Source organism: Ferdinandcohnia jepli, from assembly GCF_047246645.1.
Taxonomy (GTDB): Bacteria; Bacillota; Bacilli; order Bacillales; family Bacillaceae_L; genus Ferdinandcohnia.
Genome location: NZ_JBFOKR010000010.1, coordinates 1 through 183,525, shown reverse-complemented (window position 1 = coordinate 183,525; position 183,525 = coordinate 1). Strand labels below are relative to the sequence as shown.

Sequence of the window (183,525 nt, the reverse complement as noted above, 5' to 3'; positions counted from 1 at the left end):
TAATTTTAAGGGTCCTTTGCGCTGATCAGCTTGGACACCTCGTATCATACCAAGAGGACTTTTTTTGTTCAAACCTCATTTTGCTTTAATACAGGAATGCTTTCTTATCATTAAAAAAAGCTGACTACACATAGTCAGCTTTTTCTTTATTATTTAGACGTTACCCCTGAGATAAACTCTGCAAGCTTTTGCAGTTCTTCATCTGTTCCTTCGAACATTCCAGCAGGCATTCCGCCTTGACCATTTACTGCAATATCAGCAATTTGTTCAGGTGTTAATCCATTGTCAACAAGCGCTTTACCAGCAGGTCCACCTTCTAGGTTACCGCCGTGACATCCGATACATCCTTTGTCTTGAAACAATTTATAGCCTTCTGATTCTTTATCAATTTCAGCTTCTGCAACAATTTTAGCAGATTCCGCTCTTGCTTCCCAGTCAACTTGTGAAGCAGATTCCCAAGTTAAGTAAGTAACCGAAGCAACTGCTAAAAGCATTAAACCTGTAGCAATAGGTCGCTTAGATGGTCTACGCTCTGGACCACGATCTAAGAATGGAGCAAGTAAAAGTGCTCCAAATGCAAGTCCTGGAATAACAAGTGTACCAATCACATTATAATCACCAGATGCATAAGTGTACTTAATCAATTGATACATGAATAAGAAATACCAGTCTGGTAATGGAATATACCCTGATGCAGTTGGATCAGCAATTTTTTCCAATGGTGATGGATGCGCTGCTGTTAAGCATAAGAACGCTACTAAGAAAACCGAACCAACCAACCATTCTTTAAGTAAGAAGTTTGGCCAAAAAGCTTCTGTTTTCCCAGGATATTCGGAATAGTCTTTAGGAATATGCTTTCTATTGGTAACAGGAACACGTGAGTCCCCAACAAATTTCATTCCTTTTCCGCGATGCATAATCGGTCCCCCTCCTTTTTATGAATTTATTAAGTAAAACTAAAGTCATTTAAATATTATAGTGGACCTGAAATACCTTGTCGACGAATCATGATAAAGTGAGCAGCTAATAATCCAAATAGTGCTGCTGGTAAGAAAAATACATGAATCGCAAAGAAACGTGTTAAGGTTTGAGCTCCAATAATTTCAGGATGTCCTGCAATTAACGTTTTCAAGTGAGGTCCAAGTAAAGGTACTGATTCAATAATTTGAATCGTAACTTTTGTAGCAAATAATGCTTTCATGTCCCAAGGTAATAAGTAACCAGTTAGACCTAATGCTAACATAATAAAGAAAATTAAAACTCCAACAATCCAGTTTAACTCACGTGGTTTCTTATATGCACCTTGGAAAAATACACGAAGAGTATGTAAGAACATCATAACGATTACCAAACTTGCTCCCCAGTGATGCATTCCACGTACAATTTGACCAAAAGCTACATTATTTTGTAAATAGTAAACAGATTCCCATGCGTTTTTAATATCTGGTACATAGTACATTGTTAAGAACATACCAGAAAGAACTTGGATTACAACGATAAAGAAAGTTAGACCTCCAAAGCAGTATACAAACGCTGAAAAATGATGCGCTGGATTAACATGTTCAGGAACTTCATGGTCTGCAATATCCGCCCAAAGAGGCGTAACATCAAGTCGTTCGTCAACCCAGTCAAATATCTTATTTAACATTTATTACGCCCCTTTTATTGGATTCGGTTTTGCTTTTCCTAAGTATAGGTAACCATCTTTTACTTGGCTGTCAAATACATCTAATGGTCCCATTGGTGGAGTGTTAGGTACATTCAAACCATTCTTCTCATATAAACCGTAGTGACAAGGACAGAAGAAACGGTCAGGGTTTGCTGGATCTTCTCCCCAAGAAACCGCACAGCCTAGATGTTTACAAACAGGTGATAAAGCTACGATGTCGCCATTGTCATTTTTATAAACCCACGCAGATGTTGAAACATCTGATTCATACCAACCATCAATTTGATGGATCTTAAAGTCAAACTTTTGTGGTTCATTAGTGATTTTATCTACACTCACCACTTGTACCATGTCTTGTTCACCTTGTGGTTGAAGTAATGGGTCTATTGCAAAACGGACCATTGGCATTAGCATTCCTGCAGCCATGAAACCGCCTACACCTGTAAGGGTATAGTTTAAAAATTGACGTCTAGAAACCCGGTGTTTATTCTCGCTCATTTTTTTCCCCCCTCTATGCTAAGCTAAGTCCACTCCGGACATAATTAGTACACATTTTAAAACTAGGACATTCTCATGATATATCAATATTTTCTACAGGTCAATAATAGGATTTACTGAAATAATGGCAACTATGTGACTTTATTAGGAAAAGCAGGGAATTTTTTATTGTTATTCTTAAATAATTCTTGATTTATTTTTGCCAAATATTCATAAACAAACCTATAAGTTGCTTCATTTGATCTTGAAGCATTGTTTGTTTGTACTTTTCTTCTACATATTCTAGAGGTAAAGTTGGCATCCAGATTAGAGTACCCTGTAGTTCTGCTTCAACCTGTTTCCAACTGCTATCAGAAGTAATAAATATGGCATGCTTCATACCGCCCCCAGAAAAATCGCTTGTCCATTGATTAAGTCTTTCCTTCGTGTTTTGTAGCTCTTCGCTACCTGAGTAGGTGAATGCAGGAAACAAAATAATTCTTCCTTTAAATTGTCTTTCAATTTCATTCGATAAAATTGTAATAAACTCTCCCATAGAGACAGTTGTTTTTAGGTTGCCGTCTAGTGAAACTGGAATGAGAGGAATTACTGCTGTATCAACATATTCCTTTGCTTGTAAATACACATCTATATCTTTCGTTACCCATTTCATTATGTATGCTTCCTTTCTATCTGCTTATGAAACTAACATACCATACTCTGAAAAAAACATAAAATAAAATAAGATATATCAAGGATCCACCCCAGCAAACATTTACAAATTAAAAAAAAGAGCTGACTTCCCTTCAGCTCTCGGTAACTACCTATAGATTTTTCAACTGCTCGGTTAGTTTAATAAATTCTTTCTCATCTTGTCTATCTAACGCCTCATCAATTCGTTTAAGTAAGTGTTCCTTTTGGAATATAAAAATGGATTCTTCTAGAAATTTCTTAGCAAGCTGCTTATCCTTTTCATTAACTTGCAGGTGTTTTGGCATATATGGGTTTTCTTCTAGAACTGCAACATAGTTTGGGGAATGAAAGGATGATCTGAAGTTTAATTGAATGTAAATTTCCTCTTCCCTGTTTAATCTAATATCATGAAACGATTTCTCAGCATCTGTCGTCATGACATTCTCTTTATAAAATCGAAATGGAACATCATCAACACAATGTGTCGACATAATTATTCCCCTTGGGCAATACTGAGCCTGTTCAACAAAGTGAACGTTTTTCATAAGTTGATCGTGACTCATTAGATAATTTAATATCCAAACACATTCTCTTCTTTTTAGCTGATAATTATTAAGAAACCAGCGAATAAAGTCTTTTTTCTCGTTGACAGATACAGGGGTAGTCATCGCCATGCTTCCCTCCTCTGCTATTATTGAGTTAAGCTTTTTTGTAAATACTCAAATTAAGAAATAAATTGTAAACATATTCCCCAGACATTGATAAAATAAGCAAAATTAAAACGGTTAATCCTGATAGATTCCTATTAGATTTCCAGAATGGGACGTTTTCTTAAAAATCACTTAGCACAACATGAATCGTACAGTTCACACACCATTCTTACATTTGACCCAACTAATTGGAGTAATTTGTTTATTGATATACTTCAACGCCAACTCCAAAATATCCTTCAAAACCATGGTACACATTATTGTATTTCTGTGAGTAATTCCTCAATTTCATATTTCATTGGGTCAAGTTGTAATAACTCCTTAAATACTTCGATTGCTTCTTGTCTTTTTCCGTCCTCCATTAAAAAGTATCCATATTCTTCTAAAAACTCTGGAGTTTCTTTAAAAAAAGTATATGCATGACGGTAATGGTTTAATGCATCGGAATATTGTTCTAATTTATTTTTTGCAAATGCAAGATCCCATTCAAATTGTTCATCAAACTCACCGTAGCTCATAACCGAATCTAAACACTCTATAACATCGTCGTAGCGTTCTTCTCTTAATAAAAATTTAGTAAGCTGTGTGATTGCTTCAACATATCCAGGATCAATTCCAACAGCCTCTCGAAGATGTTTTTCAACTTCTTCATTTTTCCCTAGCATCATTGAAATTTTCCCTGCATAGAAGTGTAACTCTTTATTTAATGAGTCAACCTCCAGCCCTTCTTTTAAAGTTGATAAACTCTTTTCTAACATTCCTTCTTCTTCATATGCCATAGCTAAATACAAATATAAGGACGTATAATCGTTATCGATTTCCTTTAATTGTGTGAGGACCTCAATTGCTTTATTGAAGTACTTTGCTTGAAACGCAGTAAAACCGTAGCCAAACAATGTATTACTATCTTCCTGTTTTCCAATAGCTGCTTCATAATAAGGAAGTGCTTCTTCGAACTTCCCAGTAGCACTTAAACCTTCTGCCAAACGCGCATTTACATTAACACCAGCAATCTCGTCATTTTCATTCAACACTTGTTGATAGTATGGAATGCTTTTGTTATATTCACCGTGGCTTGAATATAATTCTCCAAGTGCAAAATCAATTATCCGCTCATCTGCTGATTGTTCTTTTGCTAGTAGCAGCTTTTGCTCACTCACCTCAAATAGACCTTGCATTTGAAATAAGTCGGCCTGTAGTACAAGGGATTCTATATAAACTGGATCATCTTCAGATATTGTATCTAATAAAGAAATAGCTTCCTCTTCCTTGTCAAGATCAATCATAATTTCTGCTAAGAAAACCAGAAGCTCACCTTCGGTAGGATAAATTTCTAGTAATTCCTCGATAATTATTTTAGCATCGTCAACAAAACCCCATTTATAATAGTTTTGAGCGATTGTGTATTTTTCGTCATCTGTTGATATACCTTTTAGTTGTTTCAGAGTTTTTAACCCTTCCTCAACGTTTCCATCCTCTACCTGTTGAATTGCCTCTAATATTTTACTCATTAATTCGTTAGCTCCTCTTACCTATCAATCATTTACCTATCTATGTTATTCGAAAGTAGATACAAAATATCCAGGTTTTTTTACTATACATTCATTACCAAATCCTGAATGAAAGTATACCTTGGAACCTACTTTTGTAAACTTTCCCTTATGCATTGTTATTTTAGGTATATGTTTATGATAATCGAGTGTAGGCTTTTCATCAACTGAATAGCCTATTTCATTATGATCATAGAGGTTATAATCAAGTTCTCCGCCAACTCTTATATCACCTTTAGCAGGATAAATACCAATCTTTTTTAAGACCTCAATTGACAAGGGCTTGTTCTCATCAGGACAAAATGGAATAGTAGGTATGTTGTTATCTTCCATAATTGATTTCCATAAATCGAGATGGTTACTTCCAGAGAAAAAGGATTTTTCTTTTATTTTCCAATCTGGAACAATTGGTATTTGATAGGAGTGATAGGATTCCCTTATCCAACCCCAGGGAATATGATATAAATCCTCTACATTCTCAATAGTGACTATAACAATCGGGATCTTCTTTCTTCTACAGGCAATAAGTAAGGAGGAAGTTAAACTCTTAAGAGGGATACGTATACCTAAATAGTAATCAATCGGACAATTCAAAAGGTAATGCTTTGTGTTTTTTATTGTCGAATTCAGTTCTCGTTCATGCTGTAAATCACTGAGTACAAGTAGAGTAGTACAACCCTTTTTCAAATATGTTTCAGTAATCTCTTCTTTAAAAGAAAGAAACGAATGTTCTTTTGAAAAAGAATAGTTGAGCATGACATGCCCAGGTGTTAATAAATATTTAGACAGATTACTTCTCATAAAGGAATGACGTTGAAGTTTGTCACTTATATAATCAACACGTTCGTTTTTGACTAATATAGAGCATGTAACCACTTTGCTTTCCTTCAAGACATTCGCTTGTTCTAAGATATATGTCATGAAACCTCCCCTATCAAATGCGCCTTGGCGTATTTGCTCCCGATTTTTTTCGAGCTTTCTCGATAAGGTGAAACTTCAATCAGTGGGGGGTTCTTCGTTCCCCTCTGATAATTTTTAGTTGCGGCCCACAGGAACTTGTTGGTCACACAGACGTTGCCACAGGACGTGGCGCTGTTAGTCTGTGACACTTTCGGGCTTTTACTGGCAGTTCCCCTCCACAGGGCTTAATGCCAGTTAATTCCGGAAAAGTTTCCTATTAAAAAAAGAGGCATCCGCCAGAGGCTTTAACTTTATTCAGTCGGAGGTTGAACCCCGACCGAATTGTATACTCTTTTCGCATTCATTCCCCACTTATAGAAGTAGGAGATAAATGCTGAATAAAGTTAATACAATTCAATTGACAACTACTCTTAAGACAAGCTATGCGATAAGAGACTTTTCTATGTTAAATTTTTTGTGAACTTTGAAATTTATTTTAAAGATTTCTATTACTGTTTTATTCAACGCAAATAAACCCGTGATATTACATATTCACGGGTTATTTAACAATGGAAATTATTTATTCTCACTTAATAAGTCAAGGTGCTTAAAAAAGTTCGGATAGGAAACTGCTATTGACTCAGGCGACTCTAATACGATGTCACCCTCCGAAACACATGCAGCAACTGCTAACATCATGCCAATTCGATGATCACCATGACTATGAACACGTCCCCCAGTTAGTCTATGCTGTTGCCCGGTAATAATCATCCCGTCATCTGTTGACTCAATTTTGGCTCCTAGCTTTGTTAGTTCTCCAACAACCGTTTCGATTCGATTCGTTTCTTTTACTTTTAATTCACTAGCGTCTTTTATTACTGTCTGACCTTTAGCTTGTGTAGCTAATAGAGCAATAATTGGGATTTCATCAATAAGTCTAGGTATTATTTCACCACTAATTTCGATACCTGACAGGTCTGAGGTTTGTATATTTAAATCTGCAAGTGGCTCGTTATTAACCACTCTTTCGTTTGTAATTTCAAGTCTTGCACCCATATTTAATAAAACCTCAATAATACCAGTTCTAGTGGGATTCATTCCAACGTTCTTTAAGGTTATTTTACTATTCGGTACAATTGCACCAGCTACTAAAAAGAAAGCTGCAGAGGAGATATCCCCCGGCACCTGAATATGAGTACCGTTTAATGATTGTCCACCACTGACTTTTGCGGTAAGTCCCTCTACTTCTACCTCACAGCCAAAAGCCTGAAGCATGCGTTCCGTGTGATCACGTGATTTATGTGGTTCTGTAACTGAAGTTGTGCCCTTAGCATTTATTCCTGCCAACAAGATGGAGGACTTAACCTGCGCACTAGCAATTGGGGATTGATAGTCAATACCAGTTAGTGCTCCGCCTCTAATAGCTAGCGGAGTAAAATTGCCATCTTCTCGTCCATCAATTTTCGCTCCCATTTGCCTTAATGGTCCAGTTACACGCTTCATTGGCCTTTTAGCGATAGATTCGTCTCCAATCAGACATGTATGCATAGGTATGCCTGAGAGAAGTCCTACAATTAATCTAGTTGTTGTACCTGAATTTCCAGTATCCAATATTTCAATTGGCTCTCTTAATCCCTCAAATCCAACGCCTTCTATTTCAACAAAGTCTTCCTTTTGTTTTATTGAAACACCTAACTTTTGAAAACAGCTAATGGTACTTAAACAGTCATCTCCTGGTAAGAAATTTTCCACAACTGTTTTTCCATTAGCTACAGAGCCCAGCATAACTGCGCGATGAGAAATTGACTTATCTCCTGGTATATTTATTTCACCTGATAATCCAGTAATATTTGTTCGTAATTGAATCGACTTCATTCTATCACTCCTGACTGATTAAGCCTTAAACGTCCCATATTCAGTGTTAATTTCAATACATTTGATTGCCTTTTCACGATCCTCTTCATTTTGGAAGCTGATTCTCAGCACTCCATAAATTTCTTCTCTTGTCTCAATAATTCGGATATTTGTAATACTAATTCGCTCAACTGCAAGCAATCCAGTAATTTCTGAGATTACCCCTGGATAATCCGGTACATCTACAAATAAATCATAAAAAGAAGGTATTGCTCCCTTTGTTTTAGTTGGGAGTCCATCTCGGAAAATCTTAGCATCCTTGAAATAATCAAAGATTGCATCTCCATTGCCATTTTCTACGAAACTTCTAATTTGCTCCATCTCTTCAATCCATTTTTTAAATAATTCAAGCAATACATTCCGATTCTGTAACAAAATATCACGCCACATAGCAGGATTACTTGAGGCAATTCTTGTTATATCTCTAAAACCACCCGCTGCTAGTGGTTTAACTAAATCATTACCTTTTTCAAATTTATCTGCCTGATGCACGAGACTTGCCGCGATAATATGTGGAAAGTGACTAATTACACCTGCAATATGATCGTGTTCTTCAGGTGACATAATTACAAAATTAGCTTTAGTTCCAATAAGTAATTTTTTTAGTTTTTTTATACCTTCTTCTTTTGAAGTGTGTTTATCATAGGGAGTAAAAATATAAAATGCATTTTCAAATAAATAATCCTTCGCGGCAACCACTCCACTTTTATGTGAGCCTGCCATCGGATGTCCACCAATAAATGTTACACCTGCTGCGCCAAAAACTTGCTCAGCTTTTTCGACAATTTGGAGTTTAGTACTTCCGACATCTGTAACAATAACGTCATTTTTTAAATCATAAGAACTAAGTTCTAGTATAATCTGTTCTGTTTGTTTAACAGGAACTGAAATAAAAATAAAGTCACATTTATGTACGATATCCTCAAGCCTACTTACACTCTCATCAATAACCTTGAGCGTTCTTGCTAACTGCATTGATTCGGCATTTAAGTCATAGCCATAAATTTTAGTATCAGGATATTCCTTTTTTATCGATAGCGCTATTGAGCCACCTATAAGTCCAAGTCCAATTACTAACACGTTTGCATTCATTTTTTCACCACCACGATTCACTAAGGTGTCTCTATTTTTCTGATTTTTATACTCATTTAAAGAAGTAAATGGGGTTTATAAAAACCCCATTACTTTATTTTTTACGTTGCGTATTCGCAAGCATCTCATTAAGAAGAGAAATGATTTCATTGTTTTGTTGTTCTGTGCCTATTGTTATTCGAACGCATGTTGGAAATCCAAGTGCGTTTCCTGATCTAACGATATAACCACGCTCAAGCAGGTATTGAAACACATCATTACCAGATTGCTTAAAATCGATTAAGATAAAGTTCCCAACTGAAGGATAATAATCTAACTCATTAGCTTCACAGAAACGGTAAAATTGTTGCAATCCATTTCTATTTTTCTCTACACACTCCTGTATAAAGGCTTGGTCTTCTAACGCGGCTACTGCTGCTGCTTGAGCAACACGATTCGTATTAAATGGCTCTCGAGCAGGTTCTATTTTTGAGATGAACGATGCCTCCCCAACTCCATAACCAACACGCAAGCCACCTAAACCATATGCTTTTGAAAAAGTTCTTAAGATCATTAGATTTGGATATTCTTTTAGTAATTCAATTGTATTCGGATAATCTTCTTCTGTAACATACTCATAATAAGCCTCATCAACTACAACGAGAACATGTTTAGGTACGCTTCGTAAGAAGGTGTTAAGTTTATCTGAATTTACATAAACACCAGTTGGATTATTTGGACTACATACCCAAACAACCTGTGTATTTTCATCAATCGCTTCTAACATTCCTTCAAGATTATGATGGCCATCTATTAAATTAACTTCTCTAATTTCAGCACCTTCAATAATTGCATTATGTTTGTATTGAGGAAAAGTAGGGCTTGCCATAACTGTATTTTTACCAGCTGAAAGAAGCGCTCTGCAAATAATACTAATTACTTCATCAGATCCATTTCCGAAAATGAGCTGTGGAGCGTCTACTTGTAGGTGCTCTGCAAGCTTTTCCCTTAGTAAAGATGCATATCCATCAGGATAGATTGCAAGTGAATCTAAACTATTTCGGATTGCTTCCTTGGCAGCCTCTGAAGAGCCAAATGGGTTTTCATTAGACGCCAACTTCACAATATTATCAAGGCCATATTCTTTTTTTACTTCTTCTATAGGTTTTCCTGGTTGATATGGCTTTAGGTTTAGGAGTTGTTCCTTGACATTCATTATAATTACACCTCTCAACTATTTAAGGGAGACAATACGCTCCTGATATAACTTTTAAAACGGTATAGGGCTTCATCTCTAGTTGCTTCTTCCAATAAATCAATGCGCAGTTCTTCAATCTGCTGAATAAGGGCACTACCAATCACAATGCCATCACAATATTCCTTTAGCGCTTCGACCTGTGATGAATTCGAAATACCAAATCCAACTGCAACAGGAATTGAACTATACATTTTAACTTCTTCTAAGAATGAGTATACTTCACTGTGTAACGTATTACGAACTCCTGTTACTCCAAGGCTTGAAACACAGTATAAAAAACCTTGTGCATTACTAGCGATTTTCTTAATTCTGCTTGAAGATGTCGGTGCTACCAATGAAATAAAGGAAAGTCCTTCTTGATCACACTTAGTTCTCAGTTGTTCACTTTCTTCAAAAGGAAGGTCTGGCACTAACAAACCATCTATACCATTTTGTCGCGCTAAAGCGAAAAAGTTTTCTTCCCCTAATTGTAGCACAGGATTGAAATAGGTAAAGATAATTACTGGAATTTTTAGTCCTTTTTTTCTCATTAAAGATACTAGATTCATAGCATTTTCAAGTGTAACACCATTTTTCAATGCTCTGGCACTCGCCCTTTGAATAACCGGACCATCAGCTAAAGGGTCAGAATATGGTATTCCCAACTCCAATATAGAAGCGCCTTCTTCTTGGAGAGCAAGAGCCAATTCAATAGTAACACTAGGATGCGGATCCCCGGCTACAATAAAAGGAATAAATAGTTTATCAGTTTTGGGCAATCGTCTCGTAAATGTTGTGATCATTTTGAACTCCTCCCTCAATATATGACATTAGAGAATGAACATCTTTGTCTCCTCTTCCGGAAAGACAGATTAAAATTGTCTCGCACGGTGACATTTCCTGAGCTTTTTGGATAGCCTTGGCAATTGCATGAGCAGATTCAATAGCAGGAATGATACCTTCAACACGCGTGAGAATTTGTAACGCTTCAAGTGCCTGTTCATCCGTTATACTTTCATACTTAACTCTTCCACTGCTAGCTAAATATGCATGCTCAGGTCCAACGCCAGGATAATCAAGACCAGCTGAAATGGAATAGGGTTCTGTAATTTGACCATGCTCATCTTGAAGTAAGTACGTTAATGAACCATGAATGATCCCTCTCGAGCCTTTTGTAATGGTTGCTGCATGCAAGTTCGTTTCAACGCCCTTTCCGGCGGCTTCCACACCAATTAATTGAACGTCGTCTTGAAGAAAAGGATAAAACATTCCGATCGCGTTACTGCCGCCACCTACACAAGCGACTACTGCTGTTGGTAGCTTGTTCTCCCTTTCTAAAAATTGTTCTCTTGATTCATCACCAATTATTCGTTGGAAGTTCCGGACCATTTTCGGATAAGGGTGTGGCCCAACTACAGAACCAATCATATAATAATGGTCTTCACAATTTTGAACCCAATATCGGATTGCTTCGTTCGTTGCATCCTTCAAGGTTTTATTACCACTAGTTGCTGGTACTACCTCTGCCCCTAATAGCTTCATTCGAAATACATTTAACTTTTGTCTTTCAATATCTTCTTCTCCCATAAACACTTTACATTCCATTCCAAATTTCGCTGCGACCGTTGCTGCCGCAACACCATGTTGACCAGCACCTGTTTCTGCAATTAGTTTCTTTTTCCCCATTCTCTTTGCCAGAAGTGCTTGACCAATTGCATTATTGATTTTATGAGCCCCAGTATGGTTAAGGTCCTCACGTTTTAAGTAAATTTTTGCGCCTCCCAGCATTTTGGTTAAATTTTCTGCATAGCTTAACGTTGTAGGACGTCCTGAATACTCTTTTAGCACATTTATATATTCATCTAAGAACTGCTGGTCGTTAAACGCTTCATCTAATGCTTGTTCTATTTCCTCTAACGGCTTCATTAATGTTTCTGGTACAAACTTTCCACCGAAGTCACCAAATCTTCCATTTTCATTTGGTACATTCACCATATTTGCTCACCCATTCCTCAATAGTAGTTATTAATGTCACATCTTTTGTCCCGCTTCTTTCAATCCCACTGGAGATATCAAATCCATCAATCTCATAATCAAGTAATCTCCCTATATTAGTAGGAAGAATTCCACCAGCAATTAAACACGGGACACCTTGACTTTGTGCCTCTACTTGGTAGTGGGGGATATAATTCCAATCAAAGGTGACTCCTGAGCCTCCCCACACACCCTTCACCTTAGTATCAATTACATATCCATCTGCAACCCCGGTATAGTTTTTCATACTCTCAAGAGCGTTCTCTGAATGATGAATTACTTTCCATACCTCTAATTGTGTTTTTTCTTTCACTTTCTTTAGATAAGTAACACTCTCTGTCCCATGACATTGTATGACTGACAATGGTACTAAAGAGATTACAGCTTCTATATCTGATAACTGAGCATTAACAAATACACCGACAAGCTGCTTCTCCTTTATCTGTATTTTCTTAAGCCATTCCATTACTTGCAACGGATCAACATGTCGTTTACTTGGAGCAAATATGAAACCAATGTATTTTGCATTACTATTTGCAACAACTGCAAGGTCTTCAAAGGATTTGTTTCCACAATACTTAATGACGGGCTGTTTCATAGTTTACTTCTCCAAGTAGTTTTCCGATACCTCTTCCGGGAGATTTATACCTCATAAAGGCTTCTCCAATTAACGTTGCATGTGCACCATAAGAAATAATTTCGTCAAGGTCCTCTCGAGATTGAATCCCACTTTCACTGATAACAAGACTTTCCTTAGGAGCATCTTTAATTATTTCCTTGGTGTGAGTAATTGAGGTTATAAAATTTTTAAGATTACGGTTGTTAATGCCCAGTAATTTGGGAGTAACATATTTACAAACTTGTTCAAGAGTTTCACGAGAATGAACTTCCACAAGACATTCCATACCTCTTTCATATGCCTCACAATAAAACTCATATAGCTTTAGAGGCTCAAGTACTTCACCAATTAGTAAGATTGCATCTGCACCCATTTTTTCACTTTGGCTAATTTGCCTTGAGTCAATAATAAAATCTTTTCGTAGAATGGGTAAATTTACGTTCTTTTTAATCTCCATCAAATACTCAATTGATCCCTGGAAAAATGTAAAATCGGTTAATACAGAGATTGCATCTGCTTTAGTTTCTTCGTACTCCTTTGCAATTTGTAGAGGTTCGAAGTTCTCTCGTATTACTCCTTTAGATGGCGAAGCCTTTTTTACCTCTGCAATAAGTCCTATCTTACGATTTGGTTTTGCGAGAGCAGAATGCAATGATCTCCGTATAACAGGTTGATCTAAAACTACTTCTTCAAGGTTTTCAACTTCAAACTTTTTCTGTTCAATAATTTTACTTAGCATAGTACTCCACCTGCCTACTTCTCAGTTGTTCAAATTGTCTACTTGTTGTTCCGGTTGAAATTGCTTCTCTTGCTGCCTCAACACCTTCTCTAATGCTTTTCGCACGACCCGAGACATACATAGCTGCTCCAGCATTAAGCAACACAATATTTGTTGCACTTTCATTAGCTGTGCCATACAGAACACTTTTAAGAAGCTCTGCACTATCTATTATGGAAGATACCTGGATATCTTTCATATTTCCTTTTGGAAGTCCCACATCTTCTGGTGAGAGGACAAACCTTTTAATTTCTCCATTTTTCAACTCAACAATGTCAGTTTCAGTAGTGATACTGCACTCATCCAACCCATCACGTCCAGAAACAAACATAATATGTTCAGAACCCAGCCTTTGTAATGCATACGCCATTTTTTCTGCATATTCAGTAGAATAGACTCCTACTATTTGTTTTTTACAACGAGCAGGATTTGCCATTGGACCTAATAAATTAAAAATAGTTCGGAATCCTATTTCTTTTCTAGGAGCAACCGCGTGCTTCATTGCAGAATGGTAAATCGGTGCAAAAAGAAAACTCATATTTCTTTTGTTCAATGCTGTCCTTGCTTCTTCTTGCGTTGACTGAATGTCTACACCTAAATACTCTAAAACATCAGCACTTCCGCTTTTGGATGAGACTGCCCGATTTCCATGCTTTGCAACCTTGATTCCTAAGGAAGAAACAACAATTGCCGAAGCAGTGGAAATATTAAACGTTGAAGCACCGTCACCACCAGTTCCACAAGTGTCAATCACTTCATCTAAATTCTCATAATCTAGTTGCATCATATGGTCTCTCATTGCTCGTGCAAATCCTGTAATCTCCTCAACTGCTTCTCCCCGAAACCTTAAGATAGATATTAGACTTGCGATTTGACTTGATGTTGCATTCCCTAGCATTATTTCATCCATTACCTGATAACTTTCCTCTTCCGTTAAAACCTCTCCATTAATACATTTATTTAATAAACTCTTTAACATGTAAATCCTCCTCACCATAAAATGCTTCCTCTGCCAACTTAATTGTTTGAATAAGAGCACTTGCTTTATTGATGGTTTCACTCCATTCGTTTTCAGGAATAGAGTCTGCAACAATACCTGCACCAGCTTGCACATATGCAACTTCATCTTTAATAACCATTGTGCGAATCGTAATACAAGAATCGATATTTCCATCAAAGCCAATATAGGCGATTGAACCCGCATACAAATTACGTGCAGTTGGCTCCATATCAGCTAATATTTGCATAGCCCTAATTTTAGGTGCTCCCGAAACAGTACCAGCTGGGAAAGCTGAGATAAGGGCGTCCAGTGGATCGATCCTCTCATCAAGAATACCGGTTACTTTTGAAATAAGATGCATAACATGGGAGAACTTTCCGATTTCCATTAAAACAGGGGTTTTTACTGATCCAAAGGTTGAGACTCTACCAATATCATTTCTCGCTAAGTCAACAAGCATATAATGCTCTGCCTTTTCTTTTTCATCATTGATTAATTCAAATGCGAGAGCCTCATCCTCATCTGTTGTTCTGCCTCGTCTTCTTGTTCCTGCGATTGGGTGAATCTCTAAATGTCGATTGTGAATCTTTATTAACCGTTCAGGTGAACTCCCGACAATTTCAATGTCATTTATTTTGATATAAAACAAATAAGGCGAAGGGTTAACCATTCGTAAAACTCGATATAATTCAAAGCCTTTTACTTTTGTGGGTATCTCAAAACGTTGTGATAAAACAGCTTGAAAGATATCTCCTGCGGTAATATACTCTTTTATTTTTTCAACAGCCTTCATGAAATCCTGTTTCTTATAATTGCTTTTGATGTTTTCCACGTTCTCTACTTCGTAGGCGGTTGAAGCTAACATCATTTCACTTTGACCTTTGTTTTGGATGATTTTTGATAGATACATATTAATTTTTGAATGTGCATGATCAAAAATGGCACGCTTTATTTTTGCGTTCTCATCTCCATTTAAGCGTATAAAATGAACGATAATTAGCTCTTTTGAATGATGATCTAATGCAATAATAGTCTCACAAAAGAAGAATTGATAACGTTCCAAATTCAAGTCATTATTTTGATGCTCCTGCACTTTTTCAAAAGTTGTAATTGCATCATAGCCAATATACCCAACTGCCCCACCATAAAAAGGTATTTCAATTTCCAGTGGTTTTAATGCCAAGTGTTCTTTTACCCAACGGAAAGCTTCCTTTAATGATTGCTTTTTGATCATATTTTGTTGGTTTTCATTTTTAACAAAATAATTTCCCTTTGATTCATTAATAAATAGAAAGGGTTTCAATCCAATAAATGAATATCTGGACCAAACAGATTCGTCATCCTTACTCTCAAGTATGAACGATGCTTCGTTTTTAAGATTTTGGAAAATTTGAATAGGTGTTAACGTATCTACATAGAAACGTTTAACAATCGGAATCGTTTGATATGAACTACTATCCGATACAAATGAGGAAAAATCATACGTATTCAATTCGGCTCACTCCTCCATTTAAAATGGAGAATGAGGATTTAGGAGGTATATAGATTTTTGGCTGAATGTTTATTAATCGATACTCAGCACACAGCCGAAAAACTATAAAATTAAACAACCCAAAGACACAAACGTATCTTTGGGTAGAAGGTTTTTGTAACTCGTATTAAACTAACCTCAGCTAAACTCTCTCATTCTCGTCTACCCTATGCTCATCTCTACACTAATCTAAAACAATCTCTACACTTATACTATTCTAAAACTATACAAAATTGTAAGTATTCACCTATTTTAACTTACTTAGTAAATTTCTGTCAATCTCATTTTTCATCTTAAAGATTGGTCAATTTGACGTAATTGTTAAATCAGGTCTAAGGGAAACTGCCCCCTCATGATAGATGTGAATAATATCTTCCTGCTTTGTTGTCGTATTAACTGTCATCATGACACGAATACACTTAGGTAGTGAACCTGGAACAGGAATTTCTCTCATACACATTACAGGTACATATGACCATCCCTCAATTAGCCTTGCAGCTGCTGCTGGAAAAGATGCATCGATATCATCTGTTACAGAAAATAATATTTGAGCTACGTCTGAAGCATTAATCTGATTAGCTTCAATCATCGCTCGTAGTAATTTTTCTGTGGTATCCGTAATTTCTTGTTTATTATTATGTTGAATTGTTGTTGCACCACGTATTCCCCTTACCATTTCACTCCTCCTTTGCAGGTAATTAATATGATTTCTTGATTAAGTCGAGTAATTGACTGTCATCTACTGCTACGCTAACAGCCTCTCCCAGTTGCTTTAACAAAACCATCTTTACATTTCCTGATGTCGCCTTCTTATCTTTTTTCATCCGAAAAAGTAATTTTTCGGAGTCAATTTCTTTCGGTATTCTTGTTGGAAAATCAAATAATGTAAACCAAGATTCTATCTTCGAAGAAGACAAGTCACTTTCGAAAACATCTTCACTCAGTTTAAGAGCATAAATCATGCCGATGGCGACTGCATCTCCATGAGTAATTTTTCCATACCCAAGCTCCGCTTCAATCGCATGACCAAGAGTATGGCCAAAATTCAAGATAGCCCGCAATCCTTTCTCTTGTTCGTCCTCTTTTACGACCATCGCCTTAACCGAAACTCCATTACGAACAGCGTATTGGAGCTTTTCCCCTTTTAAATCTGATATTCCTTTTATTTCTTTTACTAACCATTCGTAAAAATTTTCATCCCAAATTAAGCCGTGTTTTATTACCTCTGCAAATCCTGAGCGAAGTTCATCAACAGGAAGGGTACTCATAAAAACAATGTCATATAGTACAGCGTTTGGCTGATGAAATGCACCAATTAAGTTTTTACCAAGTTGATGATTAATTGCTACCTTTCCTCCTACTGCACTATCATGAGCTAAAAGTGTAGTAGGGATTTGAATAAATGGTATCCCCCTCATGAATGTTGCAGCTACAAAACCCGCTAAATCACCTACAACTCCTCCGCCTAGTGCGAGTATAAGAGATGAACGGTCTAACCCTTTTGATAAAGCATAGGTTTGACACTCATAATAAACCTGAAATGATTTTGCACTTTCACCCGATGGAATAATAAAAGATAGTGGGTCGTTATACTCTTTCTCTAAATAATTCATGATATCGTCAAGATATAACCCTGCTACTGTTTCATCTGATATAACCAATATTTTAGAAACGGAATTACAAGTCTCATTAATTAATTTCGGTAGTTGGTCGATGATTCCACTTCCAATATACATTGGATACGTTTTTGATGTAGTCGTAATTGTCAAAACTTCCATTAGAATTCCCTCGAATACTCACGCATCTTAGCAACATTCTCACTGATAAAGTCAATACGATCTTGGCCAAATTGTTCTAGAATTGCATTTGCAAGCTCCCATGCTACAACCGCCTCGGCAACAACACTTGCCGCTGGAACTGCACAGCTATCAGATCTTTCAATACTTGCAGCAAATTCTTCTTTTGTTTCTATATCCACACTCTTTAATGGTTTATATAAAGTTGGTATTGGCTTCATGACACCACGTACCACAATTGGCATACCAGTTGTCATACCACCCTCAAAACCACCTAGATTATTAGTTCGTCTACTATACCCTTTTTCCTTATCCCAAATAATTTCATCATGAACCCTACTTCCAGGGATTCTTGCAGCTTCAAATCCAATACCAAATTCAACACCTTTGAAGGCATTAATACTCATAATAGCTGCAGCAACTTTAGCGTCAAGTTTTCGATCATAATGAACGTAACTTCCTACGCCAGCAGGCATGCCTTCTACTATCACTTCAACGATACCACCAATTGAGTCTCCATTTTCTTTTGCTTGGTCGATAGCCTTCATCATTTCCAATCCAGCTTCGTCATCAAGGCATCGTACAGGTGATTCTTCTGTTTTTCGTTTTACTTCTTCTAAATTTGAATATGTACTATTAGTTGCACGAACTCCACCAATTTCGAGCACGTGACCTGCAACATGTATATCAAGCGCAGCAAGAAGTTTCTTTGCAACAGCACCAGCAGCAACTCTAACAGTTGTTTCTCTTGCTGAAGATCTCTCTAGGACATTTCGCATGTCGCGATGACCATATTTTATGGCGCCATTCAAATCAGCATGACCTGGACGTGGGCGGGTAATCTTACGTTTAATTTCATCCTCTTCCTCATCTGAAATAGGTTCAATCCCCATAATTTTAGTCCAATGCTTCCAATCATTATTTTCAACAACCAATGCTATTGGGGAGCCTAACGTTTTCCCATGTCTTACACCACTGGCTATTTGTACCTGATCTTTTTCAATTTGCATTCTTCTTCCGCGACCATGTCCCTTTTGGCGTCTTCCTAGTTCAAAGTCTATGTCTTCTTTTGTTAAAGGTAGGCCAGCAGGAACGCCTTCAATAATAGTTGTTAGCTGCGGACCGTGAGATTCTCCAGCAGTTAAGTATCTCATTCTCTTTACCCCCTTTTAGCTCTTTAAAGCGATTATGTACCAATATATCACAATCTTTAAGGTTCAGTAACATATTTTTAAAAATTTCTATTAATTATAGTATATGTATTTTTGGTTTGTAAATTTTACTTGGGTAGTAATAATTTACTTTTTGTTAGAAAAAAAGAACTCACCAAGGATGAATTCTTTTTATGTAAAAATATTGGCTTTTATCAAAAATATTATTGTTAATGGCCTTTTATCTTTAAAGAGTTAGCCTACAAAGGTTGGTGATTTCCGCTCCTGGGACTCGCTTTCCGCGGGAGGACCGTGTGCCTCCTCACTGAAATGCTGAAGCGGCTCGACCAGAAACGAGGAAATTGGCCGCCAATAACGCCACGTCCTGTGGCTTTGGCGGCACTAGCACATCCTGTGCGTCGGAGACTCCGACAAAAGAGGCTGGTTTTGCCTCTGGCGGAGGAGTTGAAATTTCTCGAGTTTCTAGCCGCTGAAGCTAGACAAGTCGCATGCTCCTGCGGGGTCTCACCTGACTTGCACAGGATGTGCTGACGTCTACGTTGGCCACAGGACGTGGCCGTCGTTAGTAGACGTTCCTTTTGACTTTCCCACAGGACTTTGAGAGGCTCCTTTGAATTCACCCACGCACGAAGAAAATGCAAAGCATTTTCGAGGAGTCTCGTGCCATGAGCTCCAATCACCCTGTGAAACATTATTAACTAACTTAATATTCCCTCTTAGATATTAAAAAGCAATAAAGTTTTGCGGTGTTATTTATTTCATAATGCTGCCATCTAGCAATTAATTAGAAACTATTTCTTCCGATAAAAAAAGGTGTCTTCAGACTCAAGTCCATAGGTTCCGGGATTAAAGATTTGCTCAGTACTCCCTACAAAAAAGATACCATTTTTATTTAGTGCATTACTAAATTTAGTATATACGAGATTTTTAGCATCCTCAGTAAAGTAAATTAATACATTTCGGCACACAATTAAATCAAAGTTTGCTCCAAACGGATCGGCTAGCAGGTTATGCTTTTTAAAAGTTACGGCTTTTTTTATTTCATCATTCACTTTAAAAAATGTTCCCTCTTGAGTAAAGAACTTCCGTTTCATTTCAGGAGGTACTTCTTGTAATGATCGTTCCGGGTATATACCAGTTTTTGCTCTAGCTAATATGTTATCATCAATATCAGTGGCTAATACAGTTAGTTTATGTAATGGCACATATTTAGATAAAATCATTGCCAAAGTATAGGGCTCCTCACCTGCAGAACAGGCTGCACTCCACACTTTAATCGATTTATTTTCTTGAAGAATATTAGGTAAAATTTTATTTTCCAGTACTTCCCACCGTTTTGCATTTCGATAAAATTCAGATACATTAATTGTCATTCTATCTAAAAATTCGTTTAGCAGTTCTGGGCTGCTATCAATTGCTTTAAAATACTCTATAAAACTACGGAATCCTTTTTTTTCATACAAAGACGTTAACCTTCTCATCATTTGAGCTTCTTTATATAGCGCTAAATCTATTCCGTTTTTTTTCTTTATTTGTAATATAAACTTTTGATAATCTGAGTCCATCATTATCTCCTCTGTCAATCATACGTTTAGTGGTTCGTTAGAGATACAACTAAAAAAATCTGTTCTTAGAAGTTTGCTAACTTTAGAAAAAACCAGCTCATTAGAGAGCTGGCCAAAAAAATTAGTAAATCCAGTTATTAATTAACTTATCATACGCAACAACTTCTTCAGAGTTGAAGAATAGTGAAACTTCACGTTCTGCGCTTTCAGGAGAATCTGAACCGTGGATTACATTTTTTCCTACAGTTAATCCAAAGTCACCACGGATTGTTCCCGGTGCAGCATCTTTAGGGTTTGTAGAACCCATCATTTGACGAGCAGTTGAAATTACATTTTCACCTTGCCAAACCATTGCAAACACAGGACCTGAAGTAATGAAGTCTACAAGTTCTCCGAAGAATGGTCTCTCTTTATGCTCACCATAGTGCTCCTCTGCAAGTTCACGAGGAATTGACATTAATTTTGCACCCACTAATTGAAAGCCCTTTCTTTCAAAACGTGATACAACTTCCCCTATTAATTGGCGTTGCACACCGTCAGGCTTGACCATTAAAAATGTTTTTTCCATAAAACTCTCCACCCCACTAAGTATGTATGATGGTTGATTTTTGACCAACCAATCAAAATAGTAACACTATTTTGATTGGTTATCAACTTACCAATTAATTATTTTCTTAATATTTTCTTTTGCCTATATATTTAGCAACATTATGGAGTGTATTACGTGCTCGATTTGGAGGTATATCTTCTAATACCTTGTATGCTTTAGCTAAGTAACAATTACTTAACATTTCTGCCCTTTTAATGGCATCTGATTCCTTAATAGAAGTAATAATAGACTTCATTTCTTCAGGGTCAGTGTTTTCAGATATTTGAATAATTTTTTCTTTTAATTCAGGCTTTTCCATTGCGTATAGAACGGGAAGTGTAATGTTACCTTGAAGCAAATCACTACCTGCTGGTTTACCCAACTGTTCTTCTGTTCCAGTAAAGTCTAGAATATCATCAGTTATTTGGAATGCCATTCCAACATAATATCCAAATAAAAAGAGATTTTTATGGACTTTTTCGGGAACATCCGCTGCAATTGCACCTAATTGGCAGCTAACAGCAATAAGTAAGGCAGTTTTACGTTTAATCCTTCTTAAGTACGTACGCAAATTTTGGTCAAACCGATACTTATCCTGAATCTGCTCTATTTCTCCTAAACAAACTTCAACAATAGTGTTAGATAAAATTTGATGCAGCAAAGGATCCCTTAGCTTTGTAATAATTTCAAGTGAACTACCTAAGATATAATCCCCAGCGTACATTGCAATCTTATTATCCCATTTTGCTTTTATTGTCGGTCTACCACGTCTTAAATCAGCATCATCAATTACATCATCATGAACAAGTGAAGCAGTATGAATAAGTTCTAAGGCCACTGCAACATTTTTGATAACGTGTATATCATAGTTCCCAAACTTTCCACCTAAAAGAACAAAAACGGGACGTAAACGTTTTCCACCTGACTGCAATAAATGAAGTCCAGCTTGCTTTAATACCGGATGATCACCTTGGATTGTAGTTTCTAGTTCTTTCTCTATTAATGCTAAATCTGTATTCAAATACGAATACATCATTGATAATTTCATTGATTTCACCTAATTTAACTAATTATGTCATGAAGGACTACTTTTTATATCCAAGGTGCATTGCAGCAACACCAAATGTATAAGGTTTGACTTGAATATTTGTAAAACCGGCTTCTTCGAACATAAGTGCTAATTCTTTCATACCTGGAAAATCTCTTGCTGATTCCTGTAACCAGGAATACTCTTCATAACTTTTGGCAAACAGCTTTCCAAATACAGGCATGATAAAACGGAAATAGAAGTAGTATAATTGTTTAAAACCAATCATTGTCGGTTGGGATGTCTCTAAACAGACAACTTTACCTCCAGGTTTTACAACTCGATACATTTCTTTAAGCACCTGCATGTAATCTGGTACATTTCTAAGACCAAACCCAATTGTTACATAATCAAATGAATTATCCTCAAAAGGTAAATCCATCGCATTGCCATGAACTAATGTAACTTGGTCAAGTTTTAAGCTTGAAACCTTTTCCTGCCCTATTTTCAGCATATTCTTGCTAAAATCAAGCCCAACAACTTTCCCCGTAGGTCCTACTGCGTCAGCTAAAGCTATCGTCCAATCTGCAGTACCACAACAAAGGTCTAAAGCAGCAGAGCCCGGTTTTACAGACATTTTTTTCATCGTATCTTTTCGCCAAGCTTTATGTTGTTGAAAGCTAATAACAGAATTCATTTTATCATAGTTTTTATAAATTTTTTCAAATACGTGGTGTACACGTTGTTCTTTCGATTGCTGCATGATTACCCTTCTTCCACAATCTTATTCATAGTGATACTAGAACTTGCCCGTAGAATTTCCGTCATCCTAGTTTTTAGTAATTCGTTAATCTTTACGTTGGAATTCACTACTTTCTCGACTCTACAAATAACATTATCAAGTTGGCGTTCGAATTCTCGAATTAGTATTTCTTCTTGTTCCTCACTCATGTTCACTTGCATAAGGTGAACTTCTTGTTTAGGAAATAAGATATTAATAAGTGATTCAAAAAGAATAGAAGTTCCAGACCGTAGAAAGAGTTCTCTTTCATGTACTAGTCTTTTCAATAGTAAGAATGCACTTGAGATCTCAAACCACTTTTTCATTTCGTATTTTTCAACTATTTTACGAATAATTGCAGTCTCTATGTTTTCTATACAGGAAAATAACTTGTTAACTTGCTCATTATCCTTTTGGTACAAATATATTTTTGATTCATTAACCTCTTTTATACCTTCTGCCAAAGTACGAATCAACTCTATATCCCTTGTCTGAGCTAAAAAATAATAATATAAGCCGCTAAAGTAATCTCCAGCTAATACTTTTAATTGTTGATTTCGCAAGTATTCACCTGATTTATTTTGATTGGGGACGGTTTCATGGGTTTCTAAAGCTTGATGGACAAGCATTGTTGTTACTATATAATTTTCTAGCTGTTCTTTAGGTAATTTTAAATCCTCGTATATCGAATATAACAGCAAGATTCTATCCTCATCTATATGCGGTGCATCAATATACTTTTCTAGATAGGAATGTTTTAACTTTCCCTCGATTAGTTCCTTTAGATCAGCAATAATGTTCTTGATGTCTTGCAAATCAATCACCCTTGTTTCCCCAATTTAAAGTTTATATCTCTATTGTTCTCTATCTTTACAATCAAATGCGCCCCGGTTTGTTTACACAGGACATTTCGATATTCGTGAAAAAAATCAAAACTTCCGACTTAGCTTTTATACTAACGTCTAAGTTAATACCTAGACCTGTATTAAGTTAAAAACAACGTTAATTATAACATACATCCTTTGGTTTTGCGCATTCAAAAATAAAAAGCAGGATTTACCTGCTTTTTATTTTCTTCCTTCAGATTTAATTTCTCCATGAGTCGTTTGGATAATTGCATTCCCTCGAACTTTAATTGCAGATGTATGCTCAGTAAATTGAGCGATCATTACTTCACCCTTATCCAGTTTTTCAGAATGATGAAAGCGCGTGTCAGAGCCTCTTGTTAAACCGATTACATTAACTCCATCTTCAACAGCTTTTATCACGATAAAATCTGAGTTGGCGTTACTACTCATTTTTATTCACTCCTATGTATAACCTATATAAGGAATTTTTCCAGTTAAGTTAAAGTCTAACAAAAACTATCCTATTTCTACTATCTCCTACTTTAACATCCATGTCAATTTTTTATTAGGGAGAGTACTTCACTCCGTGCAGCAGGATCATTTTGCAGTACACCTCTTACAGCAGAAGTAACTGTCTTCGCACCTGGTTTCTTTACTCCCCTCATTGTCATACACATATGCTCAGCTTCAATAACAACCATCACACCATGAGGATCTAGTGTTTCAACAATTGTATTTGCAATCGTTGAAGTAATTCTTTCCTGTAATTGTGGCCTTTTTGCTACTGCTTCAACCGCACGCGCAAGTTTACTTAACCCGGTTACTTTTCCGCCCCGGGGTATGTAAGCAACATGAGCATGCCCATAAAACGGTACAAGATGATGCTCGCACATTGAGAAAAATGGTATATCCTTAACCAACACTAATTCTTCATGCTCTTCTCCGAAGATCGTTTGAAAGTATTCTTTAGGATCGTCTTTTAAACCCGAAAATACTTCTCCATACATCTTTGCTACTCGCTTCGGTGTATCTAGCAAACCCTCACGATTAGGATCTTCTCCGATTGCTTCTAAAATCATTTTTACAGCTTGTTCAATTTTTTCAAAGTTAATGGAAGTCATGATTTGCCCCCTAATTTCCAGCTTGATCATTTTATGTTACGTTAATAGCCTTTTCTATTTTAATCAATTTATAGATTATATAACTTATATGAATGAATATGTGGAAAACACAATTTGACATCTCTAATAATGTATAAAGGTGAGTACAAAAAAAGAGCCGTAATATACGACCCCTTTTTGTTATACCTCACATAACAAACGTATGTAAAATTATTTTACTGCATCTTTAAGAGCTTTACCTGGTTTAAATGCAGGAACCTTGCTAGCAGCAATTTCAATTTCTTCACCTGTTTGTGGGTTACGTCCTTTACGAGCAGCACGTTCACGTACTTCGAAGTTACCAAAACCGATTAACTGAACTTTGTCTCCACCTTTAAGTGCTTCAAGAATTGAATCAAAAACTGCATCAACAGCTTTTGTTGCATCTTTCTTTGAAAGTTCAGCGCTCTCAGATACAGCATTTACTAATTCTGTTTTGTTCATGACATTCACCTCCTCCCAAAAAGAATATTACAAATCATATAAGAATGAGTTTTTAAAAGATTTTACTTTTAACAAGCTGCTTCTATGTTAACTAACTGCTAACATGCCTTATAATAAACGATATTTAGACAAAATTCAATATATTTCAACAGAAATCTTACCTATTTAGGAATAATTGTCCATAAAACCAACATTTTTCTTGTAAAAGCTTATCACAACTGACATCTGCATAGCAAGCACCCGGTATCATAGGCTTTTTTTGTGAAAGTCTATAAGGTGAAATCTGAAGGCACGACCCTTGGAATGCGGGGAAACTTATAGTCTACTCCTAAAAGCGCAAGCGCCCTGGGTGAACTGAACTAGCTGCTTGCACTGGAAATCCTAATCACAAGTTAGCCATATCGTATAATTCATTCTAAGGAGCAACAAAAAAAGACTCCTCATGAGGAGTCTCCATCCTATAATATGATAGCAATTAATCCACCAGAACCCTCGTTAATGATTCTTTCAAGTGTTTCCTTAAGCTTGTAGCGAGCATTTTCAGGCATTAATGACAACTTAGCCTGAATTCCTTCACGTACAATTGAGCTTAGAGATCTACCAAAGATATCAGAATTCCAAATTGATAGTGGATCATCTTCAAAATCTTGCATCAAGTAGCGAACTAGTTCTTCACTTTGTTTCTCAGTACCGATAATCGGTGCGAACTCAGACTCCACATCTACCTTTATCATGTGGATAGAAGGAGCTACAGCCTTTAAACGAACACCGAATCTAGATCCTTGGCGAATGATTTCTGGCTCATCAAGGCTCATATCTGATAATGCAGGTGCCGCGATACCGTAACCAGTCTGTTTAACCATTTTTAACGCATCTGCTACTTGATCGTATTCAGCTTTTGCATAAGCAAAATCTTGCATTAGTTGTAAAAGATGATCTTTGCCTCGAATTTCCACCCCAACAACTTCTTTTAGAATCTGGTCATAAAGATCATCTGGAGCATATAAATCGATTTCTGCTACTCCTTGACCCATTTCGATTCCAGCCAAGCTTGCTTGGTCGATAAAGTCATATTCACTGAACTGTCCAACGACACGGTCTACATCACGTAAACGTTTAATATCTTGAACAGTGTCTTTTACTGCATCCTGATAGCTTTCTCTTAACCAATGGTCTTCTCTTAATACCATTACCCAGCTTGGTAGATTCACATTTACTTCTAATACCGGGAACTCATAAAGCGCTTCACGAAGGACATTGTATACATCTCCATCGCGCATGCTTTCTACGCTCATCGCTAACACAGGTATATCATATTTCTCATTTAACTTTTGACGCAACGCTTCAGTTTCCGGGTGATGAGGATGAACTGTATTGATAACCATGATAAATGGTTTTCCAACCTCTTTAAGTTCTTCTATGACTCTCTCTTCTGCTTCAATATAATCGCTGCGAGGTATTTCCCCAATTGATCCATCAGTTGTTACAACTACACCGATAGTAGAGTGCTCTTGAATTACTTTTCTAGTACCAATTTCAGCTGCTTCATGAAATGGTATTGGCTCCTCATACCATGGAGTATTAATCATACGAGGCCCATTTTCATCTTCATACCCTTTTGCGCCAGGTACTGTGTACCCCACACAATCAACTAATCGAATGTTTACATCTAGACCTTCCTCCACATGTACAGAGACAGCTTGATTCGGTACAAATTTTGGCTCAGTCGTCATTATTGTTCTACCTGCAGCACTTTGAGGTAATTCGTCTTGTGCCCGTGCTTTATCAGCTTCATTACCAATATTCGGTAATACTACTAACTCCATGAATTTTTTTATGAAAGTAGATTTGCCTGTTCTAACTGCACCAACGACCCCTAAATAAATATCGCCACCAGTGCGCTCAGCGATATCTTTGAAAATATCTACCTTTTCCAAGTGATCCCCTCCTGATTTTAGAGTTCTTGGGATAATTTTATCCGTTTTACTTCATATTCTAGGACATTATATTTGTATGACGTTGTCCTAAATAATTATGACTACTTCTAGAAAAAAATTCCCCCCAGAATAATATGTAACCCTAGAGCGTGTTCAGAAAATGGAGATAGTAGAGTGTATGCTGAAGTTTGATACAACTGTTTCTTCCCTAGTTGACTGAACTCTAGTACGGCCCTAACTGGTTTACAACAATCTGGCCGTTATATCCCTTCACTTTTGAACAACAACTTACAGAATAAAAAACCCTTCTTTTAGAGTTTATTCCTAAAAGAAGGGTTCATGACTTATTTATTTAAAAAAATTGGTTCCTTTTTATTATCTATTGTATATGGCAGTGAATTTGTCGGGACAAACATAGAATTTTCTACTAAAATATTACGAATATCGTCACCCATATTATATGTATTCGTATATTTAGATAAGTAGTCATATAAATCCATTCTGTAATCTACAAAAATCTCATTTGTATTTGAAATAACCAACGGAAGATTGTTTCCTGTAAATGGGCTAACAACATACTGTTCTTCTTTCAACCCTAGTTTACTATAATCTAATGTAAAAACATCTGTGTTAATTTGGTCCTTGAAAGGTGGATACCCATTTGAAGAACGATACATTTCAACTCGTAATGTTAATTCACTTATCTTCTCTGAAATTCGTAAATCTAAAAGTTTAACAGTCGGATTTGTTTCGACATCAACTAATACGTAAATAAAGACTCCTCCACTTTCGTATGCATTACCAGGTGGTTCAGCTAAGTACCGAGGGGTAATTTTGTTGAAGTCGATTGGGTATTTCTGATAGATAGGAGTTTCCATATCTCTATTTTTAATTGGTAATAACCCATTATTATCCTGTTTATATTGATTTATAGCAGATTGTACAGATGCTATCTGGTCCTGATATGGCACTTGATTTTGCTTTAACTGATCATTTGGATATAAACACCCAGAAAGCATCAATGTAGACAGAAAAAGCACAAAAATCTGTAGTTTGTGTTTCATATGTAATTTACCATCCTTAAAATTTCTGTTATTCACTAACAGGTCCACTGAAAACAACTAAGAATATGATAATACCTGCTAAAATCATAAAAATATATGCAAATGTTGCAACAATACCTTTTAAGAAGCCCTTGAGCTTATATCTACTTAAATATATAAAAATTACAGCGAAAAACATAAACGCAATCCCAGCAAATGATATCCACATTTTAAGCAATCCTGGTGTCACTATACTCACTCCCTTGTCCAACACTTATCGACAAATATTATAACACACTAAGGTGAAACTTCAATTAGTGTGATTATTATAACAACATAAGAAAAGCGCAAGCGCCTTGGAAAAAGGAACATCGACTAAAATCCGCCACGTCCTGTGCCAACGTCGGCACTAGCACATCCTGTGCGTCGGAACCCTGACTTGTCCAGCTTCAGCGGCTAGAAACTCGAGAAATTTCAACTCCTCCGTCAGAGGCAAAAGACGCCTCTTTTGTCGGAGTCTCCAATTTTCTCGTTTCTGACCAAGCCGCTTCAGCATTTCAGTGAGGAGGCTCGAAAAAAAGCAAAGCTTTTTTCCTGCGAGGATAATCCTCACGAAGCATTCCTTAGTGTTGACGCCGCAGGAGGGGTGAAGCGACCTCTCGCTGCTTAAAAGCAAAGCTTTTGCGCAAGATACTCGAAGAAGCTTATTCTGGTAGGAAAACTGGCTAGGCGCTGGAGCAAGACACTGAAAACTCGGTTGAAAATTTTATACTTTATTATCATTTAAAAAAAACTGAAGTAAAGAGGGGCACCTTTACTTCAGCACGATGTAACAACTAAATATAACCTGTACCCGTTCGTTCAACTCACAGTGTACTACGATGCATTTTATGCGAAATATACAACAAATGTATCGTCTAATGCCTAGTTTTCAAAAGAATCTCGGCATAATAAAGCCTTCTTTACCATCCATTTTTCGGGTTTCGTCTTGTGAATGTGGTTTACCTTTTAACAGACTGTGCACTTCCATTCACAAGATTACAAGAATATGAGTTTTACCCTAATTTTTTAACTTTGAATCTTCAAAGTACATTTCTTTGAATTAGCTTATTTAGAGTATAACTACATTTTTCCTTTAGTATGTTATGCTGATTAGATTTGGTCGGTGAAGTATGAAACGGAAAATATATTTTGGGATTTCAAGAGCACAGAAGAAATCAAAGGAATCCTATAAAAAATACGACTTATAAGCATGAAGGCAGTAGTCTGCGCATAAGTTAAAAGTCTTAAAGGAGAAAGAAAGAAACCAGTACAAAAACTCTCACTGGTTTCTTTATACAAATTATTGTCCTTTTTCTTCCAAGAAGTTAAACAAATCAGCCATTTCGTTTGTTCTTCCTCTTGTCATTAGATTATCAACTGCTTCTTTAGGAGATTGGTTATTAAATAAAACATCATACAAGGCAAATGTAATTGGCATTGTTACATCCATTTTTTTTGCAAGTTGATAAGCAGCCTTTGTTGTTCGTACGCCTTCAACCACCATACCCATATTGGCAAGCACTTCTTCAAGGCTTTGCCCTTTACCAAGCATATTACCTGCCCGCCAATTTCTAGAATGTACACTTGTACAAGTTACGATCAGGTCACCGATGCCAGTCAATCCTGAAAATGTTAATGGATTTGCACCCATTTTACTTCCTAATCGAGCAATCTCTGCTAATCCTCTTGTAATTAATGCCGCCTTGGCGTTATCTCCATATCCAAGACCATCAGTAATACCGGCTGCAAGAGCAATAATATTCTTTAATGCACCACCGATTTCTACGCCTATTACATCAGGATTTGTATATACTCGAAAATGCTGATTTATGAATAGGTCCTGTACATATTCTGCCGTTTTCATATTCTTCGAAGATACTGTAACAGTTGTTGGATGTCTGAGAACTACTTCTTCAGCATGACTTGGACCCGAAAGAACAACGACATCATTTAATAAATCTGTTGGCATTTCATCTTCAATAATTTCTGAAATTCTTTTTAGTGTATCCGGCTCAATCCCTTTACTTACATGCACAACAGTCAAGGGAGTAGATGTGACAGTACAAATATTTTGTAGAACTTCTCTAATTGCTTTTGTAGGAACTGCTAAAATAATCGTATGTACATCGAGCAGTGCCTCTTTTAGATCGTGATAACCTATTATGGTTTTAGGAAGCTCAACAGACGGTACATATTTTGAATTCGTATGATGAGTATTGATTTCTTCAATTTGTTCCTTACGATGTCCCCATAATCTAACCTCATGGTCGTTGTCTGCTAAGACTAGAGCTAAAGCAGTTCCCCAACTACCAGCTCCAACTACAGTGATTCGCTCCATATGATTACCCCTTCTCTCTCTTATTTTCTTGCCCTTGCGATTAATTTTATCGGTGTACCTTCAAATCCAAAAGCATCTCTAATTCGATTCTCCAAGAAACGTTCATAAGAAAAATGCATAAGCTCTGGTTCATTAACAAAAACAACAAAAGTAGGTGGTTTAACGGCAACCTGTGTAACATAATAAATGCGTAAACGATTCCCTTTATCTGTAGGTGCTGGATTCATTGCAACTGCATCCATTACTACATCGTTCAATACATTTGTTTGAACCCTCATTGTATGATTTTCACTTGCTAAATTAATCATTGGTAAGAGAGTATGTGTCCGTTTTTTTGTTTTAGCAGATAAATACACAATCGGAGCATAATCTAAGAATTGAAAATTGTCCCGAATTTTTTCTTCAAATTCTTTCATTGTTTTCTCATCTTTTTCAATAGCATCCCATTTATTTACAACAATAACTACAGCTCTGCCCGCTTCATGCGCATATCCTGCAATTTTTTTATCCTGCTCAATAATTCCTTCTTCAGCATTGAGCACAACTAAAACCACATCAGATCTTTCAATCGCTTTTAAAGCACGTAAAACACTATACTTTTCTGTAGTTTCATATACCTTACCTTTTTTACGCATTCCTGCTGTATCAATGATGACATACTCCTTGCCATCCACCGTATATTTTGTATCGATTGCATCTCTAGTGGTACCTGCAATATCACTTACAATTACTCTTTCTTCACCTAAGAGGGCATTTACTAAAGATGATTTCCCAACATTAGGTCTACCAATTAATGAAAATTTGATTGTTTCTTCATCATATTCTTCACCTTTATGACTCGGAAAGTGGTTCACAACTTCATCTAAAAGGTCGCCAAGTCCAATACCGTGTGAACCTGAAATCGGAATTGGTTCACCAAATCCAAGTGCATAAAAGTCATAAATTGATTCTCTCATTTCAGGATTATCAACTTTATTAACAGCTAGTACAACTGGTTTTTTAGAACGATATAATATCTTAGCAACCTCTTCGTCCGCACTCGTAACTCCTTCGCGGCCACTTGTCATAAAAACAATAACATCTGCTTCATCAATTGCTATTTCAGCCTGATGTCTAATTTGGGCAAGGAACGGCTCGTCCCCTATATCAATTCCACCAGTATCAATAATATTAAACTCCTGGTTTAGCCACTCACCAGAACTATAAATTCGATCTCTCGTTACACCAGGAACATCCTCGACGATTGAGATTCTTTCTCCTACAACACGATTGAAAATTGTTGATTTACCAACATTTGGTCGTCCAACAATCGCAACAATTGGTTTTGCCACATTTTTTCTTCCCTTCTAAACTGTCTTATAACATATATCACATAAATATGTATGAAAAGCAACTTAAATAGAAATGCTTAGTGCGTATGTTTTGCAAGCTATGCAACCTAAATAGTAGATCATCAGACTTTAGCTTATATCTTTGCTTTAAACTACACTACACATAATTAAAATAGTTAAGATTACTAAATATATGTTCTTTAAAAAATAAACCCTTCTGATTTAAGAAGGATCTAGCTTATATATTCTATCAAAAATAGGTTAAAACAATCAATTTAATGTTTTACAATTACATATAATTCGTCAGAAAGTGCATGTGCAATACCATCCAAGATGGCTTCAAGATTTGCTGCTACATGCTCCATTTCCTCTTTTGTGGAGCAACTGAATACGGGTGTTCCTCCTGTTACCTTTGTAGAATTCGTTGTAATTGCAGCTAGAATTACTTTTTCCATAATCATTTCAATGGTCTTCCCTTCTGGTTCTCTTTCCTTTCAGTTGGCATTCTAATGGCATTTTCCAATGTAGGTACTTGACCAATAATCTCTATCGCCTTTTCCACATCTTTTTCCTGAGGTAATACAAATACCCCTACTCGTCCATCGTCTAAATCTCTTTTTGCCAGCGGAACTAAAGCTGGTGTACCAGAATCACGGTAAACTCCTAATGCATTGGATACATCATGTAAAATCGCCTGTCGCTGACCCAAATTTGCAATAGTTGACCGTGAATTAAAGTTTTTTGGCTTGAGGACAAAACCCATACCGTAATTTAACACTTCTTTTTGACGTGCTGGTAGACCGATATTCATAATATAAATATTATCCACATATAACCCTGGGCCATCAAAACGCGGTTTTATAAATTCAATATCTACAATATCCTTCAATCTACTTCCTGCCATAAGCTTTTTGGATATCAACAATGAAATAATACCTGCAGCAATCCCTGCCCACATATTTAAAGCCAAATAACTGAAAGTCGAAAAGAAGGATGTTAAGATGACCAAGTAATTTCTGCTTTCAAACGCTATTGCAATACCTTCTATGTATGTTTTCCCCCTAGGTACAAGCTCATAACTATCTAGTTCTGTGAGGGTATTTCTCTCCATATTTCTAACTTCACGGAATTGTGATGCAGCAATCGTTAGAAACGTAATTGCTGTAAAGTCCTGTTCCATAATTGCTGGTACTGCAACTGTACCCAGACCTGCTGCAATAAAACCTAACGCAACATGGATAATTTTCCCGTGTAAATATGTAGGGTATTGTCGATAATCTGTACGAAGCATATATAATCTTACGATTACACCAAAAATGACACCGAATAAAATTGGATAAGTATATTCATTCATGCTAGCCGTGTTTCTCCTTCGTGTTTTTTTGGAACAATACATCAAAGTGGTTAAATAGGAGTTCTAAGGATGACCAAACGAAGATAAATCCTCCGCTAATTGAAATAACATCTAAGAATTTAAAGGAACCTATATCATAAGGAATATTTACGTTACTGACTATTATCGCATATAAAATATCTCCTTGAATGGCACCAATTAACAATGCTACTAAACGAAACTGAAATTCCTTTACTAGCATAATGGTTACGTAAATTAAAGCTGCTGCAAGCATGAAATTCCGATTAAAAAAGAGCCAGACAGGATCATACAATTCGAACAATTGAAAACTACTATACGCCAACGAAATGGTTAAAATACAAATAAGAAGATATAATTTCTGTTTGCTTGTTCTTTTCGCAATTTTAGTGAAACAATAAAGTAAAACGATAAAGATACCTATATTGATTCGAACACTTCCTATTACAAAAAAGTAGGGTGATACAATTATTAAAAGTAAAAAGCACCCAGATAATATCAGTCTTTCTCTATTCTTTTTCATAAAGAACGTACTACAAACCCATGCCATCCAACAAATCCAATAAAAAACAGACCCATCCATGCCTCCACCTCCTACTATTCCCATTATGGGTAGAATTTATTAAATTTAATCCAAGGATACTAATTTGCATATGAAATTCTTATATAGAGACAATAGAAAAAAAGGAGGTTTTACATATGGGAAAGGACAGGCAAACAAAAAAGCATAAAGAAGCTAAATTAACCGAATCTGATCGTGATCAATCACTGGATTACCCAGGAGCAACGCGATTAGATACTCCAGATGAGGCACGCGAAATAAATAAAATGAATCCAAGAACATAAAGTTGGAATACGAAAAGCGCAAGCGCCTTGGAAAAAGGAACATCGACTAAAATCCGCCACGTCCTGTGACGAACGTCGATGTCAGCACATCCTCGAAAATGCTGTGCATTTTCTTCGTGCGATGTCTATGCTGCCGTAGCCTTCCTTGTCCTGTGCAAGTCCGACAAGCGCTGACCGGCTATTGTCGCCACGTCCTGTGGCAACGCCGGCACTAGCACTTCCTGTGCGTCGGAACCCTGACGAGGAGGCTCTAAAAATTTCTAAAGCAATTTTTCTGCAAATCATACACTCACGAGGCATTCCTTAGTGTTGCCGCCGCAGGAGGCGTGAAGCGACCTCGAGGGTTTAGGCGCTGGAGCTAGACACTGAAATTGGGTATAATCATTTATACTTTCTTATCTTGTAAAAAAAAGCCCTCACAATGTGAGAGCTTTTTTGATAAATTATTTTAGTTTTTTCAGTTGTTCGCCAATCATCTCTCCAAGCTGAAAGCCAGAAGATTCTTCTTGCTGTTGATATTGACTATAGTCCTCTTCTACACTTTCTTCTAAATCCTTAATACTTAAGGAAATACGTTGTTCATTTTCATTAATTTCAAGGACTTTTACACTTACTTCTTGACCTTCTTTTAATACTTCATGAGGAGTTCCTATGTGCTTGTTTGAAATTTGAGAAATATGTACTAGACCTTCTACACCAGGTAAGATTTCTACAAATGCACCGAAGGAAACAAGTCTTCTAACCTTCCCTTCAACTACATCACCAACAGAAATCTTTTCTGAAACACTAGCCCAAGGTCCTGGTAATGTTTCTTTTACAGATAAAGAAATTCTCTCATTATCACGGTCTACAGAAAGTACCTTCACCTTTATAGACTGTCCTTCTTGTACTACATCAGAAGGTTTTGAAACATGTTCATGTGAAAGTTGAGAAATATGTACTAGTCCATCAATTCCACCGATATCAACAAATGCTCCAAAGTTAGTTAGACGTTGTACTGTTCCTTCAATTACAGCTCCAACCTTTAAGGAATCAAGAACCTGCTGTTTTTGACTTTTTTGCTCTTCCTCAACAACAGCACGATGAGATAAAATAACTCTGTTCTTCTCTCGGTCAAGTTCAACAACTTTAACCGTTAATGTTCTATTCATATAATCGGAGAAATCTTCTACATAGTAATTCTCTACTAGAGATGCTGGTATGAAACCACGTACACCTAAATCAACAACTAAACCACCTTTAACAACATCTTTAACAACAGCTTCGAATACTTCACCAGTTTGATATCTGTTCACTAAATCTTCCCAGGCATTCTTAGCTAATACAGTTCTTTTAGAAAGAATTAACGCATCTTCCTCGACTTTTATAACTGATAGTTCAAGCTCTTCTCCAACTGTTACAACATCACTTGCTTGCTCAACATGGAGGCTAGAAAGTTCGCTTATTGGGATAATTCCGTCTAATTTGCTTTCAGCAACTTCAACATAAACTTGTTTGTCTTCCACTTTTGTAACTTTTCCAGTGATAACATCACCTACATTTAATTCTTTTACCTCTACCTGATTCATATCCTCTGTCATTCCAAATACCTCCCTAAACCCATTTATTGCATTTTTATGTATGTATCTTGGTTCCCTTCAAACGTACAAGTAAGCCACCTATTATAAGATATAAACTTTACATCTCGTAACATGTCAAAGGGATAAACGGCAAAAAACCGCTTTAATCTATACACTTAATAGATATGTACCTTGATACAATTATAAGTAGAAATACACGATTTACGAAATGAATTGCAAACCGGTTTCTTTTATACTTCTATCATCTTACAAAGTCGAAAATTTTAAAGTATAAAAATATTCTTTTAATTAACTTCTAATAAATATCACTTTTTGTCAAGTAGAAACTCTTAATCTACTTATTTTTTTCGATAAGAGCTCTAATCGACTCCATTATTTTTTCCGTCGCTTCATCTGCTGATGCTTTTTCTTTTCGAAGTGATTCCATTTCTACAGGCTCTCCGTATACAACCTTCACCTTTTTGAACATTTTGTAAGGACCAATAATGGCACACGGAACGACTACACAATCAGATCGTAAAGCAAAAAAACCTACACCTGACAAGCCCTTTCCAAGTTTACCGTCCTTACTTCTTGTCCCTTCAGGAAAGATACCTAAGACCTGGCCATCTTTTAATATACTTAATGCCTTTCTTAATGCTTCACGATCACTCATTCCACGTTTAACGGGAAATGCATTAATTTTAGGTAAAATTTTCCCCAAAACCGGCACATTGAATATCTCAGCCTTCGCCATAAAATGTATTGGCCTAGGTGAGGTAACCCCGACTATTGGCGGGTCCAGATTATCAATGTGATTTGAACAAATAAGTACCCCGCCATCCTTCGGTATATGATGAGTTCCGGTAATCTCTAAAGGGTATAATGGTTTTAAAATAGTTGCAACCAGTCCTCTTGCAAAGGAGTATAAGTTCATATCAATCAATCCTTTCCTTTACAATATCCATAATACGCTCAACAACTTCTTCAATACTTAGAGAAGTTGTATCAATTTCAATTGCGTCTTCTGCTTTACGTAATGGGGCAACTTCTCTTTCAGAATCTAATTTGTCACGAGCTGCAATCTCTTCTTTTAATTTTTCAAGATTAGATTCATAGCCCTTTGCTATATTTTCGTCATGCCTACGATGTGCTCTTTCTTCTACAGAAGCAAGTAAGAAAATTTTCACTTCAGCATTTGGTAATACATGTGTTCCTATGTCTCTACCATCCATAACAACTCCACCTTGTTTTGCAAAGCTTTGTTGGCGTTTTACCATTTCTTCGCGTACTTTTTTATGCCTGGCAACAAAAGAAACAGAATTAGTCACATTATGTTCACGAATAGCTCCTGTCACTTCTTGTCCATCTATCAAAACAAGTTGGCCATTTTCAGTTGGCTTCAACTCTATAATTGAGTTATGTAAGGCGTCAAAAAGTACTTCTTCATTTTCTAAGTCTAATGATTGTTGAATCGCTTTAAATGTGAGTGCTCTATACATTGCACCTGTATCAATATAGATATATGAGAGCTTTTCGGCGATTATTTTTGCGACAGTACTCTTACCCGCTGCCGCCGGCCCATCAATTGCGATTGAAATTCTGTTATTCATTTTTTATGTAATCCTCCTATGTATGGTAACTTATTTTATCGGTTATAGTTCAATATTTTCGAACCTGGCTATTAAAACACAAATAATTGATATGCAAAAGGAATAGCTATATAGTCACAAGTAATTCGGGACTTCTACTATCGAAAAAAGCAGGGAATCCCTGCAATTATTTTAATTGTTATTGTGAAATGTTTCAATTGTTTTAGTTTGTTCCGATTTGTCGACTCCCTCATATTCAACCATTCTAGTTATATAAGGAGTTAAGGGGCTATAAAGAAGAATTGCCTGTGAAATAAGTAGAAAAATCAATTGAATAATAGCTAGTTTTATTAAGATTCGCTCAATATTTTTCATTAACATACCACAACCTACACGCATTTTTACTATTAGTATGTATGAATTCTATCTATTTTATTCTCAGGATTTAATTCCTTTTCTCTTTAAAAGTAGCTGTCTTTCAAAACAAAATTTAATTAACTGTTGGCGATCGTTCTCTGTCACATCTAAAAATTGAATTGATGCTTTATTTCTCTCACCATTTTTTCCTTCAACAATTCGAATAACATGACTAGTAAATGTCATGAATAGATTCTCATCTGAGAGTGTGGGGAGAACAAATACCGTTTTTATATCCTTCCTAGGCTCAATTATTTTTCCGTTTGGAAGAATAATTGAAGCACCGCCAGCACTAATATCATGAGTTATTGTGACAAATGGACTAAATTCTCCATTTAAGCTATGTAAAGCAACATCCACCGGTGTTTCAACCCTTACAAATTGTCTTCGTTGGATACGAAACAGATTTTCATCATTTGGATAGTCGAGAACAATCATCGGAATATCTTGTTTAACTCTACCCAGAACTGAAGTATCAAAGAAATAAATTGACGTGCTATCACCTAGAAAAAAAGCCCTCAATTGGGTACCGTTTATTAAAAAAACAGTCTTCCCTGTTTTTTCATTTACTGGATAGTCAATGTATAGTTTATTATCAATTTTCTCAACAAGTCTACATCTATATTTTTCACCATCTGGATTTATTAGGGTTTCTAGGTTGATTGTGTCTCCAATCTTTAGCAAGTTATATCACTCTTTCTGCACGTAAAACTTTGTTTAAAATATGGACCATAATACAATTAAATCACGAAAGCACAAAAAAAGGAAAGCAATTTTCGCTTTCCTTACATTCCATTGTAAACTGGTTCTGCATTCTTTAGTTTTTCAACTTTTTCTTCGAATCCATTTTCAGCATTAATAAAAATTCTATACGTATCATTATTAATTGTTCCCAAAAATTCATAGCACAGTACGTCTTCGTTTAGTTCGTTAGTAATGATTGCTAAACGGTCTTCCATAATTTCAAGATTAGAATTCATCTTTTTTCGTGCTTCTTCTTTAGAAATTTTTGGTTTTGGAATTTCTCGTTCTTTGTGAGCCATTAAATAATCTCTAGCTGTAAAGCCAATGATATTGCCATCATCAAGTGCTACCTTCATTTTAATTGAATCAGGATATATTCTAACTCCTCCTACTGATGAAACGAAGTTAAAAACGCCAATATTGTCATATTGTGCACTCTCAAACAATTCTTGGTTCTCAAAATTATTTTGCTTCAAGAATTTTTGAGCATTATTGTATGCATCATTTAGGCTTATTTTACTTTTATCAACTTCTCGATTTCTAATAACCCAAATTGGGAATCCACCCTTTTTGGTAATGTCCATATAAATATCTGTTTTTGCTTTAGGGTCATTTATTTCAAGGCTGTAAAATCCGTTACTAGAGCCTTCTCCATTTTCAGCTACTTTTATTTCGAGGTCGCCTTTTAGACCAAGAAATTTCTTAGCAATTTCTTTTGCCTTCTCTTCATTGATCGTTTCACCTTCAAGATTTGTAAATTCTCCATCGTTCTTTTTAGTGCTTGTTAATGTTGCACCAAATTCTGTTTCTGAATAAGCAGCGACATTTTTTTCTACTGTTTTTAGACCATCAATAATTGTGTTATCTGCTTGCTTTTCACCTGAAGAGAGCGCTAATTCAACATCCATCCAGCGCAGATTATTTTCAAGGACTAAGTGCTGAACTGTTCTAAGTTCTTTTTGAATATCTTCAGCATTTTTATATAATTGTTGAAGAGTTTTATATTCATCATCTGTTAAAGGATCCTTCGTAAGATCACGAACTGCAGCTCGATAGCTAAAGTCGCCAATATTACTCAAAAACTCTTCTGTTTTATTAAATGGTAAAAGCGCTAATGGTAGCTGTCCAACATCAGAGTGAGCTTCTGAAGTTATACGCCATACTTCCGCTAAAGCTGGTGACAAAGAGCTTCTTGAATTCATTGCCAATGTCGTTCCGATTTTGTCATGTAATAAATCAACCTGATACGTTAAATCATGAAATGCTCTCTGATAGTTGTTTTCCGCCTGTATTAGAATGGCATTCTTTTCTTGGTGCTCTTTGTAGCCCCAATAGCCTGTTCCTACTATACCAATTGTTAGTACTGTAATTAAAATTCCTCTGAGCATATTCACTCACCTTCCATTCTATTTACAGAATATATGTTTACCGATACGCTTTATTTGAGGTCTTCCCCATATCCATTTGCTTGTAGCAGTGTCAGGGTTAAAGTAATAAGTAGCGCCACCAGTTGGATCCCATCCATTAATTGCATCAATTACAGCTTTTTTTGCTTTTTCATTTGGTGTCAACCAGATCTGTCCATCTGCAACAGCTGTAAACGCTAATGGCTCAAAAACTACCCCTGAAACAGTATTTGGGAATGTAGGACTGTTTATTCTATTTAAGATAACTGCTGCAATAGCAACCTGACCTATATAAGACTCACCACGTGCTTCTCCATACACAGCATTTGCAAGTAGTTGAATATCATTCTGTGAAAAACCGCCAGGCATATTAACGGCTGCTGCTCCTTGTTGTTCCTCTTCTTCCTGCTGTGTCTGAGCTTGTCCTTGGTTTTGAGGTTGCTGTTGTTGCTGTTGTTGTTGCTGCTGTTGTTGCTGTTGTTGTTGCTGTTGTTGTTGCTGTTGTTGTTGACCTTGTTGCTGTTGCTGACCTTGTTGCTGTTGTTGACCTTGTTGTTGCTGGCCTTGTTGTTGCTTACCTGGTTGTTGTTGCTTACCTGGTTGTTGTTGCTTACCTGGTTGTTGTTGCTGGCCTTGTTGTTGCTTACCTGGTTGTTGTTGTCCTTGCTGTTGCTGTTGTTGACCTTGTTGTTGTGTAGTGTATTTTTTCTCAATTTCAATCCGTCTAGCTTCCGCTGTTGTTTTTGCCTTTTGAATATTTTTTTCTGAAGGCGCAGATTGGATATTCCAAGGAACACCACCATAATGTGTAAATCGATTACCTTTTCTTAGGTTATTAATTACGAATTGCTTATTGTACTTTGTATATTTCGTTAACATGTCCTTGGTTTTTTGACCTACTAATCCATCTACCTCTTCAAGTCCAAAAGCTTTCTGGAAGTTTCGAACCGACCAGTACGTGCCCCATCCATAAACACCATCGATTGTACCGTGATAATAACCGTTATATTGGAGCCTTGACTGTAGTTCAATTACATCATCACCAGTTGCTCCTCTTTGGATGATTTGTTCAGAAAAAGCATGGACATTATGATTATTTCCCCAAACTAAAAGTAAAGTGGAGAGTAGAACTACCACGGGGAATAAAGCACACCTTTTAATGCTCATATCAATTACCTCCCTAACCATTTTCTATATATACTTAGGAGTTATTTTCTGTAGAGATTGGTATTTTATTCAGATTGATTCATTTCTTAGGAAGAATTTCTTACTTAATCGTTAAACAACTATAAAATATTGTTGAAAATTCTCCAAAAAAAAGAACCTAGCTAGTTCGCTAAGCCCATTGGATAGAGATATTAATTAGTCGATTAAATGTCCCTACTCGTTATGTGAGTGAGTGCCAGGAACGCATTCGTCTATAAATAGAAACGCCTTTCAAAAAGTCTAAATTAAGATTTGGCGATCTTTACTTTTCGTAAACCAAACCACCATAAAAACAACATAAACGGAAGCATATAATACAACCATTGCTCAAGAGTAATTAAGATATAATCATATATTCCATGTAAGCTAAATGGAAAAAGGAATGAGAAAAAAACCCATTTTCTCTTTTCATATCTCGGAGAAAACTTAGCTTTTCCTAAGTAGTAGCCCATAACTACGCCAAACAATGCGTGGCTTGATACGGGTAGCAAGGCTCTGCCGATTGCAAACTGAACTCCATTTACTAAGAGATACAAGATATTTTCTAATGTTGCAAATCCAAGTGATACAGCGGCACCATAAACAATTCCATCGTATGGCTCATCAAATTCGATATGTTGAAAAACAGTATAGTAAAGTACGAACCATTTAAAAAATTCCTCGAGGATACTTACACCCAAAAAAGCTTGTGTAAATCCATTCGTAAAGACTTGTTCTACTTCTAATATGTATTGTAAAAACATAATTGGAAACACAAGTATTGCACCAAAGACAAAGATACGAAAAACCATTGAAATTGGTTCAGCATCATACCTATCTCGCAAATAAAAATAGCTCAATAAGGCTAAACCAGGTGCAAGTCCTGCGGTTATGACCGCCAGCATATCAAATCCTCTTTTCCCTTATATCGAATTAAATTTTTAATTGTGAACAACTCATTTTTATCGTAACATGTTATTAGTAAATTGAAAATATGAAGAGAATACAAATTGATTACTATTTCTATTTTTTTCGACATAGAGAAAAGAGGCTTTATTATGAAAAAGATATTAATTATTCATACTGGTGGAACGATTGCAATGATGGAGGACAAGTCTACTGGGATTGTTCATCAAAACGTCCAAAACCCATTACATCAAACTACAGATGCTCTAACATCAATTGCTAATATTATTGTCGAAGATTTATTCCAGTTGCCTTCCCCACATATTACAAGGAACGAAATGCTGGCGCTTAAACATAAAATAGAAACTAGTATTGAAAACGATCAAATTGAGGGTGTAGTAATAACCCACGGTACAGATACACTTGAAGAGACAGCATACTTTTTAGATATAACAGTACAATCAGACATCCCAATAGTGGTAACAGGGGCAATGCGTTCTAGTAATGAACTCGGTGCAGATGGACCTTATAATCTTTTGTCAGCAGTCCGAGTAGCAACTAGTGACAGTGCTAGAGGAAAAGGTGTACTCGTTGTGTTTAACGATGAAATTCATACAGCAAAAAATGTTACAAAAACACATACAAGTAATATTGCAACCTTTCAGAGTCCACAATACGGACCAATCGGTATAGTTACCAAAAGAGGCGTTTCCTTTCACCATATTCCAAATATTAGAGAAACATACAATATAAATGAAATAAGGAAGAATGTTGTTCTCCTAAAAGCTTATGCTGGTATGGATGGTTCTATTATTACAGCAATACGTTCCCTAAATCTCGACGGACTTGTTATTGAAGCATTGGGACAAGGTAATTTACCACCAAAAATGGTCAAAGAAGTTAGTGAACTTATTCAGAGTGGAGTTCCTGTTGTACTTGTTTCTCGCTGCTTTAATGGATATGTGCAAGATGTATACAGCTATGAAGGTGGAGGCCGACAATTGAAGGATCTAGGAGTCATCTTTTCAAATGGTCTAAATGGTCAGAAGGCCAGAATAAAGCTTTTGGTTACACTTGAAAAAACAAATGATCATAAAGAACTTCAAGATATGTTTTTAAAATAAGGAAAAGGAGTAGGATTAAGCCCTACTCCTTTTGTATAATATCCCCTCAAGGAAGAATCCTCTGTACAACATACTATTCTTTATTCTCTTTTTTAACTATTGCATTTGCGATTAAATCTCCATGAAATCGACCATTTTCAATAAAAATTTCGTTGGCATTATTCCCAGCAGCAATAACCCCCGCTATATATATTCCTGTAATATTGGTTTCCATGGACTCTGGAATATAGATTGGCCTTCCACTTGATGAGTCTATATCAACACCCATTTTACGTATAAAGCCATGATCCGGATGATATCCTGTCATCGCAAAGACAAAATCATTTTTAATCGTTTTTACACTCTCATTGACTTTATAGATCACGTATTCTTCAGATATTTCACTAACATTTGCGTTAAACTCCATAACGATATCCCCATTACGGACAAGCGCTTCAAATTCCGGTAATATCCATGGCTTAATGCTAGGTGAATATTCATTCCCACGATATAAGACAGTAACTCTTGCACCCGCACTATTTAACTCTAATGCTGCATCTACACTTGAATTCTTACCGCCAATAACAACAACATCTTTATCAAAATAAGGATGTGCTTCTTTAAAATAATGCGAAACCTTTGGTAAATCTTCACCAGGTATATTTAGATAATTAGGATTGTCGTAGTAACCTGTTGCAATGATGACATTATTCGATTCGTATTCACCTTTTGAAGTTTTAATATGGAACTTACCATTTGCGAGTTTCTCTACATCAGTCACTTTTTCATATGAATGAACATTTATATCTTTACGTCTGACAACATCACGGTAATAAGCTAATGCTTGATTACGCTTAGGCTTACGATTTTCTGTAATAAAAGGAACATCACCAATCTCTAACTTCTCACTAGAGCTGAAAAAGGTTTGATGTGTTGGATAGTGGTAAATAGCGTTCACGATATTACCCTTTTCTAAAACTAAAGGTTTGATACCTATGTTTTGTAAAGAAATTGCAGCAGCTAATCCACATGGGCCACCACCGATTATAATGACTTTTTCAGTTTGCATGTATGTCACTCCAATTTTGTAGTCAAACATTTATATAATTACTCATTAAATAAATATCAATAAAAAATCTCCTATCAAAATGATAGGAGATTTTAAACCAGCTTGCAAATAAAATGATTAACTCTGGCATCAATCAAATAGTGGGATAAACAAAACTTCCACTGATTATCGTCTCAGTTTATATCCAACCCCTGAAACGTGAAGCTTCCGCCATTTTTCTTACTCCGACCATATAGGCTGCAAGTCGCATGTCTACACGTCTATTTTGAGCAGTTTGATAAATATTATCAAAGGATTTCACCATTACTTTTTCAAGTTTTTCTTCAACTTCTTCTTCAGTCCAATAATAGCCCTGATTATTTTGAACCCATTCAAAATATGAAACAGTAACTCCACCTGCACTAGCTAAAACGTCAGGTACAAGTAGGATACCTCTTTCGGTAAGAATTTGGGTTGCTTCAAGAGTTGTTGGACCATTTGCTGCTTCAACTACGATGCTTGCACGAATATTATGCGCATTGTCTTCAGTGATTTGATTTTCAATTGCAGCTGGGACAAGAATATCACAATCAAGCTCTAACAATTCCTTATTAGTTATTGTATTATTAAATAACTTTGTAACTGTTCCAAAACTGTCGCGACGATCTAATAGGTAATCAATATCTAAACCGTTCGGATCATATAGACCACCATATGCATCCGAAATACCAATTACCTTAGCACCTGCATCATGCATAAACTTAGATAAGAAACTACCAGCATTACCAAACCCTTGTACGACAACTCTTGCACCTTCTAGGTTAATTCCACGTTTGGCTGCGGCTTCGCGAATACAGATTGTTACACCTTTTGCAGTTGCAGATTCACGCCCATGTGATCCACCTAAAACCAGTGGTTTACCTGTGATAAACCCTGGTGAATTAAATTCATCTATTCTACTATATTCATCCATCATCCATGCCATAATTTGTGAATTTGTAAATACGTCTGGAGCTGGAATATCTTTTGTTGGTCCAACGATTTGACTAATCGCTCGAACATATCCACGGCTCAAACGCTCTAACTCGCGGAACGACATATCTCGTGGGTCACAAATGATTCCGCCTTTTCCTCCGCCATATGGTAAATCTACGATGCCACATTTTAAACTCATCCAAATTGAAAGTGCTTTTACTTCCTTCTCTGTAACATTTGGATGGAAGCGAATTCCGCCCTTAGTTGGACCGACAGCATCATTGTGCTGAGCGCGAAAGCCCGTGAAAATTTTAACAGAGCCGTCATCCATTCGCACCGGAATTTTAACTGTCATCATTCGAATTGGTTCTTTTAATAGTTCATAAACTTCTTCTGGGTACCCTAATTTCTCTAATGCCTTATGTATTACTGTTTGTGTAGACTTTAGGACATCCATTTTGTCTTCATTATGTTGTGGATTATCCTTTTTGTTATCGGCTACCATTTGTAAACCTCCCAAGATTTTTCACAGTTCCTTGCAATCAAATTCGCCTTTGCGTTTACACTTCAGATCTTTCATAAAAAATCTGAGGCATTCGCTCGAAGCATTTTGTTTATTCAGTCGTAATTATAACCAACTGAATAACCCTTTATCGCAAAATGCTCTTTATTTAAAGCTTAGAGACTTTGCAGAATAAAGTAAAAAAGGTGAAAAGCTGGAAATGCCGACCTTGTCGGTTATTACTTACAAAAATAGATTAGTAATCAGCTATTTCATAAAAAAGATAAAGACTTAAATAATAACATTTAAATACCTGATAATATTATAGTCCACCTTTCCATTCACTAGTATACACCTTCAAATTGTTTATGCAAGTACGAAAAATAAAGAATTTCAATTTTAATTCTTCGTCATGTAAACGGTTCCAATATTAGTATAGTATTATTGTCGGTATAATTTTTAAAACGTAAGAAAAGAATCCCTAACAAACTTAGAGATCCTTCTTCTTTTTTATAAAATATTTATATATATCACGCATTGCATACTCTGTTAAAATTATTTTTCCATATTCATGTACCCGATATTTAGTAATAGTTGCTGGATTACCAAATTCAGCTAAGATAGCGATAAGATTATCGGTGTTCATGCTGATATCTTCTTCAAGTAGTAAGTAAAATTGATTATTAAAGGAGTATAATCTCCCACCAGCTATCGAGAGTTCAAATAACCTGGACGATAATTGAATAACATCTTCAAAAGTATGAAACTGATAAAATATATCTTTGCTCTCGTCAAGAGTTACTTGCATTTCAATATAGTCATCCAGAAATTCTTCGCCATCCTCTTTTTCACCAATGCTATTTGTTACAATTATAACCATACCTTGTGCTTGCAAAGAATATACTTCAACAGCAATTGATCCGTCTGCTTCAAATCCTAATTCTGTGCTTGCTTCTTCAATCATATCACGAAACAATTGGTGGACTTTAAGTGAATCAGACATAAGATCTTCTTTTGTTAAACCACGTTCAATTAAATCATCAAAGGTTAAAAAAATCTTTATTTTATTATAATTTAAGCGTTCAAGACGCATTAATAACCCTCCCTCACCGTGACACCTACAGCAATCCTTTCTTTATTTTATGAAGGAATAAAAAATTTGTTCTTGTATTTAAGAAGCTTGTTAATTATCAGGTGATTGAAGAGTAAGTAAATGTGTTTCAGGTGGAGCACCCAGGCGTAAAGGGATGCTTGTTGTACCGTAACCATTACTAACAAAAATAGTGGTATTATTCATTTTCTCAACGCCACCTCTTTTGTACATTCCAAAGCCCCAAAATCTAATTTGTCCCCCATGTGTGTGGCCTGATAGTATCAGACTAATTTTGTGTTCATCTTGTATATCTTTCTTTATCTCTGGATTATGACAAACTAGTATTTTAAAAACTTCCCTTTCTTCTCCTGCATCAAGTAGTGCGAGGTCCAACCTGCTTCGTCCGACCTTTATATCGTCAATACCAAGTAAGGCAAGTTTTTCTCCTTCACCAGACTCAAAAAGCGCTGCTGTGTTATCTAAAATTTTTATCCCCATGCTTAACATCATTGAATCTAGTTCGTGATAATCAACCTCATAATCATTATTACCCCAAACAAAATAAGTTGGTGCAAGATCTTTTAATAATTGAAGGTTTTTCCTAACTCTTTCCATAGGTACTCCCTTTTCTGTCAGGTCTCCTCCAATTACTACAATATCTGCTTTACCCTTAACCTGTTCTATCATCTCTTTTGAGACTTCTCTTCTGTGAATATCTGAAATAAAAAAAATCGTAATTTTCCCAAAACTACTCGGAAAGTCTGGAAAAAACAATGTATTTTTAATTATGTTATTCTGATTAGCCTCTCTCCACATAAAAAAGAGTAGTGCTAAGCCAATGAGTATACATATCAGGAAAAATACAAGCACTTTTATCGCCTACCTATCTATATCAAACACTTTTTTCGTCTTCAAATCTACTGATATGATACCATATATTACCGAAAATGCTAAAAGTAATGAAGCTTGTAATGGACCAAGGATAAATAAAAAGAAATAACCAGCTAATACACTTATATAGACCAGTAATTGTGATGAGGATAAACGTTGTCCCTTACTGAATTTAAATGCGCTCTCAACTAATCCTTTAAACAATATCGAATGTGAAACAAAGCCTACTAAAAAGAAAACCATCATGAAAAAAAATAAAAATGGATTTATAATAAAACTCATTAGAAATTCACCAATATGAAATGGAGATGTGTCTGGTGCCATTAAAATAAGCATATATCCACAAACAAATCCAATTATTTCATACACGATTATTATCATACCATCTCCTCCTAATTCAAGCTATGAAGAGATACAGGATTTGATACAGAACTTAGTCACAAAATTTGAGTTGTCTCACAAAAAATCTTGGGCATTTTTTTACAAAAAACACCATAGAGTAGAATGACATCTGTTTGTATTCCGACACAAGGAGGTTTTGTCAATGTTTACAATTAGAAAACAGTATTATCCTTATGTAAGTCCATTTGATCCATGTATACCAATAACCTGTAAAACTTACTCCACTCCACCAAATCTTTATATCCCTTTCCAACCAGCCGGTCTTCCCCAGTATTCACCTAAAGAAGCATTATTTAAAGGAACATTATGGCCTGCTTTTTATGATCCATGGTATAACCCTTACGAAATGAAAAGAGAGGAGGAAACTCAATGAAAAAAATGCCTCCTGAATATTACTCATTGTTAGAAGAACTTCAAGCAGTTGATTTTGTGCTTGTTGAGCTCACTTTATATTTAGACACTCACCCCAATGATTTCGAAGCAATTCAACAATTTAATAACTACTCACTTCAACGCAGAAGAATTGCTAAGCAGTATGAGGAGAGATTTGGACCCTTACTACAATATGGACACAGCTATTCAGGATATCCATGGAATTGGAATGATACACCTTGGCCATGGCAGGTATAATGATCCGTTATTTTAGTTCATTACTTTAAAATGGTAAGGGAGGAAATGATAAATGTGGGTTTATGAAAAAAAGCTGCAATATCCTGTAAAAGTAAGTACATGTAATCCGACATTAGCAAAGTATTTAATAGAACAATACGGGGGAGCAGATGGGGAGTTATCCGCAGCATTGCGTTACTTAAATCAACGATACACTATACCTGATAAAGTAATTGGTTTATTAAATGACATCGGAACTGAAGAGTTTGCACACTTAGAAATGATAGCAACGATGATATATAAATTAACGAAGGATGCCACACCAGAGCAATTAAAAGCTGCAGGTCTAGATCCACATTATGTTAATCATGATTCAGCACTATTTTTCCATAACGCTGCTGGTGCACCTTGGACTGCAACTTATATTCAAGCAAAAGGAGATCCAATTGCAGATTTATATGAAGATATTGCTGCTGAGGAAAAAGCCAGAGCAACCTATCAATGGATTATTAATATGAGTGACGATCCTGATTTGAATGATGGGTTACGTTTTTTGCGTGAGCGAGAGATAATACATTCTCAACGTTTTCGCGAGGCTGTTGAAATACTTAAGGACGAACAAGGTAAAAAGAAATTCTTCTAATAAGAGGGTCATAGCTGAATGGGGAACATTCAGCTATTTACCTATCATAACTTTATATTTATAAAGTTTATCTCATAAACAATAAAAAACCGTGAATATACCACGGTTTAATTTATCTTGATTGGTATTCGCAGAACTTGTCCTTCATAGATGGTATTATCTTTTATATCATTCCATCTCTTTAAAAGCTCTTCACCTGACCTGCTTTTATAATATTTGATCGATACACTATACAATGTTTCATTAGCCTTTACCTTATGGTATTTAATATCATACTTTTCTTTAGGTTCTTCCTGAGGTTGTTCTTGTTTCTCTAAAACAACATCTTCTTTTGTCTCAGTTGTTGTAGATGTTTGAGTTTGTGGTGCTTCTTCAGTAGTAGGGCTATCAGCTTGGTTTATGTCCTGTTCATTTGTAATTTTTTCATTACTTGACTGCTCTATTGATGATTCTACAGTGGCAGGTTCATCCTCTTCAATTTTAGTGTGCGTAGCTTTTTTGTCATTTTTCTCATAGGACAGGCTTTCAAATGTAGAGCTACTGTTTTTAGTACTAGGTTCTACACTTTTTTTATCAGGGTTAAACAAATAACTTAATATAACAACCGGTAGTAATACAAATAAAAGTGCCAACAAACGGATGACTGGATATTTTATTTTAAATTTTGTTTTCTTCTTTTTTTCTTTATGCACTTCACTTCTAGGTGGTAGTGAAGTTTTATCTTTTTTTAACGTATAATAATCTTGATCTGCCCCATCGGTATGATTCACTACTCATTCACCTCATCTTTATCTTTTCTTTTATAATCATATCTAATTTTAATTGCAAAAATAAAATCAATAAGGAAGTGTGCAAAAACAGTTATCCACAGATTCTGATAAATCTCATAAATATACCCTAGTACGAAGCTTAATAAAATAACGGATATTAAAAGCACCCATTTTTGCAAATAACGGACATGTAATAAAGCAAAAACAAAACTTGCAACAAAAAGTCCAAAATGCGTCTGGATGATACCTCTAAATAATATCTCTTCTGCTAAGGCAATGAGCCAGCATAGTACAAATATATGAGGAACACTTCGCTTTTGAAAAATACGGTTATTTATACCGCCATCATCATACATCGATTTCGGAAGAAACTTTATTAATAAGAAGTCGACTATGATGACAACGATTGCTGTACTTCCACCTACAATTAGAATATTCCAATCCCTTATATTCCACAACTCCATGAATTCAGATAGTTCATTAAAAAGTAACAATCCAAGGCCTACAGATGTAAGCAGCAATAACCCTTGAGTTAAATACAGATGAAAAAGAATTTCTTTATCTCCTAGATTTTTAATGATATCAGCTTGTCGTTTCCCCATTTTTTCACTCGTTTCTTCGGAAAATGCTATACAGTTCTTGTTTCCAAGATGTGACCTCCCAGTTTTGCTTTCCGAATGATTTCTTATTATATAAACTCCACTCTACATGGCATTTATCACAACATGATTTAGGCTTTTTTTCCATATCTTCATGGAAATATGATAATAAGGCTTGTCTACGACAATCATTTGTTTGTAACCATCTTTTCATCGTTAGCAGTTTCTCGTATTTGTAGGACGATCTCTCATCTACTATCCGTGAGATAGCATCGAGTGACTTTTCCACATCGATTTCTTTGAAAATTTTATCTTCAAGATATAGATAATACTTAATAAATCGCCATTGAGTTTCAGATAAACCAAAATAGGTAATAAGTTGCTCTTCCTCTGGTTTAGTAAATGTATAGCTCCCAATCATTCTAATTTGTTGATTAATAAATTTTAAAAGCTGCTCTGTCTGAAGTACAGTTGGAAATTCAGATTTAATTAAGGATTCAGGAATTTCAAAGTCTCTATCATTGTGTAATAAAATTGCCACACTTGGATTACCATCTCTACCCGCTCTGCCAATCTCTTGCATATAGCTCTCAATTTGACTTGGAAAATGATAATGAATGACATACCGTATATCAGACTTATTAACACCCATTCCAAACGCATTTGTTGAGCAAATAATAGAGAGCTGGTTTGTAACAAATTGCTCCTGGATAAGCATTCTTTGTTCCTGTTCCATACCCGCATGATAGTAGGCAACCCTTTCGTAGCCCTCATCTTTCAATAATTGCGCAATAGACTCTGCTGCTGTCCTACTTGAAAAGTAGATAATACCTGGTCCCTCAAGTTCATTAACAAGCCTCTTTAACTCGTCATTTTTCTCATGGATAGACTGAACCTGTTTTACTACTATAGCGATATTTGGACGATCCACTGAATGTAAGTGCATATTCACTGAATCTAGTTGCAAAGATTTGGTTACGTCTTGTAATACTTCTTTTGTAGCAGTTGCAGTTAATGCCAAACATGTTGGGTTACCTAGTTCACTTCTAATTCTTCCTAAGCTTGAGTAATCTGGCCTGAAATCGTGTCCCCATTGAGAGATACAATGTGCTTCATCCACTACAAACAAGGAAACCTCTATTTGCTTTAAGCGATTCAATATTATCTGATTTTGAAGTATTTCGGGAGAAGCAAAAATAAACTTATATTGATGAAGATTTGCTATAATCTTTTGCTTCTTTCCATAAGGAAGAAAACTGTTTAACGCGATGACTCGTTTTTCCCCCATCTTCTTAATTTGCAAAACTTGGTCTTCCATTAATGCAACTAAAGGAGATACAATAAGAACACTTCCTTTTAGAATTTGTCCAGGTAATTGATAACACAAGGATTTTCCTCCACCAGTTGGAAGTAGTGCCATAACATCATGACCTGCTAAAATATCCTCTACAATTTCTTTCTGGCCTACTCTAAAGGAAGAAAGGTTAAACTTTTCTTTCAATACATTAGTTATGTTCATACATTCCACCACATTTAGCTAAAACTAGTCTAATTTCAAAATATGATATCTGATTACCGACACTTTCTTTTAGAGGTCGAAGTTGTTTTGTTTTTAATTTTTTGTAAGAAGTCAGGACTTTTTCCTGATGTTCCTCTGAGACAAACTCGTCAATCGAAAATCCAGGAATGTTGTGAATTATTTCTACGATGTGGTCCTCAATTGTGTTTTTCTTTAAGTTTCGACTGTTTGCAATTTCCTCAAGTGTAAGCCCTTTTTGGAGAAGTTCATACGTATGTCTTGTAGAGGACGTTAATGAAACGTGATCTTTGTTCTTGTTATTTAGTATTTGGGAAAAGACCGGGTAATTTTTCATATTCGACTCAATGGTATGAATGAACTTTTGTAAAACATTTATAAAAAGTAGATGACAGTACGTTTCATCGATCGAAAGAAACGAACTTATTTGCTCATTGGTATAGCCGATTCTGTTAGCACTAGTTAACCGCATTACAAATATTGTTGCTTCTTGTTCTGTAACATTTTCTAAGTATGTGAGGCATTCCTGTAAAACCATTTGCGATAATTCATGTCTGTTTCGCTGATTATGTCTTAAAAACGACTTCATCCATTCAATAACATGATCATCCTGCTGAATAGCTGTATAATGTTTTCTTTCATATATAAGATTTGAAAGAACCTGCGTTAGCAAGGATAGTCTTTGCCAAAATAAAGTGGAAGTATCATTATATTTCCAACCATTAAGTGAAGCTGGGAGCGGCCAAGACTCAAACGATTTAGTCAAGACATCTTTACCTTTTTGAGTAATAATATATTTATTTTGATCCTTACCAACCTCACTGATGAGTTGTTTACTCAGTAATAGTTTTGTACTCTCTTGAATCTGCTCTCTTGTGATTGATTTAATTGTCCCAAACAAATGAGACAAACCATATAAATTTGCATCTCCAATTGTTTGAGAAGACTTTTTTCCAGTTAAAAGATGAAAAATGCCATAAACTGTACGTTCACCGTTCAATTTATAAAGGCAATATAATAGTAATAGTGAACGATAAGTAATCACCATCAACACCCTTCTCAATCGACAATAATATTGGAAATTATCGAATGAATGAACTAACTCTATTTTAACAAATAATATTTAAAAGTGGGGATGTTTTGAATAGGAAATCGGGTTTGAAATCATAGATTATATGAACCCTTATATGATAAGTATTCTCAGTGTATATTTCTATTGAAATGTTTAACAAACACCTTTACAATATAAATATGAGGAAGTAGTTTCCATCTTATTCATTTAGGGTGAGGGACTCACATATAAATTGATAATACTTGTAATGATCTTGGGAGGTAATACACATGGCAAAGTACACGATTGTTGACAAAGAAACTTGTATCGCATGTGGTGCTTGTGGAGCTGCAGCACCGGATATTTATGATTACGATGATGACGGCATCGCTTTCGTAACGCTTGATGACAACCAAGGAATTGTTGAAATTCCAGAAATATTAGAAGAAGACATGATGGATGCATTCGAAGGTTGCCCAACTGACTCAATCAAAATTGCGGATGAGCCTTTCGATGGAGACGCATTAAAATTTGAATAGAATGTTCAACGGACCTTTTGTTACTAACAAAGGGTTCTTTTTTTAGGGTTAAAATAGTTTAGCAATCAAGCCTCCATATAAACAAAAAACTTTTTATCTAATAAAACGCTTACATTGCAAATACCCTCTGATACCTCATTGACAGTCAATTTTTAATATGTTAAATTATCAGAAATTTACTTGTTCTGTCCTTTTGATTACAAATGTAAAGTAAGGGAGACGATGGAGATGTATCGAGTATTAGTGTCTGATTCAATGAGTAAGGAAGGGTTATATCCACTTTTAGATAATCCTATGATTGATGTTGTACAGAAGAATGTCAAAGAAGCTGTTGATTCTCTACATGAGTTTGATGCTTTATTAGTAAGAAGCGCTACAAAGGTAACCGAAGAGCTGCTCTCACAAATGCCAAATTTAAAAATTATTGCACGAGCTGGAGTTGGTGTAGATAACATTAATGTTGAGTCAGCAACCAAATACGGGGTTATTGTTATTAATGCTCCTGACGGTAATACCATTTCAACAGCTGAACACACTTTCGCGATGATGGCTTCTCTAGTACGACATATTCCACAAGCGAATATCTCTGTAAAATCAAGGGAATGGAGCCGCTCAAACTTTGTAGGTGTTGAATTAGCTAATAAACATCTAGGTATTATTGGACTTGGGCGTATTGGTTCAGAAATTGCAAAACGTGCTCGCGCTTTTGAAATGAAAGTTCATGTATTTGATCCATTTTTAACAAAAGCTAGAGCCGAAAAGCTAGGTGTTGATTTATGTACCTTAGATGAAGTTTTAGCCGTAGCAGATATTATTACAGTACATACTCCTCTAACAAAAGAAACAAAAGGTCTCCTAGGAAAAGAAAATTTATCAAAAACAAAAAAAGGCGTGTACTTAGTTAACTGTGCTCGCGGAGGTATTATTGATGAAAATGAAGTTGTCAACTTCATAGAAAATGGTCATGTAGCAGGAATGGCTCTAGATGTATTTGAAGTGGAGCCTCCAGTTAATAATCGCTTATTAGAATTTGATCAAGTTATTTCTACACCTCATTTGGGTGCTTCAACAAAGGAGGCTCAATTAAATGTAGCAAGTCAGGTTGCTAAAGAGGTTGCTGAATACTTCGAAGGAAAACCTGTAACATCAGCAATTAATATGCCAGCATTGTCAAAGGACATTTATGAAAAAATACAACCTTTTTATGGGCTTTCTAAGAAGCTCGGACTACTTTTATCACAATGTATGAACGAACCCGTCCAAGAAATCTCAATTACATATGCAGGAACTGTAACCAATTTAGAAACGTCCTTTATATCTAAAGGGCTTTTAGCTGGATTCTTAAAGGGAAGAATTGATACAACTGTTAACGAGGTCAATGTAGCAATGGTTGCTAAAAGTATCGGGATTACATTTGGAGACAAGATTGCTACCAATAGTTTTGGTTATTCCAACAGCATTACTGTTACTGCTCTCGGCGACCATAAATCATTTGAAATTAGGGCAACTTATGTCCCCCACTACGGCGGTAGGATTGTTAGTTTAAATGGTTTTAATATAGATTTTGAACCTGAAGGAAATCTTTTGTATATTCAACATACTGATAGGCCTGGAGTAATAGGCAGAGTTGGACAAATTTTAGGGGATAATTCAATTAATATTGCAACAATGCAAGTAGGTAGAAAAGAGGCTGGTGGAGAAGCAATTATGATGCTAAGTTTCGATAAACCAATGACAGAGGATGTTGTTGAAACCCTAACAAAAGTAACTGATATTGTAACGATCCGAAAGATAGAGTTTTAATATAAACAAAAGCAGGCAAAATGCCTGCTTTTTGTTTTACCCTAGTGGCACTTCTCTTCGTTCACCTTTAGTGAATGTCATAAGTGTATTGTAGCCTACACTTTTTGCTAATTCTATCGCTTTGTCATAATCTGCTCCAACATGTTCAGGTTTATGAGCATCAGAAGATAAAACGATTGGAATCCCCTTATCGAAACACATTTGTAAAAGCCTAGGGTCAGGATATAACTCTCCGACAGGCTTTCGTAATCCAGCTGTACTTATTTCCACACAAGTCTTAGAATTGGCCAATGCGGTTGTCCCACGATCATATTGTTGTAATAAGAATTCTTCGTCGTTTGGGATATAATTAAAAATCTTTACAAGGTCAATATGCCCAATAATATCAAATAAATTAGATTCTGCGAGCGTCACTACTTGGTCATAATATTTTTCATATGTATCATATAAATCTCGTCTATCCCATTCTTTCCGAAACTCAGCAAGGTCAATTCCAAAGTCATCAACCCAATGAATAGATCCGATCACATAGTCAAAGTCATACGAAGAAATAAATCGCTTCATTTCTTGATGCTTTCCAGGGGTATAATCCATTTCAATTGACATTTTCACGTCAATATTACTTCTCCAGGCTTGTTTAAATAAGTTAACGTAATCATTCATATCATAATAACGTCTCTCGTCAACCCAAGGATTCCGCAAAATATCTTTCGTCTGGTAAAAATGATATGCGTGTTCTGAAATTCCGAAATGTTCAATCTTTTTTAAACGTGCTTCCTTAATAAACTGCATTAAGTAGTCAAGATCTAAAGTACCTAACTCTAAATGATTATGATAATCAGTAAGCATCTAGACTCCCCCTCAAAGTTTTAACTATTATAACTGAACAACCCTTTGAGGGAAAGCTAAATATTATATTATTGTTGAGTTTTTTCAATTACTAAAACTTGATTCGGGAAAATCATATCATTATTTAGCTGGTTAATTGTTTTTATTTCTTCCACAGTTAAACCAACTTGACTTGATATAACTGATAATGAATCCCCTGACTTCACAGTGTAGGTTTCTTTTTCATTATGATAAATATCCAAGGACTGACCCACTACCAATAGAGAAGAGTTTAACTTGTTCCATTCCATAATTGAATCGATAGAAACATCAAATTCTTTTGAGAGATCCCATAGTGTTTCTCCCGTTTCAACTATTACCTTGGTTACCTTCTCTCCCTTATTCTCAAGTGCAGCAGCCTCTACAAGTGTTTCTTCTTCATAATGATAACCTTTGCTTAAGCTTGCTAATTTCCTTTGCATTTCTGCTTGTTCCTTTTCCATTAAAGCGGTTACTAAAATTGGCTCATTAGTCAAAACAAACAAGGGATCAATTGCATTATTTCTTGAAGAGTTCCACTCTCCGTTATGTACTTCAAAATGTAAATGCGGGCCTGTCGATCTACCCGTACTTCCAATATGTCCTATAACTTGACCTTTACTTACTTTTTGTCCTTCTTTTACCATTCGCTTACTTAAATGTGCATATACAGTTTCATAGCCATTTGGATGTTCAACAAATATGACATTACCATAAGATCCTGCATAATTTGATCTTTTTACTATTCCATCCTCCACTGCATATATATAATCCCCTTGCGGAGCTGCAATATCTAGTCCTTTATGATTACCCTGTCTTGTACCGAAAGTATCGGTTATCCTACCCACTACAGGCCAAGCCCATTGTTCAGTAGAATTAATAGTTGGAGCTTCATGAGCACTTGCACTACGACCTCCAATAAAGAGCAATCCTATACACGCGGCCATAACAGCTACGATAGTTATTCGTTTTAAAAAATCTAGCATCGTAATCCTCCTCAGCAATTACTATGGTTGCTATGATTATTATGTAAGCCCGTCTTTAAATAGAACATGCTTCTCTCCTTCCTTACGACCACCTCTACTTCCAATTTCTTTATTTCTAAAGGTTCTACGGACACCCTTACATTATTTGAAAAATTTTCTTATATTATGTAAGAAAATTCCTATATAGGCCTAATGGCTTAGAGAAAAAAGAAAAACGTGTCCACTATACATAAAAGAAGGTGTTTTCTTTCATGCAATTTGACACGCTAAAAATAGAAAAAGAGACATTTAAATGTCTCTTTTAATTTAATGGTAATGGATTCGGTGCTATTGGAACGTCTACTGGTTCTCCGAACTGTACATCACCAATACGATCTATATTTCCGTGGAACGTAACAGTTTCAAAGTCAAATTCCTTAGCTGTTAACAGAATTGCTTCAAGCATTCTTATAAAAGTATCATTGTTATCGAGGCCAGTATCGTCAGTGAAAGTGATAGCTAAGTTTGTACCATCTGGTTTAATAGTCTCTAAATTAGCATTAGCTGGGATTGTTGGTTGTAACTTATAATCGCCCTGTCCCAGCGGCTCACCCATTGCTTCAAGCGCCTCCTTAATTGTTGAGTATTCTTCAGATGAAGGGGCTAAAAACTTATGGCCAGATTCTTCATGCATGTAGTAAAGATATGCATATTTCGTATCTTTTTCTAAATCTATATTCTTTTCAACTATCCCTTCATTCCCATTTATTACACCTAATTCATTGTTTTTGTATAACTCAACATGCTGATAATCATCAGAAAGTAAACGGAAAGATTCTAAAAGATTTTTAAATTCGTTTCCCTGTGCACTTGTAAAAGATTCCGTATTCACATTATCAGCTACATCAGCTCGAACAATCTTCGAGCCGTCTTTTTCTACTATCTCTGAAAAATCAGAGAAGAAGGATGGTATTGGGTCAATCCCTAGATTAGGATTTCTAAGAATGATATCATTTACAAGCGGAATATTCTTTTCCCATTGTTCAATAGCATTATCTCCGTCAGATTGGACAACAATTGATACCGTTGTAGGAAAATTCGCTCCCCCTAAGTAAACACTGTATGTCAAGAGTATTTCATTGCTATCAAGATTCTTAACCGTATAGCTTTGCTGCTCTTCAGCTATCATTACCCTTGAGGCATCTTCTTTATCACTTGGTTCGGACAACATTCCGATTGAATCATTCCCAAGGTCTTCTTCAGTGCTTTTTTCACTGTCCTCAATTGCCATACTTGCATTCTCCATAGCTTCATCAGATGAAGATTCCGAGCCTAAATTAAAATTATTTAGGAAGGAAGGAGCTAGTATGAAGAACAATAATGCTGCTGCAGCTGTGGCAATAGTCGGAACGAACCAAACCTTTTTTCTCTTTTTCTTATTAACCTTTAGGGATATGTTCTGATAAATCTCGCGTGGATTTCGGTGGTCTTTTATTGTCGGCATTTGCATCAGCATCTGCTCTAGCTGTTCATCGTTCCACTCTGATTTTTTCATCAACTGGTCCCTCCTTTATCCCCAATTCTTCCATATATGCTTTCAAAACTTTCAGTCCTCTGTGCTGAGTTGTTTTCACTTTGCTCTCAGTCCACCCGAGTGCCTCAGCTGTCTCCATAATTGACAGAGATTGGATATATCGTAAAACCAGAACAAGTCGCTGGTCCGTTGTGCATTTATCCAAGCAGCGGTACATCATTTGTACTTGTTCATTCTGCAACGCAATATCCTCAGGAAGTGGAGCATAATCCTTTACTTCTTGCTTACTCCAGTCGAAAGACTCCATAATACGCTGTTTCCAACCTTTTTGTTTTCGAAAAGAATCAATTGCTACATGCCTAGCAATGGAAAACAGCCATGTTTTTTCGCTACTTTTACCTTCAAATCTATCATACGATTTTAATACTCTAATATAAACTTCCTGAACGAGATCTTCAGCCAGTTCACGATTTTTAACCATATAAAATAAGAAGGAAAAGACATCGTGATGATATTTTTCATAAAGTTCCTCAAACAAGGAATCCATCCCTATATCCTCCCGTTCAATGTATTAGTCGTAGTTTCATAAAAAAAGTTACACTCTCAATATAGTATGTTTTCAACAAAAAAGGAAGAATATTTTGGGAATATTCTTCCTTACTTAATAGTAGTTAAAGTTTTTAAGAGTAATAGCCGTAATACAGGATATAAAATAATAAAAAAGAGACCATTTCCTATCGCATGGCTAACATCAAATGGTAAGCCTGCTAGATAGTAAGCAAAAAATTTGCCCGTAAATAAATACGTTGGAAGAGAAATAACAAATCCAAATAAGAATCCGCAAAAGACTGAATACGCGGTTAAAACTGCGAAGGGAATTTTCTCTCGATAATTCCCTAACATACCACTTACTACTCCGATAATTCCCCATGCAACAATTTGACCAATTGTCCAAAGTCCCATACCCATTACTAGATTTGATAGAATCGCGCTAAAAGCAGCTAATACAAAACCGTAAAACGGTCCTAAAAATAAACTTACTATAACGATAATACTTGTTGTTGGTTGGACATTTGGTATAAAAGTAAATGTTATTCTTCCGACCACAGACAATGCAATTAACATCGATAATAAGGTTAGTTTTTTAACTGAGACATTCATTATTCCCACTCATGAAGATCAAATTCAACCTTGTCATCAGGGTTTAGTTCGTATTCGTTTGCCCCCACCATAGCTTCCTCTCCATTTACGGAATAAAACCATGACGTTTTATCTGCTTCACTACCTGCAACACCATTTATACTCGAAATAAAGGCACCATCGAATTGAGTTTCGATTTCAAAGTTTTCCTGCATAATATCCATTACTGTAACTTTTTCTTCACCATCAATTTCAATTTCTTTTTGTTCAATAACTTCTTCTCCATTATTTTTAGAGATGATAACTGTAACAACTTCGGCTTTTTCATTAACCCCGGTATTTTCTGGAGAATTGTTAGCAGGCTCCTTTACAGTTTCATCATTGCTGCATCCAAATAATAATCCAAGTGATAGTAAAACAAACAATAATTTTTTCATGACTCCTTGCTCCCTTTGTGATGTTTTTTATGTAAAGTGCTTGAAAGCACTTTATACCATTAACTACTCAAGGGTGGGTTAACAAGTGATTCTCCACCTTATTGTGAAAATCACTAATTCTTTTTTTCTTCTTACAATAAAAAAAACCCACCAACGGAGGTGAGCTTTTTACATAAAATAATAATGAATAGTACATGTACGACCACTAAGATTTTATGGTAATTCTCACTCCCCGGAGAATAATAAATTATACAGAGATAGGCAGGTCTACTGACTTAAGTTTCTTCCTACTTTGAGCCCTTCCCGAATAACCAACAGCTTAAGGCCATCTAATTATTCAGTGGTATTTACTCATTTCGTCCACTTTTACAGTTGCGGGGACAGTTCTGGATTCGCACCAGATTCCCTATTAAGTCTAATGGAATAAATAATTCATTCCTTTAACACCTATAACTCTACTTTATTTAATTATTTGTCTTTAACTATCTTACTTGATGGTATTCTATTTTACAAGAAAAATGTTTCTTATGGAACAAGAATCTTCGGCACAATGCTTCAAATTAATCGTTTTTTCGAGGAAGTATGAACGTAAATGTTGTACCTTCGTCAAGCTTACTATGAACTGATATATTACCTTGATGTGAATCAATAATATTTTTAACAATTGCTAATCCTAAACCAGTGCCTGATTTTCCCCTCGTCCTTGCTTTGTCAGCTTTATAAAAACGCTCAAACACAAAAGGTAGATCTTCCTCAGGGATACCTGATCCAGTATCTTTAACTTCGACAAGAATACCACTTTCTTGAGCAGAAACGTGAACCTCTACGTTTCCTTCCTCATCGGTATGACGAATTGCATTATCGACAAGATTTGTTAATACTTGCTCAATTCGGTCTGGGTCAATAAATAGCTCGCCGATTTGGCCATCCACTCTAGATGTTAACGTAACTTTATTATCTTTGGCTAAACCTTGGAACTTACGAACCACACGATTAATCAACTGGTCAAAATCGACCTGTTCTTTTTTTAATGTAATATTACCAGATTGCATTCTTGCTAAATCTAACAACTCATTAACAAGTCTACCCATACGTAGGGACTCATCATAAATGACTTTTACTATTTCTTTCTTTTCTTCCTCTGAACTTGCAATATCATCGATAATTGCTTCACTATATCCTTGTAACATGGCAATAGGTGTTCTAAGCTCATGTGAAACATTAGCAATAAAATCTTCACGGAGCTTGTCTAATCTTCTTTCTTCCGTCATATCACGTAATACCGCTACGGCTCCCCTAATATACGTTTGGTTATATAGAGGACTCATTAATATCACCCAGCTTCTCCCTTGAAGCGTTATTTCAACAAACTGTTCTTTTTCAAAGGAAACTGCACGCTGAAATAAATCTCGGACCTCAGGAGGAAGTTCTTCTCCTACATTTTGGTACATACCCTGTTGATAATACCAAGCCTGTAGAAAACGCTCTGCAGGTGGGTTTGTAACTAGAATCGTGCCGTCTCGATTTAATGTAATAACTCCATCTGCCATACTATTCAGTATGCTCGAAAGCTGCTCTTTCTCTTGGTTTAACGCATTAATATTATATTTCAACTGCCTGCCCATTTGATTAAGTGCCATTCCAAGTGCACCAATTTCGTCATGGGTTAAAATAGGAACCTTAGTATCGAATTTTCCCCTGGCAACTTCAAATGCTGCTTCTCTCATCTTTCTTAGAGGGGCTGTTATTCTAGTTAATAAGAAAAATGCAAATACAGTTGTTGAAATAATTCCTACGCCTGCTGCTAGAAAAATAAATTTAGTTGTATGCTCTGTTGTTTGTTGAACAACATCTAAGGATTGATAAAGAAATACTGCGCCCTTTTGATTTTCCTCGATATGGAGAGGAGCACCTACAACAAAAAGCTCGGATGCTTGTTTATTTAGTTGATTCTCTTTTGGAAGAAAAACCTTTTTACTTTGATTTTGATCATTTTGTAAAACCTGTTTTAAATCAGGATCATTTAATATAAGGGAAACCGGTAAATTTGCAATAGCCTCTCTATCAGGCGAAACCCAATGAGTCTTTTCATCTGCAATTATAATAACCTTTGTTTCCTTATCAACAAGCTCCCAAGCAATGGACCTGGCAACATCTTTATTGTCATGTTGCTCCATTATCACTGCTATGTTTGATGCTAATTGAGTAAGATTTCTCTCTGCTTCTTGCGCATGGTAATTTTCAAAGTATTCCATTAGGAGAATAGTTAAAATAAATAATACAAAGGAAACTAATAATAGAATGGTAAACCATAGCTTCCCTACAACACTTCTCCAAAACTTCATTCTTGGACTACCTCAAATTTATATCCTACTCCCCATACTGTTACAATCATTTTCGCAGCATCTTGTGATACTTTGTTTAACTTTTCACGTAATCGTTTCACATGAGTATCAACTGTACGTAAATCTCCAAAGAATTCATAATGCCAAACCTCTTTTAATAGTTGTTCCCTATCAAATACTTTATCCGGTGATTTAGCCAAAAAGCATAACAGTTCATATTCCTTTGGAGTAAGACCTACTTCTTTACCATCTGCTAATACACGGTGCGCATCATTGTCAATTGTTAGATGAGGAAATACGATAACATCTTTAGCTGTCGTTTCAGTTTGTAAGAAAGAAGTTAATGATGAACGTCTTAATAGGGCTTTAACACGTAACACTACTTCTCTAGGACTAAAAGGCTTAACGATATAATCATCAGTTCCAACCTCAAACCCTTGAACTCGATTCACTTCTTCCCCTTTAGCAGTTAGCATAATGACAGGAGTTGATTTTTTCTCACGTAATTCGCGGCACACTTCTATTCCATCTTTTCCTGGCATCATCAAGTCAAGCAAAATTAAGTCATATTCATTTTTTAACGCTTTATCTAAGGCCTGCTCACCATTGTCTGCTTCTTCAATCACATAATTTTCGCGTTCCAAATACATTTTTAATAGACGACGAATTCTTTCTTCATCATCAACTACTAATATTTTCGCTTCGTTTTCCATACTATTACCTCCAATAGCTTGTTAAAAACTTTACTATCATAAAAATCACTGTATATATACTTAACCACATCATTATCGTACATAAACTTTTCACGATTATCTATAACATTTATCACACTCGTTCACATTTATACAAAGAAAGTCAAAATTTAGACACATTCCTTTCATATTTCACGTAACAAAAATCTCATAGACATATGATAAGTTGACGATGGAAGTGTTGAAAAATTTTAAGCTGTAAGTATGTAATGCGTACTTTATTGAAAAAAGCCTTCATCCGTGATGAAGGCTTCCGAGTTAAGCATATGAATGTAGACCCGCAATTACTAAGTTAACAAATATCGTATTAAACATGATGATAAAGAATCCAACTACTGCTAACCAAGCTGATTTTTCTCCATGCCAACCTTTTGAAAGTCGTAAGTGTAGGAATGCAGCATAGAAAAGCCATGTAATAAGAGCCCATACTTCTTTAGGATCCCATCCCCAAAATCTAGTCCAAGCAATTTGTGCCCAGATCATGGCGAAGATTAAAGCACCTAGTGTAAAAATTGGAAACCCAATAGTTACTGAACGATATCCAATTTCATCAACAAGATCAAGGTTCAACCTTCTAGTAAGTGGCTGTAGTGCTGCACCAACACGTTTACGTAGTACTAGTCGTAATAATCCATAAAGGATAGAACCCGCTATGATAGACCAAAGTAAAGTATTTACCTTTCTAGCACTTAAAAGTGCAGGTAATTCAATAGGCGAAGATAATTTACCTTCTGTTAATAATTCTCCTTCGTTAGGCACAACTAGGGCTGGTAAGTGATATTCCATTTCTGCCTCTAGACCTTCTTTATCAACCCAAGAGAATACAGATTCATATTTCATAGCACCAAATATGGAAGAAATAGCAATAAATCCTATTACTACTACTAATACGTACATAATAAATTCTAACCAAAATGTCTTTTTACTTTTCACAGTCTGGTCAACTACTCTTAACAAATATAAAATACCTGAAATAAAACTAATTGATAATATCGCTTGTCCAAGAGCTGCTGTTGTCACATGAATATGCAGCCAGTCACTTTGTAAAGCTGGTATTAACGGGGAAATTTCTCTTGAGAACATACTTCCATATGCAATGACTAACAATGCAATTGGTAATGTAAAGAGTCCGAGAATACTTGTTTTATATATAAAATAGATAATGATAAATGCTAAAACTAACATCATTCCGAAGAATGTAATGAACTCAAATAAATTACTAACAGGTGCATGACCTGCTGCAATCCATCGAGTAATAAAATAACCTACCTGTAGTACAAAACCGGTAATGGTTATTATAATACCAATATGTGACCACCGATTATAACCATTTGTACTTTTTTTGTCTCGTATTGCCCCTCCAAACACGAATGTGGCAACTAAGTAGAGAATAAAAGCACCATATAGTAGGTTTGAGCTTAATTCAGCCACAATTACCCCTCCTTACTTTCTTTCTCATTTTTTACGTCTACTTGATCTATTGGTTCTGAAATTCTAGTATCTGCTAGGACATATTTGATATCATTTTTTAAAGCAAACCAATTTTTATTGGTATGACCGGCAACCAACACTTTATCATCTTTTAATTGAACCCAAATACGGCGATGATTCCAATACATTCCTTGGATAACACCTATCATGAATATAGCTCCGCCAACGGCTAGTATCCAAAGTGTAAAATCACGTCTAACTGTCAATCCTGAAACATTCTTCACATCTACACCAGCAAAAGACATTTGATACTTATTATCACCTAGCGGTTCAATGTTTTGCTGTATTGCCACAAAACTGATTTCGCCCTCTTGCTTATCTGGTGCAAACATTTTAAAGACGAATGCAGGATTATTAGGTATTTTGGATTTAGTAGCTGGTTCTCCATTTTCATCAAAGAAAAAGTCAGGGAAATAACTTACCATTTCAACTGAATAACCATTACCCAGATCATATTTACTTTGAGGATCACGCAAGTCTATTGTAAGAAGTCCGAAGTCCTCTTTTGTAGCCTTATCTATCATTTTGAAAGACATTGCACTAAACTCATTTAATTTATAGTCTACCTGATAAAAAGCAAAATTGTCATGCTTTAATGGTTGATTTACTTTAATCTCATGTTTTTTGATTTCTTTTAGTTCTGGTTCAATACCAGGAATAATCTCATCTGTTCTTTCATATAAAATAACATTTGTTTGATAGTTTTTCACTACCATTGCATTTCCAGCCTGTTCAATTGCTTCCTCAAAGACTTCTTTTTCATTTTCCTTATCATAAACTTCTACTATGAATTGTTCGCTTTCTAAATAATACTTGCCTTCTGTTCCTGGTACACTTTTTGTTTCACCTTCACGTACCCAAAGAACTTCATCTACATACATTCCAGGTACGAACCGGAGCATACCACCAAAAAGAAAAATGATTAAACCAACATGGTTTACATATGGACCCCATCTAGAAAAACGACCTTTTTCAGCAAGTATATTACCGTTTTCTTCACGTACTTCATATCGTTTTTTACGAAGTTTATCTTTTACAGTTTCTAAATCTGACTGGACATTTTGTAGTGTTGTACTTCCAAAGACACGCTGTCTTTTTAAAAAGTTCTCATGGCGTGTGATCCCTTGCTTTTTCAAAGCCTTATACAATGGAACTACACGATCAATACTACATATAATTAATGAAATACCAAGCATTGCGATTAAGACCATGTACCACCACGATCCATAAAGGTTATGAAATCCTAATTGGTAGTATAATCTTCCGGTAACACCGTATTCCTGCTCATAGAAATCTGCCGGATTCATTGCAGGCGGTATGTATAGTTCTTGTGGATAGATAGTCCCAAGTGCTGAAGCGACTAAAAGAGCGATTATTATCCATATCCCTACTTTTACCGATGAAAAGAAGTTCCAAATTTTATCGACTATCGTTTTATTATACGTTTGAGAGCGACGAGCACTCCCTTCATACCGCATATCTAACAGATTTTTCTTTTCAGTGTTTTCTTTATTTACTTTGACATCTTCAAGTGGTTTTCCACAAGCTTCGCAAAATATCGTACCGTGGGGATTAACGTGCCCACACTCACATTTTACATTCTCCATCAAAATAACTCCCTATGGCTTTATTTGCTCCATATTATGTTGTATCACCTTATCTGACATTTCTCCAGTAATAATGTTTACAACCTCTCCATTTTTATCGATAAATAGAGTAGTTGGCAATGGGTCAATGCCATAGGCATGTAGCAATTGTTCCCGCTTATCAATTACGACAGGGAATGATAAATCGTATTTGTCTATGAAGTTTTTCACACTAAATTCTGGTTCCCCAACATTGACAGCAATTACTTCAATACCTTGATCTTTATAATTTTGATACTGTTTGTCTATGTACGGAAATTCCCGTTGACACGGTTTACACCATGTACCCCAGAAGTTTAAGAATACACCTTTTTCCCCTCTGTATTCTGATAAACGATGCTGTTTTCCATCTAAATCAGTTACAACAAAGTCTGGCGCCATGTCTCCAACTGCTATTTTTTCTTTACTTGTAAAGAAATTAACATATAATGTGTAAACGAGTGCAGCGGCGAGGAGTGCTAGAATTATTGTTCGAAAAACTAGCCGTCGCTTTTTTCTCATCCTACTCTTCCCCTTTATGAAACTATTATAAATGCTATTTGGCTTTTGTTCGCAAAGTCAACTTTATGTAATATATTATTTTTTCAGAAAAGAAGGGTTAACCTAAAAAGTGAAAAAAAGCCTATGGTTCACATTATAGCATTTAATAATATAGTGACATTGTTAATATTATGAAGGTTATGTGACAATTGAGAATGGTTATTATCATAGACGTAAACTACCATTTCTGCAAGGTCACCTGGGGAAAATACTCCCCATATAATTTTTAGACTTGTCCTTACCTAACAACAAGCAAATACAGATATACCACTTTTATTTAAGTCTATTTCCTTGCGTACTTGCCAGTGCCCTTAGTTGCTTTACTTCGTGAGGAAGAAGTTCACGATGTCCACCTGTTTGTAATCCTCGAAGGTTTAGGAATCCAAATCTTTCTCTTTTAAGCTTTAGGACTTCATGTCCAATTGCTTCGAACATTCTACGAACCTGTCTATTACGCCCTTCATGGATCGTTAATTCGATAATTGCTGTTTGCTTTCGTTTATCCATTGACAATAGCTTTGCACGAGCTGGGGCAGTCATACCGTCCTCTAACTTAATTCCTCTTTCTAGCTGTCTTAATTTTTCCTTCGTAGGTATTCCTTTTACTTTAGCAACATACACTTTTTCAATCTCGTACTTAGGATGCATTAAAAGATTTGCAAAATCGCCATCGTTTGTTAATAAAATTAAACCCGACGTATCATAATCTAATCTTCCAATCGGATAAATTCTTTGTTTAATCTCAGAGAAAAAGTCCGTAACAACCTTCCTACCTTTATCGTCACTTACACTTGAGATAACTCCTCTAGGTTTATAAAACAAAAAATAAACAGGTTCTTCCCTTTCTAGTGGGATCCCGCTTACCTCAATTTTATCGTTTTGACCAACCTTTGTACCCAATTCTTTTACAACTTTCCCATTAACTCTAACATGGCCTGTCTGGATTAACTCCTCGGCCTTTCTTCTAGAAGCTACACCCGCATGAGCAATAACTTTCTGTAAACGTTCCATCTATGTTCACCTCTTAAACATCTTACTTGTTTATTTATTATTTCACAAGATAAAAACATTACCTAGTTTGTCCAATTACTTGTTTTCGTATAAAAGGTACTTAGACTTAAAGCAGAATCCCCCACTAAGTCTGGACTTGCTTGGTTTTGGGTTTAGTTTGCCGTATGAACGCCCAACTCGGCTGGACTTGCTTGATGTCGGGTACTCATTAGCAGTATCAACAACCAACTGATTAGGTGTGCGTGGGGTTGACAACCTATTATTTAATAAAACAAAAAACACGCCATACAGCGTGTTTTATCCAAATAATATAGTTACAATTAAGATACTAGCTACTATCCCAACAACATCCGCTAGTAAACCAACTTTAAGTGCATCTCCCATTTTTTTAATTCCTACAGCTCCGAAGTATACTGTAAGAACGTAGAAAGTTGTATCTGTACTTCCTTGCATAGTTGATGCAAGTCTCCCAATAAATGAATCAGGTCCATATGTAGCAATTAAATCTGTTGTCATTCCTAAGGCAGCCGTACCCGAAATAGGTCTAATCAGTGCTAAAGGTGCCACCTCAGCCGGAAAGCCTACGAACTCTAATGCAGGTCGAATAAGATTTATAAAGAACTCCATTGCTCCTGAAGCTCTAAAAATAGAAATTGAAACTAACATTCCTACTAGATACGGAATAATTGAAAATGCTATCTTAATTCCCTCTTTGCCACCCTCTACAAACGATTCGTATGTTGGGATACGTTTTGCTGTTCCGTATAGCAATATAAATCCTATGATTAATGGAATAAGCCAGAGTGATATCGTATTTATTATACTCATTTAGTACTATCACCCTTCCTTACTCTTCGGTAGTGAAAATATCTATCTATTATTATCGCTCCAATTGTTGAGCAGACAGTAGCCAGTAATGTTGTTCCAACAATTTCTGTTGGATTCGCTGAGTCATAGGTCATTCTAATTGCAATTACAGTAGTAGGTATTAGAGTCAAACTTGATGTATTTATTGCTAAGAACGTGATCATCGATCGACTGGCAGATGTTTTTCCACCATTAAGCTCTCGTAATTGCTCCATTGCTTTAATCCCCATTGGTGTAGCTGCATTTCCTAATCCAAACATATTAGCCATCATGTTTGATAACATATATCCCATTGCAGGATGATTTACAGGGACTTCAGGAAAAAGCCTACTAACAATCGGACGGAATAGCCTGGATAATTTATCTAAAAGTCCGGCCTCTTGAGCAATTCTCATTAACCCTAACCAAAAAACAAGTACACTTATTAGTCCAATACAAATTGTTACAGCTTCCGAAGCACCTTTAAATATTGCTTCATTAACCTCATTTATTGTCCCATTGACTAGTGCAAAAATAATTCCAATTATAGTCATAGCAACCCATATATAATTAACCATTATTTAACTCCTAAAATAACCATAAATATGCTCTTTAGTGTCTCCCAAAACGAGCCTTTGGGCTTTTCTACATTTCCATTATCAAAATAAATCGGCATTTCTTCGATTGTCTTATCTTCTAGATTTACTGTCAGTTTCCCTACCACATCAGGTACCGACTCTGCATTCCTCCAATTTTCCTCATCGGGTTTTACCAAATTTATATTAATCTTAACGTCTTTCTTTTCATTTTCTGTTAGTGGATATACAAAATCATGGTCAACAAAGACATTTCCTTTATAAAAACTATTTTTTACATTTTTAAGGTCGCCTTGTTTAACAATCTTTACTAACTCATACGAACTAAAGGCATTGTTAAACATATTCATATGGTCATTCCAGTCACTTGAAGCGTTAATAGTTACCGCGATTAAGTTGACACCATCCTTTGAAGCAGTAGACACAAGTGTCCTTTTTGCACGTTTGGTATAACCGGTTTTTCCACCGGTACTATATGGATAGAGTTTTGTTAGAAGCTTATTCTTATTTCTCCATACACGATCCCATTTTTCTGTTGGATTCGGTGCCTTGTATACCTTTGTACCAAAGATCTCTCTAAATTTCTCATTTTGCATAGCATACTGAGTCAATATAGCCATGTCATACGCAGTCGAGTAGTGATTCTCATGATCATCTAATCCATGAGGATTTGCAAACTCTGTATTTTGCATGCCTATTTCTGCTGCTTTTTGGTTCATTAGGAAAACAAATCCATCGAGACTCCCACCAACATGCTCCGCAATAGCAACAGCAGAATCATTTCCTGAGCGAAGCATTAATCCATAAACGAGGTGTTCTAGTTTTATCTTTTCGTTCGGTTTTAAATATAAGGAAGATCCCTCGGTATAAACTGCCTTTTCACTTACCTTAACCATATCGTCTAATTTACCTGACTCAACTGCAAGAATCGCCGTCATTATCTTAGTAATACTAGCAATTCTCATTTTTGAGTAGGCATTTTTTTCAAACAATATTCTACCTGACTCTTGTTCTATTAAAATGGCACTTTTGGCACTGACAGAAACTGCACTTGCCTTTTGAGGTAACATAGCCAAGAGAACTATTGCTATTATGAGCAAAATTACTCTTCTGCGAAAAAACGTCATAGAATCCCCGTCCCCTTTTGCTGTTTTGTACAAGTGTATGCAAAACATGTCCAACTATATGATTAAAATATGTACAATCTATAGAGGAATATAACACCCATAGAAAACTAACTGATTGCCATACAGTAAATACATAAACAAGGAAGGAGTTATATTTATACTAAATCCTTTTATGGATAAGATGTTTCAAAAAAAGAAAACTGACCATGCTGGTCAGTAGTTAATTCAGTATTTTTTTAAAATTGCTTCCATTGTAATCTTGAAGCATGCTGAAATCTTTGTTCTACTTCCTTCCAATTAACAACGTTCCACCAGTTATTAACGTAATCTTCCCTCACATTTTTATATTGAAGATAATAAGCATGTTCCCATACATCAAGTACTAATAACGGTATGGTATCCCACTGTGTCAAATTTTGATGTTTTTCTGCCTGTAAGATTTCTAATCGGCCTGATCTAGGTGCCCAAACAAGTATCGCCCAGCCAACACCTTCTACTTTGTTTGCGGCCTCAGTAAAGTGTTTTTTAAAACGTTCAAAACTTCCGAAGTCGTTATTAATTTGACGAAGTAAATTACGCCCTGGCATTCCTCCACCTTGAGGTGTCATCACATTCCAGAATATAGTGTGTAAGTAATGACCAGAGCCATGAAAAGCGGCTTCTCTCTCCCAATGCTTTAATAAATCATAGTTACCTGTTTCCCGTGCTTGTTGCATCATTCTTTCAGCCTTATTTAATCCATCTACATAGCTTTTATGATGTTTATCATGGTGAAGTCTCATTATCTCACTAGAAATATGCGGTTCTAACGCATCATATCTATATGGTAATGGGGGCAATTTATGTTGACCTATATCTACTCTTCTCATATCAACAATCTCTTTACCCAAATCTGATTCTGACGCTATCTGTGTACTTTCTTTGTAAAGCGCTTCCATATCATTAGTAAGATTTCGAATTGAATCAAATGTAATATTATTACGGACAGTTTCCAATGTCTTCTCAAATTCTTCTATTCTTGATAATAATTTTTCACTTCTAGTAATCGTAATTTCTTCTTTGAATTCTTCAAACCAGCTGGTAACCTCATCAACATATTGCCTATACTTATCTAAATGACTCATGATATCCTCCCTCAAGGTTAATCGTCACTATCGTATGCAATTTATTTTTAGCCGTGACAATTATCTATCTGAAAACTCGAGTTAGTTAGACATTCAATGAACAAAGGTTTACAATCACCCTCACATTCACCTTTTTGGGCGCCCTTACATATGCATACAAGGAACATATTGGAGGTGTGCATTTTGAATACTACATTTGAAACTGAAGCATTGTTTGAAACAAAGTTTTGGATGCAAATATTAGGTGATCACAGTAGATTTATACATGATTCCTTGGCACCTAGTGAGCACAAAAGAATAAATCAAGCAAAAAATTTTATAGAGATCTTTGATCAACTACTACAAACAGTGAGTCAACCCACACAAAGTAGGGAATTACTTCTTTTAATACAACAAGGAAAAAATGCCGGTGAGCAGCTTCGTCATTTCAAACTTGACATAATTAAGTCTCAATTAATTGACGACGTCAAAATAACATTAACACCCTCATTTATTAACCATATGGTAAATGAATTAGATGAGTGGCTCCGAATATCAAGTTTTTTAGTGGAAGGAAAGCAGGTTCCACCAACTCATGTATTACATCATCATCTAATATGGTTACTTGATGCCGCAGGGCACGCAGGTGGCATTGTATCGAACTTAGATCGTGTGGAAAAAGACTTAGTTAAGAAAAGTGAGAAGTTTATGAAAGAGTGGGAGGATTTTTATTTAAAAGCAGTAGAATTAGTTGGATTCCTTCGCACAAATCAATTCGAATTCCCTGCACTTTCACGTTTTAATAATGACGTTGATTTAGAGATGAAGATTTTTAAAGGTTTCTTAGAGGAATTAGAAGAAATGGAACTAAATAAAGAGATTCTTGGTGTATTAACACCGTTAATGGCAGATCACATGGCAAGAGAGGAATGTTATTACTTAACTAAGCTGGCAGAGACTGCGAAGGACATTCAGCAACCTGAATGTGACCCTACAAAACCACGAACAACTTCATAGAAAAAATAAGCATATCTACCAGCTGAAATTTCATTAGAAACTCGGCGATTGCCAAGCCTTTAGGAGAAAGCAGAGCCGTAGTTGCACTTATGCTGAAAGGAAAGAATTTTATACTTTCTTTCTGCTAAAAAAATAACCACAGAGTCTCCTCTGTGGTTATCCTGTATTATTTAGATTGTTGCATCTTTGTTCGGTAGTCTGTTTCATAATACTCTAGTTCTTCTCTTACGGTCTGAAAACCACTCTCAAGAGAAACTAATACGTCTTGCAATGAGCCTGGGGCTGTCTTTCTAAATCTAAGAGAATTTTTACCAGTGTAGGCAGATCTGCTATCCTCATACCACATATCATTTTTTGGAGTAAAGAACTCTTCTATGCACTGATGATAAACTCTATACAAGACCTTTTCAGCTGCTGCTTTCCTAAAGGGTTCAGTCCATAGCACAACGCGAATAGCGTCTAAGCCCTCTTCACAGAAGACTACTAATCTACGGATATTAGATAGAAGGGATTCATAATATTCCTTTTCACCTGGTGTCTCCTCAAGTAGAGAGTGGATTGTTTTATCATTCAAATACGTCGATAATGTTGTTACTGTTTGTTTCAGAAAGCTTTCAACTTGCTCTGTTTGTGATTTAACAATCATATTCCCCATATGCGTAACCCCTCCACAGATAATGGATACTCAAATTTTCTTATTTATTATTGCTCAATGAATTCAAGAGGTGTTTTTATTTCATACTGGTTTTTCTCTAGTAGCTGGCTAATCATTTCTTGGAACTTCTCAAATTTAATTCCTTTGAAATGCTCTTCGAAGTTTTTAAGGTTATTAATATAAACTCGTTTTCGATGGCGATACCCTGGATTTTTCAGTAAACAAACCAGAGCTACAATTTCCTTAAAAGTAACTTCCTTTGAACCTATTGAGAATACTGGATCTTCTGTAAACGGTGTGAATGTTGAAAATTGCTCATCAAAATGACGTAAATATAATACTTGGAATGTCTTTTCTTCTCCTTCTTCAATGAAGGTTACCTCTGAACGATTAAAGAAGTCTTCAAAAGTATTTGATTTAGACTTTTCTAATTCATATCCATCAAATTGCTTAATTATCATTAAATTCACCTCATAACTAGTACCATTTTCCAATTAACTTACCTACATATTACCATATATCATTGGTTTAAAGTGATTTTAATTTGAATCATCTAGGGTTTCCTGGAATCTTTCAAAAAATAAATCTGCTTCCTCTTGAACAAATTGTTCATCTACTTTATCTGGTAAAGGTGGCAATTCTTTTAGTGTCCTTAATCCGAAATATTCCAAGAATTCTTTAGTCGTTCCGTAAAGGATTGCCCGCCCTGTTCCATCCACTCGACCAACTTCTTTAATTAATGCCTTAGCAGCGAGGGTATGAATTGGTCTTTCAGTTTTGACACCTCGTATATCTTCAATCTCAGCACGAGTTATGGGTTGTCGATACGCAATAATTGCCAAAGTTTCTAATGCAGCCTGTGACAAAGTGTTTGTTGAAGGAGATTCAACAAGCCTTTTTAGATATACAGCATGCGCCTTCTTTGTTGTAAGTTGATACGTACCTGCAACCTCAACTAAGTGAATTCCTCTATCTGCTTTCTTATAACTTTTTAGCAAATCATCTATAATATCCAGTGCAGTTTGTTCGTTTATTTCTAAAACAATTGAGAGTTGTTTCAAAGTTAAGCCCTCATCACCAGCTGCAAAAAGAAGTCCCTCAACAATTGCTTTAAAGTCTACTAATTTCATTTCGATTAACTCCTTTCCAAACTCGATATAAAAATATCTGAAAAGTTGTTTTGTTGTTCGATAAAAATCATATTATTTTTCATTAATTCAAGTATTGCCAAGAATGTTACAACAATGTGGTTTTTATCGTGATAAGGAAAAAGGTCTGTGAATTTCTTCTTACCCTTAAAGCCTCTTAATTCCTTAACAATTTCCTCCATACGCTTTTCAATTGGAATTTCTTGTCGTGTAATTCTTGTTGATAAAGGCTTCTGAAGCTTTTTTCGACGAAGGAGCTTTTGAAAAGCACCTAACATATCGTATAGATTTACATCCAATGAACGGTCAACACTTATATCCTTTGCATATTCACTTAAGTCACTAGGTGGCTTTGTGAATATTTGCGAACGTTCCTCTTCTAGTACCTTCAAATCTTCTGCAGCCTCTTTATATTTCCGGTATTCTATCAATCTATTCATTAATTCTTCTCTTGGATCTTCTTCATAGTCCATATCTATTTCTTCATCAAGGAGTTCTTCCTCCTGTTTAGGCAGTAACATCTTACTTTTAATTGCTAATAAAGTTGCGGCCATAACTAAATATTCACTTGCGATATCTAATTGAAGCTCTTTCATTGTATGAATATAAAATAAGTATTGCTCGGTAATTTCCGAGACCGGGATATCATATATATCAATCTCCAATCGATTGATTAAGTGAAGCAAAAGGTCTAAGGGACCCTCAAAAGTATCAATCTTAACATTGTAATGCTCTTGCACATTCATCCCACCAAATAAAAGTATACACTTGAGACTTTCATTTTATTGTAACACATTAACAATGCTTAGGACATGCATAAAAAAAGTACCAGATTTCGTTTAGGAAAATTACCTAAAGTGAAAATGAAAAACTTTATTTTTTATTCAAATACATGGCACTAGCCCACACATGAATGATAAAAACTCATACTATAACTGTGTAACAAAGATATTTATTAGGAGGTAATTACAAATGGGTGACGGATACAACTTCGGAGGCGGATTTGCCTTAATCGTAGTATTGTTTATTCTTTTAATTATTGTTGGTGCAGCTTGGTTCTAAACAAAAGATTTGCTGATCAATAAATGACAGTAATGAAGTTTGCATCTTAGGAAGGTACTCGTATACTTTCATAGAAAGTGTTCAGCATTGAAGCTGAACACTTTCTGTTTTTTCATGATTTTGGTAATAAATATATGATAAACTACATTTACATAGTGTAAAAGGAGTGTTATTTCATTTGTATCCAAAAGCCTATATTGATTATTTAATACACTTCCATTGTGATCGTGACTATTTTGAATGCCATGAAGTATTAGAGGAGCACTGGAAAGAAGATACCAAACAGGATAGAAAACCACATTGGGTTGCTTTAATTCAGGTAGCCGTTTCACTTTATCACCATAGAAGAGAGAATTTCCCTGGTGCCCTCAGAATGATGAAAAGCGCGATTTCTATCATAAGAGAACAAAGTTACGAATTAGAAAAGTTGGGATTAAATATTGTTGAATTACATTCCATACTTCAAAAAGAATATACTGCTATACAAAACAAGGTACCATATAAAAGCTTTAACTTGCCAATTAATGATAAAAAGCTACTGGAAATTTGTAAAAGCAAATGTTCAAACGAAGGAAAAACTTGGGGGATGAGCAGTGACATGTCTGATGAACAATTGGTTCATAAGCACAGTCTAAGAGATAGAAGTGATGTCATTGCAGAACGAAAAAGACAAATAGCTCTCAAGCAAAATAGATTTAAATAACACCACATATAATTCAAAAAAGACGAAAGAAGGACAGCCGAAGTGGCTGTCCTAACAATTTTCTTCTGTAAAATCACATTTTTCAAAAAAGGCTGCAGTATGTTCATTTGGTTTTAATTCTTTGTCTTGGAATGTTTCCTTTAGTGCCTTTACCATTTTCTTACCAATTCCTTGGTAACGATGAGATGGATTAACACATATATGTTGTATTTCAACTTGGTCCCCATCATGGATTGTTGTTCCGATAATTCCTACAATATCTTCTTCCTTCCATAAGAATAACTGCTTGGTATCATCTGTTTCATATTGCTTCATAGTTGATTGCAGGTTCTTTAAATCCTTTTCGGTCGGCATAAATGAAAGAAGCCCCATTGCGATTTTCTCATAATTCTTTTTATAACGAATTAACATATAAATCCCTCATTATCGAAAAACTTTCCTACTACTTATCGACTAGTGAACTAGCCTTAATATATTAATTAAGAGTATCACTTTCTAATACTTTTTTCCATAGAAACTTATAAAAAGTAGAAAGTATATCACCTTTATACAGATTTTATTACTAACTATCTTTATTAGACTAACATAGTAAAAATGCTTATATAGTTGAGGCAAAAGGATGTACCAATAGTAGTATATCGTTTTTATTTAACTCTTTTACACCCTTAAATTTAAATTATATCCAATAATTGTATTTTTAATACAGTTATTCAGAGTTTATTCAAAAGAACGAGAAAGGTTTGCCATTTCAATTGCCGACACAGCTGAATCCCAGCCCTTATTTCCTACCTTTGTTCCAGCTCTTTCGATTGCTTGTTCAATTGTATCTGTTGTTAATACTCCAAAGATTACAGGCGTGCCAGTTGCAAGTGCAGTAGATGCAACACCTTTTGCAACTTCATTACAAACAAAATCATAGTGAGAAGTAGCACCTTGTATAACCGTACCTAACGTAATAACAGCATCGTACTTTTTAGATTCAGCCATTTTTTTTGCGACTAACGGAATTTCAAAAGCTCCAGGTACCCACGCAATCTCAACATCACTTTCATTTACACCATGTCTCTTTAGAGCATCTAATGAACCGCTTAATAATCTATTTGTAATAAACTCATTAAAACGAGCAACTACAATTCCTATTTTTAACCCTGTTCCAACTAAGTTTCCTTCATAAATTCTATTCATAATGATCCTCCTATGTTATAAGTTATTTTTTCTATTTTTTTAAAAATGAAACATATGCCCTAGTTTTTCATTTTTAGTTTTTAAATATTTCTCATTTGCTTTATTGACTTCCATTTGGATTGGGATGCGATCAACTACTTCTAGTTCATAGCCTTCTAATCCTGCAATCTTCCTTGGATTATTTGTTAAAAGTTTCATCTTAGAGACTCCAATATCCTTTAATATTTGAGCTCCAATACCGTAATCTCTTAGATCAGGCAAGAAACCAAGCTTCTCATTTGCCTCTACTGTATCATAGCCTTCTTCTTGAAGTTTATAAGCACGCATTTTATTCAGCAGCCCAATGCCCCTGCCTTCTTGCCTCATATACAATAAAACTCCTGCGCCTTCTTTTTCTATTTGAGTTAATGCAGCATGAAGTTGCGGTCCACAGTCACATCTAAGTGAACCAAAAACATCTCCAGTTAAACACTCAGAATGCACTCTAACAAGAGTTGGCTCAGATGGACTAATGTCACCTTTAATTAATGCTATATGCTCTTTGCCATCAACTACATTTGAGTAACCAACTGCACGAAATTCCCCATACTCGGTCGGAAGAATAACCTCAACTTCTTTTTTAACAAGCTTCTCCTTGCGATTTCGATAGCGAATTAAGTCCTCAATTGTAATCATTTTAAGTTTGAACTCATCTGCAATCTTGCGTAATTCAGGAACCCTTGCCATAGTCCCATCCTCATTAATAATTTCACAGATTACTCCTGCAGGCTCTGCTCCACTTAGCTTTGCTAAATCTACGGCAGCTTCAGTATGACCTGCTCTACGGAGAACTCCCCCATTCTTTGCAATAAGTGGGAATACGTGGCCTGGTCTTTTAAAATCTGTTGCCTTTGATTCAGGATTTAATAATTCCATTATAGTTGCCGATCTCTCATGAGCACTAATGCCTGTTGTTGTAGTTTTATGGTCTATGCTTACTGTAAACGCAGTCCCATGCGGGTCAGTGTTGTGTGTTACCATAGGTTCAAGACCTAGTTTATTTGCTAATTGTTCAGTAACAGGTACACAAACTAATCCACGGCCATGCGTAATCATAAAATTGATAACCTCTGGTGTAGCACGATCTGCTAATGCGATAAAATCTCCCTCATTCTCTCGATCCTCATCATCGCAAACAATAACTACTTTTCCATTCATAAGGTCTTCTATTGCTTCTTCAACTGAGTCAAACATAGTGAATTCCCCCTTTTTCGGATCTTGGTCTTATTTAAAGCCATGTTCTTCTAAGAAACCCGCTGTAATGGATGATTTGTTTGTTTTTCCATTTTCAAAAGACCTTTGAATAAATTGATTGACATATTTTCCTAACATATCGCATTCGACATTTACGATATCACCTATCCCCTTGTCCTTTAGTATGGTTTCAGATAACGTATGAGGTATAAGTGAAATAGTAAATGTTTTATCCGAGAGCCCAAAGACAGTTAGACTAGTACCATCAACAGCGATTGATCCCCTCATTATAATAAATTGATGTAATTCTTCTGGTACCTCAATTTCATAATAAACAGCGTTGCTCTTTCTTTCTTTTCTAACTATCTTCCCAATTCCATCCACGTGACCAGAGATAAAGTGACCACCAAAACGTCCATTTGCAGCCATTGCTCGCTCAAGGTTAACCGGGTGATTTCTATGTAACGTACGTAAGGATGTTGATTTTACAGTTTCTGGCATAACGTCTACTGTAAAACCATCTGTCGTATATGACGTAACCGTTAAACAAACACCATTAACTGCAATGCTATCTCCGAGGTTAACATCCTTTAGTATTTTGTTAGCACTAATTTCAATCTCAATTGCATCTTGAGATCCATTCATCCTTTTAATCTTGCCTATTTCTTCAATAATGCCTGTAAACATATTCTCTCATCCTTATCAGATTGGTTCAGATACGATTTTTACATCCTCTCCAAGTTGAGTTACTGATTTGATCTTAAGCTGCAAAGAACTTGAAAGGGTCTCAATTCCACTCCCTCCTACTGAGGTTGGAGCATTTTTTCCTCCTATCAGTTTAGGAGCAATGTAAGTTATTACTTGATTAATTGCCTTCTCTTTTAAAAAGCTTCCGTTCACTTCCGCACCGCCTTCAACAAAAACAGAAGAAATACCTTCTTCTCCTAGTAAAGTAAGAACACTTGAAATTGTTGGCCTGTGCTCATTCACTTGAAGAATTCTTACTCCCTTTTTATTTGTAAAAGGATGCCTTTGTTCCGGATTAACTCCATTACCTATGATAATCCATGTTTCTGCCTGGCCATCATTTAAAACCGTAGCATCTATCGGCGTACGCAGTGAGGAGTCTAAAATAATTCGAATTGGGTTCTTCCCAGTTCCATTAGGTAGTCTTGTTGTTAAACTTGGATTATCAGCTAATACAGTATTTACTCCTACTAAAATGGCATCATGGGTACTTCTATAAAGATGAACATCAAGTCTTGACTCTTCACCGGTAATCCACTGGCTTTCTCCTGTTACTGTAGCAATCTTTCCATCAAGGGTAGTTGCTGATTTTAGAGTAACAAATGGTGTTTTGTTTTCTAAGTAATGATAAAAAACTTTATTTAATTCATCAGCTTGTTCTTTACAAACACCAACCATAACTTCTATTCCTGCATTTCGTAATTTACTAATCCCTTTGCCTCCCACTAGAGGATTAGGGTCAGTAGTTGCTACGACCACTCGCTTTACATTGCTTTTTATTAACAAATCAGCACAAGGTGGTGTTTTCCCATGATGACTACAAGGTTCAAGGGTGACGTATATCGTTGCATTTTCGGCATTTTGTCCGGCCATATGTATTGCATGTACCTCAGCATGAGGCTCACCAGCTTTTAAATGTGCACCAATTCCGACAACACGGCCATCCTTAACAACAACAGCACCTACAACTGGATTTGGAGTTGTTTGACCTACTCCAGCTTTAGCAACATTAATGGCCAAATTCATATAATCTTGATCTCTCAAAAGCTTCACTCCTTTATGGCAAATCTGTAAGTAAATAGGGAGCTATGTATATCTACAAAACAAAAAAGACCTAGGAAATAAGATTCCAGGGTCTTTTAAAGTCTCAAATAAAATAGTGATGTGCTTTTTTCCATACCAAATAAACGGTACGAATTGCAATTTTCAGCATACCAACACTACCTATCCTTCTCCCATCCAGACTATACTGTCGGCCCTGGATTCTCACCAAGTCCACCATTCTAAAAACTATAGAATGGGTCACGGGCTTAGAACGACTGTTCATCACCGCCGGTTGGGAATTTCACCCGACCCCGAAGGAATACATTATTAATTTATTACTGTAATTGAAAACAGTATAGCACAATATAATATTATTTTGTGGTAATTTACTCATTTAAATACAAAGGATAAACAACTATGGCATTTATTGTACATATTTATGTAGTAAAAATGTTATTTAATTTACGATAAATACCCAGTAGATAATACCCCAGCCAATTGCCATCAAGCCTAATAGGCCAAATAAACCCCAATTTCTTTTTTTCATTTCAACGTTCACCTCTTGCTTATTATAAGACAAGAAAAAAGACACAACAAGAAATTAACCAGTTGTGTCTTAGCTTAAAACTCTTTCTTACTCTTCGTATACTTTAACTTCTTTCATTACATCGCCTTGACGTATACGGTAAATTGAATCTAATCCTTCGATAACCTGACCGAAAACAGTGTGTACACCATCAAGGTGAGGTTGTGGTTCATGAACGATAAAGAACTGGCTACCACCAGTATCTTTTCCTGCATGTGCCATAGATAGTGCTCCAGCAATATGCTTATGTGGATTACCTTCAGTTTCACACTTAATTGTATAACCAGGACCACCAGTTCCGTTACCTCTTGGGCAACCTCCTTGAGCAACAAATCCAGGTATTACTCTATGAAATGTTAATCCATTATAGAAACCTTCATTCGCAAGCTTTTCAAAATTTGCTACAGTTCCTGGAGCGTCTTCTGGAAATAATTGCGCTACTATTTTTTCTCCGTTTTCAAACTCAATGCTAGCTTTTTTCATTTGAAACCTCCGTCCATTTCTTTTCGTCAATATGTATTGAACGGTTTTAATTTTACTATAACTGTTTTCAATAATCCAATTTGAGAGGGGCCATTTTTCCTAAATCGAAAGTAAATAGATATATTTGGTAAAAATTATTGTATAATATGTATGATTACTGATTAACTTGTCTTTAAATTTAAAGGAGGTAACAAATTTGAAATATAGGTCATTGCTTTCATTCGTACTCGTGTTCACACTGCTATTTCCGGCAATCACACTCGCAGATGCAGCACCAGGTGATGTCATAATTACTTTAGGAGAGGACTTAACTGAAGAGCAGAAACAAGCCATTCTCGAAGAAATGAAAGCTCCTGAAGATCCACAAATCGTTTACGTAACAAACGAGGAAGAACATCAATATCTTGGACAATACATTCCGAAAGCTAGAATCGGTAACAAAGCTTTATCATCTGCTTCGATCACAATTGAAGAGGAAGGCACTGGTCTAGACGTAACAATAACAGAGCAAATTAAACTCATAACTGAGGAAATGTATGCAAATGCATTAATTACAGCCGGCGTTAAAGATGCCACAATTTATGTGACTGCCCCTGGTAATGTCTCTGGGACAGCTGCGTTGACTGGTATTATTAAAGCCTATGAAATATCATCAGACCAAGCAATTCCGGAAGATGTAAAGCAAGTTGCAAATGAAGAAATGGTAGAAACAACAAAATTAAGCGAAAAATTTGGTGCAGAAGATGCCGCTAACCTAATGGCAAAAATCAAAGATGAAATTGCAAAAAACGCACCTGAGAATGATGAAGAACTCAGAACTATTATTATAAATGCAGCAAACGAATTAGGAATTAACCTCTCAGATGAAGACATACAACGCCTAATGGATCTATTTAATAAGTTAATTGATTTAAACATTGACTGGAATCAAGTTGGTGAACAATTAAATCTTGCAAAAGAAAAGCTCACTAACTTCTTGGAATCAGAAGAAGGCCAAGGATTTTTAGATAAACTAAAGGAGTTTTTTGTTAGTTTAATAGATGCGATTAAAAATCTGTTTAAGTAAATAATAAAAAGCGAAGAGAGCTTTTCTCTTCGCTTTTTTAATCAATAACTTTACTCTTTAACGGTATATCTAGGCGTACTAAGTCTTCGTAGCTTTCACGTTGGACAACTAATTGTTCATCCCCGTTTTCAACAAATACTACAGCAGGTCTAGGAATCCGATTATAATTATTAGACATGGAGTAGCCGTAAGCTCCTGTACAGAAAACAGCCAGCATATCATTAGAATTCGCTTTTGGTAAAGGTAAATCCCAAATTAACATATCACCTGATTCACAGCATTTACCTGCTATAGATACTGTTTCTTCAACAGGATCAGAAACTCTATTTGCTAGTACAGCTTCGTATTTTGCCTGGTATAATGCTGGGCGAATGTTATCAGTCATTCCACCATCAATAGCAAGATATTGGCGAATATTAGGAACCTCTTTTCTTGAACCAACAGAATAAATGGTTGTTCCTGCATCACCAACGAGCGACCGGCCGGGTTCTATCCATATTTCTGGTATGCCAATTCCGAGTTCATCAGCCTGTTTTTTCACTTCTGCGATAATTTCTTCAACGTAGCTTTGAACAGGAAGTGGAGAATCTTCGTTGGTATATCTGATACCAAAGCCGCCTCCAAGATTCAAGACAGTCGGTATAAAACCAAATTGCTCCTTCCAATCCTTCATCTTTGCGAACATCTTACCAGCTGCTACAACAAAACCTGTTGTTTCAAATATTTGCGAACCAATATGGCTATGGATTCCCAATAAATTTAGGTATTTTGAATGTAACACCTGTTCAACTGCTGCATCAGCTTGACCATTCTCTAGGCCAAACCCGAATTTAGAATCTTCTTGGCCAGTTAAGATATAATCATGCGTGTGTGCTTCAATACCTGGTGTTACGCGTAGTAAGATTGGAACTGTTGTGTCATTCTCAATACAGACCTGTTCTAATAATGAGATTTCATAAAAATTGTCAACAACAATACAACCAATTTTGTTTTTAATTGCCATATCAAGCTCTTCATAGCTTTTATTGTTTCCATGAAAATGGATTCGTTCTGATGGAAAACCCGCTTGAATCGCAGTAAATAATTCTCCACCGGAAACCACATCTAAGGAAAGGCCCTCTTCTTCAACTAACTGAATCATAGCTACTGTTGAAAAAGCTTTACTGGCATATGCTACTTGCGCATTAATATTTAGTCTTTTGAAGGTATCACGAAAACCCCTTGCTCGTTCCCTGATAAGTGCAACATCATATACATACAGCGGAGTACCATATTTCATTCCTAATTCTACTGTATCTACTCCACCAATTTCTAAGTGGTTTTTATCATTTATTTTGCTAGTCCCATGTAAATACATCCAATCCCTCATTCCACTGTACAAATAAATTTTACGATTTAGAGCAATTGCAGAAAATGAAAAAGACAACTAACAACACATAGTCATCAGCTGTCTTTTCTTTAATGCTGTGCTATATTAAAAATACATTAACACAACGTTTTTAGACGTGCAACCCCTATTGTTTATGTGGGTTTTGAGGATGTACAATGCTTGGTCGCAGTTTTGCACCTGGAACAGAAGTACGGACAATTATTTGCCAAAACGCTTTTGGATTGAATGGTAAAAATGGCCACAAATACGGGGTATTTAAAGAGCGAATCCTAGCCAATAGCAAGAAATATACTGTACAACCTACCACAAAACCAGGGACCTTAAAGATCGCAACGACGATTAAAAGGAATAATCTTGCTATTTTATTTGCTGCACTCAACTCATAGCTAGGCGTTGCAAAAGTTCCAATTGCAGCGATAGCAACATACAAAATAACCTCCGGAACAAATAATCCAACATCTATGGCAATTTGTCCAATTAATGCTGCTGCTATAAGACCCATAGCAGTAGATAAAGGAGTTGGTGTATGGATTGCAGCCATTCGCAAAAATTCAATTCCTGCATCAGCTAGAAATATTTGTACTACTACAGGAATATTTGATTCTTTATTAGGTCCAATATAATCTATTGCTTGCGGTATTATATTTGGCTCTAACACCATTAGAAACCATAAAGGAAGCAGAAAGATTGAAGCCAAAATTCCTATAAACCTTGTCCAGCGTAGTAGTGTACCTACTGCTGGTGCTTGACGGTATTCTTCGGCATGTTGTACATGATGAAACATTGTTACTGGGGTTATAATTACACTTGGTGATGTATCAACCATAATAACAACGTGACCTTCTAATAAATGGTTAGCTGCCACATCGGGTCTCTCTGTATATCTAACAAGGGGATAAGGATTGAAACCCTGCTTTACAATAAATTCTTCAATTGTTTTATCAGCCATCGTCAAGCCATCTGTATTAATTGCATTTAATTCGTTACGTATAACGTCGACAAGGCCCGGATCTGCTACATCTTTAATGTAAGATATACAAATATCCGTCTTTGAACGTTCTCCTACTTGGAGAATTTCTGTTCGTAATCTCTCATCACGAATTCTTCTCCGGGTAAGTGCTGTATTTACTATTAAATTCTCTGTGTATCCGTCTCTCGCGCCACGAATCACTTTTTCAGTATCTGGTTCTTCGGGTTGTCTTCCTGGATAACTCCTTACATCAACTGAAATGCCGGAATCTTCACCTTCAACAAATATAATTATAAGTCCTGAAAGTAATTTATCTACTGACTCATCTAAATTTTTTACTGGGCTTACTTGTTGATGTACTAAACGATTCTCAATAATTTGCATAGCTTGATTAGAGTTTTTTTCCTTATCATTTACATTCACTAGCTCCTTGAGGAGTTGAATTATAAATGTTGTATCACACAGGCCGTTTAAAAAATAGATGTGTACTTCCTTATTTAGAACTCTAATTCTTCTAACACCAATATCAAAACTACCTGTCCCCATACCAATACGTTTTTCAAAAAAGTCTTTATTTTTTATTATATCAGGAGAGATTGGAGTCTTCGTTTTTTGACTTTGTACGATTGTAACCACTCCTTTCTAATATTAACTCTACTGCTTGTTTTGTAATGGGAGCGCCTCTACGAATATCGTCCTTTCTGGCCATTTTACCAATATCCCCGATTCCTACAATTATTGGTACATTTAGTTCATCAAGGCAGTATACTGTATCACCATTTATGCGACCAATATCATATTCCGCTATTCCACTTTTATCTACACCATACTGAGTAAGGTTTCCATCTCGGTCAATGCTTATATCTACCCTCGACCACTCTGTCTGGTGAGTTTTTGAAGCAACCGCTATGATTCCAAGCACTTCAATTTGGTTATGTTTTGCAACATATTTAAGAGCCCTCTCACCTGCACCTTCTCCAAGGTACCCACTATCATCAAACATTACAAAAACAGGGTCATTAGGTGCCTGTAAAATTAACTCTACAATCTGTTCGCCAGTTAGTGTTGTTGGGTTACCCATAGATTTTGAAATACAGCGACCTCCTACTTCCTTCGCCACGTATTCAATTGTCTTTAGTGCATATTCATCACCATCTGTTACTAGAATTACTTTTCTTCTAGTCAACTCCATCTACCATTACCCTCTCGGTCTGAATATCAACGCTACTAAAAATGAAAACAGTATAGCAGAAGATATTCCAGCAGAAGTAAGCTCAAAGATTCCCATAGCTATTCCAATAAAACCATGGTCTTTTGCACTTTGCATTGCTCCATGCAAAAGAGAATGGCCAAAACTTGTTATTGGAACAGTAGCTCCAGCTCCAGCAAACCTTATTAAATTGTCGTATAAATCAAATCCATCAAGCACTGCACCTGATACAACAAATATACTCATTACATGTGCCGGAGTTAATTTTGCAAAATCTAATAAGAGTTGTCCGATGATACAAATTAATCCACCCACTAAGAATGCATATAAATATTCCATAGCTTACTCACCACCTTGTACATGTTCCAACACAACACCATGTGCGATTGTAGGAATTGACTCCTTTTGTTGAATCATTGTAGGACTTAACAATGCGCCTGTAGCAACAATCATAATCTTTTTTAAATTTCCGCTTAAAAGTTCTTTATATAGATGTCCATATCCAACAATTGCTGAACATGCACATCCACTTCCACCAGCAAAAACATCTTGATCTGAGCGATACAGCATAAGTCCACAATCATTATGTTTATTACCCAAGTCGTAGCCTTCGTCTTTTAGTAACTCCTTAACAATCGGACTCCCCACTCCTGATAAATCACCTGTTACAATTAAGTCGTATTCATCCTGGTTGATATTGAGGTCTTTAAAATGCTGAACAATAGTATCAGCTGCTGCGGGGGCCATTGCAGAACCCATATCAAAAGGATTGGTTATTCCCAGATCTGCAACTTTTCCAATCGTTGCTGACGTAATTCGTATAGGACCTTTTTCTTTACTAACCAATGCTGTTCCTGCGCCAGTGGCCGTATATGTTGCAGAATCTGGCTTTTGACCACCATATTCTGTTGGATATCTAAATTGACGTTCAGCAGTAGCATTATGACTGCTTGTGGATGCTAAAATCCGGTTTGCAAATCCACCGTCAACTAATGCAGAGCCAACTGCTAGAGTCTCCATTGAAGTTGAGCAAGCACCAAACATACATAAAAGTGGAATTTTATTTTGCCTTGCTACATAGTTAGTTGTTACATTTTGGTTTAATAAATCCCCTGCTAGAAATAAATCTATATCCTCATTTGTTAAGTTAACTTTTTCAAGACAAGCTTCAATGGATTGCTCCATCAACCTTCTTTCGGCAAATTCCCAACTATCTTCACCACAATGCAAGTCTTTATGTCTAATATCAAAAGCGTTTCCTAGAGGTCCATCAGACTCTTTTGGTCCAACAGCTGTTCCAGTTGAGTTTAAGTAGATTTCATTTTGAAAAACCCATGTTTGCTTTCCGACTAGTTTCATCCTGTTCACTCCCTTTCATCAGGATACGGTGAGGTTAAACAAGTATCGAATAACCCCAACTATATATGCTGATACTGCTCCAAAAACAATAACACTACCAGCAAGTTTAAACATATTTGTAGCAATACCTAAAACAATACCTTCACTTTTATATTCCATAGCAGCACTAGTCATTGAATTTGCAAATCCTGTAACAGGCACCGCTGACCCCGCACCTGCAAATTGTCCAAGCTTGTCATATAGTCCGAACCCTGTTAACAAGGATGAAATAAGTATTAAAGTGGCTACTGTTGGGTTACCTGCATCTTGTTGTGAAAAATTAAAAACCGAAATATAGAAATTCTGGATACCCTGTCCAATACAACAAATTGCTCCACCAACAAGAAATGCCTTCAAACAATTAATCAAATATTTAGGTTTTGGCTGGAATTTTTTAATACTATTTTTATAATCATCCTTAATCTTCTTTTTAGCCATCTTTAAACCTCTCCTTGATGTAAGTTACTTTACAAAGTAAATCCATTGAAATAATGAACCAGCAATTTTTCCAAATACAATCGCCATGACTAAAATAACAATTTTATTTGCTATGCCAATTCGTTTGGCTAATATGGGAAAAACATTCAATACCTCCGTAAGAGCAGCAGCAAGCATTCCAACGAAAATCCCACTTGCCAGCCCAATTGGAAGTAATAGATATTCCCACAAATCAAAGCTCTTAAGATTAAGCGTGAACCACCCACCCGTAACAGCGCCTAGAACAACACTCCATTCATAAAAATGAATAAACTTCATTGTTTTTGTTAATTGTGTTAGCCGCGGAATAATTCCCAAAACCGTTAAAAATGCTACAAATCCAGAACCTACAGCAAGTCCACTAGATAATCCAATAAAGACAATAAATAAAATTTTAATTGTCATCGATATGTTTCATACTTTCTTTGTTTTCGGTCATAATTAAGTAATTATCTAGATCTTGTTGATAATTGAACATCTCAACCTCTAGTGGACTTGGTTCTTCATTAATTCTTTTCCGGAAGAAATGATTAAAAAATAAAATCATCCCTAGACCTAAACCAATTGAATAAGGTATTTGTAAAAGCAAAGGCTTGGACACTTCTTCTCCCGTTATCATTGTGTAAATTCGTTGATGCACTTCTCTCATTGAAACATCCTCATGAAAGTTCATCATAGTTAATGCTGCACCCACGAATAATAAAAACCAAACAGCCACAAATAATGCAGCTGAGTACTTCCCTTTCTTTATAACGATTTCTACTATTGTCTGAGCTGGTCCAACTGTTTGAATGTCTGAATCAGGAAATTGTTTTCTAATATGATCAATTACTTTCATCGCATCGATAACGACAATATTTTTATCTTTCTTTGTTACATGATGGACCACAAGCTTTTTTATAATCTCAGCCGTTTGTTCAGTTGTACTTAATTGAGCAATATGACCAATAGTAACTGTTGCATCGGGTTTAACCTGTACGCGATGGCGCAGTCTAACATAGATTGTTTTTTCCATCACCTTCACACCCTACACATTGTTTTCCTTATATATGTAGTATGTTATTTCTTCTTGTTCTAATGCGATAGTGGGTCAAACTCCATTAATTACCACATGAAAAAGTAAAGTTTAAAGATGATTGAAAAACTTAATTATTAACGATTAATGTACAGAAGCGCAAGCGCCTTGGAAAAAGGAACATCGACTAAAAGCCGCCACGTCCTGTGACGAACGTCGATGTCAGCACATCCTCGAAAATGCTTTGCATTTTCTTCGTGCGATGCTTATGCTGCCGGAGCATTCCTTGTCCTGTGCAAGTCCGACAAGCGCTGGCCGACTAAAGTCGCCACGTCCTGTGGCAACGTCGGCACTAGCACATCCTGTGCGTCGGAACCCCCACGAGGAGGCTCGAAAAAAAGCAAAGCTTTTTTCCTGCGAGGATTATCCTCACGAAGCATTCCTTAGTGTTGCCGCCTCAGGAGGGGTGAAGCGACCTCGAGGGGCTAGGCGCTGGAGCTGGACTTGGAAAACTTTTTTCAAGTTATCCACATCATAAAATTTCCTAAACAAACGAAAAAACCGAATGGATTATACATCCATTCGGTCTTTCATTTGTTGTAATATTTTCTTTTCTAATCTAGATACCTGTACCTGTGAAATACCTAATCTAGACGCAACCTCTGATTGAGTCTGGTCCTTATAATAACGAAGAAAGACAATTAAGCGTTCTCGCTCATCTAATTCACGAATTGCTTCTTTTAATGCTATCTTATCAAACCATTTTGTTTCATTATTGTCCGCAATTTGGTCTAATAACGTAATGGGGTCCCCATCATTTTCATACACCGTTTCATGAATAGACGAAGGTGCTCTACTAGCTTCCTGAGCCAGTACAACATCCTCAGGAGTAATCTCTAAGAATTCGGCAATCTCCACAATCGTAGGAATCCTACCTAATCGTTTCGATAATTCGTCCTTCGCTTTACGAATCTTGTTCCCTGTTTCTTTAAGAGATCGACTTACCTTTACCGTTCCGTCATCTCGTATAAATCTTTGAATTTCCCCAATAATCATTGGTACAGCATACGTGGAGAATTTCACATCATACGATAGGTCGAATTTGTCGACGGACTTAAGAAGTCCAATACATCCTATTTGAAACAGATCATCCGGCTCATAGCCACGATTTAAAAATCGTTGTACAACAGACCAAACGAGCCTCATATTCTTTTGAACAATTAAGTCTCTAGCATCTTGATGGCCTTCTTGACTTAATTTAATTAAGTTTTTAACTTCATTATCCTTTAGATACGTTTCACTTTTGTTGTTCTTGACCTCCACATCCATTGGCAAGTCTCCTTAATTGCATAACGCTTTACTCTTTGATAAATGCTTGGTTAAACGCAATGTTGTACCTCTAGCTGAGCCTGTTTCAATTTCAAATTCATCCATGAAATTCTCCATAATTGTAAAGCCCATCCCTGATCTTTCGAGTTCTGGCTTCGTTGTATACAACGGTTGTCTGGCTTCATCAACATTTGTTATGCCAATACCTTCGTCTCTAATCGTGATATACACAGTACTTTCCTCAATCTTGCATGAAATATAAACAATTCCACTAGGGTCACTCTCATACCCATGGATAATTGAGTTCGTAACAGCTTCGGAAACAACTGTCTTAATTTCGGTTATCTCATCAAGAGTAGGATCCAGTTGCGTAATAAAAGCAGCTACTGCTACACGTGCAAACGATTCGTTTTGGCTTAATGCTGAAAATTGAAGGTGCATTTCATTTTTCATGTTATGCCACCCCCAATGTCTGAAGCGCAAATGTCTCATCACGCTCTAAACGCATAATTTTAAATAGCCCTGACATCTCAAAGAGACGTTCAACAGAAGGAGAAATTGAACACACTACCATTTCTCCGCCAAGATTCTTTATTTGCTTATATCTTCCTAATATGACTCCCAAACCAGAACTATCCATAAACGATAGCTTTTCAAGATTCAATAGGATGTGATTAATTGGGTTACTCTCAATAACATTTGTGACCTTAAGTCGTAATTCTTCAGCTGTGTGATGATCAAGCTCACCAGTTAGCCGAATGCATAACACATTATGCTTTACCTCTAGTTCAATACCAAGACTCACTCTACTATGCCTCCTTAAAATCGTATAGTGAGTTTTTCGATATAGATGCACAAGAATCCTTCCTTGTGACAAAACTAGTGCATATTCGGCAAAAAAATAAGAAAAGCGCAAACGCCTTGAAAAAGGATCATCTACTAAAAACCGCCACGTCTTGTGCGTCGGAACCCCGACGAGGAGGCTCTAAAAATTGCTAAAGCAATTTTTCTGCGAGGCTTATGCTCACGAAGGATTCCTTAGTGTTGCCGCCGCAGGAGGGGTGAAGCGACCTCTCGCTGTTTAAAGCAAAGCTTTGCGCAAGATAGTCGCAGAAGCATTTTCATAGTTGAAAACTGGCTAGGCGCTGGAGCTAGACATTAACAATATATACAAAGATTAAGGCGACTTTGTAAAAGAGCCGACTGTTCGCTTAAATAACTTCCACCAGCTAGCCGCACCTATATCTTCACCAGCGACAAGATTACTTTCACTTAGAACTTTGCCATCCTTTTTAATGACTAACTTCCCAATTTCATCACCTTTTTTAATTGGTGCATTTATATGTTCTGCTACCACTATCTCTTTTTTTACATCATCGATTTTTTCACCTTTTTTAGTTAAAAGAGAAATTGTCTCAGAAGTTACGATTTTTACTGTTTTCTTAGTTCCCTTACTGACTTTCACGCTTGAAACAGCCTGATTACGTTCGTATAAAGGGTGTGTTTTGTATTGACTGAATCCATAGTCGAGCATTTTTGTAACTTGTTTATTCCGGTCTTTTGGGGTAGGTGCTCCAAAAACAACGGAAATCAAACGCATACCATCCTTTTCTGCAGTGGCAGTTAAGCAATATTTAGCCTCTGTAGTAAACCCTGTTTTAAGACCGTCCACTCCAGGATAAAACTTAACTAAACGATTTGTATTCACAAGCCAGAATTTATTATCGGAATCTTGTCGTAAATAATCTTCATATTTTCCAGTAAATTTTGTGATTCCTTCGTATTTTAATAATTCCTTTGCCATGATTGCCATATCATAAGCTGTGCTGTAATGATTTTCTGCAGGGAGACCGGTTGGATTTTGAAATAACGTATTCTTCAATCCTAGGTCTTTTACTTTTTTATTCATCATTTCAACGAAAGCTTCTTCAGATCCAGCAATTTTCTCAGCCATTGCAACAGAAGCATCGTTACCAGATCCAATTGCAATTCCTTTAAGCATTTCTTCAACTGTCATTTCTTCACCTGGTTCAAGGAATATCTGAGAACCTCCCATTGAAGCGGCATGCTCACTTGTACGAACTTTTTCAGAATAGGAGATACTACCTTTATCAAGTGCTTCCATAATAATAAGCATTGTCATAATTTTGGTCATACTTGCAGGTGGTAGCTTTTCATTACTGTTTTTATCGTAAAGTATTTCTCCGGTATCGCGTTCAATTAAGATTGCAGACTTTGCATTATCTGCTAACTCAACTGTTCCCTCTTGAGCTGATGCAAAGGGACTACTAACAGAAAACAGGACAGCCATTATTAACAAACTAATAAAAAAGCGTTTCATCTCCAAACCCTCCATTCTTTATACTTTCCCATTTTTACCAACTAAACAAAAATTATACAAAAAATAAAAATGAAAACCCGGCGAGGAGAAAACATGTGCGTAGGAGAGGTTTTTGGATATTTCTAAATATTGGACATTTGTGCAATAGGGAGGCTTGCGTGATGCTTTAGCGAAGAATTGGAAATCGTGTGTTGTTAGGAACAGCTGGTGTACTACGGTTTAGGGGAATATCTATAAACGTGTGCGTAAGGTGCTTTTTGCGTATTATGGACTGGCAGAAATTCGAAGAACATGTGCGTACGGTGGAGCTTGCGTACTATGGTTTTGAAGAAAATCGTTAAACGTGCCCGCAAGGTGCCGCTTGCGTACTATGGTTTAGCAGAACGTGTGCGTAAGGTACTTCTTGCGTTTTATGGTTTAGCTAGTTCGAAAATACGTGGGTATAAAGAGTGTCTCCGTACTTGTGTAAGAACTATCACAAATTTATGCTTATATCCTTATAAAAAACCGAGGGTCAAAATCCCCTCGGCTCTCAGCTTACATAATTTTATCTAAAATCAATTGCGGTGGCGTAACTTGTTGTGAAGAGATTTTAATACTTGAAGCTAATTTATCTTTAATCTCTTCTACATTTTCAAAGTTACTATGAATTGTCACCAAACTTTCTCCTTTAGAAACCTTGTCACCTATTTTTTTACGAAGTACTAGTCCTACTGCTAAATCAATAGTAGATTCCTTTGTTGCTCTTCCAGCACCAAGCAGCATAGCTGCAGTCCCAATGGAATCAGCAATAATTTCTGAAACATATCCATCAGTTGGTGACTCGAACTCAAATTGATATGCTGCTTGAGGCAGTTTTTCAGGAGAATCAACTACGGATGCGTCCCCACCTTGAGACGCTAAGAAAGTTTTAAAGCTCTCCAGCGCCTTACCACTCTTAATAGCTTCTTCTAAAAGTGCTCTACCTTCTTCAAGCGTCTTAGCTTTCTTTGCTAATAATACCATCTGACTACCTAGGGTTAAGCAAAGCTCTTCTAAGTCAGCTGGTCCTTCACCACGTAGTGTATCAATAGCTTCTTTCACTTCTAATGCATTCCCAATAGCAAATCCAAGTGGCTGACTCATATCGGAAATAATGGCAAGTGTGTTTCTTCCAACATTATTACCGATATCCACCATTGTTTTAGCCAAATCTTTTGCTTCATCAAGATCCTTCATAAATGCTCCTGCACCCGTTTTAACATCTAGTACAATTGCATCTGCTCCAGCGGCTATTTTTTTGCTCATTATGGAGCTTGCTATTAATGGAATACTATTCACTGTTGCAGTTACATCTCTTAATGCATACAGCTTTTTATCTGCTGGTGTTAAATTGCCACTTTGCCCAATAACTGCAACTTTATTCTGATTCACGAGTCGGATAAAATCAGCATTAGTTATTTCAACATGAAAACCTTCGACTGCTTCAAGCTTGTCGATTGTTCCACCAGTGTGGCCTAACCCGCGCCCAGACATTTTTGCTACAGGTACTCCAACAGAGGCAACAAGTGGAGCAAGCACTAATGTTGTTGTATCGCCAACTCCTCCCGTGCTGTGTTTATCAACTTTTATTCCTTCAATTTTAGATAAGTCAATTGTATCGCCTGAGTGAACCATTGCCATTGTAAAATCAGCACGTTCCTGAGTTGTCATTCCGTTAAAGTATACAGCCATTGTAAATGCACTCATTTGATAATCAGGGATATCACCTTTTGTATAGCCGTTTATAATAAATGAAATTTCTTCACTTGATAATTCCATTCCATCACGTTTCTTTTGTATCAAATCGACCATTCTCATTTATCTTCACCCTTACCAGTCTTTTAACATTCTCTATGAATTCGTAAACTTATAATTTCTTCACGATTTCTTTCACAAATGCTAAGAAGTTATTTTTTACCTTTTCAGTTGTTTCAATTACTTCATCATGTGTAAGTGGTTGGTCTAAAATACCTGCAGCCATATTCGAGATACAAGAAATCCCTAACACATTCATTCCTGAATGACGAGCAACTATAACCTCAGGTACCGTAGACATTCCTACAGCATCTCCACCAAGGGCACGAAGCATTCTTATTTCTGCCGGAGTCTCATAGGTTGGTCCAGTATTTCCTACATATACCCCTTCTTTTATATTAATATTTAGTCCGGTAGCAACATCTTTTGCAAGCTTACGAAGCTCTTTTGAATATGCTTCTGACATATCTGGGAATCTTGCTCCCAGTCTAGAATCATTTGGACCAATTAAAGGATTCTGTCCCATATTGTTTATATGATCTGAAATAAGCATTAAATCTCCAGGTTCAAACGATTCGTTTATCCCACCTGCTGCGTTAGTAACAACTAGTTTAGATACTCCAAGCTCTTTCATAACACGAACAGGGAATGTTACCTTTTCAAGACTATACCCTTCATAAAAGTGGAAGCGACCTTGCATAGCCACTACAAATTTCCCTTGTAGGTTACCAAATACCAATTGACCTGCATGTCCCTCTACTGTTGAAACCGGGAATTCTGGAATTTGGTCATAAGGTACTTTAATTGGGTCTTCAATCTCATCTGCAAGAACGCCTAATCCAGATCCTAGAATTAAACCAATTTCCGGAACCTTTCCATTACATTTTCCTTTTAAGAATTGGGCTGATTTCTCAATTAGTGCTTTATCCATAAATTATTTTCCTCCATTAATTTCTAAAAGAAAGCTTTTCCCGTGATCCGGTAGTTTTACATTAAAATTATCTGCAACTGTTGCCCCGATATCTGCAAAAGTTGAACGTAAAGGTAATTCCTTTCCTCCGTCCATCCTTGGGCTATATACTAAGAGCGGTACATATTCACGGGTATGATCTGTACCAGGTTGTGTTGGGTCATTTCCGTGATCTGCAGTTATTATTAATAAATCATCTTCCTGAAGCCTTTCTAGAATTTCTGGTAATCGGGCATCGTATTCCTCAAGTGCTTCCCCATATCCTTTTGGGTCTCTTCTATGTCCAAATAAAGCATCAAAATCAACTAGATTTAAAAAGCTTAAACCAGTAAAATCCATTTCTAAAGTTTCAACAATTTTATCCATACCATCCATATTTGATTTGGTGCGTAGAGTTTTCGTTACACCCTCACCATCATAAATATCTGATATCTTCCCAATTGCAATCACATCAAATCCATTATCACTAAGTTCATTCATAACAGTGCGATTAAATGGTTTTAAAGCATAATCATGACGATTAGCTGTTCGGCTGAAATTACCTGGCTCTCCAACGAATGGGCGAGCAATGACGCGTCCTACCATATACTTATCATCGAGAGTTAATTCTCTGCAAATCTCACAAATTTTATATAATTCATCTAAAGGTACCACTTCTTCATGAGCAGCAATTTGCAGAACTGAATCAGCAGAAGTGTAAACAATTAACTTCCCGGTTTTCATATGTTCTTCGCCAAGTTCATCCATAATTTCAGTTCCTGACGCTGGCTTGTTACCTAAGATACCCCTTCCTGTTCGCTTTTCAATCTCATCTAACAGTTCCTTTGGGAAACCATCTGGAAACACTTGAAATGGTGTTTCGATATGAAGACCCATAATCTCCCAGTGGCCAGTCATTGTATCCTTACCATTTGATGCTTCCTGCATCTTACCAAAATACGCAAGAGGTTTTTCTTGACGTGGAATTCCTTTAATCTCTCTTATGTTACTTAATCCAAGCTTCGCCATATTAGGCATATGTAGTCCGTTTTGAGTTTCTGCAATATTGCCTAGAGTATCTGAACCAACATCTCCAAACTCTTTAGCGTCCGGTGCCTCACCTATACCAACTGAATCCATTACGATGAGAAAAACTCGCTTATATGTATAACCTGACATTTTTTTCCCTCCCAATTGTATACTATGCAGTATTTTCCCCTTCTACATATAACTTACTCACTATTTTTGCTTAAACCCGTTTAATAAAGGCTCTTATATGATTTTTGCTACTTGCCCTTTTTCTTGGAGAGTGAGATGTACAAAGTTTGGTGATTTCCGCTCCTGGCACTCGCTTTCCGCGGGCGGACCGTGAGCCTCCTCGTCGCAGGCTCCTGCGGGGTCTCACCTGGTCCCGCTTTTCCCGCAGGAGTCTCGTACCATGCGCTTCAATCACCCGTGTAAAATCATTACTTAACTTACATAACTCCTTGAAACAGCCTTGAATAAAAATCACTACACCATTTCAATGTGCTTACTCTTATGGGACTTAGTCACCAACATATTACGACCTATAAAAAACTATTTAATGTATTCGTCAGAGGTCTGACAACTTGAGTATAAATTGCTAGAAACACGATTGCAAGTAGAATACTATTATTTCAATGAATTGTTTTTTGTATTTGTTACAATTTAGAAAATTAATAATACCTAAACAAAAAAAAGCTAGACTATAAGTCTAGCAAATTTGTATTTATGCACGTGGATGATATTGTTTATAAACATCCTTTAAACGCGCCTTTGTTACATGTGTATAAATTTGAGTTGTCGAGATATCTGAATGACCTAACATTTCCTGCACAGCGCGTAAATCAGCACCATTCTCTAAAAGATGAGTAGCGAACGAATGACGTAGCGTATGAGGAGTTAATTCTTTTTCAATACGTGCATCCTTTGCAATCTTCTTTAGATTTTTCCAAAAACCTTGTCTTGTTAATCGATTTCCATGGTGATTCACAAAAAATGCGTCTGTTTTGTTTCGCTTTATCAGTTGATTACGGGCATTGTCAACATAATCTTGTAATGCTTTAGTTGCAACACTGCCCAGTGGTACAATCCGTTCTTTATTTCCTTTTCCTATACATCTAATAAACCCCATTGATAAATGGATATCAGCAATATTTAGATTAACTAGTTCACTAACTCGAATTCCCGTTGCATATAACATTTCTAACATAGCTTTATCACGAACCCCAAGAGGCTTATCTAATTTTGGTGCTTCTAATAAAGCCTCTACTTCTGTAATATTAAGGACTTTTGGTAATGCCCTTTCTGATTGTGGAGTTTCAATATGTACAGAGGGATCTGAATTTGTTACCTTTTCTCTGTACATAAATTGATGAAAAGAGCGTATTGATGCAATATGCCTGGCTAACGTCTTGGATGAATTCCCTTGCTCTTTTAAATATTTCAAAAAATGAATGATTTGAATACGACTTACTTCATTAAACGAAGATATATTTTCAACTTTACTCAGGTAAACATAGTATTTCTTTAAGTCTCTTTCATAAGACTCTACCGTATTTTTAGCAAGTCTTCGTTCGACAACTAAGTAATGTACATAATCCTTGAGTTGATCTTCCACTTACCTCTACTCCCCATTTCGATAGAAAAACAATAATCTCTCTACTAAACCTTCCTTTTTTTCCTCCACCATTGTGGAAGCTTTTACAGATGAACCCTCTGGTTCATCATATTTATGGTAATTTTGATATTCTTCATTAATCCATATAATACCATAATAAAATAAAACCGTGCAGCCAGTAAACAAAACAAAGACCTTTACTGTATCATAAACAACCCTAAACCATTGTCTCATCTCTATTAATCCTCCAATAAATTACTTCTCTTATAACTGAAAGCTAGTCCCATAGGTAAGAATAAGAATTACCTAAGTTTCACTTTCTTTATTTATTAGAAGATATGCCAAAATCACTTAGTTTTATACGTAGAAAATAAAAATAGTATGTAGAGACTAACAAAAGTAAGAGATTACTAGTAAATAAAAGCCTTCTCCACAGGCGGAAAAGGCTTAGTTATGATATAGTGTCTACTTCAACTTCTTCTTTAGTTTGTTTATCATGACAACGATGGCATATACCATGGAAAGTTAGACGGTGGTCTTTAATGATAAAGTTCCAGTTTCGTTCTACAATTTCCTCGACATCTTCCAGAAGGTCCTCTTGAATCTCATCAACAGCTCCACATTCAATACATACGAGATGATGATGGAAATGAGCTGCTCCTTCTTGTCGTAGATCATATCTTGATACGCCGTCACCAAAGTTTATTTTATCGACAATCTTTAGTTCTGTTAATAATTCAAGTGTTCGATAGACAGTTGCTAAGCCGATTTCTGGCGACTTTTCTTTTACTAGGAGGTAAACATCTTCGGCACTTAAATGATCCTCTTCATTCTCAAGTAGTACCCGAACGGTCGCCTCACGCTGTGGTGTAAGCTTATAACTGGACGAATGCAACTGTTTCTTAATACGCTCGATTCGATTTTCCATCTAAAACTTTCCCTCCCTCGCCATTACCTCACTATTATAACAGAAGAAGGGGCACTGTCCAAATAAAATAATTATAAATAACTCAAAATAATTAGTATCACTTAATAATTATTATTATTTACTAACTGAATCGATTATTCCCTTCATAAGTACAGGAGATGCAAACGCCTCGACCGCTGAAGCTACAAGTAATATAACACTTACAACAGCCATTAATATAGAATACCGTGTTAATAAGTGTAAAATTGGTTCATTCATTCGCTTCATAAATTGCTGCCTAATCATTTTTAATGAGAATGACACTGCTACTGTTCCGACTACGATAAATGTTGGAATGATCAGCAGGTTTTGTGGAAGAACCGATACAAACGAAAGCAAAAAGCCGCTCCATTCCATTTGGTTAACCAAAAAACCAACTGTAAAGCCAACTACAACACCTTTTAAAAAAAGAAGAATAAGAATTACCGGTAACCCGATTATAGAAATACCTAAAATCCACATTAACCCGACATATTTAAGGTTGTGAAAATAACTTTGTTTGAACATATCCGCTGAGTTTGCATATTTCCCTTCAGATACTTCTCCAAAAAAACGGCTTAAGTAATAATAGAGGTCCTGTTTTTGGCTAAAGTTTAGACTATTTACAACGATAGCTCCAAAAATAACTCCCATTAAAAATAATACTGATATAAATAAATAGATTGATGAATGTTCTCGAAAATGGCTGGTAATGGCTGTCTTAAAAGACTGTTGCTTTCTCATCTATCGTTCCTCCTATTAATCTCTTACTAGATTCTATGAGAAATTATAGATTTGTATGACAACTCCCCTATGATTTCTAGTTAAATTTTTTATAGCTTAACTAGTAGTATTCATCTAAACCCGCTAGAAAGATACATTAGAAAACTCGGCGATTGCCGAACCTTTAGGCGATATCAGAGCCGTAGTTACACTTATGCAGATAGGAAAGAATTTTATGCTTTCCTAGCTGCAAAAAAGACTCCTGTTTCTTTAGGAGTCTACCTTACCGTATTTTCCGCCTCCGCCTGCTTTGAATCGGAGGGTGCCATTTCGTGCTTGTATGATGACATCAACAATTTGTTTACTAATCACCTTTGTTAACTCTTCCTCAGGTACCTCATGGAGGATTGCCATTTCCGTTCGAAAATAATCTCTAAGCTTTTGCAATGTCTTTGGACCTAACCCAGGAATAAACTCTAAAGGGACTTGATGTATATAAGGTGGTCGATTGATGTTTTCTTCATCAGTATTTTTCAATTCATTTAATCGATCAAATACCCCTTTTACAAATCTTTTACTACCACAGTTTGGACATATTTCCGCGTAGATATTTTCAGGAATTGTCAAACATTTTTCGCAAGTAGTTTTGTGGTATTTTCCTAGTAGTGGATCCAGTCCATAATTAGCAACGACTCCTCGGCCATTTTTCTGATGAAGAGCTAACCGAAGTTCTTCAAATGTCGGTTCTTCCATTGTAATAATTTGATATTCACGTGCTATTTTAGGAAGTGAATGGGCATCAGAGTTTGTAGTGAAGCTATATTTATGCAACTCTTTAATTTGATCAGCCATTTGGGTATTAGCACTTAATCCAAGTTCTATACCATCAATTAGGTTTTCATCGAATACCTCTGTTAGGGAAGAATGAACTCCCTTTCCATAGAGACTTTTATATGGCGTAAAAACATGAGCTGGAATAAATATCCCTGATAACTCTTTGACCTTTTTTTGAAGTTCCCTGCCACTTTCGTAAATTCGCTGAGAACTTAATGTTACATTCTTCATTCTTGAAGAGAGCCATGTAGTGAATTCCTTCATTTTATCTATTGTTGGTAGGAAAGCCAATACATGTATAGGACCATTACAATTCTCATCGTAAATTTCTAGCTCACTGCCTAGTATGAGTGTAACATCCTTAAATCGTAGCCCTCCCTCTTCATAAGGGTATACTTCTCCTTTTTCAATTAATATTTCTAGCTCTTGTAATACTTCTGGTACATGACAGTCAATAACTCCTATCATATCCATGCCTTTTATTTCGGTTGATACCTGTAAAATGTTCTCTATTGTTAAGGTTTTTGCTCCTGTAATTTTTACAGGTTTACCGGAATTCGTTCTACCAATATGAATATGTAGATCTACATAAAAATCCTTCATAATCACTTTTCTCCTAAAAGTTGTTGTAGCTGCAAGTATTGAACAGCATATGCTGTCTTGGCATCATAAATTTTCATGTCCTTTACAAATTCTTGCGCTTCTTCTAATGAGATTTCTAATACATCAACGAATTCGTCCTCATCCAGTCCAGCTGGATTGTCAATTTTCTTTAGTCCTTTTGCAACGAAAAGATGGACTAATTCATCTGCAAAGCCAGGTGATGTATAGAAAGAAATTAACGGTGTCAAACTCTCGCAAGCATAACCGGTTTCTTCCTCCAATTCTCTTCTAGCTGTTGAATCCGGCTCTTCCCCCTTTTCAAGCTTTCCTGCAGGAATTTCTACGATCACTTTATCTAGCGCCTTACGATATTGTTGGACCATGATTATTTTATTTTCATCCGTAAGCGCAAGAACCGCTACCGCACCTGGATGTTTAATTATTTCTCTCGTACTAGTATTCCCATTTGGTAATTCCACTTCTTCTATATGTAAATCAATTACTCGGCCTTCAAAAAGTACTTTCGTGCTTAGTGTTTTCTCTAGCAAATGTTCCATGCTTCCAGCTCCTTGTTCTACTAGTTCTATTTACTTCATACATTTTATCATAATTCTTATTTTTAAACTTCTACCGAGGGGGCTAACAAATGAAGATTGTTATCCGAGAAAATAGTATTACAATGGTAGGAAAAGCATGGGAAATTCGAGCAAAATTAAAAGAATATAGTCGCAAGTTTAAAACCGTTCAACAGTGGATTGAAAGTGGTAAAGAGTCATAGTTATTTTTAGTATTCCCCTCTTTACATTTGAGTCTCAATTTAGTTGAAGATAAAATAGGTGTAAGACTTATATTAATGGAGGGGAAACTATGAACAAAAGAAAGCTTGGAACCTCTGACTTACTTGTAAGTGAAGTAGGTTTGGGTTGTATGTCACTTGGTACTGAAGAAAACAAAGCTACATATATTATTGATGCTGCCCTAGATATGGGGATAAATTATTTGGATACTGCCGACCTTTATGACCAAGGACTAAACGAAGAAATCGTAGGAAAAGCCATTAAATCAAAAAGACAAAATATTATTCTCGCAACCAAAGTAGGAAATCGCTTTGAAAAAGGAAAAGAAGGATGGTCGTGGGACCCTTCAAAAAAACATATAAAAACAGCTGTTAAAAACAGCTTACAAAGACTACAAACAGATTATATTGATTTATATCAATTACATGGCGGTACAATCGAGGATAATATTGATGAAACCATTGAAGCCTTCGAGGATCTTAAACAGGAAGGTGTTATTCGCTATTATGGAATATCATCTATACGTCCAAACGTCATACGTGAATATGTAAATAAATCTTCTATCATTAGTGTTATGATGCAATATAGTATTTTAGATCGTCGTCCTGAAGAGCAAGTTTTTGAGTTCCTAAAGGAAAACAATATTAGTGTTGTAGCTCGGGGACCAGTGGCAAAAGGACTCCTTACCGACCGGCCAATAGAGAAAGCATCTGAAAGTATAAAACGTAATGGGTATTTAGATTACAGCTTTTCAGAACTTGAGAAAGTCATTTCTGAACTTAAAAATAAACTAGCGGAAAATCGTTCACTTACAGAAATCGCATTGCGATATTGTTTAAGTGATGATGTGGTTGCTTCGGTGGTTGCTGGCGCAAGCTCTGTTGAGCAAGTGAAAAATAACGTTCGTTCTGTATCTTCTATACCATTATCTAATGAAGAAGTAACATTGATTAGAGAATTTACAAAAGTCTCTGTGTATGATCAGCATCGTTAAACGTTATACAGTTGTCTTTACTTTTTTAATTGGCTGTTTAATGCTCCTTATAAAAATACTTGAAAATCATAGAATAAAATTCTCCAAATCCTACATACTTATAGTAGGACTTGTAGCTCAACGTATAGAGCAGCCGTATCATCCTGCGTAATGATACGTGCATCTTGTGGGTTTAAATCCCATCAAGTCCTATATAGTCTTCAACAGCAAAAGACCGAATCAGCTACGATTCGGTCTTTTTTACATTCTATTTATAATCCGACCACTTAAGGTTACTCTCATTAAATAATTCTTCAAACGACTTATTCTTTTCGCGTAGTCTTCGTTCTTCTCTTTGTTTTTCTAGTTCTTCTTCTTGTTTACGAAGTTCTTCTGCCTTTAATTCATTTTTTGTATCCTTTAGCTTTGAAAGTACTTCATCATTTAATAAGTCACCGAGATTAAGCTTGTCATTTTTCTCAGTTTTATTTGATGGCTTTTGTTGCTTCTTTTTAGCCATGTTGATTACCTCCAACTACTTAAATTCGCCTATCATTATACCATAGGAAAAGAATAAAAATGCGAACAACTTCTTGAGAAGTTATTCGCAACAGATTTAATAAGCATCTAACACTACTTGATCATCTACAAGAAGTTCCGGCTCGGTTGAACTTTTTATATCTTCTATTGTGTAGCCTTTTGCAACTTCAATTAACTTCAAGCCTTTATCTGTTATATCTATGACAGCACGGTCAGTAATTATACGATTTACTACTCCTTGACCTGTTAATGGAAGTGTACATTTCTTCAGAATTTTTGCTTCACCTTTTTTATTTACATGATCCATGATTACGATGATTCTTTGAGCACCATGTACCAGATCCATAGCACCGCCCATCCCTTTTATCATTTTCCCTGGAATCATCCAATTTGCTAGATCACCAGTTTCTGAAACTTCCATTCCACCTAGAATAGCAACATTAATATGGCCCCCACGTATCATAGAAAACGACTCCGCACTGTCAAAATAAGCTGCCCCGGGAATTGCCGTAACCGTTTCTTTTCCTGCATTAATTAAGTCAGGATCAACATTTTCTTCAGTTGGGTATGGTCCAATCCCGAGTAAACCATTCTCTGATTGAAGGACTACCTGTTTATTAGAAGAGATATAATTTGCAACGAGAGTTGGCATGCCAATACCTAGATTTACATAAAAGCCATTTTCAATTTCTTTTTCCGCTCTCCTTGCAATCTTTTCACGTGTATTTGTCATTTCTTTTCAACTCCTTCCTCTCCTACTTAGTAAGGGTTAATCGCTCGATTCTTTTTTCTTGTGCCCCTACAATTAAACCCTGAACATAAATACTTGGGGTATGGATTTGATTAGGATCAAGTTCTCCAATTTCATAAAGTTCCTCTACTTCTGCTATTGTTACCTTTCCTGCAGCAGCAATCATTGGATTAAAATTACGTGCCGTCTTGTTGTAGATCAAATTCCCCATTTTATCGGCCTTTTGTGCACGAACTAAACTAAAATCTGCCGAATAAGCTTCCTCTAGAACGTACTCTTTTCCATTAAAAACACGAGTTTCCTTACCTTCTGCAATTGGTGTTCCTACCCCTGCAGGAGTATAAAATGCAGAAATACCAGCACCACCCGCACGAATTTTTTCTGCTAATGTACCCTGCGGTACAAGTTCAACTTCTATTTCACCTGATAGTACCTGACGCTCAAATTCTTTATTTTCTCCGACATAGGAGCCGATCATTTTTTTTATTTGCTTGTTTTGTAAAAGTAGTCCAAGACCCCAGTGATCCACACCGCAATTATTTGAAATTACCGTTAAATCTTTTACCCCCGATTCGACTAATGCTAAGATTAAATTTTCTGGTATACCACATAACCCAAAGCCACCAACCATTAGCGTAGAACCATCTTGTATTCCCTCAACTGCTTCTTGAAAAGATGAATATATTGGTTTCATGTCAACACCTCACTATTCAATATTCTCAACTATTGTTGCTACCCCTTGACCACCGCCAATACACAACGTAGCCAAACCATAGCGCTCTTTACGACGTTTTAGCTCATGAATTAATGTTACTAAGATTCGTGTACCACTTGCGCCGATAGGGTGACCTAATGCAATAGCTCCACCATTAACATTTAAAATGTCCTTATTAAAATGAAGTTCACGGTCAACTGCAATTGATTGTGCCGCAAATGCTTCATTAGCTTCAATTAGGTTCATGTCACTCACGCTTAAACCTGATTTATCCATCGCCTTCTTCACTGCAGCTACAGGCCCTATTCCCATAATACTTGGGTCTACCCCTGCACTTCCGTTAGCGGTAATCGACACCAATCCCTTTATACCAAGCTCATCAGCTTTCTTCTTACTCATTACCACTACAGCTGCTGCTCCGTCATTAATACCTGAGGCATTTCCTGCTGTAACTGAGCCATCTTTTTTAAATGCCGGTCGTAATCCTGCTAGTTTCTCAGCAGTAGTCCCTGATTTCGGATATTCATCCGTATCGAATAGAATACTAGCTTTCTTACGTTGAGGTATTTCTACGGGAACAATTTCATCTTTAAATGTACCTGCTTCAATCGCAGCAACAGCTCTTTGCTGACTACGTGCTGAAAACGCATCTTGTTCTTCGCGGGAGATTTCATACTTATCACAAAGGTTTTCAGCAGTAATTCCCATATGATAATCATTGAATGCACACCATAAACCGTCTGATATCATGCTATCAACAAGCTTTTGGTCTCCCATCTTAAAACCATTTCTTGCTCCTTTTAACAAATATGGTGCCTGACTCATATTTTCCATCCCACCAGCAACAATAATATCTGCATCTCCAGCAAGGATTGCCTGTGTTGCTAAATGAACGGTTTTCAAACCAGAACCACAAACCTTATTTATTGTCATAGCTGGTACTTCTTGTGGTAATCCAGCTTTTATTGCCGCTTGTCTTGCAGGGTTTTGACCTATACCCGCTTGTAGGACATTCCCCATAATCACTTCGTCGACTTGTTTAGGGTCTACTCCTGCCTTTTCAAGTGCCTCTTTTATCACCACTGCCCCGAGTTCTGGAGCCGAAATATTTTGTAGGGAACCTCCGAAACTACCAATCGCCGTTCTGACAGCGCTTACAATTACTACTTCATTTTTACTCACAAAAACCTCTCCTCTTGTATGTATTTTGCAGATTTGCAGATGTACGTTGGCTACATTACGATTTAGGTAAATAATCTCTTTCAGCCTACGTATACTCTTGATGTTGCATATTACCATATATATTTCTAGACTTTTTTCGAAATCCCTCTTATTTTGTCATAATTTCTATTATTCTTGCTTTTCTTAAAAAACTTCAACTAAAATAAGAGATAATAACACTTTTTCTTCGGAGGTATTGTATGCGCTTACCTAAACAAGTAACAATCATTGAAGTTGGACCTAGAGATGGTCTTCAGAATGAAAAAAACATCATTCAAACCGATTCTAAAATCGAGTTTATCCATAAACTAAAAAAAGCTGGAATTCGTGAAATGGAGCTTACATCCTTTGTATCACCAAAATGGGTTCCACAAATGAAGGATGCAGATGAGGTTATTAAAGCCTCCCTTGATAACAGACGTAATATTGTGTTGGCGCCAAACCGAAAAGGAATTGATAGATTATATGAAACAGAATGCAAATCAGTTGCTGTCTTTGTCGGTGTGAGTAAATCCTTCAATAAAAAAAATATTAATAAAACAACAAAAGAAAGTATGGAAGAACTCCAACCCATTATTGAAGAATTAAAGCAAAAAGATTATTTTGTACGTGCTTGTATATCAACTTCTTTTTATTGTCCTTTTGAGGGTAAAATTGCTGAAACTGATGTAATTGACCTTTGTTCAAGCTTTGTAAGCTTAGGTGTTGATGAATTAAGTGTGGCTGACACAATTGGAATGGCAAATCCAAAAGAGGTATATTCACTTTTTTCAAAGTTAAAGGATCGTTTTCCTAATACGATGTTAACAGCACATTTTCACGATACTCGTGGTATGGCCTTAGCTAACGTAGTAGCGGCTATGCAAGCTGGAATTGATCGTTTTGATACTTCTGCAGGTGGATTAGGAGGTTGTCCATTTGCACCCGGTGCTACTGGAAACGTTGCAACTGAAGATGTAGTTTACATGCTCGAACAAATGGGAATTGAGACGGGAATCGATCTCCCGATGCTTATTCAAGCTATTGATGTGATTGCTCCACTGATTTCAAGACAATTGGAAAGTAAATACTATAGACTCCAAAAATAAGTATATTCTCAACCAAAACTTCACATCCTATCCATGATAATCTAGGAATGGAGTTGTTATCTTTGGCTAAAAGAGATAAAGGATATTCTCAAAAAGGAAAACCTAATTCTGATACAACAAATAATGTTATGGCTGCTGAGGAAATGGAAAAAGCACTTCAACCAACTAAACGCCAAAATTCTGAACAGTAAAAGGCTTGACCGTACCCTATATTAGGTACGGTTTTTCATATGATTTTTTTGGTTAATAGTGGTAAAATTATATCGTCAAAACTACTTCTGGAGGATTACTTTCATGAAGACAATAAAAACAATGAGAAGGTTATTTATTTCACTGGGAGTCATTGTAGGCTATATTGTCACGGTCGGACTCTTTTTCACAAATATTGTCATGTACATAAAAAAGAAGACAGACGATGAAATTATTGAGCGTGAAACACGAGAAGGTCGGCTCAACCTAGACGAAGTCCACTCTCTTGATAAAGAAGATATTACGATTCCTTCTAAATTTGGCTATGACGTAAAAGGTTGGTTAGTTAAAGGCACGGAACCACATAAGTTTATCATCATTTCTCATGGGGTTACTCAAAATAAATTAAATTCCATTAAATATATGAAATTGTTCTTAAACCGCGGCTGGAATGTCGTAGTCTACGATCATCGACGTCATGGAGAAAGTGGGGGCAAAACAACAAGCTATGGACATTATGAGAAGTTTGATCTCCAATCAGTTGTTTTGTGGATTAAAGAACGGTATGGCGAAGATAGTGTTATTGGTATTCATGGGGAATCCATGGGTGCTGTGACCACACTACTATATGCTGGAATGGTTGAAGATGGAGCAAATTTTTATATTGTAGATTGTCCTTTTTCTGATTTTGAAGCTCAACTTCGATATCGCTTGAAGGTTGAATTCAAACTCCCAGCGCCAATGGTACTACCTTTTGCAAATTTATTTTTAAAGCTCCGTGATGGTTATAGTATAAAAGATGTTTCACCTATATCCGTCATTCAAAATATTAAAAATCCCGTACTGTTTATTCATAGCGCAAAGGACGATTATATTCTTCCTGAAATGACAAAGGAGCTTTATCAACTTAAAGAAGGCCCTAAGCAATTACTAATTGCTGAAAGAGGCAAACATGCATATTCTTTCGCTGACAATAAAGAGGCATATGAACGGGTTATCGATGATTTTTTACAGAGGTATGTGAATAAAGATATTTACTTATGAAAACCAAAAAAGCCTTGGCTTATTGAATCAGATTCTTTCACAGTTTGAAGAAAACCGTTTTAATCTGATGCTTACGCCGGAGGCTTAATCATTTTTATTATTTAATATAGGTAGAACTGCTTGAATACTCTTCTTTTATCCTAATACGTCTGTTATTTCTATCATGTTTTCATTTATCCATGATAACGCAAGCTCAATCGTTTCAAATTCCTGAACCTCAAATGACACTTCATCCTGTAGTAGCCAAACATCTTTTTGATCGTGATTTACACCTGCAACTGACCAATGAAGGAGACTATATGGGTGGTTTTCATTTAAGAAAGAGACCCAAGTCTTATTTTCAGCTATATTACGAATCGTTTTAAGCTTCGAGCTCATTTATATCACTCTTTCTACAAATCTTAATCGTGGGTTAAGGATTTCATTTGGGCTTCTTAACTGAAAGCAATTAGCTGTTTCTACAGTATCAATTGTCAGATTTTCATCCAAAAACACCATTTTTGATTTTTCAACTAAAAGCGGACGAAAATTTGTTTCAATTGCTACATCATCAAAGTCTTCTTCTTCCACTAGCCATAATGCGGTTACCCCGCTAACAACGCATCCACAGCCTTCGGTATCATATTTTAATTTAAGTATTTTTTCTTGATTTGTAATTTTTGATTCTAACTCTTTGATTGCTCGCTCTGTAAATGTTACCTTCACTGTATTTTCTCCTTTTTTCCTTATATCCTAGGTACAGTTTAACATATCTTATATGTTTCTACATATGATTACACTAACCCTTGTTATTTACAAAAAAATTTGAACTTTGGTAAATCTTCCCTTATTATCAACTTAGAATAGTGTCACTTTTTTGAAAGGAGGATTTGTACATGTCAAAAGTTACAATTAAGGTGAACGACAATGGTTCTTTACGTATTACAGGCGATGTTGAATTAGTTGATGCAGAAGGAAATCAATTTCAAACCAAACCTAGCTTCTCGCTATGTAGATGTGGCTTATCAAAAAACAAACCGTTCTGTGATGGTTCTCATAAAGGGAACTTTGAATCGGTTGTACGTGCTGAAAAGGAATAAAGCCTTACCCAAGAAACCGAACGACATCAAGTTGTTCGGTTTTTTTTATCCCATCTAAAATTTCCCTTCTACTATGGTACAATACAGGTAACAAGACTATCATGGAGGAACGGAATTATGCCTGATTGGTCCTATCACTTATTATTTAAACCTATACTTTCACACATATCCCCTCAAGTATCTAGAGAATTCATACATAAGGGGATGAATAGAATTGCTTCGATACCAGGGGGGCATCACATCATTAATTTCTTAGGTAGAGAAGAATCTTCTAAACTTCTAGAGAAAGAAATTCAAGATGTAGAGTATGTGAACCCGGTTGGGCTCTCAGGAAAAATAGACCCCCTTCTTAGCGGTTCTAGAGCATTTTCTAATTTAGGCTTTGGTTTTATTGAAATCGGACCTGTTACGATGCAACCAAATAAAAAACCTACGCCTCCAACTGTAGATACTTCTACTAAAACCATTTGTTTTTCTTCAAATTATGAATCAATTGGTCTTACAAATACGTTAGAAAGATTAAAGAAATGGAAACCAAAACAACCAGTCTTGGTTAGGATAGGCGGGCCTGATGAGGAACAAGTTGAACTAATGAAAACCTTAGATACGTATGCGAATGCTTTCATTACTAGTTCTACTACTCTTACACTCTCTAATACAAATAAACCAGTGTATCTGGCAGTCTCTGTTACTGACATTCACGATTTACCAATTGACATTATCCAAACTACTTTTTCTGGTATTGTTCTTGATGAACTAGCAGATACACTAGAAAAAGATCACCTTGATAATTTGCTTGGGGCTATTGTTTACTTAAGGAACAACGGTTTTGAGCAACCTATTATTACGGTTGGAGGAGTTCTTGAACCAGCTCATGCATTAGAATTATTGGATGTTGGTGCAGATCTTGTAATGCTGTCGGGTGGTTATGTTTTCTCAGGTCCAGGACTTACAAAACGGATAAATGAAGCAATCTTATACAAATGTCAACCTCATTATCCAACCCATTCAGCTTGGTTTTGGTACTGGTTATTCGGGTTATCCATTTTTATAGGTGGGTTACTCGCTCTGCTCTTTAGTTTAACAACTATAATTCTTCCCTATGATGAACAATTTCTAGGGATGAAACGTGAGACAATTATTCTTTTTAATGATAGAATTCTGTGGTTTATGGCACATGATCGTATGACTCTCGCAGGGACGATGATTTCTGGCGGAATTGTCTACATGACACTAGCTCGTTTTGGTGTTCGGAGTGGCCTTTTATGGGCAAAGCAAGCAATCGACATTGCTGCTATTCTAGGTTTTTTAGGAATCTTCTTGTTCATCGGCTATGGTTATTTCGATTGGCTTCACCTTATTTTCTGGCTCGTTCTTTTACCAATTTATATTACAGCTTATTGTAAAACAAAGCGGATCTTTGGAACACCAACCTCTCTTAATACTAAAAATCATTTTATCTGGAAACGCAGCCTACTGGGACAACTTGCGTTTGTAGTTCTTGGTTTTTCGTTCGTACTCGGTGGAGTTGTTATTTCATATGTTGGGATTACAAGTGTTTTCGTACCGACAGATCTTTTATACATTTGCATGCCAAAAGAAATGCTAGATTCTTTTAACAGTAAACTGATACCTGTTATTGCACACGACCGTGCTGGTTTTGGGAGTGCGCTGCTGAGTGTCGGGTTCTTAGTACTTATGATTTCTCTTTGGGGATTTCAACAAGGAAACAAATGGGTGTGGTGGACTCTTCTTATAGGAGGACTCCCCGCTTTTATTGCAGGGATTTGGATTCACTTTGCCATTGGGTATACGAATTTTATCCATTTACTACCTGCTTATTTTGCACTTTTTCTTTATCTCATTGGACTTTGTTTGACGTACCGGTTTTTTCATATGAGTACTGATGAATCATAAAAAGGGCGAGTATATTCGCCCTTTTACTTATTACTCGATTTCCATTCCTTAGCTAGCATTCCATAAATAACATGATCCACGTAATGGTCGTATAACCACTCCGTTTGTCTAACAGTTCCTTCATTTACAAACCCCAGTCTTTCAGGAATTGCTCTGCTCTTTGTATTTCCAACAGCCGCATGTATTTCAACACGATTTAGTTTCATCTTTATAAAAGCATAATCTGTTAATGTCTCTACTACTCTTGTCATAATGCCGTTCCCTTGATAGTTGTGGCCGAGCCAGTATCCGATATGCGCTATTTTATTGTTTCGATCTATTGAGTTAAAGCTTGCCACTCCAACAATTTCGCTGTTAAACACGATAGCTGTATGCATCCCTTTTTGTTCTGCATAGCTTTTCAAACAATATTCTATGAATGCTTTTGTGTCCTCAACCTTTGTAGTGGTATCTAGCCATGGAAGCCATTCTCGAAGGTATTCTCTAGATTCGTTTGTTAATTCGAATATACGGTCTGCATCGTTTATGTCTGTTAATTTTAAGGCTAATTTTTCGTCAATTTGATGTAAAAACATTTTTGTGTCCCCTTTCCTACTTTGTGTAACATATTTACTTCTCTCTTTCTGATACAAACTCCTTTTTTTTAGGCTCTTTTCTAAAAGATTGTTGCTATTCGCTTTTTCTTTAGGGTGCGTATTACAAAGTTTAGTGATTTCCGCTCCTGGCACTCCAATCACCCCTGTGAAACATTTTTAACCATTTATTAAGCCTGATGAATGTTTAAAAACAACAAAGTTTACGAAAACAGCCTTTATTTAACAAAAAAAATTCCTCATTCACGAGGAATTATTCTGAAAGGCGTAAATCAATTAGCATGTTTGTTGGTATATAGTGCACATCTCCAAATTTATCAATGATGTGTAATCGTCCTTGTAAATCATCATAGTGATGGATTGTCCCGAGAAGTAGTTTATGATGTTTTGCTTCGTAATACGTGATCATCAGCTCACTTCCTAATTCCATCGCTTCACAAAGAATACCGTTCATTTCTTCGATATGTTGTTCGTCTAAATCAGGCTTTTGCTGAAACGTATCTTCTTCTGTCCAGTCTCTTAATATTTTTACATGTTCCGGCAGCATCATTGCTGTCCATTTAATTGCTCCTCGATCGCGAATCATGTTTACTCCCCTTTCTTAAGCCGTTTATCCTTTCCAATTCGTATTTAGTCTGCCTTATGTCCCCCAACAAGCTTACTACGGTGTCTTGAGGTTCCTGCACTTGTATATGAAACTGCACGCAATAAGGCATCTGAACCATATTTTCCGCGAATACGGTCCATTACATATCCAAGCTTATGTTGTTTGACTCTATCTAAATAAAATAAATCTAATTGCATTTGTGCATCATCTTCAATGTTCGAAAGAGCAATTGAAACTTTTCGTACTGTCTTTTTTGTATAAAACTTTTCAAATAACTCCAAACAAACATTATATAGTTCCATCGTAATATTAGTCGGAGCATCAATTGTCTTTGAACGATAGAAACCTCCTCCAAATTCATCGCGACTGTAATCAATTCCGAGGCTAATTGTTCTTCCCGCTTTTTTATGTCTGCGCGCTCGTCTTGCAACCTCTTCACACATTTCAAGAATAACGTGCTTCACCTCTTCAGGATCGGGATAATCACGTAAAAGAATTTGGCCTTTCCCAAAGCTAATTTGCCCCTGCATAATTGGCGCACCAAGCTCAGATAAATCAACACCCCACGCATGGTAATAAAGCTGATTTCCCATAATTCCAAATTTCTTCTCAAGTAACTCAAGTGGATAATTAGCAAGCTGACCCACCGTTGTAATTCCCATCCCATTCAAGGTTCGTTCCACTCGACTTCCAATCCCCCACATTTCACGTAATGGAGAAATGGTCCATAGCTTTTTGGGAACATCGTCATATGTCCACTCGGCAACTCCCTTTTTCTTTGCCTCAAGATCCAGACATAATTTTGCCATTAACATATTAGGACCAATTCCAACCGCACATGGCAGTCCGTATTCCGCTTCAATTTCCCGCTTGATTTTGTGAGCAATCGTTGTTGCATCTCCCCATAGTTTCTCTACTCCATCAACCTTTATAAAACTTTCATCAACACTATAGACGTGGATTGCACTCTTGGGTACATAGCGATTGAAAAGTCTTGTTATTTCTGTTGATATACGCAAATATGTGGCCATCTTGGGATTTACAAGCTGAATTCGCGGATCCTTTGGAATTTCAAAAAGCCTTGATCCTGTTTTTATCCCAAACTCCTGTTTTAACTTTGGAGAGGCTGCAAGTACAATACTCCCTTGGCGTTCCGTATCCCCTACAACGGCTAAATAGCATTCTAACGGATCAAGTCCTAACAAAACGGCAGCACAGCTCGCATAGAAGCTTTTCATATCTATACATAAAATTTTCTGATCGGGTAGTTGGCTGTAATCTACCATAAAAAATCATCTCCACAAAAGAATGTATGTTCTTATTATATTCCTAATAATAAGAGAATATACGTTCGGTTTCAATGGAAATTTAAAACAGAATGCTCAAGTAGAGAATTCTGCTAAAATAAATGTATAATGGAATATTTAGAATAACGAGGTGCACCTATGGATGAAAAATTCATACGAAAATTAATTCGAAATTACTTTTATCAATACCATCATGATAATGACTCTGTTCCCTTAACAGAAGCAGACTATAAAGAGTTACTTGTAAAAATAAAAGAGCTACAGCAGCTTGATCCAGAAACAACCCTTCATGATATAATAAATGACCTTGTATATGAATACTTAACAAACTAATATAGTATTCAAAGACTAGGAAGACTAGTTTTTATAATTATTTACGAAGTTATATACCCAGTTCAACGTCCAATTAGATAGCTTATCGAGATCTGTTTTTGAAAGTTTTCCTGAAAGATCTCGCAGCATTCGATCTCCTGCCCAGACATTAAATAACTCAATTGGATCTGCAGGTATCATTCCAATGAAGCTAAAATAACCAATTAGCCAACCTGACTCAAACTCCTCAAACGTTTTTTTATCAAAATACTTTGTTCCCTCCAACCGAAGAATAGAGAAAGTACGTGCAAAATCAAACCGATAATCTCCAGCAGATGCATTAGCCCAGTCGATGACGGCAGTTATTTTTTCTCCATCTGTTAGTATATTCAAGGGGTGATAGTCAAGATGAAGTAATGTAGGAGAGTACAACGTATAATACTTTTCAATTAGATTCATTGCCGATTTTTCCAGGTCTGTAACGGGTGTTAAAAAATTCTCATTATTATCTTCAAAGTTATTGTCTACAGATATTGCATGTATGAGCGCTTGCATCCTTCCAAATTCCTTACCAATTTGGCTGGCATTATCGGGGGATCTCTGAAGTTCTTCAAATACTGTATGCCCTTTTGCCCATTCCATTAACATGGCACAATATGATTCACCTTTAAAAACTGAAACTACATTTGGAACAGGGATTCCGTTATTCTGGGCAAGTTGAATCACTTTTTGCTCACGAACAAATTGTTCATAGTGGTCACCGGGCAGTACGCGTAAAGCATAAGCAAAATTTGCGGTTTCAACCTTCCAGACAGAACTATCCTGTCCACCATGAATCTGCTGGACCTTCGTAACAGAAGATAAACCTAATTCTTTCAGTATATTTTCCACGTCCATATCGAATGTTCTCCTTACAATAAAATTTTCAATAACCTATACTTCGATTAATCAGCTTAAATATCCTCTAATGTAAAAAACCAAACCGCAGTTAAAATTGCGATTTGGTTCATTCCTTATAAAGAAAGCCTAAATGCTTTTACAATAATACCATCATTAGCTGGTTCGAAATCATATTGTGGCAACCGTTCAAAGCCATGTTTTTTATATAATTTCATTGCATTCTCCATAAAATCTCCGGTATGTAGTCCTATCGCCTTGAAACCCTTAGCTTTTGCTCGTTGAATACACTCGGAAATAAGCGCCGACGCCACTCCCTTACCACGTGCCTCAGGAGCAACAGCGAGCATTCTAATTTCTGGATAATCCAATTCTTCTAAAGAACCTTCATATGCATCTGTATTAGCTGGAAACAAAACAACGCTTCCTACAATTTTTTCATCAAGTTCACAAACAAGTAATTCGACGCCAGGCTGACTATCCGCTTCAGAAGAGATAGCCTTCTTAAGTGCCAACCAATGTTCTTCAGGAACAGCTTGAGCATGCTCCAGATAAGCGGCAATACGTTGTTCACGAATAAAAATCAATTCATCATCAGTTGCATTTCGAATTCTCATTACATTCACCTGCCTAATTATCTTCACGTAAAAATTTTTCAGTAGTTTTACTTAGCTGTTCACGATTGTGAGCCGTCAACCAGACAGATTCATCAGGGCCTTTAGGAAGAAGTTTCACTTCACTTTTATTAGGGTCAATCGTAATAGACAAATGATAGTGCCTTTTAATTGCATCAAAATCGGTCGTGTCACCAAAACCTGGCGTTTGGTATAAATCTCGAGCATATTCCCATAAATTTTTGTATTCACGAATCAGATTACGGTTTGTTCGGAAGGCCGTATAATAAGCAGCATCAAATCGAACAAGAGTCGTATATAAACGAACATCAGAATCCGTAATAAAATCGCCGAATAAAAATCGGTTGTGAGCCAATCGATTCTCTAATTCATCTAATCTAGCAAACAATTGATCATACGCATGTTCATAGGCTTCCTGTGAAGAAGCAAATCCACATTTATAAACACCATTGTTTATGTCATGGAAGATAACATCATTTAAAGCATCAATCTCTACGCGTAAATGTGTAGGATATAATTCAGGAGCATTTTCCTTATGAAACGGAGACCAAACCGTTTCAAAATAGTTCGTTAGCTTAAAATAATCATTATTAACAGCTTTTTTAGTTTTAACATCGACCATGACTGGAACCGTAGGTCGGCCTATGTAATCAGGATCACTATTTTTATAGACTTCGCTTACATATTGAACACCTAATACAGAATCAACTCCATTTTCATCTAGAGAAAATTCCCAGTCTACATTTTCAATTCTTGGGCGAAGCGGACTAACCGTACCTAAACTAATCGCTTTTTCTAATCCAAGAACTTTCCGAACAATGACAGAACGATGTGCCCAAGGGCAAGCAGCAGACCAAAGAAGACGGTATTTCCCTGATTCAACAGGTAGTTCTCCGGCATTGTGTCCGAATGGAGTTGTGAATCGATTTGTTTGGCGATTAAAAGAGCCATCTGCCTTAATTTCCGCAGGCTTTTTCAATGGTTCTTTTCTAACTTCGTTTGAACTACTATTGATTGCACAGCTTATTTCCTGTTCGTTTTGTGACATATAAATTGCTCCCCCTTTTTACCCAATTATATGTTTCCACTGCATTAAATACATTAATACAAGTAATTAAATCGGTTTACTGAATTTTAATCCTTATTTTTAACTTCCGTCAAGTAAATAAAATAATAAAAAATGCAGAGAAAAGTTCCCCTGCACAAAAGTAACTATTACTTTTTAAAAAACGCCTTTCCCCCGACTTTTTCAACAAGTCTTGGAAAAAGAGTATAAAATACACTTCCAGCATTCATCCAGCCTGGGAGATTAATTTCCCTCTTAGGTGTAAGCATAGAACTCACAATTTTTCTTGCAACAAAATCAGGATCGAGCATAAATCGGCCTACATTCTTTGCATAGGTACCCGATTCGTCAGCAATATCAAAGAAACGTGTTCGAATTGGCCCAGGATTGACCGCTGTTACATGGATATTTGTGTCAGTAAGCTCCATTCGAAGGCTATTAGTAAAACCCAATACCGCATGCTTTGTAGCAGAATATACACTCGACTTTGGTGTTGCAATTTTGCCAGCCTGTGATGCAATATTAATAATGTGGCCAGCGTTTTTTTCCATCATGGCTGGAAGTACCATCTTCGTACAGGAAATTAATCCAAAAACATTAACCTCAAACATCGTTTTCATTTGATGTAAGTTCGCATCTACCACATTAGCAAAAACACCAAATCCTGCGTTATTTACAAGCACATCCACTTTTCCTGCGTTTTGAAGGATTTCTTCGAACACTGCTTCTACATTTTCAAGATTCCCAACATCAACTTTATAGTATAAACACTCTGTTTGATAACGTTCTTTAATAGTCTCCGCAATTTTGGCTAATTGGTCATAGCTTCTCGCTAATAAAATTGGATGAGCACCTTGTTCAGCCACGAGATAAGCAATCTTCTCTCCAATTCCACTTGACGCTCCTGTAATAATAATTGTTTTTCCTCGTAATTTACTGGTCATTGTTTTCACCTCGAAAGACTAGCCTATACATGATATATATACTTTCCATTTACAACTTCTATTTTAATTTCACCTAATTCCTCAAGAAAGTCAAGTTGACCAACTGTTTCAGACATTGTTAGTACGGGCTCTTTAAGAAAAACCTTTGGAAACAAGCTTATACATACTTCAAAAGCAGTCATTGGTTTTTCTCGTAACATTTGAAAAACTTGATTCGCACGCTTTTTTTGTTCTTCAAGGCGATGCTCAATTAATTCAAAAGGATTGTTAATATCTTCTCCATGACCTGTCATAACCATTGCCAATGGAAGAGTTTTTAGTTTCTTTAAAGACTCATTATATTGGACAAGTGGTCTCGGCCGATCTGTTTCACCAAATTGAGGTGGTTCCAGTAACGGATTAGGAGATATTTTTGCAAGTAGCGTATCACCTGCTAAAAACAGGCCATCCTTCTCCCTGAAAAGCCCAATATGGCTTTGCGCATGTCCAGGAGTTTCAATTACTATAAAGCCATCCATTCCAGGAATGCTATCTTTTTCAATTACGGAAGACGTTAAGGAACGATGACAGGAATACTTTAGTTCTTTGTTCATGTTAATCATATTTGTTAAATCAGGATCTATCCCCAATTGAATAAAAAGCTCTTTATAAAATGGTTTATTTGCCTTGAAAAAATGTTCATCACGACTAATCCACGGCTGATTCTTCGGGTGCCCTATAACTGGTAATTCCGCAGGAAAGTAGTCAAGAAAACCTACGTGATCAGGATGGTGATGCGTAATTACAACCTGGTCTATATCTGAAGGCTTATGACCTAAATCAGATAATTGCTGTGTAAAGCTCTCCCATGCTTCCTCCGTTTTTGTTCCAGCATCAACTAAAGTTAATGTATCTCCTTTAAAAAGATACATATTTACATCTCCAACCGGAAACGGAGTTGGTACCGTAATTTTGAAAATATCCTTTGTCGTTATTAAAGAACTCATACAAATCTCCTTACAGTTAATATATTTATATATTTTTTGAAACAGGTTATCTGTTAGTTTCAGATTTCCTAGTATGTACAGTTAGTAGTATCATTACCAGTTTACTCGTTCAACGCTTATTTGTCATTATATTCAAATAATTAATTTGAATCACTTCAATTTTTAATGAAAAGTAACCCTTGACATCGCATTTAATCCGATGCATAATGACTAAAAATGTAAAGCAATGATTAGGAATAGTAAATCATTTAATGGCAACAAGAGAGTGAGATTCAGCGGCTGAAAGATCTCATAGCCCCCTTAGTGATTGAACCTACCTAGGAGCAGTTAGGCAAACCTAACCGTCAACCCACGATACGGGTTTCGAGGCGAACATCTAGAAAAAAAATTAGATGTTAAGTAAGGTGGTACCGCGGATAGTCAGACCTATTCCGTCCTTTATAAGGATGGAATAGGTCTTTTTATATTTCTAAAAAAAACGAAAACAATGGAGGGATAGTTATGGAAACCAAACAAAAAATTGTGTTTGTTGGTGCTGGCTCAATGGCTGAGGCAATGATTTCTGGAATGCTACAAAAGGAGCTGTTCTTACCCAATCAAATTTCTGTAATGAATCGCTCCAATCAAGAAAGATTAGAAAGTTTGAAACATACCTATCAAATATGTATAAACAATAGCAAACAAACAGCAATTAAAGAGGCAGATATTATTATACTAGCTATGAAGCCTAAAGATGTTGTTAGTGGTGTTTTGTCTATAAAAGACTTTGTCACTGAAGAACAGCTTGTTATTTCCGTCCTTGCAGGTGTTTCAACTACTACGATTACTGAGTTATTAGGAAAAGAAGTTCCAGTTGTTCGTGCAATGCCTAACACTTCGGCTACAATCGGAAAATCAGCTACCGCTTTATCAATTGGTGAATACGCAAAGCATCAACATCTCCTGCTCACCCATAAATTGTTTGAAACGATTGGAATTGTCACAACAGTTGAAGAAAAGGAACTTCATGCAGTAACTGGATTATCCGGCAGCGGTCCAGCATATGTATATTACCTAGTAGAATCCATGGAAAAAGCTGCAGATGAAATCGGCTTAGAAAAAGAGATTGCGAAAGAATTAATTCTCCAGACAATTATTGGGGCTGCAGAGATGCTGAAGAAATCACCAAAGCAACCGGCTACTTTACGTCGGGAGGTTACTAGTCCAGGAGGAACTACTGAAGCCGGAATAAAAATTCTTGAAAACTACCGCTATCAAGAAGCGATGATTTCTTGTATCAAGAGAGCAACCGGAAGATCTATTGAATTAGGTGAGGCACTTACACAAGACGTTGCGCACAAAAAATAAATCCAACAAATATATTGTGGTGCACACTAGTGGGAATCTCTTTCCATTTTTGGTAATATGAAGATATATTACTATTTTGGTAGTCGAAATAAAAATGATAAGGAGATCCTATGAGTGCACCCCTTCCAAAAGAAACTTCGTTTATTGAAACTGAAAAAGAGAAAATCTGGTCACGTGATTTCACACTAATTTGTATTTCTAACTTTTTTATTTTTTTAGGTTTTCAAATGACATTGCCAACAATTCCACTTTATGTAGAGGAGCTTGGAGGAAATGATCGGCTAATAGGGGTCGTTGTTGGAATCTTTACATTTTCTGCTCTTCTTACTAGACCTTTTGCAGGTCATTCTTTAGAAAAGAAAGGCAGACGTTTTGTCTATTTATTGGGGTTAGCAATTTTTATTGTCACAGTTGGTTCATACGGTATTGTTAAAAGTATCATCTTCTTATTTGCTATGCGTGTTTTACAGGGTGTTGGCTGGGGATATTCAACAACTGCATCTGGTACAATTGCAACCGACTTGATACCTCCCAAAAGACGTGGAGAAGGAATGGGCTACTACGGTTTGTTTGGGAATGTAGCACTTGCTTTTGGTCCATCACTTGGTTTAGCCTTAGTGGGTACCATTTCTTTTACTCAATTATTTTTAATATGTTCCGTTCTAGGATTAGTGGCATTCCTTTTATCTTCAAGAATCCATTATAAAGAAGTTGAACCACCACCAGTACAGCTCAAAAAATGGGACTTCTATGAAAAAACCGCCCTTCCTCCATCCATTCTATTATTCTTTATAACCGTTACTTTTGGAGGTTTAGCTTCATTCTTGCCTCTTTACACTGCTGAAGAAAATGTGGGAGGTATTCAGTGGTACTTCTTTATTTTTGCAATTTCCCTCATGGTAACTCGTACATTTGCCGGGAAGCTATATGACCAAAAAGGACATCGAGCAGTATTTGCCCCCGGAGCATTTTCAATTATCGTGGCAATGCTTTTATTAGCATGGCTGCCAAATACATTTGTTCTTTTTACAGCTGGTGTATTTTACGGACTTGGCTTCGGTGCAATCCAGCCAGCCTTACAAGCATGGTCTGTACAGTCGGCCCCGCCACACAGAAAAGGTATGGCAAATGCAACCTTCTTCTCATTTTTCGACCTTGGGGTAGGAATTGGTGCAATTGCATTCGGACAAATTGCTTACCTATTTAATTATCACGCTATATATTTGCTTTCAGCATTATCTGTAATAGTATCCATCCTACTCTACTACACTACAATTGGTAAAACTCAAAATCTAACTAATCAATAACGGGACTACAAACTATTGTAGCTCCCTTTTTATACTTTAGGAGAGTTAAATAAACAAACAGTCTGAAACCGTGATTTTCAAAAAACTTATTGAATCACAATTATTTGGTTAAAATGGAATAGGGATATTCTAATTAGATCCTACGTTTTATGATACATCCTCTAATAGGGATTGGAGGTAATAATAATTATGAGAAGAATCCTGCTGTTTTTATCGTTTCTATTTTTTCTGTATGCTTCATGGACAGTCATTGATAAACTAGCAGCAAAATCTGACAATCAATCAGTTTTTGAGACTATTACTTCAGAATTTAATTCTGTTACACATGCAGAGGAGCTTGATGAATTAAAAGGTTTTCTTTCAAGGAGTATTGATTATATTAGCACGTTGCTATCTTCCCTTTCTGAGACGTCTCCCGAAAAAAATATCATTGAAAACAAAGAGGTTCCAAGACCCGATTTAGTTGTACCAAGTGAACAGACATTTTCAGTTCACAACATAGAAATCGGGGAAAGTAAGGAAGAAGTTGAAAAAGCACTTGGAGCACCCAAGCGAGTTTCATTTAATGAATATGGTACAAATTGGTACTCTTATCACGAAAATTACCAAAATTTTATTATGGTAGCTTACGATACCCAAAACCAAGTTGTCGGACTATACACGAATCAGGATTTACTTACTTCTACTCTAAATATTACACGTGGAACCCCCAAACAAGACGTATTGAACCAACTCGGAGAACCACTAGATAAAATTCAAAAGGGTTTTGTGTATTATCAATTTCAGGATGACCGGGATTACGAAGTATTTCATATCGACAACTCGTATATCACACTCTTTTTTGATAAACATGAAAACAATACGGTTACATCCATCCAAATTATTTCTGAAAGCCTTGAAAAAAGTAGACCTGATTTTTATACAGATGCCAGTGAACAACTAAAAGAAGGCTTTGAATTTCAATTATTCGATCTAACGAATGCGTCAAGGGTAAATAACGGCCTACAGGTACTGACCTGGGATGAATCAGTTAAGGAAACCGCACGGAAACACAGTGCAGACATGGCAGAGAATAATTATTTCAGTCATACAAATCAACAAGGACTTTCACCCTTTGACAGAATGCTTGCTGATGAAATTCTATTTACAGTTGCTGGAGAAAACCTTGCTTATGGACAATTCAGCAGTGTATTCGCACATGAGGGTTTAATGAATTCTCTCGGACACCGGGAAAATATTTTGAAAGCAGATTTTGAGTTTCTAGGTGTTGGAGTTGCTTTCAATTCTGAATCTCACCCCTATTACACAGAAAACTTTTTTGCTAAGTAAAGCGAAAATACAATCGTTAGGCTACTTCCACTTTTACGACGGTGAAACCAGATGAAATTCCATCTATATCCATCTCATTATTTGGTTACCCTAGTAAAAGAGGTGATGAAGATGACTTTTACTCGTATTTTACTGATACTGTTCCTTTTCTTTAGTTTTCAGGGAGTAACACTTGCCCAGCAGTCCGAATCATCGTATGGTCCTTTTGCAATTATTCAAAAGGATTATATTGACTTAGATGGTGATGGAGAGAAGGAAGTAATCGAATTATTTGCTCGTAAAAACCAATATGATTTAGCGAATGAATGGGCACTTAAGATTGACGGAAAAGAGATAGGTTCTTACGATAATAAAAACGATTTATATCAACTAGCTGATATGAAGTTCGTTGATGTGTTACAAAATGGGAAACTCGACATTCTCTTATATTTCCGTTCTGTAGGGAGTGGCGGAATTACCGGATTAACTGTGCTTAGTTATGTAGATGATGGAATTGAAGAAATCTTCACTGATCAAAATTCAGAGGATTGGACAGAACAAACCAAGCAACGATTTTCAATGAAATATAAGGGGAATTTTCAAGTCCATTTTAAAGATCAACAAAGAAAACTTGCAGCAACAATACCATTATCAAAACAAAGGTATCAGGATTTTCCAGATAAGAAAGAGTTACAAAAACGGTTATCTGATATTACTACCTGTGTAGCCCCAATATCTGATTATCGCTTTGAAAAATTCACGAAAATGAAACCACAAGAGATTGTAACAAGACAGTCTATATCAGGAATTGCTCACTATGATGTAATCGCCTATTATGAAACAAGATATATTTTCAATAAACAAGAAAATAAATATATTCCAGCAGAGGTTATCCTACAAAGCACAGAGACAGGAAAAAAGCTAGCCGAGGAAGCTTATTAAATTTTTGAATTTGCGCATCGACTAATTTGTCGGTGCTTTTTTTACTGCATATACAGAATGTAAAAAGTACAATAAAGGAAAGGCTGTAGAAGGAAGTGCTAAGATGATAACATTTATACTCCTGTCCAATCTAATCTTTTGGACATTCATTTTACTAAATGGCATTTTAGGGTTTAGAAGCATTAAAAGGCTAGAAGACATACAAACGATTGATAAAACTCCACTTTTATCAATAATTGTTGCAGCTCGAAATGAAGAAGACTCTATTGCTAAAAGTCTAGAAACACAATTTACTCAGACATATCATAATCTTGAATGGATTGTAGTGAATGATCGTTCTACAGACGACACCGGAAGAGTATTGGAAAAATTACAAATAAAAAATAACAGGCTCAAAGTAATCCATATTTCTAAATTACCTACAGGTTGGTTAGGTAAAAATCACGCTATGTACCAAGGATATTTACACTCAAAAGGTGATTACCTATTATTTACAGATGCCGATGTAATGTATCAGCCAGAGGTAATACATAAAGCAATGAGCTTTCTTCAAATGGAAGAAATTGATCATCTAACAATTGCTCCTAATCTTTCCGCACAGACATTTTGGTTAAAGACCTTTGTTTCCTTTTTCTTATTTGGTTTCTCTTATTTCAAAAGACCCTGGTTAGCAAATAAAGATCGTTCAAAGATTGGAACTGGAATAGGAGCTTTTAACTTACTTTCACGTCAGGCCTACGAACAGATCGGTACTCATAAAGCAATTTCTCTTAGACCTGACGATGATCTTCAGCTTGGCTTTAAAATTAAAGCAACTGGATTAAAACAAAGAATCGTATCTGGACTGTCTTTACTTTCTGTTGACTGGTATCCCAGTTTACGAGCAGCATTTACTGGTCTTGAAAAAAACACCTTTGCAGGATTACATTACAGGGTTTCTATGGTCTTTTTAGCTATAATTGGTACATTTGTATCTACAATATTTCCGTATATTACCCTTTTTACAGGTGATAGCATACATTTTCTTTTGAGTATACTCATTATCTTTCTTCTTGGATGCTCATACACGTTAACAACTAAAAAAATAACAACTTTCTCCCCTTTACTGTTTATTGTTTTTCCGATTACTTCATTGTTGTTTATATACTCAATTGCACGAGCAAGTATATTAACATTCATAAGAGGTGGAGTGATGTGGAGAGGAACAAAATACAGTTTAAAAGAATTGAGAAAAATGGATAAAATTTAACTATATTGCCATTAAATGATATAATTTCCTTAGGATATCGAAATAAAATTGGAGGTTTCAAAATTATGAACACAGCTTTATTTTCACCTTATACAATTAAAAATGTTACTTTAAAAAATAGAATTGTTATGGCACCGATGTGTATGTACTCTAGTCATAATCAAGATGGTAAAGTTGAGGATTGGCATTATACTCACTATGTAAGCCGTGCTGTTGGCCAAGTGGGTCTCATTATGGTGGAAGCGACAGCAGTTACACCGCAAGGAAGAATCTCCCCTCAAGACTTAGGAATTTGGAGTGATGAACATATCCCTGGTCTACAAAAATTAGTGGATATGATGAAGGCACATGGTTCAAAGACAGCCATACAAATTGCACATGCAGGTAGAAAAGCTACTGTTGAAGGAGAAATTGTTGCACCTTCTGCTATCGCCTTCAATGAAAACTCAAAGACACCAAAGGAATTAACAATTCCTGAGATAGAGGAAATTGTTCAAGCATTCAGAGATGGGGCAAAACGAGCAAAGGAAGCTGGTTTCGATATCATTGAAATCCATGGAGCACATGGATACCTAATAAATGAATTTTTATCACCGCTTTCTAATAAACGAGAAGATAAATATGGCGGAAGCTATGAAAATCGGTACCGTCTCCTTGGTGAGGTTATTGATGCAGTGAAAGATGTTTGGGAAGGTCCTCTGTTTGTTCGTGTCTCTGCACATGACTATACAGAAGGCGGATTAACTCCTGAAGATTATGTGGATTACGCTAAGCGTATGAAAGAACAAGGGGTTGACCTCATTGATGTTAGCTCTGGGGCAGTTGTACCAGCAAGAATTGATGTCTACCCTGGCTATCAAGTAGGTTATGCGGAATTAATCAGGAACAAAGCGAAAATTCCAACTGGGGCTGTTGGTCTCATCACAAGAGGCATTCAAGCAGAAGAAATACTTCGTAACGAAAGAGCAGACTTAATCTTCATTGCCCGTGAGTTATTACGTGATCCTTATTGGCCAAGAACTGCAGCAAAAGAACTAGGAGTATCAATCGAAGGGCCAGTCCAATACGAAAGAGGCTGGTAAAACACCAAAATCCTACTGAAAGTATCGGATTTCAAATTACTTACCTAAAACAAGGCGATATCTCTATGATATTGCCTTTATTCATTTATAGATTACTAGTAAAGAAGTCACTATATAAAACTCTGCCTATTAGAAAACTCGGCGATTGCCGAGCCTTTAGGAGACAGCAGAGGCGTAGTTGCAGTTATGCAGATAGGAAATAATTTTATGCTTTCCTATCTGCTAAAAAGAAAAGTTGTCTCCTCGAGACACCTTATTCTAAGTCATAGCCCTGCTTTTTAACAAACTCTTTCATATACATTCGCTTCGGTTTTTCAAGCATATTCACCATTTGTTCCGTCCACGTATCTGATCGTTTTCCATCTGTTCGTTCTAGATAATATTCCGATATTATCTTGTTGTATTCTTGCAGTTGTTTCACATACACTTTTTCATCCTGTTGATATTCATCCTCATGATAGACATGTTCATATGGTAACCTTGGTTTTTTCCCTGGCTCTTGATCTGGGTAACCGACTGCAATACCAAAGAGCGGTATAACCCGTTCAGGAACCTTTAATACTTGACAAACATCTTCAAGATTATTTCGTAATCCCCCAATATAACAAGCACCTAGACCCATAGATTCTGCCGCAATAACAGCATTTTGTGCTGCCAATGCAGCATCTATCACAGCTACCATGAATTTTTCTGTACTTTGTAAGGACGTTGTAATATCACGATTCTCCATTTGACTCAAAACCTGATGGCGATGCAGGTCTGCACAAAACACGAAAAAATGTCCGTTTTCTGCAACATAAGTTTGATTTCCAGCAATCTCCGCGAGTTGCTGTTTACGTCCTTTGTCTTTCACTCCAATAATTGAATATGCTTGAATAAAGCTAGAAGTTGAGGCCGCTTGCGCACTCTCAACGATAGTACGAATTTGATCTTCGGATAGAGCTTTTTCCTCAAACTTTCGAATTGATCGATGATTCATGATTGTATCTATTATTTGATTCACTATACTACCTCCATCATGTTTTTCTAGTTGGGATTATTATCATTCTACTATTTCGAATTTATTTCATATTTCATAAAGTCTTTAGCAATGTAAGTTGGTGAAAAAACAGTACACGCTTCCTTAAGGAGTTGTTGACTATCTTCTCCCTGATATCTTGAACTAATATGAGTTAGTACAAGTGTTTTTGCATTTGCCTGCTTTGCAACTTCGGCAGCTTGAGTGGTTGTTGAATGAAAATAATCATATGCAAGTTCAGCTTCATTACTACTAAAGGTTGCTTCATGTATTAGTAAATCTGCATCTTTAGCAAGTTCAATACTTTTTTGACAATACCGGGTATCACCCAGAATGGTAATAATTCTTCCTTTTTTAGAAGGTCCTATGTATTCCTTGCCATTAATTTCTTTTCCATTCTCAAGAATTACCGTCTTGCCTTCCTTAATTCGCTGGTAGAGCGGTCCAGGCTTTATCCCTTCATCCATAAGCTTGTCTACCAAAAGTGTTCCAGGTAAATCCTTCTCAACAATTCGATATCCGTAAACTTGAATTCCATGTTCTAGCTCCCTTGCTTCAACATAGAACTGGTCATCCTCAAAAATAATACCCTCTTCGATTTCAACAACTTCAAGTGGATAGCGAAGATGCGTCCCACTCACCTTCAGTGAAGTGTCTACAAAAGTCTTTATACCTTTTGGTCCATAAATAGTTAACAATGCTTCTCCACCTTGGAAGGAACGACTACCTAAAAAACCAGGTAAACCAAAAATATGATCACCATGTAAATGAGTTATAAAGATTTTTTCAATTCTTCTTGGTTTTATTGATGTATACAATATTTGATGTTGGGTAGCCTCACCACAATCAAATAGCCATGCGGCTCTTCTCTCCTCTAGCAATTGAAGAGCAATTGATGTTACATTACGTTCTTTTGCCGGAACTCCCGCACCCGTTCCTAAGAATACAACTTCCAAACAAATATCCTCCGATTACTCTTTATTTTCTTTCATTTTTCGTTTTATTTCTTTTACTATTTTATCATACTGCTCTTTTTGTTCCTTTGTAAGTGACTCCTCTTCATATCGGACAGTTTCATAATAAATTACAAATTCATTGTCTTCCATATACCCTAATCTTGTAAGCCACTCCCTAGCAGTCTCGTCCTTCAACCGCCCCATTTTATGTTTAGCTGCATAACGTTCCAATTCGTAAAATATACGGCGAACATAATCCTTCGGTGGTTTACTTTTAGTGAAACGTGACACGCCCTTGTTCGTCAGTATTGACGTATTCATTACTATCTCATTCGCACCCTGCACACTAATAACTCTAGTTCTATATTTTTTCCAGTACCAAATAAGTAATACTACTAGAACAATTATAAGCAACGTCCATCCAAACAATGGATTATAGGTTGCTTGTTCCATATCAATAAGATCGCTATATTGAACTGGCTCTACTTGTTCAGTTTCCTCATCAGGATATTGCGCATCAAAAAACTTTTTCAAAAAATCTTCCTGTCCTAAAAGAAAGTAAAGTAAAGGCGTTAATAATATCCCGAAGAAAAAAAAAATTCCCTTTATTACATAAAAAAATGTCACCTTTAGAATTGGCAAGGCAAATGTAAGGATTGTAACTGCTCCAATCATACTTGTTATAACAATAGTAACCCATTTAACTTGTCTCTTCATTCCATCATGATCCGAAAACTGGCTACTTAATAAGCCATCTATAAATCTACCAACCATTACTAATATGACCTGGAAACATGTTAGAAGTAAGACTACATAACTGTATGTATAATCAACAAAAGAATTCATTAGATAAACGATAATCGCTGTTATGAACGTTATTCCTAATATCGAAAGTTCATGTTTCATATCTGCCTCATTAAGATGAGCAGGTACTCTCCAAATAACAAAGATGACGATGATAATCAAAAGTTCTAGTTTATCACTAACAAGGAAGCCTAATCCAAAACTGATTAGTCCTGATAGAATTACTAACCAATATGGCCTCTTTTTAAATAAATAAAAAAGGCCTAACATGATTAGCGGTCCTCCACCAATTACAGTCAGAAATGGTAAAATTGGTGAGACAATTCCTTCATGCATAAAATAAATAAAACTAATAATATATAAGAGTAATGCTTCAATACTATAATGATAGATTCGCAGAAAAATATCTCGTCTCATGATAATCCCCCGATTAACCCTATAATAATTACCTGTTCACCACTGAACTTGTTGATTTCCTACTTAAAGGCTGTAAATATCCCGTTTCACCCTGATCAACTACCTGATAGATTGTTTCGTTTCGAAGCAAAAGACTCTTCATCATTTCCACATCTTCTTGTGGTGGACCCGAGAAAATGACATAGGGTGCAAGTGTATGATGCTTTGCAATGAATAGCATCATTCGTTCCAACGAAATTAAAACAGAATGCTGGTTAACTCTAGCAAGCATTTCAAGCGCTTTATCTAATTGTTCAGCACCGGTACCAAGCGGTAGATGGAAAAATGGAACTTTACCAGCAGACCGAATATTGATAAATAGTTCAAACATAATATTCTTTTGAGTTGCTGTATGACAAATGTATGTTATGTAACTCATTACATTTTCTAAATTAGAAATTAGACCATTGCCATCCTTTATAGTGACAATTATCGACCATGCAAATAACGAGGTCTTATCATAGATTTTCGTTTGTAATGTTTGCGTTTTAGCTGTGGCCAACCAATGAATCCGATTAAAAGGGTCACCCGATCTGTAATCCCTGGTTCCAATTGGAGAGTTTTGCTGTTCAAATAATGATCGTCTATTTGAATAGTTCCCCTGCCTTTTTGGAAGAATTTGCTCAATTCCATCTACAGAAATTGGCGTTGGATAAATGATAATTTCGTGATACAAAGGTTGATTGTATTCCATTACAGCAATACCAAAACCGAATGGATGCTGTAATGTAAAATAAACACTCCTAATTTTTGCAAACCCTCGCCTTTTGGCATAAATCGGTAAGGAAATATGTAAAGCTTCCTTTGCTGACATCGTAAGAGGAATAATTGCCTCTACTTGTTGTCTTTGCTCCCCCTTGCTTAACGGATGACAATCGACCACGTTATCTAAGAAAAAATGAAGTTTACTATTTAGTATAGGAATTCTCCCATATTGCTCAATTTGAATATCAATACTTCCTGTCTCATTAGGGAATAACTTAACCTTTTGCCGATTCTGATTAATAAGCATTCCATTCGCGGCATGCTTTAAATACCATTTACTTAGTACTCCAAACAAAAAAAACGTACTAGAAAAAGCAAATAAATAAAATGAACTTGAATAAAAGCTAATTAAAATCATAATAAATGCAAAAACTACGATAAAATTTAAGAACTTATTTTCTATTATTCGTTTATGCCACTGCATATGTGATATGTGCCTCCAGTTTCCATCCTATTTTTTCCATTATACATGAACTATTTCACTTTACTAGATAAAAAATAGATTGTATTGTTAATAACGGCTAAAGATTTCTATGGATGGAACACTAATTAAAAATATATTATTTGCTTTCATTATATCAAAGGTCTAAAATTAAATATTTGAGTAGACATTGAAAAATAAACGTTGTAAAAAAGTGGGGTATTGTAATGACATATTCAGCACCAAAGACAATTGTAGTAATTTTTGGAGCAACAGGTGATTTAGCAAATAGAAAGTTATATCCTTCTATTTATAATCTTTATACAAAAGGAAAGCTTACTGAAGACTTTGCAGTCATTGGTGTCGCTAGACGACCACTTGATCATAATGAATTTAGACAAAATGTTAGAGAGTCTATTTCTGAAGGTTTAGGGGATTCAAAAAATGAAATAGTTTCATTTTCTGAGCATTTTTATTATCATGCTTTTAATGTAAATGATAGCTCCTCATATAAAGAATTAAAGCTATTGGCAGAAGAACTAGATTCAACCTATCATACGGAAGGTAATCGCATTTTTTACTTAGCCATGGCACCTGAATTTTTTGGCACAATTGCTGAAAATCTAAAAGCTGAGGGACTAACAGCTACTGATGGTTATTCTCGTTTAGTTATTGAAAAGCCGTTCGGCCACAATTTGCCTTCTGCCCAGCAACTCAATGAGCAAATTCGCCACGCATTTTCAGAAGATCAAATTTACCGTATTGATCATTATTTAGGTAAAGAAATGGTCCAAAACATTGAGGTAATCCGTTTTGCGAATGCCATTTTCGAACCACTCTGGAACAATCGCTATATCTCAAATATACAAATCACTTCCAGTGAGGTCTTAGGCGTAGAGGATCGCGGTGGTTATTATGAAAAATCTGGTGCACTTCGTGATATGGTGCAAAACCATATGCTCCAAATGGTCTCTCTATTAGCAATGGAACCACCTATTAAATTAAATACAAATGAAATTCGCAGTGAGAAAATTAGAGTGCTGCGCTCTTTACGACCATTAGAAGATTCAGAAGTACATAATTATTTTGTTAGAGGTCAATATGGTCCAGGAACAATTAACGGACAGCAAGTACCTGGTTATCGTGAGGAACACAATGTAGATCCTCAATCGAATACTGCAACCTTTGTTGCAGGAAAGTTACTTATTGATAATTTCAGATGGGCTGGAGTACCATTTTACATCCGAACCGGTAAACGCATGAAAAAAAAATCTACAAGAATCATTGTTCAGTTTAAAGATATTCCTATGGATTTATATTTCAAGCAAGATAAGGAACCGCAAAACCCGAACTTATTAATCATCAACATCCAGCCTGATGAGGGCATTACCTTACATCTTAATGCTAAAAGACCTGGTCAAAATACAAAAACAACACCCGTAGAGCTGGATTACTGTGTAAATTGTATTGATGGAATTAATACTCCTGAAGCATATGAAAAATTAATTTACGACTGTATGATGGGTGATGCAACTAACTTTACACATTGGGATGAGGTCGCACTCTCTTGGAGGTTTGTAGACTCTATCTCTAAGGTTTGGGAAAGCCAAATCGCTACTGAATACCCTAACTATGAAGCTGGGTCTATGGGACCTAAAGCAGCTGATGAATTATTAGAAAAGGATGGCTTCCATTGGTGGCCGATTTCTGAATAACATATGTAAGACCCCTATCTTTTTTCAGAGAAGGGGTCTTTTACTGTTCATTATTCAAGTCACTTAGAAAGTCTTTTTCAAAGCTAGTTCCATGCTCATTATTTCGAGGCATCTGTTTCTTCGAAAGTTTGACTCCATTAGAAACAATTGTTTCTCCATATTTACCTTTCAATTGGTCTAGAACCTTTAACAATGGTTCCTTCTTTGCATCTTTTTCGTATGAAAAAAGATCGAGTTGTTTGTATGCTTCATTTTTTTCCAGCAGGTCCTGGGCTGTAACACCTATTAACCGAATTGGTTCACCATTCCAATGGATTTTGAATAATCGTAGAGCAGCCTTGAATATGTCCTCATCCTTATCAATAGGATTCTCAAGCTTTCTACTCCTAGTTACTGTTTTTCGGTCAGCAAAGCGAAGCATAAGCTGTACATTATTAGTAAGCATATCTTTTCTACGAATCCTCCCACCTACCGAGGTAGACAATCTCTTTATGACTTCAGTAAGTTCGCGCTCATCTGTAGAATCATGTGCTAATGTCGTGGAATTACCTATGCTTTTAAAGTCAGAAATAGCATCGGGATCGACTCGTCTATTATCAATGCCATTAGCTCGTTGCTTGAGTCTCTCGCCATTTATACCTAAAAGATGTTTTAATTGAACATCATTTCCGTTCGCGAGATCTCCAATCGTTTTAATATTGATGGTTGCTAATTTCTCTGCTGTTTTTGCTCCAACCCCATGCATTTCTCCAACTACCCTCGGCCAAAGAATCGGTTGAACATCTCTTTTGCGCAGCACTGTTATTCCCATAGGCTTTTTCATGTCTGAAGCAGTTTTTGCAAGAAATTTGTTTGGAGCAATCCCAATACTACATGGAAGTAATAAATTTTTCAGTACATTCTGTTGAATGGATGTGGCAATTTCAAGTGGTGACCCTACATTATAACATTCCGTTATATCTAAATATCCTTCATCAATTGAAACAGGTTCAACAAGGTCTGTATATGAACGCAGTATGTCAAACATCGCTAATGAAGCTTTCCGGTATCTCTCAAAATTCGGTTTCATAACAACCAGATCCGGACACTTACGTTTTGCTTCCCAGAGTGGCATCGTTGTTTTTACACCCTTTGCCCTCGCTTCATAACTACATGTTATTATAATCCCCTTCCTCTCCTCCACATTACCAGCGATAGCAAGAGGTTTTCCTTTTAGTGAGGGATCATAAGCAATCTCAACGGATGCGTAAAAACTATTCATATCGACATGTAAAATTACTTTTCCGTTTTTAGGATACATTTCTTTCATGACTACACATCCTATTGCATGCACTTTTCCTATATTTTATCATATTCAAAAACAAGACAACATTCGTGACGTTAGTTCGGCAAAAGAAAAAAGCCACCTCAATGGTGACTTTGAATATGCTCCTTCACATCTGTAAATCCGTCTAATCCTTGAAAGAGACTCGCAGGGTCTAAGAGGGTGATTAGTCTATCCTCTAATGTAGCAACTCCTGTTATGTAAGGAGAAAGTTGATAAGTAAGATTCAAACCTTTAATTTGGTCGTCTTGGATATCTAGTATCTCTTTTGCATCATCTACAACTAACCCTACTGACAAGGTTTCTGTCTTTATTACAATAATTCTCGTATTTTCAGTACTCTTTGTTTTTACATTAAATAGAATGACACCTGTATCAATAATTGGAACCAGTTCATCTCGAATGGTAAGTACACCTAACATATAAGAAGGCATATGGGGAATTACATTTGATTCACTAAATCTCTCAATGGAAATCACATTTCGTATTGGAACAGCATACTCTTCACTACCGGTCGTAAAAACAACCACTTTATTGTTTTCTAGCAAACTATTCACCTCATCTAGTAAAAACGTCACTACGTCTATATAGGTCTATCATACTTTACCCAGTGGTGAAAATAAAGGGGAAAATAATAGATGATAGACATGGGAATGTGATTTTTCTATCTTACCTTCGTTGGTAGTTTTACACCACAAAGGGCAGGTAGAACGCTTCTATCTTGCTTTCCTTGGCAGTTTTTTACCACAATGGCTCGTAGGACACTTCTATCTTACCTTCCTTGGTAGTTTTTTACCACGAATGGCTCGTAGAACGCTTCTTGGTCCTCCTTGTACCCCACATCGTAGATAAAAAAAAGTGAAGCCACCCCTACAGGTGATTTCACTTCACTCACTCTCAGTTTTATATTATTTTGCTACCTCTTCAACAATCGCAACAATCAGTTCTGCCGTTTTTACAAGCTCTTCGATCGGCATTTTTTCGTTTGTTGTATGAATTTCTTCATAACCAACAGCTAAGTTAACCGTAGGGATACCGTGACCTGCAATTACATTTGCATCGCTTCCTCCACCACTTCTTTGAAGCTCGCTCTGTCTTCCGATTTTAGCAGCAGCACGTTTTGCAACTTCTACTACATGGTCTCCGTCTGCAAACTTAAAGCCAGGGTACATTACTTGAATATCTACCTCTGCTCTACCACCCATTTCACTTGCAGCAGATTCAAATGCTTCCTTCATTTTTTGAACTTGGCTTTCCATTTTTTCAGTAACTAATGAGCGCGCTTCAGCTAAAATATCAACGTGGTCACAAACAATATTTGTTTGAGTTCCTCCTTCAAAGCGTCCAATATTTGCAGTTGTTTCCTCATCAATTCGTCCTAATGGCATTCTTGAGATTGCCTTTGCAGCGATAGTGATTGCTGAAACACCCTTTTCCGGTGCAACACCCGCATGAGCCGTTTTTCCAATAATCGTAGCTTTCACTTTTGCTTGTGTAGGTGCAGCAACAATTATATTACCAACCTTACCATCACTATCAAGTGCATACCCATATTTGGCAGTTATTAGAGAACGGTCTAAGGCTTTCGCTCCGACAAGTCCTGATTCCTCACCTACAGTGATAATGAATTCAATCGTTCCATGAGGAATATTATTTTCCTTCAGTACTCGAATCGCTTCAAACATAGCTGCTAAACCAGCTTTATCGTCTGCACCTAGGATCGTTGTTCCATCTGTTACTATATAACCGTCTTTTATTGATGGCTTAATTCCTTTACCAGGCACGACTGTGTCCATATGTGAAGTGAAATAGATCGTATCCACATCAGCTTTTGTTCCCTCAAGCGTACAAACCAGGTTACCTGCTCCATGCCCGGTTTCAGAAGTTGTATCATCCTCGACTACATTCACACCTAATGCTGAAAACTTTTCTTTTAAAACCTTTGCAATTTCTGTTTCAAATTTTGTTTCAGAGTCTACTTGTACTAGTTCTAAAAATTCATCCACTAGTCTATCCTGATTAATCATGTATGTACCTCCAAGATGGATTTTCCCAATAGTATTGGGTTGTCAAACCATATTTTAAAAATCTCTAACGTACATTAGCCTATCATATCTAAGTTCAAAATCCAATTGATAGACTTGGCGTATTTATGCCATTTTTTGATCTTGCTTGAAAAACTTCCTTCAAAAATACGAGGCATCCCCGGGAGTATTTACATATATTAAGCCAGGGTTAAATACTATCTTAAACTAAAGCGAGAATGCATCATTCACACTTGAAAAAATGTAAATTTCTCCTCTGAGTAAAGTTAAAGTGGAATATTTCCATGCTTTTTATTAGGACGTGTTTCCTTTTTATTACGTAGCATTTCAAGCGCTTGGATGATTTTAATACGCGTTTCACGAGGATCTATTACGTCATCAACCATTCCCTGACTTGCTGCTACATATGGATTTGCGAATTTTTCTCTGTATTCTTCAATTTTTTGTGCTCTTGTTTGTTCAGGGTCATCACTTTCACTTATTTCACGGGCAAAAATGATATTTGCTGCCCCTTGTGGGCCCATTACGGCAATTTCAGCGTTAGGCCATGCAAACACTAAATCAGCACCAATAGATTTACTATTTAATGCAACATAAGCTCCACCATACGCTTTCCTAAGAATAACAGTTAACTTAGGTACAGTTGCCTCTGAATAGGCATATAAAATCTTAGCACCATGGCGAATAATTCCACCATGCTCTTGTTTAATTCCCGGAAAGAAACCTGTAACATCTTCAAACGTTATCAAAGGAATATTAAAGGAATCACAAAAACGGATAAACCTTGATGCCTTATCTGAGGAATCGATATCTAGACCCCCAGCCATGTATTTTGGCTGATTACAAACCAGGCCGACAACCTCTCCTTTTATACGAGCAAGACCGACAACAATATTTTTTGCAAAATCCTTATGAACTTCAAAGAAAGAATCCTTATCAACTACTTGATCAATTACTTTTCGAACATCATATGGTCTTACTGCGTCAAATGGTATTGCGTCAGTTAAATCAGGCCTATAATCATCACCTTCATCTACATCTAGGATTGGCGGTTTTTCCTCATTATTTTGAGGTAAATAACTGATGAGTTCTCGAACTTGTAAAAGAACTTCTTCCTCTGTTTGTCCAGAGAAATGCGCGTTTCCACTGATTGAGTTATGTACCTTTGCACCACCTAAATCTTCTGAACTGATTTTTTCACCAGTAACGGTTTCAATAACCTTTGGACCTGTTATAAACATTTGCGATGTATTTTCTACCATAAATACGAAATCCGTAATAGCAGGCGAATACACAGCACCACCTGCACATGGGCCCATAATAACCGATATTTGCGGAATTACTCCTGAATAGATTGCGTTTCGATAAAAGATGTGTCCATACCCATCCAGGGAAACAACACCTTCTTGAATTCTTGCACCACCTGAGTCATTTAACCCGATAAATGGCGCTCCATTTTTTGCTGCTAAATCCATAACATTCGCTATTTTTTTAGCATGCATTTCTCCAAGTGCACCGCCAAAAACGGTAAAATCTTGAGAAAATAAATAGATTGGTCTACCATTTACTTTTCCATAGCCAGTAACAACTCCATCGCCTGGTCCCTTTTTATCAGCCAGACCAAAGTCAGTGCTTCGGTGTTGGATAAATGGATTTAATTCCACAAAGCTTCCCTTATCAACTAAAAGATCAATTCTTTCCCTAGCCGTTAGCTTTCCTTTCTCATGCTGTTTATCTATTTTTTCGTCTCCACCGCCTAGTTCAACCTCGCGGCGGCGATCATAAAGTTCATTAATCTTTTCATAGATGTCTACCATTAATGTAATTCCTCCTTACTAGTCTTCTCACAAAGTTCGTATAAAACACTTCCAGTTGATTTTGGATGCATAAACGCAATTTTTGCCCCGCCTGCTCCGATTCGCGGCTCTTCATCAAGCATTTTGATGCCATTTGCTTTCATGTCTTCAATTCTATCTTCAATTGAAGATACCCCTAATGCAATATGATGAATTCCCTCTCCTCGTTTTTCTATAAATTTAGCAACCGGACTTTCAGAAGAGAGCGGTTCCAAAAGTTCTATCTTCGAATCTCCTACTTTCAGGAATGCTACCTTAACCTGTTGTGATTGCACTTCCTCTACCCCAACTAAAGGGAGTTGTAGTACATTTGTATAGAATGGTAGAGCGCGTTCAATAGATGAAACTGCAATCCCGATATGATCAATTTTTTTCATGATGGATTTCCCCCTTAACGAGCGCTCGCTCAGAATTAATTACTACTACAACAGTTCATATGTATAATTCTATTGTAGCATGAACTCATCAAAAATTGTGTATTTTCAGTTTTCATAAATAGTAGGTATTTTGTTGTCCCATTTAGTAAATCAAGGTAGAATAAAGAAAAAGAAATAAGAGGAGGGAAAGAGAAGTGTCCCGTAAAACTCAAAAAATCGTTGTGTATTTAATGATTGGAGTCATGCTAATTACAACTCTTTTAGCTGGAGTTGGTATGTGGTTTTAATAGATGTGAAAAAGGTGACCGGTATGGGTCACCTTTTTTCACGTATTAAGCCCTTTATGTAAGCTTTTAATAATTAAATACTCTTCCATTTCTTTAACAAATTGTAAGAGAGCAGCCCTTGTTTCAAATTCTTCTCTTGTTTTTGGTAGAGGCATCTCCCGAAAGGTGTTTCGCATCTCTTCTAACTTGTTTAGAAACTTCCTTGCTGTATTACCTGGATGGATGGATTGTCTAACATCGTCAATAAAATTTGCTACCATATGCCCTTGTTCTACAGAATGAGTAATTGAGGTAATGATTGGTAACATCCTTTGGAGAATTTCAAACTGTCTCTCTCGCATTGAAAAATAAGTATAGTACTGATTTTCTTCCCGAATTAAATGGTTCTCCACATCTCGGTAGGCGATATTTTTTGCTCTTCGCAAAAGATTCTCCAAGTCCATTATTTCATGACCATCCCAGATACTTTCCCCAGTCCGCAGGTAATGCACCATTTCTTTTAAAACCTTTCCGAACTTCTCTTCGATCTCTACCTGAAATTTCTTTAGTTCTTTATCAACACTTGGCATGTAAAGGTTTACTAGTAACGCTACTCCAATACCAATAATAATTAGACCAAGTTCATTGAAAATCAGACTCATGGTCACATTACCAGCCGAAAAGACATGTAAAATAATTACCGTACTTGTAACAATTCCATCTTTTGCTTTTAAAGCTACTACCGTAGGAATAAAAAATACTAACAGCAGTCCAATTGACACAGGGTAATACCCAATCCCCTCAAAAAATAGAAAGGAAAACAGAATTCCCACAGTACATGCAAGGAATCTTTCCCACGAGCTTTGCAGTGACTTTTTCCTAGTTACCTTTATACACAATATCGTTAATATTCCTGCAGATGCAAAACTATCTAAATCAAAAAGCTTTGCTAGTGAAATCGCAATTGTCGTTCCTAAAGCTGTCTTAATCGTACGATACCCAATCTTAAACATATTTCATCTCCTAAACAATACGTCATGCTTATTATACGGATTGGAGACCGAAAAATAAATCGACAATGTAAGAAAAAAAGAATGACCATTTAATGATCATTCTTTTTATAAAACCTTCTCAAGAAAATCCTGAGCTCGTTTACTTCTTGGATTTGAGAAAAATTCTTGCGGACTTGCTTCTTCTACTAAGGCTCCATCGTCCATAAAAATAATTCGATCTGCTACTTCACGCGCAAAACTCATTTCATGTGTAACAATGACCATTGTCATTCCTGTGTGAGCCAACCCCTTCATTACATTTAATACCTCTTTAACCATTTCAGGGTCTAATGCAGAAGTTGGTTCATCGAAAAGCATGATTTCAGGAGACATTGCTAATGCGCGAGCAATTGCTACCCTTTGCTTTTGTCCGCCAGAAAGTCTACTAGGATATTCATTTGCCTTTTCTGAAAGACCAACCTGTCTTAATAAATCAATTCCCATAGCATCTGCCTCTTGTTTGGATAAACCCTTCACCTTCATTGGTGCATAGGTAAGATTTTCGAGTACAGTTTTATGGGGAAAGAGATGAAAATGTTGAAAAACCATTCCAATATTCTGACGCACCTTTGTAATATTAACTTTCGACGCTGTTATTTCCACTTCTCCAACCCACACACGACCAGATGTTGGAGTTTCCAGCATATTTAAACATCGTAGAAAAGTGGACTTCCCTGAACCAGACGGGCCAATTATAGCTACCACTTCACCTTTTTTGATAGTAGTAGAAATATCCTTTAATACTTCTAGCTTTCCAAACGATTTATAGAGGTTCTCTACATTTACATGTATATTATTCACTCCGACGCAGCCTCCTTTCTAGTACTCCTCCAAGGAGAGTGAGGCAAGTAACAATAACCCAATAAACAAATCCTGCTACTAATAAAGGTTCAAAATAGCGGAAAGTATTTGCTCCTACGACCTGTGCACGCCTCATGATGTCTAGTAAACCAATTGTACTTACAATTGCTGATTCTTTCGTTAATGTTACAAATTCATTTAATAATGCAGGTAAGATATTTTTAATCGCCTGCGGTAAAATTATATCCTTCATCATTGGTTGATATGGAATAGCAAGTGCTTCAGCTGCTTCTTTTTGTCCTTTATCAACAGCTTGAATTCCTGCACGAATAATTTCAGAAATATACGCACCCGAATTCAATCCAAATGCTAATACACCAGCTACAAATTTATCAATATCATATTGAAACAGCTGTGGAACAGCAAAATAGATCAATACTAATTGTAAAATTAACGGTGTACCACGAAAGATAGATGTATAAATATCCGCAAACCACTTCAGGTATCTTACTTTACTAATCTTAAAGACTGCCAATATAGTTCCGAGAATCAATCCTAAAATTGCCGATACTAGCGCAAACGAAACCGTTATTCCGATTCCCTCTAGTATAAACGGAATTGAAGGCAGAATTCGGGAAAAATCAATATCCAAATTCATGCCTTACACCTCATTTCTACTGTATTATTCTTCAATCCATTCTTTTTCTAGTTTTTCAAGTTCGCCATTAGCTTTCATTTCTTCTAATACCTTATTAAAATCTTCTACAAGTTCACTACCTTTTGGAAATGCAATTGCCATACCAGGAGAAGCATCAGTTGGGTCTTCAAAGCCCGCTAGGTCTAATTCATCAATAAATCCTAATGCAACTGTTTTATCTAAATATACAGCGTCTATACGACCCGCTTTTAATTCTTGGATTAATTCTGGTGCTTTATTTAACGCAATAATTTCAAGGTCGTTCATTTCCTCTTCCTTAATCTTAGTTGCACCCTCTTCTTGAATCGTTCCTAGTTGTACTCCAAGCTTTTTGCCATCTAGTTGATCAAATGAAGTAACATCAGAATCTTTCAATGTAACAAACATTTCCCCAGATTTATGATATTCAATAGAGAAATCTACGCTTTCCTTACGCTCATCAGTAGCAGACATACCAGAAGCGACGAAATCAACTCGTTTGGATTGTAATGAACTAATTAAACCACCAAAGTCCATATTATCAATCTCTAATTCATAACCTAATTGTTCCGCAATGTATTTTGTTAATTCGATATCAAACCCAATGTATTCGCCTGAAGCTGCGTCAATTGTTTCAAAAGGTGGGAAATCAGCTGATGTCCCCATTTTTAATACTTTTTTATCCTCAGAACCTTCACCAGAAGTATTTTCGCTCGTACCACATGCGGCAAGAAATGCTATTGTTAAAATAGTAATTAATGAAACTAGTAAATGTTTTTTCATATTGTTATCCCCCTATGTCGTAATTTATAATTATTCGATAGATTGTATTTTAACACATATGCATAAATATACAATATGATTTTTAAAAATAATAAAAGATTAATAATTCTAATCTTTCTAAATTATTTTCTGAATAAATATTCATATTTTGGTAGATTTCTATATAAGAGAATTACTTATGGAAATGGATACTGGAATAGTATTTAGAGGGGGCAAAAAAGGAGATATAGTAGTATTAGGGAATCGTGTCTTGAGATCTTTTCTTCCGAGGGCTCATGGAGTGAGTTTTGAGTATACGTGTAGACGTACCCTCTTCTTGCTATACACCTTTTCGGGATTTTCGAATATACGTGTACCTCATCGGGCACTTGCGATACACCTTTTCGAGATTTTGCAGAATACGTGTATCGCATCGGACTCTTGCGACACACCCTTTTGGTTTATTTCAAAAATACGTGTACAGCAACCTCTTCTTGAAGAGCCACTCTAGAAAGAGTTCAAAATAGCGCGAAAGCAAAAAAAAAGAAGCCATACGGCTCCCTTTTACACTTCTTCACAATATTCTTCAAAAGTATCTTGTAATTTGTTGATAACTGCCATTGGTTCGTGTCCTTCGATTTCATGACGTTCAATCATTTTTACAATTTTACCGTCTTTTAATAATGCGAAGGATGGAGAGGATGGTGGATATCCTTCAAAGTATGCACGAGCTTTTTCTGTAGCTGCTTTGTCTTGTCCTGCAAATACTGTAACTAATTGGTCTGGACGCTTATCGTAGTGAAGAGCATGAGCAGCTGCTGGACGAGCAATTCCTCCTGCACAACCACATACAGAGTTAACCATTACAAGTGTAGTTCCTTTTTTAGTTAATGCCTCTTCTACCTCTTCAGGTGTTTTTAATTCTTGGTAACCTGCTTCAGTTATTTCACGACGTGCTGTTTGCACGATATCATTCATAAATAAATTGAAATCGACTTCCATATCGCACTCTCCTTGTTTGTATAATTATTGTTCTACTATATAATAGCAATTTATTGTATGTTTTTTCAAATTATAGAGTTTAAAGAATTGGACTTTGGGTATTATATTAATACATCTAGATCATACCCCTAAACTCCCTAGATGGAAGGAAAGTTGTGAAGCTTTCCTTCTTTTTTATGCTTTTTCCACCAGCTGGCAGTATGCCAGGATCCTATTTCTCATACAAGTTAATTAGTTCCTTAACTGCAGCAGTTACGTTAATATCTCCACTTACTACTTTATCCTCGAGGATTGGTAGGTTTGTTTTGACCGAAGTGTGACTAAAAAAGCTTGTTTCTAAGTAATCTTTGATCATGGCATAAATCCAATCCTTTGTTTGGGCATTCCTTCTGTCTTGAAACACACCTGATTGCTTAGTTAGTTCTTCAAATCGAAGGATCACTTTCCATATTTCTTCAATGCCCTCATGAAAAAGGGAAGATGCTGTAAAAGCTTTCGTCGACCAACCCTTTGTCGCTGGCTGCAAATAATGAAGGATACGGTTGTATTCTCCCCTTGCTACGGCCGCTTTTTGCTTGTTGTCTCCGTCCGCCTTATTAATTAACAGGGCATCTGCTAATTCCATTACACCCTTTTTCATCCCTTGTAATTCATCACCAGCACCAGTTAATACTAGCAGGAGAAAAAAGTCCACCATACTTCTAACGACAACTTCACTCTGTCCAACACCTATTGTTTCAACTAAGATGACATCGAAGCCGGCAGCTTCACAAAGCAAAATTGTTTCACGGGTTTTACGGTTTACTCCCCCTAACGTACCTCCAGATGGAGATGGACGAATAAATGCGTTTTTATTTCTGGATAAAGATTCCATTCGAGTTTTATCCCCAAGGATACTTCCTCCAGTAATACTACTACTAGGATCTACAGCTAATACTGCCACTCGATGACCTTGTTCACATAAAAACGTACCAAATGTCTCAATAAATGTACTCTTACCAGCCCCCGGAACACCTGTTATCCCGATTCGAATGGACTTCCCCGTGTTTGGAAGTATTTTATTAATTACCTCTTGAGCTTTGTCACCATGCTTTTTCGCGTTACTTTCAACAAGAGTAATAGCCTGAGCTAAAATAGTACGGTCCCCGCTAAGAATTCCTGTTATAAATTCCTCTGTTGATTTTTCCTTCTTTTTTACAAATTTACGAGGTGTATTTGAATTATTATCTACTGTTTTACCTTTAACAATTTCACTAGTGAACCCATCAGATGCATCTTCAGGCACCCATTCAGGTCGATTTTTTTTACTCATTTCCTTCTTCCTCATACCCTAGACGTCGGTATATTTCTTCAATTACTTTCTGGGCTGCAACAGGAATCACTGTACCCGGTCCGAAAATGGCTGCGGCTCCATGTTCTCTTAAATAATCGTAATCTTGAGCAGGAATTACACCACCTACAATCACGAGGATATCTTCTCGACCCAATTTTCTTAATTCCTCAATCAACTGAGGTAATAATGTCTTATGACCTGCTGCTAGAGAACTCATACCAATTACATGTACGTCATTTTCAACCGCTTGTAACGCTGTTTCCTCTGGGGTTTGGAATAAAGGTCCCATATCAACATCAAATCCTAAGTCTGCAAATGCAGTTGCGATAACCTTTGCTCCTCGGTCATGTCCATCCTGCCCCATTTTTGCAATTAGAATACGAGGCCGTCTACCTTCATCTTCTAAGAATTGATCAGTCATTTTTTTTACATTCATAATTTCTTCCTCATTTGAGTACTCAGCACTATAAATTCCACTGATAGATCGAATCACTGCTTTATGTCGTTTCGATGCTTTCTCAATAGCATCTGAAATTTCTCCTAATGTCGCACGTACTCTTGCAGCATTGACCGCTAATTCTAATAGATTGCCCTCACCTGATTGTGCTGCTTTTGTAATCTCTTCTAATGCAATCTGAACTTTTTGACTGTCTCGAGATTCTTTAAGTTTATTTAGACTTTCGATTTGCTTTAGTCGAACTGCTGTATTGTCAATATCTAAAATATCAATTGGTTCTTCTTTTTCTAATCTGTACTTGTTAACACCGATAATAGTCTCTTTACCTGAGTCGATTCTAGCTTGGCGACGTGCGGAAGCCTCTTCAATCCTCATCTTAGGAAGTCCAGTTTCAATCGCTTTTGTCATACCGCCAAGAGACTCAATTTCCTCAATATGCGTCCAGGCACGTTTCATCAGTTCATTTGTCAGCGATTCAACATAGTAAGAGCCACCCCATGGATCGATTACGTTACAAATACCTGTTTCATCCTGTAGATACAGCTGCGTATTTCGTGCTATTCTAGCAGAAAAATCAGTTGGAAGTGCAATTGCTTCGTCTAATGCGTTTGTATGAAGTGACTGTGTATGACCCATTGCAGCAGCAAGTGCTTCAATACATGTTCTTGTGACATTATTATATGGATCTTGTTCAGTTAAACTCCATCCAGATGTTTGCGAATGCGTTCTAAGTGCTAGAGATTTCGGGTTCTTTGGGTCAAAGGTTTTCATCATCTGAGCCCAAATCAGTCGTGCTGCTCTCATCTTAGCAACTTCCATAAAATAGTTCATACCAATTGCCCAGAAGAAAGACAATCTTGGTGCGAACGAATCAATATCTATTCCTTTTTTAATCCCAGTACGAACATACTCTAATCCATCAGCAAGAGTGTAGGCTAATTCAATATCTGCTGGTGCCCCTGCCTCCTGCATATGATAACCCGAAATACTAATGCTATTAAATTTCGGCATATTCTTAGAGGTATACTCAAAAATATCAGAAATAATTCTCATTGATGTTTCAGGCGGATATATATAAGTGTTACGCACCATGTACTCTTTTAAAATATCATTTTGAATCGTACCTGATAACTTTTCTGGTGGAACACCCTGTTCCTCAGCAGTCACAATATAGAACGCCATAATTGGTATGACTGCACCATTCATAGTCATTGAGACACTCATTTGATCTAGAGGAATACCATCAAATAATGTTTTCATATCAAGAATCGAGTCTATTGCAACTCCAGCTTTTCCAACATCACCAACAACTCGTGGATGATCCGAATCATACCCCCGATGTGTTGCTAAATCAAATGCAACTGATAGCCCCTTCTGACCCATCGCTAAGTTACGACGATAAAATGCATTACTTTCCTCAGCTGTTGAAAAACCTGCATATTGTCTTACCGTCCATGGACGGTTAACATACATCGTCGGATATGGTCCACGTAAAAAGGGAGGGATACCAGGCATATAATCCAGATGTTTGACGTCTTCGATATCATTCTCTCCGTATAACGGTTTTACTGCAATCTGTTCATTTGTTTCAAAAAGCAAATCATCTATTGAACTTTGTAATTCGTCTTCTATTTGTTTTTCCCAATCTTCTTCCGTGCCTGACGGTACATTATGTAGTTGAATTTTCGAATAATCCGGTCGCTTACTCATTTTGAATGCACCCCCATCTCTTGCTGTAGCTGATATAAGAATGAATAACAATCAGTTTTAATATGGATAAAATCATTAATCCCAGCATTCTTATACTCTTGTGCTATCTGCCCCTCTTGTTTTCCTGCAATATATAATCTGATTCCTGGATTTATAGCTTTCAGCTCTTTACTTATTTCTACTATCATTTCCTTATATGCTTCATCTTTACCACAAAAAACGAAGGTATCTAGATTCATAGCTTTCGCACCACTAATTGCAGCATTAACCGTTAAATAACCATCATTCTTAACAATTTGGAAACCTCCAGCTTCAAAGAAACCAGATATAAAGTCTGCCCTTGGTTTATGCTCAGGGATTGGTCCTATATTTATCAAACCTATTTTTGGAAACTCTCCTGTTTTACGAGCATATTCATTGGCTGCGTGACGTAGAGATTCAAAATTCTCTGCGATTCTAACCGTTGGAATATGATTAATCACAACAGCAGGCTGCGAATTGTTTTGTTTTGATCTAGCAGGAGTTAGTTTTTCAGTAACCAATGTTTTTTCAGCTAGATTAGCATACATATTAGTACCAACTATCTTATCTTTTCTATGATTGACGTTATGTTGTCTTGCTTTATAAACATCCTTCACTTTACTCTGAATACTACCGGATTTTAACGCCTTAAGCAGTCCGCCCTCTGCCTCAACTTCTTTAAATAATGTCCAAGCAGCATCCGCTAACTCGTTTGTTAAAGCTTCTATGTACCAAGACCCACCTGCAGGATCAAGGACACGATGTAAATGGGATTCTTCTTTCAATATTGATTGCGTGTTTCTAGCAATCCGTCTCGAGAAAGAGTTAGTTTTTCTAATTGCCTCGTCAAATGCTGATACATGAAGACTATCAACACCACCAATAATCGCTGAGAAAGCTTCAGTAGTTGAACGTAACATGTTAACATACGGATCAAATACCGTTTTTGTAAATGCTGAGGTTCTAGCATGAATATGCATCTTTGCCTCTTCCGCACTTCCACCATATGCCTTACAAATTGCCGACCAGACTACTCTTGCAGCCCTTAGCTTTGCAATCTCCATAAACACATTTGATCCAATTGAAAACGAAAAAGTCATTCTTTTTGCAATTTCATTAAAGTCTAATCCCTTTTCTTCTAAAACACTAATATACTCTGTTGCAGTTGCTAGAGTATATGCAAGTTCCTGAACAGCATTAGCACCACCGTTATGATATGGTTGGCCTTTTACAAGGATTGTTCTTATAGAAGTCTCGTTGGTAATCGCCCAGTTTACAGCATCAGCTAATTGTGCCCAGATATTTGATAAGGGGACTTGTAATTCTCCAGTCTCTACCAACAAACCAAGTGGATCCATACCAATCGTACCAGCCAACGTACGTGGGGTTTCGTTCTGCTCATTTAGGTACACTGCTAAGGTATTTAAAAAAGAAACCAACTCACTATTTGTATCTATTAATACAGGAGTAGTAGCTAATGTAATACCGGTGAAGGCTTTTCGCATATTTTCTAATTGGTGTAACTGTAAACCGTCATTACTATTTTCACCGTGTAAATTTATATGTATCATTGTCTGCCCGTTAGCTAACGCTTCTTTTGCTGCAGTATTAAATTCATCAGGATTTTCTACATTTAATTCTTGGCTTACAAACCAAGAATTATTTAGGTAACCTGAAGTAGTTGTACCTCTCATCATAGAATCAAATCCAGGCAGTTCCTTGACATGAGGAAGATGCTCAATATCTTTCTTCGTATAAATAGGTTTAAGTATAATATTTTCATAGGTTTTTGTATGTAATTTCTCAATTGTTTTGCCTTTTAAAGACTTTTCCGCTTCTTTTTTCCATGCTTCATAATCAACTGGAGAAAAGGTAATATCTTGAAAATTGCTTGATTGCTCTGCCAATGTAGCTCCCCCTCTCAGGTAATCGCTTTCATATTTAATACTGTTGCTACTTATTAATTTTAGTATATCTATAATGATGTCGCAATGCTTAAGGAAAGTAGAAAAGACATTGCCTTCGCAATGTCTTTCGGTTTTTAATAAATCGATGTACTCTCTTTTGAAGTTTTTTCAATGATTTCTTTAACTCTTGCTAAGAAACGTCCACATACTAAACCGTCTAATACACGATGGTCTAGAGACATACATAGGTTTACCATGTCTCTAACAGCAATCATTCCATTGTTCATGACTACTGGTCTCTTAACGATTGATTCTACCTGTAAGATAGCAGCCTGTGGATAATTAATAATTCCCATCGATTGGACTGATCCGAATGAACCAGTATTATTAACTGTAAATGTACCGCCCTGCATATCCTCTGAAGTTAATTTGCCCGCTCTTACTTTCCCAGCTAGCTCTGTAATCTCGCGTGCGATTCCTTTAATTGTCTTTTCATCTGCATGCTTAATGACTGGAACAAATAATGCATCGTCGGTTGCAACAGCGATTGAAATATTTATATCTTTCTTTTGGATAATTTTATCTCCTGCCCACATTGAATTAATTTGTGGGAACTCTTTTAAAGCTTGAGCAACCGCTTTTACGAAAAATGCGAAAAAAGTAATATTAAAGCCTTCTTTTTTCTTAAATTCATCTTTAATTGAATTTCGATATTCCACTAAGTTAGTAGCATCAACCTCAATCATTGTCCATGCATGTGGTGCCTCATGCTTACTTCGAAGCATATTAGCTGCTATTGCCTTACGAACACCTGTAACAGGTATTTCAATATCACCTGCACCAACTGGAACGTTGACTGGTGCTGCAGGCTTAGTCATTGTTTTAGTCTCTGCTGCAATTGCTGGAGTAACTTGCTTCTGCTCTTCTGGAGTGACAGTCTTATCGTTACTTGAAGTTGTAGTAGGTATTTCACCTGACTCGATGATCTTTTGAAGATCCTTCCGGGTTATTCGACCACCAGCACCTGTTCCTGCAACTAGGCTTAAATCAATGTTATGCTCTTGTGATAGCTTTAAAACAGCAGGTGAATAACGAAGCTTATTTGGAGCATCGTTTGTTACTGCTTCTTGTTTTTCATTAGTTGTTTCTTGTTCTGCTACCGGTTGTGACGTTGTTACTTCTACAGTACCACCTTCTGTTTCAATAACACAGATTACTTCTCCTACTGCTAACGTCTCGCCTTCCTCAGCGATAAGCTCTTTAATTGTACCTGAAAAAGAAGATGGTACCTCTGCATTTACTTTGTCTGTCATGACTTCAGCAAGCGGATCATATTTATTTACAGTATCTCCAATAGATACAAGCCATTTACTAATTGTTCCCTCTGTTACACTCTCACCGAGCTGAGGCATTGTAATTTTTTCAGTTGCCAATTGTGAAACCTCCTCTATTACCAGTTCATTCACCCTTGGCGAATTAGACAACAGAATCTTATCAACTTTAAAAATCTGTGCCATCCGCCGGAGGCTATCATTGTTCATTTTTACTCTTTTATAATGAATGAGTTATCAGACAATACAATAGACTATCTATTAATACTTGCTTCCTAATGAGCAATATTAAAATTCAGCTAGCTCTCTCATGGCTTTCTCTACTTTATCTGGATTCACCATAAAGTACTTTTCCATTGTTGGCGCGTAAGGCATTGCAGGTACATCAGGACCAGCAAGTCGTTTTATTGGAGCATCTAGTTCAAATAAGCAGTTTTCAGCGATGATAGCTGATACCTCACTCATGATGCTGCCTTCTTTATTATCTTCTGTTAAAAGTAAAACTTTTCCTGTCTTAGATGCTGCTTCAATAATAGCTTCTTTATCTAAAGGATAAACTGTTCGTAAATCAAGGATATGTGCTTGAATTCCGTCTTTTGCAAGTCTCTCAGCAGCTTGTAAAGCGAAGTGTACGCATAAACCATACGTTATAACAGTTAAATCTTCACCTTCACGTTTTACATCTGCTTTTCCAATTGGCAATACATAATCATCTTCAGGAACTTCACCTTTAATTAGACGATATGCTCGTTTATGTTCAAAGAAAAGGACTGGGTCATTATCGCGAATCGCAGCCTTTAAAAGTCCTTTTACATCATACGGCGTTGATGGCATAACAATCTTTAATCCTGGTTGATTAGCAAAGACTGCCTCTACTGATTGAGAATGATAAAGAGCTCCATGAACTCCACCACCATAAGGGGCGCGAATTGTTATTGGGCAGTCCCAATCGTTATTTGAACGATAACGAATTTTAGCTGCTTCAGAAATAATTTGGTTAACTGCTGGCATGATGAAATCTGCAAACTGCATCTCTGCAATTGGTCGCATCCCATACATTGCTGCACCAATCCCTACCCCTGCAATTGCTGATTCAGCTAATGGAGTATCCATCACTCGGTCTTCACCAAATTGTTCGTAAAGACCATTAGTTGCCTTAAAAACCCCACCTTTTCTACCAACATCCTCACCTAATACAAAAACCTTTGGATCTCTTTCCATCTCTTCACGAATTGCCATTGTTACGGCATCAATATATGAAATTACAGGCATTTTTCTTCCCCCTTACTCTTCCGCATAAACATATTTTGTGCATGTTCAGGTTCAGCATATGGTGCATTTTCAGCATAATCAGTAGCTTCATTTACTTGTTTTGCTACACGGTCTGAAATTTCCTTTTCTTTCTCCTCATTCATAACCCCAACATCCTTTAAATATGTTGCAAAGGAATAAATTGGATCTTTCTTTTTCGCTTCTTCAACTTCTTCCCGCTCACGGTATGCTCGATCATCATCATCAGAAGAGTGAGCCGTTAATCGGTATGAAATAGTTTCAACAAGTGTTGGGCCTTCACCACGACGACCTCTATCTGCTGCTTCTTTAACAACCTTATACACTTCAAGTGGATCATTGCCATCAACAGTTACTCCAGGCATTCCATACCCTATTGCACGATCAGAAATTTTTTCACAAGCCACTTGTTTTTCATATGGCACGGATATAGCGTATTTATTATTTTCACACATAAAAATAACAGGTAATTTATGAACAGCCGCAAAGTTTGCACCTTCATGGAAATCACCCTGATTTGAGGATCCTTCACCAAAGGTAACGAAGGTTACTAAATCTTTCCCTTCCATTCTTCCACCTAGCGCAACACCAACTGCATGAGGAACTTGAGTCGTTACTGGAGAAGATCCGGTTACAATACGGTTCTTCTTTTGACCAAAGTGACCCGGCATTTGTCTTCCGCCTGAGTTCGGATCTCCAGCTTTCGCAAATCCTGATAACATTAATTCGGTAGCTGTCATACCAAAAGTGAGTACTACTCCCATATCCCGATAATACGGAAGTACATAATCCTTCTCACGATCTAATGCAAATGCCGCTCCAACTTGAGCAGCTTCCTGACCCTGACATGAAATAACGAAAGGAATTTTTCCAGCACGGTTTAAAAGCCACATTCTCTCGTCAAGTTTACGAGCAAGCAGCATAGTTTCATACATTTCTAATACCGCTTCATCACTTAACCCTAGTGCCTGATGACGATTTTCTGACATTTTCATACCTCCTAAAAATCAAAATCTAACATACTATCTATTAATTAATGTTTTTACACTAACTCGATTTATGCGTGAATTGCCTTACCATCGACAGCTAAAGCAGCTTCACCGATAGCTTCCGATAATGTCGGATGTGGGTGAATAGTATGCGCAACTTCCCAAGGAGTGGCATCTAATACTCGTGCTAATCCTGCTTCTGAAATCATATCTGTAACATGAGGCCCTATCATATGAACACCTAACAAATCATCAGTAGCTTCATCTACAACTAGCTTTACAAATCCATCTGACTCACCAAATACTAGCGCTTTTCCAATTGCTCTAAAAGAAAACTTACCAACTTTTACTTGATAGCCTTTTTCTTTTGCTTCTTGTTCTGTATATCCAACACTAGCTACCTCTGGACTACTATATACACATTTTGATACAAGAGAATAATCTATAGGAGATGGGTTCTCGCGTGCAATATGCTCTACTGCAACTATTCCTTCATGTGAAGCAACATGTGCTAATTGCAATCCTCCAATTACATCCCCAATTGCATAAATATGAGATTCTTTCGTTTGAAAATATTCATTCGTTGCGATATAACCTTTATCCACAACAACTTCCGTATTATCCAAACCAATGTTCTCGACATTCGCTTGGCGACCAACCGAAACAAGTACTTTATCAGCTGAAAAGGCTTTTGTTTCTCCCTTATGCTCTGCCTTTATTGTAATACCTTCACCTTTTTCAAGAGTCTCTGGTAAAACCTTTGCACCTGTTACTAGCTTTATCCCTTTTTTCTTCATTAAGCGCTGCATTTCTTTTGATACCTCATGATCTTCGGTTGGAAGGATTCTGTCTGCATACTCAAGAACTGTTACTTCAACTCCAAAATCATGTAACATCGATGCCCATTCAATACCGATTACTCCCCCGCCAACAATCACTATCGAATTAGGTAAACTCGTCATTTCAAGTGCTTCATCTGAAGTCATGACATATTCACCATCGATTTCTAATCCTGGTAATGATCGTGGTCTAGATCCGGTAGCAATAATGACGTTTTTAGGGATTAACATTTCATTTTCTTCCCCATTATTCATTTCAACCGAGATTGTTCCAGGCATTGGTGAAAAAATAGAAGGACCTAATATGCGTCCTAATCCCTCATAAACATCAATTTTCCCCTGTTTCATTAAATGCTGGACACCCTTAAATAACTGGTCAGTTATTTTCGATTTTCGCTCTTGCACCTTTGAAAAGTCTAAGGAAACGTTATTCGCAATTACTCCAAATTCCTCGCTTCTTTTAGTAGTTGCAAACACCTCTGCACTACGTAACAAAGCCTTACTAGGGATACATCCTGCATGTAAACAAGTACCACCAAGTTTTCCTTTTTCAACAACGGCAACCTTCAAGCCAAGCTGTGATGCACGAATCGCAGCTACATATCCACCAGTTCCGCCACCAAGGATGACTACATCATATTCTTTTGCCATATATCCACACTTCCTTCAACACTTATTTAAGAACGGAAACCTGAAGCGGTTTTCCTGGATAGTTCTTTGCCTCTTCTTCTCCTCGAAGGACACGCAATGCACCCTCTGCAAGCGCCTGTAATTCATTCTCCCCAGGATGAACAATTACATCTGCAATCCAGTTTATTTGTTCAGAAATAGAGGAAACAAACTCTTTTCCGTAAGCAAGACCGCCTGTTAAAATGATGGCATCTACTTTACCTGCTAGTACTGTACTAGCTGCTCCAATTTCCTTAGCAACCTGATAAGCCATAGCTTTATAGATAAGCTCAGCTTTTTCATCACCATTTTCAATCATTTTTTCTACTTTTAGAGCATCATTTGTGCCAAGGTACCCCACTAAACCACCTTGACCAACTAGCTTCTTCATAATTTCTTCACGAAAATACTGTCCTGAAAAACACAAGCTAACAAGGTCGCCAGCAGGAACTGTACCAGCGCGCTCAGGGCTGAATGGCCCGTCCCCATGTAATCCATTATTAACGTCAATCACTTTTCCCTGTTTATGGACACCTACTGTTATCCCACCACCCATATGAGTGACAATCAGGTTTAATTCCTCATAGCTTTTACTAAGATCTTTTGCAACCCTTCTTGCAACTGCCTTCTGGTTTAGCGCATGAAATATACTTTTTCTTTCAATAAGCGAAAAACCTGAGATACGGGCAACAGGTTCAAGTTCATCCACTACAACCGGGTCAACAATGTATGATGGAATATTTAAGCCTGTTGCAATTTCATATGCTAGAACTCCGCCGAGATTTGAAGCGTGTTGACCTGCATATCCAATCTTCAAATCCTCAAGCATTTGTTCATTTACATGATAAGTACCCCCTTGAATAGGCCTTAATAATCCACCCCTACCACAAACAGCACTTAATTTAGAAATATTTATGCCTTCACTGTCTAACGTTTCTAGGATTGTGTGTTTCCTGAATTCATATTGGTCAAAAATCGTTTCATATTTATTTATTTCTGTGCTATCATGCCTAATCGTTTTTTCAAAAACAGAACGTTCATTATCATATACGCCAATTTTCGTTGATGTCGATCCTGGATTGATAATGAGTATACGATATTCCTTCTCTTGCAAAGTTGAAACCTCCAGTTTGTATAACATCAGAGTATCTTATAAGAGTGTTCGTAAAAAATATTTATTATATCGATAAAATATCATCTACAAAAACAGGTAAAGATGAGGGTGTTGTAAAAGTCCCCCATCTTATCGATTACCTTACTTTGTTCTGCGGCTTAAAATATGATGTCCATTGCGTAAAAACTGACTTCTTGAATTTCTCATTCTATCAATACGCTCTTCAGCTAAGCGGTCAGCTGCTTGATACGTTGGAATTCCATCACGCTTTGCAATCGTAATTACTTTTTCGATTGTGTCGTAAATCAATTCAACTTTCTTTAATGCACGTTCTTTGTTGTATCCATATAATTCATCTGCTACATTGATTACTCCACCAGCATTAATTACGTAATCAGGTGCATATACAATCCCTAATTCATGAATTACGTCTCCGTGACGAGATTCTTTAAGTTGGTTATTAGCTGCTCCTGCAATAACCTTCGCTTTGATTTGAGGAATTGTTTCATCATTGATTGTCGCACCAAGTGCACAAGGTGCATAGATATCACAATCAACACTATAAATTTCATTTGGGTCTACAGCTTTCGCACCAAATTCTTCTACAGCACGTGCAACTGCATCCTTATTAATATCGGTAACAATCAACTGTGCACCTTCAGCATGAAGATGTTTACAAAGATTGTACGCAACATTACCAACACCTTGTACTGCAATTACTTTTCCTTCAAGAGAATCTGTACCGAAGGCTTCTTTCGCTGCAGCTTTCATTCCTCTATACACACCATAAGCGGTAACAGGTGATGGGTTACCTGAAGAACCAAATGCAGGAGAAATTCCAGTTACAAAATCCGTTTCTTCATGGATAAGATCCATGTCTGCAACAGTAGTACCAACATCTTCTGCAGTTATATAACGACCATTTAATCCCTGGATATAACGGCCAAAGGCACGGAACATTTCTTCATTTTTATCTTTGCGCGGATCGCCGATAAAAACTGTTTTTCCTCCACCAAGATTTAGGCCTGCTGCTGCATTTTTGTATGTCATACCTTTTGCTAAACGTAACGCATCTTCAATAGCTGCTTCTTCAGATTCATAAGTCCACATACGAGTTCCACCAAGTGCTGGTCCTAAAGTTGTATCATGAATGGCGATAATCGCCTTTAATCCAGATTGCTTATCTTGACAAAATACCAATTGTTCGTAGTCATATTTCTCCATATAAGTAAAGATTTCCATTTGTAAATTCCTCCCCAAGATTGTTTATATGTTGACGGAGCATACTGCTAATGCTAATGAATATAATTTACTTTTCGCAGAATCAGCTCTCGAAGTTAATACAATTGGTGCACGTGCACCAGCAATAATAGCGCCAACTTCTGCATTAGCAAAATAAATCAGCGACTTATAAAGTACATTTCCTACTTCAATCGTAGGTACGAGTAATATATCTGCTTGCCCTGCAACTTCGCTATTTATACCCTTATGCTCGGCAGCAAGAGCAGATACTGCATTATCTAATGCCAAAGGACCATCAACAATACAATTTTTAATTTGACCCCGCTTATTCATTTGAGTCAATAACGCTGCATCCATAGTAGCTTCCATAGCCGGGTTTATAACCTCAACAGCCGCAATCGGAGCAACCTTCGGAACTGAAATATCAATAGAATGAGCTACAGTCACTGCATTATTTAGGATTTGTACCTTCTCTTGCAGAGTAGGAGCAATATTCATTGCAGCATCTGTGATAATTTGTAATCGCTCATATCCAGGTATTTCAAATACAGCCACATGCGATAGAACACTACCCGTTCTCAAACCATATTCTTTGTTTAAAACTGCTTTAAGAAGTGAAGAAGTTGGGATATTTCCTTTCATTAATACATTGGCTTCTCCAGCTTGAACAGCTTTAACTGCAGACGCTGCTGATTCTTCCTTTGATGCAGTTTCAAAAATAGAAATTTCTGTTGCTTGTCTAACACCACTTTTAGTAAGGAGATCGGTTATCTTCTCTCGCTCTCCAAATAACATAAACTTTGCTAACTTGTGGGTAAGTGCTTCTGCTATTGCTTCAATTACTTCTTCGTCTTCTGCAGCAGCTACCGCTACTGTAGTCCCAGAATTGTGGGTTGCTTTGACGAGCAGTTCGTTTAACTTCATGTAGCTCAACCCTCTTTTCAATTGACCTTTTATACCCGTATATTTTATATGCAAAAAGCGTGCCAACTATCATTTTGTGAAAACGCTTTATTATTTAAACTGTTTTGTGATACTTCATGTGCATTTTTTTGCACGCTATGCAATTTACTGCATGCTTATATTTGCAATGTTGTATTTTTCAAGCTTGTAATACAGGCTCCTCAAAGAAATACCTAAAGACTTGGCAGTTGCTGTTTTATTTCCTTCGTTTAGTTCGAGAACTTCAGCAATCACTTTTGCTTCGTATTTTTCCACTAAATCTGAAAGTGGTACGTTTTTATTTGGAGTTGGAACAGTTATTTTAAACGATTCTTTTCCTTCATCATTATGTAAGGCTTGTATATGTTTGGTATTTATTAGTCTTTCCTGATATTTCATAAAGATAACTGCTCTACCGAGTACATTTTCAAGCTCTCTTACATTACCTGGCCAATGATAGGAGTGCAAATAGGTAATCGCTTCATCTGTCAGCCCATCAATATTTCTTCCGTAATCCTGATTTATTTTATGTAATAAGTGCTCTGCCAACGCTTTAATATCCTGTTTTCTCATTCTAAGAGGAGGGATGTGAATTGGAATTTTATTCAATCGATAGTATAAGTCTTCTCGAAATGTCCCATTCGCTATTCCTTTTTCTAGATTAACATTGGTCGCAGCAATTACTCTGACATCAATAGCAATCGGCTTCGTTCCACCTACCCGAATAATTTCCTTTTCTTGCAGCACTCTAAGTAATTTAGCCTGTGTGTTGGCTGATAATTCACCAATTTCATCTAAGAAAATACTTCCATTATTAGCTTCTTCAAATAGTCCACGCTTTCCTCCACGTCTTGCCCCGGAAAATGCACCCTCTTCATATCCAAAAAGCTCACTTTCCAGTAAAGACTCTGAGATTGCGGCACAGTTTACTCTAACAAATTTGTTGTATTTTCGTTTACTTTCATTATGTATAGCATGAGCAAATAATTCCTTACCCGTTCCAGACTCACCTCTAAGCAAAACAGTCGCTGGTGTTTTAGCTCCTAGTTTAGCCTGTTCTATTGCAAATTCCATTTCCTCAGACGCACCAATAATATCGTCAAATGTATACTTCGCTTCTAAGGTCCTGATAATGTGCCTCGCCCTGTTTAATTCTGTGGTTAATTGGCTTATTTCAGACACATCATGAATAACACCAACACTACCCTTTAACTTTCCGTCTACAATAACCGGTGCGACATTTACAATAACATCTTTATTATGAGGACCAACTTTCATGCGGGCACCTCTTACTGGTCTGCGGGTTTTCAACACACGCATATGCATGCTTTCACCCTCAGAAATATCCGCATTTGCAGGTTTCCCAATAATTTCATCTTTTTCCAAACCAGTAATTCTTGTATATGCCCGATTAATTAAAATCCCTCTGCCATCCTCATCAACAACCGTAATTGCATCGTCTGATGATTGGATAATCGCTTCTAACATAGTCTGAATTTCTTTTAAATTTGTAATTTCTTCTGCTAAATTAACTACTTCCGTAATATCTTTAAAAACAGCAAATGCACCTATCAGTATTCCCGATTCGTTTACCATAGGTATGCGAGTAGTAATAATCTTTCTTCCATTCTTAAGAAGGAACTCCTGATTTACCTCGACAGCTCGTGTAGAAAGCACGTCAGGCAACTTACTCGATGGTATACATTCGTATATATGCTTCCCAAGAGCAGCTTCCTTAGAAACACCTATCATCCTCGCGGCACTATTATTGAGTAAGATAACGTTACTATATACGTCAATAACAATCATTCCATCATGCGCTGAATTAAAAATCAGATCATGTTTGTATGTTTCATCCTTTAATTTTTCAATTAATAATTCTTTTTCCTCCATTAATTTAGAGGTAATATGAGCAACAGCCCCTGGAATTAATACAGTTGTTTTGCTTCTTTTTTCTAGTATCGCTTTAAATACCTCTTCACGTCCTGTTGCCTCAATAACAATATCAATTTCATCTGATAAAAACTGATTCCAGTCAACTCCCGTTGGTATATTAAGTTCTTTTGCCAATGCGATTCCGGGAGCATTCTCATTTTTGTCAATAACTGCAACGACTGACATCATATCAGTTTCTTGTAGTATTCGTAATACAGCTGTACCACCTTTTCCAGCTCCAACAATCATAACTCTCTGCATAAAAGTATTGTCACCACCCGTTTTTACGAATTACTATGGCACAGTGCAAAAAATTACATACATTAAGTATTACCATTTGCAGAAATGTGCACAATCTAATCATACTCCTTCAGCTCAAACTTGACAAATTTTTTTAAAAGCTTAGAGTTAAAATGAGTAATTTATTTTGAAAGGACCATTTATATGCAACGCATCCTTGCTTTAATTATTCTTTTAATTCCCGGAGTCATTGCAGGATTAGGGATCAAGTACATGAGAGACATGTTTTTTGGAATTCTTAATGCCCCAATGCCAAATCTACTTATACAATTTATAATCGGTCTTATTTTCTTTTTAGCAGGCCTATCGTTTATCGGGGGATTCATTCTTCACCGAGACCGTAAAAGAAACAAAGTACAACAAAAGTTTCAACAAGGACCTTCAACAAATAAATCTAATGAAGACTAAAAAATCCTGCATGCGCAGGATTTTTTTTGTGTGTTCACAATATTGTTTCTTACTTTAATAAACGAACTGCTCTTTCTGGAAAGTCAGTTATAAGAGCAGAGACTCCATTTTCAGCGAATTGAAGTAATTTCTTTTCATCATTAACAGTAAATGGTCGAACAGGGAACCCGTTTTTTTGCGCTTCTTCAATCATTTCTTTCTTCGCTACAGGATGATAAGGATGTAGCGAGTTTGCTCCTATACGCTTCGCATAAACCCACGGCTCATATATTCCCTCCATAAACAAGATTGCAATGTCAATAGAACTTGTAAGCTGTCTACATGTAACCATACTGTAGTGGTTGAAACTCGAAAGTATAATTCTATCATCTAGTTTAAAATTCCGAATCATATCTACCGTCTTTTCTTCAATCCCTTTATATGGAACTAGACCGGTTTTAAGCTCAACATTTACTTTTATTTTTTGCGTACTTACCCAATCGAACACTTCTTCCAGTGTTGGTATTCCACAGAAACCAACCTTCTCTTTAAATTTATGACTTGCATCTAGTTTCTTTAAGTCCTTAAATAAGAAATCTTTGACCCACCCTTTTCCATTTGTTGTCCGATTGACTGTTTCATCATGTATGACAACTAGAACGCCATCTTTTGTCATTTGAACATCTAATTCAATGCCGTCAGCTCCAACTCTAGCCGCTTCCTTAAAAGAAATCATTGTATTTTCCGGGTGAGTACCAGCCGAACCTCGATGGCCAAATATTTTAGTTTCCATAGTCGCTTACTCCTTTGTTTGGTATACTTTTACTACTGAGTTTAACACTTACTAGCTTATACAATAAAGGGGGTTTCATATGAGACCGTTACAAATTTCGGCAGATACTGCTCTCAGATTATCCAAAGCGTTAAATGTGCCAATTGAACAGCTAATGCATATGCCTCAGCACATTCTTATTCAAAAAATGATTGAACTTGACAATTCTTCAGAAAAGAAAGAAAAGTAAACACATGCTAAAACAAAAACACCACTTGTTCCATTTTAGGAAAAGTGGTGTTTTTTTATGATCAAAAAAATAATATAAGTACATTCTTATGTTTCATTCTCGTTGTAGTGACCTTATTTGCTTCCTAATGATCGACTACGCTGTCTCTACTCCTTACTCTCTCAAGAAGCCTTATGCTCTAAACGGAGCTTATCAGCCACCATTGCAATGAATTCTGAGTTAGTAGGCTTAGCCTTTGACATGCTAACAGTATATCCAAAAAGATTAGAGATAGAATCGATATTGCCGCGACTCCACGCAACCTCAATCGCATGACGAATAGCACGTTCTACTCTGCTTGCAGTTGTGTTAAATTTCTTTGCGATATCTGGGTATAGAACCTTGGTAATGGATCCTAATAGTTCGATATCATTGTAAACCATTGAAATAGCCTCTCTTAAATACATATAGCCTTTAATATGTGCAGGTACGCCAATTTCGTGAATAATGCTAGTAATACTCGCATCTAAGTTTTTCGCAGGATTCTCAGATTGAGTACGGATTGCAGAGTTCGCTCTTTTAAATACCTGAGGCGCTTTGCCACTTACCTGGCGAATACGACTAGCTAGGTTTTCCATATCAAATGGTTTTAAAATAAAGTACGCCGCTCCCAAATCAACTGCCTTTTTCGTTACATCTTCCTGGCCAAACGCTGTTAACATGATAACATTAGGTTGTTTTTCTCGATTTGATTCACGTAATTTCTCCAGAACCGCTAAACCGTCTAAATGAGGCATTATTATATCTAAAACGAGAACGTCAGGCTGCTTATCTTGTAAAAGGTTAAGACATTCTTGACCGTTATATGCAACACCTAACACTTCGATGTCATCTTGACTTGATAAATATTCATCCAGTAAGTTTACTAACTCTCTGTTGTCATCCACAACACATACTTTTATCTTTTTCACTCTGTTTCCTCCTCAAAGCTAAATCCAGAATAATTTGTATATATCTTATATTCTAAAGAAAGAATTCGACAATGCAATAAGAAATCCTTTTATTTTTTAAAAAAATAGGAAAATTTTATTGAAAAATAAATTATTCTCCATTATAATAAAAATTTCGACTAAAAACGCCAACACACATAGCTAAAGAATCAATTTTGTCGAAAAATCTTTATTTGATACATTTTATTATATCTCTTTCCTTTTTAATTTACGATATCAATTACGTGATTTTTGAAGTTCTTTAGTAAATTTCTTGATATAAATTCAATGAATTGCCGAAAAAAGACGAGCTGGTTAGCTCGCCTTTTTTCGTTCCTTTTTATAGATATCAATACCCGCTTCACTTAACATCCATTCAATATGAACACCATATCCGCTTGTTGGGTCATTTACAAATACATGAGTTACTGCTCCAATTAATTTTCCATCTTGAATAATTGGACTTCCACTCATACCTTGCACAATTCCACCTGTCTTTTCTAACAATCGCTTATCAGTGATTTTCACAACCATCCCTTTTGTTGCTGGGATCTTTTGCGGAACAGCACTTACAATTTCAATGTCAAATTCCTCAACCTTGTCATTTTCAACAACAGTTAGAATTTTAGCAGGACCTGGCTTCACTTGATGAGAAAGAGCAATTGGTAACGGCTTATCCATTATACCGTTATTCACCTGCTTATTAAGTTCACCAAATATCCCGAAAGGACTATTTCTCGTGATATTACCGATTATTTCTTTATCAGTAGAGAATCTTGCTAATTTTTCACCAGGGTCTCCATTACTTCCTTTCTCAATCGAAGTAACAGTAGATCTTACAATTTGTCCATCTGACACTACAATTGGTTCCTTCGTATCCATGTCTGAAATTACGTGACCGAGTGCACCATACTTTTTGGACTCTGGGTGGTAAAATGTCATTGTCCCAATTCCTGCTGCTGAGTCACGTATATATAACCCAATACGATATGCCTGATCATTTTTATCTTTGAGAGGCGTAAGCTTTGTTTTTATATCTTCATTATCTCGCACGATTACCAGGTCGAGTGGTTTACCATTTTTACCAGCTTCCTGTACAAATGGTCCAACATCACTCATCTTTTGGATTTTCTTACCGTTAATTTCTTTAATGATGTCTCCAACTTCAACTCCAGCAATTTCACCAGGTGATTTTTTGCCTTCTTCAGTATTGATTTGGTGATGACCAACCACCAGTACGCCAAGGGTATTAAGTTTTACACCAATTGATTGTCCACCTGGTATAACTCTAAAGTCTGACAATACACTTACATTAACTTTTTTCACAGGAATACCAGCCATTTCAACCATCATCTCACCTTCACCGCTTTCTTTTGCAGCTACTGAGATTTCTTGATTTTTTACGGCCGTTGTAAAAGCAGGGTTTGTTGTATTCCCGACTGTAGTTGTTACGGGTAATGAGGAATGAACTGAAAAATCTTGACCTTCAAAAAGGGTTAGCTCTTTTGGTATCTCTATATATTCTTTTATAGGTTTATAAAAACCTAACGCCATTATTGAAACAAGGAGAAATGTTCCCATTATATATCTAATTTTATCTATTTTCACTTCTTTTCACTCTCCTCGCTCCTATCCCACGCCACCGATTTTCATGGCTACATTCTATAATTTGGCCTTTCTCGGTAACATTTATAACTGTAAAGAGATTAAAAAAGCTACCCAATTTGGATAGCATTACAAATTTTAAATTTTAATTTATTGTATAAAGTATATATACAGACAGTTATACACTCATTAACGATTTGTTTAACATAATAACTTATATTTTATGTGTATATTTAGTATTTCCAAATTGTCGGCTTTTTTTACTATCATCTGCTAATTTTAATAATTCTTTTGCATGCTCTTTTGTAAGGTCTGTTATTTCCACGCCTGAAATCATTCTGCTTATTTCTTTGATTTTATCTTGGTTATTTAAGGCTTTTACGGATGTGGTTGTTCTTCCTTGAACAGTTTCCTTAGCAATAAACAGATGTGTATCAGCCATAGCAGCCACCTGTGGTAAATGTGATATACAAAGAACCTGTGAGCCAACGGATACTCCATAAATCTTCTCCGCGATAGCTTGAGCAACCCGACCACTGACACCTGTATCCACTTCATCAAAAATAATTGACGTAATACCCTGGTGTTTAGAAAAAATACTCTTAATCGCTAACATTATTCGAGAGAGTTCTCCACCAGAAGCAATCTTTGCTAATGGTTTTAACGGTTCACCTGGATTTGTCGATATATAAAATTCAATATCATCAATACCAGTTGAAGTGAATTTTTGCTCCGCTTCATTTTTTGAAAAAAAGACGATATCGAACTTTGCCTTTTCCATATAAAGATCCTTAAGTTCTTGACCAATTTTTTCAATCAGTTCCTTCGCTAATTGTTTCCGAAGAACTGAAATATTCTCTGCCTCAAGCTTTATATCCTCCAAAACAGATTGTAACTCTTCTCTTAGGTGGTCTATATGCTGTTCTCTATTTTGAATTGTGTCGATTTCATCCTCGATTTTTGCGGCATATTCAAGAATTTCCTCAACGGATTGTCCATATTTCCTTTTTAGTTGGGTAATTTCGTTTAGTCTACTTTCAATAAAATCTAACCTGTCCGGGTCATATTCCAGTTCATCAAGCTGATCGCGCAAACGGTATGTTATCTCTTCTAATTGATAGAAGCTATTAGAGATTGTCTCGTGTATCTCTTTTAATTCCTTATCAATATCGGCTATATCCTCGATATGGTTCATAGCGAGACCAACCCAATCGAGGCCCCGCTGATCTCCATACAAAGCATTATAACTATTTTGTAGTCCTTTAAATACCTTCTCATAATTAGATATCTTTTTTCTTTCCTCAAGAAGTTCAATATCCTCACTAGGCTTTAAATCTGCATTTCCAATTTCATTGAGTTGAAATTGGATTAAATCAAGACGGTGAGCCATTTCTTGCTCATTCTCATTAAACTTCTTCAATCTTTGCCTTACATTCACATAATTTCGATATACATCCTGGTATTCGTTAAGAGATCGTTCAATTGTTTTTCCGCCATATTGATCTAACATATGTAAGTGTCGGTCTTGATTCATTAAATCTTGATGTTCATGTTGGCCATGTATATCAATTAGCGTTCTTCCAATTTCTCTAAGAATCGCAATTGTGACAAGTTTGCCATTGACTCTGCATACACTCTTTCCACTTCTTGATATATCTCTTCTAAGGACTACCATACCTTCCGTTACTTCTATACCAAATTCTGCTGCCTTTGCATGACAGGGATGATTGTCATCATCAATAAGAAAAAGACCTTCAATCTCAGCACGTTCTTCACCATATCTTACAAACTCGGCTGACCCTCTTCCACCTACTAACAAGTGTACTGCATCAATAATAATGGACTTCCCGGCACCTGTCTCACCTGTTAGAACAGTTAAGCCTTTTTCAAATGAAATAGATAAATTTTCAATAATTGCAAAGTTTTTTATAGATAGCTCTGCTAACAATGGTAAACCTCCTTAGCACTTAGCTCGTTTTATCCTTGTATATCGTCCGTAAGACCCCAACTGCAGGAACGTGATGTGAAACGAAGACGTATAGGTGGAGATAACGGACGCTAACACCCCGATTGGTGAAATAAGGTTTTTCTTAGGTCTTTGGCCCTTAGAAAAATCAATCAGGCTTTGCGTGACTAACAATCAGTGGGAGATGAACAAAGCCCCCACTGATTGAAGTTTCTCTTTATAACATATCCAAGAATCTTTGAGAAACAGTCTCTGTTTCTTCTGGAGTTTTACAAATGATTAAGATTGTATCATCCCCACAAATCGTTCCTAAGATTTCATCCCAATCAAGGTGATCAATTAATGCACCAATCGCATTTGCATTACCAGGTAGAGTTTTCATAACAAGCATATGTCCTGCCGAATCGATTTTTACGAAAGCATCCATTAGTGAGCGTTTAAGTTTTTGAAGGGGGTTGAAACGTTGGTCTGCAGGGAGGCTATACTTATAACGTCCATCCATCATTGGAACTTTAACTAAATGTAATTCTTTTATATCTCTTGATACTGTTGCTTGTGTTATGTTATATCCTTCACTTTTTAAAATATCAACAATCTCATCCTGAGTTTCGATATCATTGCTTGTAATAATTTCTCTTATTTTTATGTGTCTTTGCCCCTTATTCATAATGACACCCTCTCTTTATAAATCTAAAGATTTTTTATCTATAGTAGTTACATCCTATGTTAGCCGATTCTGACATTATTGTACATTTTTTTTAGATATTTTGTAAGTTTACAATACGGAACATTAAAAAACTCGGCAATGTGTAGCAAGCCGAGTTTTAAAAAAGTATTCAATTTGCTTTTAAATCAGAATGAGCAATTTCTACGATCTCAATCGGTGTTGTCGGTAGGTTATTTTCACCTTGGTCGACAGGACCATTCCACCGCAGGTGAAGTAAAAATTCAATATTCCCTTCTCCTCCAGTTATCGGAGAGTACGAAAGATTAATACAATCATATCCCTCTTTTAATGAGAACTCTATAATAGTAGTAAGCACCTGTTCATGGATTTTGGGTTCTCTGACAATCCCTTTTTTCCCTACTTGGTCTTTCCCAGCCTCAAATTGAGGCTTTACAAGAGCAACTACATCACTATTTGCAACAAGTAAGGTTTTTAATACAGGCAGAATTAACCTTAGCGAGATAAAGGAAACATCGATTGTTGCAAATTCCGGTAAACCCGATTGTAAATCGGAAGGTGTTACATACCTAAAGTTCGTTCGTTCCATGACGACAACTCGCTCGTCTTGTCGAAGCTTCCAAGCAAGTTGGTTGTATCCCACATCAAGCGCATACGATAATTTAACACCATTCTGCAACGCACAATCGGTAAATCCTCCAGTAGAAGAACCCACATCAATCATAATTTTATCTTTGATATCGAGGTCAAATTCCTTTAAGGCTTTTTCAAGTTTCAATCCGCCACGACTAACATATGGAATCACATTCCCTTTTATTTTTAAGGGTATATCAATTTCCACTTTTTCACCGGGCTTGTCTAATCGCTGTTCATTTGTATAGACAAGACCAGCCATTATCGAACGTTTTGCCTTTTCTCTTGTCTCGATTAAGCCACGCTCAACTAATAACACATCTAGTCTTTCTTTTTTAGTTCCCATTGCTATACTCTCTTCTGCTTTCTTGGAGCTAAATTATGAATACGTTCTACAATATGTTCGGTAGTCATACCTATCTCTTCTAGAAGCTGATCTACACTTCCATGTTCAATAAATTCATCAGGTATCCCAACACGATCAATTATCGCATCCTGATATCCATGATCATGAGCAAATTCTAAAACAGCACTACCAAATCCACCTTGTAACACAGATTCTTCTATTGTTAAAATTGGTGCTTTCGTTCCTAAGATTTGGTGCATCATATCATTATCAAGTGGCTTTATGAAACGTGCATTAACGACACGTACCGAAATATCTTCTTTTTCAAGTCGTTCAGCGGCTTCTAACGCCATTGGTATTGTTGTACCGAATGTTAAGATTACTGCATCTGAGCCTTGTCTTAACACTTCCCATGACCCAATAGGAATTACCTCTAGTTCTTCATCCATTTTTACACCAAGACCGTTTCCACGAGCATAACGCAACGCAATCGGGCCATCATCATATTTAATTGCAGTATTCACCATGTGTTGGCCTTCATTTTCATCCTTTGGCATCATAATAACCATGTTAGGGATGTGACGTAAGAAAGCAATATCATAAATACCTTGGTGAGTTTCACCATCAGCACCAACTAAACCTGAGCGATCAATTCCTAGGAAGACGTTTAGGTTTTGACGACAAATATCATGTACTACCTGGTCATATGCACGTTGTAAGAAGGTAGAGTATATCGCTAAAAATGGTTTCATATCTTGAGTTGCTAAACCTGCAGCCATAGTAGTGGCATGTTGTTCAGCAATTCCCACATCAAACATTCTTTCTGGGAATTCTTTCGCAAAGCCCTCTAGCTTTGAACCTACTGGCATTGCGGGAGTTATTGCGACAATGCGGTTATCTGTTCTTGCTAATTTGCGAACAGTCTCACTAATTACCGCACTCCATGCAGGTGGAGCATTTTCAGGTTTGACAAAGTCACCCGTTTCAATTTTATAAGGGCCTGTTCCATGCCACGTACCGATCTTATCGGATTCGGCAGGAGTATATCCTTTACCCTTTTTCGTAATAACATGAACTAATACTGGTCCCTTAGTCTTTTTTGCATACTGAAGCGTTTCAAAAAGACATTCAAAATCATGGCCGTCAATAGGACCTAGGTAAGTAAAACCAAGCTCTTCAAAAAACACACCTGACACAAGCAAATATTTTAAGCTATCTTTAATTCGCTCAGCAGTAGAAGCAAGTTTTCCACCAACTGCTGGAATTTTCTTTAATAAATACTCTAATTCATCCTTAACCCAATTATACTTACCTGCTGTTCTTAGCCTTGCTAGTACATTGTGGAGCGCTCCCACATTTGGCGCAATAGACATTTCGTTATCATTTAGAATAACAATCATGTCCTTACGTTCATGACCAATATGATTTAATGCTTCAAGCGCCATACCACCTGTAAGCGCACCATCACCTATAATGGGAACTACGAACTCTTTTGTACCTTTTATATCTCGAGCTGCAGCCATGCCCATTGCAGCAGATAAACTAGTAGAGCTATGACCTGTTTCCCAAACGTCATGGTCACTTTCAATTCGTTTCGGGAATCCGCATAACCCTTTATATTGTCGTAGTGTATCGAAATCACAAGCACGCCCAGTCAATATTTTATGTACATATGACTGATGTCCTACGTCCCAAAGGAATTTATCCTTTGGACTATCAAATTCTTTATGCAATGCAATCGTTAATTCAACAACACCAAGATTTGGTCCAATATGACCACCTGTCTTGGATAGCTTTTCAATTAGAAATTGACGAATTTCACTACTCAGTTCGTTTAATTCATCAATTGACATATTTTTAAGGAATGTAGGGTCTTTAATAGATAGAAGATCCAAAGGATTCACTCACTTTCATTTACAAACTTTATCCGTTTTTAAACCTGTAGTAAAGGTTTAATGATCTCTAGATGCAATAAGATTACACATATAGTCTAGTATATCATGTTTCATGTCAACACTATATAAAAACCGTTTTGCTTCATCTATATGAAAGGCTAACTTTTCCTTTGCACCCTCAAGTGTAAGTAATGCAGGATATGTATTTTTATTATTCTCGGTGTCGCTTCCAACAGGTTTTCCAATCAATTCCTCTGAACCTTCAATATCCAAAATGTCGTCTCTAATTTGAAAGGCTAATCCTAAGTGATGGGCAAATTGCTCTAGTTTTTCTAGCTGTTCATCTGTAGCATCTGCAATTATTGCTCCTGCCATTACACTGAATGCTAATAATTTCCCCGTTTTATGGGTATGTATATATTCGAGGTCCGTCAATTGTAAGGAAGCACCTTCACCTTCCATATCAGCAACTTGTCCTCCAACCATACCTTCTGGACCTGCTGCTTTTGCTAATCTCGAAATGAGAGCAATTCGTTTTTCTGGTGAAATTGTTTCGTCCATAAACTCAGAAATTACTTGAAAGCTAAAGGTTAGTAAACCATCGCCTGCAAGAATAGCCATAGCCTCTCCGAACACCTTATGATTTGTAGGCTTTCCTCTACGCAAATCATCATTATCCATACTTGGTAAATCATCATGAATTAGAGAATACGTATGAATCATTTCAACCGCACATGCTACAGGTAGGCCGATTGATTCATTCTTACCAAATGAATGTAGCGTCCCTAATAGTAATAATGGTCGAATCCTTTTTCCGCCAGCTTGTAGCGAATAATCCATTGATTTTGTTAGTTGCTCTGGTGCCGAAAGCTTTGAAATGTAGAAAGGTAATTGTTCCTCAATCTTCTCTTTATGCGTCTTAAAGAATAGTTCTATATCTGTTAAGCCCACTTTTTATTCTTCCTCCTGAATGCTGAACGGTTCAAGCTCGCCATCTTCACGTAAAATTTGTTCCATTTGCTTTTCTACATGTTGCAGCTTATCATGACAGAGCTTTGATAGCTTCATCCCTTCTTGAAAGTAAGAGATAGCTTTCTCTAAAGGTACATCCCCCTCTTCAAGACGTTCCACAATTTGTTCAAGTTGCTCCATGGCTTCTTCAAAGGACAATACTTTTTCTTCAGTCATTTATTTGTCTCTCCTCTACTTCTAAAACTTCACAATCAAGTTGTCCATCTCTAAGTTTGACCTTTATTTTTCTTCCGGATTTAATTTGATGTACACTTTTGACCAATTGTTTTTCTTGATCATATACCAAGCTGTATCCCCGCTCCATAATTTTCAAGGGACTAAGTGCCTCAAGTTTTGATACAGTTGATGAGAATATATATTTTTTCTGTTTTAGTAATTGGGTAAACTCTTTTAATAAAACCTTTTTATATAAATTCTGCTTTTCCATTGCTTGCTGCAGCTTTTCTTGAGGGTGATTATGTCGGAGCCTTACAGACAACTTATTAAAGTCTTCTTGCTTTCGAACGATGAGCATCTTTCCTTCTCTTCCAAGACGGTCAACCAAACGATCAAGTTGTTGCTCCTTCTGATCATATAAATTTTTAGGAAAACGGAATGCATAGGATTTTTGTAAAGCAGTAAGTCTATTAGAATCTGTTATAAGCTTGTCCTTCATCGCCCGTAATAAACGTGTATGTCTAACCAATAAGCGTTCCGAGAGTTCAGCCATATGCGGAACGGCTAATTCAGCTGCACCAGTTGGAGTTGGAGCACGTAAATCAGCAACAAAATCAGCGATTGTCACATCGGTTTCATGCCCGACAGCCGAGATAATCGGCACCTTAGAATGAAAAATAGACCGAGCTACAATTTCTTCATTAAAAGCCCATAGCTCTTCAATTGACCCGCCACCTCTTCCAACAATCAGTACATCAATTTTTCCAAATTCGTTTGCGGCAGTTATTGCCTTCTCAATAGATGCGGCAGCATTTTGTCCTTGAACTAGAGCTGGAAATACGATTACCTTTGCAATTGGGTATCTTCTTCTGATTGTTGTAATAATATCTCGAATTGCAGCTCCTGTTGGTGAAGTGACAATCCCTACATATTGAGGTATTTTAGGAATCGGTTTTTTATAACGTTCTGAGAATAGTCCTTCTTCTTCTAGTCGTTTTTTGAGTTCTTCATAGGCAAGATATAAATTTCCGATTCCATCAGGCTGCATTTCTTTTACGTAGAGCTGGTAGTTTCCATTTGACTCAAAAACCGTCACTTCGCCACGTAGCAGTACCTTCATCCCATTCTCAGGAGTAAATTTTAAATCTTTATTATAACCAGCAAACATGACAGACTGAATTCTCGCATTTTGATCTTTGATCGTGAAGTACATATGTCCACGGCTATGAGCTTTAAAATTCGAGATTTCACCCTTCAACCATATGTCCTGTAAATGAGGGTCTGCATCAAATTTACGTTTTATATATTTCGTTAAGGCAGTTACTGTTAGATAACGATTTTGTTCCATTTGATTCCTACTTCCTTGACAAGGCGGCAGATTTTTTAGCTGATTCCACGGTATTATGAAGTAGCATTGTAATTGTCATAGGACCAACACCACCAGGTACAGGTGTGATATAGCTCGCTTTTTCCAAGCCTTCTTCAAATAGCACATCACCGCAAAGTTTGCCTGTTTCAAGCCTATTTACACCTACATCAATGACAACTGCACCCTCTTTTATGTAATCACCTGTAATGAAATTTGCCTTCCCTACAGCAGCAACTAAGATATCTGCTTGGCGTGTTATTTCTTTAAGATCCTGCGTTCTAGAATGGCAATATGTAACAGTTGCGTTTTCATTAAGAAATAATTGACCAACAGGTTTACCAACTATATTACTCCGACCGACTACAACTACATGTTTACCCTCAATTGATAGTTCCTTTGATTTAACCATTTCAACAATTCCAAATGGTGTACATGGTAAAAATGACTCCTGACCAATCATCATTCTGCCGATATTTATTGGATGAAAACCATCAACATCCTTTGTAGGAGAAATTTTTTCAATGATAGCTAACTCATTAATAGATTGTGGCAGTGGTAATTGCACTAGAATACCGTGTATTGAATCATCTTGATTAAGACGATCAATTTCACTTAATAAGTGCTCTTCAGTAATTGTGTCTGGATATTCGAGTAGTATTGAATGAATGCCTAATTCCTTAGAAGTCTTTGCTTTTGCAGATACATATGATCTTGATGCAGGATTATTCCCTACTAGTAAAACGGCCAATCCTGGTATAATTCCTTTTTCAGCCAAAGTATTGACTTCGTTTTTGATCTCATTGCGTTTTGCTTGTGCCAACTCTTTCCCACTAATAATTTCAGCAGCCATTCTCCCCACGCTCCCTAAAAAATTGTGTTTTATAATTGATCTTTTACTTTTGACAATATTGCATTAATAAAACGACTTGAACTGTCGTCTCCAAACTGTTTTGCAAGCTCAATCGCTTCATCGATACTAACGTTGACAGGTATCTCTTCTATATACTTCATTTCATAAACCGCAATACGTAAAATAGACCGGTCTACATTTGCCAGTCTTTCTAAATTCCATTTTTCGAGGTTTGCACGTAATAATGTATCGATTTCTTCTTTATGCTCGATAACACCGTAAACGAGTTGCTCTAAGAATTCATCTGTTGGTGCTTCCTCAAGTACATTTTCTATTGCCTCATTTGGTTCACTTTGACTCATGTCAATTTGGAATAACGATTGAAGAGCTTTTTCTCTCGCTGTACGTCTTTTCATTTATATGTCTCCTTTGGATTTGTAAAAGTTAGTACTACTTTAGCTCAATCCTCATCCCTTTTATACATTGGATAAGCTTGTCTACAATATAGTTTCTTTCTCTTATGTATTATTCTTCCCTTTATTAGTCTATAAAAGAACTACAGTCTATCATAGCATAAAATAGATGTAAAATAAAAATTTACCAATGAGGTTTTGTAGCGGTTTATAATGAGAGATTGAAGTTTCTAAAACAAATATTGAAAAACAAAACTTCCTTATCACAATTGTTAAAAATGATGTTTCTACTTACGGTACTGGGTTTGTTGATTTGCGCTCCTGGCACTCGCTTTCCGCGGGCGGTCCGGAAGCATCCTCACTGAAATGCTGAAGCGGCTCGACTAGAAACGAGGAAATTGGAGACTCCGACAAAAGAGGCGTCTTTTGCCTCTGGCGGAGGAGTTGAAATTTCTCGAGTTTCTAGCCGCTGAAGCTAGACAAGTCGCAAGCTCCTGCGGGGTCTCCCTTGACTTGCACAGGACAAGGAAGGCTACGGCAGCATAAGCATCGCACGAAGAAATTGCATAGCATTTTCGAGGATGTGCTGACGTCTACGTTCGCCACAGGACGTGGCGGCTTTTAGTAGACGCCCCTACGACTTTCCCGCAGGACTTTGAGAGGCTCCATTGAATTCTCCCACGCACGAAGAAAATGCAAAGCATCTTCGAGGAGTCTCGTACCTTCCTCTCCAATCAACAGAGGTATAAATATTTATAGCGACTTTTAGAACACCCAAAATATAAAAGCCTGACAGCGTTAGCTATCAGGCTTACTTGTTACATTTCCTCTTCTACTTGCAATTCTTGCTTTTGGCTTTCGAATAATACACCCACTACATGGACGTTTACTTCGGTTACGTCTAAAGCTGTCATATTAAGTAGGGCTTGACGGACATTATCTTGAATTTTGCTAGCTACATTTGGGATGGAAACACCAAAGTTCATCATACAAAATACGTCAACGATAACTCCGCTATCAGTTAGTTCAACTTTAACACCCTTGCCGTGATTCTTTTTTCCAAGTCTTTCTACAACACCAGTTGCGAAGTTACCACGCATTTGTGCAACTCCCTCAACCTCAGATGAAGCTATCCCAGCAATTACCTCAATTACTTCTGGTGCTATTTCAACTTTACCTAGACCATTACTTCCTTGATCCATTTCTAAAATATTCGTTTCCGCTGCCATTAAAAGCACCTCCTACTATAGTTTACGACTTCATTACCTCATATAATTCAAGAAATTTCGTATTAAAGTTGCCATCTACGAATTTTTCATGATTCATAAGTTTTAAATGGAATGGAATTGTTGTGTGAATTCCTTCGATTACAAACTCGCTTAATGCACGCTTCATACGAGCGATGGCTTCTTCTCTTGTAGCTCCATATGTAATGAGCTTTGCAATCATTGAATCATAATATGGTGGAATGGAGTAACCTGGATAGACTGCTGAATCGATTCTTACACCTAATCCCCCAGGTGGTAAATACATATTTATTTTACCAGGAGACGGCATAAAATTCTTCTCAGGATTCTCTGCATTTATACGACATTCAATTGCCCAGCCATTAAAGGTTACATCGCTTTGTGTTAATGAAAGTTTCTCACCTGATGCAACTCGAATTTGTTCCTTTATGAGGTCAACACCCGTTACCATTTCAGTTACTGGATGTTCTACCTGAATTCGCGTATTCATTTCCATGAAATAGAATTCATCGGCATTGTGATCATAGATAAATTCGATTGTTCCTGCACCTGAATAGTTCACAGCTTGAGCTGCTTTTACAGCAGCTTCTCCCATTTTTTGTCTAGTGTCTTCATTCAATGCTGGTGAAGGAGTTTCTTCAACAAGCTTTTGCAAACGTCGCTGAATCGAACAGTCTCTCTCTCCTAAATGTATCACATTTCCATGGTTATCGGCTAATACTTGTATCTCAACATGGCGAAAATCTTGAATATATTTCTCGATGTACACGCCAGGATTCCCAAAAGCAGTCGCAGCTTCCTGTTGTGTGATGTTAATACCCTTTACCAATTCTTCTTCATTCTTGGCTACGCGAATACCCTTACCTCCACCACCAGCAGTGGCTTTAATAATAACTGGATATCCCATATCATTTGCTAAACTTATAGCTTCGACTGTATCCTTAATGATCCCTTGAGACCCTGGAACAATCGGAACTCCTGCAATCCTCATCGTTTCACGGGCAATATCCTTTGTTCCCATTTTGTTTATTGCTTCAGGACTTGGACCGATAAACGTGATATTAACCTCTCTGCATAGTTCTGCAAAATCAGCATTTTCTGCAAGAAAGCCATAACCAGGGTGAATTGCTTCACTCTCAGTCAGCTTTGCTACGCTAATTATATTTGTGAAGTTTAAGTAGCTTTCCTTAGAGGACTTTGGACCAATACAGTATGCTTCATCTGCAAGCTGTACATGTAAGGATTCCCTGTCCGCCTCTGAAAAAACTGCTACCGTTTCAATTCCTAATTCCTTACAAGCTCGTATAATACGGACTGCTATCTCTCCACGGTTCGCAATTAATACTTTCTTTATCATAATGGTCACTCCTAACTTAAGACTTTACTAAGAATAATGGTTGACCATACTCTACAAGTTGACCGTTTTCAACCAATATTTCTACAATCTCTCCATTTACCTCTGCTTCAATTTCGTTGAAAAGTTTCATAGCTTCAACAATACATACTACTGAATCTGCTTTTACTTTATCACCTTTTTTAACATAGTCCTCTACATCTGGAGATGGAGCAGCATAGAATGTACCAACCATTGGCGATACAATCTTATGTAAGCTTTCATCCGATACAGGAGCTTCTTTAGCTGCTGGTTCTGCGGTCTTTTGTGGTGCCTCAACTTGTACCTGTGGTGCAACAGGTTGGGCAACCTCTTTTACTACTGGTGCTTTTTCTTCAACTACATGCTGAACTACAGTTGGTGCAGTAGCCTCTTTGTGTTTCTTCATTTTAATCTTGGAGCCTTCACTTTCAAAAGAAAACTCATCAATATTTGAATCATTAACTAGCTTAATAAGCTCACGAAGCTCTTGAATTTTAAACATATTATTACACTCCTTGTACATTACAAAAATGTTATTTCATTTTAGAATTTTTATTCCTACTATTAGTACCACATACTAATATGATACGATACTTAATTCTATCTTTTCAATACAAACAGTAGATTTTTTATTGAAAGCGTTATCAAAGATAGACACAGTATAACAAAATTTTGTCAAAATTTCATTTTTTATAAAGGAAAAATAGATTTTTAGTCGAAATAATACGTATTGATGGATGATGGAGGAAACCCTATGAATTTCTTGGAACAAATGAAACATGATGATCTAATTAGAAAAAACGGACTTGTTGTAAAAGCTACGTTTGTATCCTTAATTATAGGAATACTTGTGGATATTGCTTTACAAAAGGAGCTAAAGCTGATTCTTTCTATTATTATTGGTGGTGGTATTGGCGTAAGTATTGTTGCTTTATTACATTATACTGGAAGATTCCCAAAAGCACTTCCTTATATAGCTACCAGCTTTGTGGGGATAGTAATGTTTGTAATTATGCAATCTAGCGTCTCGCCAACAGCTTATTTCCTTGTATTCTTCGTTTTAGCAATGTCCGCTATATATATGAAACGCTCTATTCTCTTTATGGGTGTCGGTCTTGGACTATCGATTATTACCATTTTTACCTATTTACATCATGATTCCTTACCTCTTGAGATAAAAAATTACGGAACAATTTATTTACTATTTTTATTAGTGACGGTTTTACTATATTTTCAGTTAAAGCTATCGGATATTTTAAATTCAAATCTTATTTCGATACAGCAAAATACGGAAAAGCTACGTGAAAACGATTTGCATCGTAGAGATCGACTAGAGGAAAACACAACGATTATTTCGGCTAATGTTAAATCAATTAAAGATAAAAGTACAAGTAGTTATCATGCTGCTTTCGAGATGAGTGCATCTCTCCAAGAGATGACATCTGGCGTTACAGCACAAACCAATACTATTTATGAAATTACACAATCTCTTGAACAGGCAAACAGACTAGTAGAGAGAATGGCGGTATCAGCAAAAAGCCTACGAAAAGAATCAGAAAACACCTCACTTGTTTCGAGTGACGGTGGAAAATTAGTAGATCAACTTTTTACTGATATTACTAACTTCAATATGGTAATTGAAGCCGTTACGTATAAAATGAATCATTTGGCAGATAAAGTTGATGAGATTTCAAATTTCACACAATCGATTCAGGAAATCGCTGCCCAAACGAATTTACTAGCTTTAAATGCTTCTATAGAAGCTGCCAGGGCTGGAGATAGTGGAAAAGGGTTTGCAGTAGTTGCAAATGAAGTGAGAAAGCTTGCAGAATCTAGTGCAAAAGCTGCGAATCAAATCTCTGATAATATTTTAAATGTGAAAGAGGAAACTAAATCAACTCAAAATGAAATATCAGAAGCGTCACTACTTATGAAGGGCAATTTACAGCTTGTTCAAAATACAAAAGATTCCTTTGAACAGATTGGTAAATCAATTACTCATCTAACAAATGAAATCATTGGATTCGATTCACTTACTGAATCGATTCAATCTTCTTCAAAGGCAATTGAAGTATCAACTAACGAGTTCAGCACTGTTATTGAAGAAAGCAGCATGACTCTAGAGCAAATCGCTTCAGGTATTCAAATGCAAACTGAACAGCATAATGATTTAGTTGTTGCTATTGGAAATATGGACGATGCCGTATCTGAATTACTTGAATTATATAAAGAAAATAGTGATAGTTCCATAGAAGATCCAAAGAAATAGAAAAGCACGGCGATTGCCGTGCTTTTTCATTTTTAGTTATTATTCGCCAGTTAATTCAAATTGTACAGCTACGTTTTGAAGGTCGCCAAGCTCGCTACGTACTAAACGTAAGATTTCATTAGCAGCTTGCTTAGAGCTTTCCTTCGATTTTACAGTGATCTTGATTTTGTCACCTTCTACACGAACAAGTGCATCTTCGTAGTTATCACCTTTGATCAACATTTCAATGATTTTTTCTTTTGATTCAATTTCTTCTAGTTTCTTTAAATCTTCATATGCCTGGTTCTTTTGATCAGCAGATAAATCTTTTGAAGCTGTCATATCTTCTAATGTACTTCTTAATTTGCTACGTTGCTCATCAATTTCAAGACGTAATGCTGTAAAAAGATCATCGCTTGATACAGAAGAAATAACGTTACCTTCTTCATCTTCTTCAACAGTTACATCTGAGCCTTTTTCATCCTCAGTTGCTGTTTCAACATTTTCCTGCTCTTGATTTTCCTCTTTTTCCTGCTCAAATGCTAGATTATCATTATTACCATCTGGAGTCGTAATGTAATAGACTGATAACACAACTACTAGACTTAACATTGTTAATAACCATACTGTTTGCTTTTTTAATAACATTTTAGGAATCCCCCTTTGTTTTTCTTGGTACAACTGCTACCTTGTGATTAGGAACATCAAACCCTTTAGTAACAGCATCAACCACCATTTGTTTTATTTTAATGTTCTCAACACCTTTGGCAACGATTAGCACACTACGTATCTCGGGTTTTTCAATCTTCAATACAATTGGTGTTTCTGAATCGCCACTTCGGATGATGACAACTTGTTCATCCATCGTTACATCCTCTACTTGTCTCTTCCCACCATCCCTGTCTTCTTCATTCGTGATTTGACTCTGGGTAACGGTGTTCTTTTCAAGTACTTTCGTTTCAGTAGCATCGACACTTACAGATACAATAACATCCTCCACTCCAGCAATTGCTTCCAGAGCTTCTTTTAATTCATTTTCATAGCGGTCCTCGTATTCTGAAATAGCCTTTGTTAGGTCACTATTGTTTTTATGACCAAAAGCAGGTTCATCATCAGCAGCGACCTCAGTAGACGAAGTTGGTAATGAAGATGATGTTTGCGAGTCACCTGAAAATAAATTACTTAGTAACATGATTGATACTCCAGCTGCCAAAAGTAGTAATAAATACTGGTTTTTCTTCCCCTTTTTATCAGGTGGATCATCTTTTGATTGGGAAAACAAACCTTTTATTGTGTCCATAATCCCTTTGTTTTTACCCATTTACGAATCTTTCCCCCCTTCCACAGTGACTACGATTTTTTCAGAGTCAATTTCCCATTTAGTAGCTAGTAAAGTTGTAAGTTTATTGATATTTGTTACATCCATTTCAGTATGCTTGGGTTCTATCTGTTTGGAGGTATCAATCTCAACCGGTTTTACTACTGGGATTTCATCAGGTTCAACTGTCCCTTTCGATAACACCACCACTATAGAAGTAATGTCATCTAATGTAACAGTCTCCTTACTGTCATCCTTTATTGAAAGGAGTACGTCTTGAACAGTTAGGTCATATTGTTTTTGCACCAACTCCTCTTCAGCTTGGTTTTTCAATTGGACTTGCATTCTTTCTAAAATATATGCATTACTTGAGGCTTGTATTTCTTTTTTCTTCAAATCTATTAAATTTTCCATATTTTTTTCATCCTGATAAGGAGAAAACCTTAGATTTGAGAAGGCTTCTTCGAAATCAGATGACAATAAAGAAAACAATGGAGTTAAAATTATCACAATTAATAAAAGACCAGTAACCATTTTCACATACTTCTGCATGCTCGAATTCGGAAGCAGCATATCCACAATCGTCGCAAGCAAAATAAACAAAATAATATTCGTAATCCACTCAGCAATAAACCCCAAAGCCATCACCCCCAAACCTGCGCCAGGGACAGAGGGACAGAACCCTTGTCCCAAAAAGAGACTAAATAGGCGTTTTTATACACTTCCACAAACACTTATCACCTGACCATTAAAGTTAAGTTCCCCGCGGCAATGATCACTGTGATGCTTAGGAAAAACATAAGTGATACAATCGCAAGTGCCGCAAAAATATAAACAACACTTTTACTAATGATGTCTAAACAAGCGATTACAGGTCCTCCACCTAGTGGCTGTAACAAGGCTGCTGCCATTTTGTAGATTATCGCTAAGGAAAGCACTTTTATCGCCGGAAATGCAGCAATTAAAAGGAGTATTGCAACCCCGAGTATTCCAACGGTATTTTTTAGAATCACAGATGCACTAATAACAGTATCAGTAGCATCCGTAAACATTCTCCCTATTACTGGTACAAAGTTGCCTGTTATAAATTTCGCCGTCCTGATTGTAATTCCATCAGCTACTGCAGTTGTCGTTCCTTGAACTGAAATAACCCCAAGAAATATTGTTAAAAATGTCCCTATAATACCTATGCTTATGTTTCTCAATAGTTGAGCAAGTTGTGTCACTTTGTATTGCTCACTTAATGTACTTACGATACTTAACAGTGCTGACATAAACAATAAAGGCAGAACGACATATTGAATGAGCAACCCGCTTGTATTCATAAGAAATAAAATCAGTGGATGGAAAAATGCAGCTGAGGCAATTCCACCTGATGACGCTACTAGAGCCAGTAAAAGCGGAACAAGTGCTAAAATAAAGTTAATCATCGTTTGAATGGCTTCCTCGGTATAGCTGATTGCCACACGGAAGCTATTTAATGCGATAATTATTAAAACCATGTATACCAACGAGTACGCAACCTTGCTTACTGCACTTTTTTCAAATGAGTTTTGTAAGGTCTGTAAAAACATACTGAATATAGTAAGCATGATTAATGTGCTAAGTAGCTTCCCATTTGCAATTAGCTCATGAAACACGTATTTTACGAGTCCCAGCATCCACTCCTTGAGTGAAAGCTCTTTTTCTCCACTGATAAAATCTAGTAAGCTACCTTTCTGACTTTCGGGAAGATACCCACCATATTCCGTGACGATCTCGTCCCAAAATTTCGTAATATCCTCTATCCCTAGATTTTCAATTTGTTCTTCAACTTGTTCTTGAATTTGGTCATCGATGACTTCCTGAGTTGGAGGTGAAGCTTGTACAAACTGTGGTAAAGAAAAAAAGAGTAGTGCGAATAAAAGTATGAGAAATGATAGAACTTTGGTACGTGTCATGGAATCACCCCCCTAAATATCCCTAGTTTAACTAGGAATAAGACCAATTATTGTTTCGATTAGAACAGTTAATATCGGGATTGCCATGGCAAGAATGAGTATCTTCCCTCCTAGTTCAATCTTTGATGCAATTGCTCCTTGTCCAGCGTCTTTTGTTATTTGAGCACCAAACTCTGCTATGTATGCAATTCCGATGATTTTAAGAATTGTTTCGACGTAAACGGTATTTACATTTGCATTTATCGCAACCTTTTCAAGCATGCGGATAATATCTGCTATTTCTCCAACAAGGAATAAAAAGATTACACAACCTACGAATACAACAAGCATAAATGCAAATGTTGGTTTTTGTTCCTTAATGATGAGTGCTAAGAATGTTCCAACAAGTCCTAAGCCTACAATTTGTATGATTTCAATAGCTCATCCCTCCTTAGCCTTGAAAGAGGAAAACTGCTTTTATCTTTTTAAATAGATCCTCTACAATTGTTGCAACCATAAACAAGATGTATATAAAACCCAGTAATGTAACCCACTGGGCGTATTCTTTTTTACCCATTTGATCTAGGATTGTATGGAGAAATGCAACAACAATACCTACACCAGCAATTTGAAAAATGATATTTACATCGACTCCCATTTGCGTCTTCTCCCCCTATTAGTACGTGTTCAAAAAGTCAACGAATTGCAAAGCAAGAAGGTCAAGAAACGACAGCCTTAAGGACCGAATGTATGACATATTACGTTACGACCTTTGTTGCCAAGTGACGCCAAGATTCGAAGTCTCATTTTTTTGACCTTTTTGAACAACCTCTATTTCCTAAATCAATAAGATGACTAGTAATAAACCGGATAAGAAACCTAAGCTTTTCATCATCTTTTCATAGCGAGATTGTTTTTCTCGCGCATCACTTTCTTCTCTTTCTAAATGGGCAAGTGCCAATAAAATATGCTTTTGCTGGGAGGCTCTGTCTTGCTGGCCTAACGTCTCACCAAATTGTCGTAAAACTTCTATTTCTCCCTGTTGCAAGGCAGTATGTTTGGATGTTTCCTCTAAGCTTTCGTCCCATGCCATCTTCACACTCACTTCACCGGTTTGAAGCTTTTTGGCAAATCTCTCAAAAAAATGGGAGATGGGTTTTGGTATCTGTCTTGAAAGATGTGTTGCAACTTCAATTAAAGGAACATGTCCATACATAATTTCCGCTTCAAGCGATTGTAAGGCCGTTTTCAGCATCCTCAACTGTCTTGGTCGTTCGCTTAAACGACGTGCCGCCTCAAAACCTGCCCATGTTGTTGCTAGTAAAATAATGATCGCTCCAACTATTTTTACCATCTAGGTCACACTCGCTTTTGGTAAAAGTGGTTTTGCGTTTGGACCAAGGATTGATTTTACGGTTCCAGGTCCTTTTGTACGTGATAGCTCTACATATCTTTCGAAAACACCTGACTTTACAATACCCTCTAACGATGGACGCTTTAAAAGGTCTGAAACCTGATGTCCATGAGCAGTTACAATTAAACTAACTCCTGCGTTCACAGCTTCCATAATTGCTTGACTGTCTTCTTCCCTGCCAATTTCATCCACGATAAGCACATCAGGACTCATTGATCGAATCATCATCATCATCCCTTCGGCCTTCGGACATGCATCTAGCACATCTACTCGAGGGCCAAGCTTAACTTGTGGCACTCCCTTTACACATCCAGCAATCTCTGATCGCTCATCAACTATTCCAACCTTTAATGCCGGGATCCTTCTTGACTCACTTCCAGAACTGATCATCCTTGCAATATCTCTGAGCAAGGTAGTTTTTCCCGTTTGAGGTGGTCCAATAATAATAGTGTTACGCCAATACTTATCAAAGAGATATGGGCTAAGCTGATTGGCAATCCCTATTTTTTGTTTTGCAATTCGTATATTAAACGAGGTAACATCACGTATTGCTTTTACACTTCCATGCTCTGTAATCACTTTCCCAGCAAGTCCAACACGATGACCACCTTGAATAGTGACATAACCCCGCTTAAGTTCTTCTTCAAGTGTATAAATGGAGTATTGACCTAGCTTATTAAGTAGCTGAACCGCATCCTCGCTTGACACTACATAACTATGAAAAATAGGTAACCCATTACAAATGATTTCAAGTGGTCTTGAAACTCTGATCCGGATTTCTTCCATTTTTTCAATTCGTTCTGGAGGATACTCTGTAATAATATTTGCGATTGATCTTGGTAAAACGTCTACTATTTCCTTCATCTAGTAAACTCCTCACGTGTTCTTCATAGTTCAATGTATGCAGGCTTGGACACTTTATGCATCCATATTGGAAATCTCCCTCCTATTAACGGTATATTCCATATAAAATAAAAGCTACTCCTAGTCCAATAAATAATAGTTTTGAATAAGACAACTGGTCTGCTAAACTAATTAGCCCAATTGCCATCGTCGTAATCATGATGATTGGCCCTACAATCGCAAGTAACGCATTTATAGCAAGAGCCTTACGAACATCGTTAAATACAAGCATTAAAATAGCAGCAGTTAATTCCAGTGAAGCCGACAATACCCTTAATCCAGCCATTGATAAAACAGTTGTGTCAAACATAGAAAGCAATCGTTTCATTGTATCCTCCACCAATAAATTTTCTTTTGTACAACCTATGCGTACTCGTTGGAATTCAGAAGAAAAAAATATGGAGAAAGTAAAATTAGTGCGGGGAATAATTTGGTGAGTCGGTTTGTTTGGAATTTTTGTAAGGTTTAAGACGGGATGAGAGTGGTTTATTGTGCTTAGGAGTTTGGGAGGGTACTGCTTCACAGGTTTGCGTACCCTCAGTTTTTATTTTGATTTATGTGAGGGTACGATTCGCACATTTGCGTACCCTCAGTTTCTACTTTGTACTCTGTGAGGGTACGATTTTCAGTGAGACGACAAATAAACGCATCGAGTAGGAGGATAATCATTATTTGACTATCCGACCTCTCACACCACCGTACGTACGGATCCGTATACGGCGGT

Annotated in this window: 190 protein-coding genes, 1 tRNA gene, 3 pseudogenes, 2 riboswitches and 1 other annotated feature; of the genes and pseudogenes, 31 read left to right on the top strand and 163 right to left on the bottom strand. The window is 36.6% G+C overall.

What is annotated here, in order from left to right; genetic code table 11:
- Window positions 1-149 precede the first annotated feature (149 nt).
- From AB3M96_RS12765 to AB3M96_RS12595, 35 genes are all read right to left on the bottom strand, one after another.
- Window positions 150-917: a menaquinol-cytochrome c reductase cytochrome b/c subunit gene (locus AB3M96_RS12765; RefSeq protein WP_412967997.1), complete on the bottom strand. Its 768-nt coding sequence runs from the start codon at window positions 915-917 to the stop codon at window positions 150-152.
- A 56-nt stretch (window positions 918-973) separates the two neighbouring features.
- Window positions 974-1,648, bottom strand: coding sequence for a menaquinol-cytochrome c reductase cytochrome b subunit (gene qcrB / locus AB3M96_RS12760; protein WP_412967996.1), 675 nt, complete (start codon window positions 1,646-1,648; stop codon window positions 974-976).
- 3 nt (window positions 1,649-1,651) lie between these two features.
- Window positions 1,652-2,167 (bottom strand): Rieske (2Fe-2S) protein, encoded by a 516-nt coding sequence (locus tag AB3M96_RS12755; protein WP_412967995.1) that lies wholly within the window; start codon window positions 2,165-2,167, stop codon window positions 1,652-1,654.
- 193 nt (window positions 2,168-2,360) lie between these two features.
- Window positions 2,361-2,819 carry a YpiF family protein gene (locus tag AB3M96_RS12750; protein WP_412967994.1) on the bottom strand — a complete coding sequence of 153 codons (459 nt, stop codon included), beginning with the start codon at window positions 2,817-2,819 and terminating at the stop codon, window positions 2,361-2,363.
- Between the two features lie 151 nt (window positions 2,820-2,970).
- Window positions 2,971-3,507, bottom strand: a complete 537-nt coding sequence (locus AB3M96_RS12745) for a ReoY family proteolytic degradation factor (protein ID WP_412968005.1) — start codon at window positions 3,505-3,507, stop codon at window positions 2,971-2,973.
- Window positions 3,508-3,806: 299 nt separating this feature from the next.
- The gene (locus AB3M96_RS12740) at window positions 3,807-5,060 is read right to left on the bottom strand and encodes a tetratricopeptide repeat protein (RefSeq protein ID WP_412967993.1); all 1,254 of its coding nucleotides are present in this window, start codon (window positions 5,058-5,060) and stop codon (window positions 3,807-3,809) included.
- 45 nt (window positions 5,061-5,105) lie between these two features.
- Entirely contained in the window at window positions 5,106-6,020 is a 915-nt protein-coding gene (locus AB3M96_RS12735; protein WP_412967992.1) for a hypothetical protein, read from the bottom strand.
- Between the two features lie 555 nt (window positions 6,021-6,575).
- A complete protein-coding gene (aroA, locus tag AB3M96_RS12730; protein ID WP_412967991.1) occupies window positions 6,576-7,874 on the bottom strand; it encodes a 3-phosphoshikimate 1-carboxyvinyltransferase in 1,299 nt (432 codons plus the stop codon).
- A gap of 18 nt (window positions 7,875-7,892) precedes the next feature.
- Window positions 7,893-9,026, bottom strand: a complete 1,134-nt coding sequence (locus tag AB3M96_RS12725) for a prephenate dehydrogenase (protein WP_412967990.1) — start codon at window positions 9,024-9,026, stop codon at window positions 7,893-7,895.
- Between the two features lie 73 nt (window positions 9,027-9,099).
- Window positions 9,100-10,200 carry a histidinol-phosphate transaminase gene (gene hisC, locus AB3M96_RS12720; RefSeq protein WP_412967989.1) on the bottom strand — a complete coding sequence of 367 codons (1,101 nt, stop codon included), beginning with the start codon at window positions 10,198-10,200 and terminating at the stop codon, window positions 9,100-9,102.
- Between the two features lie 14 nt (window positions 10,201-10,214).
- Window positions 10,215-11,024 carry a tryptophan synthase subunit alpha gene (gene trpA, locus AB3M96_RS12715; protein ID WP_412967988.1) on the bottom strand — a complete coding sequence of 270 codons (810 nt, stop codon included), beginning with the start codon at window positions 11,022-11,024 and terminating at the stop codon, window positions 10,215-10,217.
- The gene (gene trpB / locus AB3M96_RS12710) at window positions 10,987-12,216 is read right to left on the bottom strand and encodes a tryptophan synthase subunit beta (RefSeq protein ID WP_412967987.1); all 1,230 of its coding nucleotides are present in this window, start codon (window positions 12,214-12,216) and stop codon (window positions 10,987-10,989) included. Before trpB ends, trpA begins: the two co-directional genes overlap by 38 nt.
- Complete coding sequence (locus AB3M96_RS12705; RefSeq protein WP_412967986.1) at window positions 12,197-12,853, bottom strand: phosphoribosylanthranilate isomerase; 657 nt, start codon at window positions 12,851-12,853, stop codon at window positions 12,197-12,199. Before AB3M96_RS12705 ends, trpB begins: the two co-directional genes overlap by 20 nt.
- Window positions 12,834-13,613 carry an indole-3-glycerol phosphate synthase TrpC gene (trpC, locus tag AB3M96_RS12700; RefSeq protein ID WP_412967985.1) on the bottom strand — a complete coding sequence of 260 codons (780 nt, stop codon included), beginning with the start codon at window positions 13,611-13,613 and terminating at the stop codon, window positions 12,834-12,836. Before trpC ends, AB3M96_RS12705 begins: the two co-directional genes overlap by 20 nt.
- Entirely contained in the window at window positions 13,603-14,631 is a 1,029-nt protein-coding gene (gene trpD, locus AB3M96_RS12695; protein WP_412967984.1) for an anthranilate phosphoribosyltransferase, read from the bottom strand. Before trpD ends, trpC begins: the two co-directional genes overlap by 11 nt.
- Window positions 14,609-16,144: an anthranilate synthase component I gene (gene trpE / locus AB3M96_RS12690; RefSeq protein ID WP_412967983.1), complete on the bottom strand. Its 1,536-nt coding sequence runs from the start codon at window positions 16,142-16,144 to the stop codon at window positions 14,609-14,611. The genes trpD and trpE overlap by 23 nt, the downstream gene beginning before the upstream one ends.
- 343 nt (window positions 16,145-16,487) lie before the next feature.
- On the bottom strand, window positions 16,488-16,859 hold the full coding sequence (aroH, locus tag AB3M96_RS12685) for a chorismate mutase (protein WP_412967982.1): 372 nt from the start codon (window positions 16,857-16,859) through the stop codon (window positions 16,488-16,490).
- Between the two features lie 22 nt (window positions 16,860-16,881).
- On the bottom strand, window positions 16,882-17,961 hold the full coding sequence (aroB, locus tag AB3M96_RS12680) for a 3-dehydroquinate synthase (protein WP_412967981.1): 1,080 nt from the start codon (window positions 17,959-17,961) through the stop codon (window positions 16,882-16,884).
- A complete protein-coding gene (aroC, locus tag AB3M96_RS12675) occupies window positions 17,961-19,133 on the bottom strand; it encodes a chorismate synthase (protein ID WP_412967980.1) in 1,173 nt (390 codons plus the stop codon). The genes aroB and aroC overlap by 1 nt, the downstream gene beginning before the upstream one ends.
- An 809-nt stretch (window positions 19,134-19,942) precedes the next feature.
- A complete protein-coding gene (locus AB3M96_RS12670; protein WP_412967979.1) occupies window positions 19,943-20,716 on the bottom strand; it encodes a CheR family methyltransferase in 774 nt (257 codons plus the stop codon).
- A 121-nt stretch (window positions 20,717-20,837) separates the two neighbouring features.
- Window positions 20,838-21,284 carry a nucleoside-diphosphate kinase gene (gene ndk / locus AB3M96_RS12665; protein ID WP_412967978.1) on the bottom strand — a complete coding sequence of 149 codons (447 nt, stop codon included), beginning with the start codon at window positions 21,282-21,284 and terminating at the stop codon, window positions 20,838-20,840.
- Window positions 21,285-21,390: 106 nt separating this feature from the next.
- Window positions 21,391-22,353, bottom strand: coding sequence for a heptaprenyl diphosphate synthase component II (hepT, locus tag AB3M96_RS12660; protein WP_412967977.1), 963 nt, complete (start codon window positions 22,351-22,353; stop codon window positions 21,391-21,393).
- A gap of 37 nt (window positions 22,354-22,390) precedes the next feature.
- The gene (locus AB3M96_RS12655) at window positions 22,391-23,095 is read right to left on the bottom strand and encodes a demethylmenaquinone methyltransferase (RefSeq protein WP_412967976.1); all 705 of its coding nucleotides are present in this window, start codon (window positions 23,093-23,095) and stop codon (window positions 22,391-22,393) included.
- A gap of 2 nt (window positions 23,096-23,097) precedes the next feature.
- Entirely contained in the window at window positions 23,098-23,937 is an 840-nt protein-coding gene (locus tag AB3M96_RS12650; protein WP_412967975.1) for a heptaprenyl diphosphate synthase component 1, read from the bottom strand.
- Window positions 23,938-24,180: 243 nt separating this feature from the next.
- Window positions 24,181-24,411: a trp RNA-binding attenuation protein MtrB gene (gene mtrB, locus AB3M96_RS12645; RefSeq protein ID WP_412967974.1), complete on the bottom strand. Its 231-nt coding sequence runs from the start codon at window positions 24,409-24,411 to the stop codon at window positions 24,181-24,183.
- A 104-nt stretch (window positions 24,412-24,515) separates the two neighbouring features.
- A complete protein-coding gene (folE, locus tag AB3M96_RS12640; RefSeq protein ID WP_412967973.1) occupies window positions 24,516-25,082 on the bottom strand; it encodes a GTP cyclohydrolase I FolE in 567 nt (188 codons plus the stop codon).
- Window positions 25,083-25,292: 210 nt separating this feature from the next.
- A complete protein-coding gene (locus tag AB3M96_RS12635) occupies window positions 25,293-25,565 on the bottom strand; it encodes an HU family DNA-binding protein (protein ID WP_412967972.1) in 273 nt (90 codons plus the stop codon).
- A 458-nt stretch (window positions 25,566-26,023) separates the two neighbouring features.
- Window positions 26,024-27,502: a stage IV sporulation protein A gene (gene spoIVA / locus AB3M96_RS12630; RefSeq protein ID WP_412967971.1), complete on the bottom strand. Its 1,479-nt coding sequence runs from the start codon at window positions 27,500-27,502 to the stop codon at window positions 26,024-26,026.
- 344 nt (window positions 27,503-27,846) lie between these two features.
- Window positions 27,847-28,566 (bottom strand): hypothetical protein, encoded by a 720-nt coding sequence (locus tag AB3M96_RS12625; protein WP_412967970.1) that lies wholly within the window; start codon window positions 28,564-28,566, stop codon window positions 27,847-27,849.
- 28 nt (window positions 28,567-28,594) lie between these two features.
- Window positions 28,595-28,795, bottom strand: a complete 201-nt coding sequence (locus AB3M96_RS12620; protein ID WP_412967969.1) for a DUF2768 domain-containing protein — start codon at window positions 28,793-28,795, stop codon at window positions 28,595-28,597.
- A gap of 1,092 nt (window positions 28,796-29,887) precedes the next feature.
- Window positions 29,888-30,925 (bottom strand): NAD(P)H-dependent glycerol-3-phosphate dehydrogenase, encoded by a 1,038-nt coding sequence (locus tag AB3M96_RS12615; RefSeq protein WP_412967968.1) that lies wholly within the window; start codon window positions 30,923-30,925, stop codon window positions 29,888-29,890.
- Between the two features lie 20 nt (window positions 30,926-30,945).
- Window positions 30,946-32,256 (bottom strand): ribosome biogenesis GTPase Der, encoded by a 1,311-nt coding sequence (gene der / locus AB3M96_RS12610; protein WP_412967967.1) that lies wholly within the window; start codon window positions 32,254-32,256, stop codon window positions 30,946-30,948.
- A gap of 275 nt (window positions 32,257-32,531) precedes the next feature.
- Entirely contained in the window at window positions 32,532-32,717 is a 186-nt protein-coding gene (locus AB3M96_RS12605) for a capping complex subunit for YIEGIA (protein ID WP_412967966.1), read from the bottom strand.
- A complete protein-coding gene (locus tag AB3M96_RS12600) occupies window positions 32,714-33,610 on the bottom strand; it encodes a YIEGIA family protein (RefSeq protein WP_412967965.1) in 897 nt (298 codons plus the stop codon). The genes AB3M96_RS12605 and AB3M96_RS12600 overlap by 4 nt, the downstream gene beginning before the upstream one ends.
- 1 nt (window position 33,611) lies before the next feature.
- Window positions 33,612-34,211 (bottom strand): YphA family membrane protein, encoded by a 600-nt coding sequence (locus AB3M96_RS12595; RefSeq protein ID WP_412967964.1) that lies wholly within the window; start codon window positions 34,209-34,211, stop codon window positions 33,612-33,614.
- A gap of 116 nt (window positions 34,212-34,327) precedes the next feature.
- On the opposite strand from AB3M96_RS12595, the gene AB3M96_RS12590 reads away from it, so the two are divergent.
- The gene (locus AB3M96_RS12590; protein ID WP_412967963.1) at window positions 34,328-34,474 is read left to right on the top strand and encodes a YpzI family protein; all 147 of its coding nucleotides are present in this window, start codon (window positions 34,328-34,330) and stop codon (window positions 34,472-34,474) included.
- A gap of 443 nt (window positions 34,475-34,917) precedes the next feature.
- On the opposite strand, the gene rpsA is transcribed toward AB3M96_RS12590, so the two are convergent.
- The 8 genes from rpsA to prsW all read right to left on the bottom strand — a co-directional run bounded on the left by rpsA (window position 34,918) and on the right by prsW (window position 42,282).
- On the bottom strand, window positions 34,918-36,054 hold the full coding sequence (gene rpsA / locus AB3M96_RS12585; protein WP_412967962.1) for a 30S ribosomal protein S1: 1,137 nt from the start codon (window positions 36,052-36,054) through the stop codon (window positions 34,918-34,920).
- A 334-nt stretch (window positions 36,055-36,388) separates the two neighbouring features.
- Window positions 36,389-36,970 carry a lysophospholipid acyltransferase family protein gene (locus AB3M96_RS12580; protein ID WP_412967961.1) on the bottom strand — a complete coding sequence of 194 codons (582 nt, stop codon included), beginning with the start codon at window positions 36,968-36,970 and terminating at the stop codon, window positions 36,389-36,391.
- 1 nt (window position 36,971) lies between these two features.
- Window positions 36,972-37,646: a (d)CMP kinase gene (cmk, locus tag AB3M96_RS12575; RefSeq protein ID WP_412967960.1), complete on the bottom strand. Its 675-nt coding sequence runs from the start codon at window positions 37,644-37,646 to the stop codon at window positions 36,972-36,974.
- A 171-nt stretch (window positions 37,647-37,817) separates the two neighbouring features.
- Window positions 37,818-38,000, bottom strand: a complete 183-nt coding sequence (locus AB3M96_RS12570) for a YpfB family protein (protein ID WP_412967959.1) — start codon at window positions 37,998-38,000, stop codon at window positions 37,818-37,820.
- Between the two features lie 63 nt (window positions 38,001-38,063).
- A complete protein-coding gene (locus tag AB3M96_RS12565; protein ID WP_412967958.1) occupies window positions 38,064-38,726 on the bottom strand; it encodes a flagellar brake protein in 663 nt (220 codons plus the stop codon).
- A 101-nt stretch (window positions 38,727-38,827) separates the two neighbouring features.
- Window positions 38,828-40,174 carry a germination protein YpeB gene (ypeB, locus tag AB3M96_RS12560; protein ID WP_412967957.1) on the bottom strand — a complete coding sequence of 449 codons (1,347 nt, stop codon included), beginning with the start codon at window positions 40,172-40,174 and terminating at the stop codon, window positions 38,828-38,830.
- Window positions 40,175-40,192: 18 nt separating this feature from the next.
- Window positions 40,193-41,359 (bottom strand): spore cortex-lytic enzyme, encoded by a 1,167-nt coding sequence (gene sleB, locus AB3M96_RS12555; protein ID WP_412967956.1) that lies wholly within the window; start codon window positions 41,357-41,359, stop codon window positions 40,193-40,195.
- Window positions 41,360-41,643: 284 nt separating this feature from the next.
- Complete coding sequence (prsW, locus tag AB3M96_RS12550) at window positions 41,644-42,282, bottom strand: glutamic-type intramembrane protease PrsW (protein ID WP_412967955.1); 639 nt, start codon at window positions 42,280-42,282, stop codon at window positions 41,644-41,646.
- Between the two features lie 153 nt (window positions 42,283-42,435).
- On the opposite strand from prsW, the gene AB3M96_RS12545 reads away from it, so the two are divergent.
- Window positions 42,436-43,407 carry an asparaginase gene (locus tag AB3M96_RS12545; protein WP_412967954.1) on the top strand — a complete coding sequence of 324 codons (972 nt, stop codon included), beginning with the start codon at window positions 42,436-42,438 and terminating at the stop codon, window positions 43,405-43,407.
- A 73-nt stretch (window positions 43,408-43,480) separates the two neighbouring features.
- Here AB3M96_RS12545 and AB3M96_RS12540 read toward each other — a convergent pair whose 3' ends face one another.
- The 5 genes from AB3M96_RS12540 to AB3M96_RS12520 form a co-directional block, all read right to left on the bottom strand.
- Window positions 43,481-44,455, bottom strand: a complete 975-nt coding sequence (locus AB3M96_RS12540) for a YpdA family putative bacillithiol disulfide reductase (protein WP_412967953.1) — start codon at window positions 44,453-44,455, stop codon at window positions 43,481-43,483.
- A 178-nt stretch (window positions 44,456-44,633) separates the two neighbouring features.
- A complete protein-coding gene (locus AB3M96_RS12535; RefSeq protein WP_412967952.1) occupies window positions 44,634-45,914 on the bottom strand; it encodes a Glu/Leu/Phe/Val family dehydrogenase in 1,281 nt (426 codons plus the stop codon).
- Window positions 45,915-46,401: 487 nt separating this feature from the next.
- Window positions 46,402-47,004 (bottom strand): genetic competence negative regulator, encoded by a 603-nt coding sequence (locus AB3M96_RS12530; protein WP_412967951.1) that lies wholly within the window; start codon window positions 47,002-47,004, stop codon window positions 46,402-46,404.
- 90 nt (window positions 47,005-47,094) lie between these two features.
- On the bottom strand, window positions 47,095-47,820 hold the full coding sequence (locus tag AB3M96_RS12525) for a metallophosphoesterase (protein ID WP_412968004.1): 726 nt from the start codon (window positions 47,818-47,820) through the stop codon (window positions 47,095-47,097).
- 63 nt (window positions 47,821-47,883) lie between these two features.
- Window positions 47,884-48,276, bottom strand: coding sequence for a hypothetical protein (locus AB3M96_RS12520; protein WP_412967950.1), 393 nt, complete (start codon window positions 48,274-48,276; stop codon window positions 47,884-47,886).
- Between the two features lie 163 nt (window positions 48,277-48,439).
- On the opposite strand from AB3M96_RS12520, the gene AB3M96_RS12515 reads away from it, so the two are divergent.
- The 3 genes from AB3M96_RS12515 to AB3M96_RS12505 are packed head-to-tail and all read left to right on the top strand — an operon-like array spanning window position 48,440 to window position 49,549.
- On the top strand, window positions 48,440-48,670 hold the full coding sequence (locus tag AB3M96_RS12515) for a spore coat associated protein CotJA (protein ID WP_412967949.1): 231 nt from the start codon (window positions 48,440-48,442) through the stop codon (window positions 48,668-48,670).
- Entirely contained in the window at window positions 48,667-48,927 is a 261-nt protein-coding gene (locus AB3M96_RS12510; protein WP_412967948.1) for a spore coat protein CotJB, read from the top strand. Before AB3M96_RS12515 ends, AB3M96_RS12510 begins: the two co-directional genes overlap by 4 nt.
- A gap of 52 nt (window positions 48,928-48,979) precedes the next feature.
- On the top strand, window positions 48,980-49,549 hold the full coding sequence (locus AB3M96_RS12505) for a manganese catalase family protein (RefSeq protein ID WP_412967947.1): 570 nt from the start codon (window positions 48,980-48,982) through the stop codon (window positions 49,547-49,549).
- Window positions 49,550-49,656: 107 nt separating this feature from the next.
- On the opposite strand, the gene AB3M96_RS12500 is transcribed toward AB3M96_RS12505, so the two are convergent.
- Genes AB3M96_RS12500 through AB3M96_RS12485 form a run of 4 tightly spaced genes read right to left on the bottom strand, consistent with a single transcriptional unit; the run spans window position 49,657 to window position 53,503 of the window.
- A complete protein-coding gene (locus AB3M96_RS12500; protein ID WP_412967946.1) occupies window positions 49,657-50,319 on the bottom strand; it encodes a LysM peptidoglycan-binding domain-containing protein in 663 nt (220 codons plus the stop codon).
- Window positions 50,319-50,921 (bottom strand): CPBP family intramembrane glutamic endopeptidase, encoded by a 603-nt coding sequence (locus tag AB3M96_RS12495; RefSeq protein WP_412967945.1) that lies wholly within the window; start codon window positions 50,919-50,921, stop codon window positions 50,319-50,321. The genes AB3M96_RS12500 and AB3M96_RS12495 overlap by 1 nt, the downstream gene beginning before the upstream one ends.
- A gap of 4 nt (window positions 50,922-50,925) precedes the next feature.
- Complete coding sequence (locus AB3M96_RS12490) at window positions 50,926-52,437, bottom strand: RecQ family ATP-dependent DNA helicase (RefSeq protein ID WP_412967944.1); 1,512 nt, start codon at window positions 52,435-52,437, stop codon at window positions 50,926-50,928.
- Window positions 52,424-53,503, bottom strand: coding sequence for a YpbB family protein (locus AB3M96_RS12485; protein ID WP_412967943.1), 1,080 nt, complete (start codon window positions 53,501-53,503; stop codon window positions 52,424-52,426). The genes AB3M96_RS12490 and AB3M96_RS12485 overlap by 14 nt, the downstream gene beginning before the upstream one ends.
- A gap of 293 nt (window positions 53,504-53,796) precedes the next feature.
- On the opposite strand from AB3M96_RS12485, the gene AB3M96_RS12480 reads away from it, so the two are divergent.
- Window positions 53,797-54,045 carry a 4Fe-4S domain-containing protein gene (locus AB3M96_RS12480; RefSeq protein WP_412967942.1) on the top strand — a complete coding sequence of 83 codons (249 nt, stop codon included), beginning with the start codon at window positions 53,797-53,799 and terminating at the stop codon, window positions 54,043-54,045.
- A gap of 228 nt (window positions 54,046-54,273) precedes the next feature.
- Window positions 54,274-55,848 (top strand): phosphoglycerate dehydrogenase, encoded by a 1,575-nt coding sequence (serA, locus tag AB3M96_RS12475; RefSeq protein ID WP_412967941.1) that lies wholly within the window; start codon window positions 54,274-54,276, stop codon window positions 55,846-55,848.
- 36 nt (window positions 55,849-55,884) lie between these two features.
- On the opposite strand, the gene AB3M96_RS12470 is transcribed toward serA, so the two are convergent.
- The 16 genes from AB3M96_RS12470 to AB3M96_RS12395 form a co-directional block, all read right to left on the bottom strand.
- Window positions 55,885-56,697 carry a histidinol-phosphatase gene (locus tag AB3M96_RS12470; protein ID WP_412967940.1) on the bottom strand — a complete coding sequence of 271 codons (813 nt, stop codon included), beginning with the start codon at window positions 56,695-56,697 and terminating at the stop codon, window positions 55,885-55,887.
- 68 nt (window positions 56,698-56,765) lie between these two features.
- Window positions 56,766-57,701: a peptidoglycan DD-metalloendopeptidase family protein gene (locus tag AB3M96_RS12465; RefSeq protein WP_412967939.1), complete on the bottom strand. Its 936-nt coding sequence runs from the start codon at window positions 57,699-57,701 to the stop codon at window positions 56,766-56,768.
- A gap of 301 nt (window positions 57,702-58,002) precedes the next feature.
- Window positions 58,003-59,235, bottom strand: coding sequence for a GerMN domain-containing protein (locus AB3M96_RS12460; protein ID WP_412967938.1), 1,233 nt, complete (start codon window positions 59,233-59,235; stop codon window positions 58,003-58,005).
- Window positions 59,210-59,761, bottom strand: a complete 552-nt coding sequence (gene sigX / locus AB3M96_RS12455; protein WP_412967937.1) for an RNA polymerase sigma factor SigX — start codon at window positions 59,759-59,761, stop codon at window positions 59,210-59,212. The genes AB3M96_RS12460 and sigX overlap by 26 nt, the downstream gene beginning before the upstream one ends.
- 110 nt (window positions 59,762-59,871) lie before the next feature.
- Window positions 59,872-60,375, bottom strand: a complete 504-nt coding sequence (locus AB3M96_RS12450; RefSeq protein WP_412967936.1) for an ECF transporter S component — start codon at window positions 60,373-60,375, stop codon at window positions 59,872-59,874.
- Window positions 60,375-60,791, bottom strand: coding sequence for a DUF4430 domain-containing protein (locus AB3M96_RS12445; protein WP_412967935.1), 417 nt, complete (start codon window positions 60,789-60,791; stop codon window positions 60,375-60,377). Before AB3M96_RS12445 ends, AB3M96_RS12450 begins: the two co-directional genes overlap by 1 nt.
- 243 nt (window positions 60,792-61,034) lie before the next feature.
- A riboswitch (cobalamin riboswitch) is annotated at window positions 61,035-61,257 on the bottom strand.
- 94 nt (window positions 61,258-61,351) lie between these two features.
- Window positions 61,352-63,136, bottom strand: coding sequence for an ATP-binding protein (locus AB3M96_RS12440; protein WP_412967934.1), 1,785 nt, complete (start codon window positions 63,134-63,136; stop codon window positions 61,352-61,354).
- Entirely contained in the window at window positions 63,133-63,849 is a 717-nt protein-coding gene (locus AB3M96_RS12435; RefSeq protein WP_412967933.1) for a response regulator transcription factor, read from the bottom strand. Before AB3M96_RS12435 ends, AB3M96_RS12440 begins: the two co-directional genes overlap by 4 nt.
- Window positions 63,850-64,146: 297 nt before the next feature.
- On the bottom strand, window positions 64,147-65,319 hold the full coding sequence (gene ccsB / locus AB3M96_RS12430; protein ID WP_412967932.1) for a c-type cytochrome biogenesis protein CcsB: 1,173 nt from the start codon (window positions 65,317-65,319) through the stop codon (window positions 64,147-64,149).
- Window positions 65,320-65,321: 2 nt separating this feature from the next.
- Complete coding sequence (locus AB3M96_RS12425; protein WP_412967931.1) at window positions 65,322-66,986, bottom strand: cytochrome c biogenesis ResB family protein; 1,665 nt, start codon at window positions 66,984-66,986, stop codon at window positions 65,322-65,324.
- A 12-nt stretch (window positions 66,987-66,998) separates the two neighbouring features.
- The gene (gene resA / locus AB3M96_RS12420) at window positions 66,999-67,526 is read right to left on the bottom strand and encodes a thiol-disulfide oxidoreductase ResA (RefSeq protein ID WP_412967930.1); all 528 of its coding nucleotides are present in this window, start codon (window positions 67,524-67,526) and stop codon (window positions 66,999-67,001) included.
- Between the two features lie 312 nt (window positions 67,527-67,838).
- Window positions 67,839-68,576 carry a 23S rRNA pseudouridine(2605) synthase RluB gene (gene rluB / locus AB3M96_RS12415; RefSeq protein ID WP_412967929.1) on the bottom strand — a complete coding sequence of 246 codons (738 nt, stop codon included), beginning with the start codon at window positions 68,574-68,576 and terminating at the stop codon, window positions 67,839-67,841.
- 297 nt (window positions 68,577-68,873) lie between these two features.
- The gene (locus AB3M96_RS12410; protein ID WP_412967928.1) at window positions 68,874-69,404 is read right to left on the bottom strand and encodes a spore maturation protein; all 531 of its coding nucleotides are present in this window, start codon (window positions 69,402-69,404) and stop codon (window positions 68,874-68,876) included.
- Window positions 69,401-70,000, bottom strand: a complete 600-nt coding sequence (locus AB3M96_RS12405; RefSeq protein ID WP_412967927.1) for a nucleoside recognition domain-containing protein — start codon at window positions 69,998-70,000, stop codon at window positions 69,401-69,403. Before AB3M96_RS12405 ends, AB3M96_RS12410 begins: the two co-directional genes overlap by 4 nt.
- The gene (locus AB3M96_RS12400) at window positions 70,000-71,145 is read right to left on the bottom strand and encodes a D-alanyl-D-alanine carboxypeptidase family protein (protein WP_412967926.1); all 1,146 of its coding nucleotides are present in this window, start codon (window positions 71,143-71,145) and stop codon (window positions 70,000-70,002) included. Before AB3M96_RS12400 ends, AB3M96_RS12405 begins: the two co-directional genes overlap by 1 nt.
- Window positions 71,146-71,381: 236 nt before the next feature.
- Window positions 71,382-72,269 carry a superoxide dismutase gene (locus AB3M96_RS12395; RefSeq protein ID WP_412967925.1) on the bottom strand — a complete coding sequence of 296 codons (888 nt, stop codon included), beginning with the start codon at window positions 72,267-72,269 and terminating at the stop codon, window positions 71,382-71,384.
- Window positions 72,270-72,419: 150 nt separating this feature from the next.
- On the opposite strand from AB3M96_RS12395, the gene AB3M96_RS12390 reads away from it, so the two are divergent.
- Window positions 72,420-73,265 carry a DUF2935 domain-containing protein gene (locus AB3M96_RS12390; protein ID WP_412967924.1) on the top strand — a complete coding sequence of 282 codons (846 nt, stop codon included), beginning with the start codon at window positions 72,420-72,422 and terminating at the stop codon, window positions 73,263-73,265.
- A gap of 166 nt (window positions 73,266-73,431) precedes the next feature.
- On the opposite strand, the gene AB3M96_RS12385 is transcribed toward AB3M96_RS12390, so the two are convergent.
- The 4 genes from AB3M96_RS12385 to AB3M96_RS12370 all read right to left on the bottom strand — a co-directional run bounded on the left by AB3M96_RS12385 (window position 73,432) and on the right by AB3M96_RS12370 (window position 75,814).
- Window positions 73,432-73,920: a YpuI family protein gene (locus AB3M96_RS12385; protein WP_412967923.1), complete on the bottom strand. Its 489-nt coding sequence runs from the start codon at window positions 73,918-73,920 to the stop codon at window positions 73,432-73,434.
- Window positions 73,921-73,967: 47 nt separating this feature from the next.
- Window positions 73,968-74,381, bottom strand: coding sequence for a hypothetical protein (locus AB3M96_RS12380; RefSeq protein ID WP_412967922.1), 414 nt, complete (start codon window positions 74,379-74,381; stop codon window positions 73,968-73,970).
- Window positions 74,382-74,459: 78 nt separating this feature from the next.
- Entirely contained in the window at window positions 74,460-75,050 is a 591-nt protein-coding gene (gene scpB, locus AB3M96_RS12375) for an SMC-Scp complex subunit ScpB (protein ID WP_412967921.1), read from the bottom strand.
- Window positions 75,051-75,055: 5 nt separating this feature from the next.
- On the bottom strand, window positions 75,056-75,814 hold the full coding sequence (locus tag AB3M96_RS12370) for a segregation/condensation protein A (protein WP_412967920.1): 759 nt from the start codon (window positions 75,812-75,814) through the stop codon (window positions 75,056-75,058).
- A 226-nt stretch (window positions 75,815-76,040) separates the two neighbouring features.
- Between AB3M96_RS12370 and AB3M96_RS12365 the strand changes: the two genes are divergently transcribed.
- On the top strand, window positions 76,041-76,130 hold the full coding sequence (locus AB3M96_RS12365) for a YjcZ family sporulation protein (RefSeq protein WP_077618657.1): 90 nt from the start codon (window positions 76,041-76,043) through the stop codon (window positions 76,128-76,130).
- 178 nt (window positions 76,131-76,308) lie between these two features.
- On the top strand, window positions 76,309-76,833 hold the full coding sequence (locus AB3M96_RS12360) for a DUF309 domain-containing protein (RefSeq protein ID WP_412967919.1): 525 nt from the start codon (window positions 76,309-76,311) through the stop codon (window positions 76,831-76,833).
- A gap of 51 nt (window positions 76,834-76,884) precedes the next feature.
- On the opposite strand, the gene AB3M96_RS12355 is transcribed toward AB3M96_RS12360, so the two are convergent.
- The 6 genes from AB3M96_RS12355 to AB3M96_RS12330 all read right to left on the bottom strand — a co-directional run bounded on the left by AB3M96_RS12355 (window position 76,885) and on the right by AB3M96_RS12330 (window position 82,111).
- Entirely contained in the window at window positions 76,885-77,244 is a 360-nt protein-coding gene (locus tag AB3M96_RS12355; RefSeq protein WP_412967918.1) for a GNAT family N-acetyltransferase, read from the bottom strand.
- Between the two features lie 306 nt (window positions 77,245-77,550).
- Complete coding sequence (gene ribH, locus AB3M96_RS12350; RefSeq protein ID WP_412967917.1) at window positions 77,551-78,018, bottom strand: 6,7-dimethyl-8-ribityllumazine synthase; 468 nt, start codon at window positions 78,016-78,018, stop codon at window positions 77,551-77,553.
- A 39-nt stretch (window positions 78,019-78,057) separates the two neighbouring features.
- A complete protein-coding gene (locus AB3M96_RS12345) occupies window positions 78,058-79,251 on the bottom strand; it encodes a bifunctional 3,4-dihydroxy-2-butanone-4-phosphate synthase/GTP cyclohydrolase II (RefSeq protein WP_412967916.1) in 1,194 nt (397 codons plus the stop codon).
- Window positions 79,252-79,281: 30 nt separating this feature from the next.
- Window positions 79,282-79,938 carry a riboflavin synthase gene (ribE, locus tag AB3M96_RS12340; RefSeq protein ID WP_412967915.1) on the bottom strand — a complete coding sequence of 219 codons (657 nt, stop codon included), beginning with the start codon at window positions 79,936-79,938 and terminating at the stop codon, window positions 79,282-79,284.
- 15 nt (window positions 79,939-79,953) lie between these two features.
- Window positions 79,954-81,042: a bifunctional diaminohydroxyphosphoribosylaminopyrimidine deaminase/5-amino-6-(5-phosphoribosylamino)uracil reductase RibD gene (gene ribD, locus AB3M96_RS12335; protein WP_412967914.1), complete on the bottom strand. Its 1,089-nt coding sequence runs from the start codon at window positions 81,040-81,042 to the stop codon at window positions 79,954-79,956.
- A gap of 179 nt (window positions 81,043-81,221) precedes the next feature.
- Window positions 81,222-81,365: riboswitch (FMN riboswitch) on the bottom strand.
- A gap of 311 nt (window positions 81,366-81,676) precedes the next feature.
- On the bottom strand, window positions 81,677-82,111 hold the full coding sequence (locus tag AB3M96_RS12330; protein WP_412967913.1) for a peptidylprolyl isomerase: 435 nt from the start codon (window positions 82,109-82,111) through the stop codon (window positions 81,677-81,679).
- A gap of 196 nt (window positions 82,112-82,307) precedes the next feature.
- On the opposite strand from AB3M96_RS12330, the gene AB3M96_RS12325 reads away from it, so the two are divergent.
- Window positions 82,308-83,177 (top strand): DUF1002 domain-containing protein, encoded by an 870-nt coding sequence (locus AB3M96_RS12325; RefSeq protein WP_412967912.1) that lies wholly within the window; start codon window positions 82,308-82,310, stop codon window positions 83,175-83,177.
- Window positions 83,178-83,214: 37 nt separating this feature from the next.
- On the opposite strand, the gene lysA is transcribed toward AB3M96_RS12325, so the two are convergent.
- The 21 genes from lysA to AB3M96_RS12220 form a co-directional block, all read right to left on the bottom strand.
- Window positions 83,215-84,534, bottom strand: coding sequence for a diaminopimelate decarboxylase (gene lysA, locus AB3M96_RS12320; protein WP_412968003.1), 1,320 nt, complete (start codon window positions 84,532-84,534; stop codon window positions 83,215-83,217).
- Window positions 84,535-84,691: 157 nt separating this feature from the next.
- A complete protein-coding gene (locus tag AB3M96_RS12315) occupies window positions 84,692-86,083 on the bottom strand; it encodes a spore germination protein (RefSeq protein WP_412968002.1) in 1,392 nt (463 codons plus the stop codon).
- Window positions 86,084-86,123: 40 nt separating this feature from the next.
- Window positions 86,124-86,729 carry a stage V sporulation protein SpoVABEA gene (gene spoVAEA / locus AB3M96_RS12310; RefSeq protein WP_412967911.1) on the bottom strand — a complete coding sequence of 202 codons (606 nt, stop codon included), beginning with the start codon at window positions 86,727-86,729 and terminating at the stop codon, window positions 86,124-86,126.
- Window positions 86,730-86,735: 6 nt separating this feature from the next.
- A complete protein-coding gene (gene spoVAE / locus AB3M96_RS12305; protein ID WP_412967910.1) occupies window positions 86,736-87,086 on the bottom strand; it encodes a stage V sporulation protein AE in 351 nt (116 codons plus the stop codon).
- 3 nt (window positions 87,087-87,089) lie between these two features.
- Window positions 87,090-88,106, bottom strand: a complete 1,017-nt coding sequence (spoVAD, locus tag AB3M96_RS12300) for a stage V sporulation protein AD (protein WP_412967909.1) — start codon at window positions 88,104-88,106, stop codon at window positions 87,090-87,092.
- Window positions 88,107-88,124: 18 nt separating this feature from the next.
- Window positions 88,125-88,583, bottom strand: coding sequence for a stage V sporulation protein AC (gene spoVAC, locus AB3M96_RS12295; RefSeq protein ID WP_412967908.1), 459 nt, complete (start codon window positions 88,581-88,583; stop codon window positions 88,125-88,127).
- Between the two features lie 24 nt (window positions 88,584-88,607).
- Window positions 88,608-89,027 carry a stage V sporulation protein AB gene (locus AB3M96_RS12290; RefSeq protein ID WP_412967907.1) on the bottom strand — a complete coding sequence of 140 codons (420 nt, stop codon included), beginning with the start codon at window positions 89,025-89,027 and terminating at the stop codon, window positions 88,608-88,610.
- A complete protein-coding gene (locus tag AB3M96_RS12285) occupies window positions 89,017-89,637 on the bottom strand; it encodes a stage V sporulation protein AA (protein ID WP_412967906.1) in 621 nt (206 codons plus the stop codon). The genes AB3M96_RS12290 and AB3M96_RS12285 overlap by 11 nt, the downstream gene beginning before the upstream one ends.
- Window positions 89,638-90,207: 570 nt before the next feature.
- Window positions 90,208-90,966, bottom strand: a complete 759-nt coding sequence (gene sigF, locus AB3M96_RS12280; protein ID WP_412967905.1) for an RNA polymerase sporulation sigma factor SigF — start codon at window positions 90,964-90,966, stop codon at window positions 90,208-90,210.
- Between the two features lie 12 nt (window positions 90,967-90,978).
- Window positions 90,979-91,419, bottom strand: a complete 441-nt coding sequence (gene spoIIAB / locus AB3M96_RS12275) for an anti-sigma F factor (RefSeq protein WP_412967904.1) — start codon at window positions 91,417-91,419, stop codon at window positions 90,979-90,981.
- Window position 91,420: 1 nt separating this feature from the next.
- Window positions 91,421-91,771, bottom strand: a complete 351-nt coding sequence (spoIIAA, locus tag AB3M96_RS12270; protein ID WP_412967903.1) for an anti-sigma F factor antagonist — start codon at window positions 91,769-91,771, stop codon at window positions 91,421-91,423.
- A gap of 372 nt (window positions 91,772-92,143) precedes the next feature.
- A complete protein-coding gene (locus AB3M96_RS12265) occupies window positions 92,144-93,307 on the bottom strand; it encodes a D-alanyl-D-alanine carboxypeptidase family protein (protein ID WP_412967902.1) in 1,164 nt (387 codons plus the stop codon).
- A 537-nt stretch (window positions 93,308-93,844) separates the two neighbouring features.
- The gene (locus tag AB3M96_RS12260; protein WP_412967901.1) at window positions 93,845-95,146 is read right to left on the bottom strand and encodes a pyrimidine-nucleoside phosphorylase; all 1,302 of its coding nucleotides are present in this window, start codon (window positions 95,144-95,146) and stop codon (window positions 93,845-93,847) included.
- Between the two features lie 49 nt (window positions 95,147-95,195).
- The gene (locus AB3M96_RS12255) at window positions 95,196-96,014 is read right to left on the bottom strand and encodes a purine-nucleoside phosphorylase (protein WP_412967900.1); all 819 of its coding nucleotides are present in this window, start codon (window positions 96,012-96,014) and stop codon (window positions 95,196-95,198) included.
- Between the two features lie 3 nt (window positions 96,015-96,017).
- A complete protein-coding gene (gene deoB, locus AB3M96_RS12250; protein WP_412967899.1) occupies window positions 96,018-97,211 on the bottom strand; it encodes a phosphopentomutase in 1,194 nt (397 codons plus the stop codon).
- 571 nt (window positions 97,212-97,782) lie between these two features.
- Window positions 97,783-98,673, bottom strand: a complete 891-nt coding sequence (gene xerD, locus AB3M96_RS12245; protein ID WP_412967898.1) for a site-specific tyrosine recombinase XerD — start codon at window positions 98,671-98,673, stop codon at window positions 97,783-97,785.
- A gap of 6 nt (window positions 98,674-98,679) precedes the next feature.
- A complete protein-coding gene (locus AB3M96_RS12240; RefSeq protein ID WP_412967897.1) occupies window positions 98,680-98,907 on the bottom strand; it encodes a YqzK family protein in 228 nt (75 codons plus the stop codon).
- A gap of 217 nt (window positions 98,908-99,124) precedes the next feature.
- On the bottom strand, window positions 99,125-99,601 hold the full coding sequence (fur, locus tag AB3M96_RS12235) for a ferric iron uptake transcriptional regulator (protein WP_412967896.1): 477 nt from the start codon (window positions 99,599-99,601) through the stop codon (window positions 99,125-99,127).
- A gap of 114 nt (window positions 99,602-99,715) precedes the next feature.
- Window positions 99,716-100,363, bottom strand: coding sequence for a stage II sporulation protein M (gene spoIIM / locus AB3M96_RS12230; protein WP_412967895.1), 648 nt, complete (start codon window positions 100,361-100,363; stop codon window positions 99,716-99,718).
- A 249-nt stretch (window positions 100,364-100,612) separates the two neighbouring features.
- Window positions 100,613-101,779 (bottom strand): endonuclease Q family protein, encoded by a 1,167-nt coding sequence (locus AB3M96_RS12225; RefSeq protein ID WP_412967894.1) that lies wholly within the window; start codon window positions 101,777-101,779, stop codon window positions 100,613-100,615.
- Window positions 101,780-101,781: 2 nt separating this feature from the next.
- The gene (locus AB3M96_RS12220; protein WP_412967893.1) at window positions 101,782-102,336 is read right to left on the bottom strand and encodes an NUDIX domain-containing protein; all 555 of its coding nucleotides are present in this window, start codon (window positions 102,334-102,336) and stop codon (window positions 101,782-101,784) included.
- A gap of 89 nt (window positions 102,337-102,425) precedes the next feature.
- On the opposite strand from AB3M96_RS12220, the gene mciZ reads away from it, so the two are divergent.
- The 3 genes from mciZ to AB3M96_RS12205 all read left to right on the top strand — a co-directional run bounded on the left by mciZ (window position 102,426) and on the right by AB3M96_RS12205 (window position 103,761).
- Window positions 102,426-102,557 carry a Z-ring formation inhibitor MciZ gene (gene mciZ / locus AB3M96_RS12215; protein WP_412967892.1) on the top strand — a complete coding sequence of 44 codons (132 nt, stop codon included), beginning with the start codon at window positions 102,426-102,428 and terminating at the stop codon, window positions 102,555-102,557.
- A gap of 89 nt (window positions 102,558-102,646) precedes the next feature.
- The gene (locus AB3M96_RS12210) at window positions 102,647-103,570 is read left to right on the top strand and encodes an aldo/keto reductase (protein WP_412967891.1); all 924 of its coding nucleotides are present in this window, start codon (window positions 102,647-102,649) and stop codon (window positions 103,568-103,570) included.
- Window positions 103,571-103,676: 106 nt separating this feature from the next.
- Window positions 103,677-103,761 (top strand) — tRNA-OTHER (locus tag AB3M96_RS12205).
- A 56-nt stretch (window positions 103,762-103,817) separates the two neighbouring features.
- Here the strand turns inward: AB3M96_RS12205 and AB3M96_RS12200 are convergent.
- From AB3M96_RS12200 to AB3M96_RS12185, 4 genes are all read right to left on the bottom strand, one after another.
- Window positions 103,818-104,069 (bottom strand): YqkE family protein, encoded by a 252-nt coding sequence (locus AB3M96_RS12200; RefSeq protein ID WP_412967890.1) that lies wholly within the window; start codon window positions 104,067-104,069, stop codon window positions 103,818-103,820.
- A 96-nt stretch (window positions 104,070-104,165) separates the two neighbouring features.
- The gene (locus AB3M96_RS12195) at window positions 104,166-104,822 is read right to left on the bottom strand and encodes a CoA transferase subunit B (RefSeq protein ID WP_412967889.1); all 657 of its coding nucleotides are present in this window, start codon (window positions 104,820-104,822) and stop codon (window positions 104,166-104,168) included.
- 22 nt (window positions 104,823-104,844) lie between these two features.
- The gene (locus AB3M96_RS12190; RefSeq protein ID WP_412967888.1) at window positions 104,845-105,534 is read right to left on the bottom strand and encodes a CoA transferase subunit A; all 690 of its coding nucleotides are present in this window, start codon (window positions 105,532-105,534) and stop codon (window positions 104,845-104,847) included.
- A 12-nt stretch (window positions 105,535-105,546) separates the two neighbouring features.
- Window positions 105,547-106,737 carry an acetyl-CoA C-acetyltransferase gene (locus tag AB3M96_RS12185; protein WP_412967887.1) on the bottom strand — a complete coding sequence of 397 codons (1,191 nt, stop codon included), beginning with the start codon at window positions 106,735-106,737 and terminating at the stop codon, window positions 105,547-105,549.
- A gap of 239 nt (window positions 106,738-106,976) precedes the next feature.
- Between AB3M96_RS12185 and AB3M96_RS12180 the strand changes: the two genes are divergently transcribed.
- The 3 genes from AB3M96_RS12180 (at window position 106,977) to AB3M96_RS12170 (ending at window position 109,097) form a co-directional block, all read left to right on the top strand.
- Complete coding sequence (locus AB3M96_RS12180; RefSeq protein ID WP_412967886.1) at window positions 106,977-107,864, top strand: hydroxymethylglutaryl-CoA lyase; 888 nt, start codon at window positions 106,977-106,979, stop codon at window positions 107,862-107,864.
- A gap of 62 nt (window positions 107,865-107,926) precedes the next feature.
- On the top strand, window positions 107,927-108,055 hold the full coding sequence (locus AB3M96_RS12175; RefSeq protein WP_412967885.1) for a hypothetical protein: 129 nt from the start codon (window positions 107,927-107,929) through the stop codon (window positions 108,053-108,055).
- Between the two features lie 121 nt (window positions 108,056-108,176).
- On the top strand, window positions 108,177-109,097 hold the full coding sequence (locus AB3M96_RS12170) for an alpha/beta hydrolase (protein ID WP_412968001.1): 921 nt from the start codon (window positions 108,177-108,179) through the stop codon (window positions 109,095-109,097).
- A 135-nt stretch (window positions 109,098-109,232) separates the two neighbouring features.
- On the opposite strand, the gene AB3M96_RS12165 is transcribed toward AB3M96_RS12170, so the two are convergent.
- Together AB3M96_RS12165 and AB3M96_RS12160 are read right to left on the bottom strand one after the other, a co-directional pair.
- Window positions 109,233-109,475 carry a DUF2552 family protein gene (locus AB3M96_RS12165; RefSeq protein WP_412967884.1) on the bottom strand — a complete coding sequence of 81 codons (243 nt, stop codon included), beginning with the start codon at window positions 109,473-109,475 and terminating at the stop codon, window positions 109,233-109,235.
- On the bottom strand, window positions 109,476-109,802 hold the full coding sequence (locus AB3M96_RS12160; protein WP_412967883.1) for an iron-sulfur cluster biosynthesis family protein: 327 nt from the start codon (window positions 109,800-109,802) through the stop codon (window positions 109,476-109,478).
- Window positions 109,803-109,972: 170 nt separating this feature from the next.
- Between AB3M96_RS12160 and AB3M96_RS12155 the strand changes: the two genes are divergently transcribed.
- Window positions 109,973-110,176: a CDGSH iron-sulfur domain-containing protein gene (locus AB3M96_RS12155; RefSeq protein ID WP_412967882.1), complete on the top strand. Its 204-nt coding sequence runs from the start codon at window positions 109,973-109,975 to the stop codon at window positions 110,174-110,176.
- A 117-nt stretch (window positions 110,177-110,293) separates the two neighbouring features.
- Window positions 110,294-112,093 carry a dihydroorotate dehydrogenase gene (locus tag AB3M96_RS12150; protein ID WP_412967881.1) on the top strand — a complete coding sequence of 600 codons (1,800 nt, stop codon included), beginning with the start codon at window positions 110,294-110,296 and terminating at the stop codon, window positions 112,091-112,093.
- A gap of 23 nt (window positions 112,094-112,116) precedes the next feature.
- On the opposite strand, the gene AB3M96_RS12145 is transcribed toward AB3M96_RS12150, so the two are convergent.
- The 3 genes from AB3M96_RS12145 to AB3M96_RS12135 all read right to left on the bottom strand — a co-directional run bounded on the left by AB3M96_RS12145 (window position 112,117) and on the right by AB3M96_RS12135 (window position 114,579).
- On the bottom strand, window positions 112,117-112,668 hold the full coding sequence (locus AB3M96_RS12145) for a GNAT family N-acetyltransferase (protein WP_412967880.1): 552 nt from the start codon (window positions 112,666-112,668) through the stop codon (window positions 112,117-112,119).
- 271 nt (window positions 112,669-112,939) lie between these two features.
- Window positions 112,940-113,272: a YolD-like family protein gene (locus tag AB3M96_RS12140; protein ID WP_412967879.1), complete on the bottom strand. Its 333-nt coding sequence runs from the start codon at window positions 113,270-113,272 to the stop codon at window positions 112,940-112,942.
- Window positions 113,273-113,316: 44 nt separating this feature from the next.
- Window positions 113,317-114,579: a Y-family DNA polymerase gene (locus AB3M96_RS12135; protein ID WP_412967878.1), complete on the bottom strand. Its 1,263-nt coding sequence runs from the start codon at window positions 114,577-114,579 to the stop codon at window positions 113,317-113,319.
- Window positions 114,580-114,738: 159 nt separating this feature from the next.
- On the opposite strand from AB3M96_RS12135, the gene AB3M96_RS12130 reads away from it, so the two are divergent.
- Entirely contained in the window at window positions 114,739-114,933 is a 195-nt protein-coding gene (locus tag AB3M96_RS12130; RefSeq protein WP_412967877.1) for a YqzH family protein, read from the top strand.
- Window positions 114,934-114,957: 24 nt separating this feature from the next.
- On the opposite strand, the gene AB3M96_RS12125 is transcribed toward AB3M96_RS12130, so the two are convergent.
- From AB3M96_RS12125 to AB3M96_RS12105, 5 genes are all read right to left on the bottom strand, one after another.
- Window positions 114,958-115,809 (bottom strand): phosphotransferase family protein, encoded by an 852-nt coding sequence (locus AB3M96_RS12125; protein ID WP_412967876.1) that lies wholly within the window; start codon window positions 115,807-115,809, stop codon window positions 114,958-114,960.
- Window positions 115,810-115,925: 116 nt separating this feature from the next.
- Window positions 115,926-116,426, bottom strand: a complete 501-nt coding sequence (locus AB3M96_RS12120) for a GNAT family N-acetyltransferase (RefSeq protein WP_412968000.1) — start codon at window positions 116,424-116,426, stop codon at window positions 115,926-115,928.
- A 13-nt stretch (window positions 116,427-116,439) separates the two neighbouring features.
- Window positions 116,440-117,492, bottom strand: a complete 1,053-nt coding sequence (locus AB3M96_RS12115; RefSeq protein ID WP_412967875.1) for a glutathione S-transferase family protein — start codon at window positions 117,490-117,492, stop codon at window positions 116,440-116,442.
- A gap of 167 nt (window positions 117,493-117,659) precedes the next feature.
- On the bottom strand, window positions 117,660-118,454 hold the full coding sequence (locus AB3M96_RS12110; RefSeq protein ID WP_412967874.1) for an SDR family NAD(P)-dependent oxidoreductase: 795 nt from the start codon (window positions 118,452-118,454) through the stop codon (window positions 117,660-117,662).
- Between the two features lie 23 nt (window positions 118,455-118,477).
- Window positions 118,478-119,440 carry an MBL fold metallo-hydrolase gene (locus AB3M96_RS12105; protein ID WP_412967873.1) on the bottom strand — a complete coding sequence of 321 codons (963 nt, stop codon included), beginning with the start codon at window positions 119,438-119,440 and terminating at the stop codon, window positions 118,478-118,480.
- Between the two features lie 217 nt (window positions 119,441-119,657).
- Window positions 119,658-119,882: a binding site (T-box leader), on the top strand.
- A 59-nt stretch (window positions 119,883-119,941) separates the two neighbouring features.
- Here AB3M96_RS12105 and proI point away from each other — a divergent pair.
- The 6 genes from proI to namA all read left to right on the top strand — a co-directional run bounded on the left by proI (window position 119,942) and on the right by namA (window position 126,675).
- Window positions 119,942-120,787, top strand: a complete 846-nt coding sequence (gene proI, locus AB3M96_RS12100) for a pyrroline-5-carboxylate reductase ProI (protein ID WP_412967872.1) — start codon at window positions 119,942-119,944, stop codon at window positions 120,785-120,787.
- Window positions 120,788-120,897: 110 nt separating this feature from the next.
- Window positions 120,898-122,094: an MFS transporter gene (locus AB3M96_RS12095; protein ID WP_412967871.1), complete on the top strand. Its 1,197-nt coding sequence runs from the start codon at window positions 120,898-120,900 to the stop codon at window positions 122,092-122,094.
- A 189-nt stretch (window positions 122,095-122,283) separates the two neighbouring features.
- Window positions 122,284-123,423, top strand: coding sequence for a CAP domain-containing protein (locus tag AB3M96_RS12090; RefSeq protein ID WP_412967870.1), 1,140 nt, complete (start codon window positions 122,284-122,286; stop codon window positions 123,421-123,423).
- Between the two features lie 111 nt (window positions 123,424-123,534).
- Complete coding sequence (locus AB3M96_RS12085) at window positions 123,535-124,344, top strand: hypothetical protein (protein WP_412967869.1); 810 nt, start codon at window positions 123,535-123,537, stop codon at window positions 124,342-124,344.
- 103 nt (window positions 124,345-124,447) lie between these two features.
- Complete coding sequence (locus tag AB3M96_RS12080; RefSeq protein ID WP_412967868.1) at window positions 124,448-125,593, top strand: glycosyltransferase family 2 protein; 1,146 nt, start codon at window positions 124,448-124,450, stop codon at window positions 125,591-125,593.
- A 65-nt stretch (window positions 125,594-125,658) separates the two neighbouring features.
- Complete coding sequence (gene namA, locus AB3M96_RS12075) at window positions 125,659-126,675, top strand: NADPH dehydrogenase NamA (protein WP_412967867.1); 1,017 nt, start codon at window positions 125,659-125,661, stop codon at window positions 126,673-126,675.
- Between the two features lie 253 nt (window positions 126,676-126,928).
- On the opposite strand, the gene nfsA is transcribed toward namA, so the two are convergent.
- From nfsA to AB3M96_RS12055, 4 genes are read right to left on the bottom strand one after another with little or no spacing between them, the layout of a single operon-like run.
- Complete coding sequence (gene nfsA, locus AB3M96_RS12070; RefSeq protein WP_412967866.1) at window positions 126,929-127,678, bottom strand: oxygen-insensitive NADPH nitroreductase; 750 nt, start codon at window positions 127,676-127,678, stop codon at window positions 126,929-126,931.
- A 47-nt stretch (window positions 127,679-127,725) separates the two neighbouring features.
- Complete coding sequence (rnz, locus tag AB3M96_RS12065; protein ID WP_412967865.1) at window positions 127,726-128,649, bottom strand: ribonuclease Z; 924 nt, start codon at window positions 128,647-128,649, stop codon at window positions 127,726-127,728.
- A 15-nt stretch (window positions 128,650-128,664) separates the two neighbouring features.
- Window positions 128,665-129,870 carry a hypothetical protein gene (locus tag AB3M96_RS12060; protein WP_412967864.1) on the bottom strand — a complete coding sequence of 402 codons (1,206 nt, stop codon included), beginning with the start codon at window positions 129,868-129,870 and terminating at the stop codon, window positions 128,665-128,667.
- Window positions 129,871-129,898: 28 nt separating this feature from the next.
- Complete coding sequence (locus AB3M96_RS12055) at window positions 129,899-131,098, bottom strand: DUF58 domain-containing protein (protein ID WP_412967863.1); 1,200 nt, start codon at window positions 131,096-131,098, stop codon at window positions 129,899-129,901.
- Between the two features lie 224 nt (window positions 131,099-131,322).
- On the opposite strand from AB3M96_RS12055, the gene zwf reads away from it, so the two are divergent.
- Window positions 131,323-132,810 carry a glucose-6-phosphate dehydrogenase gene (zwf, locus tag AB3M96_RS12050; RefSeq protein WP_412967862.1) on the top strand — a complete coding sequence of 496 codons (1,488 nt, stop codon included), beginning with the start codon at window positions 131,323-131,325 and terminating at the stop codon, window positions 132,808-132,810.
- 40 nt (window positions 132,811-132,850) lie between these two features.
- Here zwf and AB3M96_RS12045 read toward each other — a convergent pair whose 3' ends face one another.
- The 5 genes from AB3M96_RS12045 to mce all read right to left on the bottom strand — a co-directional run bounded on the left by AB3M96_RS12045 (window position 132,851) and on the right by mce (window position 138,412).
- Window positions 132,851-134,119 carry a DNA polymerase IV gene (locus tag AB3M96_RS12045; protein WP_412967861.1) on the bottom strand — a complete coding sequence of 423 codons (1,269 nt, stop codon included), beginning with the start codon at window positions 134,117-134,119 and terminating at the stop codon, window positions 132,851-132,853.
- Between the two features lie 98 nt (window positions 134,120-134,217).
- Window positions 134,218-134,682 (bottom strand): chemotaxis protein CheW, encoded by a 465-nt coding sequence (locus AB3M96_RS12040; RefSeq protein WP_412967860.1) that lies wholly within the window; start codon window positions 134,680-134,682, stop codon window positions 134,218-134,220.
- A gap of 360 nt (window positions 134,683-135,042) precedes the next feature.
- Window positions 135,043-136,161: a tripeptidase T gene (locus tag AB3M96_RS12035; RefSeq protein WP_412967859.1), complete on the bottom strand. Its 1,119-nt coding sequence runs from the start codon at window positions 136,159-136,161 to the stop codon at window positions 135,043-135,045.
- A gap of 284 nt (window positions 136,162-136,445) precedes the next feature.
- A complete protein-coding gene (locus AB3M96_RS12030) occupies window positions 136,446-137,996 on the bottom strand; it encodes an acyl-CoA carboxylase subunit beta (RefSeq protein WP_412967858.1) in 1,551 nt (516 codons plus the stop codon).
- Window positions 137,996-138,412: a methylmalonyl-CoA epimerase gene (mce, locus tag AB3M96_RS12025; RefSeq protein ID WP_412967857.1), complete on the bottom strand. Its 417-nt coding sequence runs from the start codon at window positions 138,410-138,412 to the stop codon at window positions 137,996-137,998. The genes AB3M96_RS12030 and mce overlap by 1 nt, the downstream gene beginning before the upstream one ends.
- A 194-nt stretch (window positions 138,413-138,606) precedes the next feature.
- On the opposite strand from mce, the gene prli42 reads away from it, so the two are divergent.
- Entirely contained in the window at window positions 138,607-138,699 is a 93-nt protein-coding gene (gene prli42 / locus AB3M96_RS12020; RefSeq protein ID WP_165918224.1) for a stressosome-associated protein Prli42, read from the top strand.
- Between the two features lie 38 nt (window positions 138,700-138,737).
- Here prli42 and AB3M96_RS12015 read toward each other — a convergent pair whose 3' ends face one another.
- The 17 genes and pseudogenes from AB3M96_RS12015 to AB3M96_RS11935 all read right to left on the bottom strand — a co-directional run bounded on the left by AB3M96_RS12015 (window position 138,738) and on the right by AB3M96_RS11935 (window position 159,011).
- Complete coding sequence (locus tag AB3M96_RS12015) at window positions 138,738-139,691, bottom strand: aromatic acid exporter family protein (RefSeq protein WP_412967856.1); 954 nt, start codon at window positions 139,689-139,691, stop codon at window positions 138,738-138,740.
- Window positions 139,692-139,796: 105 nt separating this feature from the next.
- Window positions 139,797-140,531, bottom strand: a complete 735-nt coding sequence (locus AB3M96_RS12010) for an amino acid ABC transporter ATP-binding protein (RefSeq protein WP_412967855.1) — start codon at window positions 140,529-140,531, stop codon at window positions 139,797-139,799.
- Window positions 140,524-141,183, bottom strand: coding sequence for an amino acid ABC transporter permease (locus AB3M96_RS12005; RefSeq protein ID WP_412967999.1), 660 nt, complete (start codon window positions 141,181-141,183; stop codon window positions 140,524-140,526). The genes AB3M96_RS12010 and AB3M96_RS12005 overlap by 8 nt, the downstream gene beginning before the upstream one ends.
- 30 nt (window positions 141,184-141,213) lie before the next feature.
- Complete coding sequence (locus tag AB3M96_RS12000) at window positions 141,214-141,990, bottom strand: transporter substrate-binding domain-containing protein (RefSeq protein ID WP_412967854.1); 777 nt, start codon at window positions 141,988-141,990, stop codon at window positions 141,214-141,216.
- 543 nt (window positions 141,991-142,533) lie between these two features.
- Window positions 142,534-142,971, bottom strand: coding sequence for a BrxA/BrxB family bacilliredoxin (locus AB3M96_RS11995; protein ID WP_412967853.1), 438 nt, complete (start codon window positions 142,969-142,971; stop codon window positions 142,534-142,536).
- Between the two features lie 211 nt (window positions 142,972-143,182).
- On the bottom strand, window positions 143,183-144,283 hold the full coding sequence (gene meaB, locus AB3M96_RS11990) for a methylmalonyl Co-A mutase-associated GTPase MeaB (RefSeq protein WP_412967852.1): 1,101 nt from the start codon (window positions 144,281-144,283) through the stop codon (window positions 143,183-143,185).
- Window positions 144,276-146,471 (bottom strand): methylmalonyl-CoA mutase, encoded by a 2,196-nt coding sequence (gene scpA / locus AB3M96_RS11985; RefSeq protein WP_412967851.1) that lies wholly within the window; start codon window positions 146,469-146,471, stop codon window positions 144,276-144,278. Before scpA ends, meaB begins: the two co-directional genes overlap by 8 nt.
- The gene (locus tag AB3M96_RS11980; RefSeq protein WP_412967850.1) at window positions 146,468-148,399 is read right to left on the bottom strand and encodes a methylmalonyl-CoA mutase family protein; all 1,932 of its coding nucleotides are present in this window, start codon (window positions 148,397-148,399) and stop codon (window positions 146,468-146,470) included. The genes scpA and AB3M96_RS11980 overlap by 4 nt, the downstream gene beginning before the upstream one ends.
- A gap of 134 nt (window positions 148,400-148,533) precedes the next feature.
- A pseudogene (locus AB3M96_RS11975) lies at window positions 148,534-149,502 on the bottom strand (dihydrolipoamide acetyltransferase family protein); the annotation flags it as partial.
- 159 nt (window positions 149,503-149,661) lie between these two features.
- A pseudogene (locus AB3M96_RS11970) lies at window positions 149,662-149,811 on the bottom strand (biotin/lipoyl-containing protein); the annotation flags it as partial.
- 207 nt (window positions 149,812-150,018) lie between these two features.
- A complete protein-coding gene (locus AB3M96_RS11965) occupies window positions 150,019-151,002 on the bottom strand; it encodes an alpha-ketoacid dehydrogenase subunit beta (protein WP_412967849.1) in 984 nt (327 codons plus the stop codon).
- Between the two features lie 12 nt (window positions 151,003-151,014).
- Window positions 151,015-152,009, bottom strand: a pseudogene (locus AB3M96_RS11960) (thiamine pyrophosphate-dependent dehydrogenase E1 component subunit alpha).
- Between the two features lie 68 nt (window positions 152,010-152,077).
- Window positions 152,078-153,499 (bottom strand): dihydrolipoyl dehydrogenase, encoded by a 1,422-nt coding sequence (lpdA, locus tag AB3M96_RS11955; RefSeq protein ID WP_412967848.1) that lies wholly within the window; start codon window positions 153,497-153,499, stop codon window positions 152,078-152,080.
- Window positions 153,500-153,521: 22 nt separating this feature from the next.
- A complete protein-coding gene (gene buk, locus AB3M96_RS11950; RefSeq protein ID WP_412967847.1) occupies window positions 153,522-154,631 on the bottom strand; it encodes a butyrate kinase in 1,110 nt (369 codons plus the stop codon).
- Window positions 154,632-154,772: 141 nt separating this feature from the next.
- On the bottom strand, window positions 154,773-155,873 hold the full coding sequence (gene bcd, locus AB3M96_RS11945) for a branched-chain amino acid dehydrogenase (RefSeq protein WP_412967846.1): 1,101 nt from the start codon (window positions 155,871-155,873) through the stop codon (window positions 154,773-154,775).
- Between the two features lie 24 nt (window positions 155,874-155,897).
- On the bottom strand, window positions 155,898-156,797 hold the full coding sequence (gene yqiS / locus AB3M96_RS11940) for a phosphate butyryltransferase (RefSeq protein ID WP_412967845.1): 900 nt from the start codon (window positions 156,795-156,797) through the stop codon (window positions 155,898-155,900).
- 144 nt (window positions 156,798-156,941) lie between these two features.
- Window positions 156,942-159,011, bottom strand: coding sequence for a sigma 54-interacting transcriptional regulator (locus AB3M96_RS11935; RefSeq protein WP_412967844.1), 2,070 nt, complete (start codon window positions 159,009-159,011; stop codon window positions 156,942-156,944).
- 183 nt (window positions 159,012-159,194) lie between these two features.
- Between AB3M96_RS11935 and AB3M96_RS11930 the strand changes: the two genes are divergently transcribed.
- The gene (locus AB3M96_RS11930) at window positions 159,195-159,458 is read left to right on the top strand and encodes a DUF2627 domain-containing protein (protein WP_412967843.1); all 264 of its coding nucleotides are present in this window, start codon (window positions 159,195-159,197) and stop codon (window positions 159,456-159,458) included.
- Window positions 159,459-159,507: 49 nt separating this feature from the next.
- Here AB3M96_RS11930 and AB3M96_RS11925 read toward each other — a convergent pair whose 3' ends face one another.
- A complete protein-coding gene (locus AB3M96_RS11925) occupies window positions 159,508-160,230 on the bottom strand; it encodes a glycerophosphodiester phosphodiesterase (RefSeq protein WP_412967842.1) in 723 nt (240 codons plus the stop codon).
- A gap of 79 nt (window positions 160,231-160,309) precedes the next feature.
- On the opposite strand from AB3M96_RS11925, the gene AB3M96_RS11920 reads away from it, so the two are divergent.
- Window positions 160,310-160,459: a YycC family protein gene (locus AB3M96_RS11920; protein WP_412967841.1), complete on the top strand. Its 150-nt coding sequence runs from the start codon at window positions 160,310-160,312 to the stop codon at window positions 160,457-160,459.
- Window positions 160,460-160,620: 161 nt separating this feature from the next.
- Here AB3M96_RS11920 and spo0A read toward each other — a convergent pair whose 3' ends face one another.
- From spo0A to accB, 14 genes are all read right to left on the bottom strand, one after another.
- On the bottom strand, window positions 160,621-161,409 hold the full coding sequence (spo0A, locus tag AB3M96_RS11915; protein WP_412967840.1) for a sporulation transcription factor Spo0A: 789 nt from the start codon (window positions 161,407-161,409) through the stop codon (window positions 160,621-160,623).
- Window positions 161,410-161,742: 333 nt separating this feature from the next.
- On the bottom strand, window positions 161,743-163,008 hold the full coding sequence (gene spoIVB / locus AB3M96_RS11910) for a SpoIVB peptidase (protein WP_412967839.1): 1,266 nt from the start codon (window positions 163,006-163,008) through the stop codon (window positions 161,743-161,745).
- A 238-nt stretch (window positions 163,009-163,246) separates the two neighbouring features.
- The gene (gene recN, locus AB3M96_RS11905) at window positions 163,247-164,980 is read right to left on the bottom strand and encodes a DNA repair protein RecN (RefSeq protein ID WP_412967838.1); all 1,734 of its coding nucleotides are present in this window, start codon (window positions 164,978-164,980) and stop codon (window positions 163,247-163,249) included.
- Between the two features lie 235 nt (window positions 164,981-165,215).
- On the bottom strand, window positions 165,216-165,665 hold the full coding sequence (ahrC, locus tag AB3M96_RS11900; protein WP_412967837.1) for a transcriptional regulator AhrC/ArgR: 450 nt from the start codon (window positions 165,663-165,665) through the stop codon (window positions 165,216-165,218).
- 169 nt (window positions 165,666-165,834) lie between these two features.
- Complete coding sequence (locus AB3M96_RS11895; protein ID WP_412967836.1) at window positions 165,835-166,662, bottom strand: TlyA family RNA methyltransferase; 828 nt, start codon at window positions 166,660-166,662, stop codon at window positions 165,835-165,837.
- 2 nt (window positions 166,663-166,664) lie between these two features.
- Window positions 166,665-168,557, bottom strand: a complete 1,893-nt coding sequence (dxs, locus tag AB3M96_RS11890) for a 1-deoxy-D-xylulose-5-phosphate synthase (RefSeq protein WP_412967835.1) — start codon at window positions 168,555-168,557, stop codon at window positions 166,665-166,667.
- Between the two features lie 57 nt (window positions 168,558-168,614).
- Window positions 168,615-169,508 (bottom strand): polyprenyl synthetase family protein, encoded by an 894-nt coding sequence (locus tag AB3M96_RS11885; RefSeq protein WP_412967834.1) that lies wholly within the window; start codon window positions 169,506-169,508, stop codon window positions 168,615-168,617.
- 3 nt (window positions 169,509-169,511) lie between these two features.
- Window positions 169,512-169,745 carry an exodeoxyribonuclease VII small subunit gene (locus AB3M96_RS11880; protein ID WP_412967833.1) on the bottom strand — a complete coding sequence of 78 codons (234 nt, stop codon included), beginning with the start codon at window positions 169,743-169,745 and terminating at the stop codon, window positions 169,512-169,514.
- Entirely contained in the window at window positions 169,738-171,093 is a 1,356-nt protein-coding gene (gene xseA / locus AB3M96_RS11875) for an exodeoxyribonuclease VII large subunit (RefSeq protein WP_412967832.1), read from the bottom strand. Before xseA ends, AB3M96_RS11880 begins: the two co-directional genes overlap by 8 nt.
- 7 nt (window positions 171,094-171,100) lie before the next feature.
- Entirely contained in the window at window positions 171,101-171,964 is an 864-nt protein-coding gene (gene folD / locus AB3M96_RS11870; RefSeq protein WP_412967831.1) for a bifunctional methylenetetrahydrofolate dehydrogenase/methenyltetrahydrofolate cyclohydrolase FolD, read from the bottom strand.
- Window positions 171,965-171,993: 29 nt separating this feature from the next.
- Window positions 171,994-172,380, bottom strand: coding sequence for a transcription antitermination factor NusB (nusB, locus tag AB3M96_RS11865; RefSeq protein WP_412967830.1), 387 nt, complete (start codon window positions 172,378-172,380; stop codon window positions 171,994-171,996).
- 815 nt (window positions 172,381-173,195) lie between these two features.
- Window positions 173,196-173,606 carry an Asp23/Gls24 family envelope stress response protein gene (locus tag AB3M96_RS11860; protein ID WP_412967829.1) on the bottom strand — a complete coding sequence of 137 codons (411 nt, stop codon included), beginning with the start codon at window positions 173,604-173,606 and terminating at the stop codon, window positions 173,196-173,198.
- A gap of 22 nt (window positions 173,607-173,628) precedes the next feature.
- The gene (accC, locus tag AB3M96_RS11855; protein ID WP_412967828.1) at window positions 173,629-174,981 is read right to left on the bottom strand and encodes an acetyl-CoA carboxylase biotin carboxylase subunit; all 1,353 of its coding nucleotides are present in this window, start codon (window positions 174,979-174,981) and stop codon (window positions 173,629-173,631) included.
- 16 nt (window positions 174,982-174,997) lie between these two features.
- Window positions 174,998-175,501, bottom strand: a complete 504-nt coding sequence (accB, locus tag AB3M96_RS11850; protein WP_412967827.1) for an acetyl-CoA carboxylase biotin carboxyl carrier protein — start codon at window positions 175,499-175,501, stop codon at window positions 174,998-175,000.
- A 252-nt stretch (window positions 175,502-175,753) separates the two neighbouring features.
- On the opposite strand from accB, the gene AB3M96_RS11845 reads away from it, so the two are divergent.
- Window positions 175,754-177,268 (top strand): methyl-accepting chemotaxis protein, encoded by a 1,515-nt coding sequence (locus tag AB3M96_RS11845; RefSeq protein ID WP_412967826.1) that lies wholly within the window; start codon window positions 175,754-175,756, stop codon window positions 177,266-177,268.
- 39 nt (window positions 177,269-177,307) lie between these two features.
- On the opposite strand, the gene AB3M96_RS11840 is transcribed toward AB3M96_RS11845, so the two are convergent.
- The 9 genes from AB3M96_RS11840 to AB3M96_RS11800 all read right to left on the bottom strand — a co-directional run bounded on the left by AB3M96_RS11840 (window position 177,308) and on the right by AB3M96_RS11800 (window position 183,129).
- Window positions 177,308-177,895: a SpoIIIAH-like family protein gene (locus tag AB3M96_RS11840; RefSeq protein ID WP_412967825.1), complete on the bottom strand. Its 588-nt coding sequence runs from the start codon at window positions 177,893-177,895 to the stop codon at window positions 177,308-177,310.
- Window position 177,896: 1 nt separating this feature from the next.
- Entirely contained in the window at window positions 177,897-178,568 is a 672-nt protein-coding gene (gene spoIIIAG / locus AB3M96_RS11835) for a stage III sporulation protein AG (RefSeq protein WP_412967824.1), read from the bottom strand.
- Window positions 178,569-179,204 (bottom strand): stage III sporulation protein AF, encoded by a 636-nt coding sequence (gene spoIIIAF / locus AB3M96_RS11830; RefSeq protein ID WP_412967823.1) that lies wholly within the window; start codon window positions 179,202-179,204, stop codon window positions 178,569-178,571.
- A 98-nt stretch (window positions 179,205-179,302) separates the two neighbouring features.
- The gene (gene spoIIIAE / locus AB3M96_RS11825) at window positions 179,303-180,505 is read right to left on the bottom strand and encodes a stage III sporulation protein AE (RefSeq protein ID WP_412967822.1); all 1,203 of its coding nucleotides are present in this window, start codon (window positions 180,503-180,505) and stop codon (window positions 179,303-179,305) included.
- Between the two features lie 27 nt (window positions 180,506-180,532).
- Window positions 180,533-180,922: a stage III sporulation protein AD gene (spoIIIAD, locus tag AB3M96_RS11820; RefSeq protein ID WP_412967998.1), complete on the bottom strand. Its 390-nt coding sequence runs from the start codon at window positions 180,920-180,922 to the stop codon at window positions 180,533-180,535.
- Between the two features lie 13 nt (window positions 180,923-180,935).
- On the bottom strand, window positions 180,936-181,142 hold the full coding sequence (spoIIIAC, locus tag AB3M96_RS11815) for a stage III sporulation protein AC (RefSeq protein ID WP_010284588.1): 207 nt from the start codon (window positions 181,140-181,142) through the stop codon (window positions 180,936-180,938).
- A 180-nt stretch (window positions 181,143-181,322) separates the two neighbouring features.
- Window positions 181,323-181,838 (bottom strand): stage III sporulation protein SpoIIIAB, encoded by a 516-nt coding sequence (gene spoIIIAB, locus AB3M96_RS11810; protein WP_412967821.1) that lies wholly within the window; start codon window positions 181,836-181,838, stop codon window positions 181,323-181,325.
- The gene (gene spoIIIAA / locus AB3M96_RS11805) at window positions 181,839-182,762 is read right to left on the bottom strand and encodes a stage III sporulation protein AA (protein WP_412967820.1); all 924 of its coding nucleotides are present in this window, start codon (window positions 182,760-182,762) and stop codon (window positions 181,839-181,841) included.
- A gap of 85 nt (window positions 182,763-182,847) precedes the next feature.
- On the bottom strand, window positions 182,848-183,129 hold the full coding sequence (locus AB3M96_RS11800) for a YqhV family protein (RefSeq protein WP_412967819.1): 282 nt from the start codon (window positions 183,127-183,129) through the stop codon (window positions 182,848-182,850).
- Between the last annotated feature and the right edge of the window lie 396 nt (window positions 183,130-183,525).

What these genes read in the sequence shown, in the direction of transcription:
- AB3M96_RS11935 (WP_412967844.1), bottom strand. Translation starts at nt 159,011, where the DNA reads ATGCAGAGAGTTATGATTGTTGGAGCTGGAAAAGGTGGTACAGCTGTA.
- spoIIIAA (WP_412967820.1), bottom strand. Translation starts at nt 182,762, where the DNA reads ATGAAGGAAATAGTAGACGTTTTACCAAGATCAATCGCAAATATTATT.
- sleB (WP_412967956.1), bottom strand. Translation starts at nt 41,359, where the DNA reads ATGAGCATTAAAAGGTGTGCTTTATTCCCCGTGGTAGTTCTACTCTCC.
- folE (WP_412967973.1), bottom strand. Translation starts at nt 25,082, where the DNA reads ATGACTTCCATTAACTTTGAAAAAATTGAACAAGCTGTAAAAATGATT.
- AB3M96_RS12450 (WP_412967936.1), bottom strand. Translation starts at nt 60,375, where the DNA reads ATGAATGTCTCAGTTAAAAAACTAACCTTATTATCGATGTTAATTGCA.
- AB3M96_RS12480 (WP_412967942.1), top strand. Translation starts at nt 53,797, where the DNA reads ATGGCAAAGTACACGATTGTTGACAAAGAAACTTGTATCGCATGTGGT.
- AB3M96_RS12670 (WP_412967979.1), bottom strand. Translation starts at nt 20,716, where the DNA reads ATGGACTCAGATTATCAAAAGTTTATATTACAAATAAAGAAAAAAAAC.
- AB3M96_RS12055 (WP_412967863.1), bottom strand. Translation starts at nt 131,098, where the DNA reads ATGCAGTGGCATAAACGAATAATAGAAAATAAGTTCTTAAATTTTATC.
- mciZ (WP_412967892.1), top strand. Translation starts at nt 102,426, where the DNA reads ATGAAGATTGTTATCCGAGAAAATAGTATTACAATGGTAGGAAAAGCA.
- AB3M96_RS12740 (WP_412967993.1), bottom strand. Translation starts at nt 5,060, where the DNA reads ATGAGTAAAATATTAGAGGCAATTCAACAGGTAGAGGATGGAAACGTT.
- AB3M96_RS12520 (WP_412967950.1), bottom strand. Translation starts at nt 48,276, where the DNA reads ATGATAATAATCGTGTATGAAATAATTGGATTTGTTTGTGGATATATG.
- spoIIIAB (WP_412967821.1), bottom strand. Translation starts at nt 181,838, where the DNA reads ATGGTAAAAATAGTTGGAGCGATCATTATTTTACTAGCAACAACATGG.
- spoVAD (WP_412967909.1), bottom strand. Translation starts at nt 88,106, where the DNA reads ATGAAACTAGTCGGAAAGCAAACATGGGTTTTTCAAAATGAAATCTAC.
- scpB (WP_412967921.1), bottom strand. Translation starts at nt 75,050, where the DNA reads ATGAAATTAGTAGACTTTAAAGCAATTGTTGAGGGACTTCTTTTTGCA.
- AB3M96_RS12220 (WP_412967893.1), bottom strand. Translation starts at nt 102,336, where the DNA reads ATGGAACATTTGCTAGAGAAAACACTAAGCACGAAAGTACTTTTTGAA.
- AB3M96_RS11800 (WP_412967819.1), bottom strand. Translation starts at nt 183,129, where the DNA reads ATGAAACGATTGCTTTCTATGTTTGACACAACTGTTTTATCAATGGCT.
- sigX (WP_412967937.1), bottom strand. Translation starts at nt 59,761, where the DNA reads ATGGATTCCTTGTTTGAGGAACTTTATGAAAAATATCATCACGATGTC.
- AB3M96_RS12410 (WP_412967928.1), bottom strand. Translation starts at nt 69,404, where the DNA reads ATGAGTATAATAAATACGATATCACTCTGGCTTATTCCATTAATCATA.
- fur (WP_412967896.1), bottom strand. Translation starts at nt 99,601, where the DNA reads ATGGAAAATCGAATCGAGCGTATTAAGAAACAGTTGCATTCGTCCAGT.
- ndk (WP_412967978.1), bottom strand. Translation starts at nt 21,284, where the DNA reads ATGGAAAAAACATTTTTAATGGTCAAGCCTGACGGTGTGCAACGCCAA.
- AB3M96_RS12330 (WP_412967913.1), bottom strand. Translation starts at nt 82,111, where the DNA reads ATGAAAAAAGCTAGCATTGAGTTTGAAAACGGAGAAAAAATAGTAGCG.
- spoVAEA (WP_412967911.1), bottom strand. Translation starts at nt 86,729, where the DNA reads ATGGAGTTGACTAGAAGAAAAGTAATTCTAGTAACAGATGGTGATGAA.
- spoIIIAE (WP_412967822.1), bottom strand. Translation starts at nt 180,505, where the DNA reads ATGACACGTACCAAAGTTCTATCATTTCTCATACTTTTATTCGCACTA.
- AB3M96_RS12035 (WP_412967859.1), bottom strand. Translation starts at nt 136,161, where the DNA reads ATGATTAATCAGGATAGACTAGTGGATGAATTTTTAGAACTAGTACAA.
- spoIIAB (WP_412967904.1), bottom strand. Translation starts at nt 91,419, where the DNA reads ATGAAAAATGAAATGCACCTTCAATTTTCAGCATTAAGCCAAAACGAA.
- hepT (WP_412967977.1), bottom strand. Translation starts at nt 22,353, where the DNA reads ATGAAATTATCAATGATGTATTCGTATTTGAATACAGATTTAGCATTA.
- AB3M96_RS12395 (WP_412967925.1), bottom strand. Translation starts at nt 72,269, where the DNA reads ATGAGTCATTTAGATAAGTATAGGCAATATGTTGATGAGGTTACCAGC.
- AB3M96_RS12155 (WP_412967882.1), top strand. Translation starts at nt 109,973, where the DNA reads ATGTCAAAAGTTACAATTAAGGTGAACGACAATGGTTCTTTACGTATT.
- AB3M96_RS11845 (WP_412967826.1), top strand. Translation starts at nt 175,754, where the DNA reads ATGAATTTCTTGGAACAAATGAAACATGATGATCTAATTAGAAAAAAC.
- AB3M96_RS12515 (WP_412967949.1), top strand. Translation starts at nt 48,440, where the DNA reads ATGTTTACAATTAGAAAACAGTATTATCCTTATGTAAGTCCATTTGAT.
- AB3M96_RS12635 (WP_412967972.1), bottom strand. Translation starts at nt 25,565, where the DNA reads ATGAACAAAACAGAATTAGTAAATGCTGTATCTGAGAGCGCTGAACTT.
- AB3M96_RS11920 (WP_412967841.1), top strand. Translation starts at nt 160,310, where the DNA reads ATGAGACCGTTACAAATTTCGGCAGATACTGCTCTCAGATTATCCAAA.
- aroC (WP_412967980.1), bottom strand. Translation starts at nt 19,133, where the DNA reads ATGAGATACTTAACTGCTGGAGAATCTCACGGTCCGCAGCTAACAACT.
- cmk (WP_412967960.1), bottom strand. Translation starts at nt 37,646, where the DNA reads ATGAATAACAGAATTTCAATCGCAATTGATGGGCCGGCGGCAGCGGGT.
- AB3M96_RS12060 (WP_412967864.1), bottom strand. Translation starts at nt 129,870, where the DNA reads ATGAGACGAGATATTTTTCTGCGAATCTATCATTATAGTATTGAAGCA.
- AB3M96_RS12105 (WP_412967873.1), bottom strand. Translation starts at nt 119,440, where the DNA reads ATGAGTTCTTTAATAACGACAAAGGATATTTTCAAAATTACGGTACCA.
- namA (WP_412967867.1), top strand. Translation starts at nt 125,659, where the DNA reads ATGAACACAGCTTTATTTTCACCTTATACAATTAAAAATGTTACTTTA.
- AB3M96_RS11860 (WP_412967829.1), bottom strand. Translation starts at nt 173,606, where the DNA reads ATGGCAGCGGAAACGAATATTTTAGAAATGGATCAAGGAAGTAATGGT.
- trpD (WP_412967984.1), bottom strand. Translation starts at nt 14,631, where the DNA reads ATGTTAAAGAGTTTATTAAATAAATGTATTAATGGAGAGGTTTTAACG.
- AB3M96_RS12765 (WP_412967997.1), bottom strand. Translation starts at nt 917, where the DNA reads ATGCATCGCGGAAAAGGAATGAAATTTGTTGGGGACTCACGTGTTCCT.
- lysA (WP_412968003.1), bottom strand. Translation starts at nt 84,534, where the DNA reads ATGTATTTACATGGGACTAGCAAAATAAATGATAAAAACCACTTAGAA.
- AB3M96_RS12490 (WP_412967944.1), bottom strand. Translation starts at nt 52,437, where the DNA reads ATGAACATAACTAATGTATTGAAAGAAAAGTTTAACCTTTCTTCCTTT.
- resA (WP_412967930.1), bottom strand. Translation starts at nt 67,526, where the DNA reads ATGAGAAAAAAGCGACGGCTAGTTTTTCGAACAATAATTCTAGCACTC.
- lpdA (WP_412967848.1), bottom strand. Translation starts at nt 153,499, where the DNA reads ATGGCAAAAGAATATGATGTAGTCATCCTTGGTGGCGGAACTGGTGGA.
- AB3M96_RS12600 (WP_412967965.1), bottom strand. Translation starts at nt 33,610, where the DNA reads ATGAATGAATATACTTATCCAATTTTATTCGGTGTCATTTTTGGTGTA.
- AB3M96_RS11965 (WP_412967849.1), bottom strand. Translation starts at nt 151,002, where the DNA reads ATGCCTGTAATTTCATATATTGATGCCGTAACAATGGCAATTCGTGAA.
- AB3M96_RS12210 (WP_412967891.1), top strand. Translation starts at nt 102,647, where the DNA reads ATGAACAAAAGAAAGCTTGGAACCTCTGACTTACTTGTAAGTGAAGTA.
- AB3M96_RS12195 (WP_412967889.1), bottom strand. Translation starts at nt 104,822, where the DNA reads ATGACAAATACACGTGAAAAGATTGCAAGGAGAGCGGAAAAAGAAATT.
- AB3M96_RS12045 (WP_412967861.1), bottom strand. Translation starts at nt 134,119, where the DNA reads ATGAAAGAAATGTATCCTAAAAACGGAAAAGTAATTTTACATGTCGAT.
- AB3M96_RS12015 (WP_412967856.1), bottom strand. Translation starts at nt 139,691, where the DNA reads ATGTTTAAGATTGGGTATCGTACGATTAAGACAGCTTTAGGAACGACA.
- AB3M96_RS12385 (WP_412967923.1), bottom strand. Translation starts at nt 73,920, where the DNA reads ATGGGGAATATGATTGTTAAATCACAAACAGAGCAAGTTGAAAGCTTT.
- bcd (WP_412967846.1), bottom strand. Translation starts at nt 155,873, where the DNA reads ATGGAAATCTTTACTTATATGGAGAAATATGACTACGAACAATTGGTA.
- AB3M96_RS12145 (WP_412967880.1), bottom strand. Translation starts at nt 112,668, where the DNA reads ATGTTTTTACATCAAATTGACGAAAAATTAGCCTTAAAATTAACAGAC.
- spoIIIAC (WP_010284588.1), bottom strand. Translation starts at nt 181,142, where the DNA reads ATGGGAGTCGATGTAAATATCATTTTTCAAATTGCTGGTGTAGGTATT.
- AB3M96_RS12390 (WP_412967924.1), top strand. Translation starts at nt 72,420, where the DNA reads ATGCATACAAGGAACATATTGGAGGTGTGCATTTTGAATACTACATTT.
- trpB (WP_412967987.1), bottom strand. Translation starts at nt 12,216, where the DNA reads ATGGTGAATGTACCAAATGAAAATGGAAGATTTGGTGACTTCGGTGGA.
- AB3M96_RS12370 (WP_412967920.1), bottom strand. Translation starts at nt 75,814, where the DNA reads ATGAATGTGCAAGAGCATTACAATGTTAAGATTGATACTTTTGAGGGT.
- trpC (WP_412967985.1), bottom strand. Translation starts at nt 13,613, where the DNA reads ATGCTAAGTAAAATTATTGAACAGAAAAAGTTTGAAGTTGAAAACCTT.
- AB3M96_RS12505 (WP_412967947.1), top strand. Translation starts at nt 48,980, where the DNA reads ATGTGGGTTTATGAAAAAAAGCTGCAATATCCTGTAAAAGTAAGTACA.
- yqiS (WP_412967845.1), bottom strand. Translation starts at nt 156,797, where the DNA reads ATGAAGTTAAACGAACTGCTCGTCAAAGCAACCCACAATTCTGGGACT.
- AB3M96_RS12570 (WP_412967959.1), bottom strand. Translation starts at nt 38,000, where the DNA reads ATGAAAAATATTGAGCGAATCTTAATAAAACTAGCTATTATTCAATTG.
- AB3M96_RS12180 (WP_412967886.1), top strand. Translation starts at nt 106,977, where the DNA reads ATGCGCTTACCTAAACAAGTAACAATCATTGAAGTTGGACCTAGAGAT.
- AB3M96_RS11840 (WP_412967825.1), bottom strand. Translation starts at nt 177,895, where the DNA reads ATGTTATTAAAAAAGCAAACAGTATGGTTATTAACAATGTTAAGTCTA.
- ribE (WP_412967915.1), bottom strand. Translation starts at nt 79,938, where the DNA reads ATGTTTACAGGCATTATTGAAGAAATAGGCAAGATTAAAAGGATGAAT.
- AB3M96_RS12755 (WP_412967995.1), bottom strand. Translation starts at nt 2,167, where the DNA reads ATGAGCGAGAATAAACACCGGGTTTCTAGACGTCAATTTTTAAACTAT.
- AB3M96_RS12495 (WP_412967945.1), bottom strand. Translation starts at nt 50,921, where the DNA reads ATGGGGAAACGACAAGCTGATATCATTAAAAATCTAGGAGATAAAGAA.
- AB3M96_RS12470 (WP_412967940.1), bottom strand. Translation starts at nt 56,697, where the DNA reads ATGCTTACTGATTATCATAATCATTTAGAGTTAGGTACTTTAGATCTT.
- folD (WP_412967831.1), bottom strand. Translation starts at nt 171,964, where the DNA reads ATGGCTGCTGAAATTATTAGTGGGAAAGAGTTGGCACAAGCAAAACGC.
- AB3M96_RS12535 (WP_412967952.1), bottom strand. Translation starts at nt 45,914, where the DNA reads ATGGTAGCCGATAACAAAAAGGATAATCCACAACATAATGAAGACAAA.
- AB3M96_RS12460 (WP_412967938.1), bottom strand. Translation starts at nt 59,235, where the DNA reads ATGAAAAAATCAGAGTGGAACGATGAACAGCTAGAGCAGATGCTGATG.
- AB3M96_RS11995 (WP_412967853.1), bottom strand. Translation starts at nt 142,971, where the DNA reads ATGGAAGTCGATTTCAATTTATTTATGAATGATATCGTGCAAACAGCA.
- AB3M96_RS12115 (WP_412967875.1), bottom strand. Translation starts at nt 117,492, where the DNA reads ATGTCACAAAACGAACAGGAAATAAGCTGTGCAATCAATAGTAGTTCA.
- AB3M96_RS12150 (WP_412967881.1), top strand. Translation starts at nt 110,294, where the DNA reads ATGCCTGATTGGTCCTATCACTTATTATTTAAACCTATACTTTCACAC.
- proI (WP_412967872.1), top strand. Translation starts at nt 119,942, where the DNA reads ATGGAAACCAAACAAAAAATTGTGTTTGTTGGTGCTGGCTCAATGGCT.
- AB3M96_RS12530 (WP_412967951.1), bottom strand. Translation starts at nt 47,004, where the DNA reads ATGCGTCTTGAACGCTTAAATTATAATAAAATAAAGATTTTTTTAACC.
- qcrB (WP_412967996.1), bottom strand. Translation starts at nt 1,648, where the DNA reads ATGTTAAATAAGATATTTGACTGGGTTGACGAACGACTTGATGTTACG.
- aroB (WP_412967981.1), bottom strand. Translation starts at nt 17,961, where the DNA reads ATGGAAGTTTTGACAATTACGACTACATCAAAAACGTATCCAATGTAT.
- rluB (WP_412967929.1), bottom strand. Translation starts at nt 68,576, where the DNA reads ATGGAACGTTTACAGAAAGTTATTGCTCATGCGGGTGTAGCTTCTAGA.
- AB3M96_RS12085 (WP_412967869.1), top strand. Translation starts at nt 123,535, where the DNA reads ATGACTTTTACTCGTATTTTACTGATACTGTTCCTTTTCTTTAGTTTT.
- spoVAC (WP_412967908.1), bottom strand. Translation starts at nt 88,583, where the DNA reads ATGGCTAAAAAGAAGATTAAGGATGATTATAAAAATAGTATTAAAAAA.
- AB3M96_RS12030 (WP_412967858.1), bottom strand. Translation starts at nt 137,996, where the DNA reads ATGGTAGACATCTATGAAAAGATTAATGAACTTTATGATCGCCGCCGC.
- AB3M96_RS12615 (WP_412967968.1), bottom strand. Translation starts at nt 30,925, where the DNA reads ATGGAGCGAATCACTGTAGTTGGAGCTGGTAGTTGGGGAACTGCTTTA.
- AB3M96_RS12140 (WP_412967879.1), bottom strand. Translation starts at nt 113,272, where the DNA reads ATGATTCGCGATCGAGGAGCAATTAAATGGACAGCAATGATGCTGCCG.
- AB3M96_RS11895 (WP_412967836.1), bottom strand. Translation starts at nt 166,662, where the DNA reads ATGGGAACTAAAAAAGAAAGACTAGATGTGTTATTAGTTGAGCGTGGC.
- AB3M96_RS12485 (WP_412967943.1), bottom strand. Translation starts at nt 53,503, where the DNA reads ATGGTGATTACTTATCGTTCACTATTACTATTATATTGCCTTTATAAA.
- scpA (WP_412967851.1), bottom strand. Translation starts at nt 146,471, where the DNA reads ATGAGTAAGCGACCGGATTATTCGAAAATTCAACTACATAATGTACCG.
- AB3M96_RS12510 (WP_412967948.1), top strand. Translation starts at nt 48,667, where the DNA reads ATGAAAAAAATGCCTCCTGAATATTACTCATTGTTAGAAGAACTTCAA.
- sigF (WP_412967905.1), bottom strand. Translation starts at nt 90,966, where the DNA reads ATGGATGTGGAGGTCAAGAACAACAAAAGTGAAACGTATCTAAAGGAT.
- AB3M96_RS12125 (WP_412967876.1), bottom strand. Translation starts at nt 115,809, where the DNA reads ATGGACGTGGAAAATATACTGAAAGAATTAGGTTTATCTTCTGTTACG.
- AB3M96_RS12380 (WP_412967922.1), bottom strand. Translation starts at nt 74,381, where the DNA reads ATGATAATTAAGCAATTTGATGGATATGAATTAGAAAAGTCTAAATCA.
- AB3M96_RS12595 (WP_412967964.1), bottom strand. Translation starts at nt 34,211, where the DNA reads ATGGATGGGTCTGTTTTTTATTGGATTTGTTGGATGGCATGGGTTTGT.
- AB3M96_RS12425 (WP_412967931.1), bottom strand. Translation starts at nt 66,986, where the DNA reads ATGGAGAATGTAAAATGTGAGTGTGGGCACGTTAATCCCCACGGTACG.
- AB3M96_RS12525 (WP_412968004.1), bottom strand. Translation starts at nt 47,820, where the DNA reads ATGTGGAGAGAGGCTAATCAGAATAACATAATTAAAAATACATTGTTT.
- AB3M96_RS12120 (WP_412968000.1), bottom strand. Translation starts at nt 116,426, where the DNA reads ATGAGAATTCGAAATGCAACTGATGATGAATTGATTTTTATTCGTGAA.
- AB3M96_RS12445 (WP_412967935.1), bottom strand. Translation starts at nt 60,791, where the DNA reads ATGAAAAAATTATTGTTTGTTTTACTATCACTTGGATTATTATTTGGA.
- deoB (WP_412967899.1), bottom strand. Translation starts at nt 97,211, where the DNA reads ATGTCAGGTTATACATATAAGCGAGTTTTTCTCATCGTAATGGATTCA.
- AB3M96_RS12400 (WP_412967926.1), bottom strand. Translation starts at nt 71,145, where the DNA reads ATGACGTTTTTTCGCAGAAGAGTAATTTTGCTCATAATAGCAATAGTT.
- AB3M96_RS12190 (WP_412967888.1), bottom strand. Translation starts at nt 105,534, where the DNA reads ATGAAACCAATATATTCATCTTTTCAAGAAGCAGTTGAGGGAATACAA.
- AB3M96_RS12545 (WP_412967954.1), top strand. Translation starts at nt 42,436, where the DNA reads ATGAAAAAGATATTAATTATTCATACTGGTGGAACGATTGCAATGATG.
- AB3M96_RS12705 (WP_412967986.1), bottom strand. Translation starts at nt 12,853, where the DNA reads ATGAAACAGCCCGTCATTAAGTATTGTGGAAACAAATCCTTTGAAGAC.
- mce (WP_412967857.1), bottom strand. Translation starts at nt 138,412, where the DNA reads ATGAAAAAAATTGATCATATCGGGATTGCAGTTTCATCTATTGAACGC.
- mtrB (WP_412967974.1), bottom strand. Translation starts at nt 24,411, where the DNA reads ATGAGTAGTAACGCCAACTCAGATTTTATCGTGATAAAAGCTGTTGAA.
- accB (WP_412967827.1), bottom strand. Translation starts at nt 175,501, where the DNA reads ATGTTTAAAATTCAAGAGCTTCGTGAGCTTATTAAGCTAGTTAATGAT.
- AB3M96_RS12655 (WP_412967976.1), bottom strand. Translation starts at nt 23,095, where the DNA reads ATGCAGCAATCGAAAGAACAACGTGTACACCACGTATTTGAAAAAATT.
- AB3M96_RS12440 (WP_412967934.1), bottom strand. Translation starts at nt 63,136, where the DNA reads ATGAAGTTTTGGAGAAGTGTTGTAGGGAAGCTATGGTTTACCATTCTA.
- rpsA (WP_412967962.1), bottom strand. Translation starts at nt 36,054, where the DNA reads ATGACAGAGGATATGAATCAGGTAGAGGTAAAAGAATTAAATGTAGGT.
- AB3M96_RS12315 (WP_412968002.1), bottom strand. Translation starts at nt 86,083, where the DNA reads ATGGGGACAGGTAGTTTTGATATTGGTGTTAGAAGAATTAGAGTTCTA.
- AB3M96_RS12355 (WP_412967918.1), bottom strand. Translation starts at nt 77,244, where the DNA reads ATGTTAATTCGTTATAAAAAGAATTATGAGAAAATCGCAATGGGGCTT.
- AB3M96_RS12285 (WP_412967906.1), bottom strand. Translation starts at nt 89,637, where the DNA reads ATGGAAAAAACAATCTATGTTAGACTGCGCCATCGCGTACAGGTTAAA.
- AB3M96_RS12465 (WP_412967939.1), bottom strand. Translation starts at nt 57,701, where the DNA reads ATGCTAGATTTTTTAAAACGAATAACTATCGTAGCTGTTATGGCCGCG.
- AB3M96_RS12200 (WP_412967890.1), bottom strand. Translation starts at nt 104,069, where the DNA reads ATGGCTAAAAAGAAGCAACAAAAGCCATCAAATAAAACTGAGAAAAAT.
- AB3M96_RS12260 (WP_412967901.1), bottom strand. Translation starts at nt 95,146, where the DNA reads ATGAGAATGGTCGATTTGATACAAAAGAAACGTGATGGAATGGAATTA.
- ahrC (WP_412967837.1), bottom strand. Translation starts at nt 165,665, where the DNA reads ATGAATAAGGGGCAAAGACACATAAAAATAAGAGAAATTATTACAAGC.
- AB3M96_RS12165 (WP_412967884.1), bottom strand. Translation starts at nt 109,475, where the DNA reads ATGAGCTCGAAGCTTAAAACGATTCGTAATATAGCTGAAAATAAGACT.
- AB3M96_RS12540 (WP_412967953.1), bottom strand. Translation starts at nt 44,455, where the DNA reads ATGCAAACTGAAAAAGTCATTATAATCGGTGGTGGCCCATGTGGATTA.
- ypeB (WP_412967957.1), bottom strand. Translation starts at nt 40,174, where the DNA reads ATGCTCAGAGGAATTTTAATTACAGTACTAACAATTGGTATAGTAGGA.
- AB3M96_RS12000 (WP_412967854.1), bottom strand. Translation starts at nt 141,990, where the DNA reads ATGAAAAAACATTTACTAGTTTCATTAATTACTATTTTAACAATAGCA.
- spoIIM (WP_412967895.1), bottom strand. Translation starts at nt 100,363, where the DNA reads ATGAGAAAGCAACAGTCTTTTAAGACAGCCATTACCAGCCATTTTCGA.
- hisC (WP_412967989.1), bottom strand. Translation starts at nt 10,200, where the DNA reads ATGAATGTCAAGGAACAACTCCTAAACCTAAAGCCATATCAACCAGGA.
- trpA (WP_412967988.1), bottom strand. Translation starts at nt 11,024, where the DNA reads ATGATCACAACATTTACGAGACGATTGCCCAAAACTGATAAACTATTT.
- AB3M96_RS11880 (WP_412967833.1), bottom strand. Translation starts at nt 169,745, where the DNA reads ATGACTGAAGAAAAAGTATTGTCCTTTGAAGAAGCCATGGAGCAACTT.
- serA (WP_412967941.1), top strand. Translation starts at nt 54,274, where the DNA reads ATGTATCGAGTATTAGTGTCTGATTCAATGAGTAAGGAAGGGTTATAT.
- AB3M96_RS12435 (WP_412967933.1), bottom strand. Translation starts at nt 63,849, where the DNA reads ATGGAAAACGAAGCGAAAATATTAGTAGTTGATGATGAAGAAAGAATT.
- AB3M96_RS12625 (WP_412967970.1), bottom strand. Translation starts at nt 28,566, where the DNA reads ATGAAACACAAACTACAGATTTTTGTGCTTTTTCTGTCTACATTGATG.
- AB3M96_RS12095 (WP_412967871.1), top strand. Translation starts at nt 120,898, where the DNA reads ATGAGTGCACCCCTTCCAAAAGAAACTTCGTTTATTGAAACTGAAAAA.
- AB3M96_RS12110 (WP_412967874.1), bottom strand. Translation starts at nt 118,454, where the DNA reads ATGACCAGTAAATTACGAGGAAAAACAATTATTATTACAGGAGCGTCA.
- AB3M96_RS12265 (WP_412967902.1), bottom strand. Translation starts at nt 93,307, where the DNA reads ATGAAACGCTTTTTTATTAGTTTGTTAATAATGGCTGTCCTGTTTTCT.
- AB3M96_RS11930 (WP_412967843.1), top strand. Translation starts at nt 159,195, where the DNA reads ATGCAACGCATCCTTGCTTTAATTATTCTTTTAATTCCCGGAGTCATT.
- AB3M96_RS12605 (WP_412967966.1), bottom strand. Translation starts at nt 32,717, where the DNA reads ATGATTATGGAAAAAGTAATTCTAGCTGCAATTACAACGAATTCTACA.
- AB3M96_RS12345 (WP_412967916.1), bottom strand. Translation starts at nt 79,251, where the DNA reads ATGTTTGACTCAGTTGAAGAAGCAATAGAAGACCTTATGAATGGAAAA.
- AB3M96_RS12135 (WP_412967878.1), bottom strand. Translation starts at nt 114,579, where the DNA reads ATGGTAGATTACAGCCAACTACCCGATCAGAAAATTTTATGTATAGAT.
- prsW (WP_412967955.1), bottom strand. Translation starts at nt 42,282, where the DNA reads ATGCTGGCGGTCATAACCGCAGGACTTGCACCTGGTTTAGCCTTATTG.
- AB3M96_RS12735 (WP_412967992.1), bottom strand. Translation starts at nt 6,020, where the DNA reads ATGACATATATCTTAGAACAAGCGAATGTCTTGAAGGAAAGCAAAGTG.
- AB3M96_RS12255 (WP_412967900.1), bottom strand. Translation starts at nt 96,014, where the DNA reads ATGGATAAAGCACTAATTGAGAAATCAGCCCAATTCTTAAAAGGAAAA.
- spoIVB (WP_412967839.1), bottom strand. Translation starts at nt 163,008, where the DNA reads ATGGGAACATTTCTCCTTGTTTCAATAATGGCGTTAGGTTTTTATAAA.
- nusB (WP_412967830.1), bottom strand. Translation starts at nt 172,380, where the DNA reads ATGAAAAGACGTACAGCGAGAGAAAAAGCTCTTCAATCGTTATTCCAA.
- AB3M96_RS12290 (WP_412967907.1), bottom strand. Translation starts at nt 89,027, where the DNA reads ATGACAATTAAAATTTTATTTATTGTCTTTATTGGATTATCTAGTGGA.
- AB3M96_RS12365 (WP_077618657.1), top strand. Translation starts at nt 76,041, where the DNA reads ATGGGTGACGGATACAACTTCGGAGGCGGATTTGCCTTAATCGTAGTA.
- AB3M96_RS12170 (WP_412968001.1), top strand. Translation starts at nt 108,177, where the DNA reads ATGAGAAGGTTATTTATTTCACTGGGAGTCATTGTAGGCTATATTGTC.
- AB3M96_RS12745 (WP_412968005.1), bottom strand. Translation starts at nt 3,507, where the DNA reads ATGACTACCCCTGTATCTGTCAACGAGAAAAAAGACTTTATTCGCTGG.
- AB3M96_RS11925 (WP_412967842.1), bottom strand. Translation starts at nt 160,230, where the DNA reads ATGGAAACTAAAATATTTGGCCATCGAGGTTCGGCTGGTACTCACCCG.
- AB3M96_RS12590 (WP_412967963.1), top strand. Translation starts at nt 34,328, where the DNA reads ATGGGAAAGGACAGGCAAACAAAAAAGCATAAAGAAGCTAAATTAACC.
- spoVAE (WP_412967910.1), bottom strand. Translation starts at nt 87,086, where the DNA reads ATGGAATATTTATATGCATTCTTAGTGGGTGGATTAATTTGTATCATC.
- ribH (WP_412967917.1), bottom strand. Translation starts at nt 78,018, where the DNA reads ATGAATAGAATTTATGAAGGAAACTTAGTTGGAACAGGGTTAAAAATA.
- AB3M96_RS12240 (WP_412967897.1), bottom strand. Translation starts at nt 98,907, where the DNA reads ATGAGACAATGGTTTAGGGTTGTTTATGATACAGTAAAGGTCTTTGTT.
- xseA (WP_412967832.1), bottom strand. Translation starts at nt 171,093, where the DNA reads ATGGAACAAAATCGTTATCTAACAGTAACTGCCTTAACGAAATATATA.
- AB3M96_RS12750 (WP_412967994.1), bottom strand. Translation starts at nt 2,819, where the DNA reads ATGAAATGGGTAACGAAAGATATAGATGTGTATTTACAAGCAAAGGAA.
- meaB (WP_412967852.1), bottom strand. Translation starts at nt 144,283, where the DNA reads ATGAGTAAAAAAAATCGACCTGAATGGGTGCCTGAAGATGCATCTGAT.
- AB3M96_RS12090 (WP_412967870.1), top strand. Translation starts at nt 122,284, where the DNA reads ATGAGAAGAATCCTGCTGTTTTTATCGTTTCTATTTTTTCTGTATGCT.
- AB3M96_RS12580 (WP_412967961.1), bottom strand. Translation starts at nt 36,970, where the DNA reads ATGAACTTATACTCCTTTGCAAGAGGACTGGTTGCAACTATTTTAAAA.
- aroA (WP_412967991.1), bottom strand. Translation starts at nt 7,874, where the DNA reads ATGAAGTCGATTCAATTACGAACAAATATTACTGGATTATCAGGTGAA.
- AB3M96_RS12405 (WP_412967927.1), bottom strand. Translation starts at nt 70,000, where the DNA reads ATGGTTAATTATATATGGGTTGCTATGACTATAATTGGAATTATTTTT.
- aroH (WP_412967982.1), bottom strand. Translation starts at nt 16,859, where the DNA reads ATGGTAAGGGGAATACGTGGTGCAACAACAATTCAACATAATAATAAA.
- AB3M96_RS12225 (WP_412967894.1), bottom strand. Translation starts at nt 101,779, where the DNA reads ATGAAGGATTTTTATGTAGATCTACATATTCATATTGGTAGAACGAAT.
- spoIIIAG (WP_412967824.1), bottom strand. Translation starts at nt 178,568, where the DNA reads ATGGGTAAAAACAAAGGGATTATGGACACAATAAAAGGTTTGTTTTCC.
- AB3M96_RS12080 (WP_412967868.1), top strand. Translation starts at nt 124,448, where the DNA reads ATGATAACATTTATACTCCTGTCCAATCTAATCTTTTGGACATTCATT.
- accC (WP_412967828.1), bottom strand. Translation starts at nt 174,981, where the DNA reads ATGATAAAGAAAGTATTAATTGCGAACCGTGGAGAGATAGCAGTCCGT.
- AB3M96_RS12130 (WP_412967877.1), top strand. Translation starts at nt 114,739, where the DNA reads ATGGATGAAAAATTCATACGAAAATTAATTCGAAATTACTTTTATCAA.
- zwf (WP_412967862.1), top strand. Translation starts at nt 131,323, where the DNA reads ATGACATATTCAGCACCAAAGACAATTGTAGTAATTTTTGGAGCAACA.